Source organism: Enterococcus sp., from assembly GCF_032555305.1.
Taxonomy (GTDB): domain Bacteria; phylum Bacillota; class Bacilli; order Lactobacillales; family Enterococcaceae; genus Enterococcus_A.
Genome location: NZ_JAWGOQ010000001.1, coordinates 173,015 through 339,514, shown reverse-complemented (window position 1 = coordinate 339,514; position 166,500 = coordinate 173,015). Strand labels below are relative to the sequence as shown.

Sequence of the window (166,500 nt, the reverse complement as noted above, 5' to 3'; positions counted from 1 at the left end):
GTTCTTCGTTGACGTCTTGACATGAAAAATCCTCCAGTGTGTTTTTTATTATTCTACACACCTTATTTTTTCTGTCTAGTCTAGTGTAGCCGATTCAAGGAAGAGCCGATTCTTCAAAAGAAGCAAACCGTTGCACTTCTTTTGAACTGTTCATAATGTGAAAGAGCCCCTTATTTAGCGTTATTGTGATCGTTACTCTTATCCTTCAAATTATTTGTCACAGTGATCCATGAGATCATTCCGCAAGCAGCTGTTGCAATCCACCAAATAGCTACGATAGGCAATATCTGACGTGTCTTCAAATTCATCACCCCTAATTTAAGTATGCAGGATTACCTAGATTCGGACAAGAAATTAATGATTTTGTCCATAGACAATCCACAAAAAATAGCACTTAGCTAATCCAAAGTCTTGTTCTTATTAGCATCCTGAATCCCATGTTTGACAGCCAGCCTGATCACCACATACAAAACAAGCAAGCGAAGCGCGTTATAAATGAAACTATATAGCATTCCCATCGTTCCCATAATAATCCCCTCTTTTTTCTTTATTATATCATGACAAAATGGTGCTAAAACCGGTTCTATGAACAAATAAAAAGCCATCCAACAATTCGGATAACTAGGAATTCAAGCGCGTTTTAAATTTAGAAAATAGAATAGCAGAACTAAGCATAACGCCATAATACAAAACTGGTAAGAATATGGAATCGAAATCTGCGAAGTAATAGTAAAAAAAGACCCTGTAAGAGAGTCTAAATAAAGTTCACACTTTGTTCTTTTAGTTGTTTGATCAGTTCGGTGACATAGGCATCTTGAAACTCTTTACGGAAGGCGTCAATGAATTCATCTGAAAGTGCCTGATAATTTTTTTACGAATAGTCCAGCAATTCCTTAGGTGTTTCAAATTATGCGATAATCGAAGCACTGTCGAAAGAGTCAGCAACCTTCAGCGAAACAGACTTCATCAAAGAAACCACATTAATTTGTGTTCTTAGCATAAAAATGACCTCTTGAGTTGAGTGTGACACAAATGAGCCTGACTTATCTGAGAGCTAGTCAAATAGCGAATAGAATGGAGACTGTTAGATTCCTAGGATAAAAGATATACTGAATTCAAATGAACATTCAAAATAATATGACTATTATGTCAAAAATTTGGTGCTTTCAGATGATTGTCAGCACGCAGGAGGAAGATTAATGAATAGAGAATTACACGAAGGTGCAACGTATCGTCACTTTAAGGGCGGAATGTATCAAGTACTGTTTGTGGCGCTTCACACAGAAACACAAGAGGAATTAGTTATCTATCGTTCACTAGAAAATGGGCAGCATTTCGCAAGACCCAAAGCCATGTTCTTAAGTGAAGTGGATCATAAAAAGTATCCAGAGATCGATCAAAAATATCGAATGGCATTGATTGAGCAAGACTCCGATGAAATTCCTTCATAAGACGAAGGCAAGGATCATGAAACATTGATTTACTATTGAAAATAGTAGCTGAAAAAACGAACTAGTCTTTCTAGTTCGTTTCGTGAGTGATTTGATTATTCCTGATTTTAAAAATGGCACTGACGATCACCAAAGCCATCGAAAAGCCCTTCGCAAATTCAAGCAGCGAGTTATTTACAATACATGCGATCGAAAAGGAGCAGATAGCCAGAGCAATCGAGAATTTGAAAAATGCCTCGTAGTTTTTGATCAAAGTCGTCACAACCTTTTTTTCTTTCATTATAGCAAATCCCTGATCTGAATAGGCGATTACTCCAGCTGAAAAGCCTCAATTATTCTATCGCAGACTTCTTCAGGAGACAGCTTGGTGTTGTTGATCTTCAAGTGTTTGACCGGTGGAAAAAGCGTATTCAGTTCCTGTTCACGACTTTCCAAGCGAGCATGTTTCGCTGCGCTTAAAAGTTCTCTTCTTGAAAATTTAGTATCTCGCTTGGAGGGTTTCATTTTCAAGCGATCCTCATGAACATTCCTCTTTAGCCGTGTTCTCAATTTGGCAACCAACTCAATAAAATAAACCTCTTGATCAGCTTCCAAAAAAATCGAGGAAATATCCTGTAAAAATTCGAGATCATAAGCAGAATCAAAATCAATCACCACAGTGAAGATGATCGTCTTAGTGGTATTGTTTTCCAGATTAGTGACAAACGCTTTGAAAAGTTCTTTTCTGGTTCTATCTGAGAGCATGAATGCTGGCTTGCTATAGCCTAGAAAATCGGCGAAAAGATCCAGCGTTTGATGATTGAACAATAATTTTCCATCTATTCGTTTTTCTAACTCTTGCCCCACAGTCATTTTGCCGACGGCTTGAGAGCCAATGAGTACAATTAAAGCCATTGTGATCACATCCATTTTTCTTGTAGTGTCTAAGGGTACTAAGGTTATTAGAAGTCAGATACTGACTATTGACGATCGTTCTTGAAAGAACAACCAGTGTAAAAAATTAAGCATTCAAATATGCCGATAGCATAAGTCCATTTTCTAAACTGATTGAACAAGCTAGAAACATATCTGTCTAACGGTGTCAGGAAAATAATAAGCGATAAAAACAATGCTCCAGTCACTAACAAACGAACTAGAGCAGATTTTTGAGATTTTAGACTTACCAAAAAAGTATAAATTCTAGTGAACAATAACCATAGGAAAAAGAGCATAAGTGCATGAGAACTTCTTTCTGTGACTCTCCCCTTAAGAGCGGTGTTTAAAAGTACAGAAAAAATGATTGAAGCAACAACAGGAGCAATTAAGATAAATTTATTCAGTAAAGAAACAATCTTTTCAGTATTCTTATTCTTGCGATAGCTAATAAAAGTTTTTGACAAATACAAATGATACAGACAAAGAACAACAATCAAACACAATAGTAAATAGCTCAAAATATTCCCCTCTTTCAAAAGAAATTGTATCAAATTGAAGGGAAGGAAGGAACAGGAAATATAGTTAATATTATTGTATTGGCAATCATTTAAAATGTGATGACTATTAATGCTATGTCATTGATCTTGCGTTTAACACTTGGTATAATGGTATTAGACAGCTACTCGCTACTAGCATCGTTTGGGGTGGACGATGTTCTATCGCGATTCATTAACGGGAAATATATGATTGGAAGGAGCGTAGAAAACGAAGAAAATCGAAAAATTAGAAAGGAGCGGTACTAGTATGTCTAAAACAATTCAGATTAGGGTTGATGATAACTTAAAGGCTGCCTCAGATCGTTTATTCGAAGAACTCGGGACAACTACCAATGAAGCCATTAAGATGTTTCTGAAAAAAGCCATTAGAACGAAAAGTATTCCTTTTAGTGTAAGTGTTAATGACTTCAACGACAGGACAAACGAGGCATTTGAAGAGATGGAACAAATCAAGAAAGGCGAACTTGGTTTCAAGGAGTATCAAAGTTCAGATGAACTATTTAAGGATGTAGATCTCTAGGATCATCTTTCCCTGAAAAGGGGCGTAGTTTCGATGGGTAAAATGGTACAGGTGCCGACAACGCAATTCAAAAAGGACATTAAACGGTTGAATAAAAGCGGCCGGTATCAGTTGGGAAAATTAAAAATAGCAATGGACCTAATAGCAGCAAATGAACCGCTGCCGGCAAAATATGTAAATCATAAGCTGGTAGGATATGAAAACAGATGGGATTGTCACATTGAAGGTGATTGGCTTCTATTGTATGAACTTGATCCAACGAACGATAGAGTCTACTGGATTAGGTCTGGAACACATTCTGATATCTTTAGGTAAATTTTAGTGGGACGAAATTAGAAGAAGCAACATACATTTAAATTTGTATGTTGCTTTTTTGCATTAATTTTAAGCCTATCCTTTCGCCGATCAAGAGATGTCAACAAAAAAGGCAATCGGTTATTGATTGCCTACCAAGTGCCTTTTTACAGAGTTAGCAATTGTGTCAGAAAAGAAAATTAAGGCAGTCCCTGCTAATGAAATAGGAAAGTTGAAATTGAGAAAGCCAGCGTTGAGTATCACAACAATTATCCCCACATAAAAAAACACATTTGGTTTCATTCGACTAGTCCACTTCATATCATTCACTTCCTTTTATCTTAGGATAATATATGTTAGCGAAACACAAAATAGGGCTTAAGAATGAATTGTGGGGAATACTGCTATCGTTTTTTGAAATAAACACCGAAACCCAAAAATAATACGCAAGGGAGACAGTAGTCGAATATTCTATCAATCATCAAATCGGTAGTAATTATCCGATGAAACACGAATACATCTAGGCACATTCTCAAAGTCAAAAGAAGAAATACTAAGAACGAAGAAGCAAAAAAGCACGTTGATCTAAGTGAATTACTTACTTTCAAAATACCACCACTACAAAATTTTATCCTATTAACAATTAAAAAAAATCAGTTTACAGAGAAAACAACCGAAGTTTAGGTCAATATATAAAAATAGACAACCGACTTCCGGTTGTCTAAATGATTAAACCTTCTTATTTCTGTAATTTTGAAAAGCTTGCAAGAAACAAACTATCCCAGCAAAATACAAGTAAAACTTATGATCCCACAAAACAGCCCAAACAATAAAAAGTAGACCAAAAAATATGAATACAGGAACGCTAGCAGATAATTTTTGCATCATAGGAATTCCTCCCTTTTAATCATATTTTAACACAAATAACCCACGTATAACTTTGAAAAAATTAATTTCAAGATGCAGTAATCATAAAGAAATCATCAGTTATTGAAGGAGTCCGAACAGCTAAATCACCGCCAGAGTCATTAAACAAATCAAAAATGAGCGACTGCTCCTATTCAAAAGAAGGAATAAAACAGTGCCTACTGCATTTCGCAGTAGGCACTCTTCATCGTATCAGTCAAAATAATCCTGCGGGTCAGCTGCCATTTCTTCAAATTGATTCAGAAATTTTGCGGCGTGGAAGCCATCACACACTGCATGATGAACCTGCAATGAGATTGGGAAAAAGATTTTATCCTCTTGAAAAATGAATTTTCCGCCAGTAATAATGGGCAATAAATAGTTCTGCCCGTTGTTCGCATTCAGATTGAATCCAGTAAAGGAGGTCCAGGGAATCATCGAGACATTAATCACGTTCTCCGGCAACGTTTTTTGCGGAAACAATTTGCCGGTGTTGCTAAAGGCAGTTAAATCGGCAAGGTAGTTTTTCTTAAACAGATTGAAGCTTGGTGAATAGTCAGTAGCCAGCGTGGAAAACTGCTGCGTCTCTTTGTCGAAGATCGTATACAGAGGAGACAACGTATCCCAATAACCGAGCTGACCTTGACGATTGAAGCTCATCCTGAAATTTATTTCCTGATTGGCGATCGTCGTTACCAGATAAAGAAATCCTAAATAAAATGAATGATCATTCGCTTTGAGAAAATTGTAAAGAGCAGTAATCTCTATTTCCTTTGTGATGCTGAAGGATGTTTGTTGAGACAAGTAATGGTTGAAAACTTCGGTACGTTCCCATTTTTCTAAATTAATTACTGTAAAAGACATCTTGATTCCTCCTAATAATATGATCTGTATTGTTAGGAGGATAAATCATCTGTTTTTTTCATTTGTAATCAGTCCTTTGTATGGTATAGGGTCATTTTAACATGGGATAGGAGCTTATTGATGGCTTAACTATGGACTAATGATCACTATGCAAAGCAGGGATTTAGTCATCAACGGCAAGTGGAAGACCGGCCAACAGTGTGACGAGGATAGCAGAATGTGTCATGTTAGAGGTATACATCAAATAGTTACAATCGGCTACAGACTGCTCAAGCGAGTAGTCTTTTTTTATTCAGTCAGTGATCTCAAAATGGATACAAAATAATAAACCAGCAAGCATAGATGAACAGATCCACTAGCAACGGCAGCAGAATCTTTTCTTTTGATCTTGATAATAAAAATGAATCAATCATAAAAAAGGCGAGGAAGACTAGAACGACAATCTTCCCGCTTGGTCGCACTAAGGCTAAAAGGATGAAGGTCGTCAGCAAACAGATCATATAAACGATATAAACGGACTTATATTTTTTTGGAAGGTATCTCAAATTCGCAAACATCGTGGACCTCCTTTTTTTATTAAAGTATAGCAACGATGCGGCAGCTAAACAATCTGTTTAAGGTGCAGAGCTAAAGTCATCAGCCAAACTTCATCCAATCATCCCCTCTTGATTTTTATCAATATTTTGAAAAAAAGTTAATCATTAAGCTGATTTTTTGAGTTGTTTTTTTATCCGTGTTACGGTTGTTTGTATAGTAAAAGAACGTTTGAAGGTCAGAATTGTCAATGATTTTCAACCAAAAACCATCACTAGGAGGAATTTAGACATATGGCAAAACAGCAAGCTTTACCAGCAGTCGAAACACGTCTCTATATTAATGGCAAATGGGTGGAAGGCTCAGAAGGAACTAAAGCGGTGACGAATCCGGCGACAGGCGAAACCTTGGCGAAGGTTCATGTCGGGGGCGAAAAGGAAGTCCATGCGGCGATTGAAGCGGCGAACAAGGCTTTTCCTGAATGGTCACGAACCTCTGCTGCGGAACGGGCAACGTTAATGAACAAAATGGCGGATCTCGTGGAGGAAGACGCGGATCGCCTAGCAACAATTATGACGATGGAGCAAGGCAAGCCCTTGACTCAAGCAAAAGGCGAGATTCAAACAAACGTAGAAAATCTACGCTGGAATGCCGCAGAAGGGCAACGTCTATTAGGCGAGATTGTACCATCACCAGCTACAAATCAATGGCAAGTCCGCAAGCAGGCGGTTGGTGTTGTTGGAGCGATCACCCCGTGGAACTTCCCATCGAATATGATCATCCGCAAGATTTCACCTGCGATCGCAGCTGGCTGTACGGTGATTTTGAAGCCATCGAAGGAAACACCGCTGTCAGCGTTAGCGTTAATGGAATTGTTTGATAAGGCAGGATTTCCTGATGGCGTCGTAAATATCGTCTTAGGCGATTCTTCTACGATTGGAACGATCTTGTCAGAATCAGAGGATGTACAAAAAATCACCTTTACCGGCTCTACCGGAGTGGGACAAAAGCTGAATGAGCAAGCGGCGCCAACCTTGAAAAATGTCTCGATGGAGTTAGGTGGTCATGCACCGTACATTATTTTCCCGGATGCGGATATCGAACGAGCAGTGGAAACCTTGATCGAAACGAAGTTTATCAATAATGGTCAGGTCTGCACCTCGCCAAACCGAATCTTTATCCATCGGGACATCAAGGAGAAAGTGACCGATCGGATTGTCGAAGCGATCAAAGATGTGACGGTCGGCAATGGCTTGGATGACCCAACAGTAGGACCATTGATCAATCAAGATGGTGTCGAAAAAGTCGTGGATCAATTAAAGGACGCGACGGACAAAGGCGCGAAAATCCTGGCTGGCGGTCATAAGCTTGAAGCTGGCGAATATGCCAACGGGAATTTCTTTGAGCCGACTGTGTTGGATGGGGTAACGAAGGAAATGGATATCTTCTATCAAGAAACCTTTGGACCAGTAATCCCATTGATTACTTTTGAAGATGAAGAAAAAGTCATTGAAGACGCAAATGATACAGAATTTGGATTGGCCTCTTATTTCTTCTCAACCAACATCCATACCGTGGAAAATGTGAGTAACAAATTACAATACGGCATGGTTGGTGTCAATGATACGGATATCTCAAACTCAGCGACACCGTTTGGCGGCGTGAAGCACTCGGGCTTCGGTCGGGAAAACGGCACGTACGGGGTCGAGGAATATGTGGCTGTCAAGTTTGTCAATATTCGTACCGCAAAATAATCTCAGAATATCGTAAAGAGCGTACCTTTTTGAAGAGTACGCTCTTTTTATATTATAAATATCGTTATTCCGAAGTGGGAAAACAAAACATTTAGTATATAACTTAAAAATAATAGTCATTTATTTTGTTCAATATCATTCAAAATTATCAATGATTCAAACTGAACAAAAAAAATTTAACTATTAGTTTCTAAAAAAATTTATTTTTATTTTAAAAAGTGAGTTAAATAACTTGTTAGGAATATTTTGCGGTTGATGTAACAAAGGAAATCCGTCATTCGATAACGCATTCGTTTTTTTCGGAGGTCAAAGCAGAGAAAGTTCATATCAGTTACCATTATTATACAGTAAAACAACGGATAAAACGAAGCAATGATTAGCAAACGCGTTGTTGCTTGGCTTTTTCTTTTGTCAGATTAATTTATAAAGGGGGGAAGTGAAGGAATTTTATTGCTTGAAAGTGGTAGGAATAACTTGAATCAGTATGGAGCAGAAGGGGTTTTGTTTCATGCACAAATGATTGCTAGTTCTAGTAATCATTGTTGGTGGGGATAAGCATAGGAGTTAGTGAAGAGGGTGATAGTATGAACTTTAGAGAGATTTTAGGTGTGAGTAATCTGCGGCATTTACGTTTGGTGGAATTGTTATATGCTTGCCGTATCGGTCTATCGAGTGACCAGTTACTAGAAGAGTTAGAATGCTCGCTATCTGTATTATTGAAGGATGTTAAGCTGATCAACAGTCAGCAGGATGCTTTTCGTATTATGAAATATAAGGGACTGTATCAGCTGCAGATCAAATCGCATGTCAGTATCAATCGGCTGTATGCCGATACGATCCAGCAATCGCCGGAGTTCCAGATTATTGAGGAGCTATTGTACGAGGAATGCGAAAATATCATTGATCTGTCGAAGAAGCTCTTTTTGAGTCCGTCTAAAACACAGCGGAATCTTAAGAAGATTGAGAGTGTGTTACAGAAAACAGGGATCACGTTGCAGTACCGGCCGTTGCGACTGGAAGGCAATGAAAGTGTGATTCGACATATGTACTATCGTTATTTCATTGAAAAATCAGATCGTTTGGATTCGCTGTATCGTGACCTGAAGGAGTTCCAGATCAAGGCGATCACGGAGCTGGTGGATCAATTCATCCAAGTGAATAAACTGGAGGATAATTACATTTCCCGCAAACGTTTGGGTTATAACATGTACATTAGCCTGTGGCGGATTAAGAACGGGCATTATTATCCGAAATCAGAGCTGAGCAGTGATTTGATGCTGCCGGAGCGGCAAATCCTAGACGCCTTTAAGCGGATGGCACTGGAGGTCTTTCGGGTGAAGTTATCGTCGGATAAGATCAAGGATTGTCTTTGGTTGTCTTACGCGGATATCGTGGTTGCCAGTAAGAGTCAATTGCACAGCGCGCTAAAAAAAGAAGACGAATATGCGGACTACTATTATCGTCACTTAGAGCTGGTGGAGGAGTTCGATAGCTTGTTGAATTTCTCATTAGGCAATGAAAAGAAACAGGAATTGGCGATCGTTTTGTTGAATGAGCATCGCATCTATGAACCGGATGGACAGCTGATCGATATTCTGTTCCGTCAACGGAGGATTTTCCTTGAGAAGTTGTCTGAGACGCATGACCAAGCGGTTAAGAAGGTGAAGAAGATCGTGGATCATTTTGTTCGCCGCTATCAGATCTATCAAGAAGAGGACTTTGTTTGGAATTATGTCTATATCTTAATTACGATGGTTCCGCAAAGTTTGACGCTACTAGCCAGCTGCGATCGACCATTGAAGCTGTTGCTGATGTCTGAGCTGTCGCCGACAGAAGAATTTTTCTTAGGCAATCAGATCGAAAATCAAATCTATGGCAATTTCGAAGTTCATTATGTCGAAAAGAAATTGACCAATGTGAACATTAATCGTTCAGAATTGGAAAAATATGATGCACTGATCACCTCCAGCAGTGTGGAAGAAGTGCCGGAGGAGTATCCGACTGTTGTGATCGATCCATTCTTGACGAATCAAGATGTGTTTCAACTGCAGCAATTAGTCAGTAAGTTAGCTGGGTGAAAGGGTACGTTTCCACCCAATCCTAATAGAGGGCGCGGAGTAGACGACCGCACATCCCCTAAAAATGGCAGCAAGGAAATCAAATGATTCCCTGCTGCCAATACTGTTTATAAAAAATGATCTATACAAAAAATCGTTAAAGAAGAAAAATCTTCCTTAACGATATTTTTTTGCGCTTTTCAATCTAGTTGGTTGTGCCGTAGTCCGAAACGGTTTCTTGAAGCGCTTTGGCAGTACAAGTGAGATTAATTCAAAAGGCGTAGCTAGAACGGTCCAAGACACTTGGCGAGCACTTGGGTGGAAATAGTACACCTGCATCAAAACAAAATGTAGCAGCAATAAGCCTGGCAATAATTGAAGTCCAATCTGCCATGGGGCCACCCAGTCGGTGAAGTAGCGAAGCAGGCTTAACCCCAGCGGGTACAAGTAAAACAGTGAAGTCACGATATTTACACGCCAGCTCTTCGTCAATAAACGAATATTTAATAGGAAAAAAAGTGCTGAAAGTACAACTCCGATTGGCGGAAATAGACTGACTAACAATGAATAGATCGCACCGAACAGTAACATTCCCGGGCCTTTAATTAATGCGGCCACGAGGATCAAGAGCCCGATCAATAGTAACTGTTGTTTGATCGTCGCGATTACTAAAACAGCAAAAAGTGCTAATAGGGCCCAGTGCCAAAAGCTGCTAAATGGTTCCTTGTCCGGATAGCGCTGCTTCAAATAGCGTGCGGCGTTTGGAAATTCCTTTTGAAAATTAGACATAGACTCACCTCTTTCTAAGTAATAACTTACAAAAACTATTATAGAGAGAATAGTTGGGGTAGACATCCGACTTTCGGCGGATTTTCTGCCTGCTTTAGACGGAGTTTTTCTGATTGATCAAATTCTACTTGACCTGAAATGCGTCCCATAGTTTATGGTATTCTTGATTAGACGAATAAAAAGAAGGAGATGACTAAAAATGAGTATCAAAATGATCGCGGTCGATATGGATGGCACCTTTTTGAACGATCAGAAAGAGTACAATCGAGAACGATTTGAAAAGCTTTTCCAACAATTAAAGAATCAGGATATCAAGTTTGTCGTGGCAAGCGGAAACCAATACGACCAACTAAAAAGCTTTTTCCCAGAGAATCATACCGAGATGTCGTTTGTTTCAGAGAATGGCGCGAATATTATAGTTGAAGGGCAGCATTACTATAACGCGCAGCTGCCTATGGACAAAGTTTTGGCATCGTTAAAAGGGATTAATGCCCTTGAACCGATCGTAAATGTGGTCTGCGGCAAAAATAGCGCCTACGTGTCCCAAGACATATCAGAAGAGGTATTCAAGAGTGTCAGCTTTTATTACCCTAGCATCAAAAAATTGGAGAAGCTGGAGGATGTCGCAGATCAAGGCGATGAGATCTTCAAATTTGCACTGACCTTCCTAACTAGCGACATCGAAGAGAAGCTAAAAGCTTTAGACAAGGTGCTGGCTGGTGAAATGATTCCTGTTTCCAGCGGGCATGGCGATATTGACTTGATCATCCCCGGCGTTCATAAAGCCAATGGTCTGGCAAAATTAGGTGAAGAGTGGGGCATCGAACCAGCTGAAATCGCCGCTTTTGGTGATAGCGGCAACGATATTGAGATGTTGGAATACGCTGGTTTCAGCTACGCGATGGAGAATGCTCAGGAAAAAGTAAAGGAAGCGGCAGAGGAAATCATCCGTTCCAATAATCAAGAAGGTGTGTTGGAAGTGATTGAGCAGCTGTTAAACAAATAATCGAAGAAAAAGGACTTTAGAACGTTGATCGTTTTAAAGTTCTTTTTTGTTGTATTAGATTTTCGTCTGTTTGTAGTCAATGTGTTAAAATAGGTTGGATTCTAAATGAAATCGAGTTTCGATATAAACAGTTAGAATGAATTAGGAGGACTACCCATGATTTTTGATTCTCACACGCATTTGAATGCGGAACAATTTGAAAATGAGATTCCAGAAACAGTCGAACGGGCGCGCGAACTTGGCGTGACGGAGATGGCTGTGGTTGGATTTGATACACCCACCATTGAAAAAAGCTTAGAGCTGAACCAGCAATATGAAGGGATTTATTCCATCATCGGTTGGCATCCAACAGAAGCTGGCAGCTATACAAAAGCAATCGAAGAAGACTTGATCAAGAAATTAACCTTGCCGAAAGTGGTGGCACTTGGAGAGATCGGTTTGGACTACTACTGGATGGAAGATCCAAAAGAGGTCCAAGATAAGGTCTTTCGTCGTCAGATCGCGATTGCGAAGGAAATGAATCTGCCTATCAGCATCCATACCCGTGATGCGCTGGAGGACACTTATAAGATTTTGAAGGAAGAAGATATCCGCGACATCGGCGGAATCATGCACAGCTTCAGCGGAAGCGGTGAATGGGCGAAGCGCTTCTTAGATTTAGGTATGCACGTATCTTTCTCTGGTGTAGTGTCGTTTAAGAAAGCATTAGACGTTCAAGAAGCGGCAACGGTTGTACCGATGGATAAATTATTGGTAGAAACGGATGCGCCTTATTTAGCACCGATGCCTTATCGCGGTAAACGCAACGAACCGGGCTATACTCGTTATGTCGTGGAAAAAATTGCAGAATTACGGAATCTGCCGATGGAAGAAGTCGCGTATCAAACGACGCAAAACGCTCACCATTTGTTTAGGATCAATGCCAATGGTTAAGGAGTATAAAGAAAAAATCGAGGAGATCATTGTCGTTGAAGGCAAAGACGATACCAAACGTTTGAAGGAAGTTTTTGATGTCGATACGATCGAAACGCGCGGTTCAGCGATTAACGAAGCCATTCTCGAACAAATTGAACATGCGCAAGAAACGCGCGGTGTAATCGTCTTTACCGATCCTGATTTTTCCGGCGAAAAGATTCGCAAGACGATCATGGAGGCTATCCCCGATGCGCAGCACGCTTTCTTATCCAGAAGAATGGCGGCGCCGCAAAAGCGCGGCAGCAGTCTCGGCGTAGAACATGCCAGTGATGAAGCGATCATCGAAGCACTTCATAAAGTCGTGACACCAGCAGAAGACAATGAACCAAAAATTGCTAGACAAACGCTCTTAGATTATGGTTTAATAGCGGGAGCTCAAGCCCGTGAACGCCGTGAGCGTCTGGGTGATGAATTGAAGATTGGCTATACAAATGCCAAACAATTGGAAAAACGTTTAGCAATGTTTCGGATCACCGAAGCACAATTGCATGAGGCAATGAAGAAAGTTGAGGAAACCTCTTGAACAACTACAAAGATATTGCAACACCTTCAAGAACGCGAGAAATCCTGCAAAAACACGGATTCTCCTTCAAGAAAAGTTTAGGTCAGAACTTTTTGACCGAACCCAACATTTTACAAAAAATCGTCGCTACCGCTGAAATCGATGAACACACCAATGTTATCGAAGTTGGACCGGGAATTGGCGCATTGACCGAACATCTAGCCCGTGCGGCACATCAGGTTCTAGCGTTTGAGATTGATGATCGCTTGATTCCAGTATTAGAAGATACCTTGAGTCCCTATGACAATATCAAAGTCGTTCACAACGACATTTTAAAGGTTGATTTGAAAAAGGAAACCGCCTATTTCGATCAAGCGATGCCCATCAAGGTGGTAGCGAATCTGCCGTATTACATTACGACACCGATCATGATGCACATCTTGGAATCAGATTTAGCTGTCGATGAGCTGGTGGTCATGATGCAGCGGGAAGTCGCGGATCGCATCTCGGCGCAACCGGGAACAAAAGCCTATGGTTCATTGTCGATCGCGGTCCAATATTACATGGAAGCCAGCACAGCCTTCATCGTGCCGAAAACAGTTTTTGTTCCTCAGCCAAATGTTGATTCAGCAATTTTACGTTTGGTTCGCCGAGAAACACCAGCGGTCGAAGTCACGAACGAAAATGAATTTTTCAAATTGACCAAGGCAGCTTTTAATATGCGCCGCAAGACATTATGGAACAATTTATTAAGCAGCTATGGCAAAGATGATGCCACCAAAGCGTGGTTGGAAACCAGCCTGCAGCAAGCCGAGATCGATCCAAAACGACGCGGCGAGACGCTTTCTTTGGCGGAGTTTGCCCGGTTATCTAATGCGTTAGAAGTGAATAAAAAAAAGTAATCAACGAGCGCTCAGAATGATCTTCTGAACGCTCGTTTTGTTATATGCTTCTTATTTTTCCTGATTTTTTCAAATAGGATGTGACCTCTTCCTTCAATACATCAAATGTTTTGTCACTCGTTGTAATGTTCAAAATAAACTGAACAGCTTCTTCTTGGCTAAAGCTAGTTGAGTAACCATTAGCAATCAAAAATGTCGCCATGGCGACCAAGGCCGTTCGTTTATTGGCATTTTGAAAAGGATGTCTTTTAGCAAGAGTAATAGCTAATATCGCGGCTTTATCGTGAATTTCTGAATAAATCTCTTTACCAAAAACAACTTGCATAGGTTGTTTGACGCATCTATCTAAGGCAGAGGCATCTCTTACTCCGATCATTTCTCCTGCGGAAGTTTTTGAGATTAATTTGGCATTGATTCTAATTATGTCTTTGACGGTTAAATAAATCATAAATCTACCAAATCTTTGATTGCTTCTTCGTATTGAGTCATAACTGAATCGACAATCGAATCAATGTCTGCCACTTCGGTTGCTTTTTCGATTTTAATGCTGCCGTCAGGTAAAAGAATGTATTGAATAGAATCGCCGGTAGTGACGCCAAGTTGTTCTTTTACTTCTTGAGGAATGGTTGTTACATCGCTATTACCTGATTTTCTGATTTTATATGATTTTGTTGATTTATCCATAATACTTCTCCTTGTATCTATTTGGTTTATGTATATATAATAGTACGTGTATATACATTGTCAATTGTAGATACTATTGCCTGCAAATAATCATCTACTCGCTACAGCTTATTTCATACGTTTCAACTGTTTGAGACGAAATTACGCTGGTTGCCAAAATACTGAATGATTTCATAAGCTTTTCTAATAAAATCCACAGCTAATTTGTCAAACAAAACCCAACTACCCTATAATAAGGAACATAAATTTGTTTTTTGGAGGACACAATGAAAAAATTCATTATTGGAATATTAGTAGTAGCGGTATTGGGGGTTGGCGGCTATTATGCCTACACGACTTTCTTTACAAGCGATGAAGCACCCAAGCAAGAAACGAGCAAATCAACAACTAAAGAAGAAAAAAAGGTGAAGGAACCGAAAAAAGCCGGTGAAACGATCAAAGGTAGCGACTACAGCAATGCAGATAATTGGTTATCAAAACCAACTGAGATCACTAGCCAAGCAGATGTGTTCATGCTCTATCCAACAGCTTACGCACAAAAAGATGAAAATTCTTCACCCGTAGCCAAAATTGACGATGCAACGATGCGGGCCGGAGCACAAGTATTCCTAGCAACTCAAGGCTCAGCTTTTGATACTAGCGGTAATATTTACGCTCCTTATTATCGTCAATTAGATGCAAACTGGTTGTATTCAAAATCAAAAACGGAACAAAATGAATATGTTGATGGTGTACCCAAAGCGGATGTTTATGCAGCTTTTGACTATTACATTAAACATGAAAATAATAATCGTCCCTTTATCTTAGTTGGTCATTCGCAAGGTGCTCGCATGATCAAAGCCATCCTGTACGATTATTTCAAAAATAATCCGGGTGTCAGCGACCGCATGATCGCAGCCTACGTTCTAGGCCAATCAGTGACTCAACAAGAAATGAATGATAATCCGCAAGTCAAATTTGCGACAGGCCCAGATGATACCGGCGTGGTTGTTTCCTACAATACCGTTGCACCTGATTTTACTGGCGAATTGCCAACTTGGGATGAAGGTGCACTAGCCATCAATCCAATCAATTGGACTACTGACGGTACACCTGCGACAGCTGCAGAAAATCTAGGCTCATATGTGCGCAATGAAAATGGCGACTACACGAAGGTCATGAATCTCGCAGACGCGACTGTTGACGGAACAAGAGGTCTGGTCGTTTCTTCAACCGTTGATAAAGCTAAATACGAAATGCCGGAAAGCACACGTAAACTTTACCCAGCTGGTTCATTCTTGAATAACGATATCAGCTTCTATTACTACAACCTGCAGCAAAATGCCGAAAATCGCGAAAGCCAATACTTCGCAACTCATCCGGATCAAGCAGCACAAACAACTGATCCGAATCAGTCAGCCCAACAAGACACACAGACTGTTGATCCAAATCAGCAACAACCAGCACAATAATTTGAGGAACTGTCTATCGCTGAGGTAGGCAGTTTTTTTGAGATTTATAGATTAATAAAATTATCGTAATTCCGTTCGACGTACGTTAAGCCGTACGGTAAAATTATCTTAAAGAAAAAAGAGGTGAGCACACATGGAAGTTATTTCACCAACAAATGCTCGAAAAAATTTGTACGGAATTATCAAGCATGTCGTTGCAGATAATCAGCCGGTTGAAATTTCAAGCATGAAAGATGAAAATGAAAGTGTTGTTGTAATTAGTAAAAGTGATTGGAATGCCATTCAAGAAACCATGTATTTACAAAATGTTGGAGTGTTAGATAAAATCAAACATTATGAAGACGAGGAAACGGAAGAATTGGGAGAAATCGATTGGGATACATTATAAGAATAAAAAAGAATGCACGAAAAGACTTACCCAAATTGAAAGCTGCTCACTTGAATGATAAGTTTGACAAATTAATTCAAGTAATTAAAGAGGATCCCTTTCGAACGCCCCCTCCTTACGAAAAAATAGTCGATGTTCCATACTACTCTAGAAGAATCAACATCATGCACCGTTTAGTCTACAGTGTAAGTGAAGAGGAAAAGACTGTTACCATCCAATCTGTCTGGTCTCATTATGAAAGAAACCTGAATTAACCATTGCTTTCTCCGCCATTTACCGTCATTTGGCGGAGATAAAAACCGCTCAACCCAATTTTTCTCAGGGTTGAGCGGTTTTTTTGTCTAAAAATTCAATCCAAACTTTTATCTAAAATAGAACGCAACACCGTTTCCCTCAACTCAATCGAGTTCACATTATTCTCGACCTCGTAGCCATGAACAAGCAAGTCGCACAAATACAATTGAGAGATTTTCCCCGCCAATGAAGCCCCGTCTAAAAATTCTTCGATAGCGGTCTGAAGAACAATATCCGCCAGCTGAGCGATCGGTGACATTTGGTAATTCGTCACAGCGATGATTTTCGCGTGGTTTTTCTTAGCGATATCCAGCGAATCATAGGTATCTCTGGTTCTGCCGGATAAGGAAAAGCCGATAACTAAATCCTTCTCTGTTAACAAGGAAGCGATTTGCGCCTGAAAATGTGGATCGACCACAGAACGAGATTGGACACCGACACGCAGCAGCATCGCTTCTAAGTCATTGCCGGTATTGCCGCTGGAGCCGACCCCAAAGATATAAATTTGCTTGGCTTCAGTGATTAATTGGACAGCCTGCTGGATTTTTTTATTGTCTAAACGCTGGTTCGTCGTTTTCAAAGCTGTATTGATTGTCTTCGTTCGTTGATCAAAAAAATCTGATTCCTGCGAGTCTTCCTGCTGTTTGCTGAAGTCTTCTTTAGCGATCGCGATTTTTAAATCAGAAAAGCCTGAAAAACCGATTTTTTGGCAAAAGCGCATAATCGTGCCGTCGCCAACGTTCGCTGCTTCTCTAATATCGCTCATGGTACTGTGAACGATGTTCTCTCCGCTAGTCAAAATATAGTCCGCGATTTTTTTTTCTGATTTAGTTAAAGTTGAGTAATTTTCTTGGATAGTATACGTAATGGACATTGGCTCTCCTTTGGTCTTTGCATTCTCAAACTAAATTATACGTCAAATCCTTTTTTTTTTCATTTCCTATTTACAGATATGAAAGCGCATGCTATATTAAATGGAGTAATAATCCAAAATAATTTATAAACGGAGTGAAAATGGAGCGTGAAGAAAAAAGAGTTTTTGAAGGCTGTAAAGGGCGGCTTGATTGTTTCTTGCCAAGCTTTGCCAGGTGAACCGCTATACACATCGGAAGGAGGGATCATGCCGCTGATGGCTTTGGCGGCGAAAGAAGCAGGAGCTGTTGGGATTCGGGCGAATACGGTACGAGACATTCAGCAAATCAAAGAAAAAGTTGATTTGCCAATTATCGGAATTGTTAAGCAAAACTATCCAGATTCTGAAGTATTCATCACAGCTACTATGAAGGAAGTTGATGCACTGGCAGCAATTGGCGTGGAAGTGATCGCGTTTGATTGTACGTTACGGCCGCGACCAGATGGACAATCAATCAATCAGTTTATCCAGCAGGTCAAAGAAAAATACCCGGAGCAATTATTGATGGCAGATATCGCGACGTATGAAGAAGGACTAAACGCTTGGCAGGCAGGTATGGATTTTGTCGGAACCACGTTAAGAGGCTATACAGGGGAAGTCTCGCAGTCGAATGAAGAGCTAGTCAAAGCATTAGTGGATGAAGGTATTTCGGTTATTGCGGAAGGACAGATTCATACGCCAGAAGAAGCCAGAAAAATTCAGGATCTAGGTGTAGTTGGTGTGGTTGTCGGAGGTGCGATTACACGTCCAAAGGAAATCGCAACACGTTTTATTCAAGCATTAACAAAAGGAGGATAATAAATCATGTTTAAAAAGTTTTCACAGTTAGGGCGGGCCTTTATGCTGCCGATCGCGATTTTACCGGCGGCGGGTTTGTTGTTGGGGTTAGGCGGCGCGCTGACAAATGAAAGTGCGGTTGCAGCGTATCCATTTTTAAATCAACCGTGGCTGCAAACGATTCTAAGTGTCATGAGTTTTGCCGGAAACGCCGTCTTTGCCAATCTGGCATTGATCTTTGCGATCGGTATCGCGGTTGGATTAGCCAAGGGTGACAAGGGAACAGCTGGATTAGCAGGAGGCGTAGCATTTTTAGTTTATACTGCAACCATTAGTGGTTTATTGCAATTATTTTCTGCTAAAGATGCCAGCATCGATACGGGTGTTGTTGGTTCAATCGTTATTGGTGGGACGGTTGCGTTTCTGCATAATCGCTATCGTAAAATCGAACTGCCGCAATTTTTAGGATTCTTCGGTGGTTCACGTTTTATTCCGATCGTTTCATCCTTTAGCGCGATCGTTATTGGTTGCGTGTTCTATCTGATTTGGCCGCCGATTCAAAATGGGATGGTCGTTATTGGGCAGCAGGTCGCACAAATGGGCAGTATCGGGAGTTTCTTTTATGGATTCCTGTTACGACTAACTGGAGCAGTCGGGCTGCATCATACGATTTATCCAATGTTTTGGTACACATCTTTAGGCGGCGTGGAGTCAGTAGCCGGAACATCCATTTCCGGTGCACAAAACATTTTCTTTGCTCAATTAGCGGATTCTAGTCATACTGGTTTGTTTACTTATGGAACACGTTTCTTTGCCGGACGTTTTGCGACCATGATGTTCGGTTTGCCTGCAGCATGTTATGCGATGTATCGTGCGATTCCAAAAGAAAATCGGAAAAAAAATGGCGGTTTGTATTTCAGTGGTGCATTGACTTCTTTCTTAACAGGGATCACTGAACCGATCGAGTACATGTTCTTATTTGTTGCTCCATGGCTCTATGTGATTCATGCTTTCTTAGATGGTTTGTCTTTCTACTTTGCGGACATTTTGAATATTCGGATCGGAAATTCTTTTTCCGGCGGCTTGATCGACTTCTTGCTATTCGGTGTGCTGCAAGGGAACGATAAGACCAATTGGATCAAAGTTCTTCCGCTCGGAATCGTTTGGGCGCTGGTATATTTCTTCGTCTTCAGCTTCTGCATCAAGAAATTCCGCGTGGCTATTCCTGGAATGGAAGATGATGAAGACATGCTGGAGGTGACAGATGATTCTGGTTCGAAGAGTTTACAGGATGAAGCGTGGCAAATCATTGAAGCGCTTGGCGGCGATGAAAATATTGAAACCGTTACAGCCTGCGCGACCCGTTTGAGAGTAGCGGTTAAGGAAGGCGAAAAGGTCCAAAAGCCTGTCTTCAAACGACTAGGAGCGACTGCGGTCTTCGAGGTACAAGGCGGTATCCAAGCAGTCTTTGGCGGAAAAGCCGACTTGTTCAGTCAGGAGATCAATCAGTTATTAGGCCGCGATGATTAATCGAGGAATCGGAGGATAATGAATGTTTGAGCGATTCAAAAAGAAAAAGACGGAAGAATTTTTTGCCCCAGTTGATGGGAGCTTTGTTCCCTTAACAGCCGTTGCTGATCCGGTCTTTTCGCAAAAGATGATGGGTGAAGGCTTTGGAATTCAGCCCGTTGCCTCGGAGATTTACGCACCAATCAAAGGAACCGTCACGACGATCTTCCAAACCAAGCACGCGATCGGATTGACGAGTGAGCTAGGCAGTGAGGTGTTGATCCACATTGGATTAGATACGGTTGAGCTAGCTGGAGCACCGTTTGAAGTTCATGTTCAAGTAGGGCAAACGGTCGATGAAAATACGTTGCTGGTCACGGCTGATTTTGAGAAGGTTCGAGCAGCGGGAAAAGGCGATGTTGTTTTAACGCTGATCACCAATGGCGGGGAAAGCTTTGATTCAATAGAAAAATCTCTAATGAAGCAAGGGCAGCAGTTAAAAAAGTTGATAAGCAGTTAATCAATAAGAACCTTAAATTATAGAATCTGTTACTACCTTTCTTAACCGAAAGGTAGTTTTTTTTTGATGGATCAAACATTATTCTCATCAAAGGAAATTTCAGGGCTGTCTTTGATATCAGGATATGAGTGATGTTCAAGATTTTTAGTTTCCGATAATCAAATGAATCTGTTTTAAAAATGTACTTTGAAAAACCTGTTAACAGTTTAAAGCAGTTATCCAAATTAAAATCAGCAATTTCTGACAGGCTGGGAAGAAACGTGTAAAATAAAAGTAAACGAGGTGATTAACGTGGGAGTACAATATGAGTTTATTCAATGTTTCTATCCTGTAGATAAGAAGGGAGAGTCCCTTTTTTCAGATGTGGAAATTTGGGTGGATCTTTTTGCAGAAAAACGTTTGTGTGCCTATGATCCACAAACGAATGACGTGAAGCTGATTCGTAAGGAAAGAAAAAAATTAGAGATGGCGATCTATGAAATAGTCAATCGTTTAATCATGCAGGAATCAGAGAGCGTATTTAGTGTAGAAATCATGGAATCTTTTGCGCAGACACTGAATGAATTGTCCGTCATGCTAAAAGAAAAATATCCAGAAAAAGGTGCGATTGAATTTGGAAGCCTTGGTTTTGAGGGCGGCATTCAAGTAGCAATAGACACTCCAGCTCATGAGAGACATGCGGAAGTGATCGTAAATAGGCTCGCTGAAGAATATGGGGATGAATTCTTTGAAGATCTTTTCGATGAATAAACAGTAATGAATCTATTGTGGATAAATGAGATAGAGCTTTGCTCCTTAGCAAGACTGAGTCAACATAGAAATGAATAGACACCAAAGACCCGTTTTAAGATTAAAGCGGGTCTTTTTGAGTTAGTTTTCAGTAATACAAAATGCTGTATAGCTCATAATTCCAGTAAGTATAACAGGTAGCGTCTTTCACTTATGACGAAGTTTTCCTGCTTCGTACAACAAAACTGAGAATGATCAGCATTATCCCGCTAAAAAGTAAAATCAGCTTGGATTCGGTATCTTTTTCACTCAATGTAAAAAGGTAGAACATTTTTAAGTATTTATCAGCGGTAAAAAGACTGGCCACATAATACCCCAACGGCAGAATCAAGCCGGTGACAGGCTGCGTAGTAAAGGCAAAACCAATCGCATACAAGCCGCCCATGAATAACGCATTCGCTATTCCGGCAAATAGAAACTGGTCAAACTCGATTGAGGCGTTACTTAATTCAAAGATCAGCAAGCAGCCGCAGGTTAAAACAATCAATGTGATGAGAATCTGGATAAAGCGCAGGAATAAGATGCCCACATAGGAAAAGCGTTTGGTCTTGATCAGCATCGTCGTATCTTCGGAGCTGTCAGGCAGGTAGAGCGGCAGGAACAGGATCAATCCGAGTAATGGAAAGAATCGTTCATAGATCTCAGCGCTCTGCATGTGAGAGGCATTCTCTACTCCGAAGAAAGTAGGAAAGAGCAGTGTTAGCAAAAAAGCAGCGAGCACTGCCGGATAAAAGTGAAACCGCCAGAAAGCTGTCGAAATTTTAGCGAGAGTTCCCATAGCGCATCCGTCCTTTCCGTTTCAGATCAAAGACGACACAGCTGATTAGAAAACAAATCAAACCAAGAATGAGCCAAAAGATTCGATTAATGACTAATTCAGAAAAGATTCTTTCAAAGACTTCCCGTGATCCAACATCGTTAAAACGTGGAATCAAATTTAGTCTGACACTGCCGACGATCTGTTGTCCATTGTTCAATAGCGATAAGAGCCAAAAGCCCAACTGGAAGATGACACTCACCAGACCATTGAAGAGTGTCGTAATCAGGAAGCTCATCCCGACTACCGCTACAATCGTAGGCAAAGTCCAGCCAATAATATATTGATAGAACAGCAATAAATCACCAGTGTCTTGATATTTTTGCGCGACATAGACAGATTGAATAGCTGGCAGTAAACTAAGGATCATTACTGGCAATAAAATCAACAGAACGGTAGACAAAAAGCGGGTACCATGTAATTTGAAGGTGGAGATTCGTTTGGAATTGACCACTAATTGACTCTGTGCCCGTTTGTCGCGAAGAACAACAGTCGCTGCCACAAAGACCGGAACCAAGCCAAGGATCAGCCCTAAATAGTCACAGGCCATACGGGCAAAAGCGCCAGAAACGCGATCCTTTTTCAGGATTGTTTGGAAATTTTCTGTGGCTTCTTGATAGGTCATTTGTCTTCGAGCTTGACTTAAATAGAAATTCTTAGAAAAAGCCGATCCGTTTCCAATCAGGTCCGCTACTTTTTTCATATCTTTTTCGAAGGCAGCATAGGAATAGCCTTTCGCTATCGGCAAGTTTTTTGCTAAAGTAAATTGATCCATTTCTGGATTTTCCAGGGCCATCTCCGTCTGGGTTTTATTTATTTCATCAATTGACTTGCCAGTGGCCTGCTTCAAGATTTCTTTGATTGTGGCAGTGTCTGATTTTGACAGTTTAACGACCTTTAGAAAGCCGAAGGGATAGGTGTTGTAGCCTCTACTATTGTATTGCTGCAGCAATGTAGAAATCGTTTGCTGCTGAATTTCTTTTTTGTTTGTTGTTGAAGTGATCCCGTATTCACTTTGCCCGGGCTCGGGCTTCTTTAACGAAATGAAATCAGAACCTAATTGGGTAAAGAGAAAGACGCCAATGAACAGTACAGCTAACCAATAAGTCAGGCTTTTTAAGGTTAAGCCTAATTCTTTTTTCAGTAGCATATTACTCCCCGCCCTTCGTTGATAATAAATAAAGATAAGCATCCTCCAATGTGGGACGCTCCTCGATGACGAGGGGATGATTCATGATTTGTGCATCTGGTTTGCCGATGAAGCGCAAATGCGAAGTGCTGCCATCCTGCTGTAAGCTGATGATCTGAACTTGCTTCTTAGCTGCGCTCAATTCTGTTCGCGGAACTTGGACACTAAATATTTTACCTTGGGCATTCAATAATAATTCTTCGATCGAATCTGAAAAAATGATTCGACCTTGTTCTAGGATCGCGACATTTTCTGCAGCTGCTTCAATATCGCCAGCAATGTGGGTCGAGAGCAGGACGATTTTATTTTCACTAACTTCAGCTAATAAGTTTCGGAATCTCAACCGTTCTTCTGGATCTAATCCCGCAGTCGGTTCATCAACGACTAGAATTTTCGGATCATTTAGTAAGGCTTGAGCGATTCCTAAGCGACGTTTCATCCCGCCGGACATCGCTTTGACTTTGACATTTTTATGGATCGTCATATTGACTTGCTCCAACAGCGCATTGATCCGCGTTCGGCGGGTGCGTTTATCCAGCTCAGAGAGCACGGCTAAATAATCCAAAGCTTGATAGGCGGTCATGTTGCCGTACATGGAAAACTCTTGTGGCAGAAATCCGATGATCGAGCGGATTCTTTTCTGATCATGAATGTCGATCCCGTGCATACGGATGTCGCCTTCATTCGTCGGAAGCAGGGTGACTAATGTTTTCAGCAGAGTGGTTTTTCCAGCGCCATTTCGTCCTAGTAAACCAAACATGCCAGTCGAAATTGATAGATTGATATCGTAGAGAACTTGTTTTTTGCCATAATATTGATTTAAATGATTGATTTCGATTTGCATCATCGATCCCTCCTAATTCTTCTGTTTCCTTACCTAAAGGATAATCAGCAAATCTCTATAAATTCTCTACAAATAGACTATTTTCAGTTTGTTAAGGCAAAAACTGCAGAAACAATCGCGCCGCCGTCGATACTATTGGCGATTTTCAGATTGCCGCCATGCTTTTGGGTCAAGGCTTCAGCGATGGTCAACCCTAGACCGAAATGACTGTTTTTATTTTGCGAATAATAGGGTTCCGTCGCTGTCAGCAATTCCTTTTTAGAAAAACCAGGACCATCATCTTTGACATAAATAATCAAAAGTTTTTCCTGTAGGGTGATAGTAATATCGATCCGCTTTTTGGCAAAGCGATAGGCATTGTTTAACAAGTTTTCCATGACCTCATTGATTAAATCAAGATCATACTTAATGGTGATCCCCGGATACTCCTTCGTAATTGAGATATCCTTTTCTGGTCGATGCTGACTGATTTCCTGCAAATGCTCTTCAATTTGATTCAATGGCTGCAGGGTCTTGTGAAGCGGCCGATCTTCCAGTTTTTGTAATTGCTGCATGGTCTCAGAGAATGAACTCAAGCGAGTGATACTGTTTTTGATTTTTATTGCTGATTTTTCAAAAGCCTCCGGACTTAAACGATCCTGTTCATAATAGGCTTCTATCAGCTCCAGATTGTTTTGAATAGTCGCTAACGGAGTACGCAAGTCGTGAGAAAAGGCGGCGTTGACTTTTTTCTGATCGTGATAAAGGTCATTGAGCTTCTTCTCATTTGCCTGCAAAGTCAGCCGCAGGTGATCCAAGCCTAAAGAAGTTTTCTCAAATTCATCATAGGTAGTGTAATAGACAGTATGCTGATAATTTCCTTTTTCGATCTCCTCGATACTTTTCTCTAAAATAGTAATAGGCTGTAGGATTCGTTTGCGATAAAACATTTTTGTCGAAAAATATATCCCGAGAAATCCGTAAACAAAAACACAATAATGGCGGACTGCTTCTAAAAGCTGGATCGTTGGGAGCGATGTTTTAGGAGGAGTCCAAGCCAAATAGGACCAAAAGAAAACCTCTTCGGATTCCGGCATAATAATCAGTCGTTCCCAGCTGACGCAGATGGAGACGGTGATCAATGTTGCAAAGGCGACAGCCAAAACACCGATAAAAAGATAAAGGAACAGACTTTGATTCAAGCTGCCTCTTTTAGCAAATATCCGAGTAATGACATCCTCTAGCCAATCCATTTATAGCCCACCCCCCAAACCGTTTGAATAAAATCAACGGACGAATGTTTTGAAATCTTTTTGCGAATTCGCCGAACGTGCTCTGTAATGATCGTGGCATCACCAAGCTTGTCCCAATTCCAAAGATGCTGATAGATGTCTTCTTTAGAAAATGCTCTACCAGGATGCTTAGACATAAGCTCTACGATTTCGAACTCGACCTTAGTCAGATAAATCTCTTGCTTCTGATACTGTAAAAGCTTTCGATCATAATCAATCATCAGCTCACCGAAGTAGGCGATCTTTTGAGTGATCTGCTTTCGATTCTCGCGTCTAAGATGAGCCTCGATCCGCAATCCCAATTCTTTTAAGCTTACAGGTTTGACTAGATAATCATCCCCTCCGATCGTCAATCCCTGAATCCGGCTTTCCTCGTCTACTTTAGCTGATAGAAAAACAATCGGACAAGTAATCTGTTCTCGAATGGCTGCACACAACTCAAAGCCGTCCATTTCCGGCATGTTTACATCTAGAATGATGATATCTGGTTGATGCTGTATCTGTTTCAGTCCGTCTAAACCATTATCAGCAGTATAAACGAGATAGTTCATCAACTGAAAATAGTCTTTGAATGTTTCCAGCAGATCACGTTCATCATCAATGATCAGTATTTTTTTCATGTCGAACCTCCTATCATCATGGAATAGTATAGTTTTATCCTATCATAAATTGGTGGAAGAACATTTGTAATTCTCAGCTAATTTTTTATCGATAGAGCTTTTTAATCTGATTTAGGATTAAAAGGCTGTTTGAACAGCTTTGTACGATCAACATTGTTTTTTCTTTGTGCGATTTCTACAGGAAATAATGCAAATAAAGGAGGAATGGAGGCAATCGAAAACTTAAAACTGTTGTTGAAATGGCTTCCATTTATATAGAAGAAAAATACCCAGTGTTTCGCTATTCAATGAGTAGTGACAGCTTGGAAAGAATACAAAAACCCAGTCAGAAAATGACTGGGCTTTATCGATGATTACTGAACACGAGGTTCGGAGGTTAGTTGATCGCTTGCTTTATCTTTTTGATTGCTTATTGCATTTTTTGCACGATTGGTTTGTTTGGAAGCGAATTTTCCAGTTGTTTCGGCAGCACTGCTGACCTTATCTTGTACGGTTTCGCTATCTTCTTCATATTCTTGACGAGTTTTGATATCCACCACATTTACATTAACTTCAATGACTTCCAAATGAGTCATCTTTTCAACTTCTTTAGAAATCAATTCTTTCATTTGATCGAATACTTCTTCAACATCTTTACCATATTCCACCACGATATCCATATCGACAGCTACTTGCTTCTTCCCAACTTCGGTTGAAATGCCCGCAGTCACATCATCTGTATTTACCAGCTTTTCCTTCATGTTTGAGAAAAAGCCACCATCTACCGTTAGTAATCCATCAATATTTTCTAAGGCAATTCCGATAATTTTTTGAACCACTTTATCTTCATAAGTAAGTTCACCTTTAATGTTTTTGCTGTCTGTCTTAGTGTTTGTAACATTCTTCATTGTTGTATTTTCCATTGTCTATTCCTCCAAATTTTTTAATTGTTCATTTTCAATGTCATTATTTCTTTAGATGCTCATCTAAGAGATGATTATTCTTCACATAAATACCGATCGCTCCGCCGATGAGCGTAATCAGAATCAATAGGATGGTTTTAAAGAAGCCGACTGTAAAGAATAGTACCGCCAATCAGATGTAATCAATCTCTCGTTAAAAAATCTTTCATTCCATTTCCTCCTAATCTACACGAGATTCTGCAACGGGTTTGTTAACTGAATCGGAATCAAAGGAGTGAAATTTCACGTTAATCGTGAATTTTTCTTTTGGTCCCAATAAATGACGTATTTGTGTTTCCATTGCATTTGCCCAAGTATCCGTTCGGTCAATTAGTGCGGAGGTCTTTTTCAATTGCCCTCGCACATTGACTTTGATCTTGTTTTTCGTTGCAACCACACTGACCTTTGGTGTGTCCATAAAGTTTTCCTGTTTTAAACTTGTTCGAACATATCCTTCAATTGCACGCTTATCTAAAGCCAAAGTTCCTCGTTGATCTCGCAAAATGAATTTTGAAACTCTTTTTGGGTAAAGCAGAATAATCAACAGAATGATTACTGTTAAGATTGCTAAGACAACGGCGGCCCAGAATAAGTAGTTTTGAACAAACCTGTTTGTCAATACAAAGTGCTGCATAGAAGTTAGATCAAAAGATTTTGATGTGACAAAATAATAAATCGCGATGATTGGTAAGAAGATGGAAAGCAGGATCAATAAGATAATGATCAAGATAGCCTTCAGACCTTTGTTCATAACAAAACTCCTTTTCTAATTTGTTTACACTAAAAGCATAGGACGCCAGTTTCTCTTTGTAAAAAAGCATGCTCAATTATTCATTAATGAAAATAAGAGTGACTCAGACAAAGCTATAGCTTTTAAGGAAGGTTTTGGTTCGCAATAAGAAATATTCAAATTTTTCTTAGTAAAAGAAAAAATATCAAGAGCATTATATTTGACTAAATGTAATGAATAATTGTATATACGTTCGATTTATTAATATGAAATGTTTTTTAATGATCATTTGCTCACCAATAAAATCCAAAAAATATATAAAAGTGAAAAAAATATTTTTACGCCAATTTTATATAACGTTTTAGTCACTATTTTGTGGGTGAAAAGCGTTCGTCGCTTTTATAATCTAATCTGTTTCTTTTCTTATTTCCATGCTATTTCCAGTCTATTTTTGTTGCTTTCAAATAATATGTTTATCAATACAACAAACAACAAAAGGCATGTCACTTTTTTTGGGTGTTTTTTGTTTAATTTATTAACGATATTGAATAATAACTGAGCGTATTTTTTGAAATTGTTGATTTCACGTATTACGATAATTTTAATGAAATTAATTGAAAATAATAAAAAGGAGAGAATTTTAATGACAAAGCTTTTAACAATGTGTAATGAAATGGATATTCCGATTGTTACAGCCTCGGATGAGAACTATGTTCCCTGTTTGAAAGTAATGATCCGTTCAGTAATGACTACTATATCTGAGGATCGAAGGGGAATATTCTTTGTAATTGATGATAATCTGTCTGCTCAAAGCAAAGGAGAGCTGGAATCTTTAATAGATACTTATTCAGGTAAAGCAGCAATCGAAATTTTAAGCGTCAATAGAGGCGTTTACGAGAATTTTATGATCAGTGATCATATTAATACAACTGCCTATTTACGTATTTCTTTGCCAGAATTATTAGAAAATTCTCCATATAACAAGGTCCTTTATTTAGATTCGGATACCTTTATTTTAAACGATGTTGCTGAACTATATGACCAAAATTTAAGTGATCACATCATTGGTGCCGTCATTGATCCAGGTCAAGCAAAAGCTCTTACCCGACTAGAAATTGACTCTCGCGATTATTACTTTAATTCGGGTGTGATGCTGATCAATTTGGATCTGTGGAGACAGAACAACATAACTGAAAAAACCATTCAATTCCTTGAGGAGAAGGAGCAGCTTATTGTGTTCCATGATCAAGACGCGTTGAATGCTATTTTGCATGACCACTGGAAACATTTGCATCCTAAATGGAACATGCAGACGTCGTTGATGTTTGATGTCCATAAAGCTCCGACTAAGTACTATGATCATTTGTATCATTCAGGAAGAGATAATCCGGCAATTGTTCATTTTACAGGACATGATAAACCTTGGAATACGTTAGAAAATCATCCTTATCAAGAGCAATACATGCAAATCTTTACTGAAGGTAAATCTTATGAAGTAGGTGTTATCAATGAATAAACTGGAAGAGAAAAAGATGCATTTAGTTGCCAGCTGCAATACACAATTCGTACCTCATTTAGCTGCATTATGGGTATCCATTTTAGATAATTGTGAGAATCGGGCATACACATTTGATTTTTATATCGTTGACGATTCGATTGACGCTGAGTGTAAAAAAATGTTGCGTGAAACCTTAGAGAATTTTGAAAACTTCGGGTCTTTGTCCTTCTTAACGATTGACAAAGCAATCTTCAAAAACGTCGTAACCAGTGATCGTATTCCCGCGACTGCTTACTTCAGAATTGAGATCCCTGAATTATTTCGAGACAAGAATGTTGGGAAAGTATTGTATATGGATTGTGACATGATTGCTCTTACAGATATCACTAAGCTATGGGAAACAGATTTACAGGATCATATCTTAGCCGCCGTTGAAGACGCGGGATTCCACCACCGATTAGAAAAAATGGGGATTAAAACAAAATCAAATCGCTATTTCAATTCTGGGTTGATGCTGATCAATGTAAAAAAATGGCTGGAAGAAAACATCACCGAAAGAGTCTTTCAATTTATAGAAGAGAATCCTGAAAAATTACGCTTCCATGATCAGGACGCATTAAATGCGATCTTGCACGACTGTTGGGTTCCGTTGCATTCACGTTGGAACGCCCAAAGCTATATTATGAAACGTGAAATCATAAATCCTCGGAAAAAAGGCGAGGAAGAATACGAAGAAACACGACAACGTCCAGCTATTATTCATTTTACGGGACACATCAAACCATGGAATAAAAAGAGAAAGAACGTGCCAGCTGGAATGCTCTATATTAAATATTCACGAATGACAGAATTTGAAAAATAAGAAAGTTATTGAGGAGGATACCTATGGAAATGCTAGTAAGTAATAAAGCAAGAGATGCTTTATACCGTCAGTTGGGGGGGAATCACTCGTTTATATTGGCCTCGAGAACGGAAGACAATCAAAAACTAAGAGATAGAGGCTGCTGTGCAAAGGGAAGCTATTTCCAAATCGTTCCTATTTACGGGAAAAGCCAGAAATACAATCAATCAGTAGAAAATGAGGCATTCCAATTTTTTACTTCTACCGATGATCAAGCCATCTTAGGCGAAAAGATCGAGTTGGATTACTGCGATGATTTGAATAGCTTTATTTTAGAAAGTTCAGGCGGCGTAGTAGATTACAATATGAAGCTGAAAAATTATTTCTTCAGTTAAGACACTTGAAATCTTTAGTCTTTAGGAGGTGCAGAAAATGGCTAAATTAGCAAAAAAAGTAGTGATTCCAACACTGCTGTTTATCGTTCCTATTTTATTAAAAAAGAAAAAACAGACCAAAACAGTTAAAGAATAATAATGAGAAGAAACATTTGATACCACAAAAAAGTTTAGAAGCGAGGAGAAATTTATTATGGGTTTATTATGGTCATTAATTATTGGTGCGGTGGTTGGTGCAATTGCTGGTGCCATTACAGGTAGGGGAAATAGTATGGGCTGGATCGCGAATATCGTCGCAGGTTTAGTCGGATCGGCATTAGGTCAGGCGCTACTTGGTTCTTGGGGACCATCCTTAGCAGGCATGGCGTTAGTACCATCAATTATTGGCGCTATAATCTTAGTACTAATTGTGTCATTTTTCTTAGGACGTCGCAAATAGATTAAACAAAACATTGCTTAATTTTTAGGTAGGATATGAATAAATCAGGATTTACTCTCAGACGTTGAGGGTAAATCCTGATTTTCTATTCTGTTACTTATGAAGAAAAAGGGAATTGAGGCTCGCTCATAGTTGCCTTGGACTAAACTTGTAAACAATTCCACAAGCATCAAGTTCGAAAAAACGGTTTCCATCTCCTATAGTAGTAAAGGATAAAGAAACAGGAGGAATTACCATGGATTATCGTGTACTGCTTTACTACAACTATACAAAAATTGAAGACCCTGAGGCATTTGCCAAAGAGCATCTGGCCTTTTGTCGAGACTTAGGGATCAAAGGTCGGATCTTAGTAGCACCGGAAGGAATCAACGGCACTCTTTCAGGAACGATAGAAGCAACCGATCGCTATATGGAAATGATGCTGTCAGATGAGCGTTTCAAGGATACTTATTTTAAGATGGATGAAAGTGAAGGACATGCCTTTAAAAAATTATTTGTTCGTCCTCGTTCAGAATTGGTCGCTTTGCATTTGGAGGAAGACATTGATCCTCGTCAATTAACGGGGAATTATTTGGAGCCGCAAGCCTTTCGCGATGCTTTACTAGATGAGGATACTGTCGTAATTGATGCCCGTAATGATTATGAATATGATCTGGGACACTTCCGCGGTGCCATTCGTCCAGAAATCCATAATTTCCGCGAACTGCCTGAATGGATTCGTGAAAACAAAGAAAAATTTATGGACAAGAAAATCGTTACCTATTGTACTGGCGGAATTCGCTGTGAAAAATTTTCCGGCTGGTTATTACGAGAAGGCTTTGAAGATGTGGCGCAGCTTCACGGTGGAATCGCCGCTTATGGCAAAGATGAGGAAACACGCGGTGAACTGTGGGATGGAAAGATGTATGTTTTTGATGAACGAATTAGTGTGGAGATCAACCAAGTCGATAAGCAGGTCATTGGCAAAGAATGGTTTGATGGAACACCATGCGAACGTTATATCAATTGCAGCAATCCTGAATGCAATCGGCAAATGCTTGTTTCTGAGGAAAATGAAGAAAAATATCTAGGGGCTTGTTCAATTGCTTGCGCACAGCATCCCAATAATCGTTACGTTAAGAAGCACCATTTATCAACTGAGGAACGTGATGCTCATTTGGCACTGATTGAAAAATATTGAAACTTTTCAAAAAATTCTCACGTCGACTGTCTTGACACTTTGTCGCGTTTAGAATAAACTAAAGAGCGAATTAAGTGTCTTGACATATCGAGGAGGATAAAAATGAAAAATCATTCAAATAGAAATTTGACGATTTCGGCATTACTGATTGGACTAGGGATTTTGATCCCAATGGTTATGCCCAAAATCGTGATCGGACCAGCATCATTTACGTTAGCTAGTCATGTGCCCGTGTTTATTGCGATGTTCTTCTCACCAGTAGTAGCGATCGCAGTCGTTTTAGGAACAACATTTGGCTTCTTTATCTCGACGACACCAATTATTGCTTTACGCGCATTTTCTCATTTGATTTTTGCAGTGATCGGAGCAAATTATCTGCAAAAGCATCCAGAACTAGTCTTAAAAGGCGGAAAATTCACCTTGGCAAATGGTCGTTTCCAACTATTTAACGTTATTATTGGTATTATTCATTCTGTTGCAGAAATGATCGTTGTATCAGTTTTTTACTTTATGGGAAATATGCCGGATAGCTTTTATTCACTAGGATATATCTATACCGTAGTTATTCTGATGGGTATCGGGGGATTGGTTCACAGTTTAGTTGATTTCAACATTGCTTACTTTGTAGCAGGGGCTTTATATAAGCAATTCAACTTGCCAATCTTTGAAAAAGCGGTTAAACATGAGAAAGAATTAAATAAGGTAACAGCCTAAACCGTGATGAAAATCACGGTTTTTTTTAACTAAATATTTAAAAAAACAAAATAGTTCGGAATGTTCATAATTTCATTCAGTATCATCTAAAAAAAGACCTTTTATTCGCTTAGATTTAAGTTATATTTTAATCATAAGTATTATTGAGCAGAAAATGAGGGCATATGGATGATTCGAGTTCTAGTTTTGACAAAAAATATCCTAACGGAAGAGATTATAACCAAAAAATTACAACATTTAGATTATGAAGTGTTTTGTTCTACTAGTATTTTAAATGAGATTCAAATGGAAGGACACATTCCCGAATTAGTCAATCATTTTCCTATTATCGTCATTGGTGAAACGATCTCAAGCTATGAGATGGAATTGATGTTGCCAAGTCTGACTGAACGTGGTCAAAGCGTTCTGCGGGAGGTTGATCACCATCTTAGTGAAGAGGAACGAACAAGTTTAAAAAAACTAGGATTAAGTGGTGCGGTTCAAAACAGCGTTTCGGTGGAACTATTGCGGGAACAACTAGCAGAAGTTACGACACAGCAGCATCAAAGATCATTCAAACCAATAGTTGAGGAGAAACCATCTGTTTCTGTAGAAGAAGATCAGAGTCTTTCAGCACTGACACTAGTCAATTTATCTTCGCTCGAGCTGCAGGTTTTAGAAAAATTGCGCAGTTGTTCGGGCGAAATCGTCTCTCGTGATGATTTATGCACGACTTTATGGGGAAATGTTACCCAATCTCGCTTGGCTCAGCTTTCATCCTTAATCCGAAATATTAAACTGAAATTGGAAATCCTGCAAGTTGACCAAGAGATAATCCAAACAATCTGGGGAAAAGGCTATCGCGTTTGCACAGATGCTACTCTGCAAAATAAGTAAGACTAATGTTGAGGAAAAGTGAGGGTGCTTTTTCTCAGCTTTTTTTATGGAAAAAATCGAAACGATGCTTTCTTTTCATAAGCTATGCTAAAATGTACTGTAAGTATCAAAGATTTCGAGTTCAGACAACTTGAAATAAGGATGCCGGCTCAATTTTGCCAGTTCTTCTTCACGCTTCAGCGTATTTAGAAGAATGGTATGCATACGAGCATTTTATTAATTTTTACGTCAGAAAAATTCGTACTTACATACGAACTAACTGAATGATCGTAGGGTAGCACTTAGTTGAATGATATACGGCATTCGCATCAAATTAATTTTTTCTTGAAAAAATTAATTCATTAAAACGAATAAGGATGTCAGTTCAACTTTGCCAGTTCTTCTTTACGCTTCAGCGTATTTAGAAGAATGGTATGCGTACGAGAATTTTTTGAATTTTTACGTTAGAAAAATTCGTACTTACATACGAGCTAGCTCAATGATCGTAGGATAGCACTTAGTTGAATGATATAGGGCATTCGCATCAGACTAATTTTTTCTTGAAAAAATTAATTCATTAAAACGAATAAGGAGCATTTTTTAAAGTGAAAAAGAGCATAGTTATGAGTTTGTTGATTCTTTCGGCAGTCTTCCTACTTGCCGCCTGTGGCAATTCGGAGAAGAAAACGTCAGAAACGAGTAATTCAGTTAGGTCCACTGAGTCGACAAAACAGACCATAGAAACCAAAAAAGGGACAATGAGTGTGAAAGAAAAAGTTGATCAAACGATGGAAAAAATGACCTTAGAAGAAAAGGTTGGGCAATTATTCATGGCTCGTGTGCCTGAACAAAACCAAATAGCCGATATTCAAAACTTCCATCTAGGTGGTTATTTATTATTCGACCGTGATATGGAAGGCAAGGGTCAAGCAGAAGTGAAGCAAGCGATTGCGGATTATCAAGCTAACAGTAAGACGCCGATGTTTATCGGTTCTGATGAAGAAGGCGGTACGGTGAGCCGATTGAGCAGAAATCAAATTGTTTCACCAGCCTTCGAAAGCCCACAAGACTTGTATAAGAAAAACGGTTGGGATGGAATCAAGCAGGAAATTGATCGTAAAGCACAGGTATTTGGCGAATTAGGTATTCAACTGGGGATGTTTCCTGATGCCGATGTATCGACAGATCCGGAATCCTTCATCTATGACCGAACGATCGGCATGGATGCGGCAGGAACCAGTCATTATGTCAAATTAAGTGTCGAGGAAATGAAGAAACAAAAGATCGGCTCAACGATCAAGCACTTTCCTGGTTACGGCAATAATCGCGACTCCCATGTAGAGATCGTGACAGATGATCGTCCGCTGGATGAATTACGGAAAAATGATTTCTTGCCTTTTGAAGCAGGGATCAAAGCGGGAGTTGATAGTATCATGGTTTCCCACAACATTGTCAATGCTATTGATGCCGATCGCCCAGCATCGATTTCAAAGCCAGTGCATGATTTGATTCGCAATGAGTTGGACTTCACAGGTGTGATCATGACAGATGATATGGATATGGCTGGACTTGCTAATTTTATCTCTCAAGAGGAAGCTGGTTTGCAGGCGCTACAGGCAGGAAATGACATGATTTTATCTTCCAGTTATAGTACTCAGATTCCATATATTTTGGATGCGATTAAAAAAGGTGAATACAGCGAAGAACAACTTAATCACTCCGTAGAACGGCTGTTGATGTGGAAGGTTGAATTAGGTTTAATCAAATAAACGATATCAGATTGATGTGTTGAACTTATTTAAGGAGGGATTTTTATGTGTGCTTCCATGCGTTTGAGAATTGAACGAATCGCCAAATAAATCACGTTTGACGAACTTCTTGTTTGTTCAAACGACAAACAAAGGAGCAATTATGGAAAAACAACAGTGGAGAAAAAAATATTTAACGATTTTATCTGGACAGACGGTTTCTTTGATTGGCAGTTCCGCCGTTCAGTTTGCATTGATTTGGTGGCTGACCAATGAATCAAAATCAGCCATCATGTTGTCATTGGCAGGGCTATCTTCTTACTTGCCGCAAATGATCTTAGGACCATTTGTCGGTGTATGGCTAGATCGGCTGAAGCGAAAGTATGTCGTGATTTTTGCCGATTTATTTATGGGTCTGGTAGCTTTAGGCCTGTCGATCTGGTTCCTAGTTGGAAGTCCGGGCTACTTGGTTGTTATCGCGGCATTGTTCTTACGGTCCTCGGCGAATGTGTTTCACACGCCTTCTATCCAAGCAATCGTTCCGTTATTGGTGCCAGAAGAAGAGCTGGTGAAAGCTAATAGCTGGAATCAATTTTTGCAGTCCGGAGCATTTATGTTAGGTCCGGTATTAGGAGCGGTAATGTTTGCGGCAATGCCAATCTGGCTGATTTTATTGACTGATTTGATTGGTGCGATCGCGGCTTGTCTGACTTTATGGATTGTCGAAGTACCTGATGTTCCACGTAGTGAAGAAAGCATACAGCATTATTTGGAAGAGTTAAAAGACGGATTCAGTGTTTTCAAAAACGACCCACCCATGCTGGTAGTAATGATCTTTTCCTTTTTCATAATGATCTTCTATCTGCCATTGGGAATCTTGTTTCCTTTAATGACGAATGTGCATTTTGAACTATCTGCCGGTTTTGCAAGTATAGTGGAATTCTGTTATGCGGCAGGGATGATGATCAGCGCTTTTCTGATAGGTATGAAAAAAGAATGGCGGGAAAAATTATTAGCTGCTCAGTTATCGAATGTCGGATTGGCGATCACTTTTATCGGTAGCGGATTAGCTCCAGCGAATATGATTGGCTATTGGATGTTTGTCTTTTTCTGTATGCTGATGGGTGGTGTCGGGAATCTGTATAATATTCCTTTTACATCCTACCTGCAGGAAACCGTCGCACCTGAAAAAATGGGCCGGGTCTTTTCGCTGTTTGGCAGTGTCATGTCCGCCGCGATGCCGATTGGTCTATTGTTAGCAGGCCCTATGTCGGAAAAAGTCGGGATCGCTAAATGGTTCTTGATCTCAGGAGTCCTAGTACTGATTTTTAGTCTATTATGCTTGGTGTTTTATCGCCGAGCGAAAGTGAAAAATTTAAGTAAATCAAGCTAAGATGATTTTCATCTTAGCTTTCTCTGTCTGCGATAATGTGGTGCCATGTGTATAAAATGTTATACTTAATGAGTGAAATTAAGTATAAGGCAAAGTTATTGAGAAACGAAGGAGCATTGCATATGTTGGAAAATAAACTGGGTATAACTGATCAAATAGAACTTGCAAAAGCTGAAGAGAAATTAAGTAAGCAAAGAGCGAAAGAACTATTTGAAACTGGTGCGATCAATGATCTAGAAGTTGGGACGTTTCACGGATTATCAGATATCCACCGTTACTTGTTTGGAGATATTTACTCGTTTGCGGGTCTAGTAAGAGATGTCAATATTGCCAAAGGTAACTTCCGTTTTGCTCCAGTCATGTATTTAAAAAATGCTTTGGAGAATATCGACTCAATGCCTGAATTAACCTATGAAGAAATTATTGCTAAATACGTTGAGATGAACATTGCTCATCCTTTTAGAGAAGGAAATGGACGCAGTATGCGAATTTGGCTGGACTTAATTTTAAAAGCGAGATTAGGAAATGTCGTCAATTGGAGTTTAGTGGATAAAGAAAAATATCTTTCCGCAATGGAGCGCAGTCCAATCAATGATTTGGAGATTCGATTTTTATTGAAAGAAGTATTGACGGATCAAGTGGCTGACCGGGAAATATATATAAAAGGAATTGACACAAGCTACTTTTATGAAGGGTATATGGAATATAAGACTGAGGAGTTGTGACCAATAAAATCAGCCAGCACGTTAATACGCTGGCTGATTTTTTTAGTGCCTCCAATGTTGAATTTTGCAACGTTGGCAGTAATTGATGAATCATATCCAGTGGTTCTTTTTGTTCACTGATCAGCCATTCACGCCAAATGCTGTAGACACCGTCACTCATGAACTTGATATAGTAGCGTTTTTGCAGTTCTTTGATGTTAAGTAGGAGCGGAAGTCTATTGTAAACAAATAGAAAGAAAAGCTGTGATTCACAGATTGAATGAAAGAATCCTCTTGAAAGCCTGATAGAAAAAGTAAACCGATAAGTGTTTTGTACGTACTTGGCGGTATAAACATTTGTGATAGAGATCCCCATTATTATGAACGTTTTTTGTCAAAGTATTAGGGATAAAAATCAACAAGTAAGTCCATTCACTCACTTTTTTATTCATAACGCAAATATTATTTTCCGTTTATGATTATTAAATAGTATTAATTTAATTAAAAAAAAAGAATAGTTAAAACCGCATTAGAATAACATTCGTCTCTTTATCCATTTTCTAACACTACTAATTATAGGGGCGATTGCGATTATTTTTTTATTTATACTAACAATATAATGGTGAAAATAAAAAAAGAGGGTGAAAAAAATGAAATGGGTGATAAAGGGAGAGGTGATAAGAAAATGGGTGTATATAATTCTTGTCGGATTACTAATTTTTGTACAAACAGTTAATTATTTTCCTGTCATAGCACAAGCTAATCAAATTACTGAAAGTAGTAGTACTTACACCAGCGAGGAAATTACAGAGACAAGTAGTGTTGAAAATGTATTAAAAACTCAAAAAGAGGAAGAAAAGAGCAAAAAAGAAGTGACGACTTCTACCAGTGAAATTATTGAATTAAAGGAATCCGATAAAGTAGAAACCAAAGATTCACAAGAAAATGGAACTACCGCGTCTGAAAACGAATCAAAAAAGCCTAAAGCCGCCAAAAGTGCTGCCACGAGAGCGGCGCCCACATTAGTCGAAACGGTGCCTGGGGTCCAAGGTGATACATTAGAGTTGTATTCAGATTATACCATAACGATTAAAGATGCTAGTAGCATTGATAAGGGTACTTATAAGGTCCATGCATCATACAAGTACAACGACGAATCATATAGCGTCACAAAAATTGCGGATAACGCTTTCAGTGGAGGGAACTATAGTAGTTCAAATCCAAATTTAACGGGTCTTGATCTGACTTATGCGACAAATTTAGAAGAAATTGGCAAAGGAGCATTTTATTACTGTACTGGTCTTTCTGGGACGCTTGATTTTTCAAATTGTACACGTCTGGTCACTATCGGTGAAAATGCGTTCCGAGAGTGTAAAGGAATTACTGGGTTAACATTTGGCGAGCGGTCTAGACTGAAAACAATCGGTGAATGTGCATTTCGGGCATGTACTGGCTTGGGAGGGAAACGGGTAATTCTGCCAGATAGCTTAAGAAATGTTGGAAAAGATGCTTTCTTTCTTTGGAGTGGACCTCTTCTAGGAAGACTAGAGCATAAAACAGTGATTGAAATGAATGGCACCTTACCACAGTTAGATAGACAGCCACCAGTAGTACCTGAAGAGGCTCAAGAATATGAAAGCTTCGTAGATAGCAGTACTGATGATGTTTTACTACACAAGGCAGCTAAATGGCTGGATGAGGATCGGACGACGGCTGAAATTCGAATTGACTATGGAACGAGCTTTGATCGGCAAGCGAATCTAGATGTCATTTTTGTCGTGGACAACAGTTCTTCGATGCTTATACCCGCTGAAGCAATCGGACCAAATCAGGAGAAATACAATTACCCGCGATCCTTTTACACGAATGATGTCGTCATTGGATCTACAAAAATGCTATTAGAAAATTCTTCTTTGGGCTACAATAATCGGGTGGCATTGACTGCTTTTGGTACGGCAGACGATCCGCTTTATACGACGGATTTTTTCACCAATGCAACAGACGTAAAAGAATTCCTATACAATACTCCGACGATAAAGAATAACGTCACGAATTATTCAGGAGGATTAAAGGGTGCACTCGACATTATTGAAAACAATAAGACTGAGGGGCGACAGCCTGTTGTTATCTTTGTAAGTGATGGCTACCCTGAAGGTTTGAGTGGTGATCAAATTTATGGTTTAGAACATGCACGAACGTTGAGGGAGCAGGGATACCGTGTCTACCCGATCAGCATTTTTGATGATAGCGGGGACAGTCAACGTTTAAACAACTTGAAGAATATTTCTTACGATGAAAAAACAGCGTATTTGGCTGAAGACAGCTCTGCTTTTCAAAGTGTAATGGAAGATGTTTTGGAAGATGTGGTAAACGCAGCTGTTCCATTGGATGTCAAAATTGAAGATGTTCTTTCAAGAGAGTTCGGTTTAGCTGATGGCGTTAACAGCATTAGTATCTCTGATAATGGCGGAACAGCGACCGTTGATGGTAAGAAAGTACTTTGGGATTTAACTGGCTGTGAAGAAGGAAAAGTGCATACATTAAAACTAGAAGTAAAGATTGAACCAGGAACCGAACTAACAAAAAGTGGTATTTTGCCAACCAACGACTCTTTACGAGCAGAAGATGACAGCATTACTTCCGATAGACAACCGGAGCTCGATCGTTATCTGGCACATCATGAGTTTGAAAACGAGACATTTCCTGGAAAAGCTCTTCCAGAAGAAGTCACGGCGCAACTCCCAGGATCTAAAGGCGGATTTGCGGATAATCAAACCGTTTCAGTAACAGATATAGACGATACGTCGGTTAAAACAAGTGATGGACAATGGTGGGAATTTATTGGCTGGGATCAAGAAGAGAAACAAATTAATGGCGGGGATGTTACCTTTGTTGGTAAATGGAAATATGTCGGCTATGATTTAAGCTTTATTAAAATGACGACTGAAAAACGAGCCTTGCCTGATGTAGAATTTAGTCTGTATAAATGGACAGGGCAAGGAAGGCCTCAAAGTAATGACCTAGCAACTACTGAATCGATTGCACAGGGGAAATGGACATTATTGGATGTACAAGCTAGTCAAGAAAATGGGCGGGTGGATTTTCGCGTTCCTTATGAAAAAGATGTTTATTATCAACTGGCTGAAACCAAAACACCAGCTAGATATCGACAGCCTACTGGACAATGGCGTTTTACTTTTGACGAGAATGGACGAATCAAGGATAATGCGTTAGTCGGAATAGCAGGTCCAGATGGAAAAAATCCACCAAATTTTGAAGCAATTGAAGAAGGAGAATTTGCTGGCTTGTTAAGCTTGATTAATGAGCATAGTGAAGGGATGTTGCCAGCAACTGGTTTCCAAGGAACCCATTTCTTCACTGTTGGCGCAGCACTGTGCTGGATCATTGGACTAGGTGGATGCTGTGCCATGTATCTTTTAAATCGAAAACGGAAGTAAACGATTGAAATAGCAAATGAAGAAGCAGAACTGATTTATGAAAATGAATCAGGCTGCTTCTTTTAATAGAATTCCACCAAATTTTAAGAAGTTGTGGAGGTCACGATCGGTATTTATTATACTTAAAGTATAAGCTTTGTTTTTTATTACTTTTGGTTAAAAGGTGTAGTTAGTATATAGCCAAGTGTTGCTGCGATGCTTAACTTGCTGGTAAGTAGAGCAAATATCAAAAAGAGGGATGAATAATGGATAAGAATGGATCTCATGGCCAGAGAATCGAAGAAAAACTGAAGCGCGCATTTAACCACTCGGTTGTATTGATAGAAGCTGCACCTGGATATTGCAAAAGTGAGCAGGTCTATAAAGCGTTAAAGCACGCTCCGAACAACTACGCATGGATGCGTTTACGAAGAATGGATAATTATTTGAATTTTAATTGGAAGCAACTGATGAATGCTCTCAGTACCATTTTTCCTAATCAATCGAGAAGATTTGGTGAGCTGGAGGTTGCCACAACATTTGGGCAAATTGCTGAATTAATAGAACTAATCGAACGTGCTACGTTAAATAGTGAGCGAAAAGTATTGGTGATTGATGATTATAGCATTATTCAAGATAAGCAGATCCAGTTCATTTACGAAAATCTAGTTGAAAGTAATTTTACTAAATTGTGTATCGTGATTATTAGTTCTCAAAAAAGTAAGATACAAAAAATCTGTTCAAGGAGTCACTCGGACTTATTTTATATCGACAAAGAAGTTTTGCGATTTACGAGGTCAGAAACACAAGAGCTGTTTGAAAGCAATCGCATCTACTTATCATCGGAGCAGCTAACAGGTTTAACAAGAAAATGGCAGGGTTGGCCCTTGCCGTTGATAGAGTTAACCCAAAAATGCAAAAATGCTGATGAGGTTATGGGATATTCCTACGATAAAATCCATCAACTGTTCTATTCTCAATTTTTTTCAGAGTTTACTGTCGAACAACAGAAAACTTTAATCCAATTATCCGCATTAGAGGAAGTTCCGTCAGAGCTTTTTGGCTTTCTTATTGATCCACTGGAGGAAGAGAATCAATTTTTAGAAAAGCTCCCTTTCCTCTTCTATGATTATAAAAAAGATGTTTATTCTTTCCAAGAAGCCTATGGTGAGTTTTTAAAAGAGCGTTATTCCGTTTTAAGTGAGACCGAAAAACAGAGCTTCTATTCAATTGCCGCAGAAGTATTTTTGAAACGTGGGGAACTTGAAAAATCACTCTCCTTGTTTTTTTGTAACCATCAATACGAGCAGGTCGTTAATCTAATCTGGAAATTGATTACTACGTTTATGAATTATTCACAGGCAGAATTTCTCTATGATTATTCTCAACGGATACCTAAGGAGTATTTAGATAGAAATGTGTATGCGAAGCTGCAGCAGTCTTGTCTACTCTTTTTTATGGGAGAAATTAGGAAGGCAGAAGGGATTATTAGTGAGAGTATTAAAAAGCTAGAAGCAGAAAAAAACTCGGATAAAAATGCACTAGGCAACGCCTATTATTTCCTATCCCAAATAAATCGAATGAATGCAGATGAAAGCTTTCTGGAGCACACTCGACTAGCTAGTGTATACCTTTCTGAAGGAAGCTACTATTGGGAGACCTCTATCCCGATTATGCTAAAAGCATCATGGGTTCGTTTTCCTAGTTATGACGAGAACGCCTCGGATCAATTGGAATACTCAAAAAAGATTTATAAAGAACTGAATCAGTATTATACTAAAATATTTAGTGGAGTAGATATTCATGCCGATAAGTTCTGTGAAGCAGAAATTGCTTACTATCAGCATGATTTAAAAACTGCTCGCATGCATCTGGTCGAGCTATATTATACTTTGGCCAATGAAAAAGCCTATGAAGCCAAACTTTTGTTTTTCTACTATATGATGCGGATTGAATTGTTAGAAGGAAATATTTTAGCTGCAGAAAATCTATTAAAGTCTGCGACTGAGTTCATTAACGAAAATAAGCTCCACCAATACAATGGGTTCCAGGCGCGATTAGTGAGTTGGCTCGCTCTCTATCTTCATAAACCAAATGATGTGCCTGACATAGTGGTAAGGAACCATGAAGAAAAAGATGCGCCGCTTTGGGAACTGGCAATAAATGGATTTCATCAGGCGAAGTATTTGATTCAAATGCAACAATTTGAAGAGGCACTCGCTTTGCTGAACTACCTTGAAAAATACTATTCTCCCTATAAGGGATTGTGGATGAATTCAATGAAAGTTTTTATTTATCGCTCGATCGCATATTTAAAGCTAAATAAACATGAATCAGCGATCAACGATCTAAAAAAAGCATACGACATGTCCTATGGAAACAAAATAATCAATCCGTTTGTAGAATGGGAAAAAGAAATGCGCCATCTGATTCAAGTGGTAAGAAAAAAGGCACCAAAAGAGTTTGATCAAGAATGGTGTGATGTGATTTACACAAAATCCACCACCTTAGCCAAAAAAATATCGAAAATTTGCAAGCAGCGAGTTTCAGATGAAGGAATTTCTAAATTGACTCCCCGCAGACTTGAAATTCTTCGAGATATCGCCCAGGGACTCACCGCAGAAGAAATTGCTAAAGAAAGAGGTATCACGGTTCATACAGTTCATAGTCATGTGAAAAATATTTATAGTGATTTAGGAGCAATCAATCGTGCGGATGCGATTCGAATTGCCACAGAGAAAAAACTCATTTAAAAAAGATTTTATATACCACTATGTAATGAAACATCTTAAACTGTTCTTTTATGCCGAAAGCTTGAACTCATCTCGAAAAAATGAAAAAACCTCGAATGATCGTCATTTTCTGATCATTCGAGGTTTTTTATAGATTTAAATCAACTAAGACTTTATTAAAGGAGATTTCGCGATCCGCCATTTTTTGGATTGTTTTTGGCAGTTCATCCAACGAGATGGTATGGGTAAGAAATTCATTGGATCGCAGCGGTTCTTTTAGCTCTGAGAAAACTGAGCTTGATATAATTTTTTGTAAAACCCATCTTTTTGTAGCAGATCTTGGTGATTGCCGACTTCAAGGATGTGTCCGTGATCTAAAACGAGGATTTGATCGGCGTTTTGGATCGTTGATAGGCGATGGGCAATTACGAAACTAGTATGATTGGCCATCATGGCTAGAAAGGCACTTTGGATTTTTTGTTCGGTCAAGGTGTCGACGGAACTCGTTGCTTCATCAAGAATCAGCATCGATGGTTGACTGATCATGGTACGGGCGATCGTCAAGAGTTGCCGTTGCCCGTCTGAAAGCTTGATGCCAGCTTCACCGACGATGGTATCTAGTTTGTCCGGCAAACGCATTACAAAATCATACATATAGGCATCTTTTAATGCAGCATAGATTTCTTCATCGGTGGCTGATTTACGACCATAGCGCAGATTGGCGCGCAAACTGCTGTCCATTAACCATGTTTCTTGCAGTACCATGCCGAATTGCTGCCGGAGACTATCACGAGTCAAATGGCGAATATCTGTGCCATCAATCGTGATCTTACCTTTATCGACTTCATAGAAGCGCATCAAAAGATTGACCAAGGTTGATTTTCCGGCACCGGTTTTTCCGACAATGGCGATGGTTTCACCTGGTTCAACGGTTAAATTAAAGTCCTCGATTAACGGCTGGTCTTTTTGATAAGCAAAGTCTACATGATCGAAAACAACTTTTCCTTTCGCATCCGATAACGTAATCGCATCCGGATCATCGGCTTGCTCAACGGGTTCCTTCAGTAATTCAAAGGACCGATCAAGACCAGCGATAGCCGTTTGAATCTGAATCGTAATCCCAGATAATTCAATAAAAGGCTTCGTAAATTGACTGGAATAGATTGTAAAACTGGAAATGATCCCAATCGTTACTCCGCTGTCAGTTTTCAGTGCTAATAATCCACCTACGAGTCCAACCATTAAATATGCTAGATGGTCTACAAAACGTGAAGAGGGATTGGTCAAAGATGACGCGAATTGCGCCTTTTGTCCTCGAACATAGAGCTCTTGATTCAAGGTTTCGAAGTTCGTTTGGTTTTGATTTTCACGTTGGAAGGCTTTGACGATTTTTTGATTGCCCACCATTTCCGTAATGAACCCCGAGATTGAACCGACTAATTGCTGCTGATTCGTGAAGTATTGCTGCGAAGTACGAGCCACGATATAGGTGATCAAAAAGATGATCGGTGTTGCTACCAGTACGACCAATGTCAGCATCGGACTGAGATACAGCATAAAGACTAATGCGACTAAGACGACGGTCATGCCGGAGAATACTTGATTGAAGACCGCAGAGATCGCGGTAGAGATATTGTCCATGTCATTCGTAAAGCGGCTGACGATATCGCCTTTTGAGCTTTGATCGTAATAGCTTAATGGCAGCTTATTCAAATGGGTAAACGTTTCTTCCCGTAGCTTAGCGACTGAGTCAAAAGCGACGGTATTTCCCAAACGCTGAATAAAGTATTGACTGACGACCGTTACTAAGAAGATTCCAATAAACAATTGAAGAATCTGGAAGAGCCGGGTAAAATCAACGGCTCCTTGATTGACCATCTGATCGACAGCGACACCAATATAGTAGGTCATTAGTACGGAAGTAATTCCGCTGGCGATTCCCAGAATGATCGCCGCAATCAATTCCTTCGGATAGGCTGCTAAATAAGGGATGAACAATTTTAACGAGCGGAAAAAATTTTTCTTCTTAATCATTGAGCAGCACCGCCTTCCGCTTGAGATTTAACCAGCTCTTGATAGAGTTCAGATTCTTGAAGTAACGCTTCATGTTTTCCCTGCGCTGCGATTTTTCCATTGTCCATTAATAGAATTGTTTCAGCGTCTTGGATCGAACGCAGACGTTGCGAAATAATAATCACACCACAATCGAGATCGCGCTTCAACGCTTGGCGTAAATCTAAGTCAGTTTGATAATCCAAGGCGGATAGAGAATCATCTAGGATCAGTAATTTTGGTTTACGGATCAATGCCCGGGCAATCGTCAAACGTTGACGCTGTCCGCCAGAGAAGTTCTTCCCATTTTCCAAGATTGCTGTGTCCAAGCCCTTCGGCAAGGTTTCAACAAACTCACTGGCTTGGGCAGTCGCTAATGCTTCCCAGCATTCTTCATCTGTTGCGTCGGATTTGCCCCATTGTAGATTTTCACGGATCGTTCCGCTGAATAAGACTGCTGTTTGTGGAACGATTGCGATTTCTGAACGTAAGCTTTCCAGTGTCCAATCTTTAACATTGCTTCCGGCAAAGCTGACGGTTCCTTCTGTAGCGTCGTAAAAACGCGGGATCAAGCTGATCAGGGTTGATTTTCCGCTACCCGTTGCACCAGTGATTCCAAGAACCTTATTTTCCGTCAAAGTAAAGGAAACATCCTGTAAGGCAAGTCCTGACTTTTCCGTATAACGAAAATTGACGTGATTAAAATCAATTAAAGAGGCTTGTTCATCAGCTTCATTAATCGTGCCATCATCGGCTAAAGTAGTGTCAGTGGCAAAGACTTCATTGATCCGATTGGCGGAAGCTGCTGCGCGGGTGAAGAGCACGACTAGGTTGGAAACGACGATTAACGCTAAGAGCATTTGGTTCATATAGTTGATCAAAGCCAAGACTTGACCTTGTTCTAAATGCCCGATATTAACTTTGAAGCCGCCGAAATAAAGTAGGGCAACAACGCCGGCATTCATGATTAAGGTCGTACTAGGGGAGAGTAGCGCAGAAATATTCGCTACTCGTTGATTTAAGCGAGAAATTTCTTCAGTTTCTTCATTGAAGTGCGCCGTTTCTGTTTTCGTTCGAGCAAAGGCGCGAATCACGCGGACACCGCTCAAGTTCTGAGTAACCAATTGATTCAACTGATCGAGTTTTTGTTGGATCTTTTTGTACAAGGGCACCGAATAATGAATGATCAAAAAAAGAATCAAACAAAATAGCGGCAGCAAGATCAAGAAAATAAGCCCCATTTGCCAATCAATGTAAAAGGCCATGATGACCGACCCGATACTCAAGAAAGGCGCGCGAACGACCAGACGAATCAGCATCGCCAAGGCACCCTGCATTTGATTGATGTCATTGGTCATGCGGGTGATCAGCGTGTCTGTGCCGAAGCGATTCAACTCATTGTGGGAAAAGCTGTTAATTTTTTCCATCAAGCGATTGCGCAAAACAGTGCCGAACCCTTGAGAAGCAATCGATGCGTAGTACTGACATATTAAGGCACAAAGTAGTCCAACGATCGATAGTCCCAACATAGCGACCGCCATTTCAATTACTTTTCCCTGATCGTGACGGGCGATACCTTCATCCACCAAGCGAGCCATGAACAACGGCAGGGTCAGTTCGAAGACAGCTTCTAAAAATTTGAAAAAAGGTCCAAGGATGATCTGTTTCCGATAATCTTTGGCATAACGTAAAAGCTGAAACATATAAGTTCCTCCAATATATAAAGTAAATAATCAACAGAATGGGGTCGCTTCTATTGTAACTTACTTGTCAAACAAGTCCGAAACATATACTCGAAATTTGTTCCTGAACATAAAAAAGTGACAGAAGAGTTTTCTGCCACTCTTGGATTATTCTGTTTCATCCTGTTCACCTTGGATAGAAAGCTCGCTAATGGTTTCTTGAATGAAGTGTCTGCTCTGATCAGTAAGGAAGGGGTCGATCACGACGACCGGATAGTCTTTCGGCAGCCCTTCTGAGGAGCCTGTGGTAATCAAACAGTCGTAGTTTTTTAGTTCTTCTTTCAGATTTGGAATACCGCCGGATAATTGTTCAAAATGAGTGATCGTAAAGTTGCCATAAACACTTTCGAAAATTTGCTTTGCTAAAAAGGTTTCTTCTGTTGGCGACAGATCAGACAATAATAAGACCTTTAGTAATTGGTCTTGGCTGGCTAACCATTCTAAGCTATATACTTCGGTAGTGATCAATAAGTACACATAGTTTTGAACATAATCAGCTTCTTGAAACATTTTATATTTATCGACGAAACATTCAACCAGTTTCCGGACCTTTTGTACCCCGCGGGCATAAACCTTGGAAGCATGTTCAACGAATACAGTGCGATTGCGCCACAGTACCCCAAGATATTTTCCTTGTGGATTACACAGATAATAATCATTGGTTAAAACCGTAGCTAAATCAGTTTTGTTTAAATTAGTCATTGGATTTCCTAATATTTTATCGAATTCTTCTGCTAATTCATAATGCTGCATAAACAATCTTCGATACTTTGGATTGTCAGTCATTGCTAAATCTCGATGTTCAATGCTGAATACAATCGCATCTGAAAAGGTCAGCCAGAGTGTATCCCGCAGCATCTTCGGTGTCAACTCCAGATCCACTCCTTCTCTGACTGCTTGTTTCAGCCTCTTATAGGAAAGCTCCATCGGCAGAATAATACCATCAGTTCTCAGCTCATCTTCAGGATAATGATGTCCGCTTTTTATCCGCCAAAAACTAATATACATATTGTAGATCAAACGTTTTTTAAAAACGTATTTTTCATGGATGTTGTTTACTTTTACAAAGTCTTGGACATATTGTTCTAGAATGTAATAGTGATTTGATGGCAGTTTAGGGAGCGTGCTCTCGAACGTACTTTGCCTTTCGCTGTAAAAGCGATAGTAAAAGTTACGAATCTCTCCTTCATCTCCTTCGATTCTTAACGGACGATAACATAGAGCCATCCCTGCTTCAGTCAACGTTTCCTCAATCTTTTTCAGATAACGCTGCGTGTTAGAGGAACTGATATACAATTTTTTTGACAAGGCAGTAATATTATCACATTCTTCATATAAGAGCTCTTCGATGATTTGAAATTCAGGGCACAGCCTTAAAAAATCACCATACACATTACCTAAACTTAATGACTTATCTACAACGATTCGATAAATACCTTTGACTTTTACAACTTGAAATGTTGGTTTTTCTGAATTGATAATTTCAATATCGTTCAATAAAATGGGCAGTGAACAATTAAGTTTGGCGATTAGTTGGTCACTGGACAACCCCTCCCGCTGATAATACAAAAGCTCCAATAGTAACAAGCGCCTGATGTTGCTGGTTCCTAGAATTGTTCGAAAATCCATCGTCATTCCCCCCTCAACAGAATGATTTCATCTAAGAATAGTTGGCTTTATGAATACCTTTCTTTTGTAAAGCACTATCCCATTCGTTAAAATAATTAATCTATAATCTTTGTTTAGCTAAAATGCGTTATGTTCTTACTAAAGACAAGAATATAGTAACGATAATCATGTGAATAAAACGTTTTCTTTATAAAAATGATAAAGCGAGAAAGCGTCAAAAACAAGGATTAATTGCGAATATTCTAAAAAAATAATGTTTTTTTCATTTAATTCGCAGCTGCTAGAGCTAGCGCTTTTTATACGTTTTTTGTTGTCAATTGTCATTCCATTCATATTGAATTCGGAGCAAATCCCCACACCATCTTTCCAACGATCAATGTTTCCTATATATTTGGCTATTCAGAAACGGGATCTGTTGCTAGAGCCTTTAAAAATTGGATCGGTAAAAAGATTAATGAAGTGAAGAATCGCTGATTGATTAGATGATTATGTTGAAACTGGCATTTTAACGCTATCCATGGAATAATTAAGCCAAGCTTTTTTTCGTATCTAGCTTAGCGAACCAGATTTATCGGTAATAAGTGAAAAAGCTGAGTGAGTTCGCGAAGTCTTTGTAATAGTGGGGGGAGAAAATGGAAAAAGTATTTACAGTTGTCGTGCTATTATTTTTTTGTTATTCATTTATCGGCTGGTTGTGGGAGACCGTTTATTGTTCGATCAAAGCCAAACATTTCGTGTATCGGGGATTCCTATTAGGACCGATCACGCCGATTTATGGTTTTGGTGTCGTTGGGGTTCTCTTTTTGATTGAACCTTACCAGCAGAATATCGTCCTGTTGTTTATTTTGGCGCTGCTGCTAGTGACTGCGCTGGAATACTTGACCAGCTTTCTGTTGGAAAAGATCTTTCATCTGACCTTGTGGGATTATAAAGACGTACCGCTGAATATCAACGGGCGGGTCGCTGTGCCAGTATCGATTTTTTGGGGCATCGCCTGCGTATTCATCGTGCGTGTCTTGAACCCGTACTTAATGAATCATGTTCTCAGCTGGCAGCAGCGGTTTGGGATGTTTTTACCGCTGATTTTACTAATGGTCACGAGCTTTGACCTTGGATTTACTTTAGCGAACTTAGCGTCACTGCGTCAGGCGATGAACAAGATGAGTGCTACGATCCAAGAGAAGAAAGAACAATTGCAGACCGATCTTGGGGAATTGAAGGTCGCTGCTGAAGAACGTCGTCAAAGTTGGATGACTGAAATCAAGGAGCAGCCTGAATGGCGCAAACAGTTGCCGAAGCTGAATTTCCAAGAACGCCGGTTCTTAAACAGTTTTCCAAATATGAAATCCAAAGAAATAAAAAGTCCATTAGCAGAGATACGTCAGTTATCGAAAGAACTGCGGAAAAAATGATATTACAAAAATATGACAAAAATTACTGCTTTTAAAGCTTGGTGAGACTATCTTTTTTAAGGATTATCGAGAAAATAAAACAAATGTTACTAAAACATCCTTCATTTTGTAATGAAATGTAATCTTACTGAAACAATAAGCCCGCTTTTTTCTTATATAATAGCGAAGGGTAAAGAGAAAGGTGGACTTTTAAGTGAGAAAGCAAACGTTTGGGTTCGTTGCCACACTATTGTTGGGTGCTAACGTACTTTTACCAGTCTTTGCACATGCAGAGTCACTGAATGAACTAAATAAAAAAGAATCAGCGATCGCTCGTCAAAGCGATAAGATCAGCGGAGAGCTGCAGATCGCACTGAATGATGTTAATGAGAAATATCAAGAAGTGAACGTCATCCGTACAAAGATCAGCGAAAATGAAGCTACCTTGGAAAAGACCAAGGCTGAGATTACCGCAACAGAACAAAAGATCGAGCAACGTAAAGAAGCGATTGCTGAACGGATGAAAGCTGCACAGGTCAGCGGATCTACCGATCGTTCGATAAATGCGTTACTAGAGGCAAAAGATTTAGGTGAATTTTTAAATCGTGCTTTTGCGATGTCTGTCATCCAAAATGCCGAGAAAACAAAAGTTGCTAGTCTAGGCGAAGCAAAAGACAAGTTAACTGAGCTAAAAGCAACACAAGAAAAAACACAAGCCCAATTAAAACAAGATAGTCAAAATTTGGAAGCTGAAAGCACGAAGCTAGATGAAAAGATGGCCAACTTAAAACAAGAGTTAGCCGATAACAAGACCAGCTTAGAAAAAATCAGCCAAGATAAAGAAGTAGAGAAGGCCCGCCAAGCTGCTGCTAAGGCACAAGCGGAAAAAGCCGAAAAAGAAGCGAAGGCAGCTGAGGCTGCTAAAGCGATGGAAGCAGAAAAAGCTTCACAAGCTGCAGCAGCACAAGCCCAGGAGAAAGCCAAGGCTGAAGCCGAAGCGTCTTCACAGGCAGCATCACAAGCTTCTGCACAGTCATCAAAACCTTCATCATCGAGTTCAAGTTCACAGCAACAATCAACAACAACTAGTGAACCAGCAAAAACAGAACCAGCGCAGCCAGCACCAAGTACACCGACGACAACTGGTCGTACGATGCAAATGGAATCAACTGGGTATTCATGTGCGGAATCAGTTAACACATTCTTTACAGCGATGGGAATCGACTTACGTCAAAACCCACAAGTTGTAGCTGTTGACCCAAGTGTCATTCCATTAGGTTCAATGGTGGAAGTATCTGGCTACGGCATTGCGATCGCTGGTGATACCGGTGGTGCCATCAAAGGCAATATCGTGGATGTTCATTTCCCAACGGTTGAACAATGTATCCAATGGGGGCGTCGTACAGTTACCGTTACAGTCATTAGTTAAGAAATTTAAGAACCGTTTGAAGTCTTTCGATTTCAAACGGTTTTTTCTGTTTATATTTTAACTCCAATTATCCTGAGACATACTATCTAAATTTTCCTCGCCCTGTTCCACAGATAAATTATTTGCCTTTTTACTTTTCTTCAGGAGCATCACGAAAATCAACGTCACTGATTCTGCGACTAACAATGGAATCCAAATCATTTTGACACCAAACAATGCCGGCAAAGCAAAAATTAACAGACAGTTGAGCATGAGCCCGCGACTGCAGAATATCCAGAAGGCCTGCATCGATTTCCTGATAGAAAGAAAATAGGTGATATAGATAATATTGATTGCCGCAGGAATATAGGCGAGTCCGTACCATTTCAGTGCGGTATACGCTAGCGGGATCAGTGAATGATCTGTAATAAATAGCTTTAACGCAAAAGGTCCGATCAAAACGTAGATACTATAGAGCACCGCTGAAAGCACCAAATTGATCAACAGACCAGCCCCCGGAAGAAGTAATGGACTTTATGCTGTTCTCTACGTCCAAAGCTCGTACCGATCAATGGCTGTAGACCCTGTGAGATTCCGAAAAAGATACCCAGCATGATAACCATCACATAAGTTACACCAGCAAAGGCGGTTAAGCCCGATTCCCCCAAATAACGCAGGATTACTAGGTTATAGCAAAAGATTGTCATCGGCTGACTGATCTGGATGACGAATTCTGGCAAGCCGCAGACAATCACTTCGCGACATTGCTTGAAGCTTACAGAGAAACGCTCGATCCGCAGGATACCTTTTTTACGTAGAAAATGGATCGCCAGAACTAGACAAGAAAGTAATTGACCTAAGCCAGAAGCGATCGCTGCTCCTTTGATCCCCATCTGTAATGGAAAGATAAATAACCAATCCAAGAAAATATTACTGAAAGCTCCAACGATCATTCCCCAAAAAGCCAGTCCGGGGCTGCCATCATTTCTAACAAAGGCGTTGCCTAAGATCGTTGCGGTGAAAAGATCGAGAACAGACTGTACCATTTGATATAAGTAACTGTTTATTCAAGTAGCAGATCTGTCGCACCAAACAAACGAGCGATTTGTGTAGGCGCGAAAAAACCAATCGCAGTGATCAGTAATCCTGAGATAATTACCAACAGTGTACTTGTCAGAAAGACCTGATTCGCTTTTTTCTTATCCTCTTTGCCCTTACAGATCGCCATGGCAATCGCACCGCCGATTGCCAGCATCGAGTCTAACCCCGTCATGATCTGCGTGAAGGGCATCGCCAAACTTACCGATGCTAAGGCACTGGGTCCGCCCCCCTGCCCAACGAACATCCCGTCCACCATGTTGTAGGTAAAAGACACCACCATCGCACTGACCGTTGGCACTACATAACGTAAAATCTGTTTATTGTTTTCCTTGCTCACCTGCATAGTTCATTTTCTCCTCCATGGATGGTGACTCGAATTAGTACCCAGTATAAACTGTATAACAATTATACAGTCAAGAGGAGTTGGGTTATTTTTGGAAGAGAATGGCTTAAAATTAGTGAATTCTCCAAGCTTTCAGGTATTTCGAGGAAGCTGTTGATCTTTTATGATAATCACGGGCTGCTTCATCCAGAGAGGATTGATGAATCGAACGGTTATCGCTATTATTCGTATCGGCAAATTGATACTGCCAGTGTAATCGTTTCTTTGCGGGAAGCTGGGATGTCCTTGTCTGATATCAAGGATTATTTGAATAAGAAGTCACCGGAGCTGCTTATTGATTTATTAGGAGAGCAGGCGGGGATGCTGAACCGGCAGATTCGAAAGCTTCATCAAATCCAGGAAATGATTCAGTTTCGCATCCAGCAGACACAAAAGGGCTTAAAGAGTGAAATACCCTCGATCTGGATTGAGCAACAAGCCGCAGAAAACATCTTCCTTGGTCCAACCTTGCCGGATGACTATGATTTTACGGATGGCTGGACGCATTTACCAGCTTTTTACGCTAAATGCCAGGAGCAGGATATTCAGCTGGGCTATACGGTCGGGACGATGATCTCAAAAACGAATCTGCTGAAAAACGTTGGGATAAGCCAAGCCATGATTATTATCGTTTCTCACGAGAAAAATATCCGTTGTATCAACTAAAGCCTGCTGGAAAGTATGTTTTCGGCACGATGTACGCAGACTATGGTGAGACAGATTCACTTTATCAAGAACTGCTCCGATATATAGCTGAGAATGGGCTGGGGATAGCTGGGAACGCTTATGAAGAATACTTGATCGATGAGATCACGGAGAAAAACAGCGGGAGTTATCTGCTGCAGGTAGCCATTCGGATCATCAATTAGATGATGCGGATATCGTTAATTGTGATACATTAAATCGGAAAAACGATAGTGATAATAATAAAAATAAATACATTGTAATGCACAATCATCTTTTACTTTATTGTAGAAATTATTGAGTAGCCTATTCAGTAAAACGCTAAACCTGTTATAAAACTTCCTATATTAAGATATAAATATAGCCTGTATGACCTATAATTAATCTGCTTTTGCATACATACCTTATTTGTATTAAGTATCATTTAGAGTTATAAAAAGATATTTTATCAGTTGCTCAAATGTCAATTTTTGATACTTTAAGAATGTAAACATTTCACAGCAATAAGAAAATGCTGTATCGTAATATGTATAGAATAACACGTGTTACTTTAATGAAAAGACAGAAAAAGAAAGGTTGTATGTAAAATGATTAAATTGTATAGCTCAGCAAGTTGCACCTCATGTAGAAAGGCGAAAGCATGGTTGAAAGAGAACGGATTGGATTTTGAAGAAAGAAACATTATGTCTGATCCATTAACAAAAGATGAAATCAAAGAAATCCTGATGATGACTGAAACAGGAACGGATGAAATTATCTCCACGCGTTCTAAGGTTTATGAAAAATTAGATATTGATTTTGATGATTTGACATTGAATCAATTAGTCGACATTATTGAAGAACATCCAAGCTTATTAAGACGTCCGCTTGTCTTTGATGAAACAAAATTCCAAGTCGGCTACAACGAAGATGAGATTCATCAATTTATTCCGCGGGAAGTCCGTCGTGTGACTTCTAAGAAAATGTCAACAATACTACTATATATGGATTTTCAAAAAGAAAGTCTTGTTTAAAGACATTATATAGATTAATCCCCATCCCGTTCTCATGTTGGTAGGAACAGGATGGGGATTTCTAGTTAGGTTTGACGAATCAAATGATCAAAGGCGCCAAGCGCAGCAGTTGCCCCAGAACCCATAGAGATAATGATCTGCTTATAGGCACTGTCGGTACAATCGCCTGCTGCGAAGATTCCTTCGACATTCGTTGCACCGTGTTTGTCTACAAGGATCTCGCCGCGATCACTTAAAGCAAGGGTATCGGACAACCATTCTGTATTCGGCATCAAACCGATCAGGATGAAGACGCCTTCGACATTCAATGTGTGTTCTTCGTTCGTTACACGATCTACATAAGTCAGTGCTTCGACATGCGAAGAACCAGTGATCTCTTTTGTTGCCGCATCCGTGATCACAGTGACGTTGGACAATGAATAAAGCTTTTCTTGTAGGATTTGATCGGCCTTTAATTCTGGTAAGAATTCCAATACATAAATATGTTTGGCTAACCCAGCTAAATCAATCGCTGCTTCGATCCCTGAGTTTCCGCCGCCGATGACGACAACTTCTTTATCCTTGAACAATGGGCCGTCACAATGCGGACAGTAGGCGATGCCTTTATTTTTGAATTCTTTCTCACCAGGAACATTGATGGCACGCCAACGAGCGCCAGTAGAAAGGATCGCTGTTTTGGCGGTTAATTGCGCACCGTTTTCCAGCTCAACTTCGATCAAGTCATTTTTCTTGATCGATTTGGCGCGTTGCCCCTTCATGATATCCACGTCATATTGCTTCACGTGTTCTTCCACTTGCCGCATCAATTGCGGACCTTCCACATAAGGGGTACCAATCACATTTTCAATTCCCAGCGTTTCTAGAACCTGTCCGCCGAAGGTTTCCACGACCATTCCGGTCTTGATTCCTTTGCGAGCTGCATAGATGGCTGAGCTGGCACCCGCAGGACCGCCGCCGATTACTAGTACGTCAAAGGTTTCTTTGTCGGCGAATTCATCGGCACTTAGCGGACCACTGACTTTTTCAATGATTTGTTCGATCGTCATGCGGCCACTGTCGAATTCTTCGTCATTCAAGAAGACGGTTGGTACGGCCATGACTTCTTTTTCATCGACTTCTGCTTGATACATGCCGCCTTCGATCATGGTATGGGAAATCTTCGGATTCAACACAGCCATAATATTCAAGGCTTGCACGACATCTGGACAATTGTGACAGGTCAAGCTGACATAGGTCTCAAAGGACAATGTGCGATCAATTGCTTGGATCTGTTGGATCACCGCGTCATTAACCTTTGGTGCACGACCAGCAACCTGTAATAAGGCTAAGATAAATGAGGTAAATTCATGCCCCATTGGCAGCCCTGCGAAGATGATGCCACTAGCGTCCGCACCAACTTGATTGATCTCAAAGCTGGGTGTCCGCTTCAAGTTCTTAGTCTCAATCAAAATCTTGTCATCCATCGCTGCGACTTCCGTTAAGAAATCTTCCACTTTTTTTGAGTCTTCGGATTCATCTAAACTTGCGGAAAAGACGATCTTCGACTCCAATAGAGCTAAATATTGTTTAAGTTGTTCTTTTGTCTCATTATCTAACATAGGCACTAAATCTTCCCGACTAAGTCAAAGCTTGGTTTCAACGTTTCGCCGTCTTCTTTCCATTTCGCTGGACAAACTTCACCTGGATGTGTGCGGACATATTGCGCTGCACGAATCTTATCGATCAGGCTGCTTGCATCACGGCCGATACCATCTGCGTTGATTTCCATCGCTTGAACAATACCGTCTGGATCAATGATGAAGGTTCCACGCTGAGCCAAACCAGCTTCTTCGTCTAAGACATCAAAAATGCGTGAGATATGATGAGATGGGTCACCGATCATCGTGTAGTTGATCTTGCCGATCGCATCAGATGTGTCGTGCCATGCTTTGTGAGTGAAATGAGTATCGGTTGAGCAAGAATAGACTTCTACACCTAATTCTTGTAGTTTTTCATATTGATCCTGTAAATCTTCCAATTCCGTTGGACAAACAAAGGTAAAATCTGCTGGATAGAAACAAACAACGGACCATTTGCCTTGCAATACTTCTTCAGAAACCTCGATAAATTTTCCTTGACGATAGGCTTGTGCTTGAAACGCTTCAACTTGTTTCCCGATTAATGACATGAATGTACCCTCCTGTTTAATAGTGAGAAAATATTCTCTTAATTGATAAGAGTAGATCAAGAAAAACGTAAAACGACCCTCTCTTATTTAAAATAATTATAAACAAAAATACATTCCATTGTAAATGACTTTTTTGTAGATTTTTGCGATTATTTCTCCAAAAAGACGAAATTTTATTTGAAATTTGGTTTTTACTGAGGCGTTTTTCATAAGTAATAGGAGAAAAATTTGATTCAACGATTGAATTCATTAATCTAAATCGTCATAATAAGTTGTACAGAAAAGTGGTGAAAAAATGAGGAGCCACTGATAAAGTTCAATAACAAAGTAGTCAGAAGAAAATGTAGAATACATTTTCTTCTGACTTTTTTTCTTTATTATCATGAACTTTGGGAAAATACGTCAGATTCTAATTTCCGCGGTGGCGGGTCTAGTGGTGGTAGTTCAGGAGGCAGCTCAGGTGGCAGTTCTGGAGGAGGCTCATTTGGTGGAGGCAGCTCTGGGGGCGGTGGCGCAAGTTCAGGTTGGTAATAGTAATAGTATCTTGGAAGAAAAGCGGATGTGAGACATCCCCGCTGCCTTGGCAATGAACTTCATGATAGAAGAGGTCAAAGCTTATTTTCGTGAGGAAAATTATGATGCTGGGGTCAATATCGTAGCAAGTAATATTAATCAGATACTAATAGGAAGAAAGACTATCAAGGATTTTGAGTAGGGAGTTTTCGCGAAATACTTTGCTTGTAAGAGCGCTTGGGATGTTATTCGAACCTATGTATTGCCGACAGAGTTTATTCTGGTGGGAATTTACGTCATTTTAGAAGGAACAGTGAGAAAACTCTATATTTTACTGGAAAGTCCGCCGACAGTTTGCGGCGGAACTAAAGAAGGACCTGAAGAAAGCTGATCCAAGGTTCCAGCGTAATTCGGTCAGAAAAATGATCCACAGCAAAGAACCGGAAGTGCTAGAGGCTAGAGAAAAAATTGTGAAGCGCTATAAGCGGCTGAAGAAAAAACCGCTATATTATCATTTTTACTATGCTTTTGGAACCTTGACATTAATGGGCTATTTAGCAAAAAGAAGAAAGAGATGCAGCAATATTCCGTTTGCTATCATCATCGAGATCTGTGTAACAAGGGCAGATCAAGTGGTTACAGAGACAACTATGGCGGAGCAAGTTCAGATTTGTAAAACTGTTGAGGAATTTCCTCAGCAGTTTTTTTTGCTAAAACCAAGAAAATTTTAGTAAGAAAGCGCGATAATAATGGTCTGATTTTAAGGAATCTAACTCATTTATAATTTCCCCCACTTTATTGTAAATTCTAGGGGTTATTATTTGTAAAGAAAAAACAATCATAGGATAATATGGATAAATTTCATCTAGTTTTATTAAATATCCGCAGTAGATGATTAAAAAAATTTGTAAAGTAGGGATAGTATGAAAAAATGGGTAAGTACCGTCATGTTGCTCAGCCTATTTGGGAGTTTTGCGTCACCGATTATTGCAACAGCCGTTGAAACGACAGCGGCTTCCTCAGGCACTGCTACCAATGAAATGTCAACGATTAATTCGTTATCCAGTGATCCACAGACAGCTGTACCATCAGAATCCGCACCGATACCAGAGAAAACAGAGAGTACGGAGAAGCCTGTCGAGATCAAGAATTCGATTGAGTTTGAGAAAGTTAGTGAATTTATTGACAAAAATACAATGAATGATCAATTTGAGTTAGAACTCACGGGAAAGATCAATAGTTCTGCTGAAAACAAACAACCAATCAGCTTTGAAATGACGAAAAATTTTACGTTAGACAAAAGCAAAGCTGAAGAAAAGATCATTTTAAATGAAGAAAAAGAAGAGATCGGTAAATACAGTGTTGATACAACGGGGGCTCGCGCGAAGTACACGCTGAATTTTAACAAGCTTACAAAGGGAGAGAATCGTTTCAAACTCATCCTGTTAGGTACGATTACTCGCGGACCGGATAAAACCGTTGATTTCTATCAAGACGATCAAGAGATATTCCAACTGGCTTTACCGGAGATCAAAGAATCCAGTGAAAGCTCAAGTACAGCAGCAGGCGAGACAACCACTACTTCAGAAGCCAGCTCGACAGAAAGCGAAGATTCTACTAAAGATTCGACGAAAGAAAGCACCTCAGAAACAACAACAAGCTCGAAAGAACCGACTGAGAGCACAAAGAGCAAAGATACTGATAAGAAGAAAGTTGCGATCAAACCGCAAGCTGAAGAACCTGAGCAGCCTAGAGCAGCCGGTCCAATCGATGATTTATTCGCCCAATATGCGCCCGGGGACAACTTTGTAAAAGGCATTGATTTGAAATTTGATCCGAATCCGCCAACCATTAATTCGTTAGTCGACTTCAATTTGGATTTTACGATTCCAGATGCCGTTCGGACAGAATTGGTGTCGGGGGATTATTACGAAATGGACTTTCCTCAAGGGTTAGCGATTGTACAACCATCGCCACATGGGAATTTGACTGATGATGAGGGAATGATTTACGGAACCTATGTTTTTGATGCGACAACACAAAAACTACGAATCACTTTTACTCAGCAAGAGGGAGAAGAATTTTTACCACCAGAAAGTGGGTCTGTTACGGCGAATGTAAAGTTTGACACGAAAACGATCACTCAACCAGGGCCTTCGACGATTGTCTATCCAAGTAAAACAAATATTCCGCCTTTAACAATTACGATCAAACCTGTTGGTGGAACATCTATTAGTAAAGCAGGAAAAACAGATGCTTCATACAATCCCAATAAGGTCACTTGGAACGTTGATTTTAATAAAGATTTCTCTGAATTAGGGACACCATTATTAACGGAGCATTTTCCAGAACAGGTAACCTTCAATAAATCAGAAACGGGAGCTGTATCCATTTATCCATTAGACGTTGATTTTAATGGAGAAGTTACAGGAACAGGCCAGATTCCTTTAGATCCAAGTTTGTATACTGTGGCAGATGATGGCTCGATCCAATTCAAGACCGAAGTCAACCGTCCTTATCGAGTCGTCTATTCAACCACGATCAAGGATTCGGCTAAGCCTCAAAACGGTGGGACGGTTCCAATAAGCAACAAGGTTAATTTGACCACCGGAACAACTAATTTAGAAGCTGCCGCTACTGTGCAATTGAACTATAAAAAAGCGTTGGAGAAGGAACAGACCAAATATGACAATATCGGTCAGGAATATAGTTGGTTGATTCGCTACAACTATGGGCAGAAAGAACTAGCAAATGATACGATCCTTTCTGATACGTATTCACCAAATATGGATGTCGTATCTGATAGTTTCAAGGTCTATACAGTGAATTTTGACAAAAATGGGAATCCTGTAAACGGTGCATCACTCGATTCTTCAGATTATACAATCGATACATCAACAAACCCATTTACGATTACCTTTAAGAATAATGTACAGGCTGGAAGAGCCATCAACATTGAGTATAAGACAAAAGTAAACAAGATTGTGTCAACAAGCAACCCGCAGGAAATTACGAACCAAACAGAAACACCTCATATACCGAAAACGGGTCAAATAACAGAACATCCAAATCAACAGGTAATCATTAAGCATCAGCCAACTGTTGATGTTGGAACCAAAACAGCTCATTATTCGATTGATATCAATAAGAATAAGTATGAAATGACCAATGCACTATTTACAGATACGATGAAAAATTCGGAAAAGGGCTATGTTAGTCTTCCATCAAAAGTTAAGCAATCTGATAACCCTGAGGATGCTGGAGTCACTATTCAAGATGTTACAGATAATCACAAAAAGTTGAAGGGTGCCCTCCAAATATTAGATGCGGATGGAAAGGTTTTAGAGACAGTCGGAGATACAGCAGCCGCGGATTATCTCGTTTCGGTAAACCTAACGGCCGATCAAGTGGGCTATCAGAATTTCACTGTGAAATTCCAGAATACCTATGCCAAGACAGATCACCAGTTTAAGATGGATTACTATATTGCGTATAACCAATTTAATCAAGGGGTAGAAAATCCAAATGCGGCGCTCGATTATGGCAATACGATGGTTGCGCAATTTTCAAATGATGGAACATCCTATGATTCATCTAGTTCAGCCGATTTTAAGACAAGCTCCAAAGAAGCCAATCAAGGGGTGAAGTCAGGAAGCTACAATCCAAAAACTAAGGAAATCACGTGGACAATCCTGACAAACTACAACAATTTAGGTGTCTCTGTATTTAATCTTAGAGATCCAATCACTGGAAATCAGGTTTATGAACCCGATTCCTTGAATATTACGCGGGGGAGAATTAATGATAGTGGGGATTTCCAAGCGGCTACCGGAAATACTTACGGTGGGAATCAGGTCGGACAGTCCTATTTAGGAATAACAAATCCAAAGCCGACTGGTGAAAACGATCAAGGAACGTTAGAAATTGACTTTGGTTCGGATAATAATTACATCCCCGGATGGAATGTCACAGGGGCGCCTATGGTTTTCCGGATTCAATTCAAAACCTCTCTGCAAGGAAAAATTGTCTACAATCAATCGACCTACAGAAATACGGCAATTACGACGGTTGAAGGTGAAGAACAACGATTATCCGCGTCTGTTTCGATAGCGTTTGGCGGGCAATCGGCCATCAAAACAGGAAATTATAACACGCAGACAGGGTTGATCAATTGGCAATTGGACATAAATCCAAACCAGTCCCTACTATCTAATGTAAAGATTCAGGATACGCCAAGCGCCAATCAAATCCTGCAGGAAAGCTTTAAATTGTACACCGGAAAATATTCTGGATCTGGTAGCTCCACAACTGTTCAACCGGATCAGCTTGTCCCGGCAGATCAATACAAAGTGGAGGTAACAACAGATCCGGCAACTGGTCAGCAAAGCTTTACGGTCGATATGTCAAAAATCCAAGAAAAAACCGATCCAAACAATCCCGATGGATACTTAACGGGGATCATTGAGAAACCGTATATTCTGGTTTATGATACAGAACCAAACTTTGCTTCTAAAACAGAAACAGTCACAAATAAAGCCTCGATTTCTAGTGAAGGAAGAGAGCTTCCAGGAAAAGATACTCAAAAAAATGTCACGGTAACGATCCAAGATTCCAGTGGGACGGCCTATGGAACAAAAGGAAAGATTATTGTTCAAAAAGTGAACGGAAATGGCGGGATTGTGTCAGGCGCCGTCCTACAGTTGCTACGGAAAAATACGAAGACCAACAAGACGGATGTTCTTTATGAGGTGACGACAGATAATCAAGGACTAGTTACCTTCGGAAATCTGATCGGAACAAGCTCGACCTATGAGTATTATGTCAAAGAAATCGAAGCCCCAGACGGCTACACGATTCCCAAAGAGCTGCTCGATGGAAAAAGAGTGGCCGTGAACACTAGAAAAGATGTAGGTATTACACAAATTAAAAATGAATCAGTTCAGATACATTTCAACAAGACCGACGTTAATGGACAATTAATTGCCGGAGGACTGTTTACTCTTTATCAAAATACCGGAACAGTAGCTTCCCCCAATTATTCATATTTGAAGTCCATAGTTCCAACTAAGGAAGGCTTCGATCTCTCAGGTTTGAGTGACGGGCAATATCGTATCCAAGAGGTAATGAGCCCAGACGGTTATCAGATTAATCAAACAACGATCGATTTTGAAATCAAGAAAAATGATGACAATACTAGAAACGTCTTTGTGAATGATCAAGTGGTTCCTGATGGTGTCTTAGAGATGAAGGACTTCCAAGGTTCAGCTGTCTTGAAGAAGACCGATGAAGCTGGGAAAAATCTGGCTGGAGCACAATTCAATCTGCAACGGGCAGAGCTGAATACAGATGACTATAGCGATTATGGTGATCAAAGCAAGTATGTCACCAACAGCAACGGTCAATTGAACCTGAACAACTTGGCACCAGGTAAGTACAAATTGAAGGAAAGTAAAGCGCCAGAGGATTACTATTTAAATAGTAGGGAATTTACATTTGCTATCGATCCAGTATCGAATGGAAATCAAGCACCAACAACAATTCAACTGAATAATGGCGAGGCATTGATTGATTACCAAGGCACTGCCCGCTTTAAGAAAGTTGATGGACGTGATTTTGCCGCCGGAACAGAGACACCATTAGCAGGGGCACGTTTCCAATTGTATACAGCAGATGGAGAGACACCGATCGGTAATACCGTGGCTTCGGGAACAGATGGCTACTTTACCTTTAAGAATTTAGCGCCAGGCACGACCTACGCTATCAAAGAAACCCAAGCACCAGATGACTATCTGATTAACCAGCAAATGATCCGCTTCACCACGCCAGTCACCAATAATCAAGGTGATGATGCGATCACGATTGACAATGAAGGTCAGAAGCTGGTAGTGGACGAAAAGACCCCGTTCAAAAACTACAAAGAAGGGGTACAATTCCAAAAAGTTGATGCCAATGGACATGGCTTAGGCGGAGCAAAATATCAGTTATTGATGCAGCGCAATGGACAATGGCAGGCAATCACTGATGAAAACAAAGGAGCTGGCGGCGATGGCTTATTCACCTCCGATCCGCTAGACGGTAGTGTGCGCGGCTTTGAATTATCTCCAGGCAGCTACAAATTTGTGGAACAGACAGCGCCAAACGGCTATCTATTGAATACCAAGGAAATTCCGTTTGTCGTGAAAAGCCAAGCAGAGAGTGAACCAGTGATCCTTGAGATCCCGATTACCGGCGATGCCAATGTCAATTACCAAGGATCAGCACAACTATACAAGGAAGCGGAGAATACTTCCGATGATGGCTTCAGCAAACTAAGCGGCGCGACCTTCGATGTCTATACCGATGCTGCTCAGCCAGTCAAAGTAACAGCAGACAGCATTAAATCAGATGATGATGGAAATGTAACGATTGAAGGCTTAGCCCCCGGTAAATACTATTTCCAAGAAGTGTCAAACAGCAGCAAGTACCTAGTGAATAGTCAAAAAATCAAGTTCACGATTCCAAACAGTGCAGCCGGCAAACCAGCCGTGGTCACTACTAATGACCAAACAGCACCCGGCGGCAAACTGACACTGCGAAACTATCTAGGTGCGGTCGAATTGACGAAGGTCGATAAGGATGGTCAGCCACTACGAAATGCGGAGTTCACGATTTATGATAGTGACAACAAAGCTGCTGGGACCGGAATTTCTGGACCTGACGGCAAGGTGACCATTAATAAATTAGTACCTGGCGACTATACACTCAAGGAAACCAAAGCGCCAACCGGCTATTTGATCAATGATCAAACGATTAGCGTTACGATTCCAACTTCAGCCGAAGGACAGCCGCAAGTTGTTAAGGTCAATGAAGCCTTCAAGGATTATCAAGGCTCGGTGAAGTTGATCAAGACCGATGCCAGCGATAAACCATTAACCGGAGCGAAGTTCCAATTATTGGATAGCGAAGAACAGCCTGTCGGAACAGTAACTTCGAATAGTCAAGGTGAAGTCACCTTCAATAATCTGGCACCTGGCGATTACACCTTTAAGGAAGTCGCAGCACCAGCCGGTTATCTGTTGAATACTACGACTGTTCCAGTAACGGTAGCGAAAAACGCAAACGGACAGCCAGCAGTAGTGACAGTTCAAGATCACTTCATCAACTATCAAGGTGCCGCTCAGTTGACGAAGACCGATGGCAACGGTGATGCGCTGCAAGGCGCGAAGTTCAAGGTCATTGATGCAGAAGGTAAAGATGTAGCTGGAAAAACAGCGACTTCTGATGAAGACGGTTTGGTTAAGGTAACAGGTTTAGCACCCGGCAGCTATCGTTTCGTGGAAACCGAAGCACCGGCTAAGGGAAATGCTGGCAGATACATCATGACCAGTGAAGACTTAGCTTTTGAGATTCCAGCCGAAAGCAAGGGCGCACCAGCAATCGTCAAAATCAACAATGACGTCGCCAACTATCGCGGCACGATCCGTCTGCATAAGGTCGGCAACGATATAACTGATGATTCGAAGATTGTGGATCTTGCTAACGCAGAATTTACACTCTATACGAAACCTGATTTCAGTGATACTGATCCTGCGAAAGTGAAATCCAACGCAAAAGGGATTGCTGAGTTCAAGGATCTGGCACCGGGCACGTATTATGTGAAGGAAACAGCAGCACCAAGTGGGTATTTATTAAATACCTTCCCGTTGACTTTTGTTGTTCCAGACCGTGTACCAGCAACGATGCCAATAACCGATGAGCAAAATCATACGAATAAAATCGAAGACGGGGAATACGTTGTTGACGGTGGAAACTTCCAAAACAGCCGAAAAGAAATCGATCTGAAGAAGAACGACGGTGAAACAGATGGCGACTTAGACTTGTCACAAGTAGCCTTCGCGTTGTATTTCGATGATGGCTCAGCGGATGGAGAATTAGTTAAAGACGACCTGAAACCAGAGAGTGATGGCACGATCGATGTTAGTAATCTAGCATTAGAGGATGGCAGCTACAAATTAGTTGAAACCCAGACCGCGCCAAATTACGTGCTTAGCAGTCAGCCAGTGTACTTTGTGGTAAATAATCAACAGGCTTACGGAATCACTTTAGACTTGAATAACTACCAAGCTTCTATTAAAGGAAGAAAAGTCAGCGGCGATAAACAACTAGCCGAAGCCGAATATCAGCTCTACAAATCCGATGATCTTGATAATCCAATCGAGACAACAGATGCAGGTGGTAATAAACAAATAACGATCAAGACAAATAAAGATGGCGAATTCTTTGCCAAAGGACTTAGCGCCGGTGACTATGTCTTGAAGGAAACCAAAGCACCAGATGGCTATATTTTGGATACGACCGAGCGTAAGTTTACGATCTATCCGCAAAAAGGCAAACCAGTCACACTTGATTTAGGCGATTTTGAGAACTATCAAGGAACCGCCAAGCTGACTAAGCAAGCAGAATCAGGCAAGCTACTAGCCGATGCCGTCTTCGAGGTTCAAACCAAAGCTGGCGATACTGTTCAAGAGAACTTGAATTCCAACGAAAATGGAGAAGTAACCGCAAAAGATCTCGAACCCGGCGATTATCAATTCGTCGAAACCAAAGCGCCAGCGGGTTACCTGATCAATACGATACCTATACCATTTACGATTGATGCAGAAGCCGCCGGCGAACCAGCCGTAGTGATCGCCAGCGAGAATTTTGTGAATTATCAAGGCTCCGCTCACTTCCGCAAAACGGATGCAGCGAATAAGCCGTTAGCACACGCAGAATTTGAAGTAAGGAATGCAGACAATAAAGTCGTTGGCAACGCGATCTATTCTGATGAAGATGGTTTCGTCACAGCGACGGATTTAGCACCTGGTAAGTACAAATTTGTGGAGACCGAAGCACCAGAAGGCTATCTGATCAATGATACAGAGATTCCATTTACTATTCCGACCGAAGTTGCCGATAAACCAGCGGTAGTAGAAGCATTGAATGGCGATGATTTTATTGACTACAAAGGCTCAGCCATTTTGACGAAAGCCGATGCGAATAGTGATCCATTGGAAAATGCAGAGTTTAAAGTGCTGAAAGAATCTGGCGATACAGCTATCGATTCCATCATCAGTGATGAGAATGGTAAAGTTTTAGCTAACGAATTAGCACCCGGCAAATATACCTTTGTGGAAGTCAAAGCGCCTAAAGGGTATATCATCAACACAGATCCAGTACCATTCGAGATACCTGCCGGTGCAAAGGGCGAACCAAAGCAGATTAAAGCCAATAAAGGCAAAGACTTTATCAACTACCAAGGCTCAGCCAAGTTGATCAAAACCAACGAAGATGGCAAAGTGCTAGCCGATGCAGTCTTTGCATTGCAGACGGATAAAGGCAAAGAAGTCCAAAAAGACTTGAAGACTAATGCCAAAGGTGAGATCACTGTCGATCAGTTAGCACCAGGCAAGTATCAATTCATTGAAACGAAAGCACCAGCAGGCTATATCATTAATACAGAGCCAGTGAAGTTTGAAATAAACAATGAAACAAAGGGTGAGCCCAAAGTGGTTACTGCTAGTGATGGCTTTATCAACTATCAAGGCTCTGTTGAATTAACCAAGGTGGATGCAGACAACGCCAATAATCGTTTAGCGAACGCTGAGTTCCAGCTGCTGGATAGCGATCAAAAAGTTCTTCGTGAGAATCTGAAGACAGATAGAGATGGGAAGCTCAAGGCAGATGATCTCGCGCCTGGCAAGTACTACTTTAAGGAAACGAAGGCGCCCGAAGATTATCAATTGTCCGATAAGCTGATCGAGTTTACGATCTCAGCGGCGCATAGTGGAAAACCAGTAACGGTTGAAGTAAGAGCAGAAAACAAAATGATTCCAAATCAACCGAATAGACCAAGCAGACCGAACACACCAGACCAAGGATTTTACCCTAAAACTGGTGAAGATAAGAACATCAGCCTGCTAATCATCGGGGCGATCATCATTTTGATTGTGGTAGGAGTCATTTATATTCGCAAGAGAAAATAAAGCGATGAAAAGACATTTTCAATAAATGTTAGCCTTTCTATGGCGAACAAAAATAAAAAAGAATCACTAGTAAATAGGTACATGACGCTAAATTAACGTCATGTACCTATTTATTTTTGGTCAAAATATCAAGAAAATGAGGAATGAAACCTAAATAAGAATGAAAATAAAGAAATAATTCCCCCTTATTTTTGAATTCATCTTTATAAAATGCGGAGAATTAAAAAGAAAACCTGTTCAGATTAAAATAATTAAAAAAAAAGATTTTATTATTTCGTTTTAGGACTGTATTTCGCCGATGTTATGCGTTATTCTAAATTCTTAAGAAATAAATAAAACAGCGAAAACGCTTAGAAAAAATTCGTAATTGATAGCGCAAACACCAAAGAAAAATATTCCCAAATGATACTTTTTAAATTACATGGAAAATCTTCAAAAAAATGTGTTTTGAGAAAACTATAGACAATATAAAAACTTGTTATTTTATAGAGAATTGCAGAAACAAACTCTTTTTCATGCAATTGGCTTGCCTAAATTTTTTATATTATCAGAAAGAGTTCGAAAAATCGACCACTGATTTATTGGAAATGAAGACACTTTGTTTAAGTACCAGTAATTTAACTGGTAATAACAATTAATTCCATAATATTTTGAATTTATAAAAAAATTGGTTTTATAGTTAATAAGGTCAAAATAATGTATAATTATTATCTTAATTACTTCGTTTTAATATTCTTATATTTTGATAAAAAATTAAAGTGTGAATTTCATTGTTTTTTTTTGAAATAAAAAGTATACTAAATTCAGCAGAAATTTTGTATCTTTTTCTGCTGAATTGTGACATAGGTAACATAAATACTAAGTAAGGGAGGTATGTAGATGAAGAAAATTGTAAGTGGGTTAATTGCACTCATCGCGGTGGTTTTGTTTGTTGGGCCTAGCGCTCATGCGGACGGTGCCATTACTGCTGATGAACAAAGAATTTTGTCGGAGTTGGATAAAGGCGTAACTGTAGGCGGAAAGACTTTCAATATTGGCGCATCAGAACGTGCACAAGCAGAAAACTTCTTGAAACAAAACGATGTTTCTGCAGATAAAGTGAACGGTGTGGTTGCACAAATTCAGAAAGCTCGTTCTTTAGTTGAATCTTCAGGTCTTGATGTTTCAAACATCACTTCTATTGAAGCGTTAATTAAAGCCTTGCCATTGAGCACCAAGAACCAATTGAAGGATATCATCACCGAAGCGGCGAATATCCTAGGGCTGACAATCACCTTCTACCCTGGAGGCTATTCTATTACTCAGCCAAGTTCAGGTTCAACTGCGTCAGGTTCAACGAAACCAGCCAGCAGTACTGTTTACACATCAGGTGGTGCAGTAAAACAAACAGGCATGACATATTTGTCTAGTGCAATTTCTTTCGCAAGTCTACTACTAGTTGCAGCAGGTGCATTTGTAGTGGGACGTAAGAAACTTGCGTAAGGCTTCTAGGCTGAAGAGGGTTGGGGCGATTTTGATCGCTCCGATCATCTTTCTTGTTATCGGCTATTCTCTGATGTATGTCATAGGACGACCTGTGATCCAATTTGTAACTTCTTCTATTCAACTATTTTTACTAACAGATACTCCCGACTTTGAGGCGACGGAACAGACATTTGAGGCTGTGGACAATACAAAGATCGCAACGAATGAGAAAAATGAGCTTCCATCGAGTAAAGTCAATTATCCGGTGGGGGGAGAACTTTTCGGCAAGGTGAAGATAGAAAAAGTACAACTGGATGTTCCTTTATATTTTGGAGATACTGAAGAAATTTTACGTCAAGGGGCGGGACAGTTCATGGGATCGGTGTATCCCGGCGAGCTGGGCACGTCACTGATCGGTGGACACAATGTCGATGATTTTGGCAAGCTAGGCGCCGCGCAGGTCGGGGATACGATCGAGATCCAGACGACTTACGGCAATTACACATACCGCATCACTCAATTAGACGTTAAAAATAAAAAAGATAAAGAAATCGATGATATGATCTATCAACGTAACGACCGACGCATCATTCTTTACACCTGCTATCCGTTAGATAGTCTAGGGTTGACCGATGAACGATTATTCGCCATCGGAGAATTTGTTTCGGGACCAATCATCAATGGAAACGAGTAGGAGGAAAGACGATACATGAAGCAAGCGACAAAAAATATTCCACGATGGATCTTAGCATTCATCGGGTCTTTACTCCTCTTTGCCACATTGGCGTTGGTCTGTATTCGAATGACCTTATTCAACGAAGATTTCATGATCAAGCAGGTACATGAGACCGAATACGTCGAGACGATCCGTAAAGACATGACCCAAAGCATCCAAGACTTAGGGCGGGGCAGTAATATTCCGCCGGAGGTCTTAGCAGATGTCGTTCCTGAAAAGACAGTCTCTACAAATGTTGATAATTATATCCGAAGCATTTATCAAGATTTCCCCTTCAAGATCCAAGGGGGAGACGAAATCAAAGGCAATATTTTAAAGAACGTCAATCAATATGCCCAGCAAAAAGGCATCGCGATTGATGAAGCGACTCAAAAAAACTTGGATAATTTAGCGAATTCCGCGGTGAAGAATTATTCCAACTATATCGAGATTCCCTATTTATTGAGTTACGGCAAAAAAGTGATGGCATTCCAATCCGCGTTGACGATGATTTTAGTGATTGCCAATGTCGCCTTCATCTTGGTATTCGTTAGCTTGCTGCTGATGGTCAAGATGAAGCATCAGAAGGTTCGCTGGAGCAGCGTGACTTTTCTAGGTGCCGGACTGATGATGGTGGTTCTACCAGCGCTGATCTATTTCAGCGGTGTGATCAATCGTCTAGGAATCATGTCAGAAGGGCTGTATCGCTTCGTGACCAGCTATATCACGGCTTTCGATTTAAGCTTTGTCTTTGTAGGATTAGCGTTGACTGTGTTCGCACTACTCTTAGTGCTGCTCAGTGAGAGGATGCGCTCGAAAAAAATACATAACGTTCGTTAAGTGAAGGGAAAAAAGCATGGAAGAAACAATCAGCTTAGAAGAACTGTTTCACGTTTTAAAAAAGAAAGCATTATTGATCCTGATGACGACCATCGCTGGGATCGGACTTGCGGCAGTAGTCACCTTCTTCTTGATTACACCAAAATACGATTCAGCCGCGCAGCTGATCGTACAAAACAATCAAGCAGAGGGACAAAATACCAATCTGCAGAATGATATCAATGGGAATGTCTTATTGATCAATACGTACAAAGATATGATCAAGGGGGATATCGTTATTGACGCGGTTCAAAAAGAGCTGCAAAGCGAATACCAATTCAGCTATAGCAATGCTGAACTAAAAAGCATGATCGAAGTAGAGCAGGCACAGAATTCGCAAATGTTCCAAATCGTCGCGACTTCTCCTGAACCACGTAAAGCAGCAACGATCGCGAATGTTACAGCTACAACCTTCCAAGAGAAGGCTGAGGATGTTTTAGCGGTTAATAAAGTGACAATCACTTCAAAAGGTGTCGTACCATCTAAGGCAGTTTTTCCAAATAATAAGTTGAACTTGTTAATTGGTGCAGTGGTAGGTTTGATGTTAGGGGTGGGATTAGCATTCTTAGTGGAATTACTAGATAAAACAGTTAAGGATGAACGATTTGTTGTTGAGGCCTTAGAATTACCGATCCTTGGACAGGTATCTGAGATCAGCAAAAAGGAATTATATGAAAATCGTAAAGCTCCAGCAACGCCTACTCCACAAGAAAATTCTAAAGAGACACGAGGAACACGTACCGTGCCGACTCGTAATCGAAAACGTGTGTAAGGGGAACAGATTAGATGGCGAAAAAGAAACAAGCAATCACACCGGTTGATTTGATCACCGCGATCAATCCTTTTTCAACCGCAGCAGAGCAATATCGGAAGATTCGTACCAATATCGAGTTTTCTTCCGCAGATAAGAAAATTAAGTCAATTGTTGTAACCTCATCAGGACCTGGAGAGGGAAAGACAACTACTGCATCGAATCTAGCAGTTGTGTTTGCCAATGCTGGCAGTCGCGTTGTTTTAGTCGATGCCGATTTGCGAAAACCAAATATAGCGTTAAGCTTCAAGGTTCCAAATGTAAATGGGTTGAGCAACTACTTAACCGAAGGAAACGCAGCTGCTAGTTTCTTAACTGAAACGGATGTTGAAAATGTCTACATGACGCAAGGCAATACCCAGATTGGCAGTCGTCTCATTGAGACTGATATCGAAAATCTTTATTTGATGCCAAGTGGACCAACACCGCCGAATCCTTCTGAACTATTAGGTTCAAGACGGATGCAGGAGTTAGTGGACACTTTGAGTGAGTCCTTCGATTTAGTGATCTTCGATATGCCGCCGGTGGTAACCGTGACCGACGCGCAAATCATGTCCTCTTATGTCGATGGTACGATTCTGGTTGTTCGTGAACGTAAGACGAACAAACAAGCAATTTTAGAGGCTAAGAAGCTCTTAGATATGGTTCAAGCAAAAATCATCGGAGTCGTCTATAACGGTAAAAAGCAAGGGGAAGACTCTTATTACTATTATGGGACGGAAGGAAGTAAGTGAGTACTAAATGATTGATCTACATAGTCATATCTTACCCGGTGTCGATGATGGCGCACAGACATTAGAGGATAGTCTGGAAATGGCGCGAAAAGCGATCAGTCAAGGCATCACTCATTTAATGTGTACGCCGCATCATAATAATGGCAAGTACAATAATCCGGCAGATAAAATCATCCGCGATGTTGCTGCTTTACAAAAAGAATTGGATCAGCGCGGATTAGACTTAACCTTACTAGAAGGACAGGAAGTCCGATTAACAGAGCTTCTCTTAACGGCAATTCAAAGAGACGAAATTCTATTTACTGATTTGGATAATACCTATCTATTGATTGAGTTTCCGACAAATGAAATACCTATCTATGCTGAGCAGGTATTCTATCACTTGCTTAATCGTGGTCAGGTACCAGTCATTGTTCATCCAGAAAGAAATGCAGTTTTTCGGGAAGAACCAAATCGATTGGTTTCATTTCTAGAGATGGGAACATTAACACAATTGACCGCACCAAGTATCGTGGGGGTATTCGGCAATGAAATTCAGAATACAGCGAGACAAATGTTGGAACATAATATGCTGTATATGGTCGCGTCAGATGCCCATAATCTTCGACACCGCACCTTCTTGATGAAAGAAGCCTATGCAGAGATTCGAAAAATCGGTGGCATAGAAATGGTTCAAGCAATGGAGCAGATGGCTAAAGACTTAGTGAATGGGGATTCAGTAGTCAGACCGAATTATCAGGCAATAAAATGAACTATGCTTCAAAAAAATGAAGAATAAACTTATTTAAAAAAAGATAATTGTTTTAGGGGGAAAAGCCATGGTTGATAATGAAGATAGAATTTCTAGTTTTAATACAATGGAGATAGCTACGTCTAGTAGAAGGAAAAGATATTATGAAGTTGTCAAACGTGGGATTGACATTGTTGGTAGCATGATAGGTCTCTTTTTTTTCATAATTACTTATATCATCTTGTTTATTCCTTACCATTTTGGCGAAAATAAAGGAAGTGTATTGTTTAAACAACAAAGATTGGGAAAAAATGGAGAGATTTTTGAAATATTTAAATTTCGCTCAATGAAAACAAACGCAGATGATATATTAAAAAATGATCAATATTTGTATAAAAAATACGTAAGCAATGGTTATAAACTTGAAGTTCAAGAAGATCCTAGAATCACCAAATTAGGGTGTTTTATTCGAAAATATAGCATAGACGAGCTTCCTCAATTTTTGAATGTATTAATTGGAGAAATGAGTCTTGTAGGACCTCGGCCAATTGTGTTAGATGAATTGGAAGAATACAAGAAAGAAAACGAAGTCAAGGCATTTTTAAGTATGAAGCCTGGACTTACGGGCGTCTGGCAAGTATCAGGAAGAAGTAGTGTAGGATATCCTGAACGTGTCTATTTAGAAACTAGCTACTTAAACAAACAGAGTCTTTCTTTTGATTTGAAAGTATTATTTTTAACAGCGGTTAAAGTTTTAAAAAAGGATGGGGCTTACTAATGAACTATTCAACACGAGGAGAAAATTTCTAAAATGACAAATAAGACAGCTCTTGTCATACCTACTTGTAATGCTGGAAAAGAATTTGAGGAAGTTGCAAAAAAAATATATGATCAAAGTTCGCGACTAAATTTAGTTAGGGTTTATGATTCTGAGTCAAACGATTTGACAGTGAAAATTGCAGAATCTTTGGATTTTGAGGTAATTAAAGTTTCGAAGAAAAGCTTTTCACATTCTGCAACTCGGAGTAAAATTGCACAAGAAATGTACGAAAATGGTTTTGATTATTTAATATTTATGACTCAAGATGTATATTTGCAGAACCATGCAATCGAATTACTTCTCAAATATATAATAAAAAATTCTAATTGTGGTGTTGTATATGGTAAACAAGAGATTGATCTAGAGAAAGGTAGTATTAATGAATATTTTGCAAGAAGTTTTAATTATGGATCAGTTAGTTCAATTAAGACAAAAAAAGATGTAGAAAATTTAGGAATAAAAACAATTTTCAATTCTGACGCTTTTGCCGTATATAATTTAAAACTTGCCAAAAAAGTTGGTTTTTTTGGAGAAGAGGCAGTTTTTGGTGAAGATATGATAATAGCTGATAAATTTATTCAGAGAGGCTATGGTGTTGGCTATTGTGCAGAATCCAGAGTTTTTCATACACACAATTATACTTTATTAGAAGAATTTTCTCGTTACAAAGTAATTGGACAATTTCATAAAATGAATAATGAGATTATTAATCGATACGGGAAAACCAATTCTGAGGGAATTAGGTTAGCTATTGGGGAAATTAAGTATCTTATTTCAGAAAAAAAGGTCTACAAAATTCCTGAATCTTTATTAAGAAATGCTGCAAAGTTTTTCGGATTTAAATTAGGATTTATGAGAGGTAAAGCAAATGTCTAGGTTATTATTAGTCTTGGAGGAACATTTTATTATAGATTCATCTGGAAATTACTGGGCAAAACGAATAATAGATGATGAATACTTAAATAGGTATTTACAGGTATTTGACGAGGTCAGGATATTTGCAAGAATAAGTACTGCAACAGCCAATGTGAAAGAAAGCAAAAAAATATCTACAAAAAGAGTTTCATTTAGTGCAATGCCAGATTTTCATGGACCAAAAGAAATGGGAATGCTGTCTGGAAAAATAATCACAAAATTTAAGCAACAACTTAATTTCTGTGATGTTGTTATTTTGAGATCTCCCTCACCGTTATCCCTGTTGCTTTACAGATTTATTCCCTCCAATAAGGTATTTGGAGCCGAATTTATGATGGGAGCCGATAAATTTTTTGAGGGAAAAAATTTTATCTATAAGAGATTAAACAATACTATAAATAAGGAAGCAAAAAAATTAGTTTTAAAAGCAAACGGAGTTTCATATGTTACAGAAAAACAACTTCAAAATAAATATCCTTGTAAAGCTATTAGGTTCGGGAAAACAAATGAATACTTTACAACAAATTATTCTAGTATAGACTTAAAAGATTCTTTCTACAGTTATTCTCCTCAAAAAAAGTTCGATTCGCCGATAAAGCTTGTTCATGTTGGCTTCATGGATTATTTTAGAAAAGGCCAAGATATTGCTATTGAGGCTACGAAGCTCTTGATTGAAGAAGGGTACGACGTTCAGCTTAGTTTAGTGGGTGATGGAAAAGAACGAAAAACCTTTGAATCAATGGCTAGAAATTTCCATATCTCAGATAAAGTAATATTTCATGGGAATATCAGTAATAAAATGGAAATTCGAAATAGACTTATCGAGTCTGATATATTTCTATTACCTTCTCATTCGGAAGGATTGCCAAGAGTCATTATTGAAGCTATGGCTTGTAGTCTCCCAGTTGTTGCTAGTAGTGTAGATGGTATACCTGAATTGGTTGAAGAAAAATATTTGATAAATGATTTTAATCCAAAATCATATATGTTGAAAATTAAATCACTTATAGATTCGAAAAATGAAATTGAAAGAGTTAGGGAAAGAAATTTCAATATTTCTAAAAAATATTCAGCAGAGAACCTTTCTTTGAAGAGAAATGACTTTTATTCCAGTCTCAAAAAACTTGCTGCTTTAAGGGGAAATACACTTGATAAACATTAAAGAATCAAAAAAGCTTTTTTTAGTAATTTTATCTTCAATGATTCTATTTCTTTTCATGCTTAATATCAATCAAAATGATTCATTAAGTGTTGTCAGTCTATCACTTATACTGCTATTGATTGTTTTTTTTGTTTCATGCATCACATTTTCTGTTAACATAGTGAATCCATTTATGTTTTTTTTAGTTTATTATTTTTTAGGGAGTTGGGATGTAATTTCAGCTTCTTTAAATTTAAGAAATACAAAACTAATCTGGAATAACAATATTTATCAAAAAGCGATGATTCTTCTTGTAGTTTGGTTTCTTTGTTTTACTGTCGGATATTTTTTAATTTTGAAATTAAAAAAGAATAGTCTTAAGAGGGAAAAATTTTTTATTCCTTTTGAGAATAAAAAAAAATACATTTATCTATTAATTCCTTTACTCATATTCTCTATATATGTTTTTTCCAACATTTTTGAAGGTATCAGTAATATTACAAGTCTAATTAATGCTCCTTTAGTTGGCGATGGAAGACTAGCGGAAGGAAAGGGATTTCTTTTAGCCTTTGCATATATAATTGGACTAATACCAGTAGTTTTGTTGGCTGATGGGAAAAAAAACATGAGTATAATTTCAAGTGTAATAATTTTTTGCTTAATGATTTTGACTGGAAGGCGTTCAATGGCTTTTAAGGCTGCTTTTATACCCTTATTGGTCTTCTGGAATTTCAGAGAAAAGAAAATAGAAAAAAAGTGGTTAATTTTGGGTGGCTTTATTGTAGTATTTATTGTCTCGATAATTGGAACGCTTCGTACAATTAATCAAGCTAGTTTTTCATTTACAAATGTAGAAAATGGAATATTATCTCAATTTGTTATTCTAGGAAAATATGTTGGTTACGGAGATAATTTGGTGGATTTAGTCGGAAAAATAGATACTGGACAAATACCATTTCAAAAATACAATTTCATTTTTAGAGGTATACAGTATCTTATTCCGAGGAGTCTTTGGTTATCTAAGCCAAGTGTACATTCTGGAGAAATAGTGAGCAACTTAGTATATTTTGCCGGCGATGTCGGTAGACCAGTAGGGGCTTTTGGCTGGGCATATCTTCAATTCGGCATGTTAGGTGTAATTTTTTCTGGTTTAATAACCGGAATAGTTGTAAACCAATTATACTCATGGGCCATTAAACGTAATGATTTATTTTCATTAGGACTGTATGGATTAATTATTCTTCCGATGTTAGAAATGTTTTTACCTGAATCTCAGATGCTACTCATGGTAAATATTATGTTTTGGTGTGTAGCGTTCTATTTCTGTCCAAATAGAACAAGAAGGGAGGCTCCAATCAGTGAGGATTCTAAAAAAGATTTTATTTGATCCTCAGTTAGGTTTTGTGATTAGATTCAAGCTATATAACAAGGATATACCTAATTTTTTGAAATTGTTCCTCATTAAAAGTATGTTTCGAAAATATGGTGTTTTAATAGGAAATGGTTCATCTATTGGAAAAAATGTAAAGTTTGTTCATCCAACGGGCATCGTTATTGGGGATAAAGTGAAGATTGGTAAGAATGTGTTGATTTATCAAAATGTCACTATCGGAAAAGCAAATAACTCAAAGTCCAAAAAGGATGGCTATCCAGTGATAGAAGATAACGTAATTATTTATGCGAACTCAGTCATTGCTGGTCCGGTGAAAATTGGAAAAGGATCCATCATCGGTGCTAACAGTTTTGTTAATAAGGATGTTGAGCCAGGAGATATAGTAGCTGGAAATCCCGCAAAAAAATTGATAATAGACAAATAGATTGGGTTGTGAGTAAATGAAAAATATTATTAAAAATTTTGCGTATCAAGGCATTTTCCAATTATCTAAAATAGTGATTCCCATAATTACTCTACCTATCGCCTCGAAAGCATTAGGTCCTTATGGAATAGGCGTATATAATTACACATACTCTATTGCTCAATACTTTGTTCTATTTGCCGGTTTAGGCGTAGCCTTGTATGGAAGTCGTGAAATTGCTATTTGTAAAATGAAAGGTGAAGATTCAAATGTACTGTTTTCGGAAATCTTCACTATGAAAATGCTAGTTTCATTTTTCTCCATTATTATATTTTTTTTAGTAGCTATCTTATCGAATAATACAAAAATATTATTAATTCAATCTATGACAATATTTGCTGTTCTATTAGACGTTTCATGGTACTTTATGGGAATTGAAAAGTTTAAATTTATTAGTTTATCTAATTCAATCGCTCAATTTATTGTGTTAATTATTGTTGTTTTATTTGTGAAACAGCCATCAGATTTAGTTTTTTATGTTTTAAGTCAAGCATTAGGCCTGACATTACCTTCTATTATGATTTTAATATTTGTTAGAAAACATGTTAAGTTTCAATGGAGAAGTATTAAGATGAGTGCTTTGAAAACTCATTTTTTTAATAGTCTTTCTTTTTTTCTGCCACAAATCTCAGTAATGTTCTACTCTAATTTGAATAAAACACTACTCGGATTGACAGTAGGTGCTACAGCTGTGGGGTATTATTCAAATTCATTGACATTGAACACAGTTTTTATAACACTATTATCTACTATTGATACAGTTTTACTACCTAAAATAAGTGCTATATCAGTAAATAATTCTGAAAAAACTATCTTGAAGTATTTGAAAAATTTCTGCAATATACAGTTTTATTTTTCCATTGCTCTTTTTTTTGGAATTCTTAGTATTTATGATAAGTTAGTTCCTTGGTTTCTTGGTCCTAAATTTGAATTTGTAAATAATCTGATTCCTCTTTTTTCAGTTTTGATAATTGTAAATCCATTAGCTGGAAGCATTGCCAGACAATACCTATTGCCTTTAGGAAATACGAATTTATATAATAGATCAGCGATTTATGGTGCCATAATAAGTATTTTCATCAATGTCATATTTCTAGCAAAAGTCGGAATTTATGCTTCGGTTTTTGCATATATTTGCGCAGAATTCTTTGTTCTAGTGACAAGATTATTTAGTTTGTATCGTACTAAAGAATTTAGATTGGATCATAAAGTTTTTATCAAGCTATCAATATGCGGTTTTGTAATGTATGTGATAATCAAAATTGTAACCCAAAGTTTGTCAGCAAGTTTTTCGACCAATATTATCCAGCTGGTACTAGGATCGATTATTTATATTGTATTAACACTGTTGATGAAGTTAACACCAATTCAATTTATGGATAAGATAAAAAAACTTAATATTGGTTAGTGGGGATTGGAAATGGGAAAAATTCTAAAAAACAAAGTAAAAAATTATTATCTTTACCGTACAGCTAAAATAAGAAAAAGGAAAATTTCAAATCCAAATATTACTTTAATTTCAAATAATTGTTGGGGAGGAATGGTAAGTAAAACATACAATCTGAGATATAATTCTCCAACAGTAGGCTGCTTCTTTATGTCCGACGACTACATTATTTTTTTAAAATACTTACCTGATTTTTTAAAAGCTGAAGAAGAATTTATCTCTTTTAATGAGTCGAAGTGGAATTCTTATTTTTTAGAAAAAAAGAAAGATATAAATTGTCCTATTATGCAGCTAAAATACAAGGACAATGTAATAGAGATTTTCATGCTCCATTATCAGACAGAAAAAGAAGCTAAGGAGAAATGGGATAGGAGAAAGAAAAGAGTAAATTTCGAAAATATGATAGTTAAAATGAGTGAGCAAAATAATTTTTCTTCAAAAAATCTGAAAGACTTTGAAAATCTTAATTTTAAGAATAAAATTTGTTTTACATGTTCCTCGATTTATGAAGGAAAGAGCGTGATAATGCCTATTAAATATGATGTAAGAAAAGATATAGACATTAATGATGAACCTAGAGTTAAAACAAAAAAATTTAACTTAATCGAATTTATTAATAAAGCGTAGAGGTGTTTAAATTGAAAATACTAGTAACAGGAGCTGCTGGTTTTATTGGCTCTAGATTGATTCAATTTTTTTCTAATTCGGATAATTTAATAGTAGGTATAGATAATATAAATGATTATTATGACGTATCTTTAAAACTAGAAAGACTTTCAATGCTGAATAAAATGAAGAATTTTCGTTTTTTTAAAATGGATCTTGCTGATAAGGAAGCAATATCTGCTCTTTTCTTAGAAGAAAAATTTGATGTTGTAATTCATTTAGGTGCTCAGGCAGGAGTTAGATATTCCATTGAAAACCCATATGCCTATATAGACTCAAATATTATCGGAATGATGAATATCTTGGAAGGGTGTAGGTCTAATCCCGTAGAACACCTGATATATGCATCCTCCAGTTCAGTTTATGGTGGTAATAAAAAAATCCCATTTTCAACTAATGATAATGTGGATCACCCGGTTTCCTTGTATGCAGCTACAAAAAAATCAAATGAGTTAATGGCTCATACATATTCAAACCTTTACAAAATACCTACTACTGGATTACGTTTTTTTACAGTTTACGGTCCTATGGGACGACCAGATATGGCTTATTTCAGTTTTACTAATAAAATAGTACAGAATGAACCGATAGATGTTTTTAATAATGGAGACATGATGAGAGATTTTACTTACGTGGATGATATAGTTCAAGGAATAATTCGTTTAATTGACAAGCCACCAATAGAAAATCCAAATTGGTCTGAAGATCAGATTTCTACTAGTTGGGCACCGTATCGAATATATAATATTGGAAATAATCAGCCCATCAGATTATTGGAATTTATTGAAATATTGGAAAAACATTTAGGGATAGTAGCTAAAAAAAATTTTAAACCTATGCAATTAGGCGATGTTCAAAAAACTTTTGCAGATGTATCTGATTTAGAACGAGATATTGGATTCAAACCGACAACTAGCTTAGATGAGGGTTTAAAAAAATTTGTACATTGGTATAAGAGTTATTATAAAATTTAGGGATAGTGGGAAAATAAGATGAATGTTTCAATTTTTGGACTAGGATACGTAGGTTTAGCGAATACTTTATTATTAGCTCAGAATGAACATGTGAAAGCATATGATATAGTAAAAAAAAAAATCGATATGCTACAGGAAAAAAAATCTCCTATTGAAGATAAAGAAATTCAAAAATTTCTGAATCGAAATGATTTGAATGTAGATTTCACACCAAACTTTATTGATTCTGTAAAGTTTAGTGATTATTTAATCATAGCTACTCCAACTGATTACGATGAAAAGAAGAATTATTTCAATACATCTACAGTTGAAGAAGTAATAGAAAAAGCATTGGCTATTCGCCCTGATGCAACGTTTATCATTAAATCAACAGTTCCAGTTGGATACACGGAAGAGTTAAAAGAAAAATACGGTACTGACAATATCATTTTCTCACCTGAATTTTTAAGAGAAGGCAGAGCACTTTATGATAATCTACATCCATCGAGAATCATTGTTGGTGAGTGTTCTGAACGTGGACAAGAGATCGCCAATATGTTTTTAGAGAATGCACATGATAAAGATGTTCCAGTGTTGCTAACACATTCTACAGAAGCTGAAGCCATTAAATTGTTTTCGAATACCTATCTTGCTTTACGTGTGGCCTATTTCAATGAGTTGGATACCTATGCTGAATCAAGAAGTTTGAACTCTAAACAAATAATTGAAGGCGTTGGATTGGATCCGAGAATTGGTTCGCACTACAACAACCCTTCATTTGGTTATGGTGGTTATTGTTTACCGAAAGATACGAAACAACTGCGTGCGAATTATGAAGATGTTCCTAGTAATATTATTGGTGCTATCGTAGAAGCAAATACAACTCGTAAAGATTTTATTGCTGAACAGATTTTGGCAAAAGATCCAAAAGTTGTGGGAATCTATCGACTGACCATGAAGGCAAACTCAGACAATTTCCGATACTCTTCGATTCAAGGTGTAATGAAGCGTTTGAAGGCTAAGGGAATAGAAGTAGTGGTGTTCGAACCTACGCTAAAGGGTGAGGAATTCTTCAAATCAAAAGTTATAAAAGATTTTGAGGAATTTAAGAATATTTCTGATGTTATTGTCTCCAATCGCTTTGAGCCTGAACTTCAGGCTGTAGAAGAAAAGGTTTATACAAGAGATATATTTGGAAGAGATTAACTATCAGTATTTGATTAAAACCAGAGGTTGGATCTCTGGTTTTTTCTTTAAGCTTTTCTTTCAACATTCCTTTTCTAATGAACCCTAACCAATCTTTCGCTATAATTATCTGCTATAAGGACAACGAGAAGGGGATCAAATGAAGAAAATCATTGCAGGTATTATTTCTTTTATATTGAGCTATGGAATGGTCTATTATTTGGTCATGCCAACTTTGCAGAATTATCCCCGCATAGATTCGATGGCGCAGCGATTTGAATATACGGATGAGGCTTTGTGGCTATTCATCTTCTTGAGTTTATGGCTATTCTATTGGCAGTGGGAGCAGCGGAAGCTGTGGAATATCTATATGTATCTGTTCTATAGCTGCTACTTTTTGTTGCTGTTCATCATGCTCTTTACGAAGGCACGGGCTTATCATTCGTTCAATTTGAATCCTTTTGAGTTGTATTTGAATAATGGGCAGCAAATCAACGAGTTGATACTGAACACCGGGTATTTTATCCCATTAGGCTGTTTATACGGTCTGCGAGCGAAGCCACTGGAGACGGCAGTGATCGCGCTGATTACGATCGTCGGGATCGAGACGATCCAATATGTCTTTTACATCGGCACCTTTGATATTTGGGATATTATCACCAACTTTACTGGCTGTCTGATCGGGTATATGTTCTGTAGACAAATGAAAAAACGAATGGCATAAGCTATTCTACGCAGATTGGTCATCCGGTTATTCAGGATGGTTGATCTGCTTTTTATTTATCCCGTGTTTTTCAAGAAAGGATTATTCATTAAACAGGTAACCCAGTGATTTTCCTTTTAGCCGTACTTTAAATGTGTGGTCTATCTGTTCTAAAAATCTGTAAATAAAAAGGCCTTTGGTCTAGTGATCATGACTTTTCTCATGAGTTCACTGGAACAAAGGTCTTTTTTTGTGCATCAGGTATCAATGGTGATTCTCAATCAATGTATGGTGAGTGATTGAAAGAAAATTTAACAAGAAAAATACGCTTACATTATCAGTTAATAAATGAACTATTTTAATAAAAAACGAGTTAAACAATGTGGGCTTTTAATTAATTCCATAAACTTTTTAGCTTTAGCGGTCAATCATGGGATTCTTGGTAATAAATAAATAGTTTACATCGATTATATTTATATTTATCGTTTTCGAGATTGATTTCGTCTGATGAAATATTATTTATAAATCGGATTGTTTTTAAGTTGATTAAAAAGTATACTATTATCATCTAAAACATTATTTTTATTGTAATTAAACGTTGAAGTTCGTGAAGGGGGAATGTTGGTGAAAAAAATTGTTAGCAAGTTCATCGGTTTCGTCGTTATAGTCTTTTCTGCTGTGCTGAAGGTTCGTGCGGAGGGGGCTATTATTGCTGGTGGACAAAGGAGTTTATTTGGGTGGATAAAACAAAACATTGGAGCAGCTTTGCTTCCTGCTATTTCCTTCACACGGTGTTTACTAGTTAGGAATGAGGATTATGTAGTAGGAGGTAGGGAACGTGTATAGAACTTCGAGGCTGAAAAGAGTTGCCATGATTGTGATCGCTCCGATCATCTTTTTGATTTGCGGGTATTCTTTGATCTATCTCGTGGGGAGACCGGTCATTCAATTTGTCTCTTCGTCTATCCAGCTGTTTCTATTAACCGATACGCCGACTTTCGAGGCGGCGGAGCAGTCGTTTAAGCCGGTGGATAATGAGAAGCTCGCGACCAATGAGAAGAAGGAGCTGCCATCGACAAAGGTGGATTATCCGGTGGGCGGTCAGCTCTTCGGGAAAGTAAAGATCAACAGTATTCAATTGAGTGTACCGCTCTATTTCGGAGACACCGAAGAGATTCTGCGTAAAGGTGCTGGGCAGTTCATGGGTTCGGTCTATCCTGGTGAGATCGGGACGTCGCTGATCGGCGGGCATAATGTCGATGATTTCGGCAAGCTGGGTGCAGTGCCCGTCGGTGATAGGATTGAGATCCAGACGACTTATGGAAATTATACGTATCGTGTCACACAAAGAGGCGTCAAAGATAAGAAAGACAAAGAGATCGATCAGATGATCTATCAACGAAACGATCGGCGCATCATTCTCTATACCTGTTATCCGCTGGATAGCTTGGGGATGACGGATCAACGGCTGTTCATTATTGGCGAATATGAAGCTGGTCCAGTGATCAATGGCAATGAGTAGGAGGGAGCAGGTATGAATCAAATGACACGAAATATTCCACGCTGGATCTTGGCGTTTATCGGCTCGCTGCTCCTTTTTGCGATTGGTGCACTGGTCTGTATTCGCCTGACCTTGTTTAATCAGAACTTTATGATCAAGCAGGTCCATGATGCGAAGTACATCGAGACGATCCGAAAAGATGTGACGGAAAGTATTCAAGACTTAGGTCGGGGCAGCAACATCCCGCCGGAGGTCTTAAGCGATGTTGTAACGGAAAAGATGGTGGCGACCAATGTGGAGAATTACATCCGTGGAATCTACCAGGATGTGCCTTTCCAGCTGCAGGGGGAGGATCAAATCAAAGAAAATATTATAAACAATGTCCAGCAGTATGCGCAGCAGAAAAATATCCCAATCGATGAGGGAACCCAGAAGAATCTGGAAAACTTAGCGAATACCGCCACCAAGAATTTTTCTTCTTATATCGAGATTCCTTATTTAATGAGCTACGGGCAGAAGGTCATGAGCTTCAAGTCCTCCTTGAACTTGATTCTACTTGTCGTAGGGGCAGGCTTTGTTCTAACCTTCACGTTGCTGCTATTGATGGTCAAGCTGAAGCATCAGCGCGTTCGTTGGAGCAGTATTACCTTCTTAGGTGCGGGCTTGATGCTGGTGGTTTTGCCCGCAATCATCTATTTCAGCGGTGTGATCAATCGGCTGGGGATCACCTCGGAAGGGTTATATCGGTTTGTGACCTCGTATGTCACGACCTTTGATTTGAGTTTTGTATTTGTTGGCTTGGCAGCGATCGCAATTGCGGTACTGCTGGTCATTATCAGTGAAAGAATGCGTGATCGAAAGATATTCAATATTCAATAGTGGGAGGCAAACGATGGAAGAGACAACCAACTTAGAGGAAATGCTTCAGATTTTGAAAAAGAAAGCCGCATGGATTATTTTAACGATGGTCGCTGGGATCGGACTGGCAGCGGGAGTGACTTTTTTCCTGATTACGCCGCGTTATAACTCAGCCGCACAGTTGATCGTGCAAAGCAAGCAGACGGAAGGCGCCAGTGGCAATCTGCAAAATGATATTAATGGAAATGTTCTGTTGATTAATACTTACAAAGATATGATCAAAAGTGATCTCGTCATCGATGCAGTCCAGAAGAAGCTGCAGGATGACTATCAATATGTTTACAGTAACGGTGCGTTGAAAGAAATGCTGGAGGTTGAGCAGGCTCAAAACTCGCAAATGTTCCAGATCATCGCGACTTCTCCTGAACCACGCAAAGCAGCCATGATCGCTAATGTCACAGCTAAGACTTTCCAAAAGAAGGCGGAGGAAGTCTTAGCGGTCAATAAGGTGACGATTACTTCAGAAGCAGTCGTCTCGTCAAAATCAATCTTTCCCAATAACAAGCTGAACCTTCTGATCGGAGCTATGTTGGGCCTGATGATCGGGGTTGGCTTAGCCTTCCTGATCGAGCTGGTGGATAAGACAGTCAAGGACGAGCGCTATATCAAGGAAGCATTGGGACTGCCGGTACTTGGGCAAGTTTCTCAGATCAATCCAAAGGAACTCGTTCGCAGCCGCCGGATCGTCGTGACTGCACAAGAAGAGACACGACAAGAAACATGGGGAACGCGGGTGCCGCAGCGGAAACGCAGACGAGTTTAGCTTTAATTGATCGTACGTCCTAAGGAGAGAAAGAAGGCATTGGATGTTAGTGAATGAAGAAAGCATTGTACTAGTCGATTTGATTTCGATGCTCTCTCCTTTTCCCAAAAATTTGTCTGAAGTATGTAAGTTCAAATGATCGAATCTTTTTATTTGATCTTAATCGACATGCCGCCTCTTGTTGACAGCGTTTGAGAACGAACAACGAAGCTGTTAGATGTAGACCGAAAAACCGATGTCACTGATAGCGGCAGGGGGCAAAAAGCAAACTCCTATTGCTGTTATAGGTGTGTGGATAAGTGGTTGATTTTGTCTAAGTGTGATCAAAGTAGTGGCTGTCAGCTAATTGCAGAGATTTAGTTGCCAGATGAGCGTATTCGACTATTGAAGAAACACGCTTTTATTTCTTTTAATGATTAAATTGTTGGAGGAACTAGTTATGAAAAGTGAAAAGACCTTTTGGAACATGAGTAGTTTGAAAAACAGTATTTATGTCGAGCAGGAGCAGTCGCAAGGAAATTGGTTGGATAAAACAAGGATCGAGGAGCAAACTGTGTACGAGTTGGTTAAACGAATCATGGATTTCATATTAGCATGTGCTGGCTTCATCGTTATTTCGCCAGTCCTGTTATGGGTAGCCTATAAAATCCATCGAGAGGAACCAAATTGCTCGGTGATTTTTGCGCAAAAATGGGTTGGCCGAAATGGTAAATTATTTACGATGTATAAGTTTCGTTCCATGTGTCCTGATGCGGAAGAGCAGCTAGGTGAACTCCTTGATAAGAATGAGCTCAAGGGCGCGATGTTCAAAATCAAAGAGGATCCCAGAATCACCGAGTTTGGCAAGTTTATTCGCCGCACGAGTCTGGACGAGCTTCCTCAGCTGATCAATGTCATCAAAGGGGACATGAGTCTGATTGGCCCACGACCACCATTACAAAGAGAAGTCGCGGAATATACACAGTTCGACATGCAACGCCTGCTAGTGAAGCCCGGTTGCTCGGGACTATGGCAGGTCAGCGGACGGAATGACGTTGATTTTGATGAGATGGTGGAGTTTGATATTGATTACATCCAGAATCGAAGTTTGAAACTGGATATCTCGTTGATTATCAAGACAATCAAGGTCATGCTAAAATCGGATGGTGCCTATTAGCGTCATGGTTATTCTTAAGTTTTTCTAAAAGTTTAAATAACGAAAGTTTTGTTAAAAAACGGCCATTTTCGATTTACATAGAAACTTTCGTTAAATTATACGTATCACAAAAATTCAGTGATCATCAGATGGTTTATTTATTTTGTTTATAAAATATAAAAAAGAATAGTGCAAAATGCATAAAAACAGCTAGAAGAATTCTCTCTAGCTGTTTTTTAATTTATATTACTTATTTTCTGAATATTCAATAAAGTTTGTGTAACAAATAGTACCAATTTAATTTTTCTTTGTCAAAAAACTATAAAAGGTTTGAATTATTAAATAAATAATAGTAAAATTAAATTACAAAAGTCATATTTTAATTAATAAATTCTCTTTGCATACTAATAAGTTACTGTTTTTGTAATGTGAATTCTTTTTCTTTAAAAAAAGACAAAAGGGATGGGTAAAAGGAAGGAGGCGGTTTCAATTAGCGAGTAAGAAGATGATTTTATTCGTTTAAAACATGAGAAAACTATCTTAGTACTATAGGTGAAACGATGAACAAAAGTGGTTTGTCGCTAGAAAGAGATGTAAGGTTGGAGGCTGGGGGAAAACCAAGATAATAGTCAGGGCATAATCGACACAGAATCTGTGAGGAAAGTTATCCCGATAGCAAGTATGACATCGGGAAATGAGCTGACAGTCCGTTGTCATTCAGATCTTATGATCTATAAAAAGGCACCATGAATAAGTGAGCTTGTTTTTTGGTTAATTTCGTTCTGTGGAGAGTCTTCGCAGAATCAAAAATTTCGAGAGAAGGGGAAAGAAGATGAGAAAAAAATTAAGTAAGATAATTGCGCTATTATTCATTTTGGCAACAACGTTAGGCGGGGCTGCTTCGGTGTTTGCGGAAACAGAACCTATACCGACGCCAGGCGCAAAACCAACCGATGGAGATTTGACGATTCATAAACATTGGGCGGAAACAGCAGCAGATGTTGGTGAAGAAGGTACTGGGGGAATAATGGCTCCAACTCCTAGTAACCCCGCGGTAAAAGGAATTCAATTCGATGTGTATCAATTAACGAAAATTGCCGATGCACCTGATACACCTCCATCAGATAAAGATGATTGGACGTATTCAAGAAATGGCACTGAATTGACAGTTAAAAAAGACAGTACAGAGCATAAGTATTCATTAGCTTTAAGAGAATCTGATAGTGGCGCAAATGGAAAGACAGATGCAGACGGAGTATTGAAATACTCGAATTTAGCGGCTGGCTATTATTATGTAGAAGAAAACTTAGCCGAATCACCTAATTATGAAGTACAAGGAGACGGCAATTCCGAAAAAACAATTACATCTGCTTCTAAACCATTTATCGTGGCGGTACCAATGACGAATGCTGACGGTACTGACTGGAATGATGACGTCCATGTCTATCCGAAAAACCAAGGATTGAACCCTGAGAAAAAGCCAAGTGTTCCTTCAGTTAATGTGGGGGATAAAGTTGAATGGACGATTACAGTAAATGTTCCATCTGATATTGGATCATACACGAAGTTCAATATTATTGATATTTTAGATAAACGTTTAAACTATGCTGGAAATTTAGTAGTAGAAGCGCTCGATAGTTCTGGGAATTCTCTTTTTATTTTGGATAAGGATGATGATTACGAATTAAATACTCCAACAGATAATACAGGAGGCGGAACAGTTACAGTAGAATTAAAAGCAGACGGAATTACTAAGTTGGCAAATAATAAATCCGTAGTGAAACTATCTGTTTTTTTTGAGACAACAGTGAATGGCAATATTGATACTGACGATGAAAATAATATCAATAATGAAGCAACGATTGAATTTACCAATGATTCAAAAACAGATACTGACCAAACACCGACTGCGACAATCCATACTGGTGAAATCAAAATTGATAAAACCTACTCAGGAACTGAAGCTATTACAGAAAGTGCACAATTCCAATTAGCAGCCAGTGAGCAGGATGCTAAAGCTGGAAATTACTTACAAGTTATATTAGATGAGACAGATCCACAAAATATATTTATCAAGAAAATCGTTCCCGCAGGTACACAAGGGGCAGTTAACTGGGTAGCCTTACCATCGCAAGCAGATACTGGCGAAGCGCTGGGTCTAGTGGGTGATACATTTTACGTAACATCTTTTGAAGGGTTGAAGACTTATACCGAAACAGGAAGTATAAAAGACTTCGAAACTTATTACCTAGTCGAAACAAAAGCACCAGAAGGGTATAACCTGCTGGACGGACCTTTAGAAGTGACTTTCACTGAAGACGACAACAATAATAAGCACATCCATCTCAAAAAAATTGAGAACAAAAAAGGCTTCACCCTCCCTAACACAGGTGGCGTAGGAACGATCCTACTAGTCGTTGTCGGTATCATCTTGATCGGTCTAGCGATCATCTTGACCATGAACAAAAAGAAGAAAACTGCTTAATAAGAAACAACTGAAAGCCGAGTGATACTCGGCTTTTACGTACATAGAAGGATTTTATTTATATGAAAAAGGAGAGCCGCGATGAAACGAGTCATTTTGATTGTTCTTTTATTGACGGCTGGGATCGGCATCATCGCTTATCCTTTTATCGGAAATTATCTGAATCAGAAAAATGCGACGCAAGTCATGGACAATTACAAAAAAGAAGCGGATAAGCTGACATCTGAGGAAATCGCGGAGCTGTTTCAACAGGCGCAAATCTACAATGAAAATCTACTTGGACAACCTGCCCATGATCCGTTTATTCCGGGATCAGGAATCGTGATGCCGGATAACTATTATCAGGTTTTGAATGTCGGCGGAACGATGGGCCGCATCGAGATTCCTAGTATTGATGTGAAGCTGCCAATCTATCATGGAACGAAGGAAAGTGTGATTAGAAAAGCGGTGGGACATCTGGAAGGTTCGGCTTTGCCGATCGGCGGAGAAGGTACCCATACCGTACTGACTTCTCATACTGGACTGACGCAGGCAAAACTATTTACAGACCTGACGGAATTAAAAAAAGGCGATCATTTTTACATCCATGTACTGGATCGCACGATGGCTTATGAGGTTGACAAGATTTCAGTGATCGAACCGGAACACACAGAACCGTTGAGAGCAGTTAAGGGGAAAGAATACGCGACTTTATTGACCTGTACCCCTTATGGTGTGAATTCTCATCGGCTATTGGTTCGGGGAAAACGTGTACCCTATCAGCCAAAAAAAGCCGCGAAGAAGAAAAGGCTAACCAAAGAACAACATCTATTATTGAAGGCCGCAATTATTACGGCAGCGATTATGCTCGTTTTGATCCTCATTACCTATTGGAGAAATAAGAGGGCGGATCATTGAAGCACAGTCAGGAAAAAGTGAAGGAGTGAGGACAAAATGAATAAGACAAGAAAAGCGATCACTCAATTAAGTGTATTTATTTTACTTTTGTTCAACTTCCTTCCGGTTACCGCGCTTTCTGAACAACAAGAATCAAGTGATTCTGCTGTTGAAAGTTCGACTCAGCTGATGGACGAAGATCCATTGCAAAAGCTCGCTAGTTCAGATGGTTCGACCGAGAGCTCAACTGAAGTTTCCACTGAAACTACTGAGTCAATGAAAAAACAAGAGTCAAAAGAGCCTACTTCGGAAGAGAAAACAGAATCTACTACTTCTTCCGAGGAGGAAAGCGTCGCTGCTTCTAAAAGACAAGCAAGAGCGAATGTTACCCCAATTATGGAAATAACAGATTGGAACCTGCTGAAAAACAATATTCCAGTATCTGAAACGGTACATGCGGTAACCGGTGAGACCTACGAGCTGAAATTCACCTGGGAAGTAAAAAACTCGACTCTTTCTCCAGGAGACTATGTCACGTTCAGAATGCCTTTCAATCAAGGACCGACTGGCAACGGCGATGGTGCCAGTGGTTCTTGGCGAACGAGCGGTTCGTCCCAAGCGGTGCCATTAATGACAGAGATAGACGGACAAGCAGTAAAATTCGCGGAATGGTTTATTGAAGCTTATGATGGCGGAATCGATTATGAACAGATCCGTATTCAGTTTACTGACGGGATTCGATTATTAGAAGGAACCAATATCGGAACAGAGATTTCGACGGGCTTTGATTCGATCAAGAACTATACGTATAAAGGCGGTATCCAGCAGGTAGAGTTCGGCGGTAAGCAAAAGCCGATTGATTTTAGCCAAGATAAATTGGAAAAGAGTACAGGTTGGAATTATAAGAATGCGATGGGGGCAAGTGTCAATCAGATTCAATACGATATACCGGTAAATCTTCCGGCTAGTGTAGAACTGGGTGGTGACGAGTTCGACTATGCTAAAAGCAATCATGGATGGGCGTACAATCCTACAAATCCAGCTTTTGACTGGGGAGAACACGTTACTGATATGGAAGAAATCTATGTGGAGGATACGTTGGATGAAGGCGTAAATATCAATGGTCTGCTGATCATCGCTAGTGCTCGTGCGCCAATGCAGCTGCCCTCGAATGCGCTGACTGACTATCGTGGTGGGATAGTCGCTGCTCTGTCTTCTTTCAACTCGTATGTTCTGGCAGATTTTGGAAATGGACCTGTTTATCGGACAGCGAATGATCCTATTTCAGAACGCCAATTACCAAAACAGGAATATTCCTTTAAGCGTTTGTATCAAAGTAGTACTGACACCAAGGAGACTTTTAGCGCAAAAGTGAAATCACAGCCTTATCAATATGGAATCTATCTAGATAAGCAAACGAATAAACAATCATTGATGGTCTATTTTGGCGATGTAAAAAAGGGCGGATCAATGCCAAAGTACAGTGACTTAACAGATCAAAAATACACAGATTCGAATAAAGAAGTCGCCGGAAACAAAACGGACAAGGTCTTTTCATTTGCTGAGCAGGCAGCTTCACAATTGATTCGAAATGGACATTACACTGAGGCGGATCGCGATGAACTGGAAGCTTACTTTACTTTAGTCTACGGGGATAATAATGTGCTTGGTGGTCAAGTGGCGACGTTTGAAATCAGCTTTACTGCGCAGTATCCGCCTAAGACAAACAGCGAAAAGAAAACAAACACTGCCTATCATTCTTATAGAGGAATTGAAGAGGACGATTTTCCAATTCTTGAGAAAGTGGAAGGTCATTATTACCTAACGAATCCTTATAGCAGTGTTCAGTTATCTAGTAATGAAGCGATGTTGTTTAAGTTTACAGAAAAGAACCTTCCTTTGAATGGAGCAAAATTTGAGCTGCAAAAAAAGAATGGCGACAATTGGGAGTCCGTTCAAGACTCTGAAGTGACGACGAGTACTGTCACTGTGAACGTTCTGGAAGGAAAGAACATCGTTGAACGGCAATTGGATGGTGGGGCGAAGGTTTCTAATTTGCCAGATGGAATTTATCGATTTGTTGAAGTTGAAGCTCCTGATGGCTATGACCCTGCATTATCGCCAAATTATGATAAAAAAGATAAGAAAATTTATTCAGACCCATTCACCGTTCCCTCATCAGGAAAGAGTTCGATTGTTTATGTAACGAATGTCGCACAACCGAAGTATACTGTTCAGCATTATGTTCAAACAGGTGCGGACTCCTTGTCCGAAAGTAATTTTGAACTGCGATTACAGGAAAACTTTAATGGGAATACAGGAGATGACGTTGAGGCAGTTGGGAAATCCTTTGCTGGTTATCGATTGGATGAAGGAGTAAGTTATACTGTAAAAACTGGAACAGTTAAAGCTGATGGCAGTCTGGTTCTAAGATTGTACTACGTAAAAGATGAAACAAATAGACCGTTTTATTTTTATAAATACGATGAAAGCAATAAACCAATGCCCTCTGTCGACTATAAAGGTGACCCCTTAGGTGAGGGGAAAGAAGTGTCCTTTGATGTGTATAAGTATAATAATGTTGGGTGGTCTGATATATACAAGGAAGAATATGCTCCAGGTAAAATAGTTCCAACGAGTGGGACTGAGTTTCCAGGTGGTGAGGGGAAAGTTTGGAAAAAAGTAGCAACGCTTACTACTGATTCTGAAGGGAAAATCAGTAGTAGTACACTGCCGCTAGCTGAAGATAACGGAGCCTTGATTACTTACGCGTTAGTCGAAACTAAAACGTACGATGGGTATAAGCTTCCAGAAAGTAATCAGTATTGGGTCGTTTGGACAAAAGATAAACTCGGTGAGGGTGTGTCGGCTGTTTCTGTGCCACCCTATATTAATGGAGTAAACTCAGTGAATGGCGCTCCTCATTCCGACGCGATCAATTCATCGGTTCCGCAGAATGAAAAAGAGTACTACATCAAGAATAACTATGATTATTGGTCATTTTATAAAGAGGATGTAGCTAAAAAATCGATGCCTTCATTAACTATGAACGGCGATCCGCTTGGCGATGACAAAAAGGTCGAATTTGATTGGTACGAGTATGTTGGAAATTGGAATCCTGACCCAAAACCAGAAGAAGTCGCTCCTGGAGAATCCAGTTTCTGGAAAAAGAGAGGAACGCTCACGACAGATGCTAACGGAAAGCTAGTCGGCGATGGTATTCCTAAAGAAAAGGACAAGACATTCGCTTTAGTTGAGACGAGTACGTACAAAGGGTATCATCTGCCAACACCAAGCCAAGCCTATTGGATATTATGGGATAGTGGATGGATCGCGAATAAAGGTACTAACAACCCAGGTTCACGAACCATCGATGCTCATATCCATGTCTTAAAAAATGATTACGAGACTAGACTTGAGATATATAAAACAGATGACCAAACTCAACTTCCTTTAAAGAAAACAGACAAAGCTCAAGTAGGCTTTCGGTATTATCGTTTTCAATATGCTGCTGATGGCCTAGGTCCAGAAAAATTTCCAGATATTTCGGATGAAACAAAATGGATCCCGTTAAAGAATCCGAAAGATGGTTCCTACATTTTTTACGCGGATGAACAAGGACGTTTGACAGGATTAGAAGAAACAATCATTGGAGCACATCCTTATGCGATTCAAGAAGTCGAAGCCTATCCAGGTTATTATTTGGAAGAAGGATTTTGGTACTTTTATATGAATGAAATAAAAAATCAAAATTACTATGGGATTACTTATATGGACTATCATGGAGATAGTCAACCACATCCACTTATTAGCCCCGATGATTCCAATAATAAATTAAACGCCTATCAATTAACTAACAAGCAGCTGCCATACCCCGATCTTGAATTCACCAAGGTCAACGACAATAATGCTGCATTAGCGAATGTTGACTTCAAGCTATACAAAGCCAAAGGTGATGTAGAATTCAACGATGGAACAGAAAAGGACGGTAGTTATTGGGACTTAGACACGCCATATCGTGAAGTAACTAGCTCGCTATCTGGAAAAGTATCCTTTGAAAAATTACCGAATGGCACCTATTTATTGCGGGAAACTAAAACAGCGGCGGGTTATCAACTGCCTGACGGTGATTGGGTGATCACAGTCGATTCGACTGCGGAGAAAAAAATCACGATCCGTGCACGCAAAGATACGTCACCGCCAGCCTTTAAAGTAGAGAATGATAAGTATTATTTGCCTAACTATCGTGTCCATTCATTACCTTTCACTGGAAAATGGGGTAGAGTGCTGCTCTTAGTAATCGGTGTTTTGTTGATCGGATTAGCCGGCATGGCTATAGTGAAAAAACCGATGAAATCCAAAATTTAGAAACTTATAGGACCAAGCAATGATCGTTGCTTGGTTCTTTTTTTGTGCTATTTTTCTTTAGAAACGTCAAAACCCATAATAAAAAACTTTTTTTATTTACTTAATTTAATATTAATAAATTAATTTGAAAAACAAGGTAATAAACAGTAAAATTAACTTACAAAAGTTATATTACATTCGGCATTTTTGTTCAAGAATTGGAATAAATTCTTTTTATTTGTCATGCAATTAATTATTTTGTGAATATTTAAGCAGTATTACATCGTAAGTAAATACATATTAAACTGTATTTATTTGTTCCTAAGAACTTTTATTCTCATATTCACGTTTAGTACATAGAAAATGATTTAAAAAAATAGTTGTAACTCGGAATCCCGAACAATTGATTCCGGGTCCCAAATAGTGTAAGAAGTGCGGTCAGTCGGTCATGTTGCGAAGGTTTTTTTTGTGTGTTTGAGGATGAGCGTTTTTTTTGAGTGAAGAGTAATGCTGGAGGGTTTGGTCTTGGCTTGATTCGTCTTAGCAAGTAATGGAACAGGGGATGGTAGTCGTTTTTTGGAGGGAAACATGAGGATAAAAAGGGAGAAGGGGAGAGCTGATGAGAATAAAAAGGAGTAGGATCATCGCGGTACTGGTTCTTTTAGTGACTGCGATAATGGCAGCGGTTCCAAGTGATGCCGCAGCGCCAGATACAGGGAATCTGCATATTCATAAGTATTGGGTAGATAAAGAAAACCCACATCCGACGGGAAAAGTGAATAATGGGACTGAACAGACTGGGATATCGAATCCAGTTGTTAGTGGTGTTGGTTTTGATGTGTTCAAAGTCGGTGAATTGGAGTTAATTGATGGAAATCCAGCGACAGATGAGGAAAAAGAGGCGCATGCCGTTCCCAATGGTGGAACTGGCTGGACGTACAAGAATAAATCAGGCAAGCTTGAGGTGAGCAATGGGGGGAAAACGTATACATACTCGTTAGGGAGTAATTTGAATGGTAGTTCGAGAGTAACCAATGCCAGTGGTGAATTAGAATTTCAAGCTTTAACAAAAGGCTACTATTATGTAGAAGAAAATTTGACTTATGGGACACCCAAGATAGGTGAGGATGCTGTTGAGATAGCTTCCAAAGTTAAGCCGTTCGTTGTAGCTGTTCCAATGACTGCACCTAATGGTGAGAGCTGGTTGGAGGATGTCCATGTTTATCCTAAAAACGAAGGCTTAAATCCTGAGAAAGCTTCAGAAATGCCATCTGTTAACGTCGGTGATGAAGTTACGTGGTCGATCACGGCTGATATCCCGACTGACTTTAGTGATTACACGGTTTTCTCAGCAATTGACGAACTGGATGAAAAAGTGAACTTTGTTACCGATAGTGTAGAAGTCTACGGAACAGAAGCAGATGGAAAAACGAAGGTGTTGGATGGTTTGAGCGCTCCGGGTGATTATCAGGTGACACACTCAGCTGCCGACCCATCAAATAAAGAAAAGGTTGTCGTGGCTCTGACGCCGGAAGGGATCGCGAAATTTGCTGGCACTCAAGCTGCCGCAAAAATCAGAATTGATCTTGGAACGACAGTGAATAGTAAAATCAACGAGATAGAAAATAATACGGTAGAAAACAAAGCAGAAATTAATTATAAGAATTCCACAACAACAGATGGAAAAATTGAAACACTAGCAGCGGGTATTAATACTGGTGAGGTGAGTATCAAAAAGACCAATCAAGATGGCGGAAACCTTGCTACCGCTAAATTCAAGCTTTACTACATGGAAGGAAGCGACAAGTATTATATCCATAAAAATACTGCGGGAGATATCAAGGGGATTAAAGAAGGTGAAAATGTCCCTACCGGCTACTCATTGTATGAAGCTGTTTCAGGGGATGACGGTGTGGCTCTTTTCTCTGGCTTAAAGACGCATAAGTCATATGATGCTAACGGTGATCCAACAGATCCGATTACCTACTATATCGAGGAAACCAAAGCACCAGACGGCTATAATCTGCTGCAAGATCCTGTACAGGTTTCTTTTGCCGATGAAAATGACAAGCATGTAGTAGCAAAAGGAATCGTCAATAAGAAGGGCTTCACTCTTCCTAATACCGGGGGGATTGGGATGATTTTGTTGGTTGTTATCGGTATTGTCTTTATTGGATTAGCGATCATTTTGACCATGTCCAAAAAGAAGAAAACCGCATAACTCAAGTTCCACAAAAGCCGAGTTCGCGCTCGGCTTTTTGTACATAGAGGAGGAGCCGGTGATGAAACGAGTCATTTTGATCATTTTGTTATTAACGGCTGGGATTGGCGTAATCGTCTATCCTTTTCTTGGTAATTACCTGAACCAAAAGAATGCCTCGCAGGAGTTGGAGAACTACTCAAATAAGGTCGGAAAGCTAAGTACAGAAGACATTGCTGAGTATTTTCGAGAGGCGCAAATATATAACGAAAACTTGCTAGGGCAGCCGGCTCACGATCCCTTCATACCAGGATCAGGTATCGTCATGCCGGATAATTATTACCAAGTTTTAAACGTCGATGGAACGATGGGACAGGTGGAGATTCCCAGCATCGATGTGAAGCTGCCGATCTATCACGGTACGAAGGAATCGGTTCTGAAAAGAGCAGTTGGTCATTTGGAGGGCTCCGCCTTACCGATTGGGGGGAAGCGGACGCATACGGTGCTGACCTCTCACTCTGGATTGACTCATGCAAAGCTGTTTACGGACTTAATTGAATTAGAGAAGGGCGATCAATTTTACATTCAAGTGCTGAATCGAAAGCTGGCTTATGAGGTGGATAAGATTTCAGTGATTGAACCAGACCAGACAGAATTTCTGAAAGCCGTGAAGGACCAAGATTATGCGACATTGCTGACCTGTACACCATACGGGGTCAATTCTCATCGACTCTTAGTTCGTGGGAGGCGTGTGCCTTATCGACCAAAAAAAGTCGTGAAGAAGAAAGCGTTGAGTAAAGAACAGCACCAGCTGCTAAAGGCGTCTTTGATCACTTCAGCCATCATGATATGCCTCATTATCCTGACCTATTGGAAAAATAAAAAGAGAAATTAGGGAACTAAGAGCGACCTTGAGATGTTTGGAGGATTGTTATGGAGTAGTGAGGGGGTGAAATCAGAATGAATAAATCCAGAATAATCATTACAATGCTCAGTTTACTCATTTTGCTGCTTTTCACGCTCCTTCCTGTCTCGATGTATTCTGTAGAGCAAGCATCCAGCGAGATTGCTGCTGAGAATAGCTCTCTGCTGATGAATTATCCATTAAATGAATTGAACAGTTTAGAAGAAACAACAGAATCAACAGAAATGACAGATGCGACAGAGACCACTGAGACTGCGCAAATCCAGGAGCCGCCGGAAGAATCAACGGAAGAACAACAGAAGGAAACGACCACTTCTTCAACTGAAGAAAGTGAGAGCGTCGAAAAGAAACAAGCCAGAGCAAATGTCGCATCGGACATAACCATCACAGATTGGCAATTACTCAAAAACGGCGTCCCGTTATCTGAAACGGTCCATGCAGTGACTGGCGAAACCTATGAGCTGAAATTTCGTTGGGAAGTCCTTCACTCGACGCTGTCACCAGGAGATTTTGTGACATTTCGCATGCCCTTTAATTGTGGACCTGCCGGCGACGGGGTTGGCGCGAGCGGCTCTTGGCGCATCAGCGGATCGTCTCAAGCCGTCCCGCTGACGACGGTTATCGAGGGGCAGACAGTGAAGTTTGCCGAATGGTTTATCGAAGCCTATGAAGGCGGTGTCGACTATGAACAAATTCGTATGCAATTTACAGAAGGCATCCGGCTGCTGGAGGGAGTGACCCTCGGAAGTGAAATTTCAACGGGGATCGACTCGATTAAAAATTATACTTACAAGGGGGGGATACAGAAGGTAGAGTTCGCCAACATTCAGAAGTCGATTGATTTTAGTCAGGATAAATTAGAAAAGAGTACGGGGTGGAATTACAAGAATGCGATGGGAGCTAGTGACAATCAGATTCAATTTGATATTCCAGTGAATCTTCCTGCCAGTGTCGAATTGGGAGGCGATCGATTTGCCTATACCAGTGAAACGCCAGAAGGTTGGGCTTTTGATCCGGTAAATCCTGCCTATAGTTGGGGAGAACACGTCACAGATATGGAAGACATTTATCTGGAGGATACGTTGGATGAAGGGGTAATCATTCATGGGTTGCTGATTACGGCTACCGCGCGAGCGCCGATGCAGCTGCCACCGGACGCTCTGGACAATTATCGCGGCGGAATTGTCGCAACCTTATCTTCTTACAACTCCTACTTGTTAGCTGATTTTGGAAATGGTCCCATTTATCGGACGCCGAATGATCCTAATTCGGAACGTCAATTGCCGAAGCAGGAGTATTCATTCGTGCGCTTGTATCAGGAGGAGAATGAAAGTATCGGCAGTTTCCGAAGTCGAGTCAAAGCCGCGCCATATCAATACGGTATCTTTACTGATCCTGAAACCAATCGTCAAACCTTGATGGCTTTTTTTGGCGATGTCAAACGAGGCGGATCAATGCCGAAATACAGTGATTTGACTGATCATAAATATGCCGAACCGCAAAGAGACGTGGCTGGAGATCGTACAGATCCGGTATTTGCTTTTGCGGAACAGGCCGCGACGCGATTAATCGTAAACGGTCACTATACCGAAGCGGATCGTGAAGAGCTCGAGGCTTACTTTTCATTGGTCTATGGGGATGACAATGTGCTCGGCGGACAGGTCGCGACATTTGAAGTCAGTCTAACTGCGCAGTACCCACCTGATACACTTAGTGGGGAGAAAAGTAATACAGCGCGGCATTTCTTTACATGTCCTAATGCATCTGATTTTCCGATACTCGATGAGGTGACAGGGAGTTATCGAATGACCAATCCCTACAGCAGTGTTCAGCTATCAAGCAATGAAGCGATGCTGTTCAAGTTTACTGAAAAGAATCTTCCGCTGAATGGCGCGAAATTTCAATTGCAGAAAAAAGATGGCGAAAATCAGTGGCAAACCGTTGAGGACTCCGAAGTGACGACAAATACGGTCACAGTCAATGTTCTGGAAGGCGAAGGCGTCGTTGAACGTCAGTTAGATGGCAGTGTGAAGGTTTCTAATTTGCCAGATGGAACCTATCGTTTTGTGGAAGTAGAATCACCGGATGGGTATGATCCTACGTTGTCACCGAATTATGATGAAGAAGAAGGAAAGGTTTTTTCCACTGAGTTTTCAATTCCGGCAGCGGCACAACGGTCCATCCTATTTGTTAATAATATCTCACAGCCTAAATACTCGGTTCAGCACTATGTTCAAACAGGTTCTGGAACAGCAGCAGGTGATTTTGAGCTGAGGCTGCAGGAAAGCTTTAACGGTAGAACAGGCGCCGAAGTTTCGGCCGTAGGAAAATCCTTCGCCGGCTACCGCTTAGATGAAACGAGTCCTCATGCTCAAAAGACCGGGGAAGTCTTGGAGGATGGCAGTCTCGTTTTGAAGCTGTACTATGTAAAAGATGAAACGATTCGACCGTTTTATTTCTATAAATATGATGAAAATAGAAAACCGATGCCTTCTACAGACTTCAAGGGTGATCCATTAGGGGAAGATAAGGAAGTAATCTTTGATGTCTACAAGTACAACGTTCATGGCTGGGGAGCGGGTGATAGCTATTCCCCCACCAAAGTAGTACCAACGAGTGGAACGATGCTGCCAAATAATAAGGGAGCGGTCTGGGAAAAAGTCGACACACTGACGACAGATTCAAACGGGAAAGCTAGCAGCAGTTCCTTATCACTTACCGAGGACAATGGGGATTTGATTACCTTCGCTGTGGTAGAAACAAAGACCTACGAAGGGTACAAGCTTCCAGATGATGACCAGTACTGGGTGATTTGGACAGCAGACAAAGTCGATGGGCAAACAGTCACACCGTTTATCAATGGGATCAATGCAGAAAATGGAGCGCCCGAGATTGGGGAGGTCGATCCGACTGCCGCCCACAATAAAAAGGAGTATTATCTCACCAATAAGGATGCCAACTGGACCTTTTACAAGGAAGATGTGGCGGGCGTTTCGCTGCCGTCTGTCAGTGTGAATGGCAATGCTCTTGGCGAGGATAAAAAAGTTGAATTTGAATGGTATCTATATGATGGGAATTGGACAGATACGCAGCATCCAACAGTGGTCCCGCCTGGTGACTCACCTTTTTGGATAAAGAAAGGTACTCTTACTACGAATGCTCATGGAAAACTAGTTGGGGATGCGATTCCTAGAGAGCCAGGGAAAACCTTGGGGTTGATCGAAACCAGTACGTATAAGGGGTATCGATTACCAACCCCGAAACAGACCTATTGGGTGCTGTGGGATTCAGGCTATATTGAAAACTGCGGTAGTGATAATCTCGGAGCAAAATTTGTAGAACCGTATCATTATGTGTTGAAAAATGATTATGCCACTGAAATGAAGATTTATAAAACCGATGCCGCTACTCGAACGCCGCTTAGGCGAACCGCCAAAGCCAAAGTCGGATTTCGCTATTACCGTTATAAAGGCGGTTGGGAGGGGGATGAAGGACCGGATACGAATACTGATTTGACAGACGTGGAAAATTGGGTGCCGATCAAAAACCAGCAGGATGATTCCTACATTTTTTATGCGGATGAGGAAGGCTGTCTGACTGGGTTGGAGGATCATTTTATTGGCTCCTATCCTCACGGCAATACGTATGCGATCCAAGAGGCGGAGGCTTATCCAGGCTATCGACTGGATTCAGGCTATTGGTATTTCTTTTTAAATGAAAATAAGAAACCAAAGGCATATACCATCGATTGGCTGGGGCATGTGGGCGAGGGGCATCCGATTGTAGAGCCAAATGATTCAACGAATGAGTTAAATGCCTACCAGCTGACGAATCATCAATTGCCCTATCCTGATCTTGAGTTTACAAAAATTGATGATAATAACGCGTCCTTAGCGAATGTCGTTTTTGAGTTATATCAAGCAAGAGGAAATGTACCGTTTAACGAAACAACCGAAAAAAACTGTAATTACTGGGATCTTAGCGCACCGTATCTGCGGGAAGAAAGCACGCTTTCTGGAAAAGTTTCCTTCAAGAAGTTGCCAAACGGCATTTACCTGCTTCGTGAAACGAAAACTGCACCAGGTTTCCAATTACCTGATGGGGATTGGGTCATTGAGGTTGATTCAGCAGCAGATCCAAAAATTACGATCCGAGCACGAAAGGATACGTCGCCACCAGCCTTTAAGGTCGAAAATGGAAAGTGCTATTTACCCAATCATCGAAAACAAATCCTGCCATTTTCCGGGAGATGGGGGAAAGACCTCGTATTGATCATTGGGATTCTTCTGATTGGTTTAGCCGGTGTTGTCAAGGTGGAGAAGAAGGAGAAACGAGAGAGATAGCGATGTTAAAAGCCAAGCGATGTTTTCTGCTTGGTTTTTAACGATGATCGTAGTGTGCCAATCAAAAAAATTGTTTCTATTTGATATTCATGTTAACTTACAATTAGTAAGTGAGGTGCATGAAGATGGAATATCTTTATCAAGCAGGAAAACCAGAGGGGAAAAAGTTCATTTTGCTGCATGGGACAGGCGGCGATGAAACGTCATTGGTGGATTTGGCTAAAGTCTTAGACGCAGACAGTACGATTCTATCGTTTCGCGGAAAGATCGAAGAAGATGGAATGAATCGCTTCTTTAAACGAAATGGCTTGAATCAATTTGATTTTGAAAGCTTAGAAAAAGAAACCGATAATTTGCTAGAAGTCATCACTGAGATCAGTGCCGAAAAGGGTATCCCGCTAGAAGATTGGATCTTAGTCGGTTACTCGAATGGGGCGAATATCGCGGCCCATTTATTATTGGAGCGGGAAACGACTTTATCCAAAGGAATCTTTTTCCATCCAATGTCGCTGGAGGTCCACACGCAGTCTTTTATTTTAGCAGATAAAAAGATTTGGGTTTCTTATGGCGGGGCACAGGACCCGATCGTCAGTGACGAATCTTTCGCTGAATTAGTCGCGGCTTTCCGCGATCGCGACGCTGATATCACTGTAGTAGAAACACCTTATGGACATCAGGTCTCGATGGATGAAGTGCAAAATGCCCGCGAATGGTTGAAAGGGTAGTGACACACTTTTCGGATGTGGTAAAATGAACCGAAGGGGTGGTGCAATGAACGACTCATTTGATTACAAAGGCTTGACCTTAACATCAACAGATCTTGCATTCAACGATGAAGAATTGCAAAAATTACTGACCTTTGAGGGCGCGATCACACATGAACGCTTGAAGGGCTTTAATTTTCACTATTTTTTGATGCCTGAATACGATCTGAACGGCTTGTTAGCTAAACTCGGTGAGGCCGAGCGCAAAGCAAAACGTATTTATTACATAACAGGACAGCTAGTCTCCAGTGATTTGAAAAACATGGCGGTAGACGGTTACTACATGCCAACCAACTGGGGCTTCATGCATGTCGATAGTCATAAATAAGCGGCGGAAGAGACCATCTTCTACCGCTTATTTTGTTTGGGCTTCTTCAAGAATTAGATGTCGAATACGATGGATAGTCGGATCGTATGTGAACGTTAATAGAATACTCTTTACAAAGAGTGGAAAGAGTATTCTTTGTTCTGGAAGTAGCTGTGCTTCTGATTTTTCATTGCTTTTTTTGAAAAAATGCTCTCCTTTATTCAAATGTTCCCCATGCTGGACTGGTTCGTTTCTTCCCATCAGATGGACCAGTAGCTAGATAACCATAGGTTCCATCTTCGCGTTTTTGCCTGATCCAAACATGGTTTTGTTCGTGAGCAAAGGCATCGTAATGAACGGATTGACCTGCTTGCAGGACGGCGATGCTTTGCGCAGCAGAAGTTGGAGCCGTGCGCAGATGAATCGCTGTCTGCAAAATAAAAGTGCCTTTTTCCGCGATGCCCCAAGGCCTTTCTGTTTGCACTTTGCCGGCAAGGTATTGCAAGGATTTTCTGCCAGACAAACGATTCAGGTCTAAGACGTCGCTGTAGCCCGGTAGACGTCCATTTGACGTGTATTGATGGAGGTCGTAGTTCTTATTGACAGTCGGTTGGACTCCTTGGTAGCTGCCGGAATTATTGCCATAGCTTGGCAGCCAGAAAGCATCGAAATTCTCCACTGCTAGATTGAATTGCTGGTACAAGTGATGGGCGACATACACACCGACTTTCTGCCCGGAAAGCTGCTTTAATGTCTTTCGAAAAACCTCCACTCCACCGCGCATATCGGTCATCGTCTGTTCCTCAACATCCAGCCAATAAAAGCACGGCTGAAAGGCCTTGGCTCGTTCGTAAAATACACGAGCCTCTTGTGCCATATCCTCATGATTGATTCCTCGTACCCACGCATAAACAGCAGTGGGAACTCCCAAAGCTTGAAATCGTTGCAGATGGGTTTGGTAGAACTTGTCGCAATAGGCGGACCCGTATTGGACTCGTACGATCACCAGGTCAATCTCCTTTGCCAGTATGGAGTAATTGATCTGAATCGGGTGCTGCCATTCGCTAATATCGATAATCATTGGTCGGGTCATTTCATTCCCTTCTTTCCTCTTGATTCTCATTATCGGCTGCTTTCTCAACATCTCGTTCAAAGACCCGCAGCCATTTCTGTAGCCAAGTGATCTTTAGCCCAAACTCATGAGCATTCTCTAAAATAGAGCCAATTTCATACACGATCAAGAGCACTGTCCAGATCAAGGCTACATTGATCGGTAAGGTGATGCCCACGATTGGCGCGACCTTGTCTAATGCGGCGGCGCAGATGATGGTGGAAAAGGTGATAAATTTGGTGAATAAGCCAAAGAGATTAATAGAAGAGACCCACGTGTGGCTTTTCAGCGCTTTGATGTAGCCGGTCGTTAAGTCTAAGCCGACCATCGTTAGGAAAACACCCATTAATGGGAGACTTCCGCCTAGTAAATAGGTAAAAAGATTCATGTAAGCATTCCTCGCTTTCTAATTTTAATTAATCACCACCTGCGAGTAATTCGCAGGCGGAATTGAAGCATGTTCCCTACGCAATATTCGGTTTTCAAGGATCGGAGTTAATCGCGAAAAAGGTTATTCCCGCGGGAGAATGGGGGGATCCTCCTTATTGCGGTTCGTCCTGCTAAAGAATCGTTTCAGCCAGCCTTCTTTCCTGTTGGTTGATGCGGATACAGGCTGTTCTTGTGAGCTAGAAGTCGGCAGAACAGTCTCCTGTTCGTGTTTCTCAAGCGTTGGACAAGTAAGTTCTACACGAGGAAAATCCTTTTTCTCCGTATTTTTTACTTCCACCATATCTGTCAATGGTCGTACAAGCGTTTGCTTCACTGAGCCCAGTAAAGGGACGGGAGGAGTAATCAACCTCTCTTTTTCTTTAGGCTGAGCTGTTGCTTCCTCAGTAATTTCAAAACAGCGCACTTCTTCACAGGTTGGTTCTTGAGCGGGTTTGCCATAATAAGTAAGCCCCTTTGTTTCATGTTCTGGATCAAATATTAAGGTATCGATGGTGGTTACGACCTTTGCGGTCACGATAGAATCAAATAGGTTTACGCCTTTTTCTGTACAAATGTCTAGTTTTGTTAGTAGTTCGCAAGCTTCTTTGATCTTTGGTACCGGCAGGTCAGGGTCGAGCCCTTTATATTTCCAATCATGCGTCCCGCCATCACCTTTTCCAAAGGTTACGATTAAATCCTCGGTCATTGTTTTTTATCCTTTCTTTGATTATTTTTTCTGCGTAGGTAGTGAGTATCAAGGTTCGTTGGTTTCTTCGGGACGAGCAAATGAAAAGAAGGAACGGACTTTTGACACGACTGTTTCACCGAATTTTCTTTGTGGAAGAACTTTTGAACTCAATGTTTTCCACTCAGGTGCCATAAAGTAGTCTTCAAAATAATGGAAGAAGCGCTTCATGGTGCGAGTCGCCTTGGTATTCATAAACAATTCACGGACAAGATCCTTCAGAAAGTGATCAAACTCCGTCGCCCCCAGCTGGTTTCGAACCTTGAGAGTCAAAATGTATTGAATCGTGACACTACTGTTTTGTGTAGCTTGATAAAAATTCGTGATACGTGTTTCCAGTGTTTTCGGTTTTAAATTGAATAGCTGTCGGAACGACAGGGGGTGGATCTGCATCATGGGTTTCTCATCCTCTCTTTTTAGTAGAGGAAGGCGGCAGCGCTACCGCCTTTCCTCAATCGTTGCTTTGTTGCTTTAGAAAATAATTCGTTCTGTTGTTTCGACGTATTTGGCGGTTTCTACGGTGTGGAACATCTCGGCACCGTCTTTTTGACAAAGCTTTACGTCGGTCATTTGTTCTAACAGACCTTTGATTTCGGTGTCGGTTTTCAATGTGTTTGGATCTTTAAAGCTCCAAGTGTGATTCTTGCCAAAGCTGTTTTTAAATGTTGCGACGATTTTTAGCATGTAGTTTCTCTCCTTTCATTATTTTGTGTAGCGTGATTGGCTGGTCAAAACTACGCCGTACAATTCGCTGCCTTCAACGGCTAACCCTTTCATGATCTCGCCTAGTTCAAGGACTTTTTCCTCGCTTGGCTCTTCGATCACATTTGAGAAGGTGATTTTCTCGATTTTTTCTCCGCCTGCGTCGATCTCTACTTGTAGTTTGTTTCCGATGTGTTGAATCATTGTAATTCCTCCTGATTTTGTTTTTTTGTTCCGGCCGGTGACTAAAAGATAGTGGATTTCCAAAAAAGACACGAACCGCAATTTCGATCAAAATCTTCAATTTCGAACGTTTTGGGCTTGAAAACGTTGAAGGCACGTTCGAGGCACTCGAAATTGGTCCTTTTTCGTGAGCATTCGCGTTTGACATAAGGAAATAAAAAGCGGTATGGTTAAAAGTTTTGGCAAACATCCTCTGTTGAGAAACAAAAAAAGTCTGGATGACAGTCATCCAGACATAAGATATTATTGCCAATTTTCCCAATGAAGATTTTGCGGGTCCGTTTCTAAGGACTCATAGTAATGGAGAAAGCGCGCATGCTGGTACCGTCGATGGAGCTCACCTTTGCGAGTGACAAAGGCTTCCAACAAGGGGCGTTTGGCTAAGCTGTGGGCAAATGCAGTATTCGGCAATGTCAGATAATCGATGGGACGATGCCCAGGCATTGTAAAATGAAACTTCTCCTGGCGAATCGCTGCTAGGATGCCGCAGGCAAGTTCTCCTCGCAATAACGCGTAGTACCGTTTAACAGGGCTCGTTAGCTTGATCCCATTCAAGAGCTGAATGTAGTGCAGCCCATCAACACTATAGATATTGTCGATTTTCAATGGATTGACCCAGACACTATGGGTTCCTCCCTCCAAAGGACAGAGGGCAAAGTACGGACAAACCCAAGGGATTTTGTACTTGCCGAAGTAGCCAGTATCCTTGAGGACAGAGCAAAGTGTGTTGTAATCAGGAAAGTTGTGAGCCAAGGCAAATTGTTGCAACGTAACCGCCGCTGTGTAACGATTGATGAACACCTCATTCTCCGCAATGATCAGCACGCCCAGCTGATCAGGAATTGGAATAATACAAGAAATCTCCTCCACCATCAACGGATCGAAGACCTCCGCGAAAGCAAGAAAATCCTCCCAAGCCCGTGTTCGCGTTCTGTCATCCAAGAGTTCTTCAAAGCTAATTCTATTCATGTTACATCCCCCTTATCGTTCTTTTGTAAAGCGCTTACTTTTGTTTCTACTAAAACTATAGAATAGCCAGAGAGAATGTAAAGAACGGTTTTCAGCGATAAAAGAAAATAAAACGAAAAAATAAAGGATGGCTGCTTTTTTATAAAAAGAAAGAACGTAAATTTAACATTATTTTCTGACAGTTAAAATGGCGTATGACAAACAAAAAAAAGGCATCTTCTCATTCGTTTAGAGATGATGCCTGAACATATAGGTAAAATTGATGATTGATATAATTGTTATTTTCGGGCAAAATGTTACATAGTTTGATTAAAACCATGAATATTATTCTTCTTCTAAAACAATTATCTAATAAAAAAGTGAATTGATTTGATTTAATTATAAGATACCGTTTAAGAATAATCAATATATAGTTTTAAATTATTAAAAAAAGATATTTGTAATAATTCGGTAACTTCTAATCGCTTAAAAAGGCGTTAGAAAGAAAGTGAAAATACGCAAAGAGATCAATTATTTGCCGTCAATTAAGCCGTCAGGAGGAAATAATAATGCGCAAGGGAGAAAACATTTACAAACGAAAAGATGGACGTTGGGAAGGTCGATATAAAAAAGGCTATAAACCCAATGGACAAATTAAATATGGCTATATCTATGGAAAAAACTTTCATGAGGTGCGAATCAAACTTTACACATTGAAGGCTCATTACCATACCCAACAAGAAATCTATGGAGATGCCTGTATTCCTTTTAAAGAATGGGGGAAAGGTTGGTTACAGGAAATTCAAAATGATGTAAAACCAGCGACGTATAGCTCGTATCACTATAAATTGTCTACGTATGTCTTTCCTCTTATTGGAGGTTTGTTTTTAAACGAATTGACTGCTGAGGAAGGAAAAAAACTCGTTCAGCACTGGATCGAACGAGGGTTAAATCCATCCACGATGCAGGTAATCCTCAGAATCACGAATAAATGCCTGAACTATGCGAAAGAAAAAAATAAGTTGAAGGAGAACCCTTTTTCAGAATTGAAATTACCTAAAAAAAGTACAAAAAAAATCCGAGCACTATCGAAAAAAGAACAAGGTAAGCTGGAAAAGGTCGCGCTAAAGGAGAAGAAGAATGTAGGATTACCAACGTATCTAGCATTACACACCGGACTCAGAATCGGAGAGATCGCTGCTTTACGTTGGAATGATCTTGACTTTGATCGCAACCTGATTCATGTCAGTAACACCTACCAACGGATCGCATTGGCGTTAAACAATCAAAAAACACAATTAGTCATTGGTTCGACAAAAACCAACTCCGGAGCCCGCACTATTCCAATGGGGAAATCCGTGCGAAGGGAGCTTTTAAAGCATCGGCGGAAATCAAAGGGAAGCTTTGTCTTTTCGGTGAACAATCATCCAGTAGAACCACGCTTGTTAACCTATCATTTCCATCAGATTCGTAAGAAATGCGGATTGGAAGACGTGCACTTCCATCAATTACGTCATACGTTCGCTACTCGCTGCCTTGAAGCCCAGAGTGATATCCTATCTGTTAGTTCACTACTTGGTCATGCCTCAACTAAGCTGACGTTGGATACCTATGCGGACTCAATGATGGAACAACGAATCGAAGTCATTGATCAAATGGAGAAGACACTTAGAAAATCCGCTTAAATATCGTCTGTTTTTTTTAGGTTTTCCCGCTCAATACACCCCCGCTTTTTGTCTTCTCGTAGTAAGCGCTTACTAACATTTCCTTTTAAACGATTCATTTTTATTCCGCTAAATTATTAAAAAAGAATCCATTGAAATTAGGAAAAATTCACAAACGTTCTTAAACGCCGTCAATTGCCGTCAATACTCTCTATAAATGGTGAGAAATCAACGTTTTTAGGCTGAATCATGGTTTTAATCAAACCTAGTAAGTAATTCTCGAATTATCACCAAAAAGTAGGGTGGATATACCTTAGTTTAATATCAAATGTACAACATGTACATTTCTGATATACCAAAATTAAATTATTTTAAGGAGCGAAAAGAGATGAATAAGAAAAAATTAGTGACAGGCTTGTTAAGCACAGCATTCATTGGTGGTGTGTTGGTTACGACAGCATTACCGGCAGATGCGGCGACCTATGGTGGACAATCAAATGGCTCAGTTTCATTTAAGAAAGGGACTTTGGTCACACCACCGATTACACCACCCGTTGTGCCACCTGTAACACCACCAGCATCAGATTTTGGATTGATCTATGTACCAAAAGAATTTAACTTTGCGGAAACAGCAGTACCTTCAACGGTTCAAACGGCGCCTACTACAATTGCGATTGATAGCAACTGGGAAGGCAGCCCAGCTACTGACACTGGTGGAGCAGGCGGTACCAATACGACAACGAAACATTTCTTGGTCGGTGATGTTCGTGGTACCCGTGCGGCAGGTTGGAAACTAGAAGCGAAATTAACGGCAGACTTACAAGATAGTGGTTCTGGTAAAAATCTGACTGGGGCAACAATTACGATGGCGCAGGGAATTAACTCAATGGATCCGACTACTTGGACAGCTTCTGCTACAACTCCAAGTGCAACTGTTCATACACCAGATACAGTAACAGCAGCTGTAACCTTGAGTACAACCACCAGCACGATCATGAGTGCTTCTGGTGAAACTTCAGCAAGTGCAGCGGATGGTCGCGGTGAAGGTTACTGGCAAGGAGAGTTCACCAATATCAACTTGAATGTTCCTGCGGCTGCAATGAATGCCGTTGCGGCGGGAGAACAGTATGAAGGTACTGTGGACTGGACTTTAACAGATTCTATCTAAATAGTAAAAAAGGGCAGGCTGAAGTTGCATCGCAGCTTCAACCTGTTCGTGTCTAAAGGAGCCAAACATGAAACGACTACTCCCGATTTTAAGTTTATTAGCACTGATTCTTTTTCCACTTACTAGCTACGCGGAAGACACCAAAGAATCACAGGGGATTACAGAAAACGAAAAACGTGCCGGCTTCACGGTACAGGCGGTCTTGCCTGAGAATCAGATCAATGATCGGGTAAGCTTTTACCATTTGTTGGTTCAACCAGAACAGAAACAGACGATCGAAGTGAAGATCATGAATAATTCTGAGAAGAATCAAACATATAAAGTTGAAGTCATCAATGCGGCGACCAATCGCAACGGACTAATCACTTACGACGAGCGGGATAAAAAGCCGGATGAAAGTATGAAGCTGCCGATTGCGAATGTGGCGAAGCCTAAGAATAAAGAGGTAAGTGTTGAGGCGTTCTCAGAAGGAAAAGCGGAAGTGGATATCCAAGTGCCTTCTGACACTTTCTCGGGAATTCTTCTAGGCGGTATCCGAATATCTTTGAAGTCTGATGAAACCGAAGAGGAATCAAAAGGGATGTCCGTGAAAAATACGTACGGCTATGCGATCGGTTTGGTATTAACAGAACAGGACTCTGCACCGATCTATGGTGAGACGGAGTTGAAACTACAGAAGCTCCAACCAGAGATTGATTATGGTAGCAAAGTTTTGGAAGCCAGTATTCAAAACCCTCATCCAGAAGCGATGCAGAACTTAACAGCAGAAGGAAAGATTGTTCGTAAAAAACAGAAAAAAGCACTGGCGGATAACAAACTAGAAAATGTTAAGATTGCGCCAAACTCTGTTTTTCCTTTTCAAGTTGACTGGGGCATGCAGGAAGTTTCAGCGGGAGAATATACCTTTATTGGAAAAATCAAAGGAGAAACGAAAACTTGGAACTTCGAACAAGATTTCACGATCACTCGTGAAATGGCGCAGAAGATGAATAAGCAGACGGCTTTCCGCATCTTTATTCCGAGTTGGTGGACAACTAGTTTCTATGTATTAGGAACACTTACCGCAGTCGTGACTGCTTGGCTCGTTATTCGCCTAGTCAAACGAAAGAAAGGAAGGGAGTTGCATGAAAAAGAATAGAATATGGTTCATTCTTGTGGGGGTGTTTTGTTTAGTAACAAGTGGTGTCACTGTCTACGCGACAAGTTACAATACGCAAAACCATGTCGGGGTTAAATTTTTGGATTCTACAAGTACGACAACTTCAACAACGCCTAGTAGTACCAGTAGTTCCACCACTGATTCAAGCTCGTCTAGTTCTTCTAGCACAAGTAGTCCCGTACAGAGTTCCTCTTCACTGCCGGACACTAATCAAAAGAAAAATGGATTTACATGGTGGTGGAATGATGATGGTGGTACTTCAGGTGGAACAACACGATACTACGCAGATGACAAGCTTCTGCCGAGTACAGGAGAGTTGATTTATTTAGCATTACCATTTGCAGGTATTTTTTTACTGATGTTGGTTTTCTTCTATCTTAAAAAAGAGAGGAGAAAAGCTGATGTATAAAGTGCTAAAAACATTTGTTAAAGCAGCAACTCTGTTGGCGATAATTACCACAATCACGTTAGGACCAGTAGCGAATGCTGTAGTAACCCTAAATGAACCTGAAAAGGATGTCGGGATCAAACTTTTAGCAAAAGATGGTTCGGAGTTATCTATTCCCTTAACTCTTTCCGCAGAGTTAATTGAGAGAAGTGGATATACAGCTAATAGCCCATGGGTTTTCACCGAAATAAGCAATGTGCCAGCAAACATAACCAAACCCAGTCCATTAATAAATGAATTTTCTATTAAGCTACCTGCATATAGCAAGAGTATTTCTTTTCCGTCAATGAATAACTCCGCAAGTATTGATAGATTGATTAATAATGTCAAAATAACTGGAACAAATACTCGGCATATCAAATCATTTGTCACTAAAGCAGGTAGTAATAATTATAATATTTATAATTGGAGTCAAAATAACGCTGATCCTCCCTCTATGGTAACAACTCCATTTTCTGAAAGTAATGGGGCTTACTATTTTGAGAAGCAACCAGATGATTCTTATTTATCTAGGTCTCCTACGATTTCAGGTACTTATACAAGTCTCCGTCTTGGGAGGTTAAGGATGGTTGAGATAAGTATGAGTAATAGTACTTTGATTAGTAGACAATCATTAGTTTTTGGTGATCAAGGAGATACAAATTATTATTACGCTGACTATCATCAAGTAAAGGAAATTTTTGAAAATACATCTGGGGGACTGATCACTCCTCCGCCTGGCTATACTCAAAACAAAGTATCTGATGTCACGTCAGATCCCTTCACTTATACGATGTCTGGGGGAACCGCGTTACCTAAGTCTTATGTGATTGGTTCCAATATCTATACGTATCAAGGATGGTACAAGGGGGTAGGAAATCAAGCATCTATCTCTAGCACGTTTCCTCCAAATGTGACTTTTGGTTCTGAATTTGATGATGCAAAAGATGAGGTGCATCTTGTTTATGACGTAAAAGCTGCACGAACGGTGACTGAACAATATATTGATGAAAGCAGTGGTATGATTGATCCATCATGGAATGGGACGGTGTCTGTTCCTACGGGTTCGACCTTTACTCAAACACCTGCCGATCCTAAAACTGATTCTAGTGGAACGGATTGGGAGTACTTGGGTTGGAAATTAGGTACAGAACCAATGACTTCAATGCGTCCTAAAACAACTCCTGTTTCTCAGGTAATCAATGCGAATACGACGATTCAATATGTCTATAGAAAGAAACAGCACACACTAACAGAAAAAATTGTCGATGTTGTTGATGGAACAACCTTAATTGGTGTTATACCAAATCCAAATACGGTAGCTACGGATGATAATGATACCTATACAAAAACACCCGCAGCTACACTAACAGATACTTCTAGCGATGATTGGGAGTATGTTGGATGGGAAAATGTGACAGACGCACCAGGTACAGTAAATTTGGCAGCTACACCCGTTTCAATAGCGAATATAAAAGGGAATAAAGAAATTAAGTATCATTATCGCTTGGCGAAAACTACTGCAACGTTGGATTTGACTCCAACTCCTCAAATAGTTGCGAGTGGGGGTACCGTCAACTGGACATCAAGGTTGACTAATACTGGATCGACTGGATTGAAGGATTTAAAACTAAAAGCCACAAGTAATTGGGCTGCTGGTTTATCTGCTCCAGTTCAAGTAACGGTGACACCAGCTAGTGGTGCGGCACAAAATTACACGATTTCACCGAGTGATTGGGTGAGTGGATTTAATCTGACTGGGATCAATATCCCAAATGCTGGACCAAATAACTATGCGGATATTACCTTTACAGATACTGCTACAGGCGCTGTGAATCAAGTCCTGCCAGCTGAAATCGAAATCGATGGAAATATGGCAAGTCCGTTAACCGCTGAAAATTTCGTACGCATTGACGATCCAGACGAACCAAACTTGAATCCATCTGGAACAGCAGGATTGATCAATATTCCTGATTTCCGTTTTGGGGATGTAGAAGTGAAACCCTATGCACAGTCTAAGGGATTAGATAGTGGTTCTTATCAATCAGGCTATAATCCTTATATCCGTTTCATGGATCAGGAAAGTTTAGCGGGTTGGTCACTGACTGCTAAGCTTGGTCAATTTACGAGCGGATCAAAGACATTGCCAACAACGACGACAATCCAACTGAAAAATGGCGATTTGAAAGAAGTTCAAAACTACAACAAGCACAACGAATCATTATCAAGTGTGACTTCTGCGGGAAATAAATCTATTCCTTCCGATGGCACAACCGTCGCATTGACGAATGGTTCTTCGCAAGGGATCTATCAATTGGATTATGCTTTTGGTGATGTAGAGCTGGATTTATTAGCCCATTCAGGTGTAGCCGGTTTATCTTACACAGCCACTATGGATTGGACACTAACCACTGCACCATAGGAGATGCCGGTCCAACTTTTCGCAGTTTGTTGAAGTTTGTTGTAAATACTTTTTTCATCAGAATAAACGTATGCAGAGTCTAAGTTAGATGGTATACGGCGTGAGAAACAAACGGATTTTTGTCAAAAAATCAATTCCTTATTACGAACAAGGAGAGCGTATCTATGTACAATTATGTCTGGCTGTCTGCGGGAATGGGCGTGCTAGCTCTAGTGCTGGCGATCTTTTTCTTAGTCAAAGACCTGAGTTTTTGCGAGCAGACACAACAGAAAAAAGTAACGTATCTGATCGCTAATTGGGGAATGTTTCTCTTAGCGATCGTATGGATCGGGTTAAGCATCAGTCTTTATATCCTGATCCAAAATCAATTAAACGGGTAACCAAGGCCGCTCGATTTTTCGGGCGGTTTGTACATACAATCTACAAAAACGAGGTGGAAAATGAATCGAATCTTGATCTTAACAAGAAATATTTCTGTCGAGAGCTGCTTGCAGGAGCAGCTGCAGAAATTGAACTACGAAGTGTTGGTGTCTGTCTCTAGTTGGGAGAACTGGGAGAATTCGGGGAAGATCGATCCGTTCTTGAAGTCTTTTCAATGGATCTTTTTGAGCGAGACGATTTCTGATAATCAAGCACGAGAGTTTGGGGAACAATTTCGTTCAGACTGTTTAGTGCGAATCGTTGGAGAAGAACCTGCTGAAACAGTGATTTCTGAGTGGCGTGAGTGGCATATTTCAGACTGGGTATTGGCGGAGGCTTCTTTGGAACGACTGAGAGAGAAGCTAAGTCACAAAACCTTGGTCCATCAAGTCGAATTTTCCAATGGAAATCTCTTTTATGGCGATCAGTCGTTATCCGATACTAGGAAAAAAGCTTTTCCCTTATACTTTTCAGATGTTCACTTCACGAGACTTGAAAAGGAAATTATCAATCGATTAGTCGCAGCGAAGGATTTGACCTTGGCTAGGGACGATCTTTGTCATGGTTGGCGGTCAAAGAATCAAAATTCTAAATTGAGTCAATTATCCTCCTCCATCACCAGAATCAGGAAAAAAGTGATGGAAGCCTACGGAATTGAAGATGCGGTGAGGACAATGTGGGGGGAAGGCTATCAATTGAATAGCTATTTCTATCAATGCCTGTTAAAAGGGGAATTTCGAAATCATCCACAAGGCGTCAGTACCTAAGAAGGAATTAGAGAGAAGGAATGTACATGAGTCAGATCCTATTATTTACTAAAAATCCACTGAATGAACAACCATTTGAAGAGCGTTTGCATCAGTTGGGACACGAAGTCTTTACCACAAAAATGATGATCGATCTGTGTCTGCTGGAGAACGCCAATAATGAGTTTATCCGCATTTTCCACCAGATTGTTCTAAGTGAAACAATCGCGAACGCCGAAGTCAAAGAACTCGTTAGAACACTAAAAACCTTTTCGATCCCGATCTTCCGAAAATCTGATGAAGTTTTGAAAGAAGCCGATTTACACGAATGGGAAGAACTGGGTATCAGTGATTGGATCGAAAGTCGACCATCTATTGAAGTGCTTAGAGAGAAGCTTAGCTGTGACAACGTTAGAAACGAAGGCAAGCTGATCCTCTTACCGAAAACAGAAGACAAGCGATCATTGTCCAGTCTCAATTTGAGCAGTGGAGAACTAAAGCTTTTTCGCATTCTGTACCAGCAACAAAAGCAAACGATCTCACGAGAAGAGCTGTGCCTACGCATGTGGAATAAGGACAAAACCAATTCCAGCATGTCCCAGCTATCCGTGATGGTAAAGCATTTGAAGAACAAGCTGGCAGGGCAGAAGATCGATGGACCAATCATTGAGACCTGTTGGGGGCAGGGGTATCGAATGCATGGAGCGGTCTATGAGCAGGTTTATGTAGATTCGGCAGAGTTGAAGTATGGCAATGAATAAGAGGAATACTGTCGAAGCGCCTACTATCCTTAGTTGAATAAGGATAATAGGTGCTTTATTTGTATTGTCATTGCTCACTGGTTTACGTGCTGAGATGATTGAGCAGAATGGAATTTAACACTGAGACAGAAAAAAATACAGGATTTCTATTGAGCTAAGGGATGATCAGTCATCACGTTTATTTCTCACTTGTAAAACGAGTGATATTAATGAAATCTCAATTGATAAGCGTATGTTGCTATTGAAGGTATGATTTTCTTAAAATAATTTACAGTACGCCCAGTACGTGCTAGAATAAAATCGTCAGGAGGTAGTGTAATGCCCATGACAGTGAGAGAGGCAGAAAGTCTGCTCAAAAAGGCTGGCTTTGTCGAAGTTGATGGTGGAAAAGGTTCTCATAGAAAATTCGTTAAGGCGAATTTTCCGCGACCTGTTATACTCAACAGCCACTCTAAAGAGCTCTCCCAAAGAGTTGAAAAATCTGTTCGCAAGGCAGTAGGACTTTAGCCTGCTATGTCAATCAAAAAAAGGTGGAATTGTAATGAAAAAAGTATATCCGGCTATTTTTGAAAAAGATCCTGTTGGCTTCGGGATATATTTCCCTGATGTAGAGGGAGCTGTTACCCAAGCTGAAACCATTCCTGAAGGGTTAGAGATGGCTTCAGATGCATTAGGAATAATGCTCAGCGATTTGATCGAAAAAGGCTATTCTTTACCTGAGCCGAGTGAAATCAATGATCTTACTATAAATCGCGAAACCGAGTTTGCTACATTGATTCCTGTAGAACTAAACGATTATTTGAAGGATGCTAAACTAGATAAAAAAACAATCAAGATTCCTCATTGGCTGAATGTACGTGCCACCAATGAAAAAATCAATTTTTCAAAAACGATGGCAGATGCTTTGGAAGAAAAACTAAATATTTAATAGACTGGTTATTTGTTTGAGAAGTGTAGCGGAAATTAATCATGAATGTTTTTTGAGCACTTACCTTCTGATGCAGTAAACTCCTTCAATACTTTTTTACTTGAGGCCTGTTGCCTGAGCATTCAACACCGTCATTTTTCGCCATCCGTTTCAATGGATTGATCGATTCAAAAACAGAGATACTTCAAACAAACGGGGAAAGAGTTTGAACAGGTGTCAAAAAAAGCAAAGAAATTTCTCGATTGCGGTGATTCAAAAAATGGGTATCGTTTATTTGTCAGAAATTTACTATCATACTGTTTAAAGAGTAAAGATAACTTGAAGAATTATGCTACGTACGTTGCGATGTACATAATAACGTACATATAGAAAGAGGTGCTTGTCATGGAAGTAATTACACCAACGAATTTAAGAAAGACGTTATTTGAAACTTTGAAAGGCGTAGCAACTAATAATAGTGAGCTTGAAGTTACATTGGCGAATGAAGATGGGATAAATGATGGAGTAGTAATATTGTCTAAACGTGAATGGAATGCAATTCAAGAAGAATTATATTTGTATAGAACAGGTACGCTTGATAATGTATTTAGTCTTGTGGAAAGCGAATCTGAGGATGATTTTGAGGAAGCGTAATTGAGTGATTGGAAAGTATTCGTTCATAAGGAAGTTAAAAAGAAGCATTTATCACTGTTAGAAAAAATCAATCTACTATCTGACTATGAAGAAATCATCGAAACGCTAAAAAAGAATCCTTATACGCAAGTTAGAAAATTCGAGCAATTACGACCTAAAAACAAGTTAATGTATTTTATGAGAATCAATGGAAAACATAGAGTTGTCTATACGATTGATAAGAAGAATAAAGTAGTAAAAGTATATTCAGCGTGGTCACACTATGAAAATAATATGCCAAAATAGAAAATACGAAAAGAAGTCGGATCCACTGAAAATGTTCTGTAAAATAACTCTTTAATCGTTCAATAAGGAAGCGAATTTTCGCTTCCTTATTGTTATTATTGTACTGATTTCTTTGTAACAAAAATGTCATTTGCCTTCTCTGCAATCGCCTCTGTTAATAGTTCGGAAAAGTTTATGTCAGCTTGTCTGCCTAACTTATCCGCCCATTTTGGGATAGTTAAAGTCTTTTTGATCAGCTCAGTATCTCTTAAATAGATGGCGACATCTACCCGAATTAACGTGGTAAAAGAATCTTCCTTGACTGAAATTTTATTGATCGGTGTTGGCTCAGGCAATGGCTCGTTGTGTTCAAGAAAGTCAGCTAACACCATCCCTAATGCATGTTCTGCCATAGCAATTCCATGAGAGATATTCTCTTCATCAATTCTTGTATAGGCACCTTGGAAATCTGGAAACTCAATAAAGTAGCCGCCATCTGCTTCTGGATGAAAAATTGCTGGATACGTTTTTGCTAAAGGTTTGCTCAACATTATGTTCATTCCTTCCTTCTAATTAGATGTGAGAGTATTTCACGCCCGCGCCCTGTAGCCCTCAAAATGATGGAAATAACCATCTTGTTCAAGAAGTTAAGACTCGCTCAGACTACTCCTTCTCACGGCCTTCATAGTCGCTTTTTTGTGAGAGTACCGAGAATGAAATCCTTTACATAAATACTATAAAACGTGCTAGCACGTGTGTAAAGTGCGTTTTTATGAAAAAGTGTGATGTAATCCAAAAGATCAAGATTAGATGCTCGCGCATATGTGTGAGTGTTTTTTTTATGTACTGGGCAGTACGAAATTTGAAGAGTTCCTTTAATGTGTTTAAGGACAAATGAACATTTTCGATAGTCGAACAAATTATCATCAATTTGTAAATTATCATTTATGATGATAAAATACATTATTATGATAATTCAGATTAGAGGTGTGATTATATGAACGAAATGAAGCTCAAAAAAGTGTTTGAAAGTATAGCCTTATCTGTTGAAATAGAACCAATTACTATAAAGTTGCCGTTAGCTTTTTCGCATCGATATGAGTTGCTGAGCTTATCATTTTTAGAGGAAGACTTATCATTTTTACTGATCAAGGAGCAGCGCTCAGGTTCGATAGAGTCATTGATTCAGCAAGCAGAAAAAATTAGTGAAACGGCAGAAAATCCATACATATTAGTTTTTACAGAAATCTCAGCGGAAACGCGTACCTTACTTTTAAAGGCACGAATTTCTTTCATTGATTACAAAGGAAATGTTTTTATTCCTCAATTAGGGATGATTTTAAAAAAATTTGAATCTAAGATTGCAGCGATTGATGGTAAATTTTCACCAAGTGAACAAGCAGTGATGATCAGTCTGTTACTGAATCATAAAAAAGCAATTAACCCTACTGAAATCAAGCGCACAATCGGAGTATCGATTCCTACGATCTATCGAGCACTCAAAAGGTTTGAGCAAAATGATTGGATCGATTCAGAGCATGGAAAGCATAGCTTGAAAAAAACTCCAATAGAAATATATGAGGAATGCTCAAAATTTTTTATAAACCCTAAGAAGGATTCGGTCTTTTTAGATAGTTATACAAGAGACCGTTTAGCTGAATCTAAATTAGGTGATACCCAAATGAAATTAGCTGGAGAATCGGCTTTAAGCCAATTCTCCATGCTAGATAATTCTGATCAAATATTCGCAGTTTCACAGAAAGCATTTAGGGATTTTCGAAAATCAGAAGGATTGAGCAGCAAAGGAATCTTAGATAAGAAGATTGGACAAATGACTGAGCTGGAATTATGGGAATATGCCCCGATCGGTTTATATGAAGAAAAAATGATCGATCCGATTTCTTTATATTTAACAATAAAAGATACAGATGATCCCCGGATAGAGTTGGAGCTGGATCAGCTAAAAGAATATATAACTGAATGTTTGGAGATAGAGTAATGCCTATTAATAGTAATGAAAAATTTCTCGCTGCATTTAAAGAATTCAAAGAGCATTATGTATTGATTGGTGGAACGGCAACATCATTGATTTTAGCGCAATATGATTTAAAAAGTCGAACGACAAAAGACTATGATTTGGTCATAATAGATGACAAAAAAGATAAGGCATTTTATAAGGCTTTGGTTCGTTTTTTTCAAGAGGGTAGTTATGCACCGACTGTTATGGATAAAGAGAGGAAACTTTATCGATTTACTACAACTGACTCCGATTATCCAGCGGTTATTGAACTTTTTTGTGTTATACCGGATTGGTTTCGAAGTGAGTTAAGGACAGCACCTGTTCATTTTGATGAAGAGATGAGTCTTTCGGCATTGCTTCTAGACAAAGACTATTATCATTTATTGGAACAAGGGAAAAGTGTGATTGATGGTTATTCTGTTTTGGATAACAAGCATCTAATTATATTTAAAGCAAAAGCTTGGTTAGACTTATCGGAGAAAAAAGAAGCAGGTACGACGCGTGTAGACAGTCGAAATATTAAAAAGCATCTAAATGACATTGCGCGCCTGACTGGTTCATTGACAGATACGAATAAGATACCTCTGAATGATAAAGTTCAAGAGGATATGCGAGCTTTTCTTGATCGGCTTGAGAAAAATAGGGATGCTATCCCGCAGAATGATGATATTGTGCTTGAACCGCTAGTCATTTTTCAAGCGCTAAAGGATTTACTGTATTAAAGTGCAAAAAAATACTTTACATTTTTTCTCGGAGGAGCTAACCCTTCAAGGATTTGGAGGATACAACCAGCCTGTTCTATGATAGAATGCATACGGACTCATGACAGATAGGAGACAGGCCTATGTATACAAAAGAAGTGTTTAATAATAAAATGAACAGCTGGATCAATATCGATGCGGAAAATATGGATGAACTGAAGAATCTGTATCGGGATTATGGGATCGACAGTGAATTCGTTGATTACTCGTTGGACCGGAACGAGCGGGCGCATTTGGATTATGATAAGGCGACCGATGTGATGTTGCTGATATTCAATGCGCCGAATCGCCGCAAGATCGATAACCATTATGAGACAGTACCCGTGACCTTCATCGTGGTCAATCGTACGTTGATTACAGTAACCAATCAGCAAAGCAAATACCTCTACTTTGAAATTAAAAATTATCTGGAGAAAAATCCCAACAGCACGCTATTTGAGCTGCTATTTGGCAGTCTTTTCATTATTTCGGACCAATATTTTCCCTTTGTGGAAGGAATGGATCGTGACCGCAAACGGATCAGCAATTTATTAAAGGATAAGACAACGAAGCAGAATTTATTGCTATTATCGGATTTAGAGACGGGGATCGTTTATTTCGTGACGGCCTCGCGCCAAAATGTGCTGTTAGTGCAGCAGATCAAAAGTCACGGTGTCTATCGTCGATTGAGCGATCAGGAAAAGGAAAGCTTGGATGATGTCCTGATCGAGGCGCAGCAATTGGTGGAAATGACGCAATTGTCTTCTCAGATTTTGCAGCAATTATCCGGTACCTACAATAATGTCCTGAACAACAACTTGAACGATACGATGCGAATCTTGACGGTGCTATCCGTCCTTTTGACGATTCCTATGATCGTTTCCGGCTTCTTCGGGATGAATATGCCGCTGCCGCTGGAGCATAATGCATTTGGTTGGGTCATTACGATTGGTGTCAGCCTTTTGTTGTGGTTTGGCTTGTCCTATGTGTTGAGAAAGCTAATGAAATAAGTTCGAAATGTGGATGTCTCAGTAGGTTTGCTGTAAATTAGTAGTAAAATATAGTACAATGAGCTTGAGGATGGTGATCAATATGTTAAATATCAAACCAGTTTCAGATTTGCGAAATTATAATAAACTGTTAGAACAAGTAACTAGCGATGCCCCTGTTTTTTTGACAAAAAATGGTCGTGGAAAATATGTGGTCGTGAGTATCGAAGATTATGATCGCCTAAAAGCTAGTTTGGAAATTGTTGATCAGCTTAAAAAGGCCGAAGAGAGTGGTACGATTTCTCTTTCTGAGGCTAAGAAGAGACTTGGAGTATGAGTTATATTGTTCGATTAGCCAATGATTTAATTACAGACCTTGAGGGATTGAAGACCTATTTAATTACTCAGTTTTCAGAGGATGTGTCGAATGAAGGAATGAATCAACTCTTTGATACATTTGAGTCGCTAAGTACATTCCCTAAAAAAGGAAAAGATGCTACAAATCTTATGTTTACTTTTAATGGGTATAGATATTTACCTTTGGAAAAAAATGTTTTGTTTTATTCAATTGATGAGGCAAAAAAAGAGGTGTTGCTGTTACGATTATTTTCTGTAAATGAAGATTTTATGCAAAAATTCAGCTTCTTTATTAATGAGAATGATTAATTTTTCTCTGTGCTTAGAAAGAAGCATTTATGCAGTGCTTCAAAAGGCCGTTCCTATTTGTTGAGGAAACTAATAAAAAAATGAACCTGTGTAAAGCTAGAAAGATCAATTTCGTGATTGATCCTTCTAGCTTTTTTGTACTTCCAAAGCATGCAAGGAACTGCTTTTCTTTAGGTACAGTTTACGAATGAGAATCAACAAATGTTCCCATGCATCCTCATTGTTTAAGGAATCAAAGTAGAAGATCAATTTTTCTTCCGTATCGGGCTCCTCTAAGGAATCAGTCACGACAATATCCGCTGTTGAATAATCATCTGTGATAAAAATATTCTCTGAATTGAAAAAACCTTGCAGACGGTTCTGTAACGCATACGTAGCGATAAAATCCTTATTCATCTGGAGGTACAGCTGAATCTGTGTTTGTTTTTCAGAGACAGACAACGAATAGAGCATGCTGCTGGCATAAGCGGCCTGACGTGAGTCAGAAAAAACGGTTTCCATAGCAGTGCGGATCTCGTTGATATAGGTATTGCTGGTACTTAAATGGAATGTGGATTTAGGAATATAAAGATCAAGAAAAGATTCCAGTCGATCACCGATTAACTCGTAAAGTGTATTGAATAAAACGAGATAATAAAGATATAAACAAGCACTGTCTTCTGAAATAGGAAATGTTGAAACGGAAGAAAAAGATTGAAAAATATTACGAGAAAATTGACACAATTGTGCATCTGATTGGGCAAAAAGGCGTCCGGTTTCAATTTTCGTTTGACATGAAACCGAGTCGGGAGTCAAAACATGCAGCACGAAGTTAAAATATAAAACTTCCTGACGGTAATACACTTCTGGAATTTCTCCGTACCCTCCAGCGTGAATGACAAAGGCGCCATCATACTGGAACACCATCAAGTCAATGATCTCTTCGATTGTTGGTTTGATTTTTGAATGTAAAAATTTCTGATGATCAAAACGTAAACGAAGCAATTGATGGAACAAATAGAGCGAGTGACGTTTGGTATTAGAGATCCTATGAGAATTTTTCAAGATAGACTCAGGAATGTTTTGACGAATTTGGTCCTTGCTAATGTTTTTGAAGGGCCACTCCAAATCTTGATGGCTATCCTGTAAAAGAATACAGGAAAACAGACGCAGTTCGAACTCGTCTCCCTCCAAAGAATAATGGTCATTTTTGATTCCCACTTTTAGTCCATAGCGTTTAAGGAATGTGTTTAATTGCACAGTAAGCTTGGAAAGATACACTTCGGAGATGAACAAGCTATCCAACAGTTCGTCTTTAGAAATCGTCACATTCGTAATTAACAGCACACAAAAATTAAAGATCGTCTGATTTTTCAGCAAGGATAATTTTAGCGCATACGCATTTTTCACGGCGTCTTGCTGATATTCAGGGTGAATCGTAATCACTCCCTGACGACTAGAGAGAAGGAAGGTCGATAGAGAAAATTCATCTGCCATTAGCTCATTGATGGTTTTTAGGTCTTCTTTCACGGTTCGTTTTGGTACCTCCAGATGTTCAGAAAGTTCTGTTAGAGACGTCTTTTCCTTTCTAATGATGTAAAAGAGCAGGTTCAATTTTCTAAGGATCGATTGTTTGATCATTATACTATCACCTCTGTTATTTTTACTTTTTATGTATAGCTGTGTACATATTTTGTATTTGAAACGTATCGTTGGCAATTGATACTATATCACACGTGGCAGAAAACTATGAAACAGTAAGTTCTGAGTATCGGTAGATTTTTTAAAAATATCATTGTTATTTAAACTGTATTTGGGAGATCGCTGATTTCTTGAACGTTCTTCATTTTTTTGTCATACAGGCCTAGGCATTATTCAAGATTGATCGTTGAATTTGATAAGAATACCGAGGGGAGAGGATGAATTGAAAAAGCTGTCGAGAATTCTTCGAGTTGTATTGTTCGGTGTGCTGTTTAGTTGGATGCCAGTTATCGCTTCAGCTGAAGTAGCGCAGTATGAATCGAATGGACAAGCTGGTTTCTACGGCACATACGAATACGAGACAAGAGACAAAAATGAAGAGGAGAACCCACTTTCTGATACAGAAAGTAATGGGAAAAACGCTTCTTCGAATACATTGAATGGTCGATCGCGTTTACCTAACACTGGAACAACCAAAAATACAATTTATTATTGGATTGGTTTGCTGCTGTGTGTGGGAAGTATCTATTTAATAAAAAGAAAAGAGGTATTTTTATAATGAAAAAAACAATTGTGTTTTCAATGATGGTACTACTAGGTGTTGGATTAGGAACGAAAAGCGTATTAGCTGCGGATGAAACTTTTCCAAAAGAATATAACACGGAAGGTACGATTACGTTTGAGGCTGGTGATGATGAGGTTACCCCACCGGTCGATCCAGAAGATCCAGATCCCACCAATCCAGTAGATCCGACTGATCCCCCAGAACCGGGAACAGGTGGTGCCTTATCAATTGATTATGGCTCCAAGTTTAAATTTGCTTCTCAAAAAATTTCAACAGCGGATAAGACGTATTATGCTTCTCCAGATGAGATGAAGGATGGCACCAAAAAGCCGACTTACGTACAGGTAACAGATAAACGAGGAACATTAGAAGGTTGGAAGTTAAGTGTCTCTCAGCCAGAGCAATTTAAGACAGCCACTGATGATGAGTTGGTTGGTGCTGAACTTCGCTTTACTAAAGGGAGCGCGGCTTCCTCTGTTGATAGCAAATACATGCCAACGACAGTTAATTCAGATCTAGTGTTAACACCGGGACAAACCAATACGGTAGCGATCAATGCTCAAGCTGGAACAGGTGTCGGGACTTGGGTCTATCGTTTTGGTTCGACTGCAGATGAGAACAAGGACGCAGTGCAGCTCTTTGTACCAGGCGAATCAGTAAAACTGGCCCAAGCCTATTCAGCTAAAGTAGTTTGGTCTTTGGAAAATACACCAGATAATCCGTAACGGTCGGGAGAAGGAAAATGAAAAAGCAGCTTGCATTTTTTTTTGTACTGAGTGTCGCTTTCAATTGGGGGAGTACACAGTCAAATGCGCAAGAACAGAAAGAGTATTCTTCTCATGGCATGGTTGAGTTTGTCCCATCCACTGAGCCTACCGATCCAGTCGATCCAGAAAAACCAGATCCGGAGAATCCCGTTCAACCCATTGATCCTATCGATCCCACGGGTCCTAGACCAGGCACTGCTGGCCCATTATCAATTGATTATGTTTCTAGCTTTGATTTCGGAAAGAATCGCATCTCTAACAAGGATCAGACCTATTACGCTAGAGCACAAAAATATCAAAAGAACCATCCAGCGACTCCGAATTATGTTCAAGTATCTGATAATCGCGGAACAAATCAGGGCTGGCTATTGACGGTTAAGCAAGTAGAACAATTCCGAGCGGATAAAGCAACAAAAAATGATCGTTTAACAGGTGCACAGCTGACTTTATCCAGCCCAACTGTTACTAGCAACAATCAAAATGGAAAGCGACCAGCGGCAGAGAGCCAACTGTCACTAATTCCAGAAATGACTGCCGTAGTAACGACAGCCCAAGCGGGATCGGGGAGCGGATTGTGGGTCACCTACTGGGGAACAGTAGAGGAAAGAGAAGAACAGCAGGAAGACGGCACCGTTCAAAGCGCAACAATAAATAAAGCAGTTGCTTTGTTTGTCCCGGGTTCAACACCAAAGGATGCGGTGAACTATCGCACGAAATTACATTGGGCGTTGATGGATGTGCCTGGGAATTAATGGATAAAGGTGGAGAAGATGAAAAAAAAGAAAAGCCTATTCCTTCTAGGAAATACTCTCTTGTTCATAAGCATTTTTTTAGGTCACAGTATGATAACAACCGCCGTTTCAACTAATTTACAGACAGAGACAGTTGAAAGTATCGAAGAGACACGACCGGAGAAGGAACAGCCAACGGAGGCTACGATTTCGTCAAGCAGTTCATTCGAAACAGATACGGTTGATCCGACAAGTGAAGGGTTGTTAGAGGAGAAGGAATCTTTGGTGGAAAGCCAAAACAACTCCTTTGCTGCGGCGTTGCCGGAAGACCCGAATATTATTCCAATTGATAAAGTTTTTCAAAACCCAATCGGAAATAGTACGAGTATTTTAGAAGATGGGAAATTGCTTCAGCTGAATCCAGCAAGTAAATCTCAAAAAGGAGCCATCTGGTCTAAAAAGCCAATTAGTCTCCTATCAGATTTCACGTTTAAAAGTTACCTGTACTTAGGGGATCAGCAATCAAATGCGGGAGATGGGATGACCTTCACGTTAACCAATGATTCTCGGATGGGAACAAACGCTGATCAGGTGATCGGTTCGCCTGGTATGGGGATTGGTTCCTACTCAACAAAAACCGGACAACCCAATATTAAGAGTGGGCTCTCTATTGAGTTTGATACCTACAAAAATCAAGGCCTTGTCGATCGTATGGACAGGGAAATAAGTTCTGATAATAAGGGATATGGACACGTAGCTTTCGTTACACCGAAAGAAAATAATAACAATCCCTCTGGTGAACATTCTGGGGTAACGGTTGCTCCTACATACCTGTCCAATGGTACTTGGCGGATGCTGACGGTTCGATGGGATGCTCAAAGCCAACAATTGACCTACGAGTTGGAAGGGGTGGGCTCTTCTTCATTAGTACTCAACGATTTGAATGGAAAGTTTGGCGGCAGCATGGTTTATTGGGGATTTACTTCCTCGACTGGCGGGAAGTATCAAGAAAATGCATTGGCGATGACGCAAATTCCTTCAAGTGTGAAATCCTTCGCACAGGCTAGTGTAAATGGCGGAGAATTTGCGTCAGAGGTGGAAGCGAGTAAAGGAGATACTGTTACTTTAAGAAACTCGCTGACGGTTGACAATGATTTGGTGTCTGCTCATGCGAATACGCAAGTGGAGCAGCCGCAAGCTAGTATCGAACTACCACCAGAAATGGTTTATGAGCAGGATTCCTTAGCGATCGATGGTGCACCGGTTGCGTCAGAAGATCTTTCCATCATTGATTCAAAAATTGTTGTGAACTTAGCAAATTATTTAGTGCTGGAAAAGGAAATGGCACTGACACTTGATACTAAAGTACAGGATGCAATACCTGAAACGCGCCTAGCGCTGGCGTTTGATTACCTTGAAAATGGAACAATGTTGCAAAAATCAAATGAATTGCATGTTCAAATTGCTAAACCTAAGGAAAAAACGCTGACAGTTTTTTATCTGGACGCAACGAACAATCAAGAGCTTGTTCCTTCAAAACAGGTTACTGGGAAAATCGGAGAAAGCTATAAGGAATTGCCGATCTCAATTGATGGATTTGTGTTCAAGAACGATTCAGGAAATGCCGAAGGAGTCTTTGCTGAGGATTCACAGGATATTCACTTTTACTATCGCACAGGTGAACTTTATTTTCTTGAGGCACCGAAGCAGCTTGCCTTTGGTACTTTAAAGGTGACCAACCAGCCACTTGTAAAGTTTGGTCAGCCTACTGAGGGTCTGCGCGTTATGGACGAACGAAAGCAAGGAAGTTGGCAGGTGCAATTAAAACAGAGTCAGCCCTTTAGTAATGGAGAATTCACCATGCCTTACTTATTGAGCTTTGTGTCAGATACGGCTGTGTCTCATATAACAGATACTGCGATCAACGTTACTGAAAGCGATAAAAAGGGAGAGACCGATTTAAGTGGCTTACTAGATGCGTCTCAACAAAGAGGAATCAAGGCGGATATTCCAGTTGAATATCAACGTTTAGGAACATTTAAAGGTGCTCTGTCGTGGTCCTTAGTAGATGCCCCAGGGAATTAAAGTTTAGAATGAATGAGGAGAGGACTCTTGAAAAGAAGAAAAGCATCGTTTGTTATATTGATACTTCTAGTCATGTTTTTAGTTGATCCGTTGATTAGCGAAGGGAGCGAATTCCAATTTTCTGCGACACCTGTTCCTTCAGACTATCAAATCGATAAAGAAAAAAGCTATTTTGATTTACAGCTATCGCCGAATCAGAGGACAGAGGTCCAGGTGAAGCTAAAAAATGATACGGAGAAAGAGGTTAAGGTAGGGATCTCTGTTAATAGTGCAAAAACAAATTCTAATGGCGTCGTGGAATATGGAGCCAATAAAATAAAACGGGATGAAAGTTTAGTTTTTGATTTAAAAGACTATGTTGACTATCCTGATTCGATAACTTTAAAGCCCATGAGCGAGCAGACCGTCCCGTTTAAAGTGAAAATGCCGAATGAAGCATTTGACGGAATTCTTGCAGGTGGGATCACTTTTATGGAAGAAAAAGAAAAAAGTACGCGTATCGAGAGTAAGCAGGGATTAGCGATTGAAAATGATTATTCGTACGTTGTAGCTTTGTTGATGCGTCAAAATACAACTACTGTTGCACCAAATTTGATTTTGAGAGAGGTCGAACCGGGACAAATAAATGCACGAAACGCTATTTTGACCAAGCTGCAAAACGATCAACGAACGTATATTAATCAAGTCTCCATATCTGCTACGATCACCAAAAAAAATAGCAAAGAGCCCGTTTACCAAGTAGAAAAGGAGAAAATGCAAGTTGCGCCTAATTCTAATTTTTCCTTTCCTATTTCGTTGAACAAAAAGGCCTTAAAGCCAGGTAATTATCGATTATCAATGTCGATATATGGAAATAAAAGCGAGAAAGGAGCTTTCGCGAAAGAGAAGGACCCGAAGACCAAGTATGAGAATCATTGGACATTCAAAAAAGATTTTCGGATTGATCCCCAGGTAGCAGATGATTTAAATCAAAAGGACGTGACGCTTAAACAAGACAATACGTGGCTATATCTTCTGATTGGTCTGATTGTTTTAGTAGTATTCGGCTGGTGTATCTATATTCTTTGGAGAAAAAGAAGACAAAATAATTGATTGCGAACCAATTTTTATACTAGAAACTTTTTATAGTATGAGTAAGATATTTAGAAGAAATAGATGAAAAACGGACACGATTCCATGATTAATGGCGCGTGTCCGTTTTTATTGATTTTTTTACGAGAAAAAAAAGATTTTGGATAAGGTGCCCGTTCTTATGTGAAAGATGATAACTTTATAAAGGGATTAGTGCAATGAAGGTGCTATCTATTGTCGCAAATTTTGCCTTTTTCTCATTGTATTTCTAAATGAAATACTGTATTCCCCATGAAATAAAGACTTTTTGCACTAGAGTAAGTGCAATCATTTCATATTGTGACAATGAAAACGAATCACTATAGTTAAACGTGTAAGGAGAGAGTGTTATGCAGCAAATAACGAAACGACAGATTCAGGTATTGCTTCAGTTGCTGGAGGATTCAGATCCAAGGACCACCAAGGAGCTGGCGGATCAGCAAAATGTAAGCGTGCGCACAATCAAATACGATCTGGACAGCATTCGTTTGTGGCTTCAGGAACGGAATCAGGATTTGACCAGTAAAAGGAGTCAAGGTGTTTGGCTGGTGCTGAGTGATTCTGAACGGATCAAATTAAAGAGTGAGCTGATGGATGTCGATCGGCTGGAGTTGTTCGCGGATCAGACTTTGCGGCTGGATCGTCTGAGTATTTACTTAATGCTCACGAATCAGGCGATTACTTCTTTTGAATTGGCGGAGCGTTTGATGGTCAGCAAGGATACGATCCTCAACGACTTGGATGTTTTAGAACAGCGTCTTGTTTCTCAGGGGATGACTCTTGAGCGATTGCCCCGCAAAGGTTTTTTGATTACGGGTCCAGAGCATCAGATCCGACTATTGATCGAAGAGGTGCTGCAAAAAGATTTAACTGATTACGACATCTACAAGATCATGGAGCTGCTCCTGCAAAGTGAAAAGCAAGAGGGCTACGAACTGTATTCGGCCAAAGGGACAGCATTTCAAGAAGTCTTCAATCAAGTCTTAGGCGACATGCGTCAGCTGTTGAAGCAAATCGACACAGCGGAATTGAATTACGCGGAATTGCTGAACATGCTGATTCGTGTAGCGATTGCCACTGTACGGCTGCAAAACGAGTACACGATTGGTCGCTATCAGCTGTTAAATGATCCAAAAGAGCAGCGGGAACTCTCTTACTTATTGATGCAGCAAGTTTTTGCACATTATCAATTGCCATTGTTTGAGGATGAGTATCGCTACATTTACAGCGATACCTTCGAAAATGATCCGCAGCAGGATGTCATGACCTTGACGGAGAATCTGATTCAAAAGGTGAGTAAAAAGATCAACTACTCCTTTTCAAATGATCCGCAGTTGTTGACGAATCTCTATGCGCACTTATCGATGCGGTTATCCCGCAAGCAAAAGTTCGTGAATGAGTACAATCCCTTCAAGGATGATATCAAGGCCAAGTATCCAGAATTGTTCGATGCGATCGAAACGGTCGTCCGGCGGGAGATTCAAGGGAAGAGCTTATTGATCAATGATTCCTTTATCGCCTATATCGCGTTGCACTTTCTCGTTTCTTATGAGAAGGCGGCCGATATGCGCAGTGTTAGGGCTGTCTATGTTTGTTCCACTGGCTTAGGCGTGACAAGTCTGATCAAGCAGAAAATTTCGGAAGAACTCTCAAATATCGAGATCGCAGCTTTTGCCTCGGTGCTGAATGCGCAGGAGATCATCAAGCAAAAGGAACCAGAATTAGTTATCAGCATTTTTCCGATCGAAGGGATGGATTGTGAGTTTATCAAAGTTCATCCGCTGCCAACCAAGCAGGATTTAGAAAAAATCCAGCAGGCAGTCAAAAAAATCTTGAGCCAGTCACCACAAAAAGGAACGAAAAAATTACGGCTGGAGCCGGCAAGCAATCGAACCTCATTAGAGGATTTCAGCAAGGAACTGATTTTGCAGGCGTATACGATCTACGAAAAATTATTACTGCTATTTCAAGAGCAGCTCAATCAAGAATACCGTGAAGCCTTCTTATTGCATGTATTCTTGATGGTTCATCGCATTACCTTTGATCAGCAGTACATGATGGAAGGAAACAAGACGGACGAAGCGCTAACTGCTTCTGCGTCTTACAACAAACAGATAGAGCAGCTATTCGCGGAACACAATTTAACCATCAATCAGTCGGAAATCAATGCTCTATTTGCTTATATCAAAGGATAGTGTTTGCACAAAAAGATGTCTGTTCTGTTTTCGTGTATAAGCCGAAAAGCAATGATGGACAAACAGAATGGTATCTAACAATAGGATAAAGAAGGAAGTGAGAAACCGTGACTGGAGAAGCGTTACAAATTATTTCAACTAGTAAATATCAGAAAGAATTAGAAGAGCTAACCGATTGGTTAAAAGTGGAACTAGTAAAAGTGTCCATCACACCAACAGATTTACAATGGACGATCTTGATCAATCATTTAAATGAAATGTTGAAACGTTCCAAAGAGCAGGAGACGATTCCAGAAGTTGATCCTGAAATGTTCAGCGAAGTATCTAGCGAAGCATTAAAGTTAGCCGATGGTGTCGTCAGGAAAATCGACAATCTATCGCAAGATGAGATGTATGTCTTATCGATTCATTTTGAAACAGCCAAACAAAATTAAATTTAGGGGGAAATATAAATGATCACAGTAGTAATTGCAGACCGTATGGGTAAAGGACAAAACGTAGCAAAAGGTGTAGAAGCAGCAGGCGGAAGAGCAGTCGTTGTTCCAGGTATGGGAGCAGATATGCGTCTAGGTGATGTGATGCAGCAGGAAAATGCGGATATGGGAATTTCATTTTGCGGCAGCGGCGGAGCAGGAGCTCTGACAGCTTCAACCAAGTACGGTTATCCAGAACGTCATGGTATGCGCTCCATTGAAGAAGGCATCACAGCGATCAATGATGGCAAAACGGTTTTAGGTTTCGGTTTTATGGATCAGGAAGAATTAGGCAAACGTCTAGTCGAAGCCTTTGAAAAGAAACACAATTAGGGAGATGAGTAAATGAGTATTCAAGATTGCCAACAAGTCATCGTGACAGTCGAAGGCATGGGCGATTCTAAACAGCATGCGTTTGCAAGTGCCTTGGGTCAAATCCAAAAGAAAATGATGCAGGAGTCAGAAGTCATTTTACGCATTGAACCGATTGAAGTAGACGTTATCAAGGCAATTGAAAAGACATATAAGGAACGTTTTCTCTTTTTCTTCTTTCCAAGAAAAAGAACGAGCTATCATGTGGAATTGGAAGTGACGGTCAATGTGACGACGCTTCAAGTAAATGAAGTAGCTTTTACTCAGGAAACGACAGATGATCCTGATGGCATTCAGATTCCGGTTATTTCCAAGAAACTATAGGTAAAGGGAGGAAAAAGATAGTGGAGTTTACAGTTATTTTAATTAAATCAATCATCATTGGCGGCTTACTCGGTTTTTCTGCTTCGATGGGAGCAGCGCGGATGTTCCATGCGCCAAGTACGCAAGGATTGGGTGCCTTTCGTACACTAGGTGAAATGAACGCTTGTATGGGAGACCCGGCATCGCATTTTTCATTCGGGCTAGGCTTCTTCTTCAATGCTTGGGCTTCAACGGTTGGAGCCGGAGCATTTACACAGGATGTCACACATCGGATCATTCCCAACTGGGCAGCTTCGGTCTTATTAGCAAAAAATAAAAATGTTTCAGAAACGATGCATAATCCTCGGAAAATGGGCTTTGTTGGTGCAGTCGTCGGAGCAATTGTTGTCGCATTCTTAAATTCAACCGCAGCAGCTATTCCAGCAGCACTGCAAGTCACTGCGGTAGCGGTATTAGTTCCAGCAGCAACTACTTTGATTAATATCGTCATGCCCGTGATTTTCTGGTTGGCAGCATTAGACGCAGGAAAACGGACTGGATTTTGGGGTACATTATTCGGCGGAATCGCACAATTGATTATGGGCAATGCCGTTCCAGGGGTGGTACTCGGAATCTTAATCGGTAAAGGTGTCGATGAAATCGGCTGGTCAAAAGTAACGAAGATGATGATGGGCGCGATTATTCTACTATTCGTCTTCAGCGGCTTCTTCCGTGGCTTCGATCTACAAGCCTTGGAAAGCTTCAAATTGCAAGCACCAGAATGGTTAGAAAACATCCATAAAATGCTTGGATTGAGCTAAGACAGCTCTGAACGGGTGAGTTGGTAAATGAAAAAGTTGTTGGGTAGATTCAACTATTTAGCAGAATGATAGATAAGGTGAGAATAATTTTACTATAAGTAAATTCATTATAGGATGCCAGTTTGCGAGTTCCACTCCATGCTTCAGCGTGGTTAGTGGAATCGTATGCGAGGCGACGAAAAGTTCATTTTTCGATCCTTTTGAAAAATGAGTTCTTAAGTAGGAGTTAGCCTTATTGACTTGTAAGAGAATGTTAACAAGATATAGGAGGGAAACAAATGGATAACACGGAAGAATTGGAAAGGGAACAAGCGATGCTTTCTGAAGAGAAAAAAGCGAAAAGCTTCTGGTATGCGGATTGGGCATTTCCAATCACTGTTGGAATTATGGCAGCGGCTGTTTTTGCTGGAACCCATATGTATGTTGTACACGGAGTAGGAGCCTTTAATGAAGTATCCATCGTAGCGATGCTGAAGGCGGGATTAGATGGTGGTTCATATGGAGCGGCAGCAGCGTTTGGCGCAAGCTTCTTGTTTGCACGTATTTTGGAAGGCTCATTGGTAGGGATTCTTGACTTGGGCGGATCGATCTTAACAGGTATTGGTATCGGGATTCCAGCGATCTTCTTGAGTATGGGGATTCGCGCACCGATCGATAACTTTGCTTTGTCATTATTGACTGGAGCTGTTTTAGGACTGTTAGTCGGCGGTGTGATTATTTTGATTCGGAAGTTCACGATCAATCAGGCGAACTCAACCTTTGGCGCAGATGTCATGATGGGTGCTGGTAATTCTTCGGGGCGTTTCTTAGGTCCCTTGATTATCTTAAGTGCCTGCGGAGCATCGATTCCGATCGGGATTGGCGCGACTTTAGGAGCGTTAGGCTTTTATGCTTGGAAGAAACCTATTGCTGGTGGTGCGATTCTTGGAGCGATGGTACTTGGTACGATCTTCCCAGTTGCGCTTCAGTAGAAAGAGGGCTAAAGGATGTTTGATTTACTAATCAAAAATGGAAAACTGATCACTGGGGAACCGGTCGAAGTCGCAATCAAAGATGGTGTCATCTTAAATGTAGACACGAATATCGAATCTTCGGCGGAAAAAGTCATTGACTTAGCAGGGGAGCATTATATATCCGCCGGCTGGATTGATGATCATGTTCATTGCTATGAAAAAATGACGCTCTACTATGATTATCCAGATGAAATCGGTGTGACCAAAGGCGTTACGACCGTGATTGACGCTGGTACGACTGGCGCAGAAAACATCGGCGACTTTTACGAGATCGCTAAGAATGTAAAGACTAATGTCTATGCACTGGTCAATATTTCAAAATGGGGCATCGTTGAGCAGGATGAATTAGCTGATTTAACGAAGATTCAGACAGACCTTGTGCATGATTGCTTAGCTGAGTTTCCACAGTTCATCGTAGGGATCAAAGCTCGCATGAGCAAGACCGTCATCGGTGAAAATGGCATCACCCCGTTGGAATTGGCGAAGGAGATTCAGCGGAAAAACCAAAACCTTCCATTAATGATCCATATCGGCTCGGCACCGCCAGAGCTGCAAGAAATCTTGGAGGTCTTAGATGATGGGGATGTGTTAACCCATTGCTTCAATGGCAAACCGAATGGGATTTTAGATAAGGAGACCGGTCAGATCAAGGACTTTGCGAAAGCGGGTTATGAAAAAGGGATTGTTTTCGATATCGGTCACGGCACCGACAGCTTCAATTTTCATGTGGCAGAAACAGCGTTGAAAGCAGGAATCAAAGCAACATCTATCAGTACCGATATATATCATCGCAATCGTGAGAATGGACCGGTTTATGACTTGGCAACAACGATGGAAAAGCTTCGGGTTGTTGGCTATTCGTGGGAAGAGATTCTGGATAAGGTAACCGTTGTGCCAGCGAAATATTTCCATTTAGCGAAAAAGGGACAATTGAAGACTGGCTATGATGCAGATATCACGATTTTCGATTTGGCAGATGGGGAAAAAACATTGACGGATTCAAATGGCTTTACGCGAACAGCGAAGGAATTGATCCAACCGGTGAAAACAATTATTGGGGGCGCAGTTTATGACAACTAGTTATGACAAATTTGGCTTAAAGGAAGTCATCAATGCTTCAGGCAAAATGACGATCTTAGGCGTATCAAAAGTGTCAGAAAATGTTGTAGCGACACAGCGCTTTGGCGGTGAACATTTCTTTGAGATGAGCGAACTGTTTATTCAGACGGGGGCTTATTTAGCGAAGCTTTTAGAGGTGGAGGATGCGCAGATCGTGTCCTCAGCCTCAGCTGGGATCGCGCAATCTGTTGCCGCATTGATTGGTGAAGGAAGCAGCTATCATGCCTATCATCCTTATACCGACCGTATCAAAAAGCGGGAGATCATTTTACCCAAGGGGCACAATGTTGATTATGGGACGCCGGTTGAAGTGATGGTCAGTCTAGGCGGTGGTAAAGTCGTTGAGGCCGGTTATGCTAACGGCTGCTCACCTGAGCAAGTGGAAATGATGATCACTGAAAATACGGCGGCGATACTCTATATCAAGAGCCATCACACGGTGCAAAAGAGTATGCTGACGGTAGCAGATGCAGCAGCGGTCGCTAAGAAGCATGGTCTGCCGCTGATTGTTGATGCGGCAGCGGAAGAAGACCTTTACCAATACAGTAAAGCTGGCGCGGATTTGGTCATTTACTCAGGCGCGAAAGCAATCGAAGGTCCCAGCAGCGGACTAGTGATCGGCAAAGCCCAGTATATTGATTGGATTCGACTGCAGGGCAAAGGGATCGGTCGCGCGATGAAGATCGGCAAGGAGAATATTCTAGGCTTTACGCAGGCGTTGGTGGATCATTTACACTACGGCAGCGAGTCTGGCGATTCCATGAAGCAGCGTTTGGCGCCCTTTATCGAAGAGCTCAATAAAATAGAGGGCTTAGAAGCAAAGGTCGTGCAAGACGGAGCAGGAAGAGATATCTATCGTGCCAGCGTAAAAGTGCAAAAGGGCTCAGCCGCAGACGTGATCGCGGCATTAAAAGCAGAAAATCCTGCGATCTACACACGGGAATATCAAGCCAATAATGGTATCATCGAATTTGATATCCGTTCAGTGGATCAGCATGAACTGCATAAGATCATTGTTCGATTAAAAGAGATTGCCAGCTCCGGTTTTTGCAGTAGCTGACTTTGAAAACCACTTGTGATTTTTGAAAGGTATTCATTTCGTAGGCTTTACCGGAGTGGTATGCGTACGAAAATCATTTGAATTTTTACGTTAGAAAAATTCAAACTTTATTTATGAGCTAGCTGATAGTCCATACGAGTGGATGATATCTAACAATATTAATAGAAATAAGGTGCTTATAAAATGTCATTAACCCCGAAATATTATAAAGATCGAGTGTGTCTGAATGTATTGGCAAACTCAGTCGAAAACGCTCGCGATTGTTATGAAGCGGCAGAAGGTCATGTGGTCTTAGGAGTGCTGTCGAAAAATTATGACAGCGATGAGGCTGCGATTGAAGATATGAAGAAGTATCAGGAGGCAACTGAGAATGCGCTATCCGTTGGTCTTGGTGCAGGTGATCCAAACCAAAGCCCAATGGTTTCACGTATCTCCAGTGAATTGCAACCACAGCACGTGAACCAAGTCTTTACTGGCGTGGGAACCTCTCGTGCCTTGCTGGGACAGAAGGATACCGTGATCAATGGTTTAGTATCGCCCTGCGGACAATTTGGTTATGTCAATATCGCAACAGGTCCGTTGAGCTCACAAGTAACTGAAGCCATCGTTCCAATTGAAACAGCGATTGCCTTGCTGAAGGATATGGGCGGCAGCTCCGTTAAATATTTTCCAATGAAGGGACTTGCCCATAAAGAAGAATATCAGGCGGTGGCAAAAGCCTGCGCCGAAAATGACTTCTATTTGGAGCCAACTGGCGGGATTGATTTAGAGAACTTCCAAGAAATCGTCAAGATCGCCTTGGATGCGGGTGTGGAGAAAGTGATTCCCCACGTTTATAGCTCGATCATTGATTCAGAAACAGGCGATACCCGACCAGAGGATGTCAAAGCCCTGCTGGATATGGTGAAAGAGCTACTTTAATATAGAAGAAACAGCACAAAAAGTAGGAACTTGTGATTCGACTTTTTGTGCTGTTTACTTGCTTACTATAGTAGAGATTAATTGTGCTTGTCTTGCAGGTTTTTGATCTCGTCTAGACTCAAACCGGTGAACTCTGCGATTTGTTCAAAAGGAAGGTTTGCCATCAACATCTTCCTTGCAATAGTCCTTTTTTCTTTTAAAAGCCCTTCTTCAATCCCTTCTTCTCTCGCGGTGGAGAGCTCAGCGTTTCGAATGGCTTCGGTTTTGTTAATATTCATAATCATCGTCTGTTCTTCCTCCTTTAGCGAATAGAAGTCGATTCTGCGTTTGGCTTCTTTAACTTCTTAAATAATAAATCGTTCGTCGGCAAGTATTTTTCCATCGTATCACGCCTTTTAGACAGTACATTGAAAGGCTTTTCTCGCTTTTATTATAGCATGGGCGGGAAAAGCGCTTCTATAGATAACATACGAAGAAATTTAATTTTTTATTATAGAGAATGATAAAGAGAGGGTGAATTGACGTCAGAGGAATTATTAAATATTGCACAATCATTTGACAGCGCTTCAAAAATGTTGTAAGTTAAGAGACAACTTGGAGGATAAGAAGCTCTTTTATCTTGGTAAGTTTAAAAGAATAGAAGCAAAAAAAAATTTTCGTGCTTTTAGTGAAATTGTGCACAAAATAAATGAGTAGGAGGAAGCGGAATGATTGAAACGTTTGTATTTTCAAGTGAGAGTATTTTTTTACGGGAAGAAGATCAATCGAAAGTCCATCAATTGCTAGACTATCTGAAGAGCCGCAAGCAGCAGATTGGCATGGTTTTCTACGATCAAGCAATGATGAATCAAGTGTTGTTGGACCACCATTTGGCCGATTATTTAGATTTTTCGATCAATGGCGAAAAAGCTGGAACGGTTCCTCACGGGTTAGTCGATTTTCTGCAGGTGGAGCTGACACATCAGAAGGTCAATTTCATCTCGAATTCTTTGGAACAACTAGATGAAGCCAAAACGCTGGGCTTCAAACCGATCTACATTGCAGAAGATTGCGACAAAGAAGCAGCACCGTGTCAATCCTTTAGAGATTTCGATCAGCTACATTTAGGCGTCATCGAAAGCCGCTTCGAGAAATTAATGTAACAGTCAACTAAATCATTCATTCAAGAGTCTTTGACAGTTTTTAAAAGAAACTGTCTGAGACTCTTGTTTTGTTATTTCCAGAGGATTATTTTGAACGAAAAATGAGTGATAATAAAATACAGTTTTTTATTATTAGACACACTCAGAATAATCTAATAATAAAACTAACATTTTTGGGTTATTAGTGATTAAAGTTGTCGTTGTGGGATTTCTAAAAAAAGTGGATAAAACTTTATATTGACAATCTTTTGGCAACTGGTATAATCAAAAAATAAAATATTTTTCGAAAATTCTGAATAAATACACAAATGCTAATAGATTTAATTATGAGAGTCTACAGTTATTTTTTAACCTTATTTTAAAAATAAAAAAGTAGGGAGTTAATTATTTTATGGAGAAAGAACTGCTGCGGGTCGAAGAACTCACCGTTAAATTTCGCACCTATAACGGAGAAGTGACTGCCGTAAATAATTTAGATCTTCTATTAAATGAAAACGAAACATTAGGGATCGTTGGGGAAAGCGGCAGCGGGAAGAGTGTGACTTCTTTGAGCATCATGGGGTTGTTAGATGAAGCGACAAGTACGGTCACCGGTAGAGCTTTGTTCAAAGGCAAAGATCTGATTGCCATGAAGGAAAAGGAGAAGCGGCAGTATCGCGGACATCATTTAGCGATGATTTTCCAAGAGCCGATGACTTCTTTGAATCCGCTTCATAAATGCGGCAAGCAGATCATTGAATCGATGCTGATTCATACCGATATCTCAAAAGCGGATGCGAAGGAAAAGGCGATTGAGCTGTTAAAGCTTGTAGGAATCCCAGCACCTGAGCAGCGTTTCAATGAATATCCACACCAAATGTCGGGTGGAATGCGGCAACGGGTAATGATCGCGATGGCTTTAGCCTGTGATTCTCAGCTATTGATTGCCGATGAGCCGACGACCGCACTGGATGTAACGATCCAGGCGCAAATTTTAGAGGTTTTGAAGGAATTGAGAGACCGCTTGAAAATGGGGATCATTATGATCACTCACGATCTGGGGGTCGTGTCTGAAGTCTGCGATCGAGTGATCGTGATGTATACCGGGAAAGTGGTGGAGCAGGGATTAATTCGTGAAATACTAGACAATCCGAAGCATCCTTACACGGAGGGCTTGATCGCCGCGATTCCAAATATCAATGATCAAAAAGGGGAACTTAGCAGTATCGAGGGTGTTGTACCTCAGTTAAGTGAAATGCCAAAGGGCTGCAGCTTCCATCCACGCTGTCCTTATGCGATGGATATCTGCAAGGAAAAACGACCAGCGATTACAACGATTGAAAATGGACGCAAGGTTCGTTGTTTCAAGTATTCGACGGAAGAAGAGACCGAGGTGACGACGTAAATGATGACGCAAGAACCAATTATTCGGATGGAGCATGTCAAACAATATTTTGAGATCCGTGATAGTACTGGGAAAAAAGGTACGCTGAAGGCGGTCGATGATGTCTCATTAACGGTGAAAAAGGGTGAGACATTTGGCATTGTAGGCGAAAGCGGCTGCGGGAAAAGTACGTTAGGAAAAACCATGCTGAACCTTGGCGCCATCACGGATGGGACGATCATTATTGATGGACAAGATGTCAGCGCCTTCAAGAATCGCCAGGAAAAGAAGGCTTTTGGTACGAAAGTTCAACTCGTTTTCCAAGATCCCTCCGCCTGCTTGAATCCTCGAAATAAAATCAGCGGTATTTTGGCAGAGCCTTTCCAGATTCACCATAAGAAGGATATGACTAAAGCGGAGATTGAAGCTGAGATTGATCGGTTATTGACAATGGTAGGTTTAGCGCCTGATTATAAGCATCGCTATCCACATGAAATGTCAGGGGGGCAAAAGCAGCGTATCGGGATCGCCCGCGCGTTGGCGTTGAAACCGGATATCATCATCTGTGATGAACCTGTTTCGGCATTGGATGTGTCGATCCAAGCGCAGGTTATCAATCTGCTGGTTGAGCTGCAAAAACAAATGGACCTGACGTATTTCTTCATTTCCCATGATTTAGGCGTTGTTTATCACCTGTGCGATCGGATCGCCGTGATGTACTTGGGAAACATCGTGGAGTTGGCAGACCGCGACGCTTTGTATGGCGATACGCTTCATCCTTATACGAAGGCCTTGATTTCAGCGGCACCAACTATTGATAAGGAAAAGACAGATCGAATCGTGTTGACAGGGGACGTACCAAGTCCAGCGAATCCACCAAAGGGCTGCAAGTTCCATACACGCTGCCCATTTGTCATGGATAAGTGCAAGACAGAGGTTCCTGAACTGACGGAAGTAAAGGACAATCACTTTGTGGCTTGTCATTTATGTAATAAAGAGCAGTAATTCAGTAAAAACAAGGATGCGAGTTGCCAGTTTCACTTTGTGCTTCAGCACATTAGTGAAATGGTATGCGTACGAGAATGTTGAATTTTTACGTTAGAAAAATTCATTCACTATTTACGAGCTAGCCTAATGGGAAGTAGAAAGATTAGTTGGATGGTATACGGCGTTTTAATCAGACTTAATTTTTCCCTGGAAAAATTAAATACATTAGTAAAAACAAGGAGGAGTACAAGGTATGAAAAAAAGTAAGATGTTGTGGAGCGTCATTTGTCTGTTAATGTTGACACTCGCTGGTTGTGGCGGCGGTGGCGGCAGCACAGATGGGTCAAACGATGGTGGCGGCAGTGGAGATGGCGACAAGACGTTGGTAGTCGGGATGGCATCTGACTTGAAAACTTTGGATCCTCACCATGGGTATGAAGTATACGGAAACATGGTGTATTACGCGATGTATGATTATTTGTATCGGACTTATGAATCATCCACTCCAGAGCCTTCATTAGCGGAATCTCACGAGATGGATGACTCGCAAAAGGTACATACCTTCAAGATCAAAGAAGGTGTGAAATTCTCAAGCGGGAATGAATTGACTTCAAAAGACGTGAAATTTAGTGTGATGCGGACCAAAAATCTGAAGAGTAACACGACACATCACACGGAAAATGTGGAAAACATCGAAACCCCCGATGATTACACGGTGAAATTCACACTGAAAGAACCAGATGCAGCCTTCTTAGTGAAATTAGCCAATAACTCGTTTGCTATCGTGGACTCTGAAGTGGTCAAAGAGCATGGTGGTACTGATGCAGAGGACGCTTCTTCTAAGGATACAGCTGAAAAATGGTTGAACTCAAATTCGGCTGGTTCTGGAGCCTATGTCTTAGACAAATGGAAACAAAACGAAGAGCTTAGTTTGACGAAGAACGAAGAATACTGGGGCGAAGTGAAGAACGACAAAGTCATCTGTAAGGAAATTCCAGACGTGAACACGCAGATCCAAATGTTGAAACAAGGCGACATCGATATCGCTTTAGGCATTGGTGTGGACAACGTTTCTCAATTGAAGGACCAAGAAGGCGTGAAGATCAAGAACTATGTCGGCTCAACAACGACCTTCCTATTGATGAACCAAGATGAAGAGATCGGCGGACCAATGGCCAATCCGAAAGTTCAAGAAGCTGTTCGTAAAGCGATCAACTATAAAGAGTTATTGGAAATCTCCGGTGATAAAGCGGTATTACCATTAGATATCGTACCAAAAGGATTTACCGGAGCTTTAGAAAAAGAAGAAGATTATCAAGACCTTGATGAAGCGAAGAAATTGATGGAAGAAGCTGGCTATAAAGACGGCTTTGAAGTGAAATTCACCGTGGCGAATTTTGATACTGAGGGGATGTCTTGGACAACTCTAGGTCAAAAGATCAAAGACGATTTAGAAAAAATCGGAATCAATGCCAAGATCGAAACCTCTGAGATCGGCGTCGTTATCGATTCTTATCGTGAAGGAAAAGAAGCCTTCTTGCTGATGCATTGGCATCCAGATTATATGGAGATCAACAATCAATTAGTGTTCTTACCAGGTGACACAGTAGGTGAGCGTGCGAATTGGACAGATACTTCAAATACGAAGATCGCAGAATTGAAGAAAACGATCCAAACAGAATCTGATGAAGACAAACGAGTGGCAGCATCAGAAGAATTACAAAAATTACTGGCAAATGATATGCCGTATGCATTCTTAGTTCAGCATCCGAAAGTATTGGCTTATCGTGATAACTTGAAGGGTATTAACTACTACGAAGTGCAAAAGATCAATTTCCAAGATGTAAGTATCAACTAACCAAAGGGCAAGGGGCAAAAGTGTATGAGGAATATGGCTAGATTTTTATTACGGCGCTTACTATTTGTCTGCTTTTTGATCATTGGGGTGACGTTTTTAGTATTCATGATCTCACATCTCGTTCCCAGTGATCCAATCGCGTCGAATATGAGTCCAAATGCGATGAGCGATCCTGCGGCAGTCGCGGCTTATAAAGCGCGCTGGGGATTGGACAAGCCGCTAATGGAACAATATTTTATCTATCTAAGCAATTTGTTGCGGGGGGACTTAGGGACTTCGATTCGCACTGGTAATCCTGTTCTCAGTGATTTGAAACAGTTTTTCCCGGCGACTTTGGAACTATCCATCATGGCGATGCTGATTGCCGTTTTGTTCGGGATCACTTTCGGGATCATCTCTGCGGTCTATCGCAACAAGCCGTTTGATTATCTAGTCCGTACTATCTCGATCAGCGGGGTCTCGATCCCGAACTTCTGGTTCGCATTAGTCATGCTATTGCTGTTTTATTCCAAATGGCAGCTGTTTCCGGGAGGCGGTCGAGTCAGTTCGCGGATCTCGGCGCCGACTGGAGGGACCGGACTTTATGTCTGGGATGCTTTGGTGAGTGGTAACTGGACATTGTTAAACGATGCCCTTTCCCATTTGATTTTGCCAGCAATCGTCCTTGGATTCTTTACCATGGGACTGATCTCGCGGCAGACCCGATCGAATCTATTGGAAGTCTCTTCACTAGATTATATTCGAACAGCAAAAGCCAAGGGGTTATCCCAACGTCAGATCGTCCTGCGCCATGCGTTAGGCAACGCGCTGATTCCTGTAATTACCGTTATGGGAATGGGCTTTAGCAATTTGCTGGGCGGAATGGTCTTTGTTGAAAAAATCTTCTCGTGGCCGGGAATCGGGCAATACGCCTATCTCTCGGCAACAACGCTGGATTTTCCGGCAATCTGTGGTGTTTCATTATTGATCGCGATGGTCAATGTGATACTGAACCTTCTGATTGATATTCTATATGGGGTCATCGATCCGAGAGTGAGGTACAGCTAATGAAACGACTACTAAAACAAAAAAACTTTTTATTTAAATTAGGAATCGTGATCTGTTCGTTGTGGGTGATCATTGCTATACTCGCTCCATTGATCGTACCGCAGAATCCTCTGGCACAGGACATGACCGGACGTTTTCTGTCACCTGGTTCACCCGGACATTTCTTAGGAACGGATGAATTGGGACGTGACGTTTTCTCACGTGTGTTGATGGGGAGTCGGGTGTCGATCACGGCTGGACTGGTAACTGTCTGTATCACGATCGTTATCGGAACGATCTATGGCGGAATCGCCGGTTATGTCGGCGGGATCGTCGATGATATCATGATGCGCTTTGCTGAATTGATCGCTGCTTTTCCACCGCTGATTTTGGCGATGGTGATCGCGGCTGCATTAGGACCAAGTATTTTCAACTCGGTATTGGCGATGACGATCATCTGGTGGCCTAACTATGCACGGCTGATGCGGAGTCTCGTGATCACCCTGAAGGAAAATGAATACATCGTTGCTTCAAAGGTTTTAGGCGCGAGTCATTTGCGAATCTTGGTCAAAGAGATCGTACCAAATGCGTTAGGCTCACTCCTAGTAATGGCGACTCTTGATATCGGGAATGCGATTGTAACCTTCTCAGGACTAAGCTTCTTAGGTCTGGGGACCCAACCGCCAACACCGGAATGGGGCTCGATGGTTTCCGATGGGGTCAATAATATGAACTACTGGTGGATATCCACCTTCCCAGGTGTCGCGATTTTCTCCATGTCGATCGGTGCCAACTTTGTGGGTGACGGATTGCGCGATTATCTCGATCCAAAAATCAAAAACAAATAAACGAAACAAAGATCTCGTCTTTCTGCTAGTGAAAGGCGAGATCGTTTTTGCATTTCCACGCTATTTATGATGTTCATCAAAACAAAGCTAACTGTCTTAAAACTTACAACGAGTAGACCTTGTTAATGTTTATAAATTATATATTCCGTATCGAAATTAATTATTTTACTAAGAGAATGTGATAAACTAATTATTAATGAGTGAAGAATAATTTTGCATTCGAGAAACAATCAAGTGAAATAATAAACCTAAGATAGAAGGTGAAAATTTTGGGTAAACATACGGATCCAAATGAGAAGTCTAAAGGCAAATATGTTCTGATCGGTCTGGCGGCGCTCTTATTAACAGGGGGCATGTATTTTGGCGTGACGCGCATTTTAAATAATCCAACGGAAAAACCAAAAGAGTCAGTTACTGCTAAGGAGAGTTCCTCATCCTCAAAGGCGAAACCGACCGCTAGCAGTACCAAAAAATCAGAAAAGAAGACGACTAAAAAGAGTTCTGAAAAGAAAAAAGAAACGAAGAAAACAACAGAATCTTCTAAGAAAAAGACCACAAAATCAAGCTCAAGTAAAAAGCAGGAAACCACGAAGAAGACCACAGCTAAAGCTAAGAAAACTACTCCTAAGTTAAATGCGAGTACTCTGACCAAAAGTGCCGGCAAGGTGTATTATGGTGTTCATTATTTTAAAGATAAACAGGATTTTTCCAGCAATAATTCCGAACGGACGATCGCAGCCAACGTGATCGAGCTGTTCATTATGGACTATGCTTTAGCGCAAAAAGATGGTAGTGAGCAAGTCATCCAAGACAAGAAGCTGAATGAGTGGCTGACGCCGATGATCCAGCAAAACGATATCAATGCTACCAATGTATTGATTGATCATTACGGCATGGATAATATGAATGGCTATTTCAAGGATCAAGGCTATCCAGATACTGTCATCGAGCGTCGAATGGTTGATATCAACGTTCGAAGCACGGACAAAGACAACTACACTTCCTTAAATGACTGTATGAAGCTATTGAAAAAAATCTATGATAGCCGCGAAAAAGAACCACAAAAAACGATGCTGGAAATGATGAAGGGGCAAGTGATCCGTACGAAGATCCGTGCGCAACTACCGAAGGATGTCGTTGCGGGAAATGTCACTGGCGAGCAGCAGAATGTTGAGAATGATATCGGGCTGGTTCTTACTGAGGACAATCCTTTTGCTATCGTTGTATTAACAAAGGATGCTTCAGATATTCTAAAAACCAGAACCGCGATCGCTGATTTTAGCTTAGCAGCGACAAAAGTGAAATAGAGCAAGCAAAGGCAAGAAAATGTGATCATTGATCAGATTTCCTTGCCTTTTTTGAGGAAGAGGATCAATGGAGTGAGCCTCAATCTTATTCCTTCAAATTACTGATATGATAAAATGAACGTAAGAAAAACGAATAATCTTCCAAATGAATGGAAAGGAGCGGTTTCGAAAGTGAAACGATGTCCGAGATGCGGAAAAGAAAATAGCGACAAGTCCCTATTTTGTGAACATTGCGGATTTGAATTTGCCAAAAATGATGTATCGCCAAAACGAACTCAAGGAACGAAACTGAAAGAGGGAACTCGTTCATCAAAAAATTCTTCTGATACCCCAAAAGCCAGTTTTCCCAAATGGCCCTTTGCAATTTTGGGTCTGGCATTGCTGGGTGCAATCGTTGGGATTGGTCTCGCTGTAGCCAGCCGCCCGAATATTGCGCGCCCTATACCAGAGACAACAGTCTCTTCTAGTTCAGCTGATACCAGTAAATATGATGAGCTCATTGCTGAAGCCAAAGAATTGACGAACGATGGCGAGTATAAAAAATCAAATCTCAGGTTGAGACGTATTTCTGCCAGTGATTTGGAGAAGAGTGAGTTTTCAGAAGTCGCTGCTGAGGTGGATGAGCTAACGAAGCGGAATGAGGCAGGTTTGAAAGAAGAAAGTGAAGCCAGTCAGGATTCACATGAAGATGAGGATGCGCAAGTGTTCACCGGTGAGTATGCCAAGTGGGCGGGAACCTATCAATTTTATTATTCACAAACCAGTCAGAAGCAAAAAACGTTGACAATCAGCGCGAGCGGCAAAGTGACACAGAAAAATACCAGTGGCGGACCAAATGTCGGCAAGGCAACGATCATGGGAGCCAGTGGAGAAGTCTTGAGCTACGAAACGAACCGACAACATCCAACTGATATGCCGGATACAAAGCTGATCAATCCGAATGTGCAAATCATCGTGACGTGGGAAGATGGCAGTATGCAGACTTACTATGGTTATGTTTCCTATTCTTCACGATTAGCATTGACTGATGGCGTATCAAAAAATAATGGTGTCAATGAGGTTTGGGTATCTTAGAATTTTAACTACTGCTACGGTGCAAATGAAGAGTAAATAATCTAATAAAACAGTTTTGCTTTAATCATTTAAGGCGAAGCTGTTTTTTTTATTAGAATTAATGGCTTCTAATGAAGGAATTAGGCATTTATTATATTTGAAGAATGTGAAATTATTGCTTATTTGACAAGTGTTTAATTAACAAGTTTATTGAACATGTTGATTACTTCCATGCTTTTAAGCGCTATATACCAGTATGTTTTTGAAAATGTTTTCAAAAAATCATTGACAAAGAAAGACAACGGATATATATTTGATTTGTGAATAGAGCCAGTGGTCCTTTTTTAGAACCAAAGGATTTTTGAAAGGAGAGGTTTTTATTGATTGGGTTGTTAGTTGTTACTCATGGAGATTTAGGGAAGTCACTTTTGGAATCCATTGCTATTATTGCGGGAGAAGTGAAGTGTTCTGGGTCAGTTGGTTTGCATCATGGAGATAGTCCGGTTCGTTTGAGAGAGGAGATACAGGGAAAAGTTGAAGCATTGGATACTGGAGAAGGAGTAATAGTATTAGTAGATTTTTATGGGGGAACACCAGGAAATGAAGTCATGAAGCTTTTAGCAACAAATGAAATGAAAGTGCTTTCTGGCGTGAATATGGCGATGCTGTTGGAAATCGTTGTAAATCGCGATTTTTCAACGGATCTTGAAGTGTTGGCTAAAACAGCGTTAGAAAGCGGTAAAGAAAGTCTCCAAGATTTAAATGAAGTATACAACAATTTGATAGCAAAGGCGGGGGAATAATAATGAATATTGTATTAGCAAGAATTGATGATCGGTTGATTCATGGTCAGGTCATGACCTCATGGCTGAATTACACTGGAGCTAATCGAATTATTATTGTGGATGATGAAACAGCAAATGACAGTTTTTTAAAGATGATCGTAACATCGGTGGCTCCAGCGAATATCAAAACAGAAGTTTTTGGTATTAATGATGGCATTGAAGCAATCAAACAAGGAGCAGCTACTGATAAAGTAATTATTTTGGCCAAATCGCCGGAGGCTTATGTTGAACTGATGGAAAAAGGAATTCCGTTAGATAAGGTGAATATCGGCGGAATGGGTGCAAAAGAAGGCCGAACGAAATTTTATAAAAATATTTCTGCTTCGTCAGATGAAAAAGCCAATTTAAAAAAATTGATCGATGGTGGAGTAACGGTCACAATCCAAATCATTGCGGAGGATAAAGCAATAGATGTAGCCAAAATATTGAATTAGGGAGGGGGATCAATGGAGATTTCTTTTGTTCAAGCAATTTTAATTGGGGTTGTTTACTACTTAGGTGTCACAGGAACACCTTGGCTGTCGTTATTGGGAAGTATTTCGTTTATGCAAAAACCGTTGGTCGCTGGAACAGTGGTGGGGATCATTTTAGGCGATCCGGTTCAAGGGGTAATTATTGGAGCAGCAATCCAGCTTCCTTATATCGCGTTTATTTCGGCTGGTGGAACCGCACCAGTTGATCCGGGCTTAGCGGGAACCTTGGGAACGGCTTTAGCTATTGCTTCAGGAGCGGATCCACAAACAGCCGTGACTCTAGCAATGCCGATTGGGTTATTAGGAACTGTGATTTGGGTCGCACATATGACTGTCGATGTTTTCTTTGTTCACATGGCTGACAAAGCAGCGGATGAAGGGAATCTTGATCGAATTAATTTCCTACATGTGGTTCCGCCACAAATCATTCTTTTCCTGATGAGCATCATTCCTGTAACTTTAGCGGCTTACTATGGAGCAGGAGCTGTAACGACGATTCTTGGCTATTTAGATGGCACGCCATTACATGTCCTTCAGGTAATCGGGGGTCTATTGCCGGCACTAGGAATCGCGATGAATTTACGTTCGATCAATCGACCGAATACCATGCTATTTTTCATTTTAGGATTTGTTATGTCGATCTATATGGAGCTGGATGTCATCGTCATTGCTGTTTTAGGAGCAATTATCGCTTATCTTTATACGATCACTCCTAGAACAGAAATTGGTGGCTTAAGTTAGGAGGGGGAAAAATGGAGCAATCAGTAGAAAACGAAATTCAAAAACCAAAGAAAGAGTTGTCCAAAAAAGATGTGACACGTTCCTTTTGGCGCTGGACCTTTTTCAGTCATGCGAATTATAACTACGAACGGCTGGAAGCGACGGGACTCGTTCATTCTCTGAGTCCGATTATTAAAAAGCTTTATGCGGATGATCCTGAAGAATACCGTAATGCATTGAAAAGGCACATGGCTTTCTTTAACACCGAACCTCATTTTGGAGGGATCATTTGCGGCATGGTGATCGCGATGGAAGAGGATAGGGCGAATGGCGCACCGATTACCGATGATGCTATCAACGGGATCAAAACAGGTTTGATGGGACCGTTTGCCGGAATTGGCGACACACTTTGGCAAGGAACGCTTACTCCGATATTGCTGGCCTTTGGTGTCAGTCTTGGTGCCGAAGGAAACTTGATGGGTCCAGTCGTATATGGATTGCTAATGTTTGGGATCATGTTTTCTTTAGCCTATTTTGTTTGGATGCAGGGCTACAAGATGGGGAAAGCTGGGATTGAAAAGATTTTAGGGAGTAATATCCTACAATACTTGATTACTGGTGCATCTGCGATGGGAGCAATCGTTTTAGGGGCATTAACCGCAAATTTCGTCTCTGTTTCCTCGCCATTCGTAATCAAAGTTGGTGCGGTGAAGCTCGGATTGCAGGAGGATATTCTGGATAAGCTGTTCAAGGGTATTCTGCCGCTGGGGATCACCTTATTGACGTTATACCTGTTGAAAAATCGAAAAATGAAATCAACGAGGGTGATGCTCATCTTGGTAGCTATTGGTGTGTTGTTTGGGGCATTCAATATATTCTAGGCGATCGTCAGGAAGGGGAAAATAATGAAGACAGCTGTTTTTTATGGTATCAAGGATTTAAGAATTGAAGAGTGTCCGTTGCCTGAAGTTTCAGAAAATAAAATTTTGATAAAAATCAATACCTGCGCGATTTGTACGTGGGAGCAAAGAGTCTATACAGGTGTAAAAAAAGTCGAATATCCTTTTATCGGCGGGCATGAGATCGCCGCGGAGATTGTCGCGCTAGGAGATAAAATTGACAAAACAAAATGGCAGGTGGGAGACACGGTTGTTTTTGGCACCAATCTGGCCTGCGGAGATTGTGACTTTTGTAAAAGCGGCGAGGAACAAAATTGCATCGATTTCAATCACAGCAAGCATCTGGAAGGACTTCCCCACAAGGGCATGGGGGGCCTGTCTGAATATATGCTAGTAGAACCGAAGCACCTTTTTCATTATTTTGGGGTTACCCCCGAAGAAGCAGCGCTAACCGAACCCTTGTCTTGCGTGGTTCACAGCTGCGAGACAGCAAATATCCAATATGGAGATTTAGTTGTCGTGATTGGGTGCGGCATTATGGGGCTGCTGCATGTTGCTTTGGCTGTGAAAAGCGGGGCACGTGTTATTGCCTGTGACCTGAATGCGGAACGTTTAGAATTAGCCAAAAAAATCGGGGCTCATTATATCGTTGATTCTTCTAAGCAAGAGCTTTTAGCCGAGGTCAAAGAAATCAGTCACAACTTAGGTGCGAATGTGGTCTTTGATACGACACCAATCCACGATGTAGCAGAGGAGTCGATTGAGCTAGTGTCGAATACGGGAAAGGTGATTCTGTATTCTTCCTTCTATCCAGACGAGCCTGTTCATTTTAGTCCTGATAGATTGCATAAAGGAGGCTATGCAATTTCCGGTACCGCCAATTCGAATAGTCGTGACTTTGTACGGGCATCCAAAATGATCAGTGAGCGGGTTATCGACATGCGGCCATTTATTAGTGAGATCGTGTCATTTGAGGATGTCGTGGCTGGATTTGATTCAGCGGTTGAAGGAGATAAATATCGGGTAGTCGTGAGATTTTAAGTGATTAAGTGAAAAAGTAATGTTAGCAACGATAGTATGGTAGGTAGCAGTATAAAAAATCAGTTATAATCAATAGTGAAAATACATTTGATTTAATAATTAGTTAGTATACAGCTGCCTGTCTGTTTTGATAGAAATCTTTGATGATCTCCCTATCCAAGACAAGACAGTGAAGGGAGGACTATTAGGTGGAAGAGTTTATTCCAAAGTACAAAAAAATAAGTGATGATATTCAAAATTTAGCCAAGTTGTTGAGTGGACAAGGCAAGCCGCTTCCCAGTGAACGTAAGCTGTCCGAAAGCTTTAATGTCAGCAGAACAACGATCAAGCGTGCTCTAGAATCATTGGAAAGACAAGGCATTGTAACTTATATTGAAGGTAAAGGGTATATTATTCCCAATCGAGATGTAAAGATTGTTTCTAGTATGCATATTTCTGGTTTTTATGAAGATATTGTCTCGCGTAAAAAGAAAATCAGTTCAAAAGTTTTGAAAAAAAATGTGATTCAAGCTGATCGAAAATTGAGTGAGGAGCTTGAAATTCGAGAAAATGATTACGTTTTCCATCTTTTGCGCCTACGAAGTGTAGATGGAGCGGTCTATTCATTAACTGAAAGCTTTATTCCGCTTAATCGCTGCCCAGAGATTGGTTCTTTTGATTTGACGGATAAGTCTCTTTGGAAGACACTAAATCAATTTGGGATATATCCAGAAATTATCAGCCAGCGGGTAAGTGCTCGTCCGGCTAATTACACAGAAATCGAGTATCTGAATATCTCTAATCCTGCGGTAGTCATGGTCGTGAATAATATGGCCTATTGGGATGATAAACCGATTGAACTTTCATATGTGTATACTGATGTTTTCTCAACAAATCTTGAATATCGTTTTAGTAAATAAAACGAGGAGGAAGATGAATGTTAGTAACATTGAGTGAGCTTTTGAAGGATGCAAAAGAAAAAAAGTATGCGGTAGGGGCGTTTAATGTACCAAATCTAGAAGCCATCCGAGCGGTGATTCAAGCCGCAGAAGAGGTGAATTCGCCGGTTATTTTGCAGCATGCGGAGGTCCATGAAAATTTGATTGCTCTGGAGGAAATTGGACCGATCATGCTCCAATTTGCCAAAGCAGCGAAAGTTCCTGTAGCGGTGCATTTAGATCATGGAGCATCCTTTGATATGTGCGTCAAAGCGATCAGACTGGGCTTCACTTCGGTAATGTACGATGCATCTAGTAAAGAGTACGAGATTAATTTAGCGGAGAGCAAAGAAATCGTGAAGATCGCTCATGCGGCTGGAGTAAGTGTCGAAGCTGAGTTGGGGCATATTTTCACTTCAGCAGTCGGTGGTGGTGAGGGTAGAGGTTCTGATTCAAGTGAAGATTATGAAGATCTGGAGGATGTTTATACCGATCCAGATTTAGCTAAAGCATTTGTAGAAGAGACGGGTGTTGATTGCTTGGCTATTGGTTTTGGTACTGTTCATGGGATTTATCTAAAGGAGCCAAAGCTTGATTTAAATCGGATTCTGCAAATTAAAGAAAAGATCGATGTACCGTTTGTCATGCACGGCGGTTCGGGTGTATCGGAGGAAAACTACCGGACAGCAATTAAAAATGGCATCTGTAAAATCAACTACTATACTTATATGAATAAAGCTGCTGGAAAAGGAGTTCAGGAATGTCTGGAGAAAGATTCAGGAGACTCTATTTTCTTCGATGAGCTGTCACTGTGCGCGACTGAAGCGATGAAGGAAAATGTAAAAGCAGCAATGGAAATTTTTATGAACCCTTAGATTACTTGATCATTGATGGAGGGGAAAAATGGAAAAGATCGCAGCTTCGATTATGTGTGGGAATCAACTTGCGTTGGGACAGGAACTGCTGGATTTGCAGGTAGCTGGGATTGATTGGCTGCACTGTGATGTGATGGATGGAGTGTATGTCAATAATCTGGCGATGGCACCCTACGTCTTAGAACCGATCATTCAGATAAAAAAATTCACTACTGATATTCATTTGGCTTGTGTTGATCCAGAAAAATATATCGAGATGTTTGCACCAGTGCAGCCCGATTATCTGACATTTCATATTGAGACGACCGAAGAACCTGAGGCATTGTTGAAAAAGATTCACGGCAAGGGAATTAAGGCGGGGATTGCTATCAATCCCGTGACGCCGATCGAAAAGATATTTCCTTATTTAGATTCTTTGGAGCTGATTCTTGTGATGACAGTCAATCCCGGGTTTGCTGGACAAAGGTTTCAATGGCCGGTTTTAGAAAAGCTCGAACGACTGAATAGTCAGCTTGATGGTAAAAAAGTGAGGCCGCTGATTGAGGTAGATGGTAATATCAATGCAGAGACGACCGCTTCTATTAGTAAGATTGGCGCAAATCTTTATGTTGTTGGCACTTCTGCACTCTTCAATGATCAAGCTGGCACGTACAAAGAAAAGGTCTCGCAGTTGAAACAGCATTTTGTTACTAGATAAAATAGTCAAAAAGTTCTTGTCTTGAGTTTTTAAGGCAGGAACTTTTTTGTCTATACAGATAATTTTTACCATGGTAATCTGTGGTTAGCATATTTTGCGAATGGGGAGAAGTAAATGACGAAAGAAGAATTTCTAGCAAAAATCAAGGGAGGCTTGATCGTTTCTTGTCAGGCCCTTCCTGGAGAACCTTTATATACTGAAAAAGGCGGCGTCATGCCACTATTAGCGTTGGCCGCAAAAGAAGGCGGCGCGGTGGCGATCCGCGCGAATTCTGTCCGAGATATCAAAGAAATCAAAGCGCTGGTGGATCTGCCGCTGATCGGCCTGATCAAGAAACAATATCCACCAGAAGAGCCCTTCATCACTGCCTCCATGCAAGAAGTGGATGCATTAGCAACGACCGGAGTAGAGGTCATCGCGCTAGATTGTACCTTGCGTGAACGCCATGATGGATTGACGATCAATCAATTCATTCACCAGATCAAGGAGAAATATCCTGATCAATTATTGATGGCAGACATTGCTACTTTTGAAGAAGGAAAGAATGCTTTTGAAGCAGGGGCTGATTTTGTAGGGACAACACTAAGCGGATACACAGCAGAAACCGTTGGTCGAACCGATCACGGACCTGATTACGAATTGATGGAACAGTTAGTCAATGAAGGACTGCCGGTGATTGCTGAAGGAAAGATTCACACACCCGAGCAGGCGAAGAAGATTCAGGATATGGGGGTATGTGGGATCGTTGTTGGTGGTGCGATCACACGACCAAAAGAAATCACCGAGCGCTTTGTGGCTGGAATGAAATAATTGTAAGAAGAGAAAGAGCAGGTTTGTTCTTTCTTTTTGTTTTCCCAAAATGACCGCAACATTGATGAAAAAAAGTTTTCACTTCCCATATATAATACTTATTTGACCAAGTTTGTGAGAGGTGATGAATAATGGATGTTTTAGCGGAAGAGCAAAGAGAGTGGCAGGCGATTCGCAAGGAAATCGAGGAAAAAGAGTCCAGTCTTGAACAGGAAATGATTCATTTTACGAAGGAAACGCAGCAATTTCATCAGTATTTGGTCGATTATAAGGGAGAGATCGATCCCCATGAGATGTTTATCAATTCACGGCTGCTGGATCAGCAGCATTTGGCGGAATCAGTCAGCGGCAAGCAATTGATCCGGCTGGAAAAGCAAAAGATGAATCCTTATTTTACGCGAGTGGATTTTGTCTATGATGGCGAGCCAACTGCGGAGAAGATCTATGTCGGGCCTTTCTCCTTTTCTACGCAGGAACAGGGTTTATTGATCTATGATTGGCGGGCACCCATTGCCAGTATTTTCTATGATTATGATCTGGGAGAAGCACAATTTCAAACTCCAGCAGGCACTGCGACTGGCGAGATCCAGCGAAAACGCCAGATCAAGTTTAAAGGCGGAACGATCGACTATGTCGTAGAATCTGATACGACTGTTTTTGACGAGGTTCTGCAAAATGAACTGCGCCAGCAAAAGGGTGGTCAGATGTCGACCATCATCAGTACGATCCAAAAGGAGCAGAACCAAGTCATTCGTGACAGCCGCTCAAAGGATATGATCATCCAAGGAGTCGCTGGCTCGGGAAAGACATCGATCGCCTTGCATCGCATCGCCTTTTTACTCTATCATTTTCGCAATCGCATTACTTCTGATCAGGTAATGATTCTTTCACCCAACCGCACCTTCAGCATGTTTATCGCACAGGTGCTGCCTGAACTGGGGGAAGAACCGGTGACAGAATGGACGATCAATGAATTTGGCCAGAAGCTTTCGGGGACAGCCAACATTCCTTCCCGTTTTCAGGAAATCGAAATGCTATATCTAGCTGACCAGCCACAGCTAAGCGAGCGAATCAGCTACCTTTCAAGCAAACAATGTGTGACTGATTTGAAAGAGTATCTCAAGGAAATAGAAAAATTTACACCACAAACGATTACAATCGGCGACTATGAGTACGACGCGGAATATATTTTGAAACGCTATAAGGCCTATCACAAGAAGCCGATCTTTCAGCGCTTCCAGTTGATTGCCGAAGATATTCTGGAAAATCTGCGAATTCGACCTTTCCAGCCAAAAAGAAAACCGACTAGAAAACAGCTATTCAATCGTTTGAAGAAAATGTTCAACTACACGACCAGCATCAGACTTTATCATGATTTCTTGGCGGAACAAGGCTTCTCTGGGAAAAAGGCGTTGAGTTATTCGGATTTATTTCCAATCATCTATATCCGCTTATTTATTGAAGGGATGGATGAGTTTTCGAAGATCCGCTACTTAATCATTGATGAGATGCAGGATTACACACCGATTCAATTTGAGGTCTTCAAAAAAATGTTCGCTTGTCCGGTGCTGTTAATCGGGGATTTCACCCAATCATTAACGACGATCAATGAAATGAGTCTAGCCGAGGTGCAAAACTACTATCCCAAAGCCCAATCGATCTTTCTCACGAAAAGCTATCGCTCTACTTATGAGATCATTTCCTACGCGAAAAAAATCATTGATGATCAGACGATCGAACCGGTCTTGCGTCACGGGATGGAGCCAGAAAAACGGATTGTGCACTCTCGGGCGGAGGAAATTTCGAGTATAATAGAGATAGTAGAAGAGTTAAGAGCAAAGGGTTTAGCGACAATCGCCTTGATTACGAAGACTTTGGCGCGAGGGAATGAATGGCTGGAATTATTGGAAGCACAGGGGATGACTTGCGAGGTATTGGCGGATGAGTCAGCGAACTTGCAGGAGAATCTTTCTATTTGTCCATTAGTTCAATCGAAAGGGTTGGAGTTCGATGCAGTGATTGTGGTTGATGCGGATGAAAAAACATATCCCGGTCTGTTAGGCAGACAACAACTATTTGTCGCTGCAACACGCGCGATGCATGCCCTCTATTTTCTCCAAAGGAAGTGAGAAATATGAACAATTCCCGGTTGGTTGCCAGTATCACGCATTACATTGAAGAACATCTTCAAGAGAAAATCACGCTTGAAGAGCTGGCATTGCAGCTTCATTATTCAAAGTATTATTTGCTGCATGAGTTTAAGGAGACGACCCATCAATCGCTGTATAACTATATCAAGCGTCGCCGCTTAAACGAAGCAGCCAGAGCCTTGCTTTATTCGGATCAGCGGATCATCGAAGTGGCGGTTCAAACGGGCTATCAGAGTCAACAAGCTTTCACCAAGGCTTTTGAAGAACTATTCAAGCTTACGCCCAGACGTTATCGGCTGCAGAATAAGCAGTTTTTTATTGAAGAACCCTTTGTAGTAGCGGATTATTTAGTCTGGGCCGAGCAGCGGGATCTGCATATTCGTCAGGGACGCTTAGAGGATCAGCTGGCGATCTTGTATTTTGTTCAGCTGATGCGAGGGGCTCTCCCTTATTTGGAAAAAGAGGAGTATCTTCGATCGCTGCGTCTATTTATTAGTGAAGGAAATTGCTATCTTGCTTGGGCAAAAGGGCGAATCGTCGGTCTTCTTCTGTTTGACCAAAAAAGGAAAAGAATTGAAAACCTGACAGCCTTGCCTTCCTGTTGGAATCTAGAGATCGAGAAAAATTTACTTACGACACTCGTTCGCGAAAAAGCGCCTCGCTTCCTGTCTACAACCACCTTCAGAGTAGCGGATAAGCTTGATATAGGTCATCGCCAACGTCTATTGAATGTGGGATTTGTGCCGAATGAACAAATTATGGAGGTCAATTATCCCACGGAAAGACTGGTTCTTTCGCTGAAGGAGTGACCAAAACTGCATAGAACTGGAAGAATCAGAGCTGGCTTAGTGATCAACTAGGCTGGTTCTTTTTTACGTTAGGGAAAATACTCATTTTTCTTCAAATTATTGTTAAAAAAGAGCGAATGAAGAAAAAATAAGGGTGTTGATTTTGCATGAAAATTTTTAAAATGGAAAAAAATTGGGTATACAACTTTTTTTGGTTGGAAATAGGAGGTGATTTCAAGTGATTCTAATTAGAATTATTATTTGTTTGGAGTTATTTTAAAAATTAATGATTTCAATCACAAATTTCAATGACGTTTGTTATTGAATTTTTTTATTTTTTTTGAAATTGTTATCTCGTTATTTTTTATTTATATTACTACTATTGGCGGATTTTATAAATTTTTGGAGTCGATAGTAATGAAAAGAAGAACACATAGAAGCTTGATTTGTTTCTTCGTAAGTTTAAGCATGTTTTTTCCCAGATTCGTTCAAAGTGAAACAGATGTCAGTGAGTCGCTGATTGATCCAGACACGCAACAGGTTTCATCGATATCAGAGAGTGAGACCACTCTTGAAAGTATTACTAAAAGCGAGAATAGTGAAGAAATTGAGAGCATATCTGAGGCGGAAAGTACAACGGGTACATCAGCAAGTGATCCGGAAAATAGAGCCGCCAGTGAATCAGAGCTTCAAACTTATGAAGGAACATGGGCGATTGTCAGCACCTTGAGTGAGCTGCAAACCGCGTTAAGAAACAAGGAAGCATACATAAAATTAGCAGATTCTACCGATGTCTTCGTGATTGGGAACACCACCGTGACAATCACAGCCAACGTCGTGATTGATGGGAACAACCGCCAAATCTCATACTTTGGAGACCAAGCATTTCATTCATCCACTGCTGGTTTAACGATCACGCTACAAAACATGACCTTTGGTTCGCCTGATTTTACGGTTCGTGCTGAAGGGCTTTATGGCATCATGCGAAGTGCGGCGAAAAGTGAATTACATATTAATAACGTCAACTTTTTTTCTGATAAGATTGCACAACCTTTCTATTTTCGTCATAAAGAGAGCAAAATCTACTTTCATGGAACCAATCTCTTCATGCAGCAAAAAGCGGATGGATCGGTGGGCGGTGGAGAAGAATTTGCTGAAGGCAATAATTTTGAGTTTGCAGCTGACAGCTATACGAAGATCGTACAGAACACGAGCGGTGCCGGAGCTTTATTTTGGATGCCTGAAAATCCTGCCAGCATCACGGTGGGTGAGAATGCTGTAGTAGATATCACGTCGAACCATGCCTTTAGTTACTCTGATGGAACAAGGAACTGTACCATCACATTGGGCAAGAATTCGAAGTTTTTGGTAAAGGGGACCAATCCGGATAATGGGAACTTCTTCTATTATGATAAGCCCGCGACGATCACGGTAGGAGAAGGGGCGGAATTGTCTGTGAGCTATCCTCGGACGATCAAGATCGCAGCTGTCAGTGAAATCAAGTTTCTGCCGAATTCGATCGGGAATTTTGAAGTCACCCATGATCAGGCAGTGTTCGACCGGTCTGTTGGACCAGGCTCCACTTTTGAGATTGATAACGCTAAGCGGCTTCATTTTAAAGCAAAAGCAGGTACTGCTTACAATCCGATCGGGTTTGCCAGTCTCTCGAATACCTTTTCTTTTAGTCCCTTTGGAGCGGATACCAATGGCTACGAGGTGATCACGGATGAAGCGTCGTCACCTTCAAAATTAACGCCCCAGTTAGATCCAGGGATTTGGACAATCGTCAATGATATTACTCGAACTGTGGAGCCCAACACACCAGACTTTACCAGTGAGGAAAAAAAGCTGCTGCAGAATGCGGAAAGCATTACCTTGAAGCGTTTGAATCCTCCAGTCGAGTTACTAGAGATCGATAAAGAAATTGACGTGAATGAGGCGACCTTCCGGTTATCTGAGTATCAGCTGCACGGGAATGACGATTTTGTTCGCGATGTAGAGTTTAAACTATATACACAAAAAACGACAGATCCCGCAGCAGAAGGCGAAGGTTTTGTCGAAGGGCAAGCGACCAATTTGTCTGATTCTGTGTCCTTTTCAAATCTAAAGGAACAAACAAATTATTGGCTCTATGTTCGGATCAATTGTGATCCAGATAGCCAATCAAGTGAGTGGCTGGAGGTTTCCTTCGAGACCGCTCAGAAGATGATCGATGTTGATTTTCCGGTAGAGGTAGCCTTTTATACAGAAAACAAAGACGATCAGCAAATGATCCACCCAGCAGGTGATTATTCGATTAACAATAATAGCTCCTTTGTAGTGAAGCTTCAGGCGACGGATCTGGAGGAGCTGTCCAATCCAGCTGGTATTCACTTACTTTCCGCGGCAGATGAAGAGAATCAAAAAGACCTATTGTTGAACTTGACGGAAGCCGATCGAACACTGGGTGTTTTGACCAAAAATTTACAAGATACGCCATTATCTTTTAACGATCTAGCTGGAAATTCCTCCACAAGGTTGGGTTTTTCAGGTATCTATTACGGCGATGAAAAAACAGCGCAGAAGGTCCAATACCGTTTGACTTTGACTGCGGAGAGAAAGGAATAACAATATGGAAGAGAAAAATAAAAATAAAAAGAAGTTGCTGCTACTGTTGCTGCTATTGTTGTTAGCTCTAGGTGGAATCGGCACTTATTTTTTGACCAGAGAAGAAGCCAAGCCAGTCTCGGTCGTCAGCGGTGAATTTTTACCAGAGGGCAAAGACGCCTCTAAGATCAGTGATGCTGAAATCAAGGAATTGGCTCAGAAAAAAGTTGATCGCAGTAAGTTCAATATGGTAATCGCACCGGAAGCAGATTTTTCAGCTGCTGATCAAAAAGGTGAGCTGGTCATACAAAATCCATCCCACAATGCTTACCCAGTCAATGTCGAGATTACGCGTAATGACAATGGGGAGCTGATCTATACTTCAGGAGCGATCAAGCCGGGGTATGAAGTTAAGGAAGCCCAATTAGAAAAGAAATTATCGAAAGGGAATTATCCAGCAACTGCGAAATTCTCTTTATATGATGATAAAACGAAGGAGAAAAAAGGAGAGGTAGCAGCGAAGATCACGATTCATGTTAGCAATTAAAAATAAGTACACAGAGGAGAAATGAAAATGAAAAAAATTTTAAGCGGATTATTAGTAGGCAGTATTTTATTTGGCGGAGCAGTGAGCATTCATGCAGCGGAAGTTGATGGAACAGGCTCTGCCTCAATCACAGTCAATGGCTCACTTGGTCAGGACAATACCGATGAGCAGGCACCAAATATTCAAGAAGGTTCCGAAGACTGGATCAATGTGACTTTAGACACGGCGAATATCTTCTATACAACGAAGGAATCGGACCATAAGACGATCACCTCCCCTCATTATGAGATCAAAAATAATTCAGGGCGTGCTGTTAAAGTTTCTGTTGCCAATTTTCAGGTGGAGTCTGGAAACCTGAGCAATGTCGAAGAACTGAAAATCAGCGGGAAAGATTATACAGGGACGGATCAAGCGATTGATTTGAATATGCTAGGTACAGGTGAATTCTTAGTATTAGCGAATAATCAGGGAAAATTGGATGTAGAGAATGATCCTACAGGTGGTCTGGCAAGCGACACGCTATACAGCTACTCTGGAACGACTGCAGGTGACTATTATAAGAAAAAAGCTGAACACACCACACATACATTAACCTTAGCCTTTGAAGCACTAGGGAAAAACGGACAGCCTGTCGCCCCTTAATCTAAACTGCTTTTTATGTGAAGAGCAAAACAATATTGGATTTATCTACGCCAGAAGATCATCACATTAACTGTCAAAAAATTGGGCAGCAGATGAACCAACCAAACTAAACGAAGAATGTTCCTAACAGCGGAAATGGTGTGGTGAATACTACCTATAAAAAAGCCGTTTCAAACCGTATGACCACACAAAGCGAAACAATTATCGAAAAACGGTGAGGAATCAAGCAACTTATGAGAAACAATGATTGGCGGAATCATGATTCTGCTAACATTCGTACTTAAACGGACGAAAAAAGCCAATTAATGTAAAGAGGCTTCCTTCAAAAATTATTGAAGGGAGCCTTTTCGCGTGTTCAACTTTCGCAGCTTCTTGCGTACGAGTTAGCTGTGTACAGAGCTATTTCTGATTTCTGCGCCCATGTTTGATGATCCACTCTTGCGCTTTAGTCGAAGGAGTCTTTCGCCATGCGCTGATCAAGAAATCAGCTTTTTCGGGATCATCCTTGTAGAGATCGTTGAGATTATTCCCAACACTTTTTTGCACGAATTTTTCCGGATCATCTTTCAGATTCGTCAAAATTACCGAATAACGCTCAAACTCCGTTAGGGCAACATAAATTTTTTCTGACCAGGGCAAACGAATTCGTACGCCTTCACAGGCAAGTCGGCGGACATGGACATTCCCATCCTTGCTCCATTGGATCAATTCATCCATCACTTCCTGCGGATACTCCTTCAATAAAGGACGGATCGCGTATTCACCAGTAAAACGTTTGGTCAATTCCTTTAGAAAGGCCAGCGAAACCTCCCAGTCTTCATTGCCATGTCGTTCAACGTAACGACCAATCGGCCACAGCCACCAGCCAAAGCTGAACATTCCTGTAGATTGCTCCAATTCTGGTCCAAGAATTTGATAGAAGGATTGGATATTCCCCTGATAGTCTTCAGTCAGACAAACATCCAACGCATCGACGATAAAATCAAAGCGGGCAAAGAGCTCTTTGTCATCCAACTTACCTACTAATGCCTTAGAAAATTTATTTGCGTCGAAATCCGGTTGCGCTTGTTTCAATTTTTCTGACAAGTCTAAAATGTATGGATCATCATAGTGGTCCTTATGCTTCACATGTATCCGCCTCCAATACAGTCTTTCATTCGATGATACCACATTTATAGACAAGATTTTTCAAAAGTCAATATCTTCCAAGCACTGTTGCTGCTGCCTTGGTACAATAGCAGGAAGAAAGGGGGCGAGACGTTGAATCAGAAAATTATTTGTTATGACCAAGATTTAGGGATTGAAGCCTATTCCTTTACCGGAGTGTCGCAGAACTTTCCCAATCATTTCCATGATTATTATGTTGTTGGGTTGATCGAAGAAGGCCAGCGAACGATGGTCGTGAACAATCAATCGTATAGGCTTGAGCCGGGTGATCTGCTGACCTTTAATCCCTATGATAATCATAGCTGTGAAGGGATCGATGGCAGTCGCTTGACCTATCATTGCTTGAATCTTAAAAAAGAAATTTTTCAGCCGTTTACCGGAGCGGATTTGCCAAAATTTCTAGCACCGATGCAGGCACAAACTGAGTTAGCGGAGGATTTTCAACAGCTTCATCAGTTGATTATGCAAGAAGGCGACAAGGAAGAAAAGGAAACATTGTTTATCTTGCTGATCGAGGAATTGCTGCAAAATTATACACAGGAAATCCAGAGTGAGGCAATCGCTGCACCAGAGCCAGTAGCAGTTATTTGTGAATATCTGGAGGCGCATTATGATCAGAAAATTACTTTGGATCAGCTTTGTCAGCTCGTCCATCTAAATAAGCACTCGCTGGTCCGCCAATTCACGAGAAAAAAAGGAATCACCCCTTATCGTTATCTGGAAACCTTTCGGATCGTCAAGGCAAAGGAATTGCTGGAACAAGGCTGCAGCTTGATCGAAACCGCTGATCGAACCGGCTTTTATGATCAAAGTCATTTCACCAATTATTTCAGCCGCTTCATCGGCTTGACCCCCAATCAATATCGCAGTATTTTTGCGAAAAGAAATGAGGAGTAAGATGTCAGCAAATGAATTGAAGTGTGTCATGGTAGTAGATGAGACGATGCCTCAAGGAATCATCGCAAACAGTACGGCCGTCATGGGTGTGACGATTGGAAAGCTCTTTCCTGAAGTCGTGGGACAAGACGTGATCGACCAAACAGGCTATCGTCATCAGGGAATTATCGAATTTCCGATTCCGATCTTAAAAGGCAATCGCGAGTTTCTCAGAAGTATGCGGGAACGATTGTACGAACCGAATTTTGACAAACTGACAGTCGTTGATTTCTTTGATGTCGCCCAAGGTTGTAAAACCTACGGTGAGTATATCGAGAAGATGACTCAGGTGCCGGAGTCAGCGATTGATTATTTCGGACTTACATTATTTGGTAATAAGAAGCAGGTCAATAAGCTAACCGGTAGTCTGCCGTTGTTACGCTGAGAAAGAAACCTCAAACCAAATCAATCGTTCATTTTCATGCTTTTTTCAGTAAAAGGTGGTATTTTAGACAAGATGAATTTTTGAAGAGTTGAGGAGACGTGTAAATGAGTATTGAGATTCTATCGAAGATCCTTTCGATCATTGTGTTAAATCTAGTTTTGAGCGGCGACAATGCGGTGGTAATCGCCTTGGCAACACGGAAGCTGCCAGCTACGTCACAAAATAAAGCGATTGTGATCGGGACCGCTGGCGCTGTCATCTTGCGAATTCTTTTGATGCTGATCGCGGTCGAACTATTGACCGTTCCATACGTGAAAATCGTGGGTGCTGTCTTATTGGTTTATATCGCCTATGATCTGTTGAAATCGAATGGTGAAGAAGCCGAAGTCAAAAGTGAGACCACGCTGTTATCAGCGATCCGGACGATCATTATTGCCGATCTGGTTATGAGCTTGGACAATGTTTTGGCGATCGCCGGTGTAGCTGATGGTCATTTTATGCTAGCTGTTCTAGGGCTGATCATCAGTATTCCGATCGTGATTTTCGGCAGCCAAGTCATCTTGAAGCTGATGGATCGCTTCCCTTGGTTGATCTGGATCGGCGCTCTGCTGATCGCTTATACAGCAGGCACAATGCTGGTAGAGGATAATTTTATCCATCACTTGCTGAGGGGCTTGAGTAACGGGCATATTGTTTCGTTAGCAGCTTGTGTTTTACTAGCTGGAATGTATTTTCTGTTTAATCGAAAGGAATCATAATGACTATGGAAAGAGCTGTTGCAAATGAATTGCAACAGTTTTTTTATTTAATTTGAAAACTACCAATAGGAATTCTCAGGTATACTAAAGAAAACGGTATCAAGAAGGAGTTGGATATGAATATAGCAATCTGTGATGATGATCGCTTGATGAGCGGTCAAATCGAAAAAATAGTCGATCAGGTTTTCCACGGGGAAACGAATAAATACAATACAGAAGTCTTTTTTTCGGGAGATAGCTTATTAGACTTCTTAATCAAGAAGCCAAACTATTTTCATATGTACCTATTAGATATTGAGATGGAGGGGACTGACGGTCTAGCGACGGCGGCGAAGATTCGTGAAGCAGACCCGAACGCGGTGATCATATTTATGACCAGCCACGCGGAATTGATGTCAGAGGCCTTTGAAGTTTTGGCCTTTCAATTTATCGTCAAGCCTTTTGACAATGAAAAAGCGATAGGCATCTTGTCTTCGGCGGTTCGTTATTTACAAAAGCGCAAGGGCGTCTTCCAATTCGTGTCGCAAAAGAAAATCTATACCTTCTTTTTGAACCAGATCAGCTACATTGAAAGCTCGGGACGGAAGATTTTCCTGCATACGACTGATGGGGAAACCTACGAGTATTATGGGACTTTAAAAGATGCACGGGAGCAGGTAAAAGGAATCCTTTTTGCTCAGATTCATAACTCAATCATCATTAATTTGGAAAGCTTGAATACGGTGGAGAGTAATTTTGTCTACTTAAAGGATGGAGAAAAATTGCCAATCAGTAAGAAGTTTCACGCTTCTTTCCACGAACAGTTTCAGCAATTTGTTTTATCTCGATAAAAGGGGGGATGAGTGTGGCCTTTTTAGCAAATTTTATTCCGGTCACGGTTTTGACTTCAATAAGTTTGTGTCTATTATTTTCCAGCTTTTTCCCAGTGAAGCCGCGGATTCCTAAAAGAGGCATCATTGTTCTGATCTACCTGACCTGTGTTCCTTATTATTTCATCAATAATTTGGCGAATGAATCAGGTACAGGCGATTTACGGCCGGTTCTCACCTCGTTGAGTACGCTGCTTTTGCTTGTCTGTGTTCAGTTTTTCTTTGAGGGAAAAATCTATCAACGCGGATTAGTAGCCATTTTATTTATTGTTTTCTCGATTATTAGTGAAGGGCTCTTGGCGATCTTGGCTCGACTGGTTTTACCTGTGGAGAACCTGCTGGAATTTGTTAGTGCAGGTGGGATAGGAAATCGGATCGCGATGCTGATCAATTTTCTTTTGACTTTTTCTTTCTGGTCAGCTAGAAAGAAACGGGATATATCGATCCAAAGGAATTTTTCGATCATTCAATTGCTGATCGCAGCCATCTGCAGTCTCTCGATCGGGGTACTGATCATCAGTGTGATGGGAACCAATCATTTTGTCGCCAGAGATCTTTTTTTGATGTTCAGTTTCATTTTGCTTCTGATACTGTTTTATCTCAATTTTGAAATGTCTGACAATATGGCGAAAAAGAATCAGGAGTTTCAATTGCAAAAGCAACGCCATGAACTGTTGGAGGAATACTATCAGCAAGTTGAGAAGCACCAGCAAGAGGTTCGCAAAATTAAGCATGATATGAAAAATCAATTGTATTCGATCGTTGGATATTTGGATGAGAATAAAGAGGGTGCGGCGAATCAGCAGGTCAATCAATTGATTCGCCAGCTGGATTCAAATGAGATTCCCTCCTTCACTCAGCATAGCGGGTTGAATGCTTTGCTGCGGCTGCATTATCAAAAAATCAAAGAAGCCGGGATCACCTGTGAATTTGAGATAAAATGTCCCGAAACAATGAAGTTTTCCGATTCTGATCTCTCTTCATTGGTGGGGAATATTTTAGACAATGCGCGAGAAGCCTGTGAATATAGCAATCAGCGGAAA

159 protein-coding genes and 1 pseudogene (1 of these 160 running past the window's edge) are annotated in these 166,500 nt (G+C 40.4%); 122 read left to right on the top strand and 38 right to left on the bottom strand.

All coding sequences use genetic code 11. From position 1 onward, the window contains the following. Positions 1-170: 170 nt before the first annotated feature. Together E6139_RS01635 and E6139_RS01630 are read right to left on the bottom strand one after the other, a co-directional pair. Complete coding sequence (locus E6139_RS01635; RefSeq protein WP_316401294.1) at positions 171-302, bottom strand: hypothetical protein; 132 nt, start codon at positions 300-302, stop codon at positions 171-173. Between the two features lie 96 nt (positions 303-398). Then, positions 399-527 carry a hypothetical protein gene (locus E6139_RS01630; protein WP_316401293.1) on the bottom strand — a complete coding sequence of 43 codons (129 nt, stop codon included), beginning with the start codon at positions 525-527 and terminating at the stop codon, positions 399-401. A gap of 672 nt (positions 528-1,199) precedes the next feature. Between E6139_RS01630 and E6139_RS01625 the strand changes: the two genes are divergently transcribed. Continuing rightward, positions 1,200-1,451, top strand: coding sequence for a DUF1653 domain-containing protein (locus E6139_RS01625; RefSeq protein WP_316401292.1), 252 nt, complete (start codon positions 1,200-1,202; stop codon positions 1,449-1,451). A 70-nt stretch (positions 1,452-1,521) separates the two neighbouring features. Here E6139_RS01625 and E6139_RS01620 read toward each other — a convergent pair whose 3' ends face one another. Beyond that, positions 1,522-1,731 carry a hypothetical protein gene (locus E6139_RS01620; protein WP_316401291.1) on the bottom strand — a complete coding sequence of 70 codons (210 nt, stop codon included), beginning with the start codon at positions 1,729-1,731 and terminating at the stop codon, positions 1,522-1,524. Positions 1,732-1,760: 29 nt separating this feature from the next. Continuing rightward, a complete protein-coding gene (locus tag E6139_RS01615) occupies positions 1,761-2,345 on the bottom strand; it encodes an AAA family ATPase (RefSeq protein ID WP_316401290.1) in 585 nt (194 codons plus the stop codon). An 825-nt stretch (positions 2,346-3,170) separates the two neighbouring features. Here E6139_RS01615 and E6139_RS01610 point away from each other — a divergent pair. Then, positions 3,171-3,443 carry a type II toxin-antitoxin system RelB/DinJ family antitoxin gene (locus E6139_RS01610; protein WP_316401289.1) on the top strand — a complete coding sequence of 91 codons (273 nt, stop codon included), beginning with the start codon at positions 3,171-3,173 and terminating at the stop codon, positions 3,441-3,443. 33 nt (positions 3,444-3,476) lie between these two features. Further along, entirely contained in the window at positions 3,477-3,758 is a 282-nt protein-coding gene (locus E6139_RS01605; protein ID WP_316401288.1) for a type II toxin-antitoxin system YafQ family toxin, read from the top strand. Positions 3,759-4,466: 708 nt separating this feature from the next. Here E6139_RS01605 and E6139_RS01600 read toward each other — a convergent pair. The 3 genes from E6139_RS01600 to E6139_RS01590 form a co-directional block, all read right to left on the bottom strand. Beyond that, positions 4,467-4,625 (bottom strand): hypothetical protein, encoded by a 159-nt coding sequence (locus E6139_RS01600; protein ID WP_316401287.1) that lies wholly within the window; start codon positions 4,623-4,625, stop codon positions 4,467-4,469. Positions 4,626-4,856: 231 nt separating this feature from the next. After that, positions 4,857-5,507 (bottom strand): type A chloramphenicol O-acetyltransferase, encoded by a 651-nt coding sequence (gene catA, locus E6139_RS01595; protein WP_316401286.1) that lies wholly within the window; start codon positions 5,505-5,507, stop codon positions 4,857-4,859. A gap of 305 nt (positions 5,508-5,812) precedes the next feature. Then, positions 5,813-6,064: a hypothetical protein gene (locus tag E6139_RS01590; RefSeq protein WP_316401285.1), complete on the bottom strand. Its 252-nt coding sequence runs from the start codon at positions 6,062-6,064 to the stop codon at positions 5,813-5,815. A 270-nt stretch (positions 6,065-6,334) separates the two neighbouring features. Between E6139_RS01590 and E6139_RS01585 the strand changes: the two genes are divergently transcribed. Both E6139_RS01585 and E6139_RS01580 read left to right on the top strand, forming a co-directional pair. Next, a complete protein-coding gene (locus E6139_RS01585; RefSeq protein ID WP_316401284.1) occupies positions 6,335-7,795 on the top strand; it encodes an NAD-dependent succinate-semialdehyde dehydrogenase in 1,461 nt (486 codons plus the stop codon). Positions 7,796-8,379: 584 nt separating this feature from the next. Then, on the top strand, positions 8,380-9,873 hold the full coding sequence (locus E6139_RS01580) for a helix-turn-helix domain-containing protein (RefSeq protein ID WP_316401283.1): 1,494 nt from the start codon (positions 8,380-8,382) through the stop codon (positions 9,871-9,873). Between the two features lie 156 nt (positions 9,874-10,029). On the opposite strand, the gene E6139_RS01575 is transcribed toward E6139_RS01580, so the two are convergent. Next, a complete protein-coding gene (locus tag E6139_RS01575) occupies positions 10,030-10,641 on the bottom strand; it encodes a hypothetical protein (RefSeq protein WP_316401282.1) in 612 nt (203 codons plus the stop codon). Between the two features lie 199 nt (positions 10,642-10,840). On the opposite strand from E6139_RS01575, the gene E6139_RS01570 reads away from it, so the two are divergent. The 4 genes from E6139_RS01570 to rsmA all read left to right on the top strand — a co-directional run bounded on the left by E6139_RS01570 (position 10,841) and on the right by rsmA (position 14,026). Next, positions 10,841-11,647 (top strand): Cof-type HAD-IIB family hydrolase, encoded by an 807-nt coding sequence (locus tag E6139_RS01570; RefSeq protein WP_316401281.1) that lies wholly within the window; start codon positions 10,841-10,843, stop codon positions 11,645-11,647. Between the two features lie 156 nt (positions 11,648-11,803). Next, complete coding sequence (locus E6139_RS01565; protein ID WP_316401280.1) at positions 11,804-12,580, top strand: TatD family hydrolase; 777 nt, start codon at positions 11,804-11,806, stop codon at positions 12,578-12,580. Then, on the top strand, positions 12,573-13,145 hold the full coding sequence (gene rnmV / locus E6139_RS01560) for a ribonuclease M5 (RefSeq protein ID WP_316401279.1): 573 nt from the start codon (positions 12,573-12,575) through the stop codon (positions 13,143-13,145). The genes E6139_RS01565 and rnmV overlap by 8 nt, the downstream gene beginning before the upstream one ends. Continuing rightward, the gene (rsmA, locus tag E6139_RS01555; protein WP_316401278.1) at positions 13,142-14,026 is read left to right on the top strand and encodes a 16S rRNA (adenine(1518)-N(6)/adenine(1519)-N(6))-dimethyltransferase RsmA; all 885 of its coding nucleotides are present in this window, start codon (positions 13,142-13,144) and stop codon (positions 14,024-14,026) included. The genes rnmV and rsmA overlap by 4 nt, the downstream gene beginning before the upstream one ends. A 40-nt stretch (positions 14,027-14,066) precedes the next feature. Here the strand turns inward: rsmA and E6139_RS01550 are convergent, their stop codons facing one another. After that, positions 14,067-14,474 carry a type II toxin-antitoxin system death-on-curing family toxin gene (locus E6139_RS01550; RefSeq protein ID WP_316401277.1) on the bottom strand — a complete coding sequence of 136 codons (408 nt, stop codon included), beginning with the start codon at positions 14,472-14,474 and terminating at the stop codon, positions 14,067-14,069. Next, on the bottom strand, positions 14,471-14,710 hold the full coding sequence (locus tag E6139_RS01545) for an AbrB/MazE/SpoVT family DNA-binding domain-containing protein (protein WP_316401276.1): 240 nt from the start codon (positions 14,708-14,710) through the stop codon (positions 14,471-14,473). The genes E6139_RS01550 and E6139_RS01545 overlap by 4 nt, the downstream gene beginning before the upstream one ends. 266 nt (positions 14,711-14,976) lie before the next feature. Here E6139_RS01545 and E6139_RS01540 point away from each other — a divergent pair, with 266 nt between their 5' ends. The 3 genes from E6139_RS01540 (at position 14,977) to E6139_RS01530 (ending at position 16,803) form a co-directional block, all read left to right on the top strand. Continuing rightward, the gene (locus tag E6139_RS01540) at positions 14,977-16,161 is read left to right on the top strand and encodes a DUF3089 domain-containing protein (protein WP_316401275.1); all 1,185 of its coding nucleotides are present in this window, start codon (positions 14,977-14,979) and stop codon (positions 16,159-16,161) included. A gap of 133 nt (positions 16,162-16,294) precedes the next feature. After that, on the top strand, positions 16,295-16,549 hold the full coding sequence (locus E6139_RS01535) for a type II toxin-antitoxin system prevent-host-death family antitoxin (protein ID WP_316401274.1): 255 nt from the start codon (positions 16,295-16,297) through the stop codon (positions 16,547-16,549). Further along, positions 16,534-16,803, top strand: a complete 270-nt coding sequence (locus tag E6139_RS01530; RefSeq protein ID WP_316401273.1) for a Txe/YoeB family addiction module toxin — start codon at positions 16,534-16,536, stop codon at positions 16,801-16,803. The genes E6139_RS01535 and E6139_RS01530 overlap by 16 nt, the downstream gene beginning before the upstream one ends. A 95-nt stretch (positions 16,804-16,898) precedes the next feature. On the opposite strand, the gene E6139_RS01525 is transcribed toward E6139_RS01530, so the two are convergent. Then, the gene (locus E6139_RS01525) at positions 16,899-17,717 is read right to left on the bottom strand and encodes a MurR/RpiR family transcriptional regulator (RefSeq protein WP_316401272.1); all 819 of its coding nucleotides are present in this window, start codon (positions 17,715-17,717) and stop codon (positions 16,899-16,901) included. A 147-nt stretch (positions 17,718-17,864) separates the two neighbouring features. Between E6139_RS01525 and E6139_RS01520 the strand changes: the two genes are divergently transcribed. From E6139_RS01520 to E6139_RS01505, 4 genes are all read left to right on the top strand, one after another. After that, the gene (locus E6139_RS01520; protein ID WP_316401271.1) at positions 17,865-18,554 is read left to right on the top strand and encodes an N-acetylmannosamine-6-phosphate 2-epimerase; all 690 of its coding nucleotides are present in this window, start codon (positions 17,865-17,867) and stop codon (positions 18,552-18,554) included. A gap of 6 nt (positions 18,555-18,560) precedes the next feature. After that, positions 18,561-20,063: a PTS transporter subunit EIIC gene (locus tag E6139_RS01515; RefSeq protein ID WP_316401270.1), complete on the top strand. Its 1,503-nt coding sequence runs from the start codon at positions 18,561-18,563 to the stop codon at positions 20,061-20,063. Positions 20,064-20,085: 22 nt separating this feature from the next. Continuing rightward, a complete protein-coding gene (locus E6139_RS01510; RefSeq protein ID WP_316401269.1) occupies positions 20,086-20,562 on the top strand; it encodes a PTS glucose transporter subunit IIA in 477 nt (158 codons plus the stop codon). Positions 20,563-20,853: 291 nt separating this feature from the next. Then, complete coding sequence (locus tag E6139_RS01505; RefSeq protein WP_316401268.1) at positions 20,854-21,312, top strand: hypothetical protein; 459 nt, start codon at positions 20,854-20,856, stop codon at positions 21,310-21,312. 190 nt (positions 21,313-21,502) lie between these two features. On the opposite strand, the gene E6139_RS01500 is transcribed toward E6139_RS01505, so the two are convergent. From E6139_RS01500 to amaP, 8 genes and pseudogenes are all read right to left on the bottom strand, one after another. Beyond that, complete coding sequence (locus E6139_RS01500) at positions 21,503-22,006, bottom strand: hypothetical protein (protein ID WP_316401267.1); 504 nt, start codon at positions 22,004-22,006, stop codon at positions 21,503-21,505. Positions 22,007-22,112: 106 nt separating this feature from the next. Continuing rightward, entirely contained in the window at positions 22,113-23,318 is a 1,206-nt protein-coding gene (locus tag E6139_RS01495; protein ID WP_316401266.1) for an ABC transporter permease, read from the bottom strand. Between the two features lies 1 nt (position 23,319). Beyond that, entirely contained in the window at positions 23,320-24,204 is an 885-nt protein-coding gene (locus tag E6139_RS01490; RefSeq protein WP_316401265.1) for an ATP-binding cassette domain-containing protein, read from the bottom strand. A gap of 80 nt (positions 24,205-24,284) precedes the next feature. After that, positions 24,285-25,433: a HAMP domain-containing sensor histidine kinase gene (locus E6139_RS01485; RefSeq protein ID WP_316401264.1), complete on the bottom strand. Its 1,149-nt coding sequence runs from the start codon at positions 25,431-25,433 to the stop codon at positions 24,285-24,287. Beyond that, positions 25,421-26,092 carry a response regulator transcription factor gene (locus E6139_RS01480; protein ID WP_316401263.1) on the bottom strand — a complete coding sequence of 224 codons (672 nt, stop codon included), beginning with the start codon at positions 26,090-26,092 and terminating at the stop codon, positions 25,421-25,423. The genes E6139_RS01485 and E6139_RS01480 overlap by 13 nt, the downstream gene beginning before the upstream one ends. A 353-nt stretch (positions 26,093-26,445) precedes the next feature. Further along, the gene (locus tag E6139_RS01475; protein WP_316401262.1) at positions 26,446-26,994 is read right to left on the bottom strand and encodes an Asp23/Gls24 family envelope stress response protein; all 549 of its coding nucleotides are present in this window, start codon (positions 26,992-26,994) and stop codon (positions 26,446-26,448) included. A 43-nt stretch (positions 26,995-27,037) separates the two neighbouring features. After that, positions 27,038-27,166: pseudogene (locus E6139_RS01470) on the bottom strand (DUF2273 domain-containing protein); the annotation flags it as partial. A gap of 48 nt (positions 27,167-27,214) precedes the next feature. Further along, complete coding sequence (amaP, locus tag E6139_RS01465; protein ID WP_316401261.1) at positions 27,215-27,784, bottom strand: alkaline shock response membrane anchor protein AmaP; 570 nt, start codon at positions 27,782-27,784, stop codon at positions 27,215-27,217. 622 nt (positions 27,785-28,406) lie between these two features. Here amaP and E6139_RS01460 point away from each other — a divergent pair. The 12 genes from E6139_RS01460 to E6139_RS01405 all read left to right on the top strand — a co-directional run bounded on the left by E6139_RS01460 (position 28,407) and on the right by E6139_RS01405 (position 43,720). Continuing rightward, a complete protein-coding gene (locus E6139_RS01460; protein ID WP_316401260.1) occupies positions 28,407-29,279 on the top strand; it encodes a glycosyltransferase family 8 protein in 873 nt (290 codons plus the stop codon). Between the two features lies 1 nt (position 29,280). After that, positions 29,281-30,123, top strand: a complete 843-nt coding sequence (locus E6139_RS01455; RefSeq protein WP_316401301.1) for a glycosyltransferase family 8 protein — start codon at positions 29,281-29,283, stop codon at positions 30,121-30,123. A gap of 23 nt (positions 30,124-30,146) precedes the next feature. Further along, positions 30,147-30,497 (top strand): iron-sulfur cluster biosynthesis family protein, encoded by a 351-nt coding sequence (locus E6139_RS01450; protein ID WP_316401259.1) that lies wholly within the window; start codon positions 30,147-30,149, stop codon positions 30,495-30,497. Between the two features lie 193 nt (positions 30,498-30,690). Continuing rightward, entirely contained in the window at positions 30,691-30,936 is a 246-nt protein-coding gene (locus tag E6139_RS01445; RefSeq protein ID WP_316401258.1) for a GlsB/YeaQ/YmgE family stress response membrane protein, read from the top strand. 235 nt (positions 30,937-31,171) lie between these two features. Beyond that, the gene (locus E6139_RS01440) at positions 31,172-32,116 is read left to right on the top strand and encodes a rhodanese-related sulfurtransferase (protein ID WP_316401257.1); all 945 of its coding nucleotides are present in this window, start codon (positions 31,172-31,174) and stop codon (positions 32,114-32,116) included. A gap of 102 nt (positions 32,117-32,218) precedes the next feature. Further along, the gene (locus E6139_RS01435) at positions 32,219-32,830 is read left to right on the top strand and encodes a hypothetical protein (protein ID WP_316401256.1); all 612 of its coding nucleotides are present in this window, start codon (positions 32,219-32,221) and stop codon (positions 32,828-32,830) included. A gap of 168 nt (positions 32,831-32,998) precedes the next feature. Next, positions 32,999-33,706, top strand: a complete 708-nt coding sequence (locus E6139_RS01430) for a helix-turn-helix domain-containing protein (protein ID WP_316401255.1) — start codon at positions 32,999-33,001, stop codon at positions 33,704-33,706. Positions 33,707-34,290: 584 nt separating this feature from the next. Continuing rightward, complete coding sequence (locus E6139_RS01425; RefSeq protein WP_316401254.1) at positions 34,291-35,454, top strand: glycoside hydrolase family 3 protein; 1,164 nt, start codon at positions 34,291-34,293, stop codon at positions 35,452-35,454. A gap of 142 nt (positions 35,455-35,596) precedes the next feature. Continuing rightward, complete coding sequence (locus E6139_RS01420; protein ID WP_316401253.1) at positions 35,597-36,826, top strand: MFS transporter; 1,230 nt, start codon at positions 35,597-35,599, stop codon at positions 36,824-36,826. Positions 36,827-36,948: 122 nt separating this feature from the next. Next, positions 36,949-37,551, top strand: coding sequence for a protein adenylyltransferase Fic (gene fic / locus E6139_RS01415; RefSeq protein WP_316401252.1), 603 nt, complete (start codon positions 36,949-36,951; stop codon positions 37,549-37,551). A gap of 629 nt (positions 37,552-38,180) precedes the next feature. After that, a complete protein-coding gene (locus E6139_RS01410) occupies positions 38,181-40,988 on the top strand; it encodes an SHIRT domain-containing protein (protein ID WP_316401251.1) in 2,808 nt (935 codons plus the stop codon). 245 nt (positions 40,989-41,233) lie between these two features. Beyond that, positions 41,234-43,720 (top strand): helix-turn-helix transcriptional regulator, encoded by a 2,487-nt coding sequence (locus tag E6139_RS01405; RefSeq protein WP_316401250.1) that lies wholly within the window; start codon positions 41,234-41,236, stop codon positions 43,718-43,720. 255 nt (positions 43,721-43,975) lie between these two features. On the opposite strand, the gene E6139_RS01400 is transcribed toward E6139_RS01405, so the two are convergent. The 3 genes from E6139_RS01400 to E6139_RS01390 all read right to left on the bottom strand — a co-directional run bounded on the left by E6139_RS01400 (position 43,976) and on the right by E6139_RS01390 (position 49,122). Further along, positions 43,976-45,733, bottom strand: a complete 1,758-nt coding sequence (locus E6139_RS01400) for an ABC transporter ATP-binding protein (protein ID WP_316401249.1) — start codon at positions 45,731-45,733, stop codon at positions 43,976-43,978. Next, on the bottom strand, positions 45,730-47,454 hold the full coding sequence (locus E6139_RS01395) for an ABC transporter ATP-binding protein (protein WP_316401248.1): 1,725 nt from the start codon (positions 47,452-47,454) through the stop codon (positions 45,730-45,732). The genes E6139_RS01400 and E6139_RS01395 overlap by 4 nt, the downstream gene beginning before the upstream one ends. 147 nt (positions 47,455-47,601) lie before the next feature. Next, the gene (locus tag E6139_RS01390) at positions 47,602-49,122 is read right to left on the bottom strand and encodes a helix-turn-helix domain-containing protein (RefSeq protein WP_316401247.1); all 1,521 of its coding nucleotides are present in this window, start codon (positions 49,120-49,122) and stop codon (positions 47,602-47,604) included. A gap of 632 nt (positions 49,123-49,754) precedes the next feature. On the opposite strand from E6139_RS01390, the gene E6139_RS01385 reads away from it, so the two are divergent. Together E6139_RS01385 and E6139_RS01380 are read left to right on the top strand one after the other, a co-directional pair. Further along, positions 49,755-50,534: a putative ABC transporter permease gene (locus E6139_RS01385; RefSeq protein WP_316401246.1), complete on the top strand. Its 780-nt coding sequence runs from the start codon at positions 49,755-49,757 to the stop codon at positions 50,532-50,534. A gap of 193 nt (positions 50,535-50,727) precedes the next feature. Next, positions 50,728-51,942 (top strand): 3D domain-containing protein, encoded by a 1,215-nt coding sequence (locus E6139_RS01380; RefSeq protein ID WP_316401245.1) that lies wholly within the window; start codon positions 50,728-50,730, stop codon positions 51,940-51,942. Between the two features lie 57 nt (positions 51,943-51,999). Here E6139_RS01380 and E6139_RS01375 read toward each other — a convergent pair whose 3' ends face one another. From E6139_RS01375 to E6139_RS01365, 3 genes are read right to left on the bottom strand one after another with little or no spacing between them, the layout of a single operon-like run. Further along, complete coding sequence (locus E6139_RS01375) at positions 52,000-52,425, bottom strand: hypothetical protein (protein ID WP_316401244.1); 426 nt, start codon at positions 52,423-52,425, stop codon at positions 52,000-52,002. Next, positions 52,422-52,967, bottom strand: a complete 546-nt coding sequence (locus E6139_RS01370) for a polysaccharide biosynthesis C-terminal domain-containing protein (protein WP_316401243.1) — start codon at positions 52,965-52,967, stop codon at positions 52,422-52,424. Before E6139_RS01370 ends, E6139_RS01375 begins: the two co-directional genes overlap by 4 nt. Positions 52,968-52,984: 17 nt before the next feature. Continuing rightward, the gene (locus E6139_RS01365; RefSeq protein ID WP_316401242.1) at positions 52,985-53,365 is read right to left on the bottom strand and encodes an MATE family efflux transporter; all 381 of its coding nucleotides are present in this window, start codon (positions 53,363-53,365) and stop codon (positions 52,985-52,987) included. 21 nt (positions 53,366-53,386) lie between these two features. On the opposite strand from E6139_RS01365, the gene E6139_RS01360 reads away from it, so the two are divergent. From E6139_RS01360 to spx, 3 genes are all read left to right on the top strand, one after another. Then, a complete protein-coding gene (locus E6139_RS01360) occupies positions 53,387-54,070 on the top strand; it encodes a MerR family transcriptional regulator (protein WP_316401241.1) in 684 nt (227 codons plus the stop codon). Further along, positions 54,058-54,273 carry a hypothetical protein gene (locus tag E6139_RS01355; RefSeq protein WP_316401240.1) on the top strand — a complete coding sequence of 72 codons (216 nt, stop codon included), beginning with the start codon at positions 54,058-54,060 and terminating at the stop codon, positions 54,271-54,273. Before E6139_RS01360 ends, E6139_RS01355 begins: the two co-directional genes overlap by 13 nt. Positions 54,274-54,675: 402 nt before the next feature. After that, positions 54,676-55,101, top strand: a complete 426-nt coding sequence (gene spx, locus E6139_RS01350) for a transcriptional regulator Spx (RefSeq protein ID WP_316401239.1) — start codon at positions 54,676-54,678, stop codon at positions 55,099-55,101. A 65-nt stretch (positions 55,102-55,166) separates the two neighbouring features. Here the strand turns inward: spx and ahpF are convergent, their stop codons facing one another. After that, positions 55,167-56,699, bottom strand: coding sequence for an alkyl hydroperoxide reductase subunit F (ahpF, locus tag E6139_RS01345; protein WP_316401238.1), 1,533 nt, complete (start codon positions 56,697-56,699; stop codon positions 55,167-55,169). Positions 56,700-56,704: 5 nt separating this feature from the next. Continuing rightward, positions 56,705-57,268, bottom strand: coding sequence for an alkyl hydroperoxide reductase subunit C (ahpC, locus tag E6139_RS01340; RefSeq protein WP_216407792.1), 564 nt, complete (start codon positions 57,266-57,268; stop codon positions 56,705-56,707). A 935-nt stretch (positions 57,269-58,203) separates the two neighbouring features. Here ahpC and E6139_RS01335 point away from each other — a divergent pair. The 31 genes from E6139_RS01335 to E6139_RS01185 all read left to right on the top strand — a co-directional run bounded on the left by E6139_RS01335 (position 58,204) and on the right by E6139_RS01185 (position 103,389). Further along, the gene (locus E6139_RS01335) at positions 58,204-58,512 is read left to right on the top strand and encodes a hypothetical protein (protein ID WP_316401237.1); all 309 of its coding nucleotides are present in this window, start codon (positions 58,204-58,206) and stop codon (positions 58,510-58,512) included. Between the two features lie 192 nt (positions 58,513-58,704). Continuing rightward, entirely contained in the window at positions 58,705-67,785 is a 9,081-nt protein-coding gene (locus E6139_RS01330) for a SpaA isopeptide-forming pilin-related protein (protein WP_316401236.1), read from the top strand. Between the two features lie 879 nt (positions 67,786-68,664). After that, complete coding sequence (locus E6139_RS01325) at positions 68,665-69,267, top strand: hypothetical protein (RefSeq protein ID WP_316401235.1); 603 nt, start codon at positions 68,665-68,667, stop codon at positions 69,265-69,267. A 28-nt stretch (positions 69,268-69,295) separates the two neighbouring features. Then, positions 69,296-69,943, top strand: a complete 648-nt coding sequence (locus E6139_RS01320) for a class D sortase (RefSeq protein ID WP_316401300.1) — start codon at positions 69,296-69,298, stop codon at positions 69,941-69,943. Between the two features lie 15 nt (positions 69,944-69,958). Then, positions 69,959-70,804 carry a hypothetical protein gene (locus E6139_RS01315; protein ID WP_316401234.1) on the top strand — a complete coding sequence of 282 codons (846 nt, stop codon included), beginning with the start codon at positions 69,959-69,961 and terminating at the stop codon, positions 70,802-70,804. A 16-nt stretch (positions 70,805-70,820) separates the two neighbouring features. Next, positions 70,821-71,615: a YveK family protein gene (locus E6139_RS01310; RefSeq protein WP_316401233.1), complete on the top strand. Its 795-nt coding sequence runs from the start codon at positions 70,821-70,823 to the stop codon at positions 71,613-71,615. Positions 71,616-71,629: 14 nt separating this feature from the next. Further along, the gene (locus E6139_RS01305; RefSeq protein ID WP_316401232.1) at positions 71,630-72,388 is read left to right on the top strand and encodes a CpsD/CapB family tyrosine-protein kinase; all 759 of its coding nucleotides are present in this window, start codon (positions 71,630-71,632) and stop codon (positions 72,386-72,388) included. Between the two features lie 7 nt (positions 72,389-72,395). After that, positions 72,396-73,139: a tyrosine-protein phosphatase gene (locus E6139_RS01300; RefSeq protein WP_316401231.1), complete on the top strand. Its 744-nt coding sequence runs from the start codon at positions 72,396-72,398 to the stop codon at positions 73,137-73,139. 67 nt (positions 73,140-73,206) lie between these two features. Beyond that, positions 73,207-73,896 carry a sugar transferase gene (locus tag E6139_RS01295; protein ID WP_316401230.1) on the top strand — a complete coding sequence of 230 codons (690 nt, stop codon included), beginning with the start codon at positions 73,207-73,209 and terminating at the stop codon, positions 73,894-73,896. A 33-nt stretch (positions 73,897-73,929) separates the two neighbouring features. Further along, positions 73,930-74,814 carry a glycosyltransferase family 2 protein gene (locus E6139_RS01290; protein ID WP_316401229.1) on the top strand — a complete coding sequence of 295 codons (885 nt, stop codon included), beginning with the start codon at positions 73,930-73,932 and terminating at the stop codon, positions 74,812-74,814. Beyond that, positions 74,807-76,015 (top strand): glycosyltransferase, encoded by a 1,209-nt coding sequence (locus E6139_RS01285; RefSeq protein ID WP_316401228.1) that lies wholly within the window; start codon positions 74,807-74,809, stop codon positions 76,013-76,015. The genes E6139_RS01290 and E6139_RS01285 overlap by 8 nt, the downstream gene beginning before the upstream one ends. Continuing rightward, complete coding sequence (locus tag E6139_RS01280; protein WP_316401227.1) at positions 76,002-77,381, top strand: O-antigen polymerase; 1,380 nt, start codon at positions 76,002-76,004, stop codon at positions 77,379-77,381. Before E6139_RS01285 ends, E6139_RS01280 begins: the two co-directional genes overlap by 14 nt. After that, a complete protein-coding gene (locus E6139_RS01275) occupies positions 77,353-77,811 on the top strand; it encodes a serine acetyltransferase (RefSeq protein ID WP_316401226.1) in 459 nt (152 codons plus the stop codon). The genes E6139_RS01280 and E6139_RS01275 overlap by 29 nt, the downstream gene beginning before the upstream one ends. A 16-nt stretch (positions 77,812-77,827) precedes the next feature. Continuing rightward, positions 77,828-79,258: an oligosaccharide flippase family protein gene (locus tag E6139_RS01270; RefSeq protein ID WP_316401225.1), complete on the top strand. Its 1,431-nt coding sequence runs from the start codon at positions 77,828-77,830 to the stop codon at positions 79,256-79,258. A gap of 12 nt (positions 79,259-79,270) precedes the next feature. Continuing rightward, a complete protein-coding gene (locus E6139_RS01265) occupies positions 79,271-79,924 on the top strand; it encodes a DUF1919 domain-containing protein (protein ID WP_316401224.1) in 654 nt (217 codons plus the stop codon). 11 nt (positions 79,925-79,935) lie between these two features. Continuing rightward, the gene (locus E6139_RS01260; protein WP_316401223.1) at positions 79,936-80,937 is read left to right on the top strand and encodes an NAD-dependent epimerase; all 1,002 of its coding nucleotides are present in this window, start codon (positions 79,936-79,938) and stop codon (positions 80,935-80,937) included. 18 nt (positions 80,938-80,955) lie between these two features. Beyond that, positions 80,956-82,122, top strand: a complete 1,167-nt coding sequence (locus E6139_RS01255) for a nucleotide sugar dehydrogenase (protein ID WP_316401222.1) — start codon at positions 80,956-80,958, stop codon at positions 82,120-82,122. 139 nt (positions 82,123-82,261) lie between these two features. Beyond that, positions 82,262-82,825, top strand: a complete 564-nt coding sequence (locus tag E6139_RS01250) for a VanZ family protein (protein ID WP_316401221.1) — start codon at positions 82,262-82,264, stop codon at positions 82,823-82,825. A 603-nt stretch (positions 82,826-83,428) separates the two neighbouring features. Next, positions 83,429-83,650: a hypothetical protein gene (locus E6139_RS01245; protein WP_316401220.1), complete on the top strand. Its 222-nt coding sequence runs from the start codon at positions 83,429-83,431 to the stop codon at positions 83,648-83,650. 25 nt (positions 83,651-83,675) lie between these two features. Then, positions 83,676-84,326 (top strand): class D sortase, encoded by a 651-nt coding sequence (locus tag E6139_RS01240; RefSeq protein WP_316401299.1) that lies wholly within the window; start codon positions 83,676-83,678, stop codon positions 84,324-84,326. A 12-nt stretch (positions 84,327-84,338) separates the two neighbouring features. After that, entirely contained in the window at positions 84,339-85,184 is an 846-nt protein-coding gene (locus tag E6139_RS01235; RefSeq protein ID WP_316401219.1) for a hypothetical protein, read from the top strand. A 13-nt stretch (positions 85,185-85,197) separates the two neighbouring features. Next, positions 85,198-85,986 carry a YveK family protein gene (locus tag E6139_RS01230; protein WP_316401218.1) on the top strand — a complete coding sequence of 263 codons (789 nt, stop codon included), beginning with the start codon at positions 85,198-85,200 and terminating at the stop codon, positions 85,984-85,986. A gap of 439 nt (positions 85,987-86,425) precedes the next feature. Beyond that, entirely contained in the window at positions 86,426-87,142 is a 717-nt protein-coding gene (locus E6139_RS01225; RefSeq protein WP_316401217.1) for a sugar transferase, read from the top strand. A gap of 811 nt (positions 87,143-87,953) precedes the next feature. Then, the gene (locus tag E6139_RS01220; RefSeq protein WP_316401216.1) at positions 87,954-89,606 is read left to right on the top strand and encodes a SpaH/EbpB family LPXTG-anchored major pilin; all 1,653 of its coding nucleotides are present in this window, start codon (positions 87,954-87,956) and stop codon (positions 89,604-89,606) included. Positions 89,607-89,687: 81 nt separating this feature from the next. Then, on the top strand, positions 89,688-90,503 hold the full coding sequence (locus E6139_RS01215) for a class C sortase (protein ID WP_316401215.1): 816 nt from the start codon (positions 89,688-89,690) through the stop codon (positions 90,501-90,503). A 36-nt stretch (positions 90,504-90,539) separates the two neighbouring features. Further along, positions 90,540-94,850, top strand: a complete 4,311-nt coding sequence (locus E6139_RS01210) for a SpaA isopeptide-forming pilin-related protein (protein ID WP_316401214.1) — start codon at positions 90,540-90,542, stop codon at positions 94,848-94,850. Positions 94,851-95,448: 598 nt separating this feature from the next. Further along, positions 95,449-97,050, top strand: a complete 1,602-nt coding sequence (locus tag E6139_RS01205) for a SpaH/EbpB family LPXTG-anchored major pilin (RefSeq protein WP_316401213.1) — start codon at positions 95,449-95,451, stop codon at positions 97,048-97,050. A gap of 61 nt (positions 97,051-97,111) precedes the next feature. Next, positions 97,112-97,924: a class C sortase gene (locus E6139_RS01200; protein ID WP_316401212.1), complete on the top strand. Its 813-nt coding sequence runs from the start codon at positions 97,112-97,114 to the stop codon at positions 97,922-97,924. 65 nt (positions 97,925-97,989) lie between these two features. Then, complete coding sequence (locus E6139_RS01195; RefSeq protein WP_316401211.1) at positions 97,990-102,297, top strand: prealbumin-like fold domain-containing protein; 4,308 nt, start codon at positions 97,990-97,992, stop codon at positions 102,295-102,297. A gap of 125 nt (positions 102,298-102,422) precedes the next feature. Then, positions 102,423-103,022, top strand: coding sequence for an alpha/beta hydrolase (locus E6139_RS01190; RefSeq protein ID WP_316401210.1), 600 nt, complete (start codon positions 102,423-102,425; stop codon positions 103,020-103,022). A gap of 25 nt (positions 103,023-103,047) precedes the next feature. Next, positions 103,048-103,389, top strand: coding sequence for a hypothetical protein (locus E6139_RS01185; RefSeq protein WP_316401209.1), 342 nt, complete (start codon positions 103,048-103,050; stop codon positions 103,387-103,389). Between the two features lie 196 nt (positions 103,390-103,585). On the opposite strand, the gene E6139_RS01180 is transcribed toward E6139_RS01185, so the two are convergent. The 7 genes from E6139_RS01180 to E6139_RS01150 form a co-directional block, all read right to left on the bottom strand. After that, complete coding sequence (locus E6139_RS01180) at positions 103,586-104,461, bottom strand: GH25 family lysozyme (protein WP_316401208.1); 876 nt, start codon at positions 104,459-104,461, stop codon at positions 103,586-103,588. Position 104,462: 1 nt separating this feature from the next. After that, a complete protein-coding gene (locus E6139_RS01175; protein ID WP_316401207.1) occupies positions 104,463-104,867 on the bottom strand; it encodes a phage holin family protein in 405 nt (134 codons plus the stop codon). Positions 104,868-104,990: 123 nt separating this feature from the next. Further along, the gene (locus E6139_RS01170) at positions 104,991-105,614 is read right to left on the bottom strand and encodes a hypothetical protein (protein WP_316401206.1); all 624 of its coding nucleotides are present in this window, start codon (positions 105,612-105,614) and stop codon (positions 104,991-104,993) included. A 48-nt stretch (positions 105,615-105,662) separates the two neighbouring features. Further along, positions 105,663-106,049: a hypothetical protein gene (locus E6139_RS01165; protein ID WP_410470502.1), complete on the bottom strand. Its 387-nt coding sequence runs from the start codon at positions 106,047-106,049 to the stop codon at positions 105,663-105,665. 75 nt (positions 106,050-106,124) lie between these two features. Further along, positions 106,125-106,337, bottom strand: a complete 213-nt coding sequence (locus E6139_RS01160; RefSeq protein WP_316401205.1) for a DUF2922 family protein — start codon at positions 106,335-106,337, stop codon at positions 106,125-106,127. Between the two features lie 18 nt (positions 106,338-106,355). Then, on the bottom strand, positions 106,356-106,559 hold the full coding sequence (locus E6139_RS01155; protein ID WP_316401204.1) for a hypothetical protein: 204 nt from the start codon (positions 106,557-106,559) through the stop codon (positions 106,356-106,358). Between the two features lie 282 nt (positions 106,560-106,841). Continuing rightward, positions 106,842-107,567: a hypothetical protein gene (locus E6139_RS01150; protein ID WP_316401203.1), complete on the bottom strand. Its 726-nt coding sequence runs from the start codon at positions 107,565-107,567 to the stop codon at positions 106,842-106,844. A 548-nt stretch (positions 107,568-108,115) separates the two neighbouring features. Here E6139_RS01150 and E6139_RS01145 point away from each other — a divergent pair. From E6139_RS01145 to E6139_RS01090, 12 genes are all read left to right on the top strand, one after another. Continuing rightward, entirely contained in the window at positions 108,116-109,231 is a 1,116-nt protein-coding gene (locus E6139_RS01145) for a site-specific integrase (protein WP_316401202.1), read from the top strand. A gap of 367 nt (positions 109,232-109,598) precedes the next feature. Further along, on the top strand, positions 109,599-110,378 hold the full coding sequence (locus E6139_RS01140; protein ID WP_316401201.1) for a WxL domain-containing protein: 780 nt from the start codon (positions 109,599-109,601) through the stop codon (positions 110,376-110,378). Between the two features lie 67 nt (positions 110,379-110,445). Next, the gene (locus tag E6139_RS01135; protein WP_316401200.1) at positions 110,446-111,516 is read left to right on the top strand and encodes a DUF916 and DUF3324 domain-containing protein; all 1,071 of its coding nucleotides are present in this window, start codon (positions 110,446-110,448) and stop codon (positions 111,514-111,516) included. Next, positions 111,503-111,946, top strand: coding sequence for an LPXTG cell wall anchor domain-containing protein (locus tag E6139_RS01130; protein ID WP_316401199.1), 444 nt, complete (start codon positions 111,503-111,505; stop codon positions 111,944-111,946). The genes E6139_RS01135 and E6139_RS01130 overlap by 14 nt, the downstream gene beginning before the upstream one ends. Then, the gene (locus tag E6139_RS01125) at positions 111,939-114,386 is read left to right on the top strand and encodes a WxL domain-containing protein (RefSeq protein ID WP_316401198.1); all 2,448 of its coding nucleotides are present in this window, start codon (positions 111,939-111,941) and stop codon (positions 114,384-114,386) included. The genes E6139_RS01130 and E6139_RS01125 overlap by 8 nt, the downstream gene beginning before the upstream one ends. 164 nt (positions 114,387-114,550) lie before the next feature. Further along, a complete protein-coding gene (locus E6139_RS01120; protein ID WP_316401197.1) occupies positions 114,551-114,766 on the top strand; it encodes a hypothetical protein in 216 nt (71 codons plus the stop codon). A gap of 60 nt (positions 114,767-114,826) precedes the next feature. After that, on the top strand, positions 114,827-115,573 hold the full coding sequence (locus tag E6139_RS01115) for a winged helix-turn-helix domain-containing protein (protein WP_316401196.1): 747 nt from the start codon (positions 114,827-114,829) through the stop codon (positions 115,571-115,573). 26 nt (positions 115,574-115,599) lie between these two features. Continuing rightward, complete coding sequence (locus tag E6139_RS01110; protein ID WP_316401195.1) at positions 115,600-116,313, top strand: winged helix-turn-helix domain-containing protein; 714 nt, start codon at positions 115,600-115,602, stop codon at positions 116,311-116,313. A gap of 318 nt (positions 116,314-116,631) precedes the next feature. Continuing rightward, a complete protein-coding gene (locus tag E6139_RS01105) occupies positions 116,632-116,820 on the top strand; it encodes a type II toxin-antitoxin system HicA family toxin (protein WP_316401193.1) in 189 nt (62 codons plus the stop codon). A 34-nt stretch (positions 116,821-116,854) separates the two neighbouring features. After that, positions 116,855-117,241 (top strand): type II toxin-antitoxin system HicB family antitoxin, encoded by a 387-nt coding sequence (locus E6139_RS01100; protein ID WP_316401192.1) that lies wholly within the window; start codon positions 116,855-116,857, stop codon positions 117,239-117,241. A 384-nt stretch (positions 117,242-117,625) separates the two neighbouring features. Next, positions 117,626-117,874, top strand: coding sequence for a prevent-host-death protein (locus E6139_RS01095; protein WP_316401191.1), 249 nt, complete (start codon positions 117,626-117,628; stop codon positions 117,872-117,874). Beyond that, on the top strand, positions 117,875-118,159 hold the full coding sequence (locus E6139_RS01090; RefSeq protein WP_316401190.1) for a Txe/YoeB family addiction module toxin: 285 nt from the start codon (positions 117,875-117,877) through the stop codon (positions 118,157-118,159). A 95-nt stretch (positions 118,160-118,254) separates the two neighbouring features. Here E6139_RS01090 and E6139_RS01085 read toward each other — a convergent pair whose 3' ends face one another. After that, positions 118,255-118,689, bottom strand: coding sequence for a type II toxin-antitoxin system HicB family antitoxin (locus tag E6139_RS01085; RefSeq protein ID WP_316401297.1), 435 nt, complete (start codon positions 118,687-118,689; stop codon positions 118,255-118,257). 446 nt (positions 118,690-119,135) lie between these two features. Between E6139_RS01085 and E6139_RS01080 the strand changes: the two genes are divergently transcribed. The 5 genes from E6139_RS01080 to E6139_RS01060 all read left to right on the top strand — a co-directional run bounded on the left by E6139_RS01080 (position 119,136) and on the right by E6139_RS01060 (position 122,553). Further along, positions 119,136-120,137 (top strand): MarR family transcriptional regulator, encoded by a 1,002-nt coding sequence (locus E6139_RS01080; protein WP_316401189.1) that lies wholly within the window; start codon positions 119,136-119,138, stop codon positions 120,135-120,137. Continuing rightward, positions 120,137-120,880 (top strand): nucleotidyl transferase AbiEii/AbiGii toxin family protein, encoded by a 744-nt coding sequence (locus E6139_RS01075; RefSeq protein ID WP_316401188.1) that lies wholly within the window; start codon positions 120,137-120,139, stop codon positions 120,878-120,880. Before E6139_RS01080 ends, E6139_RS01075 begins: the two co-directional genes overlap by 1 nt. 122 nt (positions 120,881-121,002) lie before the next feature. Further along, positions 121,003-121,908, top strand: a complete 906-nt coding sequence (locus E6139_RS01070; RefSeq protein ID WP_316401187.1) for a magnesium transporter CorA family protein — start codon at positions 121,003-121,005, stop codon at positions 121,906-121,908. 82 nt (positions 121,909-121,990) lie between these two features. Beyond that, the gene (locus E6139_RS01065) at positions 121,991-122,224 is read left to right on the top strand and encodes a type II toxin-antitoxin system prevent-host-death family antitoxin (RefSeq protein WP_316401186.1); all 234 of its coding nucleotides are present in this window, start codon (positions 121,991-121,993) and stop codon (positions 122,222-122,224) included. Then, positions 122,221-122,553: a type II toxin-antitoxin system RelE/ParE family toxin gene (locus E6139_RS01060; protein WP_316401185.1), complete on the top strand. Its 333-nt coding sequence runs from the start codon at positions 122,221-122,223 to the stop codon at positions 122,551-122,553. Before E6139_RS01065 ends, E6139_RS01060 begins: the two co-directional genes overlap by 4 nt. 126 nt (positions 122,554-122,679) lie before the next feature. On the opposite strand, the gene E6139_RS01055 is transcribed toward E6139_RS01060, so the two are convergent. Continuing rightward, the gene (locus tag E6139_RS01055; protein ID WP_316401184.1) at positions 122,680-124,173 is read right to left on the bottom strand and encodes a helix-turn-helix domain-containing protein; all 1,494 of its coding nucleotides are present in this window, start codon (positions 124,171-124,173) and stop codon (positions 122,680-122,682) included. Between the two features lie 283 nt (positions 124,174-124,456). Here E6139_RS01055 and E6139_RS01050 point away from each other — a divergent pair, with 283 nt between their 5' ends. The 14 genes from E6139_RS01050 (at position 124,457) to dagF (ending at position 137,768) form a co-directional block, all read left to right on the top strand. Next, on the top strand, positions 124,457-124,792 hold the full coding sequence (locus tag E6139_RS01050; protein WP_316401183.1) for an LPXTG cell wall anchor domain-containing protein: 336 nt from the start codon (positions 124,457-124,459) through the stop codon (positions 124,790-124,792). Then, positions 124,792-125,523, top strand: a complete 732-nt coding sequence (locus E6139_RS01045) for a WxL domain-containing protein (protein WP_316401182.1) — start codon at positions 124,792-124,794, stop codon at positions 125,521-125,523. Before E6139_RS01050 ends, E6139_RS01045 begins: the two co-directional genes overlap by 1 nt. A gap of 17 nt (positions 125,524-125,540) precedes the next feature. Further along, positions 125,541-126,317 (top strand): WxL domain-containing protein, encoded by a 777-nt coding sequence (locus E6139_RS01040; RefSeq protein ID WP_316401181.1) that lies wholly within the window; start codon positions 125,541-125,543, stop codon positions 126,315-126,317. Between the two features lie 18 nt (positions 126,318-126,335). Then, on the top strand, positions 126,336-128,381 hold the full coding sequence (locus tag E6139_RS01035; RefSeq protein WP_316401180.1) for a lectin-like domain-containing protein: 2,046 nt from the start codon (positions 126,336-126,338) through the stop codon (positions 128,379-128,381). A gap of 27 nt (positions 128,382-128,408) precedes the next feature. Continuing rightward, positions 128,409-129,473, top strand: a complete 1,065-nt coding sequence (locus E6139_RS01030; RefSeq protein ID WP_316401179.1) for a DUF916 and DUF3324 domain-containing protein — start codon at positions 128,409-128,411, stop codon at positions 129,471-129,473. 368 nt (positions 129,474-129,841) lie between these two features. Continuing rightward, on the top strand, positions 129,842-131,686 hold the full coding sequence (locus E6139_RS01025; RefSeq protein WP_316401178.1) for a BglG family transcription antiterminator: 1,845 nt from the start codon (positions 129,842-129,844) through the stop codon (positions 131,684-131,686). Positions 131,687-131,793: 107 nt separating this feature from the next. Then, positions 131,794-132,120, top strand: a complete 327-nt coding sequence (locus E6139_RS01020; protein WP_316401177.1) for a PRD domain-containing protein — start codon at positions 131,794-131,796, stop codon at positions 132,118-132,120. An 18-nt stretch (positions 132,121-132,138) separates the two neighbouring features. Further along, positions 132,139-132,492: a glycine-rich SFCGS family protein gene (locus tag E6139_RS01015; protein ID WP_216407725.1), complete on the top strand. Its 354-nt coding sequence runs from the start codon at positions 132,139-132,141 to the stop codon at positions 132,490-132,492. Positions 132,493-132,504: 12 nt separating this feature from the next. Next, entirely contained in the window at positions 132,505-132,855 is a 351-nt protein-coding gene (locus E6139_RS01010) for a DUF4312 family protein (RefSeq protein ID WP_316401176.1), read from the top strand. 20 nt (positions 132,856-132,875) lie between these two features. After that, positions 132,876-133,655, top strand: a complete 780-nt coding sequence (locus E6139_RS01005; protein ID WP_316401175.1) for a DUF4311 domain-containing protein — start codon at positions 132,876-132,878, stop codon at positions 133,653-133,655. Positions 133,656-133,933: 278 nt separating this feature from the next. Further along, the gene (locus E6139_RS01000) at positions 133,934-134,626 is read left to right on the top strand and encodes a DUF4310 family protein (RefSeq protein WP_316401174.1); all 693 of its coding nucleotides are present in this window, start codon (positions 133,934-133,936) and stop codon (positions 134,624-134,626) included. A gap of 15 nt (positions 134,627-134,641) precedes the next feature. After that, positions 134,642-135,748 (top strand): amidohydrolase/deacetylase family metallohydrolase, encoded by a 1,107-nt coding sequence (locus E6139_RS00995; RefSeq protein ID WP_316401173.1) that lies wholly within the window; start codon positions 134,642-134,644, stop codon positions 135,746-135,748. Then, a complete protein-coding gene (locus tag E6139_RS00990; protein WP_316401172.1) occupies positions 135,738-136,847 on the top strand; it encodes a DgaE family pyridoxal phosphate-dependent ammonia lyase in 1,110 nt (369 codons plus the stop codon). The genes E6139_RS00995 and E6139_RS00990 overlap by 11 nt, the downstream gene beginning before the upstream one ends. A 183-nt stretch (positions 136,848-137,030) precedes the next feature. After that, positions 137,031-137,768 carry a 2-dehydro-3-deoxy-phosphogluconate aldolase gene (gene dagF / locus E6139_RS00985; RefSeq protein ID WP_316401171.1) on the top strand — a complete coding sequence of 246 codons (738 nt, stop codon included), beginning with the start codon at positions 137,031-137,033 and terminating at the stop codon, positions 137,766-137,768. A 77-nt stretch (positions 137,769-137,845) separates the two neighbouring features. On the opposite strand, the gene E6139_RS00980 is transcribed toward dagF, so the two are convergent. Beyond that, entirely contained in the window at positions 137,846-138,052 is a 207-nt protein-coding gene (locus E6139_RS00980) for a hypothetical protein (protein ID WP_316401170.1), read from the bottom strand. Between the two features lie 423 nt (positions 138,053-138,475). Between E6139_RS00980 and E6139_RS00975 the strand changes: the two genes are divergently transcribed. From E6139_RS00975 to E6139_RS00870, 22 genes are all read left to right on the top strand, one after another. Then, a complete protein-coding gene (locus E6139_RS00975) occupies positions 138,476-138,910 on the top strand; it encodes a hypothetical protein (RefSeq protein WP_316401169.1) in 435 nt (144 codons plus the stop codon). Between the two features lie 391 nt (positions 138,911-139,301). Continuing rightward, a complete protein-coding gene (locus E6139_RS00970) occupies positions 139,302-140,294 on the top strand; it encodes an ABC transporter ATP-binding protein (RefSeq protein WP_316401168.1) in 993 nt (330 codons plus the stop codon). Next, positions 140,295-141,278, top strand: coding sequence for an ABC transporter ATP-binding protein (locus E6139_RS00965; RefSeq protein WP_410470501.1), 984 nt, complete (start codon positions 140,295-140,297; stop codon positions 141,276-141,278). It begins immediately after the preceding gene. A 235-nt stretch (positions 141,279-141,513) separates the two neighbouring features. Then, on the top strand, positions 141,514-143,118 hold the full coding sequence (locus E6139_RS00960) for an ABC transporter substrate-binding protein (protein ID WP_316401166.1): 1,605 nt from the start codon (positions 141,514-141,516) through the stop codon (positions 143,116-143,118). 24 nt (positions 143,119-143,142) lie between these two features. Next, positions 143,143-144,165: an ABC transporter permease gene (locus E6139_RS00955; protein WP_316401165.1), complete on the top strand. Its 1,023-nt coding sequence runs from the start codon at positions 143,143-143,145 to the stop codon at positions 144,163-144,165. After that, positions 144,165-144,992: an ABC transporter permease gene (locus E6139_RS00950; protein WP_316401164.1), complete on the top strand. Its 828-nt coding sequence runs from the start codon at positions 144,165-144,167 to the stop codon at positions 144,990-144,992. The genes E6139_RS00955 and E6139_RS00950 overlap by 1 nt, the downstream gene beginning before the upstream one ends. Before the next feature lie 260 nt (positions 144,993-145,252). Further along, positions 145,253-146,299: a serine hydrolase gene (locus E6139_RS00945; protein ID WP_316401163.1), complete on the top strand. Its 1,047-nt coding sequence runs from the start codon at positions 145,253-145,255 to the stop codon at positions 146,297-146,299. A gap of 171 nt (positions 146,300-146,470) precedes the next feature. Beyond that, entirely contained in the window at positions 146,471-147,373 is a 903-nt protein-coding gene (locus E6139_RS00940) for a zinc-ribbon domain-containing protein (RefSeq protein ID WP_316401162.1), read from the top strand. Between the two features lie 359 nt (positions 147,374-147,732). Further along, positions 147,733-148,155, top strand: coding sequence for a PTS sugar transporter subunit IIA (locus E6139_RS00935; protein ID WP_316401161.1), 423 nt, complete (start codon positions 147,733-147,735; stop codon positions 148,153-148,155). Between the two features lie 2 nt (positions 148,156-148,157). Further along, positions 148,158-148,631, top strand: a complete 474-nt coding sequence (locus E6139_RS00930; protein WP_316401160.1) for a PTS sugar transporter subunit IIB — start codon at positions 148,158-148,160, stop codon at positions 148,629-148,631. Between the two features lie 12 nt (positions 148,632-148,643). Further along, positions 148,644-149,411, top strand: coding sequence for a PTS sugar transporter subunit IIC (locus E6139_RS00925; protein WP_316401159.1), 768 nt, complete (start codon positions 148,644-148,646; stop codon positions 149,409-149,411). An 11-nt stretch (positions 149,412-149,422) separates the two neighbouring features. Continuing rightward, complete coding sequence (locus E6139_RS00920; protein WP_316401158.1) at positions 149,423-150,271, top strand: PTS system mannose/fructose/sorbose family transporter subunit IID; 849 nt, start codon at positions 149,423-149,425, stop codon at positions 150,269-150,271. A gap of 24 nt (positions 150,272-150,295) precedes the next feature. After that, the gene (locus E6139_RS00915; protein WP_316401157.1) at positions 150,296-151,330 is read left to right on the top strand and encodes a zinc-dependent alcohol dehydrogenase; all 1,035 of its coding nucleotides are present in this window, start codon (positions 150,296-150,298) and stop codon (positions 151,328-151,330) included. A gap of 188 nt (positions 151,331-151,518) precedes the next feature. Beyond that, entirely contained in the window at positions 151,519-152,229 is a 711-nt protein-coding gene (locus tag E6139_RS00910; protein WP_316401156.1) for a GntR family transcriptional regulator, read from the top strand. Between the two features lie 17 nt (positions 152,230-152,246). After that, the gene (locus tag E6139_RS00905; protein ID WP_316401155.1) at positions 152,247-153,122 is read left to right on the top strand and encodes a class II fructose-bisphosphate aldolase; all 876 of its coding nucleotides are present in this window, start codon (positions 152,247-152,249) and stop codon (positions 153,120-153,122) included. Between the two features lie 28 nt (positions 153,123-153,150). Next, complete coding sequence (locus E6139_RS00900; protein ID WP_316401154.1) at positions 153,151-153,819, top strand: ribulose-phosphate 3-epimerase; 669 nt, start codon at positions 153,151-153,153, stop codon at positions 153,817-153,819. A 114-nt stretch (positions 153,820-153,933) separates the two neighbouring features. Continuing rightward, positions 153,934-154,629, top strand: a complete 696-nt coding sequence (locus E6139_RS00895) for an N-acetylmannosamine-6-phosphate 2-epimerase (RefSeq protein ID WP_316401153.1) — start codon at positions 153,934-153,936, stop codon at positions 154,627-154,629. A 131-nt stretch (positions 154,630-154,760) separates the two neighbouring features. After that, the gene (locus tag E6139_RS00890) at positions 154,761-156,758 is read left to right on the top strand and encodes a HelD family protein (protein WP_316401152.1); all 1,998 of its coding nucleotides are present in this window, start codon (positions 154,761-154,763) and stop codon (positions 156,756-156,758) included. 5 nt (positions 156,759-156,763) lie between these two features. Then, the gene (locus E6139_RS00885) at positions 156,764-157,588 is read left to right on the top strand and encodes an AraC family transcriptional regulator (protein ID WP_316401151.1); all 825 of its coding nucleotides are present in this window, start codon (positions 156,764-156,766) and stop codon (positions 157,586-157,588) included. A gap of 396 nt (positions 157,589-157,984) precedes the next feature. Then, positions 157,985-160,174, top strand: coding sequence for a pectate lyase-like adhesive domain-containing protein (locus E6139_RS00880; RefSeq protein WP_316401150.1), 2,190 nt, complete (start codon positions 157,985-157,987; stop codon positions 160,172-160,174). A gap of 4 nt (positions 160,175-160,178) precedes the next feature. Continuing rightward, positions 160,179-160,700 (top strand): hypothetical protein, encoded by a 522-nt coding sequence (locus E6139_RS00875; RefSeq protein ID WP_316401149.1) that lies wholly within the window; start codon positions 160,179-160,181, stop codon positions 160,698-160,700. A gap of 27 nt (positions 160,701-160,727) precedes the next feature. After that, complete coding sequence (locus E6139_RS00870) at positions 160,728-161,342, top strand: hypothetical protein (RefSeq protein WP_316401148.1); 615 nt, start codon at positions 160,728-160,730, stop codon at positions 161,340-161,342. 399 nt (positions 161,343-161,741) lie between these two features. Here the strand turns inward: E6139_RS00870 and E6139_RS00865 are convergent, their stop codons facing one another. Beyond that, a complete protein-coding gene (locus E6139_RS00865) occupies positions 161,742-162,470 on the bottom strand; it encodes a DNA alkylation repair protein (RefSeq protein ID WP_316401147.1) in 729 nt (242 codons plus the stop codon). A 132-nt stretch (positions 162,471-162,602) separates the two neighbouring features. On the opposite strand from E6139_RS00865, the gene E6139_RS00860 reads away from it, so the two are divergent. The 5 genes from E6139_RS00860 to E6139_RS00840 form a co-directional block, all read left to right on the top strand. Beyond that, complete coding sequence (locus E6139_RS00860; protein WP_316401146.1) at positions 162,603-163,406, top strand: AraC family transcriptional regulator; 804 nt, start codon at positions 162,603-162,605, stop codon at positions 163,404-163,406. A gap of 1 nt (position 163,407) precedes the next feature. Beyond that, positions 163,408-163,830, top strand: a complete 423-nt coding sequence (locus tag E6139_RS00855; protein WP_316401145.1) for a DUF2000 domain-containing protein — start codon at positions 163,408-163,410, stop codon at positions 163,828-163,830. Positions 163,831-163,934: 104 nt separating this feature from the next. Beyond that, on the top strand, positions 163,935-164,588 hold the full coding sequence (locus E6139_RS00850; RefSeq protein ID WP_316401144.1) for a TerC family protein: 654 nt from the start codon (positions 163,935-163,937) through the stop codon (positions 164,586-164,588). A 116-nt stretch (positions 164,589-164,704) separates the two neighbouring features. Further along, positions 164,705-165,418 carry a LytTR family DNA-binding domain-containing protein gene (locus E6139_RS00845; RefSeq protein ID WP_316401143.1) on the top strand — a complete coding sequence of 238 codons (714 nt, stop codon included), beginning with the start codon at positions 164,705-164,707 and terminating at the stop codon, positions 165,416-165,418. A gap of 14 nt (positions 165,419-165,432) precedes the next feature. Next, positions 165,433-166,500, top strand: partial view of a sensor histidine kinase gene (locus E6139_RS00840; protein WP_316401142.1) — the 5' portion only. It continues 228 nt past the right edge of the window; only the first 1,068 of its 1,296 coding nucleotides appear in the window; it begins with the start codon at positions 165,433-165,435; its stop codon lies beyond the right edge, outside the window.

Bases quoted from the DNA above. Each gene is read 5' to 3' on its own strand.
- fic (WP_316401252.1), top strand. From the start codon at position 36,949: ATGTTGGAAAATAAACTGGGTATAACTGATCAAATAGAACTTGCAAAA.
- E6139_RS01490 (WP_316401265.1), bottom strand. From the start codon at position 24,204: ATGATGCAAATCGAAATCAATCATTTAAATCAATATTATGGCAAAAAA.
- spx (WP_316401239.1), top strand. From the start codon at position 54,676: ATGATTAAATTGTATAGCTCAGCAAGTTGCACCTCATGTAGAAAGGCG.
- E6139_RS01335 (WP_316401237.1), top strand. From the start codon at position 58,204: ATGATCCACAGCAAAGAACCGGAAGTGCTAGAGGCTAGAGAAAAAATT.
- E6139_RS00930 (WP_316401160.1), top strand. From the start codon at position 148,158: ATGAATATTGTATTAGCAAGAATTGATGATCGGTTGATTCATGGTCAG.
- E6139_RS01290 (WP_316401229.1), top strand. From the start codon at position 73,930: ATGACAAATAAGACAGCTCTTGTCATACCTACTTGTAATGCTGGAAAA.
- E6139_RS01110 (WP_316401195.1), top strand. From the start codon at position 115,600: ATGAGTCAGATCCTATTATTTACTAAAAATCCACTGAATGAACAACCA.
- E6139_RS01565 (WP_316401280.1), top strand. From the start codon at position 11,804: ATGATTTTTGATTCTCACACGCATTTGAATGCGGAACAATTTGAAAAT.
- E6139_RS00905 (WP_316401155.1), top strand. From the start codon at position 152,247: ATGTTAGTAACATTGAGTGAGCTTTTGAAGGATGCAAAAGAAAAAAAG.
- E6139_RS00990 (WP_316401172.1), top strand. From the start codon at position 135,738: ATGACAACTAGTTATGACAAATTTGGCTTAAAGGAAGTCATCAATGCT.
- E6139_RS01230 (WP_316401218.1), top strand. From the start codon at position 85,198: ATGGAAGAGACAACCAACTTAGAGGAAATGCTTCAGATTTTGAAAAAG.
- E6139_RS01570 (WP_316401281.1), top strand. From the start codon at position 10,841: ATGAGTATCAAAATGATCGCGGTCGATATGGATGGCACCTTTTTGAAC.
- E6139_RS01610 (WP_316401289.1), top strand. From the start codon at position 3,171: ATGTCTAAAACAATTCAGATTAGGGTTGATGATAACTTAAAGGCTGCC.
- E6139_RS00980 (WP_316401170.1), bottom strand. From the start codon at position 138,052: ATGATTATGAATATTAACAAAACCGAAGCCATTCGAAACGCTGAGCTC.
- E6139_RS01395 (WP_316401248.1), bottom strand. From the start codon at position 47,454: ATGTTTCAGCTTTTACGTTATGCCAAAGATTATCGGAAACAGATCATC.
- E6139_RS00955 (WP_316401165.1), top strand. From the start codon at position 143,143: ATGAGGAATATGGCTAGATTTTTATTACGGCGCTTACTATTTGTCTGC.
- E6139_RS00950 (WP_316401164.1), top strand. From the start codon at position 144,165: ATGAAACGACTACTAAAACAAAAAAACTTTTTATTTAAATTAGGAATC.
- E6139_RS00965 (WP_410470501.1), top strand. From the start codon at position 140,295: ATGATGACGCAAGAACCAATTATTCGGATGGAGCATGTCAAACAATAT.
- E6139_RS00870 (WP_316401148.1), top strand. From the start codon at position 160,728: ATGAAAAAAATTTTAAGCGGATTATTAGTAGGCAGTATTTTATTTGGC.
- E6139_RS01365 (WP_316401242.1), bottom strand. From the start codon at position 53,365: ATGCAGGTGAGCAAGGAAAACAATAAACAGATTTTACGTTATGTAGTG.
- E6139_RS01265 (WP_316401224.1), top strand. From the start codon at position 79,271: ATGGGAAAAATTCTAAAAAACAAAGTAAAAAATTATTATCTTTACCGT.
- E6139_RS01405 (WP_316401250.1), top strand. From the start codon at position 41,234: ATGGATAAGAATGGATCTCATGGCCAGAGAATCGAAGAAAAACTGAAG.
- E6139_RS00875 (WP_316401149.1), top strand. From the start codon at position 160,179: ATGGAAGAGAAAAATAAAAATAAAAAGAAGTTGCTGCTACTGTTGCTG.
- E6139_RS00995 (WP_316401173.1), top strand. From the start codon at position 134,642: ATGTTTGATTTACTAATCAAAAATGGAAAACTGATCACTGGGGAACCG.
- E6139_RS01325 (WP_316401235.1), top strand. From the start codon at position 68,665: ATGAAGAAAATTGTAAGTGGGTTAATTGCACTCATCGCGGTGGTTTTG.
- E6139_RS01140 (WP_316401201.1), top strand. From the start codon at position 109,599: ATGAATAAGAAAAAATTAGTGACAGGCTTGTTAAGCACAGCATTCATT.
- E6139_RS01330 (WP_316401236.1), top strand. From the start codon at position 58,705: ATGAAAAAATGGGTAAGTACCGTCATGTTGCTCAGCCTATTTGGGAGT.
- E6139_RS01500 (WP_316401267.1), bottom strand. From the start codon at position 22,006: ATGCAGAGCGCTGAGATCTATGAACGATTCTTTCCATTACTCGGATTG.
- E6139_RS01160 (WP_316401205.1), bottom strand. From the start codon at position 106,337: ATGCTAAAAATCGTCGCAACATTTAAAAACAGCTTTGGCAAGAATCAC.
- E6139_RS01235 (WP_316401219.1), top strand. From the start codon at position 84,339: ATGAATCAAATGACACGAAATATTCCACGCTGGATCTTGGCGTTTATC.
- E6139_RS01220 (WP_316401216.1), top strand. From the start codon at position 87,954: ATGAGAAAAAAATTAAGTAAGATAATTGCGCTATTATTCATTTTGGCA.
- E6139_RS00885 (WP_316401151.1), top strand. From the start codon at position 156,764: ATGAACAATTCCCGGTTGGTTGCCAGTATCACGCATTACATTGAAGAA.
- E6139_RS01250 (WP_316401221.1), top strand. From the start codon at position 82,262: ATGAAGAAAATCATTGCAGGTATTATTTCTTTTATATTGAGCTATGGA.
- rnmV (WP_316401279.1), top strand. From the start codon at position 12,573: ATGGTTAAGGAGTATAAAGAAAAAATCGAGGAGATCATTGTCGTTGAA.
- E6139_RS01615 (WP_316401290.1), bottom strand. From the start codon at position 2,345: ATGGCTTTAATTGTACTCATTGGCTCTCAAGCCGTCGGCAAAATGACT.
- E6139_RS01130 (WP_316401199.1), top strand. From the start codon at position 111,503: ATGAAAAAGAATAGAATATGGTTCATTCTTGTGGGGGTGTTTTGTTTA.
- amaP (WP_316401261.1), bottom strand. From the start codon at position 27,784: ATGAACAAAGGTCTGAAGGCTATCTTGATCATTATCTTATTGATCCTG.
- E6139_RS01585 (WP_316401284.1), top strand. From the start codon at position 6,335: ATGGCAAAACAGCAAGCTTTACCAGCAGTCGAAACACGTCTCTATATT.
- E6139_RS01310 (WP_316401233.1), top strand. From the start codon at position 70,821: ATGGAAGAAACAATCAGCTTAGAAGAACTGTTTCACGTTTTAAAAAAG.
- E6139_RS01155 (WP_316401204.1), bottom strand. From the start codon at position 106,559: ATGATTCAACACATCGGAAACAAACTACAAGTAGAGATCGACGCAGGC.
- E6139_RS00845 (WP_316401143.1), top strand. From the start codon at position 164,705: ATGAATATAGCAATCTGTGATGATGATCGCTTGATGAGCGGTCAAATC.
- E6139_RS01190 (WP_316401210.1), top strand. From the start codon at position 102,423: ATGGAATATCTTTATCAAGCAGGAAAACCAGAGGGGAAAAAGTTCATT.
- E6139_RS01255 (WP_316401222.1), top strand. From the start codon at position 80,956: ATGAATGTTTCAATTTTTGGACTAGGATACGTAGGTTTAGCGAATACT.
- E6139_RS00900 (WP_316401154.1), top strand. From the start codon at position 153,151: ATGGAAAAGATCGCAGCTTCGATTATGTGTGGGAATCAACTTGCGTTG.
- E6139_RS01545 (WP_316401276.1), bottom strand. From the start codon at position 14,710: ATGGATAAATCAACAAAATCATATAAAATCAGAAAATCAGGTAATAGC.
- E6139_RS00890 (WP_316401152.1), top strand. From the start codon at position 154,761: ATGGATGTTTTAGCGGAAGAGCAAAGAGAGTGGCAGGCGATTCGCAAG.
- E6139_RS01630 (WP_316401293.1), bottom strand. From the start codon at position 527: ATGGGAACGATGGGAATGCTATATAGTTTCATTTATAACGCGCTTCGC.
- E6139_RS01035 (WP_316401180.1), top strand. From the start codon at position 126,336: ATGAAAAAAAAGAAAAGCCTATTCCTTCTAGGAAATACTCTCTTGTTC.
- E6139_RS01240 (WP_316401299.1), top strand. From the start codon at position 83,676: ATGATTGTGATCGCTCCGATCATCTTTTTGATTTGCGGGTATTCTTTG.
- E6139_RS00855 (WP_316401145.1), top strand. From the start codon at position 163,408: ATGTCAGCAAATGAATTGAAGTGTGTCATGGTAGTAGATGAGACGATG.
- E6139_RS01200 (WP_316401212.1), top strand. From the start codon at position 97,112: ATGAAACGAGTCATTTTGATCATTTTGTTATTAACGGCTGGGATTGGC.
- E6139_RS01480 (WP_316401263.1), bottom strand. From the start codon at position 26,092: ATGAAAAAAATACTGATCATTGATGATGAACGTGATCTGCTGGAAACA.
- E6139_RS00960 (WP_316401166.1), top strand. From the start codon at position 141,514: ATGAAAAAAAGTAAGATGTTGTGGAGCGTCATTTGTCTGTTAATGTTG.
- E6139_RS01450 (WP_316401259.1), top strand. From the start codon at position 30,147: ATGGAAATGCTAGTAAGTAATAAAGCAAGAGATGCTTTATACCGTCAG.
- E6139_RS01495 (WP_316401266.1), bottom strand. From the start codon at position 23,318: ATGCTACTGAAAAAAGAATTAGGCTTAACCTTAAAAAGCCTGACTTAT.
- E6139_RS01010 (WP_316401176.1), top strand. From the start codon at position 132,505: ATGAGTATTCAAGATTGCCAACAAGTCATCGTGACAGTCGAAGGCATG.
- ahpF (WP_316401238.1), bottom strand. From the start codon at position 56,699: ATGTTAGATAATGAGACAAAAGAACAACTTAAACAATATTTAGCTCTA.
- E6139_RS01115 (WP_316401196.1), top strand. From the start codon at position 114,827: ATGAATCGAATCTTGATCTTAACAAGAAATATTTCTGTCGAGAGCTGC.
- E6139_RS01025 (WP_316401178.1), top strand. From the start codon at position 129,842: ATGCAGCAAATAACGAAACGACAGATTCAGGTATTGCTTCAGTTGCTG.
- ahpC (WP_216407792.1), bottom strand. From the start codon at position 57,268: ATGTCATTAATCGGGAAACAAGTTGAAGCGTTTCAAGCACAAGCCTAT.
- E6139_RS01135 (WP_316401200.1), top strand. From the start codon at position 110,446: ATGAAACGACTACTCCCGATTTTAAGTTTATTAGCACTGATTCTTTTT.
- E6139_RS01060 (WP_316401185.1), top strand. From the start codon at position 122,221: ATGAGTTATATTGTTCGATTAGCCAATGATTTAATTACAGACCTTGAG.
- E6139_RS01485 (WP_316401264.1), bottom strand. From the start codon at position 25,433: ATGGATTGGCTAGAGGATGTCATTACTCGGATATTTGCTAAAAGAGGC.
- E6139_RS00975 (WP_316401169.1), top strand. From the start codon at position 138,476: ATGATTGAAACGTTTGTATTTTCAAGTGAGAGTATTTTTTTACGGGAA.
- E6139_RS01590 (WP_316401285.1), bottom strand. From the start codon at position 6,064: ATGTTTGCGAATTTGAGATACCTTCCAAAAAAATATAAGTCCGTTTAT.
- E6139_RS01070 (WP_316401187.1), top strand. From the start codon at position 121,003: ATGTATACAAAAGAAGTGTTTAATAATAAAATGAACAGCTGGATCAAT.
- E6139_RS01535 (WP_316401274.1), top strand. From the start codon at position 16,295: ATGGAAGTTATTTCACCAACAAATGCTCGAAAAAATTTGTACGGAATT.
- E6139_RS01420 (WP_316401253.1), top strand. From the start codon at position 35,597: ATGGAAAAACAACAGTGGAGAAAAAAATATTTAACGATTTTATCTGGA.
- E6139_RS01625 (WP_316401292.1), top strand. From the start codon at position 1,200: ATGAATAGAGAATTACACGAAGGTGCAACGTATCGTCACTTTAAGGGC.
- catA (WP_316401286.1), bottom strand. From the start codon at position 5,507: ATGTCTTTTACAGTAATTAATTTAGAAAAATGGGAACGTACCGAAGTT.
- E6139_RS01390 (WP_316401247.1), bottom strand. From the start codon at position 49,122: ATGGATTTTCGAACAATTCTAGGAACCAGCAACATCAGGCGCTTGTTA.
- E6139_RS01525 (WP_316401272.1), bottom strand. From the start codon at position 17,717: ATGTCCATTACGTATACTATCCAAGAAAATTACTCAACTTTAACTAAA.
- E6139_RS01540 (WP_316401275.1), top strand. From the start codon at position 14,977: ATGAAAAAATTCATTATTGGAATATTAGTAGTAGCGGTATTGGGGGTT.
- dagF (WP_316401171.1), top strand. From the start codon at position 137,031: ATGTCATTAACCCCGAAATATTATAAAGATCGAGTGTGTCTGAATGTA.
- E6139_RS01215 (WP_316401215.1), top strand. From the start codon at position 89,688: ATGAAACGAGTCATTTTGATTGTTCTTTTATTGACGGCTGGGATCGGC.
- E6139_RS01165 (WP_410470502.1), bottom strand. From the start codon at position 106,049: ATGATGCAGATCCACCCCCTGTCGTTCCGACAGCTATTCAATTTAAAA.
- E6139_RS00895 (WP_316401153.1), top strand. From the start codon at position 153,934: ATGACGAAAGAAGAATTTCTAGCAAAAATCAAGGGAGGCTTGATCGTT.
- E6139_RS01360 (WP_316401241.1), top strand. From the start codon at position 53,387: ATGGTGACTCGAATTAGTACCCAGTATAAACTGTATAACAATTATACA.
- E6139_RS01055 (WP_316401184.1), bottom strand. From the start codon at position 124,173: ATGATCAAACAATCGATCCTTAGAAAATTGAACCTGCTCTTTTACATC.
- E6139_RS00850 (WP_316401144.1), top strand. From the start codon at position 163,935: ATGAGTATTGAGATTCTATCGAAGATCCTTTCGATCATTGTGTTAAAT.
- E6139_RS01515 (WP_316401270.1), top strand. From the start codon at position 18,561: ATGTTTAAAAAGTTTTCACAGTTAGGGCGGGCCTTTATGCTGCCGATC.
- E6139_RS01150 (WP_316401203.1), bottom strand. From the start codon at position 107,567: ATGAATAGAATTAGCTTTGAAGAACTCTTGGATGACAGAACGCGAACA.
- E6139_RS01100 (WP_316401192.1), top strand. From the start codon at position 116,855: ATGAAAAAAGTATATCCGGCTATTTTTGAAAAAGATCCTGTTGGCTTC.
- E6139_RS01440 (WP_316401257.1), top strand. From the start codon at position 31,172: ATGGATTATCGTGTACTGCTTTACTACAACTATACAAAAATTGAAGAC.
- E6139_RS00970 (WP_316401168.1), top strand. From the start codon at position 139,302: ATGGAGAAAGAACTGCTGCGGGTCGAAGAACTCACCGTTAAATTTCGC.
- E6139_RS01185 (WP_316401209.1), top strand. From the start codon at position 103,048: ATGAACCGAAGGGGTGGTGCAATGAACGACTCATTTGATTACAAAGGC.
- E6139_RS01620 (WP_316401291.1), bottom strand. From the start codon at position 1,731: ATGAAAGAAAAAAAGGTTGTGACGACTTTGATCAAAAACTACGAGGCA.
- E6139_RS01600 (WP_316401287.1), bottom strand. From the start codon at position 4,625: ATGATGCAAAAATTATCTGCTAGCGTTCCTGTATTCATATTTTTTGGT.
- E6139_RS01575 (WP_316401282.1), bottom strand. From the start codon at position 10,641: ATGTCTAATTTTCAAAAGGAATTTCCAAACGCCGCACGCTATTTGAAG.
- E6139_RS01210 (WP_316401214.1), top strand. From the start codon at position 90,540: ATGAATAAGACAAGAAAAGCGATCACTCAATTAAGTGTATTTATTTTA.
- E6139_RS01045 (WP_316401182.1), top strand. From the start codon at position 124,792: ATGAAAAAAACAATTGTGTTTTCAATGATGGTACTACTAGGTGTTGGA.
- E6139_RS01295 (WP_316401230.1), top strand. From the start codon at position 73,207: ATGGTTGATAATGAAGATAGAATTTCTAGTTTTAATACAATGGAGATA.
- E6139_RS01095 (WP_316401191.1), top strand. From the start codon at position 117,626: ATGGAAGTAATTACACCAACGAATTTAAGAAAGACGTTATTTGAAACT.
- E6139_RS01120 (WP_316401197.1), top strand. From the start codon at position 114,551: ATGTACAATTATGTCTGGCTGTCTGCGGGAATGGGCGTGCTAGCTCTA.
- E6139_RS00915 (WP_316401157.1), top strand. From the start codon at position 150,296: ATGAAGACAGCTGTTTTTTATGGTATCAAGGATTTAAGAATTGAAGAG.
- E6139_RS01125 (WP_316401198.1), top strand. From the start codon at position 111,939: ATGTATAAAGTGCTAAAAACATTTGTTAAAGCAGCAACTCTGTTGGCG.
- E6139_RS01205 (WP_316401213.1), top strand. From the start codon at position 95,449: ATGAGAATAAAAAGGAGTAGGATCATCGCGGTACTGGTTCTTTTAGTG.
- E6139_RS01300 (WP_316401231.1), top strand. From the start codon at position 72,396: ATGATTGATCTACATAGTCATATCTTACCCGGTGTCGATGATGGCGCA.
- E6139_RS01065 (WP_316401186.1), top strand. From the start codon at position 121,991: ATGTTAAATATCAAACCAGTTTCAGATTTGCGAAATTATAATAAACTG.
- E6139_RS00925 (WP_316401159.1), top strand. From the start codon at position 148,644: ATGGAGATTTCTTTTGTTCAAGCAATTTTAATTGGGGTTGTTTACTAC.
- E6139_RS01105 (WP_316401193.1), top strand. From the start codon at position 116,632: ATGCCCATGACAGTGAGAGAGGCAGAAAGTCTGCTCAAAAAGGCTGGC.
- E6139_RS01015 (WP_216407725.1), top strand. From the start codon at position 132,139: ATGATCACAGTAGTAATTGCAGACCGTATGGGTAAAGGACAAAACGTA.
- E6139_RS01435 (WP_316401256.1), top strand. From the start codon at position 32,219: ATGAAAAATCATTCAAATAGAAATTTGACGATTTCGGCATTACTGATT.
- E6139_RS01385 (WP_316401246.1), top strand. From the start codon at position 49,755: ATGGAAAAAGTATTTACAGTTGTCGTGCTATTATTTTTTTGTTATTCA.
- E6139_RS01550 (WP_316401277.1), bottom strand. From the start codon at position 14,474: ATGATTTATTTAACCGTCAAAGACATAATTAGAATCAATGCCAAATTA.
- E6139_RS01605 (WP_316401288.1), top strand. From the start codon at position 3,477: ATGGGTAAAATGGTACAGGTGCCGACAACGCAATTCAAAAAGGACATT.
- E6139_RS00920 (WP_316401158.1), top strand. From the start codon at position 149,423: ATGGAGCAATCAGTAGAAAACGAAATTCAAAAACCAAAGAAAGAGTTG.
- E6139_RS01000 (WP_316401174.1), top strand. From the start codon at position 133,934: ATGGATAACACGGAAGAATTGGAAAGGGAACAAGCGATGCTTTCTGAA.
- E6139_RS01305 (WP_316401232.1), top strand. From the start codon at position 71,630: ATGGCGAAAAAGAAACAAGCAATCACACCGGTTGATTTGATCACCGCG.
- E6139_RS01075 (WP_316401188.1), top strand. From the start codon at position 120,137: ATGCCTATTAATAGTAATGAAAAATTTCTCGCTGCATTTAAAGAATTC.
- E6139_RS01270 (WP_316401225.1), top strand. From the start codon at position 77,828: ATGAAAAATATTATTAAAAATTTTGCGTATCAAGGCATTTTCCAATTA.
- E6139_RS01170 (WP_316401206.1), bottom strand. From the start codon at position 105,614: ATGACCGAGGATTTAATCGTAACCTTTGGAAAAGGTGATGGCGGGACG.
- E6139_RS01510 (WP_316401269.1), top strand. From the start codon at position 20,086: ATGTTTGAGCGATTCAAAAAGAAAAAGACGGAAGAATTTTTTGCCCCA.
- E6139_RS01180 (WP_316401208.1), bottom strand. From the start codon at position 104,461: ATGACCCGACCAATGATTATCGATATTAGCGAATGGCAGCACCCGATT.
- E6139_RS01430 (WP_316401255.1), top strand. From the start codon at position 32,999: ATGATTCGAGTTCTAGTTTTGACAAAAAATATCCTAACGGAAGAGATT.
- E6139_RS01040 (WP_316401181.1), top strand. From the start codon at position 125,541: ATGAAAAAGCAGCTTGCATTTTTTTTTGTACTGAGTGTCGCTTTCAAT.
- E6139_RS01080 (WP_316401189.1), top strand. From the start codon at position 119,136: ATGAACGAAATGAAGCTCAAAAAAGTGTTTGAAAGTATAGCCTTATCT.
- E6139_RS01580 (WP_316401283.1), top strand. From the start codon at position 8,380: ATGAACTTTAGAGAGATTTTAGGTGTGAGTAATCTGCGGCATTTACGT.
- E6139_RS01400 (WP_316401249.1), bottom strand. From the start codon at position 45,733: ATGATTAAGAAGAAAAATTTTTTCCGCTCGTTAAAATTGTTCATCCCT.
- E6139_RS01445 (WP_316401258.1), top strand. From the start codon at position 30,691: ATGGGTTTATTATGGTCATTAATTATTGGTGCGGTGGTTGGTGCAATT.
- E6139_RS01460 (WP_316401260.1), top strand. From the start codon at position 28,407: ATGACAAAGCTTTTAACAATGTGTAATGAAATGGATATTCCGATTGTT.
- E6139_RS01475 (WP_316401262.1), bottom strand. From the start codon at position 26,994: ATGGAAAATACAACAATGAAGAATGTTACAAACACTAAGACAGACAGC.
- E6139_RS00880 (WP_316401150.1), top strand. From the start codon at position 157,985: ATGAAAAGAAGAACACATAGAAGCTTGATTTGTTTCTTCGTAAGTTTA.
- E6139_RS01370 (WP_316401243.1), bottom strand. From the start codon at position 52,967: ATGGTACAGTCTGTTCTCGATCTTTTCACCGCAACGATCTTAGGCAAC.
- E6139_RS01225 (WP_316401217.1), top strand. From the start codon at position 86,426: ATGAAAAGTGAAAAGACCTTTTGGAACATGAGTAGTTTGAAAAACAGT.
- E6139_RS01195 (WP_316401211.1), top strand. From the start codon at position 97,990: ATGAATAAATCCAGAATAATCATTACAATGCTCAGTTTACTCATTTTG.
- E6139_RS01285 (WP_316401228.1), top strand. From the start codon at position 74,807: ATGTCTAGGTTATTATTAGTCTTGGAGGAACATTTTATTATAGATTCA.
- E6139_RS01410 (WP_316401251.1), top strand. From the start codon at position 38,181: ATGAAATGGGTGATAAAGGGAGAGGTGATAAGAAAATGGGTGTATATA.
- E6139_RS01315 (WP_316401234.1), top strand. From the start codon at position 69,959: ATGAAGCAAGCGACAAAAAATATTCCACGATGGATCTTAGCATTCATC.
- E6139_RS01175 (WP_316401207.1), bottom strand. From the start codon at position 104,867: ATGAATCTTTTTACCTATTTACTAGGCGGAAGTCTCCCATTAATGGGT.
- E6139_RS01145 (WP_316401202.1), top strand. From the start codon at position 108,116: ATGCGCAAGGGAGAAAACATTTACAAACGAAAAGATGGACGTTGGGAA.
- E6139_RS01085 (WP_316401297.1), bottom strand. From the start codon at position 118,689: ATGTTGAGCAAACCTTTAGCAAAAACGTATCCAGCAATTTTTCATCCA.